193 protein-coding genes and 6 tRNA genes (2 of these 199 only partly in view) are annotated in these 230,686 nt (G+C 33.5%); 103 read left to right on the forward strand and 96 right to left on the reverse strand.

Annotation, left to right across the window (positions count from 1 at the left end):
- Positions 1-476 carry the 5' portion of a TerC family protein gene (locus EZS29_RS10470; RefSeq protein WP_172603892.1) on the reverse strand. It extends 262 nt beyond the left edge of the window, so 476 of the gene's 738 nt are visible here — the first part of the coding sequence; the start codon lies at positions 474-476; its stop codon lies off the left edge, out of view.
- A 146-nt stretch (positions 477-622) separates the two neighbouring features.
- Between EZS29_RS10470 and EZS29_RS10475 the strand changes: the two genes are divergently transcribed.
- A complete protein-coding gene (locus EZS29_RS10475) occupies positions 623-1,771 on the forward strand; it encodes a 3,4-dihydroxy-2-butanone-4-phosphate synthase (protein WP_130610073.1) in 1,149 nt (382 codons plus the stop codon).
- Between the two features lie 9 nt (positions 1,772-1,780).
- On the opposite strand, the gene EZS29_RS10480 is transcribed toward EZS29_RS10475, so the two are convergent.
- The 6 genes from EZS29_RS10480 to EZS29_RS10505 form a co-directional block, all read right to left on the reverse strand.
- Positions 1,781-2,677 carry a type 2 periplasmic-binding domain-containing protein gene (locus EZS29_RS10480; protein WP_130610076.1) on the reverse strand — a complete coding sequence of 299 codons (897 nt, stop codon included), beginning with the start codon at positions 2,675-2,677 and terminating at the stop codon, positions 1,781-1,783.
- A gap of 22 nt (positions 2,678-2,699) precedes the next feature.
- Positions 2,700-4,451: a DUF2079 domain-containing protein gene (locus EZS29_RS10485; protein ID WP_130610079.1), complete on the reverse strand. Its 1,752-nt coding sequence runs from the start codon at positions 4,449-4,451 to the stop codon at positions 2,700-2,702.
- Positions 4,452-4,627: 176 nt separating this feature from the next.
- Positions 4,628-5,833: a signal recognition particle-docking protein FtsY gene (gene ftsY / locus EZS29_RS10490; protein ID WP_216678664.1), complete on the reverse strand. Its 1,206-nt coding sequence runs from the start codon at positions 5,831-5,833 to the stop codon at positions 4,628-4,630.
- Positions 5,826-6,242, reverse strand: coding sequence for a VOC family protein (locus EZS29_RS10495; protein ID WP_172603893.1), 417 nt, complete (start codon positions 6,240-6,242; stop codon positions 5,826-5,828). Before EZS29_RS10495 ends, ftsY begins: the two co-directional genes overlap by 8 nt.
- Positions 6,243-6,244: 2 nt before the next feature.
- The gene (locus EZS29_RS10500; protein ID WP_130610085.1) at positions 6,245-6,904 is read right to left on the reverse strand and encodes a hypothetical protein; all 660 of its coding nucleotides are present in this window, start codon (positions 6,902-6,904) and stop codon (positions 6,245-6,247) included.
- 144 nt (positions 6,905-7,048) lie between these two features.
- Positions 7,049-8,389 (reverse strand): DUF1573 domain-containing protein, encoded by a 1,341-nt coding sequence (locus tag EZS29_RS10505; protein ID WP_172603894.1) that lies wholly within the window; start codon positions 8,387-8,389, stop codon positions 7,049-7,051.
- Between the two features lie 28 nt (positions 8,390-8,417).
- Between EZS29_RS10505 and lnt the strand changes: the two genes are divergently transcribed.
- Positions 8,418-10,121, forward strand: coding sequence for an apolipoprotein N-acyltransferase (lnt, locus tag EZS29_RS10510; RefSeq protein WP_130610091.1), 1,704 nt, complete (start codon positions 8,418-8,420; stop codon positions 10,119-10,121).
- Positions 10,108-11,391, forward strand: coding sequence for an AAA family ATPase (locus EZS29_RS10515; protein WP_130610094.1), 1,284 nt, complete (start codon positions 10,108-10,110; stop codon positions 11,389-11,391). Before lnt ends, EZS29_RS10515 begins: the two co-directional genes overlap by 14 nt.
- Here EZS29_RS10515 and EZS29_RS10520 read toward each other — a convergent pair.
- The 4 genes from EZS29_RS10520 to rpsF all read right to left on the reverse strand — a co-directional run bounded on the left by EZS29_RS10520 (position 11,388) and on the right by rpsF (position 14,636).
- Positions 11,388-12,122 carry a hypothetical protein gene (locus tag EZS29_RS10520; protein WP_130610097.1) on the reverse strand — a complete coding sequence of 245 codons (735 nt, stop codon included), beginning with the start codon at positions 12,120-12,122 and terminating at the stop codon, positions 11,388-11,390. The genes EZS29_RS10515 and EZS29_RS10520 overlap by 4 nt on opposite strands.
- Positions 12,123-12,299: 177 nt before the next feature.
- Positions 12,300-12,746 carry a 50S ribosomal protein L9 gene (rplI, locus tag EZS29_RS10525; RefSeq protein ID WP_130610100.1) on the reverse strand — a complete coding sequence of 149 codons (447 nt, stop codon included), beginning with the start codon at positions 12,744-12,746 and terminating at the stop codon, positions 12,300-12,302.
- A 58-nt stretch (positions 12,747-12,804) separates the two neighbouring features.
- Positions 12,805-14,160 (reverse strand): hypothetical protein, encoded by a 1,356-nt coding sequence (locus EZS29_RS10530; protein ID WP_130610103.1) that lies wholly within the window; start codon positions 14,158-14,160, stop codon positions 12,805-12,807.
- Between the two features lie 56 nt (positions 14,161-14,216).
- Complete coding sequence (rpsF, locus tag EZS29_RS10535; RefSeq protein WP_130610106.1) at positions 14,217-14,636, reverse strand: 30S ribosomal protein S6; 420 nt, start codon at positions 14,634-14,636, stop codon at positions 14,217-14,219.
- A 61-nt stretch (positions 14,637-14,697) separates the two neighbouring features.
- Here rpsF and EZS29_RS10540 point away from each other — a divergent pair, with 61 nt between their 5' ends.
- Positions 14,698-14,943: a hypothetical protein gene (locus EZS29_RS10540; RefSeq protein ID WP_130610109.1), complete on the forward strand. Its 246-nt coding sequence runs from the start codon at positions 14,698-14,700 to the stop codon at positions 14,941-14,943.
- A 1,089-nt stretch (positions 14,944-16,032) separates the two neighbouring features.
- On the opposite strand, the gene EZS29_RS10545 is transcribed toward EZS29_RS10540, so the two are convergent.
- Genes EZS29_RS10545 through nuoD form a run of 5 tightly spaced genes read right to left on the reverse strand, consistent with a single transcriptional unit; the run spans position 16,033 to position 21,657 of the window.
- Positions 16,033-16,623 (reverse strand): NuoI/complex I 23 kDa subunit family protein, encoded by a 591-nt coding sequence (locus EZS29_RS10545; RefSeq protein WP_130610112.1) that lies wholly within the window; start codon positions 16,621-16,623, stop codon positions 16,033-16,035.
- Between the two features lie 10 nt (positions 16,624-16,633).
- Positions 16,634-18,103, reverse strand: a complete 1,470-nt coding sequence (locus EZS29_RS10550) for an NADH-quinone oxidoreductase subunit G (RefSeq protein WP_130610115.1) — start codon at positions 18,101-18,103, stop codon at positions 16,634-16,636.
- A 5-nt stretch (positions 18,104-18,108) separates the two neighbouring features.
- Positions 18,109-19,401, reverse strand: a complete 1,293-nt coding sequence (gene nuoF, locus EZS29_RS10555; RefSeq protein ID WP_130610120.1) for an NADH-quinone oxidoreductase subunit NuoF — start codon at positions 19,399-19,401, stop codon at positions 18,109-18,111.
- 9 nt (positions 19,402-19,410) lie between these two features.
- Positions 19,411-19,941, reverse strand: coding sequence for an NADH-quinone oxidoreductase subunit NuoE family protein (locus EZS29_RS10560; protein WP_130610123.1), 531 nt, complete (start codon positions 19,939-19,941; stop codon positions 19,411-19,413).
- 12 nt (positions 19,942-19,953) lie between these two features.
- Complete coding sequence (gene nuoD, locus EZS29_RS10565; RefSeq protein ID WP_130610126.1) at positions 19,954-21,657, reverse strand: NADH dehydrogenase (quinone) subunit D; 1,704 nt, start codon at positions 21,655-21,657, stop codon at positions 19,954-19,956.
- A 180-nt stretch (positions 21,658-21,837) separates the two neighbouring features.
- Here nuoD and EZS29_RS10570 point away from each other — a divergent pair, with 180 nt between their 5' ends.
- The 4 genes from EZS29_RS10570 (at position 21,838) to EZS29_RS10585 (ending at position 26,724) form a co-directional block, all read left to right on the forward strand.
- Positions 21,838-22,512 (forward strand): L-threonylcarbamoyladenylate synthase, encoded by a 675-nt coding sequence (locus EZS29_RS10570; protein WP_172603895.1) that lies wholly within the window; start codon positions 21,838-21,840, stop codon positions 22,510-22,512.
- A 259-nt stretch (positions 22,513-22,771) separates the two neighbouring features.
- A complete protein-coding gene (locus tag EZS29_RS10575; RefSeq protein ID WP_130610133.1) occupies positions 22,772-24,151 on the forward strand; it encodes an ethanolamine ammonia-lyase subunit EutB in 1,380 nt (459 codons plus the stop codon).
- A gap of 10 nt (positions 24,152-24,161) precedes the next feature.
- Positions 24,162-24,923: an ethanolamine ammonia-lyase subunit EutC gene (eutC, locus tag EZS29_RS10580; RefSeq protein ID WP_130610136.1), complete on the forward strand. Its 762-nt coding sequence runs from the start codon at positions 24,162-24,164 to the stop codon at positions 24,921-24,923.
- A gap of 535 nt (positions 24,924-25,458) precedes the next feature.
- Positions 25,459-26,724 (forward strand): serine hydrolase domain-containing protein, encoded by a 1,266-nt coding sequence (locus EZS29_RS10585; protein WP_130610139.1) that lies wholly within the window; start codon positions 25,459-25,461, stop codon positions 26,722-26,724.
- 1 nt (position 26,725) lies between these two features.
- Here the strand turns inward: EZS29_RS10585 and EZS29_RS10590 are convergent, their stop codons facing one another.
- From EZS29_RS10590 to icmF, 4 genes are all read right to left on the reverse strand, one after another.
- Complete coding sequence (locus EZS29_RS10590) at positions 26,726-27,709, reverse strand: hypothetical protein (RefSeq protein ID WP_130610142.1); 984 nt, start codon at positions 27,707-27,709, stop codon at positions 26,726-26,728.
- Positions 27,710-27,849: 140 nt separating this feature from the next.
- Positions 27,850-29,190 carry a class-III pyridoxal-phosphate-dependent aminotransferase gene (locus EZS29_RS10595; protein WP_130610145.1) on the reverse strand — a complete coding sequence of 447 codons (1,341 nt, stop codon included), beginning with the start codon at positions 29,188-29,190 and terminating at the stop codon, positions 27,850-27,852.
- A complete protein-coding gene (locus EZS29_RS10600; protein ID WP_130610148.1) occupies positions 29,156-30,451 on the reverse strand; it encodes a hypothetical protein in 1,296 nt (431 codons plus the stop codon). The genes EZS29_RS10595 and EZS29_RS10600 overlap by 35 nt, the downstream gene beginning before the upstream one ends.
- A 19-nt stretch (positions 30,452-30,470) precedes the next feature.
- The gene (gene icmF / locus EZS29_RS10605; protein ID WP_130610151.1) at positions 30,471-33,749 is read right to left on the reverse strand and encodes a fused isobutyryl-CoA mutase/GTPase IcmF; all 3,279 of its coding nucleotides are present in this window, start codon (positions 33,747-33,749) and stop codon (positions 30,471-30,473) included.
- Between the two features lie 108 nt (positions 33,750-33,857).
- Here icmF and EZS29_RS10610 point away from each other — a divergent pair, with 108 nt between their 5' ends.
- From EZS29_RS10610 to EZS29_RS10630, 5 genes are all read left to right on the forward strand, one after another.
- On the forward strand, positions 33,858-35,420 hold the full coding sequence (locus tag EZS29_RS10610; protein ID WP_130610154.1) for a Mur ligase family protein: 1,563 nt from the start codon (positions 33,858-33,860) through the stop codon (positions 35,418-35,420).
- A 55-nt stretch (positions 35,421-35,475) separates the two neighbouring features.
- The gene (locus EZS29_RS10615; protein ID WP_130610157.1) at positions 35,476-35,760 is read left to right on the forward strand and encodes a hypothetical protein; all 285 of its coding nucleotides are present in this window, start codon (positions 35,476-35,478) and stop codon (positions 35,758-35,760) included.
- Between the two features lie 233 nt (positions 35,761-35,993).
- Complete coding sequence (locus EZS29_RS10620) at positions 35,994-37,802, forward strand: peptidoglycan D,D-transpeptidase FtsI family protein (protein ID WP_130610161.1); 1,809 nt, start codon at positions 35,994-35,996, stop codon at positions 37,800-37,802.
- Between the two features lie 84 nt (positions 37,803-37,886).
- Positions 37,887-37,961: transfer RNA gene (locus EZS29_RS10625), tRNA-Arg, on the forward strand.
- Between the two features lie 370 nt (positions 37,962-38,331).
- A complete protein-coding gene (locus tag EZS29_RS10630; RefSeq protein WP_130610164.1) occupies positions 38,332-39,183 on the forward strand; it encodes an OB-fold protein in 852 nt (283 codons plus the stop codon).
- Positions 39,184-39,366: 183 nt separating this feature from the next.
- Here the strand turns inward: EZS29_RS10630 and EZS29_RS10635 are convergent, their stop codons facing one another.
- From EZS29_RS10635 to EZS29_RS10650, 4 genes are all read right to left on the reverse strand, one after another.
- A complete protein-coding gene (locus EZS29_RS10635; protein ID WP_130610167.1) occupies positions 39,367-39,657 on the reverse strand; it encodes a hypothetical protein in 291 nt (96 codons plus the stop codon).
- Positions 39,620-39,940 (reverse strand): ADP-ribosyl-(dinitrogen reductase) hydrolase, encoded by a 321-nt coding sequence (locus EZS29_RS10640; RefSeq protein ID WP_130610170.1) that lies wholly within the window; start codon positions 39,938-39,940, stop codon positions 39,620-39,622. The genes EZS29_RS10635 and EZS29_RS10640 overlap by 38 nt, the downstream gene beginning before the upstream one ends.
- A gap of 110 nt (positions 39,941-40,050) precedes the next feature.
- Entirely contained in the window at positions 40,051-40,293 is a 243-nt protein-coding gene (locus tag EZS29_RS10645; RefSeq protein ID WP_130610174.1) for a hypothetical protein, read from the reverse strand.
- Positions 40,290-40,544: a hypothetical protein gene (locus EZS29_RS10650; protein WP_130610177.1), complete on the reverse strand. Its 255-nt coding sequence runs from the start codon at positions 40,542-40,544 to the stop codon at positions 40,290-40,292. Before EZS29_RS10650 ends, EZS29_RS10645 begins: the two co-directional genes overlap by 4 nt.
- A 566-nt stretch (positions 40,545-41,110) precedes the next feature.
- Here EZS29_RS10650 and EZS29_RS15945 point away from each other — a divergent pair.
- Positions 41,111-41,257 carry a hypothetical protein gene (locus EZS29_RS15945; protein WP_172603896.1) on the forward strand — a complete coding sequence of 49 codons (147 nt, stop codon included), beginning with the start codon at positions 41,111-41,113 and terminating at the stop codon, positions 41,255-41,257.
- A gap of 338 nt (positions 41,258-41,595) precedes the next feature.
- On the opposite strand, the gene EZS29_RS10655 is transcribed toward EZS29_RS15945, so the two are convergent.
- The 3 genes from EZS29_RS10655 to EZS29_RS10665 all read right to left on the reverse strand — a co-directional run bounded on the left by EZS29_RS10655 (position 41,596) and on the right by EZS29_RS10665 (position 45,310).
- A complete protein-coding gene (locus EZS29_RS10655; RefSeq protein ID WP_130610180.1) occupies positions 41,596-42,312 on the reverse strand; it encodes a hypothetical protein in 717 nt (238 codons plus the stop codon).
- A gap of 147 nt (positions 42,313-42,459) precedes the next feature.
- Entirely contained in the window at positions 42,460-43,263 is an 804-nt protein-coding gene (locus EZS29_RS10660) for an RES family NAD+ phosphorylase (RefSeq protein ID WP_130610183.1), read from the reverse strand.
- 709 nt (positions 43,264-43,972) lie between these two features.
- Positions 43,973-45,310, reverse strand: a complete 1,338-nt coding sequence (locus EZS29_RS10665) for a DUF2971 domain-containing protein (RefSeq protein WP_130610186.1) — start codon at positions 45,308-45,310, stop codon at positions 43,973-43,975.
- A 1,253-nt stretch (positions 45,311-46,563) separates the two neighbouring features.
- Here EZS29_RS10665 and EZS29_RS10670 point away from each other — a divergent pair.
- The gene (locus tag EZS29_RS10670) at positions 46,564-47,343 is read left to right on the forward strand and encodes a substrate-binding periplasmic protein (protein WP_172603897.1); all 780 of its coding nucleotides are present in this window, start codon (positions 46,564-46,566) and stop codon (positions 47,341-47,343) included.
- 102 nt (positions 47,344-47,445) lie between these two features.
- Here the strand turns inward: EZS29_RS10670 and EZS29_RS10675 are convergent, their stop codons facing one another.
- From EZS29_RS10675 to EZS29_RS10685, 3 genes are all read right to left on the reverse strand, one after another.
- Positions 47,446-48,372 carry a beta-propeller fold lactonase family protein gene (locus tag EZS29_RS10675; protein ID WP_130610192.1) on the reverse strand — a complete coding sequence of 309 codons (927 nt, stop codon included), beginning with the start codon at positions 48,370-48,372 and terminating at the stop codon, positions 47,446-47,448.
- Positions 48,373-48,617: 245 nt separating this feature from the next.
- Positions 48,618-48,911, reverse strand: coding sequence for a hypothetical protein (locus EZS29_RS10680; RefSeq protein WP_130610195.1), 294 nt, complete (start codon positions 48,909-48,911; stop codon positions 48,618-48,620).
- A 365-nt stretch (positions 48,912-49,276) separates the two neighbouring features.
- The gene (locus EZS29_RS10685) at positions 49,277-49,924 is read right to left on the reverse strand and encodes a MutH/Sau3AI family endonuclease (RefSeq protein WP_130610198.1); all 648 of its coding nucleotides are present in this window, start codon (positions 49,922-49,924) and stop codon (positions 49,277-49,279) included.
- A gap of 764 nt (positions 49,925-50,688) precedes the next feature.
- Between EZS29_RS10685 and EZS29_RS10690 the strand changes: the two genes are divergently transcribed.
- The 4 genes from EZS29_RS10690 to EZS29_RS10705 all read left to right on the forward strand — a co-directional run bounded on the left by EZS29_RS10690 (position 50,689) and on the right by EZS29_RS10705 (position 54,832).
- Positions 50,689-51,213 (forward strand): peroxiredoxin, encoded by a 525-nt coding sequence (locus EZS29_RS10690; protein WP_130610201.1) that lies wholly within the window; start codon positions 50,689-50,691, stop codon positions 51,211-51,213.
- A 379-nt stretch (positions 51,214-51,592) separates the two neighbouring features.
- A complete protein-coding gene (locus EZS29_RS10695; protein ID WP_130610204.1) occupies positions 51,593-51,865 on the forward strand; it encodes a PIN domain-containing protein in 273 nt (90 codons plus the stop codon).
- A gap of 421 nt (positions 51,866-52,286) precedes the next feature.
- Entirely contained in the window at positions 52,287-53,003 is a 717-nt protein-coding gene (locus EZS29_RS10700; protein ID WP_130610207.1) for a hypothetical protein, read from the forward strand.
- 728 nt (positions 53,004-53,731) lie between these two features.
- Positions 53,732-54,832: an alkene reductase gene (locus EZS29_RS10705; protein ID WP_130610210.1), complete on the forward strand. Its 1,101-nt coding sequence runs from the start codon at positions 53,732-53,734 to the stop codon at positions 54,830-54,832.
- Between the two features lie 115 nt (positions 54,833-54,947).
- On the opposite strand, the gene EZS29_RS10710 is transcribed toward EZS29_RS10705, so the two are convergent.
- Positions 54,948-56,099 carry a serine hydrolase gene (locus EZS29_RS10710; RefSeq protein ID WP_130610213.1) on the reverse strand — a complete coding sequence of 384 codons (1,152 nt, stop codon included), beginning with the start codon at positions 56,097-56,099 and terminating at the stop codon, positions 54,948-54,950.
- A 389-nt stretch (positions 56,100-56,488) separates the two neighbouring features.
- Between EZS29_RS10710 and EZS29_RS10715 the strand changes: the two genes are divergently transcribed.
- Positions 56,489-57,640 carry a serine hydrolase domain-containing protein gene (locus EZS29_RS10715; protein WP_130610216.1) on the forward strand — a complete coding sequence of 384 codons (1,152 nt, stop codon included), beginning with the start codon at positions 56,489-56,491 and terminating at the stop codon, positions 57,638-57,640.
- Here the strand turns inward: EZS29_RS10715 and EZS29_RS10720 are convergent, their stop codons facing one another.
- From EZS29_RS10720 to EZS29_RS10730, 3 genes are all read right to left on the reverse strand, one after another.
- Positions 57,641-58,192: a hypothetical protein gene (locus EZS29_RS10720; protein ID WP_130610219.1), complete on the reverse strand. Its 552-nt coding sequence runs from the start codon at positions 58,190-58,192 to the stop codon at positions 57,641-57,643.
- 495 nt (positions 58,193-58,687) lie between these two features.
- Positions 58,688-58,876, reverse strand: a complete 189-nt coding sequence (locus tag EZS29_RS10725; RefSeq protein WP_130610222.1) for a hypothetical protein — start codon at positions 58,874-58,876, stop codon at positions 58,688-58,690.
- The gene (locus tag EZS29_RS10730; protein ID WP_130610226.1) at positions 58,863-59,273 is read right to left on the reverse strand and encodes a DUF805 domain-containing protein; all 411 of its coding nucleotides are present in this window, start codon (positions 59,271-59,273) and stop codon (positions 58,863-58,865) included. Before EZS29_RS10730 ends, EZS29_RS10725 begins: the two co-directional genes overlap by 14 nt.
- A 486-nt stretch (positions 59,274-59,759) precedes the next feature.
- On the opposite strand from EZS29_RS10730, the gene EZS29_RS10735 reads away from it, so the two are divergent.
- The 3 genes from EZS29_RS10735 (at position 59,760) to EZS29_RS10745 (ending at position 63,377) form a co-directional block, all read left to right on the forward strand.
- A complete protein-coding gene (locus EZS29_RS10735; protein WP_130610230.1) occupies positions 59,760-60,218 on the forward strand; it encodes a GNAT family N-acetyltransferase in 459 nt (152 codons plus the stop codon).
- A 411-nt stretch (positions 60,219-60,629) separates the two neighbouring features.
- Entirely contained in the window at positions 60,630-61,721 is a 1,092-nt protein-coding gene (locus EZS29_RS10740) for an alkene reductase (protein ID WP_130610233.1), read from the forward strand.
- A 255-nt stretch (positions 61,722-61,976) separates the two neighbouring features.
- Positions 61,977-63,377 carry a hypothetical protein gene (locus tag EZS29_RS10745; RefSeq protein ID WP_130610236.1) on the forward strand — a complete coding sequence of 467 codons (1,401 nt, stop codon included), beginning with the start codon at positions 61,977-61,979 and terminating at the stop codon, positions 63,375-63,377.
- A gap of 30 nt (positions 63,378-63,407) precedes the next feature.
- Here the strand turns inward: EZS29_RS10745 and EZS29_RS10750 are convergent, their stop codons facing one another.
- From EZS29_RS10750 to EZS29_RS10760, 3 genes are all read right to left on the reverse strand, one after another.
- On the reverse strand, positions 63,408-68,198 hold the full coding sequence (locus EZS29_RS10750; protein ID WP_130610239.1) for an RHS repeat domain-containing protein: 4,791 nt from the start codon (positions 68,196-68,198) through the stop codon (positions 63,408-63,410).
- Positions 68,199-68,269: 71 nt separating this feature from the next.
- Complete coding sequence (locus tag EZS29_RS10755; RefSeq protein ID WP_130610242.1) at positions 68,270-69,313, reverse strand: hypothetical protein; 1,044 nt, start codon at positions 69,311-69,313, stop codon at positions 68,270-68,272.
- 119 nt (positions 69,314-69,432) lie between these two features.
- Positions 69,433-70,068 (reverse strand): glutathione S-transferase family protein, encoded by a 636-nt coding sequence (locus tag EZS29_RS10760; RefSeq protein WP_130610245.1) that lies wholly within the window; start codon positions 70,066-70,068, stop codon positions 69,433-69,435.
- 190 nt (positions 70,069-70,258) lie between these two features.
- Here EZS29_RS10760 and EZS29_RS10765 point away from each other — a divergent pair, with 190 nt between their 5' ends.
- Both EZS29_RS10765 and EZS29_RS16355 read left to right on the forward strand, forming a co-directional pair.
- Positions 70,259-70,456: a hypothetical protein gene (locus EZS29_RS10765; protein WP_130610248.1), complete on the forward strand. Its 198-nt coding sequence runs from the start codon at positions 70,259-70,261 to the stop codon at positions 70,454-70,456.
- Between the two features lie 41 nt (positions 70,457-70,497).
- Positions 70,498-70,650 (forward strand): serine hydrolase, encoded by a 153-nt coding sequence (locus EZS29_RS16355; protein WP_425460368.1) that lies wholly within the window; start codon positions 70,498-70,500, stop codon positions 70,648-70,650.
- A gap of 219 nt (positions 70,651-70,869) precedes the next feature.
- On the opposite strand, the gene EZS29_RS10775 is transcribed toward EZS29_RS16355, so the two are convergent.
- Positions 70,870-72,315 (reverse strand): hypothetical protein, encoded by a 1,446-nt coding sequence (locus EZS29_RS10775; protein WP_130610254.1) that lies wholly within the window; start codon positions 72,313-72,315, stop codon positions 70,870-70,872.
- Between the two features lie 50 nt (positions 72,316-72,365).
- Positions 72,366-72,716 carry a hypothetical protein gene (locus tag EZS29_RS10780; protein WP_130610257.1) on the reverse strand — a complete coding sequence of 117 codons (351 nt, stop codon included), beginning with the start codon at positions 72,714-72,716 and terminating at the stop codon, positions 72,366-72,368.
- Between the two features lie 805 nt (positions 72,717-73,521).
- Here EZS29_RS10780 and EZS29_RS10785 point away from each other — a divergent pair.
- From EZS29_RS10785 to EZS29_RS10800, 4 genes are all read left to right on the forward strand, one after another.
- Positions 73,522-74,511 (forward strand): hypothetical protein, encoded by a 990-nt coding sequence (locus EZS29_RS10785; protein WP_130610260.1) that lies wholly within the window; start codon positions 73,522-73,524, stop codon positions 74,509-74,511.
- Positions 74,512-74,633: 122 nt separating this feature from the next.
- On the forward strand, positions 74,634-74,903 hold the full coding sequence (locus tag EZS29_RS10790; RefSeq protein ID WP_130610263.1) for a GIY-YIG nuclease family protein: 270 nt from the start codon (positions 74,634-74,636) through the stop codon (positions 74,901-74,903).
- 157 nt (positions 74,904-75,060) lie between these two features.
- The gene (locus tag EZS29_RS10795; RefSeq protein ID WP_130610266.1) at positions 75,061-76,095 is read left to right on the forward strand and encodes a hypothetical protein; all 1,035 of its coding nucleotides are present in this window, start codon (positions 75,061-75,063) and stop codon (positions 76,093-76,095) included.
- A gap of 230 nt (positions 76,096-76,325) precedes the next feature.
- A complete protein-coding gene (locus EZS29_RS10800) occupies positions 76,326-76,871 on the forward strand; it encodes an SRPBCC family protein (protein WP_172603898.1) in 546 nt (181 codons plus the stop codon).
- Positions 76,872-76,878: 7 nt separating this feature from the next.
- Here EZS29_RS10800 and EZS29_RS10805 read toward each other — a convergent pair whose 3' ends face one another.
- Positions 76,879-77,514, reverse strand: coding sequence for a hypothetical protein (locus tag EZS29_RS10805; protein WP_130610272.1), 636 nt, complete (start codon positions 77,512-77,514; stop codon positions 76,879-76,881).
- 251 nt (positions 77,515-77,765) lie between these two features.
- Between EZS29_RS10805 and EZS29_RS10810 the strand changes: the two genes are divergently transcribed.
- Positions 77,766-77,978, forward strand: a complete 213-nt coding sequence (locus EZS29_RS10810) for an alkylphosphonate utilization protein (RefSeq protein WP_130610275.1) — start codon at positions 77,766-77,768, stop codon at positions 77,976-77,978.
- Between the two features lie 137 nt (positions 77,979-78,115).
- Positions 78,116-78,973, forward strand: coding sequence for a glycosyl hydrolase family 18 protein (locus tag EZS29_RS10815; RefSeq protein WP_130610278.1), 858 nt, complete (start codon positions 78,116-78,118; stop codon positions 78,971-78,973).
- A 245-nt stretch (positions 78,974-79,218) separates the two neighbouring features.
- Here the strand turns inward: EZS29_RS10815 and EZS29_RS10820 are convergent, their stop codons facing one another.
- Positions 79,219-79,788 (reverse strand): VOC family protein, encoded by a 570-nt coding sequence (locus tag EZS29_RS10820; protein ID WP_130610281.1) that lies wholly within the window; start codon positions 79,786-79,788, stop codon positions 79,219-79,221.
- A gap of 145 nt (positions 79,789-79,933) precedes the next feature.
- On the opposite strand from EZS29_RS10820, the gene EZS29_RS10825 reads away from it, so the two are divergent.
- Entirely contained in the window at positions 79,934-80,491 is a 558-nt protein-coding gene (locus EZS29_RS10825) for a YceI family protein (RefSeq protein WP_130610285.1), read from the forward strand.
- An 817-nt stretch (positions 80,492-81,308) separates the two neighbouring features.
- On the opposite strand, the gene fliW is transcribed toward EZS29_RS10825, so the two are convergent.
- The 3 genes from fliW to EZS29_RS15950 form a co-directional block, all read right to left on the reverse strand.
- Positions 81,309-81,833 (reverse strand): flagellar assembly protein FliW, encoded by a 525-nt coding sequence (gene fliW, locus EZS29_RS10830; protein WP_130610288.1) that lies wholly within the window; start codon positions 81,831-81,833, stop codon positions 81,309-81,311.
- 145 nt (positions 81,834-81,978) lie between these two features.
- Complete coding sequence (locus tag EZS29_RS10835; RefSeq protein ID WP_130610291.1) at positions 81,979-82,407, reverse strand: hypothetical protein; 429 nt, start codon at positions 82,405-82,407, stop codon at positions 81,979-81,981.
- A gap of 27 nt (positions 82,408-82,434) precedes the next feature.
- Positions 82,435-82,581, reverse strand: a complete 147-nt coding sequence (locus tag EZS29_RS15950; protein ID WP_172603899.1) for a hypothetical protein — start codon at positions 82,579-82,581, stop codon at positions 82,435-82,437.
- A gap of 72 nt (positions 82,582-82,653) precedes the next feature.
- On the opposite strand from EZS29_RS15950, the gene EZS29_RS10840 reads away from it, so the two are divergent.
- The 3 genes from EZS29_RS10840 to EZS29_RS10850 all read left to right on the forward strand — a co-directional run bounded on the left by EZS29_RS10840 (position 82,654) and on the right by EZS29_RS10850 (position 90,927).
- Entirely contained in the window at positions 82,654-83,049 is a 396-nt protein-coding gene (locus tag EZS29_RS10840; protein ID WP_130610295.1) for a hypothetical protein, read from the forward strand.
- A gap of 379 nt (positions 83,050-83,428) precedes the next feature.
- Positions 83,429-89,701 (forward strand): calcium-binding protein, encoded by a 6,273-nt coding sequence (locus EZS29_RS10845; RefSeq protein WP_130610298.1) that lies wholly within the window; start codon positions 83,429-83,431, stop codon positions 89,699-89,701.
- 137 nt (positions 89,702-89,838) lie between these two features.
- Positions 89,839-90,927: a S1 family peptidase gene (locus EZS29_RS10850; RefSeq protein ID WP_130610301.1), complete on the forward strand. Its 1,089-nt coding sequence runs from the start codon at positions 89,839-89,841 to the stop codon at positions 90,925-90,927.
- A gap of 10 nt (positions 90,928-90,937) precedes the next feature.
- On the opposite strand, the gene EZS29_RS10855 is transcribed toward EZS29_RS10850, so the two are convergent.
- On the reverse strand, positions 90,938-91,810 hold the full coding sequence (locus tag EZS29_RS10855) for a substrate-binding periplasmic protein (protein WP_130610305.1): 873 nt from the start codon (positions 91,808-91,810) through the stop codon (positions 90,938-90,940).
- Positions 91,811-92,140: 330 nt separating this feature from the next.
- Here EZS29_RS10855 and EZS29_RS10860 point away from each other — a divergent pair, with 330 nt between their 5' ends.
- The gene (locus EZS29_RS10860; protein WP_130610309.1) at positions 92,141-93,331 is read left to right on the forward strand and encodes a hypothetical protein; all 1,191 of its coding nucleotides are present in this window, start codon (positions 92,141-92,143) and stop codon (positions 93,329-93,331) included.
- Positions 93,332-93,436: 105 nt separating this feature from the next.
- On the opposite strand, the gene EZS29_RS10865 is transcribed toward EZS29_RS10860, so the two are convergent.
- Positions 93,437-94,354, reverse strand: coding sequence for a nucleoside monophosphate kinase (locus tag EZS29_RS10865; protein WP_130610312.1), 918 nt, complete (start codon positions 94,352-94,354; stop codon positions 93,437-93,439).
- Positions 94,355-94,367: 13 nt separating this feature from the next.
- On the reverse strand, positions 94,368-95,309 hold the full coding sequence (gene dapA, locus EZS29_RS10870; protein WP_172603900.1) for a 4-hydroxy-tetrahydrodipicolinate synthase: 942 nt from the start codon (positions 95,307-95,309) through the stop codon (positions 94,368-94,370).
- A 125-nt stretch (positions 95,310-95,434) separates the two neighbouring features.
- Here dapA and EZS29_RS10875 point away from each other — a divergent pair.
- Positions 95,435-95,511 (forward strand) — tRNA-Ile (locus EZS29_RS10875).
- A gap of 15 nt (positions 95,512-95,526) precedes the next feature.
- Here EZS29_RS10875 and EZS29_RS10880 read toward each other — a convergent pair.
- Complete coding sequence (locus tag EZS29_RS10880) at positions 95,527-96,015, reverse strand: glutathione peroxidase (RefSeq protein ID WP_130610320.1); 489 nt, start codon at positions 96,013-96,015, stop codon at positions 95,527-95,529.
- 155 nt (positions 96,016-96,170) lie between these two features.
- Here EZS29_RS10880 and EZS29_RS10885 point away from each other — a divergent pair.
- Positions 96,171-96,247, forward strand: a tRNA-Val gene (locus EZS29_RS10885).
- 14 nt (positions 96,248-96,261) lie between these two features.
- Positions 96,262-96,978: a ubiquinone/menaquinone biosynthesis methyltransferase gene (locus tag EZS29_RS10890; protein ID WP_130610323.1), complete on the forward strand. Its 717-nt coding sequence runs from the start codon at positions 96,262-96,264 to the stop codon at positions 96,976-96,978.
- Here the strand turns inward: EZS29_RS10890 and rfbB are convergent.
- Together rfbB and rfbA are read right to left on the reverse strand one after the other, a co-directional pair.
- Positions 96,949-97,971 (reverse strand): dTDP-glucose 4,6-dehydratase, encoded by a 1,023-nt coding sequence (rfbB, locus tag EZS29_RS10895; RefSeq protein WP_130610326.1) that lies wholly within the window; start codon positions 97,969-97,971, stop codon positions 96,949-96,951. The genes EZS29_RS10890 and rfbB overlap by 30 nt on opposite strands.
- A 40-nt stretch (positions 97,972-98,011) precedes the next feature.
- Positions 98,012-98,884, reverse strand: coding sequence for a glucose-1-phosphate thymidylyltransferase RfbA (gene rfbA, locus EZS29_RS10900; RefSeq protein ID WP_130610329.1), 873 nt, complete (start codon positions 98,882-98,884; stop codon positions 98,012-98,014).
- Between the two features lie 174 nt (positions 98,885-99,058).
- Here rfbA and groES point away from each other — a divergent pair, with 174 nt between their 5' ends.
- From groES to EZS29_RS10915, 3 genes are all read left to right on the forward strand, one after another.
- Positions 99,059-99,355 carry a co-chaperone GroES gene (gene groES / locus EZS29_RS10905; RefSeq protein ID WP_130610332.1) on the forward strand — a complete coding sequence of 99 codons (297 nt, stop codon included), beginning with the start codon at positions 99,059-99,061 and terminating at the stop codon, positions 99,353-99,355.
- 53 nt (positions 99,356-99,408) lie between these two features.
- Positions 99,409-101,085 carry a chaperonin GroEL gene (gene groL / locus EZS29_RS10910; protein ID WP_130610335.1) on the forward strand — a complete coding sequence of 559 codons (1,677 nt, stop codon included), beginning with the start codon at positions 99,409-99,411 and terminating at the stop codon, positions 101,083-101,085.
- 192 nt (positions 101,086-101,277) lie between these two features.
- A complete protein-coding gene (locus tag EZS29_RS10915; RefSeq protein WP_130610338.1) occupies positions 101,278-102,579 on the forward strand; it encodes an NCS2 family permease in 1,302 nt (433 codons plus the stop codon).
- A gap of 83 nt (positions 102,580-102,662) precedes the next feature.
- Here the strand turns inward: EZS29_RS10915 and EZS29_RS10920 are convergent, their stop codons facing one another.
- Entirely contained in the window at positions 102,663-103,370 is a 708-nt protein-coding gene (locus EZS29_RS10920; protein WP_130610341.1) for an SIMPL domain-containing protein, read from the reverse strand.
- 47 nt (positions 103,371-103,417) lie between these two features.
- Positions 103,418-105,328, reverse strand: a complete 1,911-nt coding sequence (locus EZS29_RS10925; RefSeq protein WP_216678665.1) for a fumarate reductase/succinate dehydrogenase flavoprotein subunit — start codon at positions 105,326-105,328, stop codon at positions 103,418-103,420.
- A gap of 234 nt (positions 105,329-105,562) precedes the next feature.
- Here EZS29_RS10925 and fba point away from each other — a divergent pair, with 234 nt between their 5' ends.
- Both fba and EZS29_RS10935 read left to right on the forward strand, forming a co-directional pair.
- A complete protein-coding gene (fba, locus tag EZS29_RS10930) occupies positions 105,563-106,600 on the forward strand; it encodes a class II fructose-bisphosphate aldolase (RefSeq protein WP_130610347.1) in 1,038 nt (345 codons plus the stop codon).
- On the forward strand, positions 106,593-107,183 hold the full coding sequence (locus EZS29_RS10935) for an NUDIX hydrolase (RefSeq protein WP_130610350.1): 591 nt from the start codon (positions 106,593-106,595) through the stop codon (positions 107,181-107,183). Before fba ends, EZS29_RS10935 begins: the two co-directional genes overlap by 8 nt.
- Here EZS29_RS10935 and EZS29_RS10940 read toward each other — a convergent pair.
- Positions 107,167-108,753 carry an HD domain-containing protein gene (locus tag EZS29_RS10940; protein WP_130610353.1) on the reverse strand — a complete coding sequence of 529 codons (1,587 nt, stop codon included), beginning with the start codon at positions 108,751-108,753 and terminating at the stop codon, positions 107,167-107,169. The genes EZS29_RS10935 and EZS29_RS10940 overlap by 17 nt on opposite strands.
- Before the next feature lie 154 nt (positions 108,754-108,907).
- On the opposite strand from EZS29_RS10940, the gene EZS29_RS10945 reads away from it, so the two are divergent.
- Positions 108,908-109,735, forward strand: a complete 828-nt coding sequence (locus tag EZS29_RS10945; protein WP_172603901.1) for an inositol monophosphatase family protein — start codon at positions 108,908-108,910, stop codon at positions 109,733-109,735.
- Here the strand turns inward: EZS29_RS10945 and EZS29_RS10950 are convergent.
- From EZS29_RS10950 to EZS29_RS10960, 3 genes are all read right to left on the reverse strand, one after another.
- Positions 109,728-110,069: an AzlD domain-containing protein gene (locus EZS29_RS10950; RefSeq protein WP_130610360.1), complete on the reverse strand. Its 342-nt coding sequence runs from the start codon at positions 110,067-110,069 to the stop codon at positions 109,728-109,730. The two genes, EZS29_RS10945 and EZS29_RS10950, sit on opposite strands and share 8 nt — an antisense overlap.
- Positions 110,053-110,736 carry an AzlC family ABC transporter permease gene (locus EZS29_RS10955; RefSeq protein WP_130610363.1) on the reverse strand — a complete coding sequence of 228 codons (684 nt, stop codon included), beginning with the start codon at positions 110,734-110,736 and terminating at the stop codon, positions 110,053-110,055. The genes EZS29_RS10950 and EZS29_RS10955 overlap by 17 nt, the downstream gene beginning before the upstream one ends.
- Positions 110,737-110,832: 96 nt before the next feature.
- Positions 110,833-113,451, reverse strand: coding sequence for a penicillin-binding protein 1A (locus EZS29_RS10960; RefSeq protein ID WP_130610366.1), 2,619 nt, complete (start codon positions 113,449-113,451; stop codon positions 110,833-110,835).
- 269 nt (positions 113,452-113,720) lie between these two features.
- Between EZS29_RS10960 and EZS29_RS10965 the strand changes: the two genes are divergently transcribed.
- From EZS29_RS10965 to EZS29_RS10975, 3 genes are all read left to right on the forward strand, one after another.
- Positions 113,721-114,665 (forward strand): tetratricopeptide repeat protein, encoded by a 945-nt coding sequence (locus tag EZS29_RS10965; RefSeq protein ID WP_130610369.1) that lies wholly within the window; start codon positions 113,721-113,723, stop codon positions 114,663-114,665.
- Positions 114,666-114,884: 219 nt separating this feature from the next.
- On the forward strand, positions 114,885-116,027 hold the full coding sequence (locus EZS29_RS10970) for a hypothetical protein (protein WP_130610374.1): 1,143 nt from the start codon (positions 114,885-114,887) through the stop codon (positions 116,025-116,027).
- Positions 116,024-117,676 carry a hypothetical protein gene (locus EZS29_RS10975; RefSeq protein ID WP_130610377.1) on the forward strand — a complete coding sequence of 551 codons (1,653 nt, stop codon included), beginning with the start codon at positions 116,024-116,026 and terminating at the stop codon, positions 117,674-117,676. The genes EZS29_RS10970 and EZS29_RS10975 overlap by 4 nt, the downstream gene beginning before the upstream one ends.
- A 23-nt stretch (positions 117,677-117,699) precedes the next feature.
- Here EZS29_RS10975 and EZS29_RS10980 read toward each other — a convergent pair whose 3' ends face one another.
- Entirely contained in the window at positions 117,700-118,488 is a 789-nt protein-coding gene (locus tag EZS29_RS10980; protein WP_130610380.1) for a substrate-binding periplasmic protein, read from the reverse strand.
- Positions 118,489-119,858: 1,370 nt separating this feature from the next.
- Here EZS29_RS10980 and EZS29_RS10985 point away from each other — a divergent pair.
- The 6 genes from EZS29_RS10985 to EZS29_RS11010 are packed head-to-tail and all read left to right on the forward strand — an operon-like array spanning position 119,859 to position 126,695.
- On the forward strand, positions 119,859-120,218 hold the full coding sequence (locus EZS29_RS10985; RefSeq protein ID WP_130610383.1) for a hypothetical protein: 360 nt from the start codon (positions 119,859-119,861) through the stop codon (positions 120,216-120,218).
- A gap of 43 nt (positions 120,219-120,261) precedes the next feature.
- A complete protein-coding gene (locus EZS29_RS10990; RefSeq protein ID WP_130610386.1) occupies positions 120,262-120,672 on the forward strand; it encodes a hypothetical protein in 411 nt (136 codons plus the stop codon).
- On the forward strand, positions 120,602-121,249 hold the full coding sequence (locus tag EZS29_RS10995) for a hypothetical protein (RefSeq protein WP_130610389.1): 648 nt from the start codon (positions 120,602-120,604) through the stop codon (positions 121,247-121,249). The genes EZS29_RS10990 and EZS29_RS10995 overlap by 71 nt, the downstream gene beginning before the upstream one ends.
- Positions 121,246-122,904 (forward strand): hypothetical protein, encoded by a 1,659-nt coding sequence (locus EZS29_RS11000; protein WP_130610392.1) that lies wholly within the window; start codon positions 121,246-121,248, stop codon positions 122,902-122,904. Before EZS29_RS10995 ends, EZS29_RS11000 begins: the two co-directional genes overlap by 4 nt.
- The gene (locus tag EZS29_RS11005; protein ID WP_172603902.1) at positions 122,901-124,727 is read left to right on the forward strand and encodes a HEAT repeat domain-containing protein; all 1,827 of its coding nucleotides are present in this window, start codon (positions 122,901-122,903) and stop codon (positions 124,725-124,727) included. Before EZS29_RS11000 ends, EZS29_RS11005 begins: the two co-directional genes overlap by 4 nt.
- Before the next feature lie 24 nt (positions 124,728-124,751).
- Positions 124,752-126,695: a PAS domain-containing protein gene (locus EZS29_RS11010; protein ID WP_130610398.1), complete on the forward strand. Its 1,944-nt coding sequence runs from the start codon at positions 124,752-124,754 to the stop codon at positions 126,693-126,695.
- Here EZS29_RS11010 and EZS29_RS11015 read toward each other — a convergent pair.
- Positions 126,692-127,609 (reverse strand): sterol desaturase family protein, encoded by a 918-nt coding sequence (locus EZS29_RS11015; RefSeq protein WP_130610401.1) that lies wholly within the window; start codon positions 127,607-127,609, stop codon positions 126,692-126,694. The genes EZS29_RS11010 and EZS29_RS11015 overlap by 4 nt on opposite strands.
- 314 nt (positions 127,610-127,923) lie before the next feature.
- On the opposite strand from EZS29_RS11015, the gene EZS29_RS11020 reads away from it, so the two are divergent.
- The 8 genes from EZS29_RS11020 (at position 127,924) to EZS29_RS11055 (ending at position 136,140) form a co-directional block, all read left to right on the forward strand.
- Positions 127,924-128,886, forward strand: coding sequence for a hypothetical protein (locus EZS29_RS11020; RefSeq protein ID WP_130610404.1), 963 nt, complete (start codon positions 127,924-127,926; stop codon positions 128,884-128,886).
- A complete protein-coding gene (locus tag EZS29_RS11025; RefSeq protein WP_130610407.1) occupies positions 128,861-129,070 on the forward strand; it encodes a hypothetical protein in 210 nt (69 codons plus the stop codon). Before EZS29_RS11020 ends, EZS29_RS11025 begins: the two co-directional genes overlap by 26 nt.
- A gap of 9 nt (positions 129,071-129,079) precedes the next feature.
- Positions 129,080-130,762 (forward strand): TcdA/TcdB pore-forming domain-containing protein, encoded by a 1,683-nt coding sequence (locus tag EZS29_RS11030; protein ID WP_172603903.1) that lies wholly within the window; start codon positions 129,080-129,082, stop codon positions 130,760-130,762.
- A gap of 6 nt (positions 130,763-130,768) precedes the next feature.
- A complete protein-coding gene (locus EZS29_RS11035; RefSeq protein ID WP_130610413.1) occupies positions 130,769-132,064 on the forward strand; it encodes a deaminase domain-containing protein in 1,296 nt (431 codons plus the stop codon).
- Positions 132,065-133,081: 1,017 nt separating this feature from the next.
- Complete coding sequence (locus EZS29_RS15960; RefSeq protein WP_172603904.1) at positions 133,082-133,246, forward strand: hypothetical protein; 165 nt, start codon at positions 133,082-133,084, stop codon at positions 133,244-133,246.
- Positions 133,247-133,276: 30 nt separating this feature from the next.
- Positions 133,277-134,782: a coiled-coil domain-containing protein gene (locus EZS29_RS11045; RefSeq protein WP_130610419.1), complete on the forward strand. Its 1,506-nt coding sequence runs from the start codon at positions 133,277-133,279 to the stop codon at positions 134,780-134,782.
- Positions 134,783-134,945: 163 nt separating this feature from the next.
- Positions 134,946-135,641 carry a hypothetical protein gene (locus EZS29_RS11050; protein ID WP_130610423.1) on the forward strand — a complete coding sequence of 232 codons (696 nt, stop codon included), beginning with the start codon at positions 134,946-134,948 and terminating at the stop codon, positions 135,639-135,641.
- A 1-nt stretch (position 135,642) separates the two neighbouring features.
- Positions 135,643-136,140, forward strand: a complete 498-nt coding sequence (locus EZS29_RS11055; protein WP_130610426.1) for a hypothetical protein — start codon at positions 135,643-135,645, stop codon at positions 136,138-136,140.
- Between the two features lie 311 nt (positions 136,141-136,451).
- On the opposite strand, the gene EZS29_RS11060 is transcribed toward EZS29_RS11055, so the two are convergent.
- Both EZS29_RS11060 and recD2 read right to left on the reverse strand, forming a co-directional pair.
- On the reverse strand, positions 136,452-136,973 hold the full coding sequence (locus tag EZS29_RS11060) for a hypothetical protein (protein WP_130610429.1): 522 nt from the start codon (positions 136,971-136,973) through the stop codon (positions 136,452-136,454).
- Between the two features lie 163 nt (positions 136,974-137,136).
- Positions 137,137-139,470 (reverse strand): SF1B family DNA helicase RecD2, encoded by a 2,334-nt coding sequence (gene recD2 / locus EZS29_RS11065; RefSeq protein WP_130610432.1) that lies wholly within the window; start codon positions 139,468-139,470, stop codon positions 137,137-137,139.
- A gap of 109 nt (positions 139,471-139,579) precedes the next feature.
- On the opposite strand from recD2, the gene EZS29_RS11070 reads away from it, so the two are divergent.
- Positions 139,580-139,654 (forward strand) — tRNA-Pro (locus EZS29_RS11070).
- A 17-nt stretch (positions 139,655-139,671) separates the two neighbouring features.
- Positions 139,672-139,746 (forward strand) — tRNA-Pro (locus tag EZS29_RS11075).
- A gap of 34 nt (positions 139,747-139,780) precedes the next feature.
- Here the strand turns inward: EZS29_RS11075 and EZS29_RS11080 are convergent.
- Both EZS29_RS11080 and EZS29_RS11085 read right to left on the reverse strand, forming a co-directional pair.
- A complete protein-coding gene (locus EZS29_RS11080; RefSeq protein WP_130610435.1) occupies positions 139,781-141,745 on the reverse strand; it encodes a methyl-accepting chemotaxis protein in 1,965 nt (654 codons plus the stop codon).
- 130 nt (positions 141,746-141,875) lie between these two features.
- Positions 141,876-142,991, reverse strand: a complete 1,116-nt coding sequence (locus EZS29_RS11085; RefSeq protein WP_130610438.1) for a S1/P1 nuclease — start codon at positions 142,989-142,991, stop codon at positions 141,876-141,878.
- A 28-nt stretch (positions 142,992-143,019) separates the two neighbouring features.
- Here EZS29_RS11085 and EZS29_RS11090 point away from each other — a divergent pair, with 28 nt between their 5' ends.
- The gene (locus EZS29_RS11090; RefSeq protein WP_130610441.1) at positions 143,020-143,697 is read left to right on the forward strand and encodes a peptidylprolyl isomerase; all 678 of its coding nucleotides are present in this window, start codon (positions 143,020-143,022) and stop codon (positions 143,695-143,697) included.
- Here the strand turns inward: EZS29_RS11090 and EZS29_RS11095 are convergent.
- From EZS29_RS11095 to hutH, 3 genes are read right to left on the reverse strand one after another with little or no spacing between them, the layout of a single operon-like run.
- On the reverse strand, positions 143,663-144,301 hold the full coding sequence (locus EZS29_RS11095) for a YigZ family protein (protein ID WP_172603905.1): 639 nt from the start codon (positions 144,299-144,301) through the stop codon (positions 143,663-143,665). The two genes, EZS29_RS11090 and EZS29_RS11095, sit on opposite strands and share 35 nt — an antisense overlap.
- 1 nt (position 144,302) lies before the next feature.
- Positions 144,303-145,373: an SAM-dependent methyltransferase gene (locus EZS29_RS11100; RefSeq protein ID WP_130610447.1), complete on the reverse strand. Its 1,071-nt coding sequence runs from the start codon at positions 145,371-145,373 to the stop codon at positions 144,303-144,305.
- Positions 145,370-146,935 carry a histidine ammonia-lyase gene (gene hutH, locus EZS29_RS11105; RefSeq protein ID WP_130610450.1) on the reverse strand — a complete coding sequence of 522 codons (1,566 nt, stop codon included), beginning with the start codon at positions 146,933-146,935 and terminating at the stop codon, positions 145,370-145,372. The genes EZS29_RS11100 and hutH overlap by 4 nt, the downstream gene beginning before the upstream one ends.
- 85 nt (positions 146,936-147,020) lie before the next feature.
- On the opposite strand from hutH, the gene EZS29_RS11110 reads away from it, so the two are divergent.
- The 8 genes from EZS29_RS11110 (at position 147,021) to greA (ending at position 157,908) form a co-directional block, all read left to right on the forward strand.
- Positions 147,021-148,940: a hypothetical protein gene (locus EZS29_RS11110; RefSeq protein ID WP_130610453.1), complete on the forward strand. Its 1,920-nt coding sequence runs from the start codon at positions 147,021-147,023 to the stop codon at positions 148,938-148,940.
- An 11-nt stretch (positions 148,941-148,951) separates the two neighbouring features.
- Positions 148,952-151,687, forward strand: coding sequence for an alkaline phosphatase family protein (locus EZS29_RS11115; RefSeq protein ID WP_130610456.1), 2,736 nt, complete (start codon positions 148,952-148,954; stop codon positions 151,685-151,687).
- An 87-nt stretch (positions 151,688-151,774) separates the two neighbouring features.
- Positions 151,775-153,025, forward strand: coding sequence for a conjugal transfer protein TraF (locus tag EZS29_RS11120; protein ID WP_130610459.1), 1,251 nt, complete (start codon positions 151,775-151,777; stop codon positions 153,023-153,025).
- 74 nt (positions 153,026-153,099) lie between these two features.
- Positions 153,100-154,101, forward strand: a complete 1,002-nt coding sequence (locus EZS29_RS11125) for a hypothetical protein (protein WP_130610462.1) — start codon at positions 153,100-153,102, stop codon at positions 154,099-154,101.
- Between the two features lie 11 nt (positions 154,102-154,112).
- Complete coding sequence (locus tag EZS29_RS11130) at positions 154,113-155,927, forward strand: phospho-sugar mutase (protein ID WP_130610465.1); 1,815 nt, start codon at positions 154,113-154,115, stop codon at positions 155,925-155,927.
- 71 nt (positions 155,928-155,998) lie between these two features.
- Positions 155,999-156,799, forward strand: a complete 801-nt coding sequence (locus EZS29_RS11135; RefSeq protein ID WP_130610468.1) for a hypothetical protein — start codon at positions 155,999-156,001, stop codon at positions 156,797-156,799.
- Between the two features lie 78 nt (positions 156,800-156,877).
- Complete coding sequence (locus EZS29_RS11140) at positions 156,878-157,126, forward strand: DUF1844 domain-containing protein (protein ID WP_130610471.1); 249 nt, start codon at positions 156,878-156,880, stop codon at positions 157,124-157,126.
- Between the two features lie 281 nt (positions 157,127-157,407).
- Positions 157,408-157,908, forward strand: a complete 501-nt coding sequence (greA, locus tag EZS29_RS11145; RefSeq protein WP_130610474.1) for a transcription elongation factor GreA — start codon at positions 157,408-157,410, stop codon at positions 157,906-157,908.
- 16 nt (positions 157,909-157,924) lie between these two features.
- Here the strand turns inward: greA and EZS29_RS11150 are convergent, their stop codons facing one another.
- Complete coding sequence (locus tag EZS29_RS11150; protein WP_130610477.1) at positions 157,925-158,641, reverse strand: hypothetical protein; 717 nt, start codon at positions 158,639-158,641, stop codon at positions 157,925-157,927.
- A 6-nt stretch (positions 158,642-158,647) separates the two neighbouring features.
- On the opposite strand from EZS29_RS11150, the gene EZS29_RS11155 reads away from it, so the two are divergent.
- The 5 genes from EZS29_RS11155 to EZS29_RS11175 are packed head-to-tail and all read left to right on the forward strand — an operon-like array spanning position 158,648 to position 162,081.
- Entirely contained in the window at positions 158,648-159,187 is a 540-nt protein-coding gene (locus EZS29_RS11155) for a hypothetical protein (protein WP_130610480.1), read from the forward strand.
- 5 nt (positions 159,188-159,192) lie between these two features.
- Entirely contained in the window at positions 159,193-159,513 is a 321-nt protein-coding gene (locus tag EZS29_RS11160; RefSeq protein ID WP_130610483.1) for a hypothetical protein, read from the forward strand.
- Complete coding sequence (locus EZS29_RS11165; RefSeq protein ID WP_130610486.1) at positions 159,510-160,574, forward strand: AI-2E family transporter; 1,065 nt, start codon at positions 159,510-159,512, stop codon at positions 160,572-160,574. The genes EZS29_RS11160 and EZS29_RS11165 overlap by 4 nt, the downstream gene beginning before the upstream one ends.
- Complete coding sequence (locus EZS29_RS11170; protein ID WP_130610489.1) at positions 160,558-161,220, forward strand: RNA polymerase sigma factor; 663 nt, start codon at positions 160,558-160,560, stop codon at positions 161,218-161,220. The genes EZS29_RS11165 and EZS29_RS11170 overlap by 17 nt, the downstream gene beginning before the upstream one ends.
- Before the next feature lie 60 nt (positions 161,221-161,280).
- A complete protein-coding gene (locus EZS29_RS11175) occupies positions 161,281-162,081 on the forward strand; it encodes a hypothetical protein (protein ID WP_130610492.1) in 801 nt (266 codons plus the stop codon).
- A 37-nt stretch (positions 162,082-162,118) separates the two neighbouring features.
- Here the strand turns inward: EZS29_RS11175 and EZS29_RS11180 are convergent, their stop codons facing one another.
- Both EZS29_RS11180 and EZS29_RS11185 read right to left on the reverse strand, forming a co-directional pair.
- Positions 162,119-163,120, reverse strand: a complete 1,002-nt coding sequence (locus EZS29_RS11180; RefSeq protein WP_130610495.1) for a sensor domain-containing diguanylate cyclase — start codon at positions 163,118-163,120, stop codon at positions 162,119-162,121.
- A gap of 9 nt (positions 163,121-163,129) precedes the next feature.
- Positions 163,130-163,597 carry an STAS domain-containing protein gene (locus EZS29_RS11185; protein WP_130610498.1) on the reverse strand — a complete coding sequence of 156 codons (468 nt, stop codon included), beginning with the start codon at positions 163,595-163,597 and terminating at the stop codon, positions 163,130-163,132.
- 162 nt (positions 163,598-163,759) lie between these two features.
- On the opposite strand from EZS29_RS11185, the gene EZS29_RS11190 reads away from it, so the two are divergent.
- From EZS29_RS11190 to EZS29_RS11210, 6 genes are all read left to right on the forward strand, one after another.
- Positions 163,760-163,845: transfer RNA gene (locus EZS29_RS11190), tRNA-Leu, on the forward strand.
- 220 nt (positions 163,846-164,065) lie between these two features.
- The gene (locus tag EZS29_RS15965; RefSeq protein WP_172603906.1) at positions 164,066-164,215 is read left to right on the forward strand and encodes a hypothetical protein; all 150 of its coding nucleotides are present in this window, start codon (positions 164,066-164,068) and stop codon (positions 164,213-164,215) included.
- A gap of 199 nt (positions 164,216-164,414) precedes the next feature.
- Positions 164,415-164,969, forward strand: coding sequence for a translation initiation factor IF-3 (gene infC, locus EZS29_RS11195; RefSeq protein ID WP_216678666.1), 555 nt, complete (start codon positions 164,415-164,417; stop codon positions 164,967-164,969).
- On the forward strand, positions 164,966-166,789 hold the full coding sequence (locus EZS29_RS11200) for a bifunctional 2',3'-cyclic-nucleotide 2'-phosphodiesterase/3'-nucleotidase (RefSeq protein ID WP_130610501.1): 1,824 nt from the start codon (positions 164,966-164,968) through the stop codon (positions 166,787-166,789). Before infC ends, EZS29_RS11200 begins: the two co-directional genes overlap by 4 nt.
- Positions 166,790-166,865: 76 nt before the next feature.
- Complete coding sequence (locus EZS29_RS11205) at positions 166,866-168,362, forward strand: methyl-accepting chemotaxis protein (protein WP_172603907.1); 1,497 nt, start codon at positions 166,866-166,868, stop codon at positions 168,360-168,362.
- A complete protein-coding gene (locus EZS29_RS11210; protein WP_130610507.1) occupies positions 168,353-169,837 on the forward strand; it encodes a FecR family protein in 1,485 nt (494 codons plus the stop codon). Before EZS29_RS11205 ends, EZS29_RS11210 begins: the two co-directional genes overlap by 10 nt.
- 84 nt (positions 169,838-169,921) lie before the next feature.
- On the opposite strand, the gene EZS29_RS11215 is transcribed toward EZS29_RS11210, so the two are convergent.
- Complete coding sequence (locus EZS29_RS11215; RefSeq protein WP_130610511.1) at positions 169,922-170,293, reverse strand: response regulator; 372 nt, start codon at positions 170,291-170,293, stop codon at positions 169,922-169,924.
- 271 nt (positions 170,294-170,564) lie between these two features.
- Between EZS29_RS11215 and EZS29_RS11220 the strand changes: the two genes are divergently transcribed.
- The 9 genes from EZS29_RS11220 (at position 170,565) to EZS29_RS11260 (ending at position 182,503) form a co-directional block, all read left to right on the forward strand.
- Positions 170,565-172,112, forward strand: coding sequence for a methyl-accepting chemotaxis protein (locus EZS29_RS11220; protein ID WP_130610514.1), 1,548 nt, complete (start codon positions 170,565-170,567; stop codon positions 172,110-172,112).
- Between the two features lie 145 nt (positions 172,113-172,257).
- On the forward strand, positions 172,258-174,816 hold the full coding sequence (locus tag EZS29_RS11225; RefSeq protein WP_130610517.1) for a chemotaxis protein CheW: 2,559 nt from the start codon (positions 172,258-172,260) through the stop codon (positions 174,814-174,816).
- Between the two features lie 37 nt (positions 174,817-174,853).
- A complete protein-coding gene (locus tag EZS29_RS11230) occupies positions 174,854-177,685 on the forward strand; it encodes a hybrid sensor histidine kinase/response regulator (protein ID WP_130610520.1) in 2,832 nt (943 codons plus the stop codon).
- A 3-nt stretch (positions 177,686-177,688) separates the two neighbouring features.
- Positions 177,689-178,171, forward strand: a complete 483-nt coding sequence (locus EZS29_RS11235) for a chemotaxis protein CheW (protein ID WP_216678667.1) — start codon at positions 177,689-177,691, stop codon at positions 178,169-178,171.
- A gap of 42 nt (positions 178,172-178,213) precedes the next feature.
- A complete protein-coding gene (gene cheB, locus EZS29_RS11240; RefSeq protein WP_130610523.1) occupies positions 178,214-179,332 on the forward strand; it encodes a chemotaxis-specific protein-glutamate methyltransferase CheB in 1,119 nt (372 codons plus the stop codon).
- A gap of 8 nt (positions 179,333-179,340) precedes the next feature.
- On the forward strand, positions 179,341-180,153 hold the full coding sequence (locus tag EZS29_RS11245; RefSeq protein ID WP_130610526.1) for a hypothetical protein: 813 nt from the start codon (positions 179,341-179,343) through the stop codon (positions 180,151-180,153).
- Between the two features lie 3 nt (positions 180,154-180,156).
- Positions 180,157-180,525, forward strand: a complete 369-nt coding sequence (locus EZS29_RS11250; RefSeq protein WP_130610529.1) for a response regulator — start codon at positions 180,157-180,159, stop codon at positions 180,523-180,525.
- Complete coding sequence (locus EZS29_RS11255) at positions 180,525-181,382, forward strand: CheR family methyltransferase (protein ID WP_130610532.1); 858 nt, start codon at positions 180,525-180,527, stop codon at positions 181,380-181,382. Before EZS29_RS11250 ends, EZS29_RS11255 begins: the two co-directional genes overlap by 1 nt.
- Before the next feature lie 29 nt (positions 181,383-181,411).
- Positions 181,412-182,503 (forward strand): response regulator, encoded by a 1,092-nt coding sequence (locus tag EZS29_RS11260; RefSeq protein ID WP_130610535.1) that lies wholly within the window; start codon positions 181,412-181,414, stop codon positions 182,501-182,503.
- Positions 182,504-182,512: 9 nt separating this feature from the next.
- Here the strand turns inward: EZS29_RS11260 and EZS29_RS11265 are convergent, their stop codons facing one another.
- The 7 genes from EZS29_RS11265 to EZS29_RS11295 all read right to left on the reverse strand — a co-directional run bounded on the left by EZS29_RS11265 (position 182,513) and on the right by EZS29_RS11295 (position 192,141).
- Entirely contained in the window at positions 182,513-184,534 is a 2,022-nt protein-coding gene (locus EZS29_RS11265; protein WP_130610539.1) for a methyl-accepting chemotaxis protein, read from the reverse strand.
- Positions 184,535-186,511 (reverse strand): methyl-accepting chemotaxis protein, encoded by a 1,977-nt coding sequence (locus tag EZS29_RS11270; protein WP_130610542.1) that lies wholly within the window; start codon positions 186,509-186,511, stop codon positions 184,535-184,537.
- A 78-nt stretch (positions 186,512-186,589) separates the two neighbouring features.
- On the reverse strand, positions 186,590-187,642 hold the full coding sequence (locus tag EZS29_RS11275; RefSeq protein ID WP_172603908.1) for an ABC transporter permease subunit: 1,053 nt from the start codon (positions 187,640-187,642) through the stop codon (positions 186,590-186,592).
- Positions 187,643-187,656: 14 nt separating this feature from the next.
- On the reverse strand, positions 187,657-188,685 hold the full coding sequence (locus EZS29_RS11280) for an ABC transporter permease subunit (protein ID WP_130610548.1): 1,029 nt from the start codon (positions 188,683-188,685) through the stop codon (positions 187,657-187,659).
- A 49-nt stretch (positions 188,686-188,734) separates the two neighbouring features.
- Positions 188,735-190,456: an ABC transporter substrate-binding protein gene (locus EZS29_RS11285; protein ID WP_130610550.1), complete on the reverse strand. Its 1,722-nt coding sequence runs from the start codon at positions 190,454-190,456 to the stop codon at positions 188,735-188,737.
- 118 nt (positions 190,457-190,574) lie between these two features.
- Entirely contained in the window at positions 190,575-191,438 is an 864-nt protein-coding gene (locus tag EZS29_RS11290) for a M23 family metallopeptidase (protein WP_130610554.1), read from the reverse strand.
- Positions 191,439-191,547: 109 nt separating this feature from the next.
- Positions 191,548-192,141, reverse strand: a complete 594-nt coding sequence (locus EZS29_RS11295) for a hypothetical protein (protein ID WP_130610557.1) — start codon at positions 192,139-192,141, stop codon at positions 191,548-191,550.
- A 111-nt stretch (positions 192,142-192,252) separates the two neighbouring features.
- On the opposite strand from EZS29_RS11295, the gene EZS29_RS11300 reads away from it, so the two are divergent.
- A complete protein-coding gene (locus EZS29_RS11300; protein ID WP_172603909.1) occupies positions 192,253-193,524 on the forward strand; it encodes a TIGR04552 family protein in 1,272 nt (423 codons plus the stop codon).
- 10 nt (positions 193,525-193,534) lie between these two features.
- Positions 193,535-197,152, forward strand: a complete 3,618-nt coding sequence (locus EZS29_RS11305) for an FAD-binding and (Fe-S)-binding domain-containing protein (RefSeq protein ID WP_130610563.1) — start codon at positions 193,535-193,537, stop codon at positions 197,150-197,152.
- 21 nt (positions 197,153-197,173) lie between these two features.
- Here EZS29_RS11305 and EZS29_RS11310 read toward each other — a convergent pair whose 3' ends face one another.
- Positions 197,174-197,380: a hypothetical protein gene (locus EZS29_RS11310; protein ID WP_130610566.1), complete on the reverse strand. Its 207-nt coding sequence runs from the start codon at positions 197,378-197,380 to the stop codon at positions 197,174-197,176.
- A gap of 242 nt (positions 197,381-197,622) precedes the next feature.
- Between EZS29_RS11310 and EZS29_RS11315 the strand changes: the two genes are divergently transcribed.
- The 5 genes from EZS29_RS11315 (at position 197,623) to EZS29_RS11335 (ending at position 200,540) form a co-directional block, all read left to right on the forward strand.
- A complete protein-coding gene (locus EZS29_RS11315) occupies positions 197,623-198,255 on the forward strand; it encodes a helix-turn-helix domain-containing protein (protein ID WP_130610570.1) in 633 nt (210 codons plus the stop codon).
- Between the two features lie 11 nt (positions 198,256-198,266).
- On the forward strand, positions 198,267-199,016 hold the full coding sequence (locus tag EZS29_RS11320; protein WP_130610573.1) for an SDR family NAD(P)-dependent oxidoreductase: 750 nt from the start codon (positions 198,267-198,269) through the stop codon (positions 199,014-199,016).
- Between the two features lie 10 nt (positions 199,017-199,026).
- Positions 199,027-199,266 (forward strand): hypothetical protein, encoded by a 240-nt coding sequence (locus EZS29_RS11325; RefSeq protein ID WP_130610576.1) that lies wholly within the window; start codon positions 199,027-199,029, stop codon positions 199,264-199,266.
- 128 nt (positions 199,267-199,394) lie between these two features.
- On the forward strand, positions 199,395-199,748 hold the full coding sequence (locus EZS29_RS11330; RefSeq protein ID WP_130610581.1) for a lipocalin-like domain-containing protein: 354 nt from the start codon (positions 199,395-199,397) through the stop codon (positions 199,746-199,748).
- A gap of 69 nt (positions 199,749-199,817) precedes the next feature.
- Entirely contained in the window at positions 199,818-200,540 is a 723-nt protein-coding gene (locus EZS29_RS11335) for an SDR family NAD(P)-dependent oxidoreductase (protein ID WP_130610584.1), read from the forward strand.
- Positions 200,541-200,592: 52 nt separating this feature from the next.
- On the opposite strand, the gene EZS29_RS11340 is transcribed toward EZS29_RS11335, so the two are convergent.
- A complete protein-coding gene (locus EZS29_RS11340) occupies positions 200,593-201,840 on the reverse strand; it encodes a catalase (RefSeq protein ID WP_130610587.1) in 1,248 nt (415 codons plus the stop codon).
- A gap of 228 nt (positions 201,841-202,068) precedes the next feature.
- Between EZS29_RS11340 and EZS29_RS11345 the strand changes: the two genes are divergently transcribed.
- The gene (locus tag EZS29_RS11345; protein WP_130610590.1) at positions 202,069-202,836 is read left to right on the forward strand and encodes a substrate-binding periplasmic protein; all 768 of its coding nucleotides are present in this window, start codon (positions 202,069-202,071) and stop codon (positions 202,834-202,836) included.
- Positions 202,837-202,859: 23 nt separating this feature from the next.
- Here the strand turns inward: EZS29_RS11345 and EZS29_RS11350 are convergent, their stop codons facing one another.
- From EZS29_RS11350 to EZS29_RS11370, 5 genes are read right to left on the reverse strand one after another with little or no spacing between them, the layout of a single operon-like run.
- A complete protein-coding gene (locus EZS29_RS11350; protein WP_130610593.1) occupies positions 202,860-203,321 on the reverse strand; it encodes a GNAT family N-acetyltransferase in 462 nt (153 codons plus the stop codon).
- Between the two features lie 22 nt (positions 203,322-203,343).
- Positions 203,344-208,695 carry a DEAD/DEAH box helicase gene (locus EZS29_RS11355; protein ID WP_130610596.1) on the reverse strand — a complete coding sequence of 1,784 codons (5,352 nt, stop codon included), beginning with the start codon at positions 208,693-208,695 and terminating at the stop codon, positions 203,344-203,346.
- A 5-nt stretch (positions 208,696-208,700) separates the two neighbouring features.
- Positions 208,701-210,905 (reverse strand): UvrD-helicase domain-containing protein, encoded by a 2,205-nt coding sequence (locus EZS29_RS11360; protein ID WP_130610599.1) that lies wholly within the window; start codon positions 210,903-210,905, stop codon positions 208,701-208,703.
- On the reverse strand, positions 210,889-215,121 hold the full coding sequence (locus EZS29_RS11365) for an Eco57I restriction-modification methylase domain-containing protein (RefSeq protein WP_130610603.1): 4,233 nt from the start codon (positions 215,119-215,121) through the stop codon (positions 210,889-210,891). Before EZS29_RS11365 ends, EZS29_RS11360 begins: the two co-directional genes overlap by 17 nt.
- Positions 215,122-215,124: 3 nt before the next feature.
- On the reverse strand, positions 215,125-218,262 hold the full coding sequence (locus EZS29_RS11370; protein WP_172603910.1) for a helicase-related protein: 3,138 nt from the start codon (positions 218,260-218,262) through the stop codon (positions 215,125-215,127).
- Positions 218,263-218,762: 500 nt separating this feature from the next.
- Here EZS29_RS11370 and EZS29_RS11375 point away from each other — a divergent pair, with 500 nt between their 5' ends.
- The gene (locus EZS29_RS11375; RefSeq protein WP_130610609.1) at positions 218,763-218,954 is read left to right on the forward strand and encodes a hypothetical protein; all 192 of its coding nucleotides are present in this window, start codon (positions 218,763-218,765) and stop codon (positions 218,952-218,954) included.
- A 1,704-nt stretch (positions 218,955-220,658) separates the two neighbouring features.
- The gene (locus EZS29_RS15970) at positions 220,659-221,516 is read left to right on the forward strand and encodes a hypothetical protein (protein WP_130610612.1); all 858 of its coding nucleotides are present in this window, start codon (positions 220,659-220,661) and stop codon (positions 221,514-221,516) included.
- Positions 221,517-221,530: 14 nt separating this feature from the next.
- Here the strand turns inward: EZS29_RS15970 and EZS29_RS11385 are convergent, their stop codons facing one another.
- The 13 genes from EZS29_RS11385 to secY form a co-directional block, all read right to left on the reverse strand.
- On the reverse strand, positions 221,531-222,436 hold the full coding sequence (locus EZS29_RS11385) for a transketolase family protein (RefSeq protein ID WP_130610615.1): 906 nt from the start codon (positions 222,434-222,436) through the stop codon (positions 221,531-221,533).
- A 17-nt stretch (positions 222,437-222,453) separates the two neighbouring features.
- On the reverse strand, positions 222,454-223,359 hold the full coding sequence (locus EZS29_RS11390; protein WP_130610618.1) for a class I SAM-dependent methyltransferase: 906 nt from the start codon (positions 223,357-223,359) through the stop codon (positions 222,454-222,456).
- A 21-nt stretch (positions 223,360-223,380) separates the two neighbouring features.
- Entirely contained in the window at positions 223,381-225,324 is a 1,944-nt protein-coding gene (locus EZS29_RS11395) for an NAD-dependent epimerase/dehydratase family protein (protein WP_246035199.1), read from the reverse strand.
- A gap of 25 nt (positions 225,325-225,349) precedes the next feature.
- Positions 225,350-226,201, reverse strand: a complete 852-nt coding sequence (locus tag EZS29_RS11400; RefSeq protein WP_130610621.1) for a 1-deoxy-D-xylulose-5-phosphate synthase N-terminal domain-containing protein — start codon at positions 226,199-226,201, stop codon at positions 225,350-225,352.
- 582 nt (positions 226,202-226,783) lie between these two features.
- Complete coding sequence (gene rplQ / locus EZS29_RS11405) at positions 226,784-227,176, reverse strand: 50S ribosomal protein L17 (RefSeq protein WP_130610624.1); 393 nt, start codon at positions 227,174-227,176, stop codon at positions 226,784-226,786.
- 25 nt (positions 227,177-227,201) lie between these two features.
- A complete protein-coding gene (locus EZS29_RS11410; protein WP_172603911.1) occupies positions 227,202-228,191 on the reverse strand; it encodes a DNA-directed RNA polymerase subunit alpha in 990 nt (329 codons plus the stop codon).
- Entirely contained in the window at positions 228,148-228,369 is a 222-nt protein-coding gene (locus EZS29_RS15975) for a hypothetical protein (protein WP_172603912.1), read from the reverse strand. Before EZS29_RS15975 ends, EZS29_RS11410 begins: the two co-directional genes overlap by 44 nt.
- A gap of 267 nt (positions 228,370-228,636) precedes the next feature.
- The gene (gene rpsK / locus EZS29_RS11415; RefSeq protein WP_130610630.1) at positions 228,637-229,023 is read right to left on the reverse strand and encodes a 30S ribosomal protein S11; all 387 of its coding nucleotides are present in this window, start codon (positions 229,021-229,023) and stop codon (positions 228,637-228,639) included.
- 21 nt (positions 229,024-229,044) lie between these two features.
- Positions 229,045-229,413 carry a 30S ribosomal protein S13 gene (rpsM, locus tag EZS29_RS11420; protein WP_130610633.1) on the reverse strand — a complete coding sequence of 123 codons (369 nt, stop codon included), beginning with the start codon at positions 229,411-229,413 and terminating at the stop codon, positions 229,045-229,047.
- A gap of 23 nt (positions 229,414-229,436) precedes the next feature.
- Complete coding sequence (gene rpmJ / locus EZS29_RS11425) at positions 229,437-229,550, reverse strand: 50S ribosomal protein L36 (protein ID WP_130610638.1); 114 nt, start codon at positions 229,548-229,550, stop codon at positions 229,437-229,439.
- 35 nt (positions 229,551-229,585) lie between these two features.
- Positions 229,586-229,831: a translation initiation factor IF-1 gene (infA, locus tag EZS29_RS11430; protein WP_130610641.1), complete on the reverse strand. Its 246-nt coding sequence runs from the start codon at positions 229,829-229,831 to the stop codon at positions 229,586-229,588.
- 74 nt (positions 229,832-229,905) lie between these two features.
- A complete protein-coding gene (locus EZS29_RS11435; RefSeq protein ID WP_130610644.1) occupies positions 229,906-230,568 on the reverse strand; it encodes an adenylate kinase family protein in 663 nt (220 codons plus the stop codon).
- A gap of 13 nt (positions 230,569-230,581) precedes the next feature.
- Positions 230,582-230,686 carry the 3' end of a preprotein translocase subunit SecY gene (gene secY, locus EZS29_RS11440; protein WP_130610647.1) on the reverse strand. 1,209 nt of this gene lie beyond the right edge of the window, so the window shows 105 of its 1,314 coding nt (coding positions 1,210-1,314); the start codon falls outside the window, past its right edge; the stop codon is at positions 230,582-230,584.

Here is a 230,686-nt window from a genome sequence, read left to right on the forward strand (position 1 = left end):
CCGAGCACAGCACCCGTGATTAAGACCCATTTAACATCAGAAATAGCTAATGCAACAGCAATTGAGTCGATCGAAAACATCAAATCCATAAGTTCAACTTGAATAATTGTCATAACGAAAACGCGTGAAGTAGTTTTGACTGCAGTTTTATTTATTTCGCTTAAATCAGTCTCATGGATTTCCACACCTTTTTTATGAAAAAAGAGTTCATTTACAGCTAAATAAACAAGATAAATACCTGCAATAGCTTTTACCCATTCATATTGCATGAGCCAAACACCAATAAAAATAATTCCCACTCGCATTATGTAGGCACCCCAAAGTCCCCAAATAAGTGCTTTTTTTTGTAAATTGACATCTTTAAGTTTTTTCTTGACGAGAGCTGCAAGTGCGAGCGCGTTGTCAAAACTTAAAAGTCCCTCTAATATTACAAGGTTAATAATGATTACAACTTGCGCCCAATTAAATTCAAACAAGGAAGCCTCCTCTTTCATAAAAAATATAGCACTTAAAACTCACACATTTAACGAAATAGCTCTGATAAAGCAAAGCTTGACCAAAAACCTTTGAAATGCGATTACTGTCACTCATTTCAACTGATCTGTAAAGGGAGGGCTGAAAGATGCTTGTTGATAATCAATATTCATCAGAGCTAGTTGCAATAAAAAACAAATTAAAAAAAGCCTTAATCGCATTCCAAGAAGGCCAACTTATTTTAGTGGGCGATGATGGTCTCCGTGAAAATGAAGCTGATCTCGTCTTTCACGCCAAGGGTGCCACTCCCCAAAATGTTAACTTTGCAATAAAATATGCACGTGGTTTGCTCTGCGTTTCTTTAGGACATGAATTGGCTGACAATTTAGGTTTTAGCACATCACCCAAACTTCCTGGTGGAGTTTCACATACGAATTTCACAGTTTCAGTTGATGCCAAAGAGGGAGTTACAAATGGAATCTCCGCTAAAGACAGAGCACATACCATTTCGCTAATGGCAAATATAAATAGTAAAATGTCTGACTTTATATCACCTGGTCATGTCTTTCCCGTGAGAGCAATGACAGGCGGACTCTTAGCGCGGGCTGGACACACAGAAGCGTTGTACGAGCTTTGCCAGATGACAAAGTTACCCTACGCAGCCGCTATGTGTGAGGTGCTTGGTGACGATGGAGATGCTATCGATCCACATACACTTGCGCACAAAGAAAATCGGAAATGTGTTTTTCACAATCTTCCCTTTATTTCAACTGTAGATATTCTCTGGAATAAAATTTTATTATGCGAGAACAATGAAAGCAAATTCTTAAAAAGCGAACAGTTTGATTGCAAAGAAAAGAGTTTAAAACCGATTTCTGTTTTTATTTTACAAGCAGGTCTTGAAGAAAACATCACACTTCCGACGATGTTAAGTATATATAAAAAAGAATTATCTTTCGATAACATTAGATTATCTATTACAAACTCTGTTTATACTTGGGACAATGGAATTTCAAGAGAGTCTTGTTCTGCAGAAATTTCTCTCTTTTCTCATGAAAATTGTTTAGAAATAGTTCCTCAATCTATAAAAGATTTTTGTGATATGAGCGGTAAAGAAGGACTGAAAAAAACTAAAAGCTCGGTTCGTCGCGCTGTGAGTTTATTGAGATCTATTCAGTTTATAAATAAAGATTTCAACCTAAATGATTCACATGAAAATAAATTAAGCAAATTAAAATTTATTGTGCCAGAAGATTTTATGTTCATAAATGCTATTATTTCCATACAAAACTCTTAAAAAGTGCAATTAATTTATTGATTTTATACCTTGCCAAATTAATGGATACCATAATTTCTCGTTATCGATTGGTGTTTTCTTTGGCAATAAAGGGTTTTTTAAGAAAATGAGCTTTCTACTGTTCAAGTTTGCTATTTGCAAATATTGCGCGTTATATTTATTAAACATATTTTCAAATGAGCCATCTTGCAAAATTTTCTCAAAACCATCTTTTAATCTTTGTTGTAGTTTTTTATTTTTTTTACTCACAAAAAAATAATAACCTGTGGGATATACGATAGCCCATTTTTTAATAACTGTTAACTCAAACTCTTTTGCATGACTCTCTGCAATAGGAAAAACTTCTAGAGCTCCTAAGGGAAATAGATCAAAGCGCCGTGATTTCAACATAGGAAAAAGCACTGGATAAGAAGTTGCCTTAATCACATTTATTTTATTCTTCAGAAGAATTTCTGTATCTGGCCAATCAAAAACCTGACCAATTGAAATTTTTTGTAGTTCTTTTGCAGTTTTAATATTTTCAAATTTTTCCTTATTTTCTGTTAATATCATTGGAATTCTGACCCCTAATAACCCTTTAAAAATACATATTCGAATGGGTTCTGCATCCTCCTCTCTCGATTTTGAAGTCATAGTTGCAATAACATCAATATTTTGGGAATTATTTTTTAATTCTAAAAAGGCTCTTGACTGTGAAGAAGTTTCTGCTTTTATAAGTTGAAAACTTCCATATTTATCCGTCGTTCTTTCTAATAAGAGAGTCAGCAATGCTAGTTCATAACTTAAACTTGAATCGTTTTGAGAAGCAGTTAATTTATGATGAATAACCATCTGTGCATATAAATAATTATTTGAAAAAAACATAAAAAATAGAACAGGTATAGTATATAATAATCTTAGAGACATAAAAAATCCTTATATTTAATTATTATTTTTTTTTCCAAATTGTATAGTAATATATAGTTTTGCGTGAGGAATATAATAAATCGGCTTGTTGATAATCACCAACTTTTTCCCACCCAACTGCATTTGCCTCTTGAGCGATCAGAGCTTTTATTATTTTTCCATTTCCCATTTCTTTAAATTGTGCTGAAAAAGATTCATAGGTATTTTTTAATCTATCTTTATTTGCTACGACAACATCCAAAGGCATTTGTCTCAGAACATTTTCAGGAATGCCTTCACAAAGCAACCATTTCCGCTCATTTGCTGCCAATGGGCAGAGCCACTCAGTGCCGTTGAGCATAACTCCTTTTTCTCTTGGTATAGATGTTAAGAAATTCCGAACCTCTTTATTTACCTTGTCTCTTTCAATAATACCTCTTATTGGATAGAGTAAACTTTTTCTCCACTCAGAAGTATTTAGAAAAAATAAAATCATAAAAAATGGAATAATTTTTTTATTGCTAAAAATAAAGTTTACGCTTTTATGCAATAAAATATTTTTAGTGTCAAATTCGTTACTTAAATAATAAATTCCAAGCACCGTTAAGATCCACCACTGAGTTCCCAGACTCGAAATATAATGCGTATTAGTGGAGATCATCATCCCACCACTTAATCCAGCTTGTATAAAATATGCGAGACAACCGAAAGAAACACAAATCGCAATAAGTCGATATTTTTTCGAAAAAACTGCTAGAAATGCAAATGGCCCACAATAGAAAAAGATTTTTAAGAAAGTTTTTACTTTATCTATTGTAAATAATTGAGAAATAACCAAGAGTGGATCTCGAAAAAAAGTTTGTAATATACCAATACCATCCCCTCCGACATTGGCAAATCTATCACCAAAACGAAATGCCTCTCCTGTGAGCCAAGGCCCAAAATAACGTTGAAATGAACCTATCAAAAGAAAACCTACAAAATATAAAACGACTGAGATTAAAATTCTTGGGATTGAGATTTTTTCTTTTAAAATGTAATAAATGAAATACACAGGCGCTATAGCAAAAAATATTTCGCTACACTGCACTAGAAATAATAATAAAATAAAAGAAATATATTTGCTCTTATCAGAAATAATGCAATAAAAAATCCAAGGTATAAAAAGTAAAGTACCAAAGACGGGTGGGTGAGCATCAAACATTATCGGGTTTACATTAATCCAGGAAAGAATAAATAAAATTGTCGTTAAGTAACGCAAAACAGGCAATCGAGAATTCAAGAATAAGAATGAAGATATTTTCCAGGCAGCTAACGATCCAAGAAGCAAAGCAATGGCTTGCCATAAAACAATCGAAACCGCTCCAGAAAATATATAGGTCAAAGGCACGGCTGTGAATAAAATGGGCTCCCAATGCGTAAGCAAGTAATGATAGCGAAGTTCTGAAGTCGTTCTTAATAATTCTCCAAATTTAACGGTAGATATCGCTTGCGCAAACCAAGAGAGATCGAATCCGGGCGAATGCGTTCTAGCATATGCATGTAAACATGCTGCTATGGTAACAAGAGATGCAAAACCGAAGAATGAAATTAAAAATCTTTTATCACCAATTTCAGAGAAGATATTCCTCTCTGAATTTCTAAAGAGCAACCACAACAAACTAAAGATTACTCCCACTAAAGATATAGCAAAAGAGTTTGGAACAATTGCGAAAATCACAAGAAGTGAAACAATGACGACTCCGATCAGAGAAAATTTTTCTTTATTCAAAAAAGCACGGAATTCAATATTCATTTAATCCTTCTATACTAATTTTTGTTAAACTTTATTCAGGATAGCTCTCTTAGTTTGTTTAAGATAATTAAATCTATAATAAGCAAAAAAAAAAATCAAATTTTGATTTTTTTCAATTTTTTTTAAAATATTTTATAAAAAATATTATTTAAAATTTTCGGGCAACTCAGGGATAATCACTCAGTGAATAAAGCACTGACAAATTCATGGGCTTCAAATATTTCGAGATCCTCAACAGACTCACCTACACCAACATAGCGAATAGGCAATCCCAATTCTGCCGCAATTGCTATGGCTATCCCACCTTTGGCAGTGCCGTCGAGTTTTGTCAGTACGAGACCCGTAATGTTAACGACATCACGGAAGACTTTGGCTTGTTGCAAAGCATTTTGTCCTGTCGTGGCATCGAGCACAAGAAGAACTTCATGGGGAGCATCGGGATTTTCTTTTGCAACCACTCGGCCTATTTTAGCAAGCTCTTGCATGAGATCCTGTCTATTTTGCAGCCTGCCTGCAGTGTCGATCAGGCACACATCGGCATTCGTTTCAGATGCCTTTTTAACCGTTTCAAATGCCACAGATGCGGGATCTGCTCCTTCTTTTAAGCGAATCATATGTGCTTTAGAACGATCCGCCCAAACAGAAAGCTGTTCAATAGCAGCTGCACGAAAAGTATCGGCTGCACCAATAACAACTTTTTGTCCTCTAAGATGTGCTTTATATGCAAGTTTCCCAGTTGTAGTCGTCTTACCAACCCCATTCACACCCACCATTAATACAATATGTGGAACTTTATTTTCCGAAAGGCTGAGCATAGGTTTTTCAATTTCACCTTTAGGATTAGCTTTCGTAGATGATAAAATATTAAAAATTTCTTCTTTTAAAATAGTTTTAAATTTATTTGGGTCAGAATAATCATCTTTTGTGAGTCTACTTTTAACTTTTTCAACCAAAAGATCGGATGTTTTTACTCCAATGTCAGCCTGTATGAGAATTTCAAAAAGATGCTCAAGAGTTTGATCGCGTGTTACTTTATCACTTTTCGTAGTAAAAAATTCATCCAATCCATTAATTATTTGTGAATGAGTTCTTCTTAAACCGCCCTTTAAACGATCAAACCATTTCTTTTCATCAACAATAACTTTTACTGGTTGCTCTGGTGCTACAACCTGAGTTTGCTCATGAGTTTTTTGGACTAAGGGAACTTCTTGCTTTTTTCGTTCCGTTAGCTCTATTAGACTTTCGCGAATAGATTCTTTCGGCAATGATTTTGGCGGCGATTTTTTGCGATTTAAAATTAAATTTGTAATAAATAAAATAGCAAGTATAGTGACAACTACACTTGCTGCAATCATAAACTGATCGCTTGTCATATTATTCATGATCTTTTTTCCTATTATACCAAAAATACTCTACAAGATTCCCAAAAGGATCTCGGAAATAAAATGCACGACCATCAGAACGATCGTGCGGTTCTCGAACTATTTCCAATTGAAAACTTTGCATTCGCTGACAAAAAGCATCGACTTGTGATGGAGATTCTGCTTGAAAACCGTAATGATCAAGAACTTGTTTTCCAAATTGCCCCACTTGTCTTGTTTTGTCTACAGCATCCTTTGAAAGTTTTGCAACGAAAACCGATGAACCCATTTCAACCATGATCTGTTCACCTTTGTACATGTAGAAACTCGACTGTAATACCTCACCGAAAAACCATTTGCCTTTTTCAAGATCATCAATAATGATTGCAAGATGACCAATCCCTTTTATCCACGGAGTATTAAATGACATAATTAAGACCATTTGTGAGTTTGAATAATAGAGTTAACCACTCCAATAAACCTAGAGTTTTCATCCGTAATTGCCTGATGAGATAAATTTAAAATTATTTCTTTTGCTTTTTCATTTTGTTTAGCTTGCTCTTCTAAACATTCAAGTGCCGCCATTTTTAAATTTTCATCCCGGCTATATAAGAATTCAGTTACTTTATTTACGATTAATTCTTCTTTGCCTTTTACTTCTTTCAGCGCAAGCATAATTTCTTCGTTTCGTTCAAGAACGGATTCATCGAAAACTGCAATATTTGCTTCCAAGTTCTTTATTAAAATATCTACATATTCATCATGTGAGAAAATTTTCTCGGCAATTTTAATCGGCCATGAGATCCGTCTTTGTGTTTCTATTGTTTTTTTAACGAATTCCTTCGCTTTATCAGCATGACTTACAATGATATTTAGACATTTTTCTTTTTCACGATTGTCTATAATGCCGGAATCTACAGAAAGCTCAAACCGCTTTAAGAGTTGCGGAACGGATTGCTCTGGCGCTATATTTTCGAGCGCTTCAATTGCCTCTAAGCGTTGCTCTTTTGTTGTCATTGCTTTTTTAAGGACATCACCATATTTGTCATATGATTTTGTTTGTGAAGAAAAAAACTTGTCAAAAATACCCACTTTAAACCTCTTAATTTATCTTCTTGGAGCTATAAATTATAAACACCAAACCTAAAATAGTAAAAAATAAACCCGCTATTATACCTCCATCAATATAAATGGAAGGAATTTGTGCGGCATTATGTATCTTGATCATTTGCTCTGTCATGGCTCTTTCCTTAGCACGCCAAAAAACGGCACAGTAATCTCTTTGTAATCGGGATCATTGGTTTTGACAACAAAAAATCCAGAAACATTGACCCCAGGAGACCCGTCTGATTCTTTAATTTCATCTCGCTTTTTTGGATAAAGAAGCTTAAATGATACTACAAAAGACGAGTGATTACTCCCATCATTAGCTGCATTTGTTGGTGAGAGTTTGTCTTTTTTTATTTCAAATAGCTCTGAATCTTTGAGACTTTTCAATTCTGGAAGTTTTTTTAACTCCACCTTAACACCTGTGACAGTAAAGTTTTTATCTAAAGATTTAAAGGTAATAACACGCTCTGAGGGCCTCAATTCATTAACAACTCCAAATTCAACATATTTTGCCGAAACTTGCACATGCCCGACAGATTCGCCAATGACAGGTATTTCATAATCTTTATAATAGAGAGAATTATTCCAAACTTTTATTTTTGCACTGATGGGGCCAATAGGAATAGATTTATCATCGATTTGCACAGATATTTGAGCACTGTGCGCCGATGTTTGAGACAGTAATTTAACTCTAATAAACGGCACACTGGATTCAACAGCAATGATTTTGAAAGGCTCATTGTCAGCTAAAATATTTTCTTTTATTTGACTCGAAAAAGATGTCGCTTCTACATCTGATTTTGCTGTGTCAATATAATTTATTTCTTCTTTTGCTGTATAAGGCTTACCACGTGAAATTAAATTCATATTTAATAAAAAAGATTTTGGAATATCACTTTGGATTTTTCCCACATATAAAAGAGTTGGAGCAGCAGTTAATTCCTGTAAAACAGTTGCAGTGACAGTTAAAGTAACAGTGGGGGAGGATGATCCCATATTTGTTTCTAAAGTAATCGGTTTCACTATGTTTCCAGAAAAATCTCTCGAGTTAAATTCAACATGAACGTAACCGCTCTCGCCAGATTTAAAAACATTTTTTATTGTGCTGCCATCTTTTGAATATATTTTAGTATTTATACAACCACATGCTGCATGGATACTACTAAAAACAAGGGTCCCATTTCCTGTGTTTTGAAAACGGTACATATGACTCACTTTTTGCCCTCGATAAATTTCACCAAAGTCAAAGCGTGTCGAGTCAAACTCAACGCGTGGAACCTGTCCTTGTAAGTTGAGATCGATCATGGGTTCTATTGCATTTGCAGAAAAAGAAACTTGATAAAAAATAAAGACACAAAAAATTCTTGTTAAGAAAAATCTGACTCTTTTAGAAAAACACATGTTGTGATCCCTATTTTCACATGTTATCTTGCCACCCGCTTTGGTATAATCTTTTTTACAGCTCAAGTCCAAACCCCTAAAATAAGAAGTGTTCATGGTATCAATAAAATCAAGTATTCTAAAGTATTTTGCTCTCATACTAAGCGCCATTCTCGTTTCGATGGGATTTCCTGGTTATGTTTTTCCTTTGCTAGGAATTGGAGCATTCATTCCTTTTGCACTGATTCCACTCATCCTTGCAATAAAAACACTCCCACGAAAATACCCAGAGCACTCAAATTTAAAAAAACATTTTGCCCAAATCAGCCCAAGAAAACGTGCATTCAGCGCATTTTTTGCCATTTGGTTTTTTGGCTTTATATTACAGCTTATTGCATTTTTCTGGATTTCACAGCCCATAATTTATTTTAGCACTTTAAAGCCCTATTTTGCATACCCTCTTTATGCTGCCATTTCTTTATGCACTTCGCTTTATTTTCCATTTTTATTTTCACCACTCATTTTGCAAACATGGCTTGAGTCCAAATATAGTAATAAAAAACTACCAATTATTGCAATCGCAATGACGATGACACTTTTTGAAATCATTGCACCTAGATTCTTTAATTGGACTTTTGGCAGTCTCATGCACTCTGAAACACAAATAAATCAAATATCCAGCGTTTTCGGATTTAATATTATTTCATTTTTTATTTTTTATACAAGCCTTTCATTATCCGATGCTTTGCTCAAATTTTCTAAAAATAAAAGTTTACTTATCTCTATATCATGTATCAATTTAATACTCTGGGGCATTATTTTTACTTTTGGATATTTCCGCATAAATGCTATAAATGAATCTTTATTAAATGCAAAAACAACTCGAATAGCATTTGTTCAACCCAACTTTACGTTTAACTCTATCGCTTCAATTCCACTTCCCTCTTTAACATCGCAACAACAAAATTTAGCGAGACTCATCGAAATGAGCCGTGAAACAGTGCAAAAATCGATTGCAAAAGATGGAAAAAAACCCGACCTTATTATTTGGCCTGAGAGTGGGACTCATAGTTTCTTTACTTTAGATAATGCTGAAATTGCAGCAACCAAACAATTTTCAGCATCAGTTCAAGTACCAATTTTAGTGCAAGCTACAAAATGGGATAAAGAGGATCTTAAAAAAGTCGGTTATGAAAAAGCACGGGTTTGGTCTTCATCCTTTCTAATTCGCCCTGATGGCTCGAAGAGCAAAGATTTTGACAAATGGGTGCCCATGCCTTTTGGTGAGTCTGTTCCTTTTGAAAATTATTTTCCAAAAATCGGAATTTATTATAGAAATATATTCGAAAATGCGAGTAAAGTTGAAATTGGAACCAGTTACGATGCTTTAGCCTATACGGAAAAAGATTTCGTTGCACCACTCATTTGCTTTGACTCAATCGATCCAAATCTTCCTCGCCTCGAAACTTTAAAAGGTAAGGCTAGTCTTTTTGTTAATCAGGCCAATTTTGTTTGGATGGTAAAAAGCAATGCTGGACTAGAATTTAGTATACTCAATAAATTTCGCTCCATTGAAAACGCACGAAGTCTTGTGATGGTTTCTAACACGGGACCAACAATGGCATTCGATCCACTAGGTCGAGTCATCTTACAGCCAACTCCGCTTTTAACTCAAGAAACTGGATATGTTGATGTTCCTATTTCAAATGAAATCACAATATATACCCTCTTATCTAATTGGCCTCTTATTATATTAGGAATTTTATCACTTATTTGGCTATTTATTGCAGCAAACAAGAGCACATATGATAATTACTGATAAAAAAGAAAAAGGACTGTTGTCTGAAAGATTAAGGCCATCATTGGCAAAACAAAATTATTTATTGGGTTCTGCAAAAAAAATTTGGGAGCGAGATCTTAAGCAATGGCGTAATTCTCACAAATTCCATATTATCTTATGGGGGCCTCCTGGCTCAGGTAAGACAACTTTAGCTCGTATGCTTGGTGAAGATTCAGGTATTCATTTTGTGACCCTATCAGCTGTTCGCGATGGGGTTAAAGAGATTAAAAATGCGGTTGAAAAGAATCCAGGAGCACTTATTTTTATCGATGAAATTCATCGTCTTAGTAGAAATCAACAAGACATTCTCCTCCCTATCCTTGAATATTCTGAAGCTTGGATCATAGGAGCAACAACGGAATCCCCGACAACAGAACTTTCGCCACCTATTTTAAGTCGAGTGAGAAGTATTTATATTACTCCGTTGAACGAAGATGATATCACTCAAGGTTTATTGCATGGGTATGAGTTCTTAAAAAATAATGAAGAAGAATTTCAGAATAAATCTTTTGATGAATTTAAAATAAATAAACAGATTATTCCAAAAATTTCTCAAATGAGTGGAGGTGATTTGCGCTTTGCCTTAAATTTATTTGAAAATATTATTCATTGTAAAACTGAAGACGAAGAAAATGATGTATTTAAAAACTCATTAAAAGCATTTACAAATAAAAATCATTACGATTTTATAAGCGCTATGATTAAAAGTATGCGTGGAAGTGATCCCGACGCTGCACTATTTTATGCTATTACAGCCCTCGATAAAGGTGAAGATCCCATTTTTATAGCCAGACGCTGTGTCATTTTTGCTAGTGAAGATGTTGGCAATGCAGATCCACAGGCACTTTCTTTAGCAGTAAATGCATATAAAGCGATTGAATGCATTGGCATGCCCGAAGGCAGAATTCCTTTGGCTCAAGTTGTTACTTATTTAGCCAGCACGATGAAAAGTAACAAAGCTTATCTTGCAATCGAAAGAGTGAGAAACTGGCGTAAACAAGCAGAGGAAAATGGCTATTCATTACAGCCCCCAAATGAAATAACTATCAAAGGTAAAAGCCAATATAAATACCCACACAATTTCGAAAATTCTTTTGTTTATTTTGACTATTTACCAAAAGATATTTCTAAGATTAAACAGAAGGAAAGAGTAGCTGCGTATTTACCTTCCGATTATGGCACTGAATTACGTCTTAAAAATCGCCTGGCAGATCTATGGAAAAAGCCTAATAAAGTAGAAAATAATTAAGCTGCAGTTGTAGTTTTATTATTATTGCGATCAAAATCTGTAGCTTTTCCTCTTGGAACATAGCTGACAGTGTCAATATAACTAAGAACAAGTCTGACAAAATGCCTTCTTGCCCGAATCACACTACTGCCTCTAGAAATATCGAAATTAAGAAGAGCTTCTCTTGTTGATTTAGAATAAACAATCATGCGCAAATAGTCCGTATTCAAGTTGGTATCATATTCAATGACAACCGAGCCCATTTGCTCCCATGTGTAGGATATTTTCTTAACCCCATAAAAAACATGAATTCCAGCGAGACCTACCAATATTTTCTTTACACCTTTAAAATTCAGAGTTAATAAAACTATCCAAGGTAACAATACCAACGTAACAAAGGAAAGAGCAAGTCCAAGTGAAGATCCAGGGCTATCAAAATATGTAGGGCTTGTGATTAAAAATAAGAAACAACCCATTAAACCAAATAACGAAACAAGCATTTGCAAGGGTGAAAATTGAAAATACCATCTGCCCTCAGGAGTCAGACGGCTATAGATGAGAGACTCACGCTCTTCTTCCATCCGTCTATCTAAATCTTCAAAGGGTTCATCTTCCGTAGCCAATTTTCCCAAGGAATGCAAGATAGCCAAGGACTCATCAAACCGCCCCCAGGAATCAAGAATAAAGGATTTCATTCTCAACGCTTCCATGTTCCTAGGAGATAGACCAAGAAGATTTTCAATAATCTCCATAGCTCCTCCTGAATCACCTTGCTCCAATAGATTTCGTGCATCTTTTAAATGTTTCATAAAAAGAAAATCGGAATCTATTCATGAGAACTTAAAAATAAAAACTGACAAAAAAAAACAGATGAGACGTTCTCACCTGCTTTCAAAAAATATAACCAATTGATACAAAAGGGATAATTTTTAGTTTTGTGCAACAACCCAAATATTGAATTGAGCAGAAACTTCTGGATGAAGCTTAACGGAACCTTTATAAACACCTACTAGCTTGATTTCATCGATAATTGTAATCATCCGACGATCAATTTCATGGCCAGCAGCACGGAACGCATCTGCAAGTTCTTGAGTTGTAACTGTTCCAAAGATTTTATCTTCTTCACCAACTGGTTTTTGAATCGTTAAGGAAAGAGCACTGATAGTTGCTGCAAGTTCAGTTGCTGCAGCAAGTTCTTTTTGCTTCTTCATTTCAGCTTGACGGCGTTGGTGCTCAAGCAATTTTTTATTTCTTTCATCCGCTAAAACAGCAAGTTCGCGTGGAAAAAGAAAATTTCTAGCATATCCTGACTTTACTTTAACAAGGTCACCAATATGACCTAAGTTTGGTACATTTGCTTGCAAAAGTACGAGCATAATAATAACCCTCTTGTATATTAAAAACCAAATTCATTTAGAAAAACACAGAAAGAACTTAAGATTTAAGCTTTCTTCCGCGCCAATCATACACATAATCAAACAATCCAACAGCACCAAATACTGCTAGAATTGCATAAGGTCCAAAAAATATTTTTGAACTCAGAATAAAAAACACAGACACTAAAATGAGAATCAACAGAGTTGATAGTCTTTTGTAGACTGTAAACATCCCCTGCAATGCTACAATAGTCAAAATGACAAATGATAAAGCACTGAGGACTGCGAGCACAGGAGCAAAGCTTCCTTGCCCTAAGGATGCTATGATAGAATCAAGGTTTCCATACCAAAATGCTATAGTTCCAATAAAGGCGACAGCAAAAAGAGCAAGAGGCAGCGGTAAAGAAAAACTTCTTAGATCCCATGCGCTTTTGCCCTCATATTGAAAGGCATATCCTTGCCATAAAATTGTGTTTTTTGGCTTCAAGGGTTTCCAAAGTGCTGTTAGAAACGAGGTTTTTTGCCCATTTGTTTCCATACGTACACTTTGCGAAGAATGATGATTGATATAAATTGGTGTTTCCAGTCTATTTGCTCTAACCATTGGCATAGAAAAAAGGACAGAAACGATTTGAGAAGAAAAAGAAGATGGGTTTCTGCGGATATAATTCACCACAGAGCGCAATCTTTCTATTTGCTCATAACCAAAATCAACAAAAACAACATTAGCAAAGGAAGTCAACAATCCGATTAAGAATGTGGATGCCATTGCTCCATAAACAAAATAAGCTATTCTTTGCCAAGAGTTATATTCAATAAATTTTTTCACTTCTGGCATAGAAATGATTTGAGCAATTTGTTCTGAGAGTTGATCGTATTTTGCACTCAGTTGAGTCTCACCAGCAGTTGGTTTTCTACCAGCGATCTCTGCTTGCAGTTGCTCTTTCTTTTGTTCGATACTCAATTGTAATTCGCTTTTTATTTCTCCATTTTGTTCTATCAGCTTGACAGGTGTAAAACAAATGCAGCTAAAAAACAAAACTGCTGGGAGAAATAAAACAGAGGCTGCATACAGCCAATGTTTTCTTTTTTCACGAAAATAAATCGCTGACATGAAAAAAGGAATAGCGAGAATCACTAAAAACCCCATAGCCATTATATTTAAATTTGAAAATAAATAACCAAAGAGAAAAAAAGAACCTGCAACAGCTGCCATTAAGAAAAGAGCTATTCTTTTGCCTAACATGGCTGCTACCTGCGCAACATTAAAGAGAGCAAGAGGAATCAGCATAACGATAAAGCTAATAGCTACAAAGATCCCAGAAAAAAACAAAGCCGGCGTAATTTTTTTTGCTGGAGCATTGTTGTTTTGACTTGAACTCGACCCTTGCGGGTTGCTAAACTTTTGCGCCATGAAAACCTCTAATTTCAGCTTAAAAAGCCTTGAAAACGAAAAATATCTCGCAATAATTATTCGTCGTCACGGCCTCTACGAGCACCTAATGATTCAGATTCAGCTTTTTCGCGAGCCGCTTCTGCTGCTCTTTGGGCAGCTGCTTCTGCTTGTTGTTGAAGTTCTAAACGACGATTTTCAACATTTACATTGTCTGCAAGTTTGATAACCATTGAACGAAGAACATTTTCTTCGAGTTTTAAAACACGTTCAAGCTCGTGGATATTTGCTTGATTGGTCGCTACATCATAAACGAAGTAGTTTCCACGATTTTGCTTATTGATAGGATAAGCAAGGCGGCGTACACCCCAAGTGTCTTTTTTGACAACTTGTCCACCGTCAGTTCCAATGATAGTCTCCCATTTAGAAACCATCTTGGATAGTTCAGCTTCAGGCAAATCAGCCTTGGCAATAATCATTGCTTCATATTCACGCATAGAATTCTCCTTATGGATCGCGCAACTAAAACTTGAGCCCCAGACATGAGGAGCAAGGAGTTTGGTCGAAGTATCTCCCCTACCTTTATTTCTTACTTTTTTCAAGTCTATTTTGAATAGGACATTCTGTTTTGGAATTATTTCAACTTGTTTTTATTTTAGCAACCCGCATGTAGAAGCAAGTGTTCGCGAAGAAACACCGTATCTATCTGAAGATATTCGTGTTTTTTTGGATTCTAATCAGCCAACGAAGTTGCTCCGTTCCAGACCCACTGAAAGTATAATTAATTTAAAAGTTGCGCCATGATTTTTTCTCTTGAATAAATTTTATTTAATATATCAATAACTTAAAGAAAAAATCCGCTGTGCACTTGAACAAAACAAAGCCACACTCTTGCTCCCTTAGAAGCGAGTTATTCACCACTCTTCATGCAAATCCGTATTCAGCGACTGCTCCAAGAGTCTAACATCAAAAAATCGACCTTGGCTTTTTGGCAGCTGAATGACTATTGCATACTTATTTCACCTCCTCTTAGTGAACACAACTTTGCTATGATTACATATATGAATTATAAAGATTTTATATCTCGAACATTACCTTTCATTTTTTCTTTTCCACGAATTGACTTTTATTTTGTTACTTTTTATAGTTTAGGCAGTTTCTATTAATTCAAAAAAGATGAAAATATTTCAGAATAAAAACAACCAAATCTGAATTTATCAAAAGGCTTGTAAAAGAAAGATAATATTATAAAAAAATAATAAGATCAGATGTATTGGTATTGATATTTGCCTTCATTTAAAATGATATAATACTCTTTACATCATTTAACTTCGCAAAAATAATAAATTGTATACTATATTATTTAAATAGATTTAATATTTATATAGAGGATAAAATGTTAAAAAATATTGAATACAAAAGGAAAAGCCTCACTGAAGTTTTAATATTTTATAATAAAATATAATAGAAAGATTTATAAAAGAAAATCCGAGCCTGAGCTTTAAAGAGGGCGAAGATATTTTTACTGAAACATTAAAATGGCTTTGACTCTGCAATGAATCATTTTTAGATTAGGATATAGATTTTAATCTATTTATTTATGAAGATTCAATTATAATAGAAGAAATGAGGCATAATTTTATATTATTTACTAAAAATTATTATTCTTTTTGTGAGGAATATTTTGGCAGATACATTCATCATGCCCCTGTCATAGGTAATGGGGACAGTAAGCCCGATATAGAGACAAAACTTTCTGAATTATATAGTTATATCTACGATAAATTAGGAGAAGAAACGTTAAACCATTGGTTTAGAGAAGTCCCCAAAAAATATTTTAATAAAGTATAATTAAACACAGAATTAATCTTAATATTTAATTATACTTTAATTTTAATGACCTTCGCCTGAATGACGATGAATATTTGGGAGAGAACTGAGTACAGATGCGTCTTTGGTATTTTCTTCTTTCTTCGAAACTTGTTTTGCACCCACTTGTTTCTTTATTTCATCTCTATTTAATAAATAATCTTTGGTGTAAACCCACTTTTGTTCAGGTAAACCCGCCATAGAATATTCTGGCCCAAGACGAATTGCGTCTACAGGGCAAGCTTCTTCGCAAAAGCCACAAAAAACACAGCGTAAAATATCAATTTCAAAACGCACTGGATATTTTTCAATACCATTGTCTTTTGCTTGTCCCGCAACAATATTTATACATTGCGCAGGACAATTGGTTGCACATAAAAAACAAGCCGTGCAACGGACTTGTCCATCAGGTCTTTTTGTTAAAAAGTGCGCGCCTTTAAAACGTTCAGAGTATTTGTATTCGACTTCTGGCCATTGAATAGTGACGGACTCTTCCAATTTAAAAAGCTGTTTTGCAAAAACGGAAATTGTCTGCCCAAGACCTAGCAAAGTTGTAGACAAATAACCATTTTTTAGGCTTTTTTCTGGGTCTTTTGAAACGTTAATATATCCCATTGTCAATGCCTCACGCTTTCATTTCTGCAAAAATATCTTCAATTCCCTTCATAGCAGGGAAAACAAGTGGATTCGCTTTTAGCTTTTGCGGAATGCCCTTAAAGTTGACAAAGGTTCCATTCTTTTCTGCAAAAACTTTTGTCGGAATCGTAAGTGAAAACTTTTTAGCGATTGGATTTAAGGTTGTACCAAAATAAACAACATTGGTCATTTCAGCAAAACGTGAAACTTCTGTTGCAAATTGTGAATACGCTTTTTCGATTTCTGGTCCAAAAACGATGACCAATTCTGCATTCGCTGAAGCAAGTGGAGAAAAATCCCCACTTAAAGGAATTGCTTGCGCTGATTTTTTTTCAAGAGTTTGTGCAAGACCTTTTGAATTCGCATTGCGATCGCCACGCATTAATATTCCATCAAAATCATCAAATTTTTCCTTACTGTCACGCCACACAAAAATATTCGGCAGACCACCTAATATTGAATTGAGAGAAGATAATATATTTTCATACTCTTCATTTGTGTATTGTGGAGTTAATACCAATGCCACTTTAGCAGCATTACCCTTAACTTTCTCAAGCTTTTGTTTTAATTCTTTACTCAATAAATTCCAAGATAAATGTTTACCCTGCATGATAGGTGCTGCAAGACGATTGGTGGCATTTAAATGTTCATACATTGTTCTGCCTTCATCACACATCCAATGGCCATTTACTTCCAAATTTTTTCTTGGTTTTAAGCGGTAATATTGTCTCTGGTTTTTATGCTCATATAAAGTAACGTTACAGCCAGTTGAGCAGCCAGGACAAATTGTTTTTGTTTCATTAAGAAACCAAACACGACATTTAAAGCGAAAATCTTTTGCTGTAAATGCGCCCACTGGACAGATATCAACAATATTATAGCTATAATTGTGTTGAACTTTTCTATTTGGAAATGTGCCAATCACAGAGTGATCACCGCGGTTGAATATTCCGAGAGAACTTGTTTTGGTAACTTCATCTTCAAAGCGCACACAGCGTGAACACAAAATACAACGTTCTGTATCAAGGACAAGATTGTCACCGACATCGAGAGCTTTGGGTTTAAGCACTTTATCTTCGTCCATTTGCGAAGAATAACGCCCCACTTTCATATAATAATTTTGTAATTCACACTCACCCGCTTGATCACAGATAGGGCAGTCGAGTGGGTGATTGATAAGATGGAATTCAAGAGCCCATTTATGTGCATCTTTGACTTCATCGCTCACTGTGATGACTTTCATGCCTTCCGTACAAGCGGTATTGCAAGCAATCTGCAGCTTGGGCATGCCTTCAATTTTTACCATACAAAAGCGACAAACCCCCGCCACAGATAGGCCTGGATGCCAACAAAATCTTGGAATTTCAACTCCTAAAATTTCTGTAGCTTCAATGATTGAAGTCCCTTTTGGTACAGTGACTTCTTTGCCATCAATTGTTAGCGTAACAGTTTCTGACATTTTTTTTACCCTTTAAGATATGGTTCGAATTCATGTGCAAATTTAGTAACAATGGCGCGAGCAGGATCGGCAGCAGCGTCGGAAAGAACACAAATTGTTTTCCCACGCATGTTATTTGCAATTGAATACATTCGATCCATATCCGTCTTTGTCCCTTTGCCTTTTAAAATATGCTTTGAAATTTTATATAGCCAACCCGTTCCTTCACGACAAGGCGTGCATTGTCCACAGGATTCATGCGCATAAAAATCCATTAAATTTTCAAGAACAGACACCATGCTGACATCTTCAGGTATGACAATGATAGCTCCGGAACCAAGCATGGACCCTGCTCCTGCAATCGCTTCATAATCAAGAGTTAGGTTTTCACATTCTTTTGCTGTCAAGGCAGGAGCGGAAGACCCCCCCGGAATAATAGCTTTTAGCTTTTTCCCACCAATAAGTCCGCCACAGTCTTCGTTGATAAAGCGCATAAGTGGGTAGCCTAACGGAAGTTCATAACAACCAGGTTTTGCAATAGGTCCACTGACATTAAATAATTTTGTTCCAGGTGATTTTTCTGTACCAAATTTCTTATAAGCTTCAGGTCCGTTGTTAATAATCCATGGAACCACAGCTAAGGATTCAACGTTGTTCACAACAGTGGGTTTGCCAAGATAGCCTTTGATTGCTGGAAACGGTGGCTTTAATTTTGGTTGGCCTTTTTTTCCTTCTAAGGAAGAGATAAGTCCTGTTTCTTCTCCACAAATATAGGCTCCTGCACCTGAGTAAACATCCATATGGTGGGTAAAACCCGAACCCATGATGTTTTCGCCTAAGTAGCCTGCCGCATAAGCTTCTTTAATAGCTTCTTGGCACCAGCGAATTTCGTTGTGGAATTCCCCTCGAATATAGATATAACTTTTCTTTGCACCAATTGCATAAGATGCAATTATTTTTCCTTCAACGAGGGAATGAGGAGTGACTTCAGAGATATAGCAATCCTTATATGTGCCAGGCTCACCTTCATCGAAGTTTGTAATCAGATATTTTTCCCCTGGTCCTTTTGGCACAAAACTCCATTTCAGACCTGTTGGAAATCCTGCTCCACCACGACCTCTTAAACCCGATGCTTTCACAGTGTTAATAACATCTTCTGAGCTCATTCCACCTTTGAGAACTTTCTCCAAAGCTTTATAGCCATTGCTTTTTTCAATATATGTTTTGATATTTCTTGAGTCAGGATACCCTTCAAGACCAAGCAAAATACGAAACTCATCAGGTTTACGCCCTTGATATTCGTTCTTAATAACTGGCATGGAGTCTCCTTATTTTTGCGCTTTTGCAGCTAAATTAGTAGCACAAAGAACTGCCGCTTTTGGCAATTCTTTTGCACTGTATTCTTTTAAAAGTTGCAAAGCTTTCTCAGGTGTAACGTTATTATGGCGATCTTTATTTATGAGAGTAGAGGGTGCATATCCGCATTGCCCTAAGCACTCGACTCCATGAATTTCAAATGGAAGTGGACGTCCTTCTTTTTCTGCTTTTTCTATTTCATGGCGCAAAGTTTTAATTGTGTCGTTCGCTCCCATCAGCCAGCAAGAAATACTCTTACAGACTTCAAAGCGGTAAGGCTTAGGAGGAGTCTGCCTGTACATCGTATAGAAAGTCAGCACTTCTCTGACGTCGACAGCTGAAAGGCCAAAGTTCTTTTCAAGAGCATCGATATCTTCATCGGATATCCAGTCTTTTTCATCTTGAATCGCATGCAGAATAGGTAAAATACTCGAACGTTTTGTCTCGTAGCGAGTTAGAAAACCTTCAATGGTTTTAGTAAGTTCTGGTGAAAAAATTGGCATATAGAGTGCCCCTTATCTATCGAGTTCGCCTGCAATGATATTGATACTTCCTAAAGCAGCAACAGCATCGGCGAGGAAATTTCCGCGCACCATTTCTGGAAAACCACTTAACAGCGCAAAGCAAGGTGGACGGCATTTCACTCGATAAGGAGTTCCTGAGCCATCAGAAATGACATAAAATCCAAGCTCACCATTGGCTGCTTCACTGCGGTGATAAACTTCACCTATAGGCGGTTGAACACCTTTTATAATCAGCATAAAGTGATTCATGAGCCCTTCGATATTTCCGTAAACATCCTTCTTCGTTGGAAGAACTATATTTTTATCGGGAACATTGATGGGTCCTCCAGGCATATTTGCAAGACACCAGCGGAGAATTTTTATACTTTGACGCACTTCTTCCATTCGTACGAGGTAACGATCATAGGTATCCCCATGCACGCCAACGGGTACATCGAATTTGACTTGATCATAAAACCAATAAGGCTCTTCTTTTCTAATATCGTATTCATAGCCTGTTGCACGCAAACACGGTCCTGTATAACCATACTGAACAGCGAGATCTTTCGGTAAAATACCTGATCCTTTTGTGCGTTGCACAAATATACGATTTGTCGTAACAAGACTTTCAATTTCAGCGTGACGTTTTTCAATTTTATCGATAACACGGCTGCACTCTTCAAGCCAACCTTCTGGAACTTCAAAACCCATTCCACCGATACGCATTAAAGAAACAGTTAATCTTGCACCACATAATTTTTCAAATAATGCATAAATTAATTCACGTTCTTCAAATAAATAAAAGAAACCTGTGATCGCGCCTAAGTCAACAAGATTTGCACCGACACAGACATAGTGATCCATAATGCGTGAAAGTTCATCGATAATCATGCGCATCATTTGTGCACGTTCTGGTACTTTAATTCCGATTAATTTTTCAACAGTTTCACAAAATGCACTGTTATTCATAGGTGCCGAACAATAATTCAAGCGATCTGTATATGGAATAATTTGATTATAATTATGATTTTCGCACATTTTTTCAAAACAACGGTGCAAATATCCAATTTCAACATCCATTTCTCTAATACGTTCACCGCCGTCAATAACGGACATAAAACGTAAAGTACCATGCGTTGCGGGATGGGCTGGCCCAATATTGATCCACATAAGATCTTCATGATTGTATTTTTTCATAAGACGTTCACGGTCTTTTTCAAAAATATTTTCGAGTCCTTCACCACGCATTGCTTGATTGTGATCTGCTGCGTAATCTTTGCGCAGTGGGTGACCTTTAAATTCATTATGAGTTAAAATACGGCGTAAATCAGGATGTCCTGCAAATTCAATTCCGTACATATCCCATGCTTCACGCTCAAACCAATCTGCGGTTTTCCAAACTCTCATGATAGATGGAATAGATTCTTTTTCACCTACTTCACATTTTACTCTCAAACGTCTGTTAGATTTAGGACATAATAAATGATAAACGACATCAAATCGTTTCTCACGTTCTGGCCAATCGACACCACAGAGATCCATCATAAATTCAAATTTATGTTTGTCACGAAGACAAAGCATGACTTCAACAATTTTATCTTTCGCAATAGATAAAGTTTGTTCGTGCTCCATATGTGCACGTTCTTCAAACTTAAATTCATTTGCCGAAACGATATTCTTCACATCTTCAATAATCGTAGCGTAAAAAGCATCCATCGCGGATATATCCTCCCCTGACGTGCTACATTTTCGGTGCCATAAGAATGCATCCCGAACAAGATGTCAACTTGCAAAACCCAGAATGTGAAATGCCTTGCTCAAATATAAAGATCAAATGACAAATCGGTTTCTGCAATATACAAATAAATTCTCTAAATGAGAAAGAAGGCGATCCTTATGACCCAATTTTTAAGCATACATCAAAAAAATCCTGAAAAAAGACATATAAAAACTGCAACCGAAATTCTTGACAGCGGAGGAATTATACTTGCTCCGAGTGAAACAGGTTATTGTTTTATCGGCGATGCATCGCGTGAATCAACTCACACTCGATTTCTGCAACTCCGTCCTGGACATCCTAAAAATAAACCATTTAGTTTGTTGTGTAGAAACATTTCACAAGTCAGTCAAATGGCTAATTTAAGCACACAAATTTTTCGGATTGCCACCCGTGTCTGGCCTGGCCCCTATACCTTTATCTTACAGTGTAATAAAAATACTCCAAAAATTGCAGCTGGTCCCAAACGTAAAACTGTCGGAATTCGCATATCGAATCATCCTGTGCTCATAAATATTCTTGAGGAATTTAAAAATCCTCTCCTCGTTACAAGCGTTACTGATGAAGATGAACTGATTGCCCAAGATTATTTTTCCGAAGAAAATCAGCATGACTCATGGTGGATTAATGTAACAGAAATATGCAATCAAATTACGCATGGAAAAGTGGATCTTGCTCTCGAAAATGATGAAGTTGTTCCTATTCATGTGTCTGCTGTCATCGATTTTTCCGGAAATGAACCCTTGGTTGTGCGTGAGGGTGGATGGGATCTTGAAATATTGGGTATTGGCTAAAGTATTTTCTAAATTCATTTCAGAGTCAAATTAATCGCACTTTATTGAGAACTATTCTCAATAAAGTTTTCTCTTCTCTATCTTCTCTAGTTACTGTTCGATTTTTAAAATGTGACTTTAAAATATAATAATAAATCAATTACTTTCCTGAGTCAGCTCAAGAGGCATTGCAACATCTGAAAACATATTCGGAAAAGTGATCGCATTTTGCGATAAAATGCATTAATTTAAAATACCTTTTACAATAAGGAAATTATAAATGTCTTTTAAAACAGCAATTCAAAACAATATATATCATTTTCAAAATCTAAAAGAACTTTTAGCGAAAGCATCTCCTGAGCGATCAGGAGACGTTCTTGCAGGGATCAGTGCAAAAAATGCGGTCGAAAGAGTTGCAGCAAAAATAACTCTCGCAGCAGTTCCGTTAAAATGTTTTTTACAAGAAGAGTTCGTCCCCTATGAAACCGATGAAATAACAAGACTTATTATTGATACACATGATAAAGAAGCTTTTAAATATATTTCACACTTAACTGTAGGAGAGTTCCGAAATTGGCTGCTTTCTTATGAAGTCGACACCGAAACTCTTAATAAAGTTTCTGCGGGAATCACCCCCGAAATGGCATCAGCCGTTTCCAAGTTAATGCGCAATCAAGATCTCATCCATGTCGCACGCAAATGTAATGTCGTCACACGTTTCAGAAATACCTTAGGACTCAAAGGACATCTCTCAGTAAGGTTACAACCCAACCATCCAACCGATGATCCCGAAGGGATTGCTGCATCACTGCTTGATGGTCTTTTTTATGGCAGTGGCGATGCTGTGATTGGAATAAATCCTGCGAGTGATAATATTTCAACTCTTTCCAATTTAAATACTATGCTTGCAGAAATAATAAATCGCTATGAAATTCCAACACAGTCTTGTATTTTAACCCACGTAACAAATACAATTAAAATGATCGAAAAAAATATTCCCATCGATCTTGTTTTTCAATCTATTGCAGGAACCGAAAAAGCAAATCAGCATTTTGGGGTTAATTTAAATATTATTAAAGAAGCGCAAGAAGCTGCACATTCATTGAATAGAGGATCGTTAGGTAACAATGTTATGTATTTTGAAACAGGGCAAGGCAGCGCCCTTTCAGCCAATGCACATTTTAATATGGATCAACAAACCTGCGAAGTGCGATCCTATGCTGTAGCTCGCCATTTCTCCCCATTATTGATTAATACCGTTGTTGGTTTTATTGGACCAGAATATTTATATGATGGAAAACAAATTATTCGTGCTGGACTTGAAGATCATTTTTGCGGAAAAATTCTCGGTCTGCCTATCGGGTGTGATATCTGCTACACCAATCACGCTGAAGCCTGCCAAGATGATATGGATGTGTTGTTAACTTTACTCGGAAATGCTGGTGTTACTTTTATTATGGGCGTTCCCGGTGCAGATGACATCATGCTGAATTATCAGAGCACTTCCTTTCACGATGCTCTTTATATACGAGATCTACTCGGTTTAAAAAGAGCACCTGAATTTGATGCCTGGCTCAATAAAATGGGTTTACAAAATGCTAAACAGCATATGATCAATCCAACCCAAGATCATCCACTTTTACTTGAAAATTTTATATAAAGAGAAAAAGATGAATAATATAAGCAAAAAAGACGTTTGGCATTATTTAAAAAAGCACACCGACGCAAGAATCGCTCAAGGTCGAACAGGAAATAGTTTACCCACAAATGCCTTACTCGATTTTAATTTATCCCACGCACTCGCACGCGATGCTATCTATGAAAATTTTCAAGTCGAAACTTTACAAAAGAAATTAGAAAATTTAAAATTAAACGCTCAAATTGTTCATAGCAAAGCAAAAGACAAAGCAACTTATTTGTTAAATCCAAACTTTGGTCGAGAACTTTGTGAAGAAAGTAAAATAAAAATTCATACATTAAACGAGAATGAAAAAGATATCTGTATTATTATTTCTGATGGATTATCCGCCACAGCGGCGAACAGTCATTCTCTTTCAGTCATTCAAGCAATACAAAATGAATTTCTCAATACAGCCTATACATTTTCTAATATTGTTTTAGTTCGGCAAGGGCGTGTTGCCATAAGCGATGAAATCGGCGAATTGATGAAATGTCGCTTTTCCGTTTTACTGATAGGTGAAAGACCTGGTTTATCCTCCCCCGACAGTTTGGGTATTTATTTAACCTATAATCCAAGAGTCGGACGTACGGATGCAGAGCGCAATTGTATATCAAATATCAGACCGCAAGGCTTATCTTATAAGGAAGCTGCATACAAACTTAAGTGGCTGATACTTGAAGCTGACAAAATAAAAGCAACTGGTGTTCTTTTAAAGGATGAGAGCTCAGGGAGGAAAGAAATCTCCGAGTAAAATGAAATTTAAGAATAAATGTCCCGAAGAAAAGATTTTTTTAACCTGGAAATGCCTGGAAAAAAGAAATCAAAGTATGAAAATGCCATTTTAAAGTAATTTACGAAGCGTAATTTCAATTTTACACCAGGTATGACACCAGGTTTTGTTTCGTTAGTGGGTATGTTTCCTTGCAATGGTATTGTTTTTTCATATACCGCTTCAAACTTTCCGCAAAAAAAAGGGTTCCATCCTTTTTTCCTCGATGAAATATTTAAAATTTTAAAATCCGATCCATCGGTAATCGCACATATTAAAAAGCATAAATCACAAATAAAGATCCCACAATTTTGCCAAAGTGAGGCAACAGTTCCTAAGACAGGATTTCCAAAATTTTAAAAATGTATATAAGCTTATAAATTATTCAAATATTTGCCAGTATTATTTGTCTTAGAAAAACGCCTATAATAAAATCAGAATGCTTACCACGGAATTTTAAATAGGCGCATGCGTTTTTTGCTAAAAGTAAACACTCTCTTAATTATAAAGGTGAGTTATGCTAAAAATCCTATACTCTGCACTGTGTCTTTATTTATTTTATATAAATTTAGTTTCATTTGCATTTTCAGCAAAATTTTCTAAAGAAACAAATGACTCCATTCGTTGGGCGAGCGAAACATATCAAATCCCAACTATATGGCTCAGTGTTTCCATGGCTGGACAAGATGATTATTATAATTATGTTACAGGTGGATATAGCAAAGGTGATGATAAAAAATTAAGTGAAGATGCCCTTTTTAAAATTGGCGGATTAACAAAAACATTCACTGCAGAATTAATTTTAAATTTAATAAACGAAAAGAAAATAAAGTATGCTGATAAACTCGATAAATGGTTTCCAGAATATCCGGTTTGGAAAAAGATAACGATTCGCGATCTTCTTTATAATACGAGTGGTATCCTTGATTATACAAAATCCTTTCGGTGGGTAGATAAATTAATTAAAAACCCTACAAAAATCTGGAAAAATAAAGAACTTTTAGATATTCCCTATGACGGCTCAGTTGCATTTCCTGCAGGAACACAACTGGATAACAGCAATACAAATTATTTATTACTCGGCCTCATTGCTGAAAAAGTAACTAATCAAAGTCTCTCAGATCTATATAATTCAATCTTCGCAAAAAATAATTTAAAAAAGACTCACTATAGTGCAGATGATATTCCCGCAAACATTATAAACAATTTAGTACATGGATATTCCCGAGAACAAGTCGATGTTGTTAAGCTAAATTCATCGTGGGCACAAGGTATGGGAGGAATTTATTCAAATCCTAATGATCTTGTTGTTTGGTTCGAAAATTTAATGCGAAATAAGATTGATATTTTTAATAAAGGTCAAATGCCTCCCGATCCAAAATTGCCCAAAGCTCCTCCATTTCAAAGTCCATTTCTCGAGCTTGTCACCTTGACTCCCTTAAAAAACTTTTCATTCACTGGTTTTACGCCTGCAGTGTATTCCATGACAACAAGCAATGGCATCTTGTGGCTCAGCGCAGGGTATTTTCCTGGCTACTTATCATTCGCAGGGATGTTTCCATGCAGTGGTGTTGTTTTTGCATATTCCACATCAAAACTACCCAAAAAAGTGAAGTTTCAAGAAGTCATGCTTCAGAAATTTCTAAAATCTTTAGAAGATGATGAAATAATAAATGATAAAATGAATAAATATAAGTCCACACAGAACTTGCCTAAGTTTTGTAAAAGTGAAGACAAATATCCTAACTTATTATTTCCAGATGAAATCAAAGGATTATACTAACTCAAAACAAAAAACTCCCTGCGATATCTTTTCTTCCACAAGAAAGTGCGGCATTCAGAGCCATTTTATTCTTATAATAAATATTTCCAGATAAAAATAAATGATCTTTTAAATCCCTTCTTTTATCAATTTCTCTTGCGAATAAAATATAGATATATTTACCAAGATTCGTTCCTCTATAGTCGTGGTCCAAAATAATTTCGACAACGGAAATAGCTTTAGATCCAAATAATGTGTCTTTTTTTCCTGCAATAATGCCAACCCAATCACCCATAAATTGGACATCATATAAAAGGCCATGAGAAAAACATTCTTTTATTTTTTCTTCACTTTCAGCCCGCGGCCAATTCTTGCTAGGATCATTCAGATCTTCTATACTTTTTGTATAAATATTTGTATAATTTTTATACCAATTTAAATTTTGCGATATATTTAAACAGAGAGATGAGATCATTTTGCCTTGATTCTGTTCAATGATATTATGAATATTACCAACAACTATGCGTTCATTTTGGAGAATTTTTAGACTTTCTATTTCAGCAGAAGGAACACTTGTATCCAAAATAATTTCTATATGCTTGGGATTAAATTTAGCATATGCATTTAAAGCTGATTCCTTTAATTTATTTAAAAATTTTTCATTTAACTTTAGCCTACTCACAAGAAATACTTTGACAAAAGCATTATTTAAATCTCCTCTTCTAAAAAAGACTCCACAAATGGCTTTTGCATCTTCAGAAGGATAAATTAACTTATAAAGATAGTCATCTGGCGTAGTTCCAGCTAAAAAATTTTCGCTTCTTATTTTCTCTGCTCTTTCATAATCATATATTTTATTTAAAATAGACTTCACATAGCTCTTGGAATCAAAATTAAAAACTTCATTGAAACTATATTTTAGAAATTCGTTTTCAAACTCAATCTTCAAACTTTCAATATGCACACCATATTTAACATCATAATGTTCTGTTTGCTGATTTATCATAAATATTTCCTCAATTGTATTATTTCAATTCTTATTATTTATAAATAAAGTTAGAGTGACAATCAAGGTCTAAATTAAATAATGTTTTTAATTATGAAATGCTTTGAAATTTTTCAATTTTACAATTTACTTCATTTATTTTATATTTTCTTCAATTCAAGCACGAGCGCATTTAATATTTTCTCAAAGTGCTCTGCTTTTGCTATAAGAGGTGGAGTTAATGAAAGAACATCTGCACGCGGCCCTTCAGGTAGTATTAGATAACCCGCTTCAAGCAATCGCTCCATTAACGGAACAGAGAAACCTTCATTTTGCTTATAAAACCAGATACCACGCATAAATCCTTTGCCACGAATTTCAAACGGAAATTTTTTCATTAAATTATTTTCATTCATTGCATGTATAAATTTAGCAAAAACATCATCAATTTTTATTAATTCCTTTTGAAAAAGAGGAAGATTTTTTTGTATCACTGTCACAGTTTCATAAGCAACAGCGCAAGCTATAGGATTGCCCAAAAATGTTTGGGTCTGACGCGCTTCGCCTTTTGACTTACCCCAAACATCGAGCACTTCGCCGATACACGCACTGATGGGCAGACCTCCTCCCATTGCTTTCCCAACGCAGAGAAGATCAGGAATCACATTGTAATGCTCATACGCAAACATTTTTCCTGTTCTGCCAAAACCAGTGTAGATTTCGTCGAAAACAAGTAGGGTGCCATATTTTGCACAAAGATCTTTGCACTGCTTCACAAACTCACTGGAAAATCCTCGTTTACCACCACGCCCTTGAATGGGCTCCATGACCAAAGCCGCATATTCTTTTTTCTTAAGTTGTTCTTCTAATAACTGTAAAACTTTATCAGGATTTTCGAGTTTATGCTCTTGTTGTAAAAAGTCATCTGTTAAATTATCAAAAGAAATATCACCTTTGAAGTAAGGAAAAGGTAATATAAAAGTTTTACCGGAAATCCACGACTCAAAACCCTGAGTAAAGTCTGTGCGATCATTTAACACAAGAGGAGCAAATTGGAGTCCATGATAGCCTCCTGAAAAACTTAAAAAGCGACTTCTCCCTGTGACAAGCATCGATGTCTTCATAGCTGATTCTATTGCGTCTCCACCGCTCTGCCCTAAAAGGGATTTCGCATTTGCATAAGGTGACAAATCAGCTAACAGTTCTAACAATTTTATTTTGGGGAGAGTGGGATGCACATCTCCCATCCCATGTAATAAAGATGCGGCTTGTTTGCGCATAGCATGAATTGAAGTTTTTGGCCGATGGCCTAAGGCAAGAACTGCAAAACATGCTGTAAAATCGAGATAGCGATTGTCATCCACATCACGCACCCACATTCCACTTCCACGCTTCATCACAATTGGAAAACGTTCTGCAAAAAAAGTTGTGTCAGGACATTCCACTTTTTGAAGGCGAGATAAAAGTTTATCTGTCTGTTTTCTCGGATGCATTTTCATCATTCTTATTCCAATTATTTAAATTTTCATCAAAAAATTTGAGCAATTGCTCTTCACTCTCAAGAAAGATCTGCTTTCTTATTGCGAGACTTGTCTCCTCTTGCTCTCTGTTGAATACATCATTCGACAAAAAAGTCTCAATAGATTGATAAAATATTTTAATAATTTGTGGAGTAGCAGAATCTTCTTTGCCAACAAAATATATTTTTAGTGTGTCATCGATATTTAATAAACATTGCTTATCCATATAGGCAAGGAGAAATGTTCTGATCAATATACAGTTAAAAAAAACATCTCCCGTTTCGCCGTATTTTTTAAATTTATATTGAGCAAAATCATATTTAAATTTATCAATGGTGCAAATGAGCTCGCGAGGAGTAAAATATTCCAACCATGCTGGCCGATAAAAAGGAGTTTTAAACTCATCATTCAAAAGAAATAAAGACCTCAAATATTCAATCATAATCATTTCATTCAATTGCCATGAAGGATTAAATTCAATCATTTTTCCTTCCAGTTTTTCACATTTTTGCAAGAGATGAAAACGCATACTATCTAAACTACAGTCTAAATTCATATAATTTAACAGAACAATATAAGTCGTTTTTAAATTCCACAGATTGCTCAAGAGAGCCCACTTGTCATTTTCCTTTAATGAACTGCAGTCAAGATCCTCAATAATCATGACTTTATGTTTGTTTAAATAACTTATATTTCTTTTTTCAAGAATTTGATAAGCTAAGCTCATAATTGGTAAACCTTTTAGAGCCATCCTTTTACTAAAAAAACTTATGTATTCTGAGCATGCATAAGTTATATTAAATTTATTCACAGCAAAAATGTAAAACAATAAAATGCTCAAAGAAATGAATTCAAAATCGTAATATTCAATAATATTTGAAACTATAAAAATAAAAAAAATCAGACTAAAAATAATAATTAATGATTTCAAATATCCGGAAAGATGAAGATATGCTTCATTTAATCTTGATATACCTATGAAATTTTTCGTTTTAAAATAATATTCTTTATTCTGACTCTTTTTATAATTTTCAATAAAGTGAGATTTCCCACATCCAGAAGGGCCAATTAAAAAAATTAATTTCTCTCTATTTGTTAGATAAAAATCAAGTTTATTCTTGTTCTTTATATAACTTTCAAAATAACTTTGAGAGCTTTTGCTTTTCATCAAGGGAGGATCTTTTAAAACAAGTCTTAAGAAGTTCTCGCGACATTCATGCATATTATGATCATCACTTGACATAGAAACCTCTTTTTAAAATTCACATTGCTCTGCGAAATTGCCCTCCAACAGCATAAAGTGCCTGGGTGATTTCTCCAAGTGATGCGTAACGAGTTGTGTGCAGGAGTTCCTCAAAAACATTTTCACCCGCAAGAACTTTTGTCTGCAAACGTCCCAGCGCAACTTCTAAGGCATTTTTATTTTCATGTTTAAAGCTTTGCAATCTATTCAACTGTTCATCTTTTTCTTCATATGAAGCACGCGAAAGTTGAATTTCTAGTGGAATATAATTACTTTCAGAATTATTTTTTAAATATGTATTGACTCCAATGATAGGCAACTTACCAGTATGCTTAAGAGTTTCATAATATAAACTTTCTTCTTGAATTTTTCCTCTTTGATACTGCGTTTCCATTGCTCCAAGAACTCCACCGCGGGCTGATATGCGCTCAAACTCAAGTAAAACAGCTTCTTCCACAGCATTTGTGAGTGCCTCAATAAAGTAACTACCTTGTTGTGGGTTTTCATTTTTAAGCATACCAAATTCACGCGCCAATATGAGCTGAATAGCCATACTGCGCCGCACGCTTTCTTCCGTTGGAGTAGTAATCGCTTCATCGTAGGCATTGGTATGCAAGGAATTGCAATTATCAGACATAGCAAGCAGTGCTTGTAAAGTTGTGCGTATGTCATTAAAGTCCATTTCCTGCGCATGCAATGAACGCCCACTTGTTTGAATATGATATTTTAATTTTTGTGATCTCTCGTTTGCTTTATATTTATCACGCATTGCTATAGCCCAAATTCTGCGTGCAACTCGCCCAATAACCGAGTATTCAGGATCCATCCCGTTACTAAAAAAGAATGCAAGATTGGGAGCGAAGTCATCGATATGCATGCCACGACTTAAATAATATTCAACATAGGTGAAGCCATTTGCTAGAGTGAATGCCAACTGAGTGATTGGATTTGCCCCTGCTTCCGCAATATGGTAACCCGAAATACTCACAGAATAATAATTTTTTACTTTTTCTTGGACAAAGTACTCTTGAATATCTCCCATCATTTTTAAGGCAAAATCAATGGAAAATATACAGGTATTTTGTGCTTGGTCTTCTTTTAAAATATCTGCTTGTACAGTACCTCGCACAGTTTCGAGAGTAAATTTTCTAACAGCAATTATTTCATCCTCTGTTAATTTATGTCCTTTTTTCTTTTCTGCCAATTCTAATTGTTGATCGATGGCTGTATTAAAAAAATAAGCTAGAATAATGGGAGCAGGTCCGTTGATTGTCATACTCACGCTTGTATTCGGATCACATAAATCGAATCCTTTGTACAAGAGTTTCATATCCTCAAGGGTAGCTATACTAACCCCACTTTCACCTACTTTCCCATAAATATCTGGTCTTTTTGTAGGCTCATCGCCATACAAAGTCACACTGTCAAAAGCAGTTGAAAGCCTTTTCGCACTGTCATTTTTGGTTAAAAAATGAAAACGATTATTTGTTCTTGCCGGTCCACCTTCTCCCGCAAATTGTCTTTTCGGATCTTCATCTGCGCGCTTAAAAGGAAATACTCCTGCAGTGTATGGGAATGCCCCAGGTACGTTTTCATTGCGTAAATATTTAATTATTTCACCGAAACTTTCGCATTGCGGTAAATATATTTTTTTTATTTTTAAACCGGATAAAGAAATAGTATTTGTATCTACAGAATATTGTTTGCCTCTTACTTCATATTTAAAAGAATCACCCAAATAATTCGCTTTTAAATCTTCAAAATTCTGCAAGTCATTTTTTAAATTCTTAGGAAAATGTTCCCATGATTTTTTTATTTCCTTGTCAATGTTTTGATGAAAAATCTGATCTTTTATTAATTTCTTAGCTCTTTCTAAGGAAAATATATCCGTTGCTATTTTTGCCAGATCGACCGTTTCTTTATGATAAGCACGGATGGCACTTGCAATTTCACTTAAATAGTTTGTCCTATTTTGCGCAATGATTGGTGAAACATTTGATGATTTTCGCGCAGTTTTTAGATCGAGTCTTGGTTGCCAAGAAACCTGTTTCGCCCTCTCTTCCATAATTTTTAATAACTCTCGATAAAGTGCATTGACCCCATCGTCATTAAACTTAGAAGCAATTGTGCCAAAAACAGGATAGCTCTCTTCTCTAATATTTTTATTGCCTGCATAACGACTGCGGCGAATGGTGGTTTTTACATCGCGAAAAGCATCTTCTGAACCCCTCCGATCAAATTTATTGATCGCAATGAGATCAGCAAAATCTAACATATCTATTTTTTCAAGCTGGGTCGCTGCGCCAAATTCACTTGTCATTACATAAAGTGACAAGTCAGACACGTCGAGAATTCCTGTGTCACCTTGCCCAATCCCACTTGTTTCAACAATAATAAGATCAAAACCTGCACTACGCGCTAAACAAATTGCTTCTCGTGTAATTGAAGATAATTCACTTTTACTTCCACGCGTTGCAAAACTATGCATAAAAATATTTGAATGATTGATTGCATTCATCCGAATGCGATCCCCTAACAGGGCTCCGCCTGTTTTGCGTTTAGACGGATCCACACTAAAAATACAGATTTTTCTTTCAGGAAATTCCAAAATTAAGCGTCGGATGAGCTCATCTGTCAAACTACTTTTGCCTGCTCCGCCCGTTCCCGTCACCCCTAAAACAAGTGGAGGTGTTTTGTTGTTACTTTCTTCTTTTTTTCTTTTTCCGTTCTCAATTTGCGCTAAAATTTTTGATGGCAATCCGTGTAAATTATTTTCAATGACACTCAGAGCGCGCGCTAAGCGCAAATGATCACCCGCTGCAATATCACGATTTTCCATTTCTTCAGGCCAGCTCTCGAGTGAATAATCTGATTTTTCAAGCATATCGCAGATCATTCCCTCAAGTCCCATTTTTAAACCATCATCGGGTGAATAGATGCGCGTGATGCCGAATTTCTGCAATTCTTCAATTTCTTTTGCGATGATAACCCCACCACCACCACCAAAAATTTTCATATCGGGACGCCCCATTTTATCGAGCATCTCCCTCATATATTTAAAATATTCGACGTGACCACCTTGATAGGAGCTGACTGAAATCGAGTGCACATCTTCTTCAATTGCTGCATTGACCACTTCGCTAACACTGCGATTGTGGCCAAGATGAATCACTTCTGCTCCACCTTGTTGCAAAAGTCTGCGAATGATATTGATACTGGCATCATGTCCATCAAACAGAGCAGTCGCAGTCACAAATCTAACTTTGTTCTTAAGACGATAGCTAAAGCTTGTTTCCATCGCTTTTAATCCTCTATGATAACGCGATATCGAATCGCTGCCTTGGGGATTGAATCTGAAGTCTGTCGATTGAGATTATATCTAATATAAAATTGGAGAATATACAAAATGTGGCCGTTGACTGGAAAAGAAATATATCAGGCTATTTTAGAAGAATCATGTCCATTTGAAACTTTAGAAAATGTTACTTTAATTGGAGTTTGTACGGACAGTCGTAAATTGAAACCACAACAGTTTTTTGTTGCCCTACAAGGAGAAAACTTTGATGGGCATTCTTATTTACAAGAATGTTTTGAAAAAGAATTGCCTTTAGCTTTGGTCAATAAAGATTCTAAATTTGTAAATGAATTAAAACCAGAGTTTCGTGAAAAATGCATTGAAGTAGAAAATGTATTGATTTCTTTTCGACAATTTGCTCAATTTATGAGGCATCGTTTTCCATTTCCAGTGATAGGAATTGGTGGGAGCAATGGAAAAACGACAACGAAAGAAATGCTAGCCAGTTTATTGAGTGGACCGAATTATAAAGTAACAAAAACCCAAAAAAGTGAAAATGGATTTTTAGGACTCGCTATTACATTGTGTCAAGAAGAACATAATATAAAAGAACAACCACATGCGCTTGTGCTTGAAATTGGTATTGATGAAATGGGAGCAATGCAGCAGCATGTCGATTTAAGCGAACCTGATATATCTGTTTTAACTGCACTTGGGCCCGAACATTTAGAAAGATTAAAAAATTGGGAAAGTGCAGCGAATGAAGAATTATTTTTATTTAGAAATCCATATACAACAAGAATTTGGCAGCTTGCAGATGAAAGAATTTTATCTGGATTTACCCATGATATTAATATTCAATACCGTGGTAAAGTAACGCATCATAAATATCCTTTGTCGATTGAAAAAGATTTTCTTGTCATCGAAAAATGTGAATTTGATCAAGAATACACACAAAGAGATTTTATATTTGAAAATACGGAACGAACTATCGTTTGGGAAATAATTAATGAAACACCTACTAAATCTGAAATTAAATTAGAGATTTTTTCTAAAGAAGGAAAATTATTTACAGAAAGTAATCACATTTATGAAATTCCACTCCCCGGCAAACACAACGCTGCAAATTTTGCCCTCGCTTTTGCTACTGCCATCAAAATGAAACGCACTCCTAGAGAAATATTAGAAGGATGGAAAAATTTTGTCCCACCTCCTATGCGATCTAAAATCTCTACTTTAAAAAATGGAACCATTCTATTTGATGACACTTATAATGCAAGCCCTATGAGTATTGAAGCTGCATTAAATACAATTGAGAATAAAGAGTGGGCAGATAAACCTAAATTAATTATTTTAGGTGACATGCTTGATCTAGGGAGCGAGTCAAAATACTGGCATGAACTGCTTTTTCATCCTCTGAAAAATTTACAGAGGAGCTACTTGTGCCTTTACGGTTCTGCGATGTATGATTGCTTTAAGCTACTAAAAGAAACTGAAGAGACCTTGATTAAAGAAAACAACACGCGGATTTTCTGGCTTGCTGCAGAAGAAGACCCGGTTGCATTTCTTAATATTGAGGGCGTGGATCTTTCTCAGTTTGTCATACTAATTAAAGGCAGTCGAGGAATGAAACTCGACCGGTTGGTGAAAGTCATTGAAGAAAAATGCTGTTGATTTATTAAGATCACAGTTAGAATTGATAAATTTTGAAATTCGGGAGGTGTATTCTATGCGACCTGAAGTTCTTCAAAATGAATTGCTAAAAATTCTCGAAAGTTCTTTTGTCGGAAAACCGTGTGAAGGGAGAGATGATGTCGTTCTTTCGTTAAATGAAGATCAAATGTTCAAATTGTGGAACATTCTTGGTGAAGAACTGGGAATTGATCTTTCTTTAGCCACAGATGATCAAAGAAAATTATTATTTGATGCCTGTGACAATGGTAAACATATTGCCGCCCGTGATTTTAGTTCATTATTATGGCTTGTTTACTATAGTGATGCCGCCTACCAATAGTTTATTTTTAATTAAAAAAAGCAATAATTCAATATAAGTTATATAATCCCAAATTTTTATTTTTCATTTAAAAAATTTTGTATGCGATCCATAATTAATATGTTATGGGTCAATCGTATTTTAAGAATACGATCTCCTTATTTGTTTACAAAGCTTATTCCTTGCAAAAAACCAATAATGGATCATTTTTAACTTGTTTATTAACGAGATAGATTTATACAGCAGGTCATGTTATGTTGAATAAAAGTACTTTTAGAAAATCACTTTTTCAAAAAGTTAAAGATTACTTTAATCCGCATAAAATCCATACAGTGCCAAATTTTCTCAAACGTGCTTATACAATGGGTATTATATTTTTTGTGCTTTTGAGTTTAATTCTTATTCGCTATGCTTGGATTACCATTCTCCCGACCCAACTCAGAGAAAAACTTGTCACTACAGGCACACGTCAATTTGAAACCACTGTGACTTATTCACAGCCGCGAGCAACAATCACCGATCGCAATGGAAAAGTTTTAGGTGTAAGTGTTCCAAGACCCAGTCTTTTTATTTTAACCAAACGAATGCCCGACGATAACGAAACACTTAAAAAAGTTTCTAAACAACTCAATATTCCATTCAAAGAATTGCTGAACTATAAAAGCGATAAACGAAATTTTATTTGGCTCAAAAGGCAAATGTCGCAAAAAGAATTCAACGCCATAGGTTCTCTAAAAAAATGGCAAAACTTTATCGGAGTTGTCGATGAACCAAAAAGAATCTACCCAGAGGGAGAAACGGCAGCTCAATTGATTGGCTTTGTCGGTGCGGATGGCAATGGCTTAGAGGGAATCGAACAAGTTTATAATTCACGCCTTAAAATTAAAAACACGCGCGTAGATGTTCTCCGTGATGCACGGGGTCGTTTGGTGATAGTGACTCCAAATGATGCTTCTAAACCTACACAGAATGTACCAAATTTAAAATTATCCATCGATCTCTCGATTCAACAATTTACAGAACAAGCTTTAAAAGCTGGGGCTATCAATGCAAAAGCCAAAGGTGGCAGCGCCATTGTCATGGATGTCACCACGGGTGAAGTTCTTGCTATAGCAAGTTATCCTACATACGACTTAAATAATCCACCCAATAATAACCCCGCAGCAAGACGCTTCCGTCCCGTCATGGATGCCATTGAACTCGGTTCCGTGGCAAAACCCATGTGGATTGCAAAAGCTCTCGACCTCAATCTCATCTCTAAAAATACTTTATTCGACGTGCGAGGCGGACGCTTAGCCATCCCCGGTGGCAAAATCCGCGACGATCACCCAATGATTACTTTAGATACGCAAGGGGTACTCAGATACAGCAGTAACATTGGGATGTATAAAATTGCACAAAGAATTGGCCGCGAGAAATTCTACAATTCTCTTATGCAAGTTGGTTTCGGCAGATCCCCCGGCACCGGTTTCCCAGGTGAATGGAAAGGCAGAATTCACAAACCCGAATCGTGGAGCGAAATGCGCTTTGCCAATATGGCTTTTGGCCAGGGCTTTGCGATTTCCCCTCTCCAACTTATTCATGGACTCTCTATTATGGTTGGCGGAGGAGTGGATCGCGGTGTTAACTTACTCGCGACGAATTCCAACTTAAATAAAGACTTTGTTGGTCCACCCCTAGAATATGTGTCTAAAGAAACAAGTAAAATGATAAGCAAAATGATGGGTAACGTAACAGAGGAAAGCAACGCTGGCAGAATTCCTGGAGTGCTCGTTGGAGGAAAAACCGGTACCGCCCAGATTTGGTCCACCAAAACCAATTCCTACTCGGAACGCACAGCTGTGTTTGAAGGCATTATTCCAGCAAACAATCCTAAACTCGCCATCGTTGTTGTGCTCGATGAAGTTAAAGTGCGCCCCGCTTACGGGGCAAAACTTGCCGGCCCCGTTTTCACTGAAATTGGCCGCAAAACAGTGCACTACCTCAATTCCCAAGGCGTTTTTAGCGTTGAACCCTATGACAATGCCTATGCTGACAAAAAAACAGCACTTATTGCACAGTAAAAATCTAAGAACTTGACTTTGACATAGTTATAGTCGCAAGTTAGTCTTTCACCAATCAGCTCCCCGCTGATTGATTCTCTCTATGGACCCATGGTGAAGTGGATATCACGTAGGCCTCCGAAGCCTGAAGCGCAAGTTCGATTCTTGCTGGGTCCGCCATAGAGTTATTCTTATTTTCCAAGTGTTTTTATCACCCAGCAAGATAGTCCCAATTTTTGCTGGGGACTGGAAAATATTCAGATACTAGATTTTGCGCATTAATAAATAAAATATCTTTATAGCTTGATTAAAATGCGTTCTAAGATTCTACATTACACATCTAGCAATTCGCTTAACTCTCCCTCAATTTACTTTAAAATTTCAATTTGAAATTGAGATTACGATCATTTGACTTTTTAAATAAATTTAGAGAGTCTAAACTTATGGATATCGATTTCAATTTAATTATGTCATGAACATAAGATCAAAGAATATTCTTTTCATCCTAAAGAAATTTCAAAAGATTTTCAGTTAAATAAAAGGATAATATATGCATACATTGAGAAAAATAAAGTTCTATTTTTTTGTTATAATAATGAGCTCTTATGGTTTATCTTATGCGAATACAGTGCATACGAATCAGTATTCTCTCAATTTTCAATTAAAAACTCCAATTAATATAAAATTAACTGAACAAGAAATGAGTTTTTATAAATATCTATTAATTGATGACTATATTTCTGCTATAAATGGTGCTAAGTCCATTATTCCAAAAGCTTATACTTCGGTAAATCCTGAAATAATACATAAAGAATATGAAAAAAATGAGGCTGCTGGAGATTTAAAATACAAAGATAAAGAAGTTGTTCTAAAAGGAAAGATCAAGACCATTAGTCGCTCTATAGGTGATAATTACTATATTGAGTTTTATTCAGGTAAAAATGTTTTTACAAATACAAAAGCTATTATGAAAAGTGGAAATCAAGAATATTTAGCAACTTTAAATAAAGGAAATTCAGTTACACTTCATTGTATTGGCAATGGATTAACTTTAGGCTCTCCTATCTTTGCTGAATGTCAACCAATTGAAAGAATTGCAATGAGTGAAACAAATGAAAACATTAAAAAATTGCCCAAAATGGAAGAAATCACACAAAAAAAATATTTACTTTCTTCTATATTTTTAAAGATAGCACTTTCTCAATACAAAAAGGATATAAATTGTAATCATTATAGTGATGAAATCAATACTGTGAAAGAATGCATTAATGAGATAAAAAAAATATTTGAAAATTGGATAAAAATAAAAAAATCTTATTCAAAAGAAAAATTTTACAGTATTTTGAAAGAATACAATATAGAAAAAGATGAATATAAAAAAATTAAAGAAAGTATGAAATAAATATTTCCGAACTCCTTTATAATAATTACCCGAATATTTACTAGTTTTTTTTCTTTTTAAAAGAGATCCTTTCTTCAAATAAATTTAAGATTTTAAAATTGAATTTAATTTATTTTTGCAATAGATTTTATTTGAGATATAATTAAAAATTATTTTGATTCTGAATACGTATCCATAAATTAATTAAGCTCTATTCTTTTGTTTCACATGTTCCGTTAAAATCATTCTGATATAAGAATTGGTGGTTAAACCTTTTTCTCTTGCTAAAGTGGCAATCGTTATTTTTAAAGAATCAGGAAGCCGGATGGTTGTTGGAGCGCCACTTATGTTTGCTTTTTCTCCTACAGCATGTTCGAAGCTTTTCCCTAGTTCTCCTTTTTCCCACTTTTCTTGATAACCATCATTGAGATATTCTTCAGCTTTTTTTATTTCATCTTTATCTTTTAGAACGGTAGTTTTTCGATTTTTTTTCATAAATTATAATCTCCTCTTCATCTGCGTCATATGCTGTTCGAACATACGCAACATCTGTATTAGGAACAGGTTTAATAACTACTTTTAGTAGCCTTCCATCACAGGTTTCGCTTATAAACCAGTAAGTTGGTGGCACTGACTTATGGTCTTCTCTATCATCGAGTACCCAAAATCCTTCCCAATTAAAAAATGCTTCTTCAATTTCTTCTACACTCACTGGAGGACATTTACATATAAGCTTTTCACTAATTGCAGGAGCAAAAAGAAGACGTTCCAATTCCATATGTTACCTCTACATGCTAAATATTACTAAAAACTACAAAAGATGTCAATTGTAATACAAATGAAACTTTTAACTCGTTAAATTTGCTTGGATTAATCTTTAAAATTTAATCAAAATTTTTGATACAGACATATGAATCTCACTGTAGTAAGACGCATATTACTGCCTCTTTCGCAGTGGTTCTTAAATACTTTTTTATGCGGCAAATACCTTAAAGAATGATAACTATGACTTCCTATAAAAATGTTTTTAAAGACATATTCATTTCCTTGCCGAATACCATCGCCCAAATTTACATTGCAAATATTCAAAGCTGTGACCCAGTCAGGGGAGGCAATTGTTGCAAAATTCATAATTGCGCTCCTTTAAATGGCTTGCCTTTTCTTTGTTCTTGCTCCTCAATAAAAGCCTCAAGCTTTAAACGTGTGGCATGTGAACATGCTCTTCCTCTTGCAATACTTGTTAAGGTTTGCCTTGTGATACCTGAACGAATGCCTAGTTGAGTTATATTGCCACACATCCTTAAACCCTTCTTAAGAGCCTGTACGGCTTGCTCAAGATATTTTTCTTTGCTCGAAATCTTTTGAGTGCTTGCTGTATCCATTACTGAAATCCCTTTCATATATGCGCTTACTTGCGCTTTAATTGCAGAGCGAAATGCTCTCTAAAAAAATAGTGCCGATAACGGAACGGACTGTCTAAATTAAATGGGCACGGAAAAATCGATCGTATTTAGCACTTATACATATTGAATTTTGGAATAATCTTAAAAAAAATGGGTATTAAAAATCTATTTAAATAATTGTTATAAAAGAAATATATTTGTTTGATTTTTTTACCATATAGATTTGAGCAAACAATGGAAAAATAATGCGTCGAAATTTAGAGAATATAATTTCATCGAAAATTGATCTAATATAGTGCAAATTAATTTTCTTTATATAATAATACTCAAAATATTAATAAGTTAACGGATTGTCACGAGGAGAAATGGTTTTAGACAGTCCGTGTCCTAATGCCTAAGTAAAAAAGTTGCTTTTCCCTCTACTTAATTTAAAAGTGCTACAAAAAAGCACAGAATAGGTGATAAAAAATCATGATCTTTACATTAACTAAAATTCACTTTTGATATATTAAAATATTGATAAAACTATTCCAAAGGACTTATTAATGAACGAAGTTGATTTAAGTAAAAAGAAGAAATCTACTGCAAAATGGGCTAAGAATTTATTTGCTTTAAATAAAAACAAAAAATATTCGCTAGAAATGCTTTCAAAAGTTACAGGAACAAAGCCAGTTACAATTATAAAATATTAAGATTATTGGGAAATATATCCTTGTGAATATGTAAAAAAAGGAGGAACAAGAATATCACTTTATGATCCGAGTAGTATTATCAAAGGCTGCAAAAGGGCTTTTGAGAAAGGTAAGGGTCCTGTTATTTTTTCTCAAGAAATTTTTATGGCAAAGGTTCGATTATTTATAAAACTATTCAATCATCCTAATAAAAAATATTATGAAGATATATTAAGTTAAAGTTTATTTTAAATTAACAATTGATAATCTGATTAATATTAAGTAAGTAAAATTTTAAATTCTTTTGTTATTATTAAATATTTTTCCGAATAGTTGCTCTAAAATTTATAAATAATAATTTAATCATATGAAGATTTTTTTATTAACTCTCCAAATTCCTTGAAAGTAGTGTTTACCCTTATATTCCATGTAAAGGTCTTAATAGTTCCATCTTCATCAATATGTCTTTCTGAATCTTCATAATATCTAGAAACGCTTTCTTTTAACGTATCGCAAATAATTCCTAAATTTTTTGCTTTTACAGCCCATACTCCATAAAACTCTGTAAGATCAAGTATTTGAATTTCATATTCTCTATTAAGATCTACTTGCTCTTTGTCAATTTCAATATATACAATGCCTTTATTATTATCATAAGAGTATAAATTTTCATTTAAAAAATTTCCTAATTCTTTTAATTCCAAATCTATTAAACTTTCAGATACAAGAAACATTTGTTCTTCGTATTGAGTTGCAATTCTATTTTCAGAAATAATTTTTGAGGTCAAAATGGCAATTACTCTTGGACCTATATTTTTTGATGCAGACATAAATACTTTTCTGTATGATTCAAACAATATTTCAGATTTTATATCATCATTTATTATTTCATCAATCATCTTTTTGACATCATTTTCTAAAACATTTGAAGAAGACACAATTAACTCTTTACAAAGCGTGTTTAAAAAAACATTTACTCTATAGCTACTCCATTTATCAATAACAAAATTTTTAAATTTTGAAAGAATATAATCTGATAAAATACCTAGTGCTTTGTGTCCAATAACTTCTAACATATTTTAGTCCTTGATAAAGTGACTTATTAAGTAAAAGCAGTACTTAAAATAATTTTAAATATAAAAATCAATTGAATTTATAAAAAAAATCTAAAAAAATGTGCTATAATATTAGCAATGATTAGGTTTTTCTATTTTAAGGCACAATTAAAATTTTGAAATATTATGTAATTCAAAATTATTAAGATGTTGACATAAGTATTGCGATGTAATTAACTCATTTTTTACATCAAATTTTTGTGGATTAAAGGAGCATAGATTATAATTGCAGTTTAATCCTACTTCTAATACAGCTGATAGATATATAATACCTTCAAAGCCTAAACTTTTAAAAAAATCTGCAATTCTATTTGTAAATAAATATTCATTATTTCCAGAATGTTTATAAATTGGTTCACTGATTTTTAATTCTAAAAAGTAAAGAAATTTTAAAAAATCATAATCAGGAATATCTTTATATGTTAAACCGAAATTAGTATTTAAACGTATTAAATTTGTCGTTTTTAATACTTCAAATTCTGCATAGCAAAACCATTCTCTATTTCCTTTAACTGTTTCAGCTATTGCTATATTAGCTTCATTATGTTGTCCATATCCAAAGCTTAAATAAAGATAAGAGATTCCTTTCTCATTGAATCGTCCTGGTTCAGAGATGTTTTTTTCAGGTGGGTTTTTAATATCACTTTTTAGTCTAAAAATATTTTTAGGTATTCTTGTTGTTTTATAACTGCGGACTCTCCAAAATTTATAATTATTTGAATCTTTATCTAATGTAAGTGTTAATGCTTTTCTATGTTTATTAATTTTTCCTTTAAACTTTGGTAAATTAAAATTATTTTCTAACTTTTCTATTTCATCATTTAATTCTTTATAAAGTTCATTATCTTTTAAAATTTCAAGATTTCCATTATAAATTTCTGATAAAGAGTCATTAAAGGATAGATCAAGCATTATTTGTATCTCCTATTTTATTTAATAAAATCATTTTTTTATATTTTAAATAATAATCTCAGTCAAGAAAATTATTATATTATTTATTTTTTAGACTTTTTTATTGTATGATAATTTTAGTAAATTCATGATATTGAATATTTATTTTATAACCGAGTTTATTTAATGCATATTTTTAATATAATAAAAAATAATTAATTAAAATTTTTTTAATTAATTGATCAACAAAATGTTAATTTTTTTTAAACATTTCTTGTAAATTAATAGTTCTGTTAAATATTGTTATGAAACTTAATTTTTATCATTTGATATTGGTATTCCATTTTAATATTTAAATATATTTGGTTATCTTGCGAATAAAAAATATTTAAATAATTCGTTTGATATAATAATACTTCTGATTTATAACTATATCTGTCTATTTTCAAATTAAAAATTCTAACTTTTTTATTGATTGGATTAAGCTTAAATGGGGTCCAAAGCAAATTTTATTCAAAATTAAATCGATCCATTTTAATTTTTATTTCAATAGTGTAATGATCTGCTCCAAAAGAAAAGCATCTTTTTGAATATTAATATTTAAAGAGATATTGGAGATTTTTTTATTTTAAATACTATCTAATTAATCGTAATCCACCCTAAAGTGAATATTTTTTGTAGAAACAGCTTTAGAAAATCAGTCGTTAGGTTGCCAATATTTTTAGTAGAATTATTTTTTTAATTCAAACTTATCAATTATATTTTTATTAGTATAAGAGATAAAGGATTGGTAAAATTTACAATTACTTTTTTTACTTTCTATTATATTAATAATTTTTTTCTTATCATTATCTGAGGTTTTAATTCCAAATATGATACCTTCTAAGTCATCAATAATAAATTTTTTCTTTCTATTTTCTATATTATCAAATTTATTTCTGTCCAGTATATTATCCTCAATTAATCTTAACTCTTGTTCATAACTCCAAGGTTCTAACTTAGTTGAAATTGATTCAAAATAAATTTGCCAATATTTATTAATCCATTCTGGATTTTCTCTATAAATTTCATGAATTACTTTACTATCATTTCCATTTGAATCTTTATAAAATTCTTTTGATTCTTCTGGTGTTAACATTCCATGGCTAGTCGCAAAATTAGTGCTAGGAAAATCAGATAATATTTTTTTATATTTTACTTTAATGAAATCATGCTTTCTAACTCCTAGGAGATTATCGCCTAATGTATATATATCTTCATTAGATTGTATTTTAAAATTTAAATCATGTAATTTTATAAATTGAGAATTTTTATGAATTCGAGTTTTAAATATTAAACAAATTCCCTTATGTGAGTCTGCATAATGAGACCACATTAAAACACTAGTATAAGTTGCAGAAAAACAGGAAATACGAGTTTTTGGAAAACATAAATGTTTTATTTTTTCAAAATAATCATTGGTAAAATTTAAATAATCTATATAATTTTCAAGATATTTTTTCAAAGGTGACTTTTTATTCATTGCGAATTTATCATACATGTCTTTTAATTCTGAATTATTATCAAATGAATTAAGAGTTTTTATTTTATTTTTAATTTTTATTATTCCATCTATAATTTTAGAGTTTTCATTGATACTGTTTTCATCGTAAGTAATATCTTTAACTATACAATATGCTATAGAGGTTATAAATTCTGTAAAATAATATTTTAATTCTTGTTCTGTAATATCGGAATTACTACTTAATATACAATTTATTTTATTGATTATATCATGGCTTAAAAATTTCTCTAATTTATCATCATACGTTAGAAATGAAGAATTTTGTAATTTAAAATTTATTACATTAGTACTTTTATAGTTATGATAAATAAAAATGTTCAAAAAATATATTCTAAGAAAATTAGTACTGTATATTTTATCTGCATTAAATAAATAATTTTTATACTCTTCTATAGGATCGTTTAATTCTTCAATAGAAGAGAAATAGACTTCTTGGTTTTCAAGTTCCTTATGTTCAAAAATACTTTTAGCCGATCTAAAACGATAAACAGAGGAAAAATTCATACAGTCCCTTCCTATTTCTTATAACAAAATATTAACTCTTTGGGGCTTCTCAATTTAATTGGTCTACATAAATTATTCCTGAAGGGTATAAGTTAAAATGTAAAAGTCATTTTTCTTTTATTATACCAATACATGCAGGTTCTTTGATTTTTAAAGCATACATACTTTCAATTTGATTGTAGTATTTTATTGGTTTTTGAGTTACAGGATCTCGGTCAGGTTAGTTAGTATATTCTAATTCTAAAGATTGTCAATTTAAGTTTTGTGCAATTGACTTCTGAGCTATTTAATTTTACTGCACGAAAATAAGAAGATTTCAAATTCTAAAGCGTTGTGCAGGCATGTTCTGGCTTCAGTGAAGATCATTTCTGAAAATGACATATGTATATTTATAAGAATATTTATCGAATTTAGAGCAAAAAATATTAATTTTATTAATTACCCTTTGTTCTAATCCATTTAATTAGACCGCTATCTTTATTTAAAAGAGACTGATACTCTTACACATTTTCATTTTGTAACACTTTATAGACTAAATTATAAATAAAATAACATTGAATAGTAAAATTAATTTTAATCCTTGTCAGGGCTTGGTTTAAGCTGGATCTTTGCTCAAAATTTATTCAACCTTTTTAATTTTCATTTCAATACCCAAAATCCCAACCCATCCCCATTCACCCTCAACCTTTGCCGATGATGCCGATGATGCCGACAAAGCCGATGAAAAACTCTATGCGCAGAAATTTTTTTTCCAGTCCCAATTCCATTGCTTTACGTTTGTGCAGATCTGTTACAAGTAAGAGGTGTTGTTATTGATAATAAAAGATATTTATTTTTAAGGTTTTTTACCACCTTAAGGAACGCTTGAGCTAAGGCCAGTTCGATTCTTGCTGGGTCCGCCATAGAGTTATTCTTATTTTTCAAGTGTTTTTAGACACTCTTAAACCTGTCATTATATTTCTCGGAACAAAAATATTTCGTTGAGTTAAAGCATTAGTAAATAAATCCAAAACCGATGACTAATGCGGGGAGTCGTGGTTGTTAGCCACCCTACCACAGAAGAGTTTTGGTGTTAAGATTTTACTTTAAGGAATCATTGATTGGAAATCAAGGTTATTTGAATACAGAGGTTCTGGTAATCAGATCGCAACTGAACTGGATAATTGCGTCTAGCGGGATACTCTACTATGCTAAAGTAACATATTTTTCATCGCTATTATCGCATTGCGGCATAAATTAGAGGAGCATCACTTTTGATCCAAGTAAAATATATTAACCTATTCATATATTTTATTTGTTTGATATTCACTTCATTTTCTACCTCTAAAGATTTAAAAAACATAGAAATAGTCACAGAGGAGTATCCACCATATAATTATTCTGGCAAGGATGGAAGAGTTATTGGAATAAATACTGAAATTATTCAGGCTGTTCTAAAAGAAATTCATGTTTCAGGAAATATAACTGTTTATCCATGGAAAAGAGCACAAAAAATTGCACAGAATAATCCAAACATATTAATATACTCAATGGTTCGAAATCCGACTAGGGAAAAATTATATAAATGGGTTGGAAAAATAAATAAACAAAGATTTAATATTTATTCAAAGAATAAGAATATTAATCTTTCAAATATAGATGAAGCTAAAAAATATATAGTTGGAGTTTATAGTGGTGACATATTAGAGATTTTATTTTTGCGCCATGGATTTATTGAAGGAAAAAACATGTATGTTGCTCAAAAAAATGAAAGTCTTTATCAAATGCTAATTAAAGATCGAATCCAGCTTTGGCCTATCGATGAAGCTGCAGCCAAGTTTTTGGCTAAGAAAAATAATGAAAAAATAGGAAATCTTAGCATTGCATTTAAAATTCCCACTCAAGAATTAAGCAACACTGACCTTTATATGGCATTCGGTAAGAAAACCTCCGATGAAATAGTAAAAAAGTTCAAATACGGACTTGAAAAAATAATAAAAAATGGAACATATCAAAAAATTCTAAATAATCATTCGTTTAGTTCAACAGACTAGATAGTAGAAAAGTAAAAATATTATGTTTCTTTTAAAACTTTGGATGGTAGAATGCTCTTTAAAGATAAGCACATACCGTAGTTCTTCAACGTAAGAAGGATATTATGGTGTATAAATAGCTATAGACATAGGGTATGAAAAACCATAACCAGTTAATCCACAATTATCTAAAGAGCCATCGCTTTGAATATTACACATACTCACAGAGTAATCACCGCTATTCACAATATAAGCAAAATTATTATAAATAGCTATATCACTCGATCCGTTAAATCCAAAAGTTGTTGCATTACAATTCGCTAAACTTCCGTCTGAGGCAACGTTACAGTTACTCACTGAATTACTCCCTGCGTTTACTATATATGCGTTGTTTTTATTAAATGCAATTCTTCGTGGGCTACTAAAACCAGAACCTGTATAAGCACAATTGCTCAATACGCCGTTATTAATTGAGCAAACTGTTACGTTATTATTTCCAATATTTGTAATATATGCTAACTTATTGCGAATAGTAATTCTCCAAGGATTAGAAAGAAATAAATTTAAAACAGAACGACATCCTCTTAATGTGCCATCAAAATTTTGTGCACACGAAGATACTGAGTTGTTTGCATAGTTTGTAAGATATGCATATCCTTTAGTAAAAGCCATACCCATAGTATTCGGGCTTACGCTAAACTGATTGCAGAGTGGAAGCATACCATTATATGTTACTGGACAAGAGCTGATTGTGCTTGAATTATAATTCGATAAATATGCATTATTATTGTCGAAATCTATTGTATATGGACTATTTGCATTATTTGCTGTTTGAATACAGCTGCCAAACGTACCATCGCTATTTACAACACACGATGTAACCCCGCTACCTGAATTATAGTTTGATATAAACGCATACGTTATATTTTGACTTACAGTAAACGTCTGTGTTTCTCTCAAAGTATTTACATCAACACTGTATGCGCTCATACTAAATATTGATAATAATGTAGAATAAGCCAAGATTTTTTTAGACAATGAAAAAATCATAGTACCTCCTTAGTTAAAATTTTTCTACAGAACAATAAATGGTATTAAATGAATAATTAAAATTCAAATTGACAAAATATTGACTTCGATTAAGAAAATTTGGAAAAATATTTCTGAATGCATTTAATGACTTTTTTTTAAAATTGTAAAATATTTATATTTTCAAGAACAGCGCATCTAAATAAAGTTCGTATTTTCATGGTCTATAAAAAAATATTTAGTTAATAAATGGAGAATATCATTACTTAACTACACTTAAAAGTATATTGAGCTTTTTTAATCGGTGTGGTTTGTGCATTTGTCAAACCATATTTTGAATTATCAACTTTAGTTTCAGATCCTTCAACAACTTCATTCATTTTAACTAAATTTGCCTTCTTTCCACAATATTTATCTGCCTCTTCTTGAAATTTATCTTTCGATACCCACGTTTCACCTTGCAGAGTCACTGTATTTGCTTCTTTATCAAATCCCACTGTTTGTACAAAAACGCAACCAGTAAGCATAATAGCAGCCATTGAACATACTAAAATTTTCATAAAAAAATTCTCCTTCCAGAATATTTTAAAATAATTACTTTATATTTTAACCACTAAAGACTAAATATTAATAATTGATTTATCTAAAATAAATCCTTTCATTTTTTAAATAACCGATTATTAACATAAAAGAACAATTTAATAGAAACCTTCTTTTACGACATTGCTTTTTGCTATTTTACATACAAAGAAAGAGAGTTCAATTCCTTAGCTAAATTTTTTAATAATCATTATGATTTTTTTATTAAATTTTTTACTAAAAAAAGAAGTTCAATTATTTTGAAACTCGAATCCCATTTTTTATGGAAAATTTTAAATACAAATTATAGATTTTTAGTAAATTCTGAAACAAAGTTTCTTTTTTATTAAACAGAACCTAAACAATATCTTAGAAAATCTTTTTTTGCATAAAAAGACATTGAGTGAAACTCAACTCCTGTTATAGGACATTTGATCCTTGAATTTCTAGTTCCTTTTCTACGAAGCTGTACATATTTATTATTTTCATTTTTGCAAGAATAAGATGAAATTTTACCGTTAGCAGTAATATCTTTTATGCTCTCCCATAAAGTTTGTATTTCATTCTTTAGACTCTTATCATCAATATTAAATGGTTGAATTTTAATTATACTTGCATCTTCTTTATTACGATACTCACAACCTAAAAGTAAAAGACTCTTAATAGTATTCCATAAATCTGAATCTTCAAAGTTTTGTGTTATAATAATTCTTGGATCAAGTTTTGTTAAAGCCATTGTTTCTATAGGTTCAATTGAACTCTTATTTAATTTTACTTTAACTGATTTCATGCAATAGATACTTTCTTCTTTCTCACTTCTATTTTTAATATCACTAGCAATTTTAGATAAAGTAATACCTACCCATCCTTTATTTATATTTCTTCCCTTTTTAATAGTTACTCCATAAAATTTAGCAAACTCAGATAGTTTTTTCTCTCTTAATTTTTCTTTAAAAATATTAACAAAACTGATTCTATCATTTTCTAAAGACATGAGTATCCCTCGTTATATTAAGCATAAATAGCATCTATATTTTACAAAATATCAAAATTTTTAAGTTTTTATACAAATAATTTCAATTTATATTGAAAAAAAGTAACAACTATTGAAACATATTTTAAAAACTAAAAAAGATAATAAGCCTTTTTATAGGCATGCCATCAAGTTATATTGCCCTATTTATACACCAGACAAATTTTATTGCAAATCCATTATGTGAATAATTTCATTGATCTTATTCTGATGCTTGAAGTTTTTAGAGCTCATTATATCATCCAAACACAATTCCAAGCCTCAATCCAAATCATTCAAAAGTAAGCAGTTGAAGTCGACAAAGTCGGAGAAAATCTCTAAGCGTAAATAATTTTTCAGCCCCAAATACACTACTGTTGTTGTCGGTGAATAAGATATTTAGAGAATTGAGGATCACATGAGAGAAAACCAGATCGATTACTTCTCGGTCCAGCAAAGGGTTATTTATAAACTATTATTTCATAAAAAAACTATAATTTAATTTTTAATTTAGCTAAATAATTTTATAAAATTAAATTAAATTTATACTTCATTTTTAAATTAAGCAGATAAATTAAAATTATTTTTATAATTTAGTTGTAAATTAAAATAGTAGATTATGACATTCTATGAATATTTTATTAAATTCAAGATCAATGGCTTTTCAAATAAATTAAAGTACCATGTTAAATGCGGATTGAAGAAAAGTTCGTCCTTCATTCTTTTAAATAAATAGGAGAGTCACTATGATACGACTTTTGAGATCTTTCATAACAATATTTTTCGGATTCTTAATTGTAAATATAAGCTATGCTCTAGAAATAGGCAAACCTGCTCCTTTATTTTCTTTAAAGAATCAAGAAGGAAAAATAATTTCGTTACAAGATAACAAAGATAAACAGTGGACAGTTGTGTATTTTTATCCAAAAGCAGGAACTCCTGGATGCACAACACAGGCATGCGCTTTTCGCGACTCAATTAAGGTTATAAAAAATAAAGGTGCTGTCGTTTATGGTGTAAGCACAGACAGTGTTGCTTCTTTGAAAGAATTTCACGAAAAACATAAGCTCACTTTTGATTTATTAAGTGATGCAGATGCACAAATAACAAAAGCCTATGGAACAAAGATGGCTGTTATGAACATGTCCAAAAGAATAACTTTTATTATTGATGATAAATTGGTTATACGCAGTATTGATGAGAATGTTGATCCTGCTCTAGATGCAAAAAAAGTGGCAGAAAAAATTTCGGAATTGAGTTCCAAAAAATAAAGATAAGATTTTACGACTTTAAATTTCATTAGATTATTTAAATTCTAAAACTAAATAACGGTATAATCTGTTAAGAGTATGCTCTAAAAAGCACAACTCGTAAGAGACAAAAAAAAATTATTATATATTCTTCTTTTTCGAAAATTATTTAAAAATTTTAATTCTTAGCATCACTTAAGCTAGACTTAGTTTAGCGTAAAAATTTTTGGGAGGTACCAGATATGTACAAACTTAAAGTTAACTTATCTAGATCGATTGAGAAGGCCAATATGGATGATCTTGGCATTATTTTATAGCTAAAGCATCGAATCTATGAGTTAAAGCAGAACCAATTTAAGAAGAAAAGCGCAAAATTCTTGATAATGCTAACGATGTTTTTATGAGCTCAGTATCTATCTGGAAAATGATAATAAAAATGAATTTAGAAAAATTAGATATTGAAATAGATGATTATAATAACATATTTAAGAAAACTAATTTTATTGAATTACCACTAAAATTTGATCACATTCTGTCATTAAATGGGTTGCCTGAAATTCACAGAAATCTATTTGATCGCTTACTTGTTGCTCAAGAAATGCCTGAACCGTTTAGGTTAATTACAGCAGATGCATTAGTCAAAAAATACTCTGATTTAGTTGAGCTAGTTTAATAATTGTCTGAATCATCATTTATAGTTGATGTTTTCCATTAAAGAATAGTAAGAAATTCAGCAAATTCTAAACTTTCATAGTGGTCATAATTGAACACAAAATATTCACTGAGCTCCAAGTGTACCAATCCATCGCAATTCTTTATTTGATATAAATTTGGTAATTAAGGGATTAAAATGGTTGGGGTCACACCAAGTGGGGTAATTATAACAGTAATTCCTTAACCTTTTCTTGATGAAAACATGTCATCTTGAAATGAGGATTGCGATCAATTTAGCAGATTGATACTTTAAAAAATCCTTGACTTTAATATTAATCGTATTTAAAGATACACGCGTTATTATTCAAAGCAATTAAAATAATAACTTGTAATTTATTATTGAGAGTCAAATATTCTTTTTTAAATTTATGGAAATATATATGAATATCACAAAAAAAGTTGGATATATTCTTCCAATTTTATTATTAAATAGCCAAGTAAATGCTCATGTTATCTATTGTACAGATGAACAAAAAAGAACAATATTTGTTAACAAAATTGACAATTTTAAAACAAATTCCCGTGGAAAATATCAATTAAAACGTAAAAAAGTATTTTTCGATAAAAATGTTAAAATTAATGAAAAAAACTATAAGTATTTTTATGCTTATGACAATCCTGAGTTAAAATCTATCGCAGATTTAGCGCAAACATGTTCCAATTTTATTGAAAAATGTACCAATAAAAACCCTAAAATAAATGAACCGTTATATCTAAATGCGTCTTCTTCATTGTGTTCGAATCTCCTTGCTACGAGTGCTTGTGCTGTTTGCTCAACTTTGACTGTAGGTGCTGCAGCAGCATGTTTAGGTTTATGTTGTTTGGCAGCAGCAGAAGGAGGTGGTGGTGGTTGCAGTGGAGGTGGAGGTGATTGTTGTAACCCTTTTTCAGTATATACGTATGGTGGTACTTGGCACTTCAGGGATTCTGCCTCCATAATGGTTACAAATAAAAAATTAAATCTTAATTATATTTGTCCTAATCAGGAGTTCAAAATGGGTTGGGATATGGATTCTCCTACAACTATTACCACTGAAAATGGACATTTTGTTATAGACAGAAACAGTTTTTCAATAAGAGACTCAAAAAAACCGTGAATATAAAAAATCCCTACGAAAGTAGGGATTTTTTATTTAATTTTTCATAATTATCGAATGTCAACTTAATCGGGGTTCATTGTAAACACAAGCTATTTAATAAAAACAATAAAATTCGAAACTCACAGTAATAATTAGAAACATTTTCTCGCAATCAATTACTCATAATTTTCTCTTCCAAAATATTTTTCAAATTGCTCTTCATTAAATTAAATCCATTGGCTGTTTTCTTACCAGCAAAGAAACTAAATATAGGAACTAGCCACCCTGTGAAAATCTCTCCATAGATAAATTCAGTCGTTCCATCTCCGATATCTGTTAATCAAAAATAATGTTCACCACGAAATAACCAACGATATCCAACGTGTGCATGTATTTTAATATTTGTCTCTATTTTCATTTTTTCTCCTATTTATATTCAGAATATATATTCTAAACGTATAGTGAAAAAAATTTTTTCAAGTTTTTTATTAAAAATAAAAAAATGCTTTTCTTTAACAAAACTGCATTCGCATCTCAAGTTGAAATTCTCATTCTAAACTATAATTATTTAATCACATGATAAAAAATATGTCTCATATTCTTTTAAAAAAATTTGCTCAACCATATAGCGTACTCATATAATTATTTTCAAGATACTCAAACAACATTTTAATATGATATATAAAAATCGTAACTCGATCTGATTTTTTCAATGTAAAAATATAAAGCAAAATGAGGAGAACTCTATGTCTACTTTATTCGAACCGATTAAAATGGGTGATTTGTCATTAAACAATCGAATTATTTTAGCGCCCCTCACACGTTGTCGTGCGAATTATCAAAGAGTGCCAAATGACCTGATGAAAAAATATTATTGCCAAAGGGCATCATTTGGCATGATTATCACAGAAGCGACTTCAGTTGATCCTCTCGGCGTTGGTTACCCTAGAACTCCTGGTATTTGGAGTGAAGATCAAGTGAAAGCTTGGAGAAATATCACAGATGCTGTGCATGAAAAAGGCGGAACCATTGTTATTCAATTGTGGCATGTTGGGAGAATTTCCGATCCATATTATATAGGACAAGCTCCTATTGGACCAAGTGCCATTGGAGCAAATCTCAAAATTTCTTTAATTCGTCCTGAAAAAAAATTCGACACTCCCCGAGCAGTTACTATAGAAGAGATAAAACAGTTGGTCGAGATCTACAGAAATGCTGCAAAGAATGCGAAAAGAGCTGGCTTTGACGGAGTAGAATTGCATGGTGCAAATGGATATTTACTAGATCAATTTTTGCAATCAAAATCAAATATTCGAAGAGATCAATATGGTGGGTCAATAGAAAATAGAGCGAAATTTCCATTAGAAGTCGTAGATGCCGTTATTGATGTCTGGGGAGCAGGTCGAGTCGGTTATCACATTGCACCGAGGTGTGATGCGCATGATATGGGTGATGAAAACCCACTCGCAACTTTTAGTTACCTTGTTTCACAGTTATCAAAGCGAAATATTGCTTTTATATGTGCACGTGAATATGAAGCAAAAGATAGTTTAGCACCTAACTTAAAAAGTCTTTTCTCTGGTAAATTTATTTTAAATGAAGGGTTTACTAAAGAATCTGGAGAAAATGCAATACAAAATGGCCATGCCGATGCCATCGCTTTTGGGAAAATATCTATTCCAAATCCAGATTTGCTGCAAAAATTTAAAATGGGTGAAAAATTAAAACAACCCAATCCAAAACAGTTTTATAATGAACATAAATACTTATTTGACTTAGCAGAATCTTTGCCAAAAGAAGGTTATTATGAAGCGGATAAAATGGGGTATACAGAATATATCCATTAAAAAGATCTATTCAATTTGGTCATGATTTAATTTAAACCTTAAAAGATAATTAATAGAATTATGATTTTATTAAAGAATAATATTTATTTAAAAATAAATCTTTTCAGATAATCTCCTAGAAATCTTTCAAAATATCACGCCCAAGTCTAATTCTTTCATCACCAATAGATTTATTTATAAGAATGACAACACCTATTTTTTCTTCTGGTATATATGCCATATAACTTGACATTCCGTAGCCAGATCCAGTTTTATCTATAAATATTTTATTTTTTTCAAAGGATTTATTTTCAATTATTTTTATTTTATCGAATACTGGATTCCCATTTTTGTCAAAATGAGTGAAATATGTATCGCCTGTCGATTTTTCTAATTCTGATAGAGTATGAGCTTGCCAAGCAAGTTGTTCACAGGAAATTTTATCAATAAAGCAATATTTATTTTCATGCACTAAAGGAATAGCTTTAGAAAGTACTTTATCATTAATTGAAACATAATTGATATGAGAATTTAAATATTTTGCCATATCAGAAATTGTGGATTTCAATGATGCCGCTGCAAACCATATTTCTATACTTCTACTATATGGTACAATATTATTATTTTTATCATGCCCTAATGCAATATACTTTTCCTTTTCTTTTGGCACATTTAAGTAGGTAGAAGTCATATTTAATGGTCTTAAAATTTTATCTTCTAAAATCTCTTGATAATCTTTTGCATAAACATTTTGTAAAACATAACCAACTGTTCCTATACTTGCATTCGAATAGCTATATTCGCTTCCAACAGCCTTCTGAACTTTGAATTGTTGTAAATCATTCACAAGAGAAGTATAAGTTTTTGGACGTGGGTCAAAATCAAAAGGTAATGAGGATACGTGGCCAAGCAAATGACTTGAAGTAATTTTATTTAGATTTTTTTCATTTTTTAACTCAGGAAAATACTTAATAAAAGGATCGTCTAAATTCAATTTTTGTTCAACAGAGGCAATTGCAGCTATGGTTGCTGTAACTGTTTTTGTAAAAGATGCAATTGTATAGATTGTATCACTATTTGTAGGAATTTTTTCTGTTTTATTAGAAAATCCGTAATTAAAAATAAGTGATTCATTTTTATTTAAAACTGCTATTGACATACCATCAACTTTATTTTTCTCCATAAATTCATGCGCTAATTCATCAATTTTTTTATTTGATAATGCGTAAGACTCCTTTGGTATTAAAAAAATAAAACTAATAAGCATAAAATTTTTAAATTTAATCATAAATTACCTTCCATTATAATTATTTAATTTAGTGCACAAAAATCTAATTCCCTATTCTGAGAATTATAAAATATTATCCCATATAAATCACTTAATTTATAGGAAAAAATAATTCTATATAAGGAGTTCCTTATAAAAGGAGACTCATTTTTTTGCAAGAAATAAGTTCAAATTTTTTTTAAAGAAAAAGTAATTTGTTGCAATGAAACTGAAGAGGCTGTAATAAATTTAAAGGTAACTTGGCTAAACGCATAGTAATGGGCAAGTAGAAAAAAACTAATATCTGAGCGTTTTTTATGCATTTTAATATTATTTTATCTAGCTGAATAATCCTATAAAACATTTACAACAGTCCATTCCACTGTTCAAAGTAAATAAAAGAGAAAATTATGAATAAATTTTTCAAATTATTAATTAATACTGCATTAATAATCAATGCATTTTACAATCAAAAAACTTTTTCACAAACGAAAAAAAATAAAGAAATAAGATCTAAAATTCAAAGCTTCATCAATGATATTGAATCAGAGAAAAATCAACAACAAGGTTTTGCTTTAGCTATCTTATATAAAGGTAATGTTATTTATAAAACAACTTCTGGTTTCCAAAAAGGAAATAAGAAACCCATCACATACAGTACATTATTTCCTTTAGCATCATTATCTAAAACAGTTTCTGCAACTTCAATAGCTTTGATGGTGGAACAAGGTAAAATAAATCTTGATAAAAAATTTAAATTGCCTTACCTTAAAAATCCTGTAAATTTTACAAATATATTAAGTCATTCTACAGGTTATCATTTTTCAGGGAATAACCAAATAGAACAGGGAATCAGTCGTGCTAAACTTTTAAATATTTTAAAAACAAAAAAGCCGAATTGTAAGCCTGGAAATTGTTTTCTTTATAGCAATGCTACATTTAGCTTGATTGAAGAAGCTCTAAATTTAAAAAAATTAAATTTAAATTTTCTCATACAAAATCTAAATAAATCATTAAACACTCAAGAAATAAAATTATTAAAAAAAGATATCACAAAAAATATTGCTTATCCACACAAGAAAGTTAAGATTGCCGGAAAAAATAAATTTATTCCACAACCATTTCCTCCTTATTATCCCAAAATAACGCCAGCTTCTGCAGGTATTTTTGCTTCAATTAATGGAATGATTGAAGTATATAAGCTTGCTTTTGGTTATAAACCAAATCTCATATCAAAAGCGACAGCAGAGCGTATGACGAGACCCGTTATTTTAAACAAAAAAGTTTTTAAACTGAACATAGTCTCACCTGATGAAAAAAGAAAACTTGAGTCATATTATGCTCTCGGGTGGCGAGTTCTAAAAGAGAAAAACAAGAAAGATAAAGATTTAATTTACCATCCAGGATATATTAATGGGATAAAATCATTTATTGGATTTATCCCTTCAAAAGATCTTGGAATAATCATTTTAACTAATCAAGAATCAAAATTTGCATCGCGAAATGGATTTAATTTCTGGAAATTGGCTACCAATGACTCGAAGTTTGAGAGCATATTCTGATTATTTAAGATCGTAATGAGTGCCAAGATTACTGACTACGCAGTCCGCATTGTTCTGCCTCCAATCCATACGATTCAATTGTCCAGGTCCATAAGCTGAAATTACAAATATACAAGCATATTTATGGTTAGGTACAAGAGCTAATGCCCCATCATTTCTAACCGCAGTGAAAGAATAAATGGAGTTAAATGATTTTTCTGTTGTAACTTCCATACCTACTTTTCTTGTTCTATTTGGAGGTATTTCAAACTTGTTATTAATATCAATTTGATTGCATGATTCATCTAAAAAATTTACATTATCTTCATACAATCGTGAGATTTGAATAAACCAACCGTAATTCATATCTTTATTATTTAATGTATACCACACATGAACACTTGAGCAGTTCGTTTCCTGTGTTATTTCATTCGAATCATTTGTTGAATATTTAGATTTATCTATTAAATAATTTCTGGAACCATTTGGAGGATTTAATCTAGAAAATGAATATGCATTCATAGTAGGTAATAAAAGTGCAAGGACAATCGATTTTAGATATAATTTTTTCATAATGTTTATCTCCTTCTATTTATGTAAAAATTTTATGTCTGAGTATTTTAAAAAAGGATGAATATAATATTAAATGTCATAAAAAATAAATATTAGAAATTAAAAAACTTAAATATTATAAAATTTTATTTTAAAAATTAAATCGCTCATTTTTTACAAAACTTTGATCGCATGTAAAGAACAAGCTTTAGATAATTTACAATATAAACATTGTCAATATGTTAACCAAATAAAATTTTAACATTATTAATCTATATTTTATTTTTTTTTACCCTGCTATTAAACCACTTAGAAATCATGATAGTTTCTTAGACATAAGGAAACTGTAATGAGTGATACTTCTCTCACAAAAGAATCCACAAATACAAATCTTCACGATAAATTATTCAATATTTATAATTTGAGAACAATATGATTTTATCAAGATGATAATTTAATAAAAAAAATATCTACAAAAAATCATTAATTAAAATATTAAATTATTATATTTAAGCGTTAACCCTTGAGCTTTAAATATTTTTTTGTCGGAAAATTTAATCTAATTTTGCCTGATATACTACTCCCTCCATCTCCACCGTTACCACCATCTTGACCTTTGCTAAAAATTTTAAAGGCACCGTCTTTTCTATCTTGACCGTCTGGAGAGTTTTTATTTGATCTAAAAAATAAATCATTGTTTTTCAATTAAATTCTTATCCACATTTATAGACTCATTCTCAACAGAATCATATCTATTCTTACCTTTTGTGCCTGGAAGGGAACTCATAATAATAAAAATGAAAAAACCAATATAAGGAATTAAATAAACAAAGTACCACCAACCACTTTTATTCATATCATGCAATCTTCTCACTGATACAGAAATATAAGGAGGAAGTAAGCCAAAAGCTCCTACTACTGAAAAAATAAGTATAAGTAAAATATCACGCTCATTTTTACCTATTATCAGAACTAATAAAATGGGGATAAAAATAATTGCATAATAGAATAAGATAAAATACCAAAATTCAGAGATGCTTGCCCTGCCTTTAATACTAGCATATTTTTTTAAACAAATTTTAATAGCTTCAATAAAATTCATAATATCTCCTAATGAATAATTATTAATTTTCTTTTTATAAATAAATATTTTATTTTAGTCCACTTATTGAAAATATTTTTCGTAGAACTCTCATTTAAAGCTATATTCTCTAATTTTATCTACGACTTGAAAAGCAAATCTAAGTTATAGTAACCCTGTTAATTATATCTGTAAACATGACACATATTTGAAGTTAAATTATTTTATAAAAATATCGAAATATTAATAACACGAATAATATAAATCCTTAATCACATATAAAAATTTTATAAAAATTTCACCCATAACCACTATTAAATAATCTGCAGCACTCAAAAACTCTTTATTATATTTTAAAATGCTTAAAACTCTATCTCACTGTCGATTTGACTTTTTTTCATTTTATCATAATCTACACTTTACATTTAAAATAATTTTTCTCTACATTCAAAACGCAATTGTTTAGAAAATGATCGTCTAACATAATAGTAACAGCAGGATTATAATATGCAGAAGAATGTGCAATGGACTCGGGATGAGTACTTAATTTCGACCGACAAAAAAAAATTGGATATTGCATTTATACATTCATTCCTCACAACAACGAGCTGGGCTGAAGGTATATCGCTTGAGACTGTCAGCGAATCCATAGAGAACAGCCTCTGTTTCGGATTGTATAAAAATATTCAGCCCGTGGGTTTTTCTCGCTTTGTGACAGATTATACAACCTTTGCTTATCTTTGTGATGTATTTATTTCTCCCGATTTTCAAGGACACGGCCTCGGAAGATGGTTAATGGAGTGCTGCTTAGAGCATTCTTCCTTAAAAAAGCTGAGACGAATTATGCTTGTAACATCTGACGCCTCTTGGCTTTATCAAAAAACAGGATACTTACCAGTAAATAAAGATAACTTTGTCTGGCATATTGTTCGGCCAAATATCTATAAATCGGAATTGCTTAATTAAAAAATGTTAATATTACCAAAAATTATTTCTGAACTCATTTTGACTTTACTTGGCAGGGAAATACAAAGCTGTCATTTTGAATTCATAAATAACATGAAAAAAAATCCTACCATATGAATCTTTATTTATAAATAATCTTAATATTATAGATAAAATTATTTATTATTTTTAACAATATATAGCTTATTCAAGTATTAATTTAATTATATCAAAAAAACTATGATATATTAACTACTTATTCGAAAAAATATTTCTCTATCTTTTTTTATCATAATTACTTTTTTCATAAGGAAGTCTATTAAATATTATTCAAATAACAATCGAGATTTAAAAATATTTGATATACAAATGCTATTCGCACGATAAATTTATTTTCGTTGCTGAAATACAAAGACTTAGAAGGAATTATTTATGTCAATTTTATTTGAACCTATCAAAATAGGTGATTTATCACTAAAAAATCGAATTATTTTAGCTCCACTCACACGCTGTCGAGCCAATTATCAAAGAGTTCCAAACGATTTGATTGAAAAATATTATTGTCAAAGAGCTTCATTTGGTCTGCTTATTACAGAAGCAACTTCAATTGATATGTCTGGCGTTGGCTTTCCAAGAACCCCTGGTATATGGAACGAAGATCAAGTGAAAGCCTGGAGAAAAATAACAGATGCCGTCCATGAAAAAGATGGAACAATCGTTCTGCAATTATGGCACGTGGGAAGAGTTTCCGATCCTATTTTTAATGGGCAAGCCCCTCTTGCACCCAGTGCCATTGCACCTAAGCAAACAGTATCTTTAGTCCGCCCAGAAAAATTCTATGAGACACCTCACGCATTGACTGTTGAAGAAATAAAACAAGTGGTCGAAAGCTTCAGAACTGCAGCAGAAAATGCTAAAAAGGCGGGTTTTGATGGAGTCGAATTGCATGGAGCAAATGGGTATTTATTAGATCAGTTTTTACAATCAAACTCAAACAAGAGAACAGATCAATATGGTGGTTCAATAGAGAATAGAGCCAGATTTCCTTTAGAAGCAGTCGATGCGGTGATTGATATCTGGGGTGCAGGTCGTGTTGGATATCATATTTCACCAAGGGGCGATTTGCTCGATGTGAACGATAACAATCCACTCGAAACATTTAGTTACTTTGTCTCAGAATTATCAAAACGCAACCTTGCTTTTATATGTGCGCGTGAATATACGGCAAAAGATAGTATCTCTCCTAAATTAAAAAAACTTTTCTCAGGTGCGTTTATTTTAAATGAAGGTTTTACTAAAGATTCAGGAGAAACTGCGATTCAAAATGGAGTTGCAGATGCTATTGCTTTTGGCACGTCATCTATAGCAAATCCTGACTTAGTGCATAAATTTAAAACAGGTGAAAAATTAAATCCGTTTAATCCACAGTATTTTTATAATGAACATAAATATTTATTTGATTTAGCGGAGCCATTGCCAAAAGAGGGTTATTATGAAGTCGATAAAATAGGTTATACGGAATAATAAAATTAGTAGCTATTAATATATTTTATTTTCCATCGCGGATTATTTTTTTGGATTTTTATTCTAAAAATTGAGAGATATTTTATTAATAATTAAGGTCATTTAGAATTAACTTTTTGTATTATTTATTTTTTTATTATTTTTTACAATATTTGACAAATTATTTTTTTTATTGTTTAACGTAAAAGTTGAAATATGTTTGTCAAATATTTTTATTATAAATAAAAATAAATATTATTACAGAAAGATTCTTAAATGAAATATTTTAAAAAAAACTTACCTGTTCTTGCGAGTTTAATTGCTATATCATCTTGGAATATCAATGCATTTTCTAGAGAAATAATACCTGAAAATATTTCGCCAATAGCAGAAATAACTATAGAAAATTTATCTGGAAATTTTGGTGAGATATTAATTGAAAATGGATTTACGAGAACATTCCATTTAAGAAGTAAAAATTCAATACCTATAACAATCTCTTCTTTTAAAATCACAAATGATATTCAAAATAGTTTTAGTCTAAAAAGCGATGAAAATGAAGCAAATTGTAGGCACATAATTAATCCTCAAGATTATTGCAGTATCCCCATTTTTTTTAAACCAAAATCAATACATAACGAAACAGCTCAATTAATTGTGAATTACTCTATAGATTCAAGAGAAGAAACGTATATTTTTAATTTGAATGGTTGGGGTAAGGAATCATCTGAAGGTAGAATTTCGCTTTCAAAATTGGGTAAAGATTTTATAAATATGGAACTCAATGCAAATGCTCAATTGGATGAAAACTTTCCAAATGATATCATACCAAGCGCATTTGCAAAAAATCACTCAGGTAACTTTAATTATCCCAATCATTCTTTTGGAAACCCTCAAGTCTTTGAGGGTAATATAAATACAGATTATGATTATTCAAGAACAAGCGGTTATACTTTTAGAGTCGATGACCGAGCTCCGCATGTTCCATATAAAAATAAACTTTGCAGAAAATTTAATAAGAGAAAAGATAAAATGAATTGTGGCATTCAAGATTTAGGTGGCTTTTGGCCCTATGGAACAATGAATGTGAAGCCTAATGTTGCGAAAATAGAACTTTTGTTAAATAAGTATATAAGTCTAACTGGAAATGATTATGATCTTGAAAAAGTATCGCTTGAACTCAATTCATATAGCAATATACTACCATATATCCCTCCATTAAGTGATCTTAGTAATGATGAGATTGAAAAAATGGATGTTACCGAAATTAAATATTCACTTTACAAATATTTAAACAATCAATTAAATCTTGAACAACATGTTCGCAAAGACTATACATACACAGGATTTATTTCTACAACGGCGTCACCCAGATTTTTGTTAAATTACCATGAGTCTGCCACTAGAAACTGGTTTTATGTTATGTATGTAGAAGGTGGTGTTAGATATTATGATTTTGGCGAGTCAGAATTTGCCGTACCAGGTGGTATTGATTGGGCAGATGTCATGGGGTATTATGACAGAAAAAAAGGCAAAGCTTATATCAGACAAGGCTTTGAGTCACTCGACAAAGAAGCCTATGATAAAATTAACAATGTATTTTCAATCTTAAACAATGAATTTAATAAAGAAGATTATGTGAATTCACCTATTTCATTATATATTCAACCTTTTTGAAAAAGAGGGATTTTAATCCCTCTTGCAAATTCATATTGAGGTTGAATATAAATCATTTGCAGCTGAAGAACGAATGATAGAAGCTTGCTGTTCAAGTTCATCCGAAAAATTCAAATTGCGCTCAATAATATCTGAAAATCCATTTATTGGGCTCATATGCCCTTCTGCAGAACCACTTGCGAATGAATTTGACTCATTTTGAGAGTTTGCAGAAAAATCAGAAAAAAGATTTAATCCTCTGCTTGTAAGATCTTGAATTTTATATGCAGAAGAAACTACCTGTTTGACAAGCGGTCCATAGCGCATGATTGTTCCAATATGAGGAATCCCTAATTTCACAGAAGTATAAGCAGTTTTTGCATATGACATTGAAAAAGAAGCGGGTAAATTCCCAGAGCGATATAAATCAACTTTCGCAATTCTATTTAAATCGTATACTTTTGTCCGTCCAAGTGCCGTTTTTGCAATACCTTTCGCACTGCTTCCCACCGATAAGACTGCCGAAGCCACTCCAAACGAAAATGCAGCAATATTTAGATTGCGAATATGCTTCGAGTTGTCCGAACCATGTTTTTTATCAACCATAGAAACACCTTCAGCTGCCACATCCAATGTCGAGGCGACAACCCCAAGTCCTGCGCCAATCGCACCCACCACAGCAAGAATTGAAAGAGAAGCCCCTCCCGTTGGCACAGCTGCAGCAATGGCAATACCTAAAATAACCAAACTCACAGCTAGACCAAGTACTTTTTTAAACATACTCCAAAACAATCCACTTGGATCTTGATTATTAATCGGATCACCGTTGCAATATGAATACGAATTCAATCCACCTTTACCAAAGGGGCTCAATGGATCTGGCGAAAGAAAAACCATTAATTCCGGACTATAGGCACGTTGACCATTCCCTAGATGATACACATTCGCAATCGGATCGAGTCTCGATCCATTGAATCCAATGTTATGGCGTTTGATAAGAGGCACCGAAGGATCATCTTGGTCATTGTTGCATTCACCGTACGGAGTATAAATTCTTAAAGAATTATCCGCTGAATTTGTCGATAAAACTTTCTTAACACTCCCTGCATCATCCAAAATATTTAATTCTGAAATGAACTCACCAGACTGTTCAATTTTCCTACCCAATATTTTATTATTATCACTCAGGTAACGTAACTTACTGTTACCTTGTGTCTCGCCGATAAGTTGATTATTTAAATAATGCAAATATAGAGGATCTTGATTCGCGACTCTCTGACCAATTTGACGTCCTTCTGCATCATACTGATATTCACAGAGTTTATTTCCTGCAAGTGAAGTAGAAATCATCCGTTCAAGACCATCATATTGAAATCCATGTCCCTTATGATCGGTTAAAAGATTTCCAGAAGCATCGTATTGCAAAACATGTTGACTGTTTGGATTGGAAAAGGAAACCTGCACAAGCTGAGAAGGGTTTGCCTGACTAAAAGTACGTGTGCATATATTTTCGCTATTATCTAGAAATTGCGTGACAACACGCGTTATATTATCTAAAGAATCAAAAGTAAAATCTTGTTTCTTTATTTTACGGCCATGCGAATCAAGTGGATATTCTATTCCATTGCATTGATAAGAAATCAGTCGTCGATATGCATCATAATAAAAAACTTCATCACATAATATATTGCCCCGAGCATCACCAATTTTTTTCTGTGATATTTGACCATTTGGGTAATAAGAGAGAGAAATTGTTTGCAATAAAGCCCCATCACGTCTCAGACTCCGACTGGCTTCGCGCCCAAAATTATCAAAAGAAAGAGTGGTTTCAACTTGAAAATGACCTTCATGAACAGTCACTCTATTCATGCGCCCTAAATTGTCGTAATAACAAAATACATTAAAATGATTCGCACTTATTTTTTCTAGCCGACCATAGTTATCATAAACACGATTTTCTGTATCACCCAAAGAGGAATCGTAACGTAACAATCGCCCTGCTGGTGAATAAACAAATCCAGATTCATAGTTTCTCCCGTCAATACTAAATATTTCTTTACTTGGACGTTGCCAATCATCATATTGAATATTACGAGTTGAATGCAAATTCTGTGCCTTTGTCATATTTCCAGAAATAGAATGATAGTCAAAATTGGTAGTTTGATTTTCAATTTCAAAACGACTCAATGCAGAAAGCTCAAGGTTATAAATTAAATTTTTCCTATAACCACGTGGTGAAAGAGAAGCTGAAGGGAGAAAAGAACCTGCTGAATATTCAAAGCGTGACGTTTGCCCTCCTCCTTTATTTTCAGACATCAATCTTCCAATACCATCGTATGTGCGTGCACCAACAACTTTATTATCTACGCTTACCGTTTTTGCGAGTGAAGAAGTGGTATACTCTGCAAATTCAGATTTAATTGTACGGGCAGGTGCGCTGTTATTTGCTGGAATGGTATGTGCTTGAATCAGTCTATCAAAAATATCATAAGTATAATAAACAGTGTGACCATTTATATCTTTATCAGATTTGCTTCTTCCTAAGCCATCATATGTACGAATTTGAGTTTGTAATCTTTCATTATTTGTGCCAATTTCTGTTACGCTTTCGACTTGTCCAAATTTATTAAAGCGTGTTTCTGTTCTGTTCCCTCCAAGAGCCCCTTCTGTTTTGGTATTTTCTAGAGGATTTTCTTCAGAAATAAAAACGGATCCGTCGGGATTTCTTATTTGGCTGAGTTTACCCCAGGAATTATAACTATATTGTGTAGACAATCTGACATCGCGCGCATTGAAATTATCTATAATAACTTCTTCAGTCAATTGATCCAATCGATTGTAATGCAGAGTTTTAACAATTTTTTCTGAATTATTACTTTGTAACTCAGCCATGGAAACAGGACGACCCAATCCATCGTAACGAGTCACAGTTCTCTTGCCCATTGCATCGGTAGAAATAAGTTTTGCGGGTTCATTTGCAGAGGCAAATTGATAGGAATAAAAACGTTTGGCTTCGTAAGCTGTTCCAGGAGAAACAATTTCAGATATCACACGACCAAGAATATCATACCCCATAGTAATAGTAGATGCTCTATCTGCTCTTTGAATCGCATACAATCGATTTGTCACTTGAGATAATTGGCGAGAGGTCTCAGACCAAGTCCCATCACTCACTGAGACTCTTCTTGTCTCTGTTAAGTTATCTCCATATAAACTATAAGAAAACTGAGTTGTCGAGGTTTGGTTATTCATACGCAAAATAGATGTTTTCAGTCTGCCATGCAAAGATAAGTTGTCTTTCATATCATTATAAATAAATTCTGTAGTTACAATATTATTTACAACTTCTTTATTGCGAACTACAAAGTATCCTTTTGTTCCATTTATCATCAACTTTGTATATGTATGATTTGTTGTTTTTGTCGGTCCATCATTATTTACCGGTATAATCATTTCTTGTTTTAGAAAACGACTAAAAGCCTTAAAAGGATCGGGCGGACAATTGTTTCCTTCTCCTCCTTGTGGATAATAAATATATTGATATTTAATTCCCGAGTTTTCAATTTGTGACAGTGTGTTACCATAATCATCGGTTTCAATAAAAGTTGTTTCTTCCCGCGAAGCTCCCGAGCTCAGAAGTTTATAACGGGTAACAATTTTTTTGGGATTTTGTAAATTGGCGGGTTGCTCTGGAAAAAGCCGCCCCGCAATTTCATTGTAAGTGATTTCTTTTGTAGTTTGAGCATGCCCTCTCTGTAATATTTCTTCTTTTAATAAATGAAATTTGTTATAGGTTGTTTTAATGGATCCATAAACAATAGTTTCATTATTTGGTTCTATGGTTTTTTCTTCCGTCCAATAGTCATAAGTTCCTACTTTTAAGTAAAGATTATCTTCATAAGGCAGAAACCCACCTCCTGAAAAAGGATAACCTAAAAAGTTTTGTCCTTGACTATAGCTATATATTTTCACGGAGCTTGGCTGGCCTGCCGCAGGATTATTTTCCCACTGACTCACATATGGAATGTATGTATTATTATCAAAGTTATGCCCATTTTCTCGATAGGAGATAAATTCTTGTCCACCCAGAGGGTTTGTTATTCTTCTTATTGCAGTAAAACCACTGGTAGAAAATGTTTGGTATTCATATTTATTGGAAGAATTCAGATTCGGCTGATTTACTGAAGCATCGTAAGGCACAGACACAGTCATCAGTAAATTATTCTGATAAGAATATGCAATAGTTGATTTTTTATTATTTTCAACCAGTGTATGTGATTTTTGTACTAAATTACTCGAATACTCTAAATTAAGGATATCTTTATTTGCTTGAACATTAGAAATTCTTTGCAATTGCTCATTGGGAGTGTAATAAAATCTATATATTTCTCCATTTTCAAAAATAATTTCATAGGTTTTATAATTTGCTGAAGGACTTGGTCTTTGTAATGTTTCAATAATCCCATCTTTATAAATTATTTCAATCCGATCATTTGCAATTTTGTTAACTACAATATCTTTTAGTTTTTTATCTTTAAAGCGAAAAGAATACCCTTCGGGGGGCATGGGTTCAGAGCGAAAGGATCCGCCACTTAACAGCTGAAAAATTGAATTTGCTGTATTATACTCACTTCTGCCTAGGCTCCAGCCCTTGCCAAAACCTTCATTATTTGTATTCATCATAGAAAAAGTAAGCGAAATATCTCTTGAAGATTCTAAAGAACTTGAAGAACGAATCGTAGCTAATTTAATAACAGCACTGTATTGTCCTGTGCGTAAATCTACCGAACCATTTGAATAGGAACTAAAATTAAACGCATTGGAATAAATATTTGTTGTCATGATTTCTCCATATATTTTTACATGAAATAAAAATATCTATTTCATGTAAATTATTTAATAGAAAAGGAAATTTAGCCGTTTGAAATAGTAAGCATGTTGAAGTTTTCAATGCTGTTAAAAATATATTTATGAACGCAACCAAAATTATCTGTTATATTGTAGCTCAGTCTATTGTCGTAGTTTGTGCTCACGTGACTGTTAAATGCGAACCGCAAAGCACGGATAAATTGATTATTTTCTTTTAAATTAACACTGCTGGTATCATTTACATAATCAACAATATCTTTTATTGTAAGGTATGATACATTAGACTTAATGGTTGCACATATAAATCTTTTAGATTTTGGCTTTTTGTCGGTAAAATACAAAAGTTTCGAAGAAGTATGGCCTTGTCCAGAATAGACTTCTTCTAATATTCTTAAGCTATATGGTAATTGCCAGTAATAAATATCGACATCATATCCATTCGCAGTATAGGCGTCATCCCTGCGATGATTCAGGAGATTCCCTACATTTATTCTATAAGGAGCGATGGGAGTGATTGTCACGTAACTTTCATCACTTACGGAATGAGTAGAATAGGTTTCGCCATTGTCAAGCCTTATTGTCGCCATAAGCTTTTGCGGTTGAATGGGAACTGAAGAAGCACAACGAAGAAAACGAGTAAAAACTTGATAAGAAGCTCTTTCAGTTACGTTTAAAGATCCATCTTCTATCGAATTTTGTGCAAAATTTTCATCATTATTGACGTCGAAACCGAATTCATCCATTTCAGAGAATGTTCCCGAAATAAAACCAATATCAAATTTATTTTTTGTATCATCCTTATACCAGCCATTGGGTAAAGAGGCTAAGACATTTGATGAAAATTCCGCAATCTTTATGCTGCTTATTTCTGCACTTGTCAAAGATTGTTTTAACCAAATACTATTTTTTTCATCAAAAATTAATTTTTCAATTTGAATTTCAACTTTACATTGTTGATTGCCATTTGCGTACATTTTGGGTTCACCAATCGGCGTAATTTTAAACCACCCTAATTTTAGCGAACTCAAATTTTGAATATCCTGAAATTTCTCCGTGGTATTTTGTCCAGATATATTTTCATTCATCATACTAGCCTCCGAATTTATGATTTTTTTAACGGAACACACATAAAGCAGAACAACTTTAAATAATGAAAATTTTTATTAATATTTTTTTGACTTTTTTCTAAACATACTTCATTAAAACACTACTGCAAATAGTCTAGCATATTCTCTTTCTTCAAAACACTCTGTACTGCAGGCCTATCAAAAACACGCTTCATATAGTTTGTAATATTTTTATATTCTAAAGTGCTTATTTTTACCCATTTAGTCCATCCTATAATCGTAAATAAATAAGCATCAGCTATAGTAAATTGATTGCCTGTAATATAATTTTTTCCAGCTAAATTATTCTCAATATGATCCAAGAATGTTTTAATTTTTTTTGCAGCAAAGTCTTTTATTTCTGTTTGTGCTGTTTCCGATTGAGAAATATCTTTTACTTGAAAAAATGGAGTAAATGCTTTTTGTAGATCCGAAGCCACAAAAGCAACCCAGCTCATGGTTTCAGATCGCTCCCAAGTTCCATTGCCAGCAAGTAATTGTGCTGATGGTTTTTGATCTGCGAGATATTCAAGTATAGCTGTATTTTGAGTCAAGGTTTTTCCTTGCGCTGAAATAAGAACTGGCACGGCTCCCAAGGGATTCAATTTATTTAGCTCTGATACATTCAGATCCCTTTTCCAACTGACTTCTATTGGAGTGTACTCGAGGGAAAGTTCTTCAAGTGCAATGTGACATGCTGTCGAACAGGTGGAGGTTGAAAAATAAAACTTCATCATTTTTGCAATCCTTTCTGAGCAAATCGAGCTATTTTAAAAAAAATCATTTATTAGGTATATTTTTACTATAGTGAATATTAAAAATCAAATTTTATCTTGCCATACTTGAATTCCTTCTCTATATTTCAATTACAGATAAATTCTGTTTATACCTAAAATAAATTAAAATATATTTTTTCCAGGAGATCCTATGAAGTTCAACATTGTTATTATTTTTGCGATATTATTTCTTCCAAAAAATTCCTTTTGTATTGAAAAAATGGAAATTATTGCAAATAAAGTTTCAGTATCCGCTAAAAACAAACCTATGAATATTGATCAGGCAAAAGAATTCTATAAAGTGCCTGCAGTTAGCATTGCTCTTATCGATAAAAATAAAATTGATTGAACATATGCAAATGTCTATAAATCTGCAAAAAAAAACTATTAATTGATGAAAATACAATATTCAACTTTGGCTCAATGGCAAAACCAATATCTGCTATGATAGCTATTAAACTTGTTGATAAAGGTGTTTTAAAATTAGACTCAGATGTTAATAATGATTTATTAGGTTGGCAGATAAAAATGCTGTGGTCTTAGAGAAAAAGCTTGGCAGTGAATTCATTTACTCTTTGGCAAGGACATATAATTGGCCGACAAATGGAAAACTATTTGAGAATTTTATATGGATAGCACATTGCTTAATATTTATTAAAAAATTCAATATTCATAATGATTACTTGGTGGCTTAATTATGTTGGACAGCTTCTAACATTATTTAGGGGGGTGTCTTTTAACAATGCTAGATAAAAAATGTAATCACTTCCCATTGTAATTCATATTTATAAGACTTTTTCCACTCCGGCCAACACCTAAGAGTAAATGTTTCTTTTGCGTTTTTGCAGAAAGCCATAGTGGGAAAGATTTAAATGTAAATACCATATCATAATCAAAAGCGACGCTGCCTGCGTCCATTGGCACATATCCAGGATTGCTTTGAAACCACTTCATCCATGCCATTGAGCCAGGAGCAGGCGAGACAAGAAAATTTTTATCAGATTTTGCAGGCATTTCTGTTGCGGGAAGTAGAAAAGAATTCATTCCCATTGTTGATTTTGCATCCCACTGCGCAGAACTATGACAACTCATACAACCCGAGTTTTGTGCATTTTTTGCATAAACATTTTTTCCATTTCTATCTTGATAGACAATATCATTAACAGCCCCATCATTAGGTCCAGAGAGTCGCCCTCCCCAGCCTAAAGTCATTTTTGCATATTTGGGTGCTTTGGGATTGATCCAATTTTCAAGCAGCTTTGCTTTTGAATTATTTGCACTGTTTATGTCTGGATCATTTCCCCATTGTGCTCCAAGTGGAACCATTTTATCCCAAACATCTTTTCCTGGTGCATTTGCATCATAAACAAGTGTAGTAAAAACCCAACCTGTTTTAGGCGATGACTTTGAGTCTTTAACTATGATATCAAATTGCATAAAATACGCTTGCGTTACCTTAGGAGGTAAAACAGCATCCGCTTTCCCATTTTTAGTTGCGTCCACTGAAATATAAAGAGGCCAAGCTTGGGTTCCTTTCATAGCTGTCCAAATCTCTGGACCAGCCGTCGTAAATGCTGCTTTTACAATAAGAGAACCCTCAAGAAATTGTGAAGCCGCTTTATCGATATTCGCATTTTGAGCATCTCTACCCCAGACTTTATAAAGTGTCTGAGCTGCAGTTTCATCATAATATGTTAAAACATAGGTAGTAAAAGATTTTTTTAGACCTGTACCCTTAAATAAATTTTTATTTAATAGATCACTCCCTACATACATACCGTGAATAGATTCACGCAATTTTGGATTTGGATTTTCCTCTTTTGGTTTTAAATTATTCTTATATGCTCTCCCTAACCAAGGTTCATTATACCAACCGCGATCATCCGCATTCCACTCTGGATAGTTCTGAATTAAGACGCGCATATCTTTACTTACGGCATCTTTTAAAGCCTCTGTGTATATTTCAGCATTATTTACTGTGATACGTTCATTTTTTATACTTGTACGCCAAGGCGTATTCTCAGCAGGTTTCGAACTATTTGGATAATTAAAACTTAATTTAAATTTTGGCCCATTATATTCTTGTTTACTTGGCTCATAACCATTATTATTTTCGAAAGGCTTTACTTCATCTTCTGCGTGAGAAAACGAACAATAAAAATTAGAAAGTAAAACAGGCAATAAAATTCGAACATTTTTCCTAAACATATCACCTCCCAGTAAAATAAAATTTTTAGTTACTTTATTTTACTAGTTATTTATCGAAAATTCAAAATATTAAAAAATGACACTTTTGATTTGATATATCCTGATGCTCTCATCACTTCGACTGCAAAACTCTGTTCTTCTTTTACGGCTTTTTTAATTATGATTTTATTTATAATTATATCTATCAAAAGTTCACTCCATTTAGTCACTAATACAGGAAATTCCGGAATATAAATAAGTTGAATTCCTCCATAGGGGACAGGTTTTAAAGTTTGCCCATATTGATTTGCGCATTCGATCGTTTGTAGCGCATATGGCGCCAATTTTAAGTATTCTTTGCTCTTATAAGTAGAAGCTCTTGCTCCAGGAGAAATAGAAAGCCAATCATTTGTCTTAGCCACAAGATCATTATATTCTGGCGACGTTGCCCAAGTGATAAACTTAACAGCCTCTGCTTGATATTTTGAAGAAACGGGTACTGCTAAAGAGCATATCCAAATGGCACATTTTCCATTTTGAAAGAGATCAAATCAATGCCCCTCTAAAGCAAACGCCATAAACTCCTTTTTTTGGATCATGCAAAAGGGGTAAAAACTTTAGAATATCATTATAGGTTGGGTTATTGGGCATAGTAAGTCCATCTTTTTATAATAAATCATTTCGATAAAATGTAATTGAGCTCTCTCCATAAAATGGAAGTGCATATAATTTATCTTTATAAGTAAGAGCACTGCGAATATTTTTCAACATATCATCAAATCGCGAGCAAGTTAGTAATTGGCACTAACAAACCTGCTTTTGGTTTTTCTTAAGAACATTTCAAAGAAAAGGCAAATTTTTCGCTTATAAATAAAAATAATGCAATTAAAATAAGAACAAAATAATTATCATATATTCTTATAATAAAAATTTTATGAAACATATTAAGCTATTTTTAAAAAGATAATTATATATATTTCACTTCAAGCTGCACTTCGATTCATCCGTCAACCTTCTGGATTGAATTTTTATAGAATTATATTCCTAATAAATTACTATCCTCAATTTTTAATAAAAAAAGATAATAAATTATTAATATTAAATAATAATTAACATATATTTTTTAATTTTTAAAAATATATTTAGACTTCGTCAAAAAAATACGGTTAGTTATATTCGTAAAAAAAAAGTATCCTAAAATAATTAATTACACAACTTGGGGTAAAAATGATCAAATATATTTGGAAAATAATAATTCTATTCTTTCTCATATCCAATTACGTCTTTGCTGGAGAAAAGGACATCGTTGTTATTGAAAGTTATAGTAAGAAATTCAAATGGGACATTGATTATACCAATGAAATAATTAAAAAACTGGGTTCACGTTATAAAATCCATTTATTTGAAATGAATACTAAAGTTCTACCAAAATCTCAGCATGAAGCTGCGGCTCTCAAAGGCTTGGATTTTATATTAAAAATAAATCCTACTCTTGTTATTTTGGGTGATGATGCCGCTTTGAAGTACTTGGGCCCTAAAGTTGAAGAAAAGAAAATCCGCACAGTTTACTTAGGAATAAATAATAATCCAAGAGTTTATTTTAAAACCACACCAAAATATATAACAGGAATACTTGAACGACCATTGATAAGACGATCCGCTTTATTTATAAAAGATATTATTCCAAAAGCCAAAAATGTACTAATACTATTTGATAAAGATCGAACTTCTGAAATTGTCTTTGAAGATTTCTTTTTAAGCAAGTCAAGCGTGGTTTTCTCAGATGTTAAATTTGACATTTTTTTAGTAGATAAATTTGATAAATGGAAAAATATAATTTTACATAGCGCTAAAAAATATGATGCTATTGCTCTTGGATTATACCATACTTTAGTTGATGAAAATTCAAAAAATGTAGATTCTAATGATGTCATTAAATGGACTTCTGATAATGCAACAATACCATTGTTTGCTTTTTGGGATTTCGCAGTTGGAAAAAATAAGGCCATGGGGGGACTCGTTCTGACAGGCGCAGGTCAAGGGAAAGCAGCGGCAGAAGTTTCAGAAAAAATTTTCAAAGATAAAAATTTAATACTAGGAAATATTTTACCCGTTTATTTGCAAGAAGGAATTTTTGTATTTAGCAAGAACGAATTGAAAAAAGCTAACATAAAACTACCAGTATCTATTCAAAATAATTCAATTTTTGTTGATTAAATTTGCTTTCATTCGTTTTTAAATCAGTCTCAAAGACTTGATAAATAGTTTATATTTATATTACTATAAAAAGTATTTTGCATTTTGCAAAATATTAAGTGGTTTCTATTGGAGAGAATATATTGAGATGGATTGTTTATATCATTGAATCTACTTCTGGCAAGCTATATACAGGAATAACAACTGATTTAGAACGAAGACTTACAGAACATATCAGTGGAAAAAAAGGGGCTAAGTTTTTTCGTTTCTCTGCGCCTGAAAAAATACTTTATAATGAAAACTTTCAAACGCGCTCAGATGCATCTAAACGCGAGTGGGAAATCAAAAAAATGCCGCGTTTGAAGAAGATTGAATTAATTGCTTTCAGCAAAAATAATATAGAAATTAAATAGAAATATTTTTTCTCATTTTACCAATGTCTTTTAACTGTTATATCAAACAAGAAAATATAATAAACATTTAAAGTTTAGTTGCTAGATTATAGACAAAACTTAATATTTCATATAAAGATTTAAAACTATTTTAATATTACTTGAAGGAGTGAATATCATGCAAACTCTTTTACAATTTAAAGAACTACTTATTTCTTCCCCCAAAATTTCTTCTTTCAATATTTTAAAATTCGAACAGGAAATTCAAAATTCGATCCAATATCTAAATTCAGATATTGCGAGAGAAAGTTTAAGTATCGATGCTTATTGGCCCAAATGGAACAGTCCCTGGTGGCATATGCTATTGCTGCATGAATTAGGTGAAACCCAAAAAATACCAAGCGAAATTATTGAAAAGTTGATTATAGCTCTTAATAAATTGCCAATAAAGATTTTTGTGCTACACCCACACGAAAATCCTGGGGATCTTTATTTGCCATTTGCATCATCATGTCACTGCGCTCTCGGCTGTATTTATCAAGTTTTATCCGCAAGAGGAGTTAATGTTGATAAAGATTTACCATGGATTCGACCTTGGTTTCTCAAATATCAGATGTCGGATGGGGGATTAAATTGCGATGAAACTGCATATTTACAAAAAGATGAGTGCCCAAGCTCAATGGTAGGAACTATTCCTCCCTTCGAATCTATTTTGTTATATACCAAGAGAGCATGGACAAACGAAGAACTTATTTTTCTTGATAAATGTGGACAATTTTTAATTGACCGTAAAGTCATGCACGGCTCAAATACAAAACACAATGCTGAAGAAAAACTCAATGAAAACAAGTGGCTTAAACTCTGTTTTCCTCGTTTTTATTTATACGATGTTTTACGTGGACTCAATGTTTTGGTTAAATGGGCTCTACTCAGAGCCCAATCTCTGCCATTAAACACAATATATCCAGTAGTAAATTATCTTATAGAAACGTTTCCAGATGGTATTATAAAAAACCTCCGACTCTCCTTTGAAGGAGAAGGAAGCTTATCACCTGTAGAAACTGATAAAAATTTACGCCGCCAAGAGGCAAGCACATATCCACTCTTAGAAAAAGTCAGCTCTATAGGAGAAACTTCACCGATTCTCACCAAACAATGGATTGAAACAAAAATAAATTTAATATCATTGATTGAGAAAAATCTTATTATTTAAGATTTTTTTAACCATTATAATAAATGAGTCATCATTCTCATTCCCTTGAGGGAACGAGAGGTTCACAGTGCATTGCGCAGAAAAAAACAAACAGTCAAAAAAATGTTTGCCTAAAATAAAAAAAAATCAGTTACCTTAAAAGTTTAATGAATTAATGCCATACAATAATGGCATTGCAATGCACTAATCTGCCGCAAAAATTTTCAACAGATACAAATAGAGAGGTTTTTATGTTTCTTAAAGTTTTAGCAATAATTATCATAATTGCTGCCGGGTTTTTTGGATATGTTGCACTCCAACCTTCTGATTTCCGCATTGTCCGCGAAATTAAGGTCAACACTTCTGCACAACTGCCTTTTTCATATACGAATGATCTGCGTAAATTTACAGAATGGGATCCTTGGGCTAAACTCGACCCAAATGCCAAAATGAATTTTGAAGGAAATCAAACAGGTGTGGGTGCCATGCTGAACTGGGATGGAAATAAAGAGGTTGGCCAAGGAAAGGCAACTATCACAGAGTCTAAACCCAATTCCTCGGTACGCATGAAAATCGAAATGTTTAAGCCTTATCCATTTGTCAATGATGTTCTCTTTTCTTTTAAAGAAGAAGGGACACAAACAAACGTAACTTGGGAAATGACAGGAAAAGCGAATTTTATGTATAAACTCGCATGCGTATTTATGAATAGAGATAAAGTTATTGGTGGCGAGTTTGAAAAAGGTTTAACACAACTCAAAGAAATAGTTGAAGCTAAAAGTTCCGGAAAAAAATAATTTATCTTTAATATAATTTATCATCATTGTCTTTCTTTAAATCACTTACAGAAGATTTAATGCTTTGCAAGACAGCATCTTCAAAGGATACAATGAGTAAATTATTCTTAAACTTTCTTTCTGCAATCCATTTCCAAGAATAATTATTTGGATTTAAAAGACCCATTTGGGTAGTTATGTTTCCATTTAAATCATAAAAATCCTTGTCCGCAGAAATCATTGCAAAAGCTATTGGATAATGCCCATATTTACTTGAAATGTCTGAAATAAAGGATTCTGCAACTGTGCCTTTTATTTTCGAAGGTTTATTTTCTTTAATAGACTGATAAATAATATCGAGGGCAGCACGTGCATTGGCGTTTTCTTTTAAAGATAAATACGAAGCAGGTATAACATTCTCCTTACCAATGTTTTTTTCCCAAATTGTAATAAACTGAGCATCGAGCAAAGTGTTATTAAAGCTACTATTTGTCTGACTCGTAATTGGAAAGACTATAACTTTAATTTTATTAAGTGACACATTTCTATCAATACTTAACGAAGTCTGCTCTCCCAATTCTGAGATTGTCATACAAGACGCTAATAATAAAGACGAAGCAGTTAAAATTATTAATTTGCTTATTGCTGTCATTTTCTTTTTCATATCACTCCTTTTCCGATTCATAGAAATTCAGTTACTTTATAGTGATAGAATATTATACATTTTACTGTCAATGAATGCTTGGAAAATCTTTAAAAATGAGCGATAGGCATAAAAATATGACATTGTAAGTCAAAATTATTTTTAACCCTCACAAATATAAATGATTCACCTTTACACAATTTTTTGTTAGATAAACTCCATCCTAGATTTGCATATTCGTTTTGCAAATTTTATTTATAAAGGAAGTTAAAATGGATGTTAAAGACAGCAGTGGAAATATTTTATGCGATGGTGATGCCGTAAAACCCAACAAGGACTTAAAAGTAAAGGGTTCCTCGATGGTTATTAAACGAGGAACGGTTATTAAAAAAATAAAAATTATTGAAGACAATGAAAAAGAAATTGAATGCCGTGTCGATGGGGTTGAACTAAAACTCGAAGTCCGCTGGTTGCAAAAAGTTTAAGCATTCTATTATAGACAAAATTAAAATAAATAGACTCGAAACAAATCCCTTGATATCTTATAAGTCAATACAATCATTATTTTTATTTAAATTTATTTATTTTATATAAAGATAACAATAAGCTAAAAGGGTATTTGATGAAAAAACTTTTATTTGTAAGTTTTGCTTCTTTATCTTCTATAACTCATGCCAATGCCCATTTGGTGATGTCATACGTAGAAGTCAATTCGAATCAATTGTCTAATGTTGGCTGTTTTGTCCGCTCAGACAATAATCAACCATTGATTCAAATGACATCAATTTTCGCTGCGAATATCAATGGGGATAATCCAAACAATCCTGTTATATATTTCAATCCGCAAGTCATGAATCTTTTGAGTAATGATTACAAACAAATAGAGGACTTACAGAAAAAAGGAATAAAAGTTTTAATTACTTTGCTTGGAAACCATCAAAACGCAGGTTGGGCCTGTATGACAAATACGCTAAGTAAGATCAAATTTGCAAAAGACATTGTCAAAATTGTAAATAAATATAAACTTGATGGAGTCGATATCGATGATGAGTATTCCAATTGCTCTACAAATGAAAACTCTCTCGCCGATCTTGCTCAGTTGATTAAAGCAGATCCCGCATTCAAAAATAAAATTTTGTCAAAAGCATTATTTTCGGATTCTTTCGAATTTTCAAATCATAAATTGGCAAAGTATTTGGACTTTGGATGGGAAATGACTTATTCATCGAATAATTTTGCAGGAAGATTAAATCCATACTTAAATTACGGTATGAAAAAAGAAAATTTACTGCTAGGCAGTTGGACAAATATAAATTACCCCTCCCCATCTTCAGTGAATCAATATACTTTAAATAATAATTTTGCAGGTATCATGATTTATGACATTAAAGCTAATTCTCAAAATTTTTTAAATTCGCTTGTTCAAACGAATACAAATAATTCTTTGACAATAAATGTTCTACCAAATTGTTTAAGGTGATTCATTTAAATAAACAACAGATCCATTAAATTTATTATATATTTATAATTAATTATAAAACATATCAATTCTTTCAGAACTCAGTTTTAATGGATGCTTAGCATATTCCAGATCTTAAAAATATTCAAAGTTAAAGTGTAGAATAGTTTCTTTTAGATTTTTATAAGAGGAAATAAAACCCTATTTTATTTAAGGGGTTATTCATTAAAAAAAGAAAATTTTCAGATAAATTAAAATTTATTATTTCATTTTTTCTTTGCAGATTTTTTCTTAGAAACTTTCTTTTTGGAAGGTTTCTTTTTTGTACTTTTAACGCTTTTTGTTTTAGACGATTTTTTAGCTGACATTTTCTTCGTCGTTTTCTTTGTTACTTTCTTTTTGGAAGATTTTTTTGCTGAAGTTTTCTTTTTAATTAACTTACCAAATCCCCAAGCATATCCATCAATATCTACCAAAGCGCACATCCTGTCGCCCCAATATGTATCTTCAGGCTCCATTGTTCCACGTGCACCGTTTGCAATTGCATTTTTGTAAAATTTATCGACGTTATCAACATACACGTAAAGCATATTTGGTGGTGGATTTAAACTCGAAGCGGGAGATTTTGCTTTATCTCCCATTGCTCCTTCTGGGGCAAACATAAATAATGTGATATTTTTATAAGTCATTTCTGCATGATGAATCTGTCCATCCTTACCTGGCTTAGTTTTTGATTTAAAGCCAAAAGCTTTTTTGTAAAAATCCAAAGATTGTTTAGCATCACGAACAGACAAGTAAGGTAACAGCCATGGTGTACGTGGAGGGCGAGGATCCATATTTTTCTCCTTTAGCATTTTATTTTTCCAAAAGTGATAATGGCAAAATTTTAAAGCGGTTTCAATTCATTTCTTTGTCAAAAAAATTGTTATTGAGCTACTTATAGAATACAATTAAATTACATAATCTTCACTTGAGGAAAAAATGACAAAATTGAATCGATTCTTCTCTATATCATTAATTATCTCAGCTTTATTACTTTTAATTAGTAATGCTAATGCATTGCAAGCAGGTAATTACATTTTTGATCAAAAAGACTCTAAAGTAGAGTTTAAAATAAAAAATTTGGGATTTATGAATGTAAGCGGAAAATTCAATATATTTAAAGGCAATCTAAAATTATCTGATAATTTTTTAAATTCAAAAATTGAAGGCATAGTTGAAACGAGTTCAATCGACACAGACAGCGAGTCAAGAGATAAGCATCTGAAAAGTGAAGATTTTTTTGAGGTTGCGAAGTACCCCAATATGAAATTTGTTGGTAAAAACTTAACAGGAGAACAAATGAATTTCAAAGTTACGGGAGATCTCACTATAAAGGGTATCACAAAATCGGTTACTTTTTCTGGTATAAAAAGTGATGATCAAGATAAATTTCAAATTTCATGTATCATTAATAGAAAAGAATTTAATATAATATATGGTTCATTTATTTCTGATGAAGTTCAGATAATTTTAAATTTGCAACCAATAAAAAACTAAATTTGAATTAATTACGAGATTGTATTATTTTTTTTATAGATTTATTAATCTTTTCAATTTTATCTTAATCCACTCTCAAAGTGCGCATAAAATGACGGACAGAACTTGATGTTGCATTTGTTAGAGGAGTAATTCCAAGATTTTTAGATTTATTCGGCAAATAGGTTAAAATAAATTCAAATTAATTTCCGCCCATAAAAAAATAATCTGCTTCATTATTTGAGATTATTTCTATCATTTTCAAATTATTTATTGAGGAAATTAATAAACTTATGGATTCTTTTTGAGCATCCATAGAAGGGGAATAGTTCCTATAACTCAGCAATTTTTGAACGATTGAATCTTCAAAAAAATAGCAAATTTTTTAAGTAATTATAAATCTTTATTCTTTAATAATTCATCAGAACATGCTGAACTTAAAAAACTTTTATCATCTTTTCTTACAATAATAACCATATTTTTATCTTTAAAAAAAGGAATACTAAAATTTGCATATTTTTTTTCTCTCACTATTAAAATTTGTTGCAGGATAACAAATTCTTCTACTATTTTTCCTTATTTCTTGCACATTATGCGCAAATGACATTTTTTCAAACTCAAAAGGAATTTTTAAATCTTTTAATATTTTCGTTACCAATTTATATATTATGCCATTGTTAACATCTTTTATAAAGAAATAAGGTCTAATATGATATTGAATTATTATTTTCTCACTTGGCCAAGCTGGAAAAAAGAAATATAGACGATAAAAAAATATAATATTTTCATAAGTTAATATTTTTAATTTTATAATAGTCTTTATAAAATTTTAAAGAAATTAGCCTTTTGAGCTGGCTTCATTTTCAACTTTACTTGCAAGTTGCTGTTGAATTGCCTTTTTGAGATCGTTTTGTGACTCTCTTTGAGAATATCTTTTCATTTCTTCCATTATAAAATGCTTTGTCTGGTATTGAGGATCTTTCAAAATGACTTGTTTACCTAGTTTGTTACTTAAATTAAAAACCAACGGAGCTTTTAAATTGGCGCTCATTTTTTTAGGATCCATTGGAATCGTGACTATTACTGAAATAACGGCTTCATCTGGATTAGCTAATTTCAATGCAGAAACTTCTTCTTCTGTTACTTCAACCATATAATCAGGTCTAAACGAAAGTGGGCTTATCACTATAAATGCCATAGATGGATCATTGATAGACTGCAGCCATTTAAAAGGTGAGTCAGTATCATGATCTAACAAAATGAACTGATTGAGTTCAGGAAAACCAATCAATCCTTCAGGCAGATTGAGCAAATCACTCTCACTAATTTCTATCTCTCCAAAACGCGAAGTGTTTAGTTTCAAGGCAGCCCCCTTTACATTCCTTACAATTGCTCAATATCTAAGTTAGTTTATGGAATTGGGAAGTGCAATAAGATTTGCTATGAATATTGACACGTCAAAATATTTTAATTTCTACGATGCACCAATTGCATAGTCAATTATATAATTAATTTTGTAATTGACTATGCCAGGTGTATTGACTGGATTTAATTTTGGAAAACATCTTATCCGTAAGGAGAAGATTGTTGTTAACTATTTTCAAATTTGCATACGAATTCTCCGTAAAATGATACTCACCACTTAAGTGCAAATATTTATGATCAAATCTAAGATAATAATTTTCTGAAATGCTTACAGCAAGTGCTGTGCTTTCCTCGCCTAAAAAATACCAACATTCAAAGGATATCTCTAAATATTTATTATAAAGTGCATTTTTAATTCCGAATAAATATTCTCTAGGCAATGCGTCCTTAGAAATAATTCTCCAAGTGTTAAAAGAAAATTTGATTTTAATTGACTTCAGTAGATCCATTGCCATATCGCTTGAAATACACATTATGCTGTATTTTAGGAGAGTCTCTACCGATGAATTCATTTCCTGTGCATATTTGGCATAAATATCTTACCTAGCTAGTTGTCGCCAAATAATTGTTTCGTTAGCAATGACATCCATAAAACGAACTCTTCCTAAACCTGCTGTAAAAGTTGCGAGCCATATTTGTCTTTCTTCCGATGAAAAGTAACATTGTTGGCAAAATAAATTTTGCATAAATAAAGAGTTTATGAAAATAGACCGAAAAATGAATGTCATTATAAATATATGTAGATTTTGGAGTTTATTATGCTAGATATGGATGACCTAAAAAAAAGAAAAATGGAATTGGAAACAACATTGGAATCTTTGCACAAACTTATAAAATGCCGGAATGCAGTTCTGAGTAGCATTGAAAGACTTTCATTTCATAGAGTTATAACACATCAGCGTTCTCTCTTAAATATGAGTTCAAAAGGTGACAAAAAAAATTTTATGGCCATCTCAAGTCGTGCAATCGAAGTTGATGCAAAAATGAATCGCAGATGTCTATTTCATTTGCGTGCAAAGGAAAAGCATTTAGAAGAATTGCTAAATGAAGTGATATTAAAGTTATCGGAAAGTGAATCCTCTGTTGCAGAAAATGCAACTCCATCTTCTGAAAATTTAAATAGCGAAAGCGACGAGACAAAAGTTGCATCTTAGACATATAGATAAAAAATATCACCCTACATAAAAAAAATTATATTTCATTTAGTTCAAAAACAGTTAATAAACTTAAAATTCATCACAATTCAACACTGCTTATTAATTGCTCAAAAAAATTTTTTTATATTTTGTAAATATTATTGTTTTTTTATAAATTTGTCTATAAGACCATTCTTGTTGATTTTGAATTTCATTATCAATTATGACAGTTTTATTCTTATTTGCTTAGAAAATAGTTATTTTTAAAAAAAACAAAATAATTTAATTTATTCTTTAAAATAAAGAATTTGAACAGTTGCGGCCAAAATCATCTTTTTTCGAAAATATCAATTTTTCTTTAAACATCTCAAATTAACACGTTATTGAAAGGAATTTCATGAAACTCCAGATTCTATATCCAACGCCACTTCTTACAATAATTTCTCTAAGCTTAATGAGCGCTGGTTGTAATCAGCCATCTGATAAGAATAATCATCTTTCTTCCTTAAAATTAAGCAACAGCACTGCTGAAAATGCTTATGACTTTCTCGATGAAATCGATTTGGACTTATTAAAAGATGAAAATGAACAAAAATTGTTTGAACTGACTCTAATGTATGAAGACTATGATTTAAAAATAGAGAAAGATGCTGACGATGCTGTTCAGCCTTGGAAACTATATGCAACTATTTATATCAATCAAAGGCCACATGAAATATCATTAAGCGATAGTTCCCTCGAAAAACTCGAAGAACAATTGAGTCACGAAATTATTTCTCGTAAAAGTGATGATATCGTCGAACTTGAAAAAACATTTAATATTTCAATAGAAATTGTCGAAAAAAATAGCTCACAAAAATTTAAAGTCACTGATAATAGCACGGGAGAAAGTGATACATTTCAAAATTTAAATGATATCAAGGTTGTTTATACAGGAATAGAGAATAGTTCTGCTTACATTGCGAAAAAGGCAAAAACAATTAAATATGTCATTCGCAAATTAAGAGGGAAAGATGCACATAATAAAGTCATAAATTTAAAGACGCAAGATGCTGGAAAAGCTCTTGTGATTGATGGCTTTGATGACCTTGCTTCAGCACTTGAAAACTCAGGTCTCCCTAAACATCTCGAGCTTTCGCTCAAATCCTCAATATATATGATTTTCGGCGGAGCCGTTTTTATTGGATATGAAGGCGCAAGTGAAGAATTTCAAGAAACAAAAAACGAATACACAGAGAGCATTGAGGAAACAAAAGCCCTGCGCAAAGAAATCATTACGAATATGGAAAATGAAATCGCCGCTAAAGAAGTATTATTAAGCTCCCTAGATGCTTCTGATCAATCATTATCTGCACAAGGCAAAATTGCGCGTGAAATTGCAATGGAAAATGCAAAATTTAAAATCGAGTTTGCTCAAGAAGTGCTGAAGGCTATAAATACAAAAAAAATACAAACAAAATTAGATGCAAAAATTTTTAATAAACTTCTTGATCTTGTACAAAATCATAATATTAAAGTGCATGCAATTAAAACTCATTCAAACACACACTTAACATTATTAAATAGCGAGTATACTCAATTATTTAGTAAGTTAAAATCAATTGATAAAATAAAATCACTCCCAGTGCACGATCAAGAATATGTTGCCACATCTTTAAACTCACTGTTTGAATATCAAAACGGCTTAAATGATTCATTAAGCAAAAGTATTGCAGCAACATCAATATTACCCAATATTAGCCGCGGTCTGTCTTCCATGTACTATGGGATGGTCGCATTTGAAGCAAAAACTCTTGCAGAATTGACAACGTTAAACTCTAAAACATTCGCAGCGGGTTCAGCAAAAGCACTGACATTTGAAAATTATTTATTATCTGTAGAAGCAATTGGCAATACTTTTTTAGCTGCAGGTCAAGCACAAATGGTTTTGGCAGGCTTATCAAAAATCTCTGACAATAATAAGGAATTAAAATCTTTAAATACCTGGCTTGACGAGATGATAAAAAGCAGTTTTTGGGATGAAGTTAAAGCATCCAATTTAGATCCACACAGTAAAAAAAATATTTTAAACACCAAAAAAATACTAGAGAGTTTTTATAAGAGCAAACGCAATTGGATCCGCATGCGGGCCACGGGCGATACAATGTTAACTGCTGGACAGGCTGCCATGTTTGTTTCAGGTCCACTTGTGTTTGGTATGCCTGCTCTGTCTGGCTTTGGTGCAGGTTCAACCATTCTTGGAATTGTCACTTCACAAATGAGTGATCAATACATAGATAAAAATTTTGAATTTGAAGCTCCTGCAGAAGACTCTAAGGAAGCCAAAATCGCCAAAGGAGATCTCGACAACCCAAACGATCCTCTCATTGTTAAGTTACTCGATCGCAGCACAAAACTCGTAGACCTTTCTCATCAAAAAGCACAAGTGCGTGTCTGGCAAAAAATATATGATGCATTGATTTTAAACTCTAATATTGACAGTAAAGAGCTTATTCGTACTTTAAAGCAGGATTGGCAAAATAAACATTCGAAAATAAATTCTGCAAAAAAAGTTTACTATTCTGAAATTTATTTAAAGAATCTCAGAAAAATGTTCCCCAAAGATAATCCACAATTATTTAATAAAAACTTAGAATTTATTGACCAAGCAAAACTTCTATTAAACAGCAACTCAAACGATAATAATTCAGTAAAGTCACTTAATTTTATTAAGTTTATCTCTACACATCTCAGACTCTTAAATACTAATAATGAAGTTTCCAATAGTGTTTATTCCCCTGTACTTATTGAAAAGGTAAAATCATCCTCATTAACGAATCAAAATATTGGTGAAACTATCACAAGTATTTTTACTTTTTTCGATGAATTTGGTCTTTCCGGTGAGTTTGATCGCAGAATAGTTAAGAAAATTGTTTTACAAAATGGTTTTCCCTTTTCAGGAGAACAATCCGCGCTTGATAAGAAAAAAATAGCCCATCGCTATCTAAAAGAAGTTGTCGTAAAAACAAATAAACAACCTTGGAATATTCCAAATCCTTTACCAGGCTTTTTTGTCTACTACTTCCCCCAATTGTCTGGGAATAGCGACAAACCAAGCAAACCACTTATTTTCTCAAAAAAGGATAAATCTGTTTATATCTTTGATAGAAAGCTTTATTTAGAAGATTTAAATAATTATGAAAACATTACGCAAGCTGAAAAAAATTCTGTCGATGAATTTACGAAACTTGCGTTTGAAACAAATGATTTTGCAGGCTCTACCGATCAAACATTCTTTGCTAAATTAAAGAAAATGAAAGGAGCTTTTGGTAAAGAATTGCGCAGCGTGTTTAAGTTAACATATGAAGCCGCTGCAAAGAGTATTTTTAGAGCGAATACAATCCGCCCAATTACAGATGGGGTGGTCGAACAATTGGACAAATACAATAATATTAATAATATTTCTCCAAAAAAGAGCAAAACTTTTTCGAAAGCGAATATTGCCAAGTATTCCTATGCAGGAATAGAGAAGTTTTCAAATGTAGCCAATAAATATAACGTAGGTATGAATTTTTTACTTATGCCGCAGTCACTCTCCAGTATTCATCAATCTGTACAAAATGGTCAAATTGCTGATGCAACCCGTGGAGCATTGAGTTTCTCTTTTAACAATGCTGATTTAGCTTTTGACCTAGCACGCACTGCGGGTGGACAAAAATTTTGGGTGAAGCACCCAAAATCATTCCAAGGAATTGGCTCCATCCAAATTGCCCTCAACGTTGCTTCGGCGGGTCTTGATATTTGGCAAGCCGTTGAACTTTTTAAAGCTGGACAAGCTACAGAAAATAAATCACTAAAAACAGACCTCTACGTAAATGCTTCCTTGACGACAGCAACTGCGGCAACTTCTCTTGGCACAGCACTGTTGTTGCCTTTAACTGCCAAAGCTGGACCTATTGGCACAGCAATTGGTTTTACCATTATGTTCTCCCAGGGTACATACAATGCTGTGCGTACTTCGGAACAACTGAGGGAGCTCGGATTTTCTGAAGAATATGTCGTTTTGAATTCCATTGGAAATTTCTTTGGCCAATACAGCACAGGTGAAGATCCAAAATTCATTGTAAAAAAGACCGCTAAAGAAATGGAAGAAACAACTATTCCCGAAATCATGGCCCTCAACAATAAAGAATTTTTAGAAAATATTGGGAAAAATAAACTAAATAACTCCTACTATTTCAATAAAATAGTATTCCCAAAAATAAATTTATACGTTCCATATACCCACGCAGTACTTTCTACCTATTGTGCATATGGAATGTGTAGCACGCAAAAAACACAAATTCCCAGACCAATCGAAAAAGATAAGCATATGTGCTTAACAAACAATTCTTATTTTTCAAATGAACGCGACAGTACAGAAACTGAATCTCTTTTAGCCGATCATTTGGCCTTTATAAATTTGAATCACTCTCGCTTGGCCAAAAAAGCAACTATAATACCAGCAGCACCTCCTGGAAGCGGATTCAGTGGATTTGCTACTCATCATAACTACAACTCGACTACACCTTGTCCAAACGTCGATGCCAATTATCCGATGATTGAAAAATTCGACACTCCTTCAGCAGAGAATCTGGAAAAAATAAAAAATATCCCTGACAGTCAAAAAGCAGATTTATATTTTGTCGGAATAGGAGATCAAGGCAAACATGGAAATATGATCAGCTCCATTTCGGCAAATAAGAATAATAAAAATTTATTTAATATTCATCCTGCAAGTTATATTTTACAACTTGTTGGAGGCGATAAAGAGGATATTTTTGAATTTTATAATTATTTACAAGGAAAAATTGAAGGTTCGCCTACAAATGGATTTATCGATGGTGGAGACGGAATTGATACAATTAATCTTCAAGGGATTAATATTAAAAACGAAAAAGTCTTTATCTCTTTAAATGGAAATACTAATAAAAACAATCAATTTTTAGAAATTAGAAATGTAGAAAATGTAATCGGCTCAAAAAATGATGATGTTATTGATGGCAATGATTCCAATAATGTTATTTTTGGCAAAGAGGGAAATGATATTATCAAAACATATGCAGGAAATGATATCTTGTATCCAGGCACTGGCAATGATGAATTGCATGGTGGAATTGGCAGTGATGTCTATGTCATATTGAAAAAGGATGTTGCTAAAGGAACTGAGAAAATTATCAATAATTTTGATCATAGAACAAATAATAATTATAAAGATTATTACGATGCTATTATGACAGATATCGAAAATTTATCCACTTTGAGAGATGGCCATGATCTTCTCCTTGGAGTCTATGAAAACGAAGAATTTGTTAAATACATTCGAATTAAATATTATTATGTAAGTGATAAGTACAAACATCTTGGCATATCTGATGTCAACGGCAATGTTTATACAACTTTAAATGGAAGTTTAGATAATTCTGATGAAAATTCTTCTGATTATTTAAGCGGACAATATATAAATACAATTAACTTAAAAGGAAATTCACCCATAGTCAGAATGGATGAAAAACTCCAATATTCTGCGCGGGAAAACACAAATATAAATACTTTTAAAGCGCTTTATATGTCCGGAAATCCAGAAAAAATAAGTGAACTCAAAAAAGACGCATTCAATTTAGAATTTAAAAACGTCATAGGCACAAATGGCAATGATGTTATTTTTGGCGATAGCCAAGATAACTTTATCAATGGGCAAAAGGGAGTTGATTATTTAAAAGGCAACGATGGCGATGACACTTTATCGGTCTTACTTGAAACAGAAAAACTTGAAAATGAATCGCAAAATATCGATAATGTGTTACTTAATTATGTTAATGGACAGCACGAAGAATTTATTCAATTAGCCGGTGATAAGGGGCATGACAGTTATATTCTCAATCTATCAAATCTTTCATTAGTCGAAAATTCAAAACCAATCTTTGTTGAAATAAACAATAAAGATAAGCAAGAAAAAACAGATTCTCTTATTATCTCTGACTCCAGAAATACAATATCAAATATTTATTTTACAAAAATATCTAATTCTACAGATTCCAACCAACATTTAAAAATTAACTTCTTCGATACTGTTGAAGAAAAAAATTATGTTGTAGTCCTTAAAAACTGGTTTAATCATTTAGAAAATCAACATTTACAAATTCAGGTTGGCAAAAAACTTACCATTCCTCTCTCAATCATGAATTTAGTAACGAATTCTTTAAATAAAAATGTTATGAAAAAAGTTACTGGAAATTTACTTGAATCAGAAAAATTTGAATTTTCAATCAATGACTTATTTTTAGCAATAAATCAATATCATTTTGAAATTTTCAAGGATACATACCATGTTATTGAAAACGAAACCTTGCGTCAAAAGGATAATATCCTAGATTTTAAACATGATATGAGCAATGATCCAAATATAAGAAAAATAAAAAATAAAATTAAATTTGCCCATCTTGAAAACGATCTTGTCATACAGTTAGAAGCAAATTCTATGCAAGAAAAATCTTCATTTATTGTGCTAAAAGATTACTTTAATAATCATGAATTTAGTTCTAAGAATTTTACGATAAAAACGAATAATGTTCTTCAAATAAATTCTGAAGATTTTAAAGACTTAGTTTCAAATCTAGCTGATAACGATTTAATGAGTCTCGAGCTTTAAAAACGCAGAGCATACATTGCAATAATTTATTGCAATGTATGCATTCCAATCTTTTGACAGCATTTTGATCTTATATAAAAAAAATTACAAAAAAATATTATATTTAGAATATACAATTCTTTATTCAGAGGAAATCCATGAATATAAGAAATTTTTTATTCAGTATAACCTGCATTTTTAGCATAATACTCAATTCTTGCGGCTCCAACGGATCTTCAAGTATTATAACACCAAGCAATCCTGGACCAGCGAGTTGTCTGGCAAATTCAAAGTTTGCCAGCTCTGCAAAAGAATTAAATATCAATATTGCACAACCCACTATGAAATTTAGCAATCCTCTGACTCAAATCGATCCCATACAAAAAAAACCATTATCGATTGTGGGTGGAACAGATGCAACACTAAATAATACCTTCGCTCCTGCACAAACAAATACAGTTGCTATAATACTGAACGGCAATACACTTTGCACAGGCACAGTCGTTGCAAGCAATTTAATCTTAACGGCAGCTCATTGCTTTGATAACGTAGATTTTACATCAACTTCACCCGGATATGTTAAATTTTCAAATTCTTTAACCACTGCCTCAAGCGCTGCAATTTCTTGTTGGCAAAGGAATTCAAATTATATATCCTGTGCTCAATATTCAATTTATGCATGTAGTCTGAATGATATCGCATGGGTAAAAATCAATGGAAACATAAGTGCCTACGGCTATTCACCTGTTTCTATTCTTGCAGATCCGCAAAATATTTCGACGACAGAAACGAAATGGATGGCCGGTTTTGGCAAGCTCAACGACAATATTGTTAACTCCTCGGGTCACAAATTTTTTATCAATACTCCAATAGGGGGAACTCACGATCAAATCCTAAGCGAACGTGTCTCTCTCTATAACTCTGGAACCTCAAGCAGTGCCTTCCAAAATTATTTAACTGTTATAGGACCCTATTCTGCTCTTGGTACCTGCGAAGGCGATTCTGGCGGTCCCGTTTACATCTCTAGGAGAAATTTTACGACAGGAAGCACTGAGTACGTACTCGCAGCTTTAACTCAAGGGAATAATAATATTTTAACTCCGAAACCTTCTGGCTCATATCCTTCCTTTTCTTATGATTATAATATAGCTTCGAACTGCAATGATGGATATAGTATATACACAACTGTTGGAAATTATATCAACTGGATAACATCAACGAGTGGCGTGAATGTAACGACCTATTGATATTTTTAAATTATTCTTGATTACTTTGACCATATTCTCTCAATATTTTCTTCCAATCCTTGTCTATATTGAGTTCTTCAATTTTTGCATTTAAATATTGAAAAAGCATTTTATCACTTTTAGCCACCATTAAATGTCTTCCATAGGGCGGTGAAAAAGGCTGCTTTGCAATATAAATATTTTTGTTAGAAAATAAAATATTATTCCGTTTCTTTAAATACTGAAGAAAAGAATTTTCTAATATAAAAAAGTCCAAAGAGTTTTCATTACCAATTACTTTAGTGAGTGCTTCGTCGAAACGATAGGAGTCAACCCGAATAATTTTTCCCTTTCTAATATACGGCTCTAAAGTTTTGTATCGTGTGCCGAATACAGCTGAAAACTTTTTTCCAACAAGCGATTCTAGATTCTGATATTCTACAATTTTATTTTTATTTGACCCTACCACTTGAAAATCTTCTGTAATATTTTTTGTCCAATAAAACTTATCTACAAAATCATTTGGAAAAAATTTCTGATTTACCCATGCAATAACCATAGGAACATCTTTTTTTTCTAATAAATAATCCACTCGTTTTCTTGGATAAAATTCTGGTTTAAAGGTATATGGACTTTTTTTATCCCTATTTAAAAAATTTGCCAATTCAACATTTAACCCCTCCGTATTATCCTTATTCACATTCCAAGGAGCTGAATTATTATAATTTACAAGTAATATTTGAACCTTTTCTTCAAATGCAATAGCATGTAAATTACTCATTAAAATTAAAAAACATATAATTTGCAATAATTTTTTTTGCTTAAATAAATTAACCTTTGCTAAAGATTCTCTTAATATGGCAGCAGAGTTGATAACTACTGTGCAGAGTTTGTTCAAAATCATCAATTTCCCCTCTTTTAGGTGCTCGCGAAAGTATTTTTTGTATACTTTTATGTAAAAAATTTATGACAGGCATACAGTTCAATATATTTTATTGTCAAATTATCTGTTTTGTCAATTCAATAAAAAATATATGTTTTCTATAAAATTTTATAATTTTCCACTAGAATTCCAATATTAAAACATTTTGATAAATTGATAAATTATAGATTTATCAAAAATTTTATTAAGCTAATTCTAATATAAAATATAAAAATTTTAATCCGATACTTAAAAATAAATATGTCATTGAAAGTAAAAAATATGTTTTTCAAAAATTTGAAATTCTTTTTAATGATTAACATTTTCCTAATATCGTTACCCATATTTGCTGAGGAAAATTCTGAGGCCACCAATCGTTTCACCCTCACAAATGGATATTGGGAGACTCAATACAATTCGAATGAGGGAATTGTCTATTTTCCAATGTCAGTCATTGATACATATGATTGGGGATTTAGAAAACTTTCGTTGGATAGTAACATTTTTGGGAGATCATTTTCATTTATATTATCAAGAATTCTTGGAGAATATATTAATACAACATATCTAAATACCCCTTTTCACGAATTTGGCCATGCAACACGCTTTCAAAGCTATGGATATAATATTATAAGGTATAACGTGGGTGAAGATAATTCAGTAACCGCAAACTCTTATTTTGAAATGGTTTTTAAAAGAGCTAAAACAGGGCCAGTAGGTGCATCGACCTCAGGAAACTATTCACTTTTAAACACATCTCAAGATCTCATCGTTACAGCAGGCGGTGTGAATAATGAAATTCTTTTAAGTGAACGTTTATCTGATAGAATATACGAAAGAGGAGGTTCAGTTCCTGATTTATTTTTTTACATTGACAATAAAAATGGTCCTGAGGAATATTTTAGCATTTCAAGTGCCAGTGGAGATCCCGCTATTATTCTAAAGAGATATAAAACATTAGGGTTAAACATTTCAAAAGAAGATATCATGAGTTCATATAATTTTAGCTTATTCGCAAGTGGAACTTTTTATTCACTCTTATGGGGAAATATAAAATATTTTTATAATGGCGAACAAGATATAAAACCTATAGAAATATTTGGATTTTCACTTCCAGACTTTTATACATTTTTAAATTCAAGAGGACTTTCCATAAAAACTATACTTAATTATCGAGTCAATGATGCCTTAAACTTTGGTTTATCTTATGAAAAAGTTTATAATGGAATCTCTTATGATGAATTTGTCTCACAATTTCGCTTAGCTTTAAAATTAAATTCAAGCTATTTTAAATACTTGATTATAAAGCCTCAACTGCTCATCGGTGCTGGAGATACTGTTGATTGGGGAGGAAGTTTATTAACAGAACTAGAAGGAACATATTTTGGTACTTTCGCTAAATACACCTATTATAATAGTAATACTTTATATGGAGAAAGAAATATCCCATTTATAAATAAACCCAACGAACTACTTGCCGGTTTTTTCGTAAATTTAAGATAAAAAATAAAGATACTATTCTTTTCAAATCCAAGTCAGAATGAACTGAAATAAAAATATAATATATTTTAGATGATGCATTTAAAATGAAGTAACAAAGTCGTTTTCTTATTTGCTTTTTTGCATTTCAATCAATTGATCGAGAAGATCCTTTACTGTCATTCTTGATACACCAAGACAACGCAAGGAAGAAGCTACCACATTTAGAATAGATTTTTCTAAGTCGAAATGCTTTTGATCTCCATTTTTTAAGTAAACAGGCTGATGGGCATCGACAAGTGCAATTGCTTCGGATCCCAATTGAGTTTTTAAATAGTCAACGCTGGGATGAACATTCTCAATATAAAATTGATAGCGACTGAGCAGAGATTGCTCATCATCATCAGCTCTCCCTCTCTTCGTTGCACGCGAAAGCATTTCTTGTTTACTTATACTCAAATGCAAAACTTTTATAACAGGAATATTAAATTTCTTGAGAAAGCCGATTAAATGCTGTGCAGCTTTAACTGTTCTTGGATATCCATCAAGAATAAATGGGTGTGTGCGAAATTCGGGTGCGTGCTCAATATGGGCTGAAATAAAATCTTGCGTCCAACGATTGGGAACAAGCAGCCCATTCATCGTGCAAAATTCAAGCCAATCAAGCTGACTGGTAAACTTTTCCATTTGGGTTCTTTTAAAAAAAGCTTCCATCTCTGGGATATAATTCAATACTTTTTTTGTCAGATCATCTGTAGTGTCGACGCAGTCAAAAATATTGGACTCCGATGAAATTTTATAATTATCAGCAAGAAGATTTGCATAACTTTTTTCATTTTTGGCGCGCTGAAATGTCGTACGCAAAATTTCACCCATGGATAAATGAGCTTCAGGAGGAATGGACATGACTTTAGATAAAGCTGCTGCAACTTCCCCTTTTCCACAACTTGAAGGTCCAGTTAAAATAAGAACACCAGGGCCTCTGAGTGAAACTCTTTCAACTTTTATCTTGGATTCCAGTTCGTAAGCAACTCGATTGAGAGTCATATTGAGTCCTGTATTAAGTAAGTATTTTTATATTATTTTTTTCAAGCTGAAGAAGAATGTCCTTGAGCATGTTTGCCTCGCTATCACTAGCAGGATAAAGCGGTGCTCGCAAATTTGCTCCACAAATTCCTAAATGCGATAAAATCCATTTTGCGCCAATGGGATTAGGTACAGAAAATATTCCGCTATTAATGCAAAAAGTTGATAAATGAAGTTTTTGCAGCCCCAATAAATCACCTTTTTTAAATTTTTCTAAAATTTCAAGCATGGCTTTAGGGATAATATTTGATGTGACAGAGATAACTCCCTCTGCACCGCACAATAAAGCAGGAACATATGTGGCATCATCCCCTGAGAGGATAGTGATATTTTCTTTGCCATTTTCATTTAAAGTTATTCGCATGTCAGCTATAGCATTAACATTGCCTGCGGCCTCTTTAATAGCAACAATACTTTTATTTTCTAAGGCAATTTGCACGAGCGATTGGGGGAGAAGATTTACCCCAGTTCTGCTGGGAACATTGTAAATGCACAGAGGGGTATTTGGGATGGCATGCGCTACTTCTGCAAAATGTTTCACTAAGCCACTTTGATTCGGCCGGTTGTAATAAGGAGTGACAACCATAATTCCTTTTGCTTTTTGTCCCGCTGAAGACTGCAAGAGAGAAAATTTTATACTTTTTTCAATGGTCGTCTTTGTTGAGTTGGTTCCAGTACCTACATAAATATGAAAATCTTCACTTTGATGTTCAAGCGCATTGATGACAAGTGCAATCGATTCTTCCTCACTTAAAGACACATTTTCACCGGTCGTTCCTAATACCACAACACCATTGATTCCTGATTTTTTCTGATATTGCAAAAATTTATTAAATGTGGGTAAATCCAATTCACCTTCACGATTAAAAGGTGTGATAAGTGCAGTTATGACTCCTGAAAAGGGTAGGTGGCTCAAGGGTTTCTCCTTACTCGAAAATTTAGACGACCACTTGTAGATTATTCCTCTTAAAGAAACTTAGCAAGATTTTCACAGGGGAGTTGACCTTGTCGTCTGGATTTGTTAACCAGTGTTTACCATTTGGGCCGGTAGCTAAATGGTTACGGCAGCTCGCTCATAACGAGACGATCTGGGGGTTCGAGTCCCTCCCGGCCCACCACTTTTAATTCTGCATTTATTTCAAAACTTCTTCAATATCCTTAGACATATCTTCTGGTTTATCTGCAGGCGCAAAACGTTTGATTATTTCCCCATTTTTACCTACTAGAAATTTTGTGAAGTTCCATTTGATAAATTCTGTGCCAAATATCCCTTTGCATTTCTTTTGTAAATATTTAAACAAAGGATGGGCTCCGTCTCCATTGACATCCACTTTTGCGAACATTGGAAAAGTGACTTCATAATTCAAACTGCAGAAATTTTTAATCTCATTTTCATCCCCTGGCTCCTGCTTGCCAAACTGATTACATGGGAAACCCAATATTTTTAAACCTTTATCTGCATAGGCGCGGTTTAATTCCTCGAGTCCTTTATACTGAGGAGTAAAACCACATTGGCTCGCTGTGTTTACGATCAGCATGGCCTGCCCTTTGTACTCTGCAAGCTTTTTCATAGCACCATCAATTGTTTTCACTTCAAAATCATAAATAGTTTGCTCTGACATTTGTTTACTCCTTAGGCATTTTCTTAAGTCGTTTGATAACAATTTGAAATATTAGCATGGGAACTGATCGTGTCCAGCTCAGTTTGAGCTATTTCATGAAAACTAGACTCTTTCTATTGACAATGCTAGTCTGCTTCGGTAAACGAAATCTCAATGCAGTCGTAGCTCAGTTGGTTAGAGCACCACGTTGACATCGTGGGGGTCAGAAGTTCGAGTCTTCTCGATTGCACCATCTTTGGTGGCCCAATGAATTCAAAAAACTACAATGTTGTTGATGGGTTCAATACTATCGCACCAGCTTATGACTTAGCGAACGATGCCATGACACTTGGCTTGCATCGTCTCTGGCGCAGATCTCTCTGTAAAAAAGCCTTAAAACTTTCCCCAAAAAACTCTCATATTCTCGATGTCGCCACCGGAACAGGTGACGTTATCTTGGGCTTATTTTCCGATCGCTCTGATATCAATGTTACAGGAATAGATGCCTCTGAAGGAATGTTAAATATTGCACGAGAAAAGTTTAAAGCCAAAGCACATCTCTTTCAGAAAAATATCAAATTGCTCCTTGCAGATGGTCTTTCATTGCCGTTTTTAGATGAAACTTTTAACACCGTGACAGTCTGTTGGGGAATTAGAAATATACGTCCTCACTCTGGCGCCCTTCGAGAAATCAAACGGGTTCTCAAGCCTGGGGGCTCTGTCATTATACTTGAAAGTGGTCGTCCTGAATTTAAATTTATTCGCAGCCTCTACAATAGTTATTCAAAAATTTTACCTTTTATAGGCGAGAAAATATCGAAATACAAACCAGCCTATCAATTTTACAAAGCATCAGTTGATGTATTTCCTAGTGGAAAACAATTTGTTGCAGAACTTTATGACGCTGGTTTTATCAATGCAAAATATGAAACACTCGGTGCCAGTATTGTGTATCTATACTCTGCTCAAAAAGCCACTTGCTAAATAAAATTGAATTGTTTTTTCCAATCCTGTATTTAAATTATACTGCGGCGTCCAACTTAATTGATTTTGAATTTTTGTATTATCAATCGAATAACGCCAATCATGACCTGGACGATCCGTAACAAATGAAATCAATTCGCTATAACTTTTCCCCACAGGTCTCAAATTATCCAAAATTTGACATATTTTCTTAACTAAACTAATGTTACTTTCTTCGCTTCTGCCACCAATATTATAAACTTCACCTATTTTTCCATTTAATAATATGGTTTCAATTGCAGAACAATGATCTTCTACAAATAGCCAATCGCGGATATTTGTTCCGTTGCCGTAGATAGGAATGGGTTTATTTGCCAGACAAGAGCGAATAACAGTAGGAATTAACTTTTCTGAATGCTGAAAAGGTCCATAATTATTTGAGCAATTTGAAGTTGTCACTGGCAGACCAAATGTATGAAAATAAGCACGGACAAAGTGATCGGAGCTTGCTTTACTTGCAGAATAAGGAGAATTAGGAGCATATGCGGTTTCTTCTGAAAAAGAAGGATCATTTTCACTCAAAGTACCATAGACTTCATCTGTTGAAATATGATGAAAGCGACATTTATTACTGTCCCACATTTTTTCCTGTAACCAAAAGCGACGCGCATTTTCTAATAAATTAAATGTGCCCAAAATATTGGTCTGAATAAATTCTGCTGGATTTTCGATGGAACGATCCACGTGACTTTCTGCTGCAAAATGCACAATTGTATCGATATTAAATTCTCTTAATAATTTATCGACTAAAATATTATCACAAATATCTCCTTGAATAAACTTATGACGATGCGCATTTGGCAAAGATTCTAAATTTTGAATTGATCCCGCATAAGTTAATTTATCAAGACTCACAATATTAATATCTTTGTTCTGAGCTAATAAATATTTAACAAAGTTACAGCCAATAAATCCTGCCGATCCTGTAACGAGGATTGAATTCGGTTTAAACATGAATCTCTCCAACTTCAAAAATTAATTTTTGAATTACTTTCTAAACATTGATACCTATAAGTTTTAATAAATATTTTCCATAGCCACTTTTTACTAAAGTCATTGCTTGTTTTTCAAATTCTTCTGTTGATATAAAACCTTTTCTCCAAGCAATTTCTTCTGGGCAAGAAACTTTTAAACCTTGTCGTTCTTCAAGAACCGATACATAAAGTGATGCCTCTAATAATGAGCGATGCGTTCCCGTATCTAGCCAAGCAAAACCTCTATGCAAAATTTCAAGCTTCAGTTCTTCATTTGCTAAATATACATTCATGAGATCGGTAATTTCAAGCTCAGCTCGTGCAGATGGCTTCAGTTGTTTAGCATAAGAAGAAACTCTCTTGTCAAAAAAATACAATCCTGTGACCGCACAATTCGATTTTGGAATTTTTGGTTTCTCTTCAATAGAAATGACTTTAAAATTTTCATCGTATTCGACAACACCATATCTTTCAGGATCATTCACGGAATAGCCAAAAACAGTCGCTCCATTTAAGTTATTTTTTACTTCACTTAAAATACTTCCCAAACCATTTCCATGAAAAATATTATCCCCTAATATAAGACATACGTTGTCTTCACCAATAAATTCTTCACCTATAATAAAAGCCTGGGCAAGTCCATCGGGACTGGGCTGCTCAGCATAAGATAAAGAAATACCCCATTGTTTCCCATCACCCAGTAGATTTTTAAACGCAGGTAAATCACGTGGTGTAGATATAATTAAGATGTCTTTAATATCCGCAAGCATTAGAGTGGAGAGCGGATAATAGATCATAGGTTTATCATAAATGGGCATAAGCTGCTTACTCAAGCTACTTGTTGCAGGATACAACCGACTGCCAGTTCCTCCTGCTAAAATTATACCTTTCATTTGGACTCCATCATAATTATTTACAGATTCTAAATACTTTTGGACTCAGGTCACATAATTCTTTTAACCAAATGATACAACTCTAAATCAACACTTGACATAGCATCATTGATGCTTAGCCTATTGCTAATGCTCCTGACGAGCAATTTTCAAACCTTTTATAAGGAGTCATTTATGAGCAAATCCATTCGTCCTCTTAATGATCGTGTGCTTCTCAAACGCCTCGAAGCAGAACAAAAAACTGCAGGAGGAATTCTTATTCCTGATAACGCAAAAGAAAAGCCAGTAGAAGGAAAAGTTATTGCTGTTGGCAATGGTAAAATCCTTGAAGACGGCACCCGTCAGGCACCAGCAGTTAAATCAGGTGATAAAGTCCTTTTCGGCAAGTGGAGTGGCAACGAAGTTAAGATTGACGGACAAGACTATCTTCTCATTAAAGAAGAAGAAATTCTTGCGGTCATTGAAGCTTAAATAAATGTATAAATTAAATTAATAATTATAAATTTAACTCAAAGGAATACAAAATGGCTGTTAAAATGATTTCTTTTAATGAAAATGCGCAAAAAAAGATGCTTGCTGGCGTAAATACTTTAGCAAATGCTGTTAAAGTCACTCTTGGCCCAAAAGGCCGCAATGTCTTGATTGAAAAAAGCTATGGTGCCCCGCTCATTACCAAAGATGGCGTTACTGTTGCAAAAGAAATCGAACTCGAAGATAAATTCGAAAATATGGGTGCGCAAATGGTTAAAGAAGTTGCTTCTAAAACCAATGACGACTCTGGCGACGGAACAACAACAGCGACTGTATTAGCACAGGCTATTTATCGCGAAGGTTTCAAAATGCTCGCTGCGGGCCATTCCCCTGTCGAATTGAAGCGCGGAATAGACAAAGCAGTAGAAGCTGTTGTCGCTAACCTGCACAAAGTGGCACGTCCTGTAAGTGGCAATAATGAAATTGCTCAAGTTGCGACAATATCATCTAACAATGACTCTGCCATCGGTGCAATGATTGCTGAAGCTATTGAAAAAGTTGGGAAAGATGGAGTTATCACTGTTGAAGAAGCCAAAGGCCTCGACACCTATGTAAATGTTGTTGAAGGGATGCAGTTTGACCGTGGATATCTCTCTCCTTATATGGTCACTGACCAAGAACGCCTTGAAGTTGTCCTCGAAAACCCATACATCCTTCTTTTTGATAAGAAAATTTCTGTTATGAAGGACATGGTTCCATTGCTTGAAAACATTGCACGCAATGGCCGCCCTCTTCTTATCATTGCTGAAGACGTTGAAGGCGAAGCACTCGCGACTCTCGTTCTCAATAAACTCTCTGGCACTATCAAAGTTTGTGCAGTGAAGGCTCCAGGCTTTGGCGATCGTCGCAAAGCTATGCTCGATGACCTTGCTGTTCTTACCAAAGGGACTGTTGTTTCTGAAGAAGTTGGTATGCAACTGGAAACAACAATTATTGAAGATCTTGGCGAAGCTGAAAAAGTTGTTGTTGATAAGGACAATACCGTTATCACAGGCGGAAAAGGTCTCGAAGCAAATATTAAAGCACGCATTGCAGAAATTCGTGGACAAATTGAAAAAACAACTTCTGACTACGATCGTGAAAAACTTCAAGAGCGTCTCGCAAAACTTGCAGGCGGTGTAGCCGTGATTCACCTTGGTGCAGCTACAGAAATTGAACTCAAAGAAAAGAAAGATCGCATTGAAGATGCTCTCAACGCGACGAGAGCCGCTGTTGCCGAAGGAATCATTGCAGGCGGTGGAGTAGCACTCTTACGTGCTTCTCTCGATCTCAGCAATATAAAAGGTGACAACGCTGAACAACAAGCTGGTATCGAACTTGTTCGTCGTGCCCTTGAAGAACCTGTTCGTATTATTGCTTCCAATGGAGGACACGAAGCGAGTGTAGTTGTCAACAAAATCTTAGCAAATGACAATCCTGCTTACGGTTTCAATGCTCTTACTGACAACTACGAAGATCTCATTAAATCTGGCGTAATTGACCCAGTTAAAGTCACTCGCTGTGCATTGCAAAATGCAGCTTCCGTTTCGAGTTTATTGCTGACAACCAATGCTATGATTTCTGAAAAACCTAAAAAAGAATCCGCAGCTGCACCAGGAATGGGTGGCATGGGCGGTATGGGTGGCATGGGCGGTATGGGTGGTATGGGCGGTATGGATTACGATATGTAATCAACAATTTCCTCCTATTCGACAAAAACCGTCGATTCAATGCGGTGCACTTTACAGTAACAGGTTAAGTGCACCGCTTTTTTTTCTTTCTTTTCCATGCAGCTATACAATTTTTAAATGCGATGTTAGTTCAAGAAACTGTTTATTATATTGATATGAGTTTTTCTTTTGTTCTAAGTGAGGGAGCTTTGCATGAGTGCCTTGAAAATAAATTATTCACAAGAAATTATAGCAGGTTTAACTACATTTTTCACTATGTCTTATATTGTTATTGTTAATCCACAAGTTATGGCTTCCCCAGGGACGGGATTGACAATATCTGGAACGTTGACAGCAACTGTTCTTATTTCTTTTTTAATGAGTCTTTTAGCAGGAATTTATATTCGCTTGCCTTATGCTCTGGCTCCAGGTATGGGCCTCAATGTTTTTATCGCTTATTCTCTAATTATTGGTGAGAAAATTCCATGGCCCACAGCCCTTGGGATTATTTTTTGGTCAAGTTTTATCTTTATTTTAATTTCAGTCTTTCCCATTCGCCAAAAGATTGTTGAAGCACTTCCCAACAATATGAAACATGCAATGTCTTGTGGTATCGGTCTTTTTCTTGCATTTATTGGCTTGAAAAATTTAGGATTGATTGTGCCAAATCCTGCTACATATATAGCGCTAGGCGATATTAATTTACCAATAGCACTAGGTTTGTTAGGATTTCTAGTTATATTTATTTTATTTAATAAGAATAAATCATATGCATTTTTATTTTCAATATTTTTAATTACAAGCATAGCTCTTCTGTTTGGTTTAACAAAATTACCCGAAACATACTTTTCAACTCCAGATTTTCAATCACATTTTTTTAAACTCGATTTAATCGGTTCACTCAAATGGAGCTTTATTCCTGTTATTTTATCCGTTCTTTTGACAAACTTATTTGACTCCATGTCATCATTGATCGGTCTTGCAAACAGTGCCGGTTTTATAGACAAAAAAGGTAACCCCCTGAGGCTAAAAGAAACCCTTATGGTTGACTCTATTGCGTCCTTATTTTCGAGTTTATTTGGTACATCACCTGCAACTGTTTTCATAGAAAGTTCAACAGGAATTCAAGCAGGTGGCAGGACAGGATTAACAGCAATCGTAGCTGCATTCTGCTTTTTACCCTGCTTATTTATTGCCCCAATTGTCACAGCAATCCCAGTTTTTGCAACGGCACCTATATTAATTTTTGTTGGGATTTTAATGTGTAAAACCTTAAAACATGTCAAAGCCAATACCCTCGATGATATTATTCCAATATTTCTAACAATTGTTCTTATGCCTCTGACATTTTCAATCACCCAAGGAGTGCTCTGGGGAATTGTCAGCTACGTTATATTAAAAATATGTGTTGGGAAAATAAAAGTGATCAGTCCTGTGCTGTGGGTTTTAGCTTTAATCTGCTTTTTAGCTCTCGTTACTGAACACAGCACGTTTTTAGAATTTATAATGAAATAATTTTTAATTCATCTGATAAAAAATAAGTACTTAATCAATATTTAAAACATTTATTTTCAAATGTTTTAAACCATACGAAACTCTCAATTTATAAAAAATTCAACTGACGTTACAACTCTTACTTTCTTCAGAATACTACCTTCATCCCCATATTGATCATTGGAATTTGCAGCCGTGATAGAAAAGACTCCTTGATTTGCTTTTCTAATTTTCCCCACAGAGCTGTTTGAATTTTGAGCAAAACTATTGGCTGCTTCTCGGGCATTTGCAGTCGCACGCGTTAACATTTCAGGTTTAATAGAATTCAATTCTGTATAAGCATAACGCATATAACTGTTACTTAAGACCACGCCAGACTCAACCAACTCACCCGTTTTTTGAGTTGCAAGACTTGCAAGATCAACTTTATTCGTTGTTAAAGTAATTTGGGAGTTTGCAGAATAACGTGGTGCATTTGCATTTTCATTGGAATAAGATTGAGCCTTGCTATCTGTTATAGAAATGGATTGTATTTCAATTTCTTTATCATCAAAACCTTGTTTCTTTAAAAAATGAATTATTTTTTGTTGTGAAGAAGAGATATCTGAATAGATTTTTTTTAAGTCATTATTAGCAGATGTAAAGCTTAAATTCCATGTCGCAATATTGGATTTTACAATTTTTTCATCAAGCCCTTTGACATCGACAAATCTTCCAAAATTTTGATAATTTTCAAAGGATTTTCCTAATAAAAAACTTGCAGTCACAATTCCTAAACTTAAAATAATCGAGGGAAAAGTATTTGAGCTCATTTAAAAACCTTTTTTATAAAAATAGTAAAGATAATATTTATTATTTATCAACGATAATCTCGTTGGCTGGGCTTACAGTGTTCAAAAGATAATTCTTCAATTAATCTTTCAGGCTGATCAGCAATTCCTTTATATATCCAAGCAGCAATATGCGCAAAGTCCTTATCATTTCTTTTTGGTTCACCATTTTCTTTCTGATATTCTTCACGAAAATGGCTGCCGCAGGACTCTTTCCGTGCAAGCGCATCGAGGCACATCAATTCAGCAAGCTCGATATAATCTCCAACCCGTGCTGCTTTTTCAAGCTCTTGATTCATTGTATTTGTGGACTGAGGAAGCTTTAAATCGTTCCAGAATTCATCTTTAATTTTCTTAATTTCCACGAGTGCGTGTTCAAGTTTTTCTTCACTGCGCGCCATTGCACAGGAATTCCACATAATTTTCCCAAGCTTTTCATGAATTTCATCGGCAAGTTTAGTGCCTTTTATTTTAATTAATTTTTCTGTATTTATTTTTACATTATTCTGTGCTTCTTGAAATTCAGCAAGATTATTTTTAATAGGTTTTAAATTCGTTTGCGCAAGATAATTGCCCAAGGTAACAGGAATAATAAAATAACCATCGACTAAACCTTGTAATAAAGCATTTGCTCCGAGTCGATTGGCACCATGTTCACTAAAATTCGCTTCTCCGAGAATAAAAAGACCCGGAACTGTTGACATAAGATCATAATCAACCCAAAGACCGCCCATTGTATAATGCACAGCCGGATAAATTTTCATAGGATTAGAAAATGGATTGTCGCCAACAATCTTTTCATACATTTGAAATAAATTACCATATTTTTCTTCCAAATTAGCTTTACCATTCATTTGAATTTTATCTTTAAAATCTAGATAAACAGCAAGACCAGAGGCGCCGACCCCAAAGCCGTCATCACAAATTCTTTTTATCGAGCGCGCAGCAACGTCACGTGGGACTAAATTACCAAAACTCGGGTAACAGCGTTCCAGAAAATAATCTCGTTCATTTTCCAGAATATCGTCTGGATTTCTTTTATCATTTAAATTTTTTGGTACCCAGATACGCCCGTCATTTCTTAAAGATTCAGACATTAATGTGAGCTTAGATTGATGTTCTCCCGAAATAGGTATGCAGGTTGGGTGGATTTGGGTAAAACAGGGATTGGCAAAGGCAGCCCCTTTTTTGTAGGCGCGCCATATAGCTGTTCCGTTGGATGGCTTTGCATTTGTCGATAAATAAAACATATTCGCATAGCCACCTGTCGCCAAAATAACTGCATCTGCAACGTGACTTTCTATTTCTCCTGTAAGAAGATCTCTAACAATAATTCCTCGCGCTTTACCATCAACCAAAACCAAGTCAAGCATTTCTTTACGAGTGTGCATTGTAATATTTTTTTCGCTGACTTGTCGCATAGCACTTTGATATGCACCTAATAAAAGCTGCTGACCCGTTTGCCCTTTGGCATAAAAAGTTCTTTCCACCTGTGTGCCACCAAAGGATCTATTGTCTAAATAACCCCCATACTCTCGGGCAAAAGGCACGCCAATTCCTACGCAGTGATCGATAACTTTTAAAGAAAGTTCTGCAAGCCGATACACACCTGCTTCCCTTGCGCGATAATCTCCCCCTTTTACAGTGTCATAGAAAAAACGATAAATGGAATCACCATCATTTTTATAATTTTTCGCAGCATTTATTCCACCTTGTGCCGCTATAGAGTGCGCTCTGCGCGGAGAATCTTGTAAACAAAAAAGCGAAACATGATAACCAGCTTCTGCGAGAGATGAGGCAGCAGAAGCCCCTGCAAGTCCACTGCCTACAACTATGACTGAGAATTTTTTGCGATTCGCGGGGTTTACTAAGCGACTGGCAAAAACGTGATCTTTCCATTTGTCTTCAATATTTCCATTAGGGATATTATTTTTTAGCATAATTCGTAAATCCTTTACACATGCATTTTCTAATAATTCATAGAATGACATAATATTAATTGCACAATTATAATTACCACACAAACATGAATTTATTTTGTTTTATCCTTATTAAGGATAAAAATATTCATTTAAACCATTTCGACCGCTATGAATCTTTGCAAGGTTTTGCATGCAGAGATAAGTTGATGTATGAGAAAATTGTGCTTGTAATAACTCATAAGGAGATTTCTCATGGCTCTTATTTCTTTACGTCAACTTCTCGATCATGCAGCTGAAAACAGTTATGGAGTGGCTGCCTTTAATGTTAACAATCTTGAACAAGTTCAAGCAATTATGGAAGCTGCAAAAGAGACAAATAGCCCTGTAATTTTGCAAGCGAGCCGCGGCGCTCGAAATTATACGAATGATATCTTTCTTCGTCACCTTATTCTAGGAGCAGTTGAACTTTATCCAGAAATTCCAGTGGTCATGCACCAAGATCATGGAAACAGCATGCAAACATGTTTATCAGCAATTCGCAACGGCTTTACGAGCGTTATGATGGATGGAAGTCTAAAAGAAGATGCTAAAACTCCTGCAGATTTTGACTACAATGTTAAAATCACTGCAGATGTTGTGCGCATTGCACATGCAATGGGCATTTCAGTTGAAGGTGAACTTGGTTGTTTAGGTTCCCTAGAAACAGGTAAAGGCGAAAAAGAAGATGGCCATGGTTTTGAAGGAACACTCTCAAAAGAGCAACTCTTAACAGATCCAAATGAAGCAGCACAATTTGTTGAATTGACAAAAGTAGATGCCCTTGCCATTGCAATTGGCACAAGCCACGGTGCATACAAATTCACCAAAAAACCCGATGGCAAGACACTCGCTATCGATCGCATTCGCGAAATCCACAAACGCCTCCCAAACACTCACCTCGTGATGCATGGTTCAAGCTCCGTACCACAGGATCTGCAAGCTGAATTCCGTAAATACGGTGGAGAAATGAAAGAAACTTGGGGAGTGCCTGTTGAAGAAATTCAAGAAGGTATTCGTAATGGTGTGCGTAAAATCAATGTGGACACAGACAATCGTTTAGCAATGACGGCTGCAATTCGCAAAGTTCTTTCGACAAATCCATCTGAATTTGACTTGAGAAAACTTCTTGTGCCAGCTCGTGACGCAATGAGAAAAATAGTTGCTCAACGCATGGTAGAATTTGGCCAAGCAGGTCAAGCTTCTAAAATAAAAGCTATCCCACTTGACTCAATGGCAAAACGTTATGTCTAACAACGACAACACCCCACTCGAACCCTTTCTTTTGAGCGAAGAAAAACCTGTATTTCAATGCAGTATTCTTCGCGTCAAAGAAAGCTTAGCACAAACGACTGACAAAGCTCATTCGCTTAAAGTTTATACCTTGGATTGTGCGAATTGGGTGAATGTTGTCCCTGTGACTGCTGCAGGGCAGGTTGTATTGGTCGAACAGCACCGCTTTGGCACAAATACCTTCACGATAGAAGTTCCTGGTGGTGCAGTCGAAAGAAATGAAAAAGATGTTACCATTGCGGCTCTAAGAGAACTTGAAGAAGAAACCGGACTCACATCACAACGGTTGCTCTCTCTTCCTGGTTATTCGCCGAATGCGGCTATTCAAAGCAACAGGGTGACTTATTTTATTGCTTTTGATGTTATGCCGCTCGCAAAACCTTCAGAGCACAACGATCCTTTTGAAAAGATAAAATTGCATCTTGTGGATTTTCAAGAAGCCTTGCAAATGGCACGCACGGGACAAATTACCAATGTTCTATCAGCATTTGCCCTACTTTTAGCTGAGCCTTATTTAAATGCAAAATTTAGGCAACCTCAGTGATTTCTGTGCGGCGAATGACTGTGACTCTAATTTGCCCTGGAAACTCGACTTCAGATTCTAATTTCTTAGCAATTCCCTCAGCTAGTCCAGAGATATCTTTTTGTTTTACTTTGTTATTATCAACGAAAACATGCACTTCACGTCCGGCATGCATAATAGCAGATCCTGTAACACCTTGTTCTTGGAAGCTATTGACTACACCTGAAATTCCATCAATACGTCTGTGATAGCCTTCTTCCATATCGACCCGTGCGCCTGGTCTAGCTCCGGACATAGCATCTGCTGCTTTTAAAATATAAGCGTATGGAGTTTCTACGATTTTATCGTCATGGTGCGCGAGCACTGTGTCAACGACTTCTTCGGACTCGCCAAAACGCGTAGCATAATCACCGCTGATAACCGCATGGCTCCCTTCGATTTTATAGTCGAGAGCTTTACCGATATCATGCAATATTCCGGCTCTTTTAGCGATAATAGGATTCACACCTACTTCTTCCGCAATCATACCAGCCAAGCGAGCCACTTCGATAGAATGATAATATTGATTTTGTCTATGGCTTGTTCTGTAATTCAAGGAACCAATTAATTTTAAAATTTCAGGATGGATATTCGGTGTAATACCGAGATGTTTTATGGCTTCTTCACCAATTTTTGCTACATGTCTATCAATTGTTCTTTTATGTTTATCAAAAATAGGTCTGATTCTGTCTTCATTAAAAATATCTTTCGCAACCATTTCTTCAAGGGTCAGGCGAATAACTTCTTTATCGACGCCAGAACCACCTGAAATTTTGAGCATAGAAGGAAGCTCGTCGTTGATCGTTAAAACACTGATAGTAGAGTCGGTATTTGTAATGAGAGAAGAAATAATGGGCGACTCTTCATGAAAATATTTTTGCAAGAGATCTTTAGAGCTAACTTGGACAATAAAGGATGATTTTGGCCAAATAAAATTGGGTTGGTAGCGCAAATAAACAGAATTCAAGGAGTTACGGGCAAACTTTTGTGCGTCCACTTTTAGAGTTTCATTGTTGTCCATTAACCAACGTGTAATCCCGAGTTTTTCACTATTTATGAGATCAAGGCGCATATCATGAAACAGTTCGGATTTATTTCTGCCAATCTTATGCTCGAGTTGAATTAAAAGATTTTTTTGTAAATCAACGTTCAAATGAGCTTTTACATCGAGATCTTCTTTGACTTTATCAATCTGTAGTTTTTTTTGATTGTTGAGTTCTTCTTTTTTTTCAATCTCGTTAGCCAATTTATCGACTTCAGATTGCTTTTCGTTCAATTCTTGTTCAAAGTTTTCTTGCATACCAATCACAAGCTCATGTTCACTTTCAAGGCGACTGGCCTCAACTTGGTATTGCTCGCGGGTTGCTAAAAGTGCTTCTTCGAGGATCATATTGCGTTGCGCTTCAGCACTTTTTAAGATTGCGTCCATATTCTCTTTTACAGGTATTTCACCAAGGCTTGTCAGTGAGCGAATAGCAAATAATTTAGCGAGAACCACCCCGCCGATTAACCCAATAAGAGCACCGATAAGGGTGAAGACAGACCAATGCATTTTGAAGCCTTTATAACCAGATTAAATTTGTTGTTTAGATGGAATCGTATAATGTACATCGATTCATCAGAACCCCACACAGGGAACCCATTCGTTCAAGCTATCATGAATGGGGAAAGAGAGAAACCACAAAGAATTCGGAGGTCAGTTTTTTATGTCGGAACATATGCCCACTCAGCAATTCCTAGAGTCTCTTATTCAAGAAGCTGGTTCAATCACTTTAAAATTCTTTCAAAAAAATTTTTCAATCCAAGAAAAATCGGACAATCAAGGGATAGTGACTGACGCAGATATTGCTTCGGAGAATTTTATAAAGAAGAAAATTCATGAAAAATTTAAAACCCATACCATTCTAGCGGAAGAAAGTGGTCTTGAAAAATTCACTCAAGAAAACAGTGAAAAAGAGCAAGCAATTTGGATAATTGATCCTCTCGATGGAACAACAAATTTTTCTAAAGGCAACCCGTATTATTGTATTTCTATTGCGTTTGGCCATATAGTTGAAGGAGTATTTCAAGCAAAATTGGCAGGAATTTATCAGCCAACCACCCAGAGCTTATTTATCGCAGAGAAAAACAAGGGTACTTTTCTTAACAAACAAAAATTATTTTTAAATGATTTACAAAATTTTAAATTGGCGAGCATTGCGACAGGATTTAGTTCAAATAAAGATAAAGATCTTATTCAGGTCGTAAATACAATTGGGGCTATCCAAAACAAATCCCTCGGATTACGCATAAATGGTGCGGCAGCACTCGACTTAGCATTGACTGCGAAGGGTATTTTTCAAGGATTTTATGAAATACCACTTGCTCCCTGGGATATGGCAGCAGGAGCATTGATTGTAACAGAAGCAGGAGGTGTTGTCTCAAATTTTGCTGGCAAGGAATTTTGCCCTCTACGTGATAAAGGAATAATTGCAGCAAATAAACAAATACATCCTGAACTCTTATCTTTAATACAAAATTATTATTCTAATTAGAAAGATGCATATAATTTAGCAAAATAAAATATATAACCGTACCAATAATCATACTTGTTAAAACTGATCTCATAACTAAATAAACTAAAATACACGCTACACATGCAATCCATCCGTTCATTAAATATTGAGTATCAAACTCCTTTAATGAATCAATAGAATACAAAGTCAAAATAGCCATTAAGCAAACGGGGAGTTGCTTTCCAGTTTGAATAAGTGTCGGCGTGTTTAATTTTTTAAAAAATATAAATGGAATAATTCTTGTTGAATATGTCACTAATGCCATTACAATAATGGCAAAAATGATATAAGTATTATTATTGTTCCAAGACATTCTTTTTCTCCATTATATTTTCTTTGTAATTTTTAACGAGTAATATAAAAAAACTGACAAGCATACTAAAAAAGAGATGCTCTTTAATTTCTAAGTATCTAAAAAATAGATAAGATAAAACACCAACAATTAATGAAAAATGATCGCGTGTAAATTTATATGCATCAACCGTAAGAATAGCAAAGAGTGTGACTAAAGAAAAAAATAAAAAATTAAAATTAACCCCGTTAAGATAATTATGTAGAAAAATCCCTAAAAATGTACCTAATACCCAATAAATATGACAAAAAATAATAATATAAAATTCATACCATTTATCATGATATTTTTTTGCACAAATAATTGCATATGATTCATCGGTCAAACCAAAAATAAGATACCCTTTTAAATATTTATTGAATTGTAATTTTTCTAGAAAAGCTAAGCCATAAAAAATATGCCGCATATTTACAAGAAATGTCGCAATTGACAGACTTAACAAAGAGCCCTGATTCGCGAGAAGTGGAATAGCAATAAACTGAGCAGAACCCGCATAAACTAAAAAACTCATGAGAATAGCATAAATCCAATGCAGATCTAAACTTTGAAAGAGAACACCAAATGCCATCGCAAGCGGTATATAACCAAAAGCTGCTGCCTTGCTATCTCGAAGAGCTTCACCGAACATGTTTCCTCCTTAAAACATATCTTAAGAATTTTTAAATTCTTAATATAAATAAAATAGAATTATAAAAAGCTCAAGTTTATCATTGATTATTTAATTTTAATAATTAATTGATTTATGTTTAAGACTACCAGATGTTCTTGGATTTGGAACACCATCTGGCAATTCACCGTCTTTGTCTGGCTTTGTTTCAAGATGAGAATTATTCAAGATCTCACTTTGTGAATCTTCAAAAGCATTTTTTGAATAAATTCCTCCTGGTTCTGTGCCATCAATTACATAAATATTTATAGAATTAGGCGTATTCGAATATTCTCCAGTTTCTTTATCCACTCTTATTTCATGAATCCCAGGTGGTTTCGGATTTTCATTTTGTGGATAAACCTTCACAGCAGTAAGCATTAAACTCTTCCAAATAGGCGCTGCCATGCCAGAACCTGTACCGCCGCCTCCTAATGTTTTCGAATTGTCATCATAACCAACCCAAACGCCTGCAACGAGTTGGGCAGAAACACCCATAAACCAGGCATCGGTGTTACCATTTGTCGTTCCTGTTTTACCGCCTACGAGATGGGAAATCCCTTGAACAGGTATCCCAGTCCCTATGCGCACAACTGCTTTTAAAAGATCTAAGGTAACAAAGGCCGCTTGGGGAGAAATCATTTGCAATGATGAAGGCTCTTCTTGTCTATTCGTTACTTTGCCCGGTAAATAAGGAGCATCTTCTACCAATTGTGGATTGATAGGACTTGCATAGATTTTTTTATCTTTTGAAGAATAAATAACTTTGCCTTTTCTATCAACAACTTCTTGAATATAAAAAGCTTGAGTGAGTTTTCCTTGATTGGCAAAAATAGAGTAAGCTTGAACCATTTTAATTAAAGATGACGAGCCTGAACCAAGTGCGAGACTTAAATCTGAGGCAGGCCAATTAAAACCAAAACGATTTAATTGTTTTGATATTTTTGTCGCCCCGATGGAGTGAAATAAAAAAATACTTGGAATATTTAAACTGAATGCCATTGAATTTCTTAAAGTAACTCGTCCCGTTTCTTCTCCATCATAGTTTTCGGGCTGCCACCCATCGAAATCAATGAGTGGACTGTCTATTAAGGAAGCTGGACTAAAACCATTGTCAATTGCGTAAGAATAATAAAGTGGCTTAACGCTGCTTCCGACCTGACGCTCTGCTTGAGTGGCTCGATTAAACTGAGTTTGATTAAAATTCTCACCTCCTACCATGGCAAGAACATCGCCGGTTCGCGCATCCATGACCAAACACGCGGCTTCGATCCCAGCAGAGTCTGTCAACGTGTAGCGCGAAATTCTATTACTCACTGTAAGATTAAATTTTTTTAAATAAGTCTGCAGTTTATTTATAAACTTCCTTCCCTCGTTCACTCGCTTTGGGATATCTCTATTCACTTTTTGTACGTGAATTTCGTCACCCACTTTTAAAATATAATTTAAACTTTCTAAATCTGTTTCTTTGCTACGCCCTGCATGCAATGCCCATGAGATATCTTCAGCCAAAAGTAAACCAATGCCTTTTTGGGTGACGATGCCTACAGCACGCAATTCATCATCAATGCTTGTTACTATGGCAACATCAGTGTCTGTTTCTGTGTTTTTTTCTTTAACAGGAGAGTTGATAAGTTTTGTAATAGCATCGTTAAAATCTTCTCCATGACGCTTAATAGGACCTTTAAACCCTTTTCGGCCTTCATATTGTTTAGAAAAATTCTGTATTGCCGTTTGTGCCGCAATTTGAATTTTCGAATTTAAAGTTGTGTAAATAGATAAACCACTTGTTTCTATATTTTCGATATCAAGCTGATTTGTCAGTTGCTTTTTTACTTCAGCAACGAAATAGGGGGCAATTTTATTGTTAAGTGATTCAGCTTTGTAAACAACGATTTTATCATTAAGAGCTTTTTCATATTCTCTATGAGTGATCATGTCTTTTTTTAACATACGATCTAAAACATAAGCTTGGCGAATTTTTGCCACATCGATATTGTCTGTTGGATCATAAGTTGAAGGAGCTGGTGTGAGACCAGCTATCAATGCTGCTTCTGCAAGAGAAAGTTTAAGATTCGATTTTTTAAAATAATTTTCAGCAGCAGCTTCTACGCCATAAGCGCCATTGCCTAAATAAATAGTATTTAAATACAATTCCAGAATTTTATCTTTAGTAAAAGCTTGTTCAATTCTGCGTGCCATTAATATATCTTTTATTTTACGCGTTATTGTTCTTTCTTTTGTTAATAAAACATTTTTTGCCAGCTGTTGAGTGATTGTGCTGCCACCCTGCCTTTGATTAGAAAAGGTAATAAAATGATAAAATGCACGCAAAAAACCCTTAATATCCAGACCCTTATGACTATAAAACTCTGCATCTTCTGCAGCTATAAAGGCATTTTTAAGAAAAGGAGACATTTCACTTAACAGAACTGGGTAGCGTCTTTCCTCAAAAAGTTCTGCAATTTTAAGGCCATCTTGGCTATAAAGGACTGTCGGTAGAGCGGGTTCATAATTTGCTAATTTTTCAATGCTCGGTAAAGATTTATCTATTTTATAGATCTTATAAATAAATAAAAAAGTGAATAGAGCTAAGAAAAAAATGATTACTTTCCTTTTTCGCGTAGAAAAATAACTTATAAAGTACTTATTCTCTTTCACATGTTGAATGAGCTTATCATAATACTTTCTAAGCATCAGTTATTCCTTAATAAAGCAGTTTTTCGACGCAAAGCATGTGAAATCGTTTTACAAAGTTAAATTTCGGCAGTCAAACCCTTGAAAATGAGAAAGAACTTAAAAAAAAATATAAGCACATGTTATTACTAAATTTATATTGTAAAACCCATTATAAAAATCCTCATATCAAGTTAAAAAGAGTTCTGGCAAGCCCATACAAGTTGCAGTAAGCTGATTTCGAGGGTTAATATTGCCTTTTCTTGAGTTAACCGTAGAGGATTTTTTAAATGACAAATCAAAAAGTAGATACAGGTGAACAAGCTCATCAGCAGCACAATCATGATCATTGTAGTCATGAACATCATACAGAACATGAATGCGAAAATGATCACAGCCATGAACATGGAAAATGTAATCACCACCATGAACATGGAAAATGCAGTCACCACCATGATCACGAAGGACATTCTCACGAACCTAAAGAACGTTACAACAGATATACGTACACGGACGAAGAAATAGTCGAGTTCTCAAAAAAATCTACCGATGATTTAATTGAACTGGTAAATAGTTTTCTTACAGAAGAAATATATGGGAAAGCAGTTCCGCTCCTTGAAATTATTTTTCTAAGACTTAGCTCAGATAAAAATAATACTAATTCTGAAAACATTTTTTCCACGAAACACCATTTAGCACTTGCGTATGGAATTATCGGTGAACATAGCAAATCAATTCCACTATGGAAAGAAGTTATAAAATCCCTTGAAAAAGAAGAAGATACATCTGAAACTCTAGAAGCGTATTATAACGCTGCCCTTTCTGCAGAACAGGCTAAAAATGAAAAAGAATATGTTGTATTTATAACAAGAGGTCTGCAAATCGCAAAAGATAATAATTTTGAAGATTGGGAAGCAGCATTTGAACATGAACTTGGTATCCATAAAATGGACAAAAGTGATTTTGAAGTAGCAGAAGAAAAATTTAATCGTGCTTTATCGATTAGAACAAAGATGGAAGACGAAGAAGGAATTATTATTACTCAATATCACTTAGCGTCCCTTTATGAAGCTAAAAAAGAAATCGAGAGAGCAAAAAAACTTTATGAAGAGACATTAGCCCTAACGAAAAAAGAATGTATCCGCGAACACGTTGAACATGAAAGATCATTAATTGAAGAAAGACTTTCACTCATAAAAAATGCACAACTACAAAGTAAATTACTAAAATTCTAATTAAAAACAATTTCAAAAGAGCTTCTTAAACAAAGAGGCACTTTTTTTCACATATCTTGCCACCCATTCCTCAAAAAACATTTTATTTTTGTAATACCTAAAAAAATAGTTGCAATAAAATTTGAGATAAAATAAATATATTTTTGTAACTCACAATATTTTAATTAGCCATAGATAAGTATTAATAAAAAATTTAAAACAAATTAGAGGAGATTATAATTGAAAAAATTAATTTTATTATTTTTTATTTTAATTAGCACAAATGCAATTTTTCGAAAAAAATCTTCATATGCCGATGAAACTAAAATAACGACTGATGAAAAAGAAAAGATCGCACTCGAAATTTTTTCAGAAACAAATAATCTTTCAGACAGCTATGGGAGATTTATAGTTGTACGGGACCACAATTTATACGGGATGAATGGAATTTCTAAAAAATTCACTACTTGCCAAGCTGACTTAAAAAGATGGATAAAAAGTTGGGAAGATTTTGTTAAAAATATTCAACTGAATCATTCAAAAGAAATATATCCTTTCTCTACAACGCTACAAGATTTTTTTTCAATACAAAGTCTGCAAGCAGAAAAAATAAAAATCAATTGCAACTATGTTATAGAAAACGCAAATAAATCCCTAGAAATCATGAAAAATTCTGTACCCTATAGCAAAGTTATTCTCTCGGAATATAACTATTATTTAGGTGAAATAGAAAAATCTACAAAAAGAATTTATACAGTTTTAGAAAAATATATTTTGGACACTAAGTATTATCTAAAAAAGCTCGAAGAATTGAATATAAAATCACACAAAAGTGTATTTTCAAAAATCACAATAGAAATATATAAATTAAAGCCAGAAGATCCTATCATAATTTTAAATGATTTTTATTCGCTCATTAACGCTTCCAGAGATTTAAACCCTTCTGTTGCAAAAATTAACATGACAGAGAAAAAAATTCAAGAATATATTGAAAAATACAAATATTTTAAAGCATTAAAACTGTATGATCATATACTTTTAGATTGTGCCAAAACACATAGAGAAATATTAAATAACATAATCAACACTAAATATTTAAGCTATAAATTTGACAAGATGAGGGAGAGTTGTAGCAATACTTATAATGCTTTTATGCACTTTAAAAAGAAGTTTAAAAACAAACATGATTACATTATAAACTTTATTGAATATACAAAAAACAACACAAAAATAGATTGCAGCAATAATGTTAATATTATTCCATGCAACGAATTTTCAGTGATAAAGTCTATAAAAATAGATGAGTTAAAAAATTTTTCAGAGCAAAAATTATCCTTTATTGAATCAAAGTTAGATACAATTTTAGAGGAGTATAAACTATGAAAAAAAGCATTTTTTTAATTTACATCCAAATTGCTTATCATTATTCTGTGTTTGCAAATATAACATCCCAATGCCACGATGGGTATATCGATTATAAAAGACCTGCAATTCCGTTTGTTCCTTTTAGAATGACAGACAGCGAAACAGATAAAGAACTATCACCTGATGATATTATAACCGCAGTTGATCGCAATGCTAAAAGCTATCAAGTTACAGCAAAAGAGTTTTTTGAAAATTTAAACTCAATTGAATATGGCTTAAATCAATGGGGATACTCCCTTCGAGATTCGACTGGGAGCTATAATCTCAGCTCGCTCGATTCTTGTTTAAAACTTTTGGAAAATCAAAGAGAAGTCATTAAAAAAAATCTAATTCAAGAACCCGTAAATGAAATGCTAAAATACACTGACTGGAAAAAAAAAGTTGATCAGAAAAAAGCTGATCAGAAAAAAAAATACCCCCGCTTTACTGATCTTATTTACTACAGAGATCTTAATAAATATGATGAATACACTGCAAAAGTACAAGCTTTCGATGTCCCTCGCCCTCTCTTAAAAAAAGTTCCCATGACGGTTTTTAAAAAAAGTAAAAATTGGGCTTTCGAAAAGGGAGAAAAATCTAAATTTTTAATCGGTGGAGGAGCAGGCTACGGAGTAAAAGTAAGTCATCTCGAGGCCTCAAGCTATGCCCATATGACCATTGATGCAGCCTTGCTTAAAATATGGCATGGAAGTGTTTTGAGCGCAAAAACGAGCGCAAGCTCACCCGGAACAGGTATGGGAAGTATCAGTTTCTCAGTTAATATTTTTGGCGCGAGCTTATATGCATTTGATCGTGATTTAGATAAAAGCGTCCACTCAATCGATAGAGAGTTTTTGAATACGCCTTTGAGCTTTGAAAAAGGCACTCATTTTACTCTCGGCCCTATTCCAATACGATTGTCACTTGGTGTGCGCGGAACGAATACATTGAAATGGGGGCTCGATGCAAGACCTCTGCAATTGCAAAGTTTTCTACAGCATAATGCAGAACTCGATGCATACGCCGTCGCAGCAGTGGATATTTTAATTGCGGGCGTGGGAGTGCATGGAAGATTGTTACTCTTATCTGTTAATACGCGGATTGCCGGTAATGCTCATGTCGAATTCAATGATACACTCTATTTCAAACTCGATCTCGTGGGCAAAACAGATGTCCATTCTCTTTATGGAGATTTAAAGATAGTCGCTTACGCATATCTTCCTACATTAAAATTCTGGAATGGATTATTAGAAAAAAAAGAATGGTCAAAGCGATTGGGAGAATTCCCTGGTTATAACTACTCAGGAAATATTTTTGATTATTCTGCAACTCTTTCACCCACTGGTTTTAGCGCAAAAGGGCAACTTAGCATAGAAGATGTTAATGACTATATGCAGATTAAAAAAAGTGTAAAACGTAGAGAAGCTGTTCTTTCTCTTGCAGATATCACACAAAAAAGGGCACGAGAGACAATTAAATCTATTGAAAATGATTTCAATGGTCACAATAATAAAACCTTAATAGCTGAAGAAGATCTTTTAAAAAATAACTTTGCAAGTATAGATAAATATTTCAGTGATTATGAAAAAGAAATTAAAACATTCGATGATATTGCAGAATATTTGTAATAAAATACGGGGTTCATATTGTCCTACTTTTTAAAACTGTCCTTGCCTGTTTTTTTAATAAGGCCAATCAGTTTTTTGTACTCCTGTGTTTGCTTAAAAGATTCTACTGCATCCTGCACTTTGCTAATTAATTCTGGTGGAGTTTCTGATGTGGTCCCAATATATTTTTCTTGTATAGCAACCGGATTGCCAATAACAAAGTCTTTTTGAGTTAAGTTTTCATCTTTTGCAAGTATATCTATTGCATAAGATGCCACTATATCAATAGTGAACCATGTATCAATTCTTTTGCCAATAAGCTTTTTAAAATTTCGAATATCTATTGGATTTTCACTGATTTTATCAACATCAAGCCCATTTTCAGGTCTTACTAACATCGCTCTATATGATGAGGATGTAAGGACTCCTATCGTTGCATTTTTTGCTTCCAAAAAAGAATCAATTCTTTTACCTTTTTTCATTGTTATAAAAACAGCATGCGCTGAATATATTTTCGAAGCCCAAATAAACTTTTCTTCTCTTTCAGGAATCCGTGTCAATGGAATAATAAAAGACTTCTTATCCTTATTGTCTAAAGCTTCTTTATATGCTCTTGCCCAAGGTCGCCATTCAAGATTGATCTTAATATTTTTTGCTTTAAATGCTTTTGCAATTATTTCTCCTCCCAATCCGGCAAGTTTGCCATTAGCTGATTCTTCCACCTCTCCAATAAAACTTGGGTCTGCAAATAAAGTAATTTCAGTACAATATCCTTTTAAACAGAGAAATAAACTCAGGAAGAAAATGACACAAGAATTTTTTTGAAAATTCATAATTCTATATAAGCCCTTCTAGATGATAAATTTCATGATTTTTAAACAAAAAAACAAGACATGAAAGCATATACCTCTTAATAATCACTAAAAAATTTGATAAAAAAGAAAGAGCAAGCGAAAAATATTTCATGATAGAAATATTAGCATGAATTTACAACTAGTACAAAAACTGATTCGTCATCTAAGTCAAATAAATGCGAATGAAAATTGATAAATTCAGATTTCAAAATTTTTGAGATTATTTTACATGCTCTTAAAGCCAAACTCAAAATTTAATGAAGACACTGAAATCTGGGTTGCATTATTTTTTTTGAAAGGAATTATACATTTATAAAATGTTATTTTTTGTAAAAATATATAATTATTTTAATTTACTTTTTAAAAAATAAAAATATTTTTTGTAGATTGCCTCAAATACGAATGAGCAGAGAAATATTTCGTTAAAAAATTCTTAGCAAAAATCTAGATAATTTTTTTTAAAATGCTAGTAACTCCAAAATAAAGTTACAGGAATGTTATTTTTTTAGACAAACTTATAATTGATTGAGGATTGTTTTGAAAAATTTAACTTCTCCAGCAGTAAAATTATAAAGCTTAAGGAGTTTTTTATGAAGATAAAGCTATTTATTCAAAACCTTTCTAAAAGCATATTATTAACACTCTCAATTTTTTTTACAATTCAAACATATGCAGATCCTCCAGGAAATAGGATTGAAGCCTTTTTGTAAAGACAAATTCATTAACTCTTTTCAATTATAATTTATAAAAAATTGTGTTTTCATATTTTTAAAATAAGCAAATAAATTCTCTTAACACATATCTCAGTAAGAATAATTATGTCTTTAAATGGACATATATTTACATTTATAAACATAATTATTTCATATATAATTTGATCAATTAACTATTTATTTTAACTAAAATTTTCCTCTAACTTTTTTTACTTTTCATGAATTTCCAGGGGTCTAAAAGGTAAAGTTAACTTTTCGATTCCCCCCCCCACCTCTTTGCCTTAATGTAAAATGGTAAAGTTGAATTGTAGACTAGGATAGCATTACTAAAGAAAAATTTTAATATTAAAAAATTATGTTTTAAATATTATTGAATAAAACAATAAAATATTTTTTAAAATTTGATTTGATACAAGAATATTCTGTCAAAGTTTTGACATTTCTTTTTATATTAAACCCTAACCATTTATCGTACTAAAAATATTTATAAAATTATTTCTCTTATTAAACAAAGAAAACTTCACACTAAAGTTACAAGAATGTCATTTTTTTAGACAAACCATCCACAACTTGTTAATTCTTTTATACAAATTAAACATCCCAAGAAGTAAAATTAGATATTTTAAGGAGATTATAATGAAAATAAAAATATTTTTTCAAAAATTTTATAAAGAACTATTATTGCTAATCTCAATATTTTTTTCAACTCAGTCTTTTGCAGCCCCTCCTGGAAATAGAATTGATAGACCGATTGGTAATGGTCAATGTTTAGTTTCTAATAATTTTAATGAAGCATTTTGCCAAGAGGAAAGAAAATTCGCACTTGAAACAAACTGTATCAATCAAAATGAATTCAATTCACTTGTAAATTATCGTGCATTTCCCGTTTGCAATAGACGTAATCAATTAGTAACTTGGTGCCCTTGCTATAATAACAAAATAAATATTGATCTTAATTTTGAGAATTACGATTTTGAAAATTTTGATATTAAGTAAAGGTTATTTACTTAATTTTAACCCGTACAAAGGAGATCTATTTATGTCAAGTAAAAGTTTTTTTAGAACATTCTTTAAATCTCTTATATTTTTTATCTCTTTTACATTTACGAGGCAAATATTTGCTGCAGCTCCACCAGATAGAGATCGAATAAGAGAAAACCCTATTATAGATAATCAAGCTGGAAGATGTCATAAAGTTGCAATGCCTACTGATCAATGCAATAAACAAAGAGATCACGCGCTAAGTGCTGGTTGTATTAACCAAATAGAATATAATACTTTGATCCAAATTAATGCATATCCGCTGTGCAATTATGATAACGAATTAAATGGTCATTACTCATGCGGCTGTTTTGAAGAAAGTACACGTATTTTTAGCTATGAAAAATCGCCTCACTCAGGTTTTGCAAAATTATGCTGCATCTCCTCTCGTCCGCTTGGAAAAACTTGAAAAAATATTCGATTTATCACGTAAAGCATCTGTGAATAAACTGAAAATAGAATTGCTAAATAATGTACGTATTCCTTTGGAAAAAACTCTGCAAGAATTTCAAAATATTTTAGCCGCTTCAAAAATTGCCGATGCAACACTCGCTAATCTAATTCAAGCTGAAAATAAAATGAATGAATACGTATTAAACCTCCAATATTTTAAAGCAAAAAAACTTTTAACTCAGGTGCAAAAAGATTGTACAGAAAAGAAAAATGAATTGCATGCGCATCCTCTGAGTAAAACATATTTAAAATCTGCCATACTGAGAGTTGATACACTCTGCAAGGCCTCGGAAGAGCACTTCCAATTTTTCATCACACTCAACGCAGCAAAACATGAGTATGTCTTAAATTTTTCCAAACTGGTAAATTCAAGTATTAATGTAAATTGTCATGGTCAAGCACATATTGTTGCCTGTAATAAATTGGCTGTATTAAAGAATATCGATGATGAAAATCTAAAAATATTACCAGAAAATAAACTTGAATTTATTGAAGATCAATGGGACAGCCTTTATCAGGAGTATAGAAAATGAGAAAATTGAAATTATTAAAATATTATTTTCTACTATCTTTTTTATTTATATGCCACCTCTATACACCAGCTCAGGCAAATGAATGTCCCAAAGATTTTATCGAAAATAAAAAACCAGCCATTCCTTTTGTTCCTTTTCCCATGAAGGATCCCGATACAGGCAAACCACTTTTACCCGAAGATAAAATTACCATAGAAGATCGCGATGGAAAAAAATATGAAATAAAGGCCATAGATTTTTTTAACAATGTCAATTCCATGGAATATTCACTTTCTCAATGGGGCTATTCCTTAAGAGACACAGAAGGAAGTTATAATTTAAGCACTCTCGACATATGTGCAAAACTTTTAGATAAACAAAAAGATATAATCGAAAAAGAATTAAGAAAAGATCCTGCCAATAAAATATTGTCCTACGATGAATGGATGAAAAATATTGAAGCCGCACTCGATGCCTACAAAGTCGCAATTCCGAGTTTGGAGGATTTAGCAAAATATGGGAATGATGCCAAATTCGACGATTTTATTACCACTGTAAAAGCTTTTGATGTACCACGCCCCGTGTTTAAAAAAGTTGAATTAAAGAGTTTCAATAAAGAAAAAAATTGGTCTTTTGAAAAAGGACAAAAATCAAAATTTTTTATTGGTGGACATGCTGGCTATAAAATCGCTGCAAGTAAGGTTGAAGTCGATGCCTTGGCAGATGCTGGTTTAGATGGCGCCGTTCTTGGCGTTTGGGAAGGACAAATTGCCAATGCCTATGCCAAAGCAAAATCTCCCGCTACTCAAAAAGGTTCATTGGATATAAATGCGAGTGTCTTTGGCAAAACACTTTATGTCTTTAAAGAAGAATTAAAAAATGACAATTATAAAGATGAAAAAATGCTATTTAACACTCCAGTGAGCTTAGAGCATTCCGTCCGTTTTGTGATCGGGCCTATTCCTGTTCGTGTGGCTGTAGGATTACGTGGCAATAATTTTATGCGCTGGGGAGTGGAACTTGTTCCGTTACAGATTCAGACATATTTACAACATTATGCTGGCATAGATGCCTACGCTTCTGCGGCAGTGGATGCTTTTATTGCTGGAGCTGGTGCAAGAGGAAGGCTTATTTTAGTTGCTCTCGACACTCGTGTCACTGCAGGTGCGCTTGTTGAGTTTAATGATGTGCCAGAATTAAAACTAGAACTTGTTGGTACGACAGAGTTAAATACACTTCAAGGTGATATCAGTCTATTTGTTTACGCCTATGTTCCCACTTGGAAATTTTGGAAAGCATTTTTTGAACGCAAGGAGTGGTCCACGACTCTATGGAGCTCCCCTGGCTATGTGCTAAAAGGAAATATCTTTGATTATTCCGCAACTCTTTCCCCCACAGGTTTTCGCGCAAAAGGTGATTTAAGCGTTAGTGATGTAGCAGAACAGCTCGAAATTGATCGCAATTTGCAAAGAGAAAATAAAATAACCGACCTTGAAAATAAAACTCAGGAAAAGCTCAATGAAACCTTCAATGCCATCGTCAACGACTTAAAAAGCGAAAACAATTTAAAAATTTTTAAAAATGAGGTATTTTATTCGGAGTCAGAAAAAAGCATAGAGAAGATCGTCGGAGATTATTTAACTGAACTTGAGAAATGGTCTGGGCAAAATATATGAAGATTTTAAAATCAAAAATAATATTCTCATTCTTTCTTACACTTTTTATAATCGGCATAGCTTATTATTTAAATGGAAAATTCTTTCAAAGACACTATAAATTGAGCTGTAGACTGGGAGATAGAAAGTATTATGATGTCTCCTATATCTCAACTGGATCGAGTGACTTAACTTTATTTCAATCCACCAAACAAGCATTTAAAGTTGAATTTAAAGGAAAAGTTAAGGAAACATGTCTTGAAGATAAAGATGAGAGTATTTTTATTCAATATGATTTTAAAAATGCACATACCTTTGTAAGAAATCAAGAAATTACTCAGCATCTGAAAGACAGTCATATTAATACCAATTTAGTTCTTGTTGATATATCTAAAAATGGAGTTATCAATGAGATTTATTTTAGTAAATATATTGATCCAACTATTAGTAATATTTATAGAGAATACATAGCAAACAGCTTTGTCAATTTTACAAATAAAGAAAACAACAAAAATGAATGGGAAAACAGCATTCAAAATTTCGCGGGTATAAGCCAATACGTTTATACAATTTTAAATGCAAGAGTGACGCGCAATTTTGTTGATGGAGATGGCCAAAATCAGTCCTTTTTATATGATGATGCCAAAAATATTAAAAAATATTATAGTAATGATTCTCAAACATTTTATAGCCTAGCTGCGAATAATATTCCTTTTTCTATTCGCATGAAAAGATATTTAAATTTATTTTTAAATAATAAACAAATTGGCTTTGAAGAAACCACATTTTATAAAAAACTGCAAGAAACAAAAAATACAGATTTAGCAAGTATTCAAAATAAGGTAAATTCTTTGAAAGGATCTGAATTCTATAAAACTGACCTTTTAGCAAAAGATGTTGAAGAGAGATTAAAAGAAAAGATTCTTTTACAAAATTTTAAATATACACAATTTACAGATTTTTTACGCCAAGCTGATTTAGAAAAAAAGGAAAACTATACAGAATATTTTTTACAACTCAAATCTTTATTTAGTTTGGAACCTAAATCAACCAGCGATGCTATTCCATATCTGGCAAAATTAAATCAAATGAGCGATGAATTTTCTCTTGTTATTTCAGCTTTAGTAAATGCAAATAACATAGAAAGCCAACAAGCAATGATTCAAACTTATTACTTGCTCACAGATAAAAAGGCTAAAATGGTTCTCCTTGCGAATTTGGCAACGAGTGAAAGTCCTGCAATTGAGACAGAAACATTTGCTCGCTCCTTTTTATCCATAAATGATCGAGACATTCGCAATACGGCTGTTCTAGCTTTAGGTAACATTGCTAGAAATTTAAATGGTAAAGATAATAATCGTAAAAATAATGTCTTCAATGATCTCACAAACGAAGTAAACTCAGCGCAAGATCCGCATGCAAAAAGCGTTGCTCTCCTTGCACTTGGCAACGCAGCCGATGAAAGGGCTTTAGACAATATCAAAGCCAATCTTTCTGCACAAAATGAAGATGTACGTAAATCAGCAGCATTTGCTTTGCGCTTTATAAATCGCAGTGAACCCGATCAAGCGTTAAATAATATTCTGCTTTATGACAAATCAGAAGCGGTTAAATTGTCAGCTCTTGAAGCCATTGCCTATAGAAATCAAGGTCAGGAAATTATAGAAACGCAAAAGAAAATTCTCCGTTCTGATGTATCGGAAAAAATTAGGATGCAAGCGCTTAAAAATCTTGCCCAAGCAGGGGAAAAAGAGGAAGTGAAATATGCAATGACGAATGATCTGTCAAAATCTGTCCGCACTTATGCTGAAAATCTATTAACACGCTTTGAGAATAATCTGTAATTTTCAGAAAGCGAAAATTATTTCATGCAAAATAATTTGTTACTTAATAATGAAGATGCTCGCCTTGAGGAACTATATTCACTTCAGATACTCGACTCAGAAGTAGATGAGCAAATTGATGCTATAACAGAAATTGCTTTTTATATCACCCAAGTGCCTATCGTTTTAGTCAGTCTTATTGATAAAGATCGGCAATGGTTTAAATCAAAGATTGGGATTCACGTTACAGAAACACCAAGAGAAATTTCCTTTTGTGCACATACAATTCAGCAAAAAGAAATATTTATTGTGGAGAATGCATTAATAGATGAAAGGTTTAAGAATAATCCACTTGTCAAAAGCGATCCCAATATTACATTTTATGCAGGAGTCCCCCTTACAACGAGTAAGGGTTTTAATATTGGAACCTTGTGCATAATTGACACAAAAACTCGCAGTCTTGAAAAGCAGCAAATTTTAATTCTAAAAAAACTTGCAAAACAAATTATTGTATTATTTGAGCAAAATAAAAAAAATCTTGAATTACAAACAATTGAAAATCGACTAAATTTGAGCTTAAGCACTGCTAAAATGGGAGTATGGGAATGGGATTTTATAGATGATGTGCTTATCTGGGATAAAAGTATGTATCAATTATATGAAATATCTGAAAAAGATTTTTCAGGAGCAGCAGATGCCTGGGGAAAAATTCTCCACCCAGATGATTTAAAAAAATCGCTTGGACATGTAAAGAACTCAATTGAAAGTAAAGAAAATATTGATTATGAGTTTAGAGTCATTTTGCCATCAAAAAAAATAAAATACATTCAGACAAAGGCCCACTTAATTTTAAATTCGAAAGGTGATCCTGTTAAATTTTATGGAATAAATTTTGATATAACAAAAGAAAAAACATCTAAAATAGAAGCCGATAAATTGAGATATGCACTTAATAGTTCTGCTATAATTAGCGCCACAGATGCAAACGGTATTATCACATTCGTGAACGATAAATTTTCAGATACGTCTTTGTATTCAAAAGAAGAGCTAATCGGAAAAAGTCATAAAATAGTAAATTCAGGTTATCATCCAAAAGAGTTTTTTTCAGAGCTCTGGAAAACTATTAAATCTGGAAAAATATGGCAAGGCGAAATATGTAATAGAAAAAAAAATGGCAATATTTACTGGGTTAGTAGTTATATCATTCCATTCAAAAATGATTTAAATATTATTGATCAATATATCTCAATCCGATATGAAATCACTGAAAAGAAATCTGCTGAAAAGCAATTGATTCAATCTGCAAAAATGTCCTCTCTCGGGGAGATGTCCAGTAGTATAGCTCATGAAATTAAAAATCCTTTGGCCATTATTAGTGGTAAGGCATCATTGCTCTTAGCAAAAATTAAAAATGGAAATAAAATTGACCAAAATGACTTAGAAAAAAAACTAGAAGAAATTCAAAATACATGCGGTAGAATAGCAAGAATTATAAAAGGTCTTAGTAATTTCTCAAGAGATTCTGCTGATGATCCTTTTATGAAATTTAAAGTATCAACTATAATTGAAAATGCACTCGCTATATCGAATGAAAGATTAAAAGATAAACTCATAGAAATATTTGTCACAGGTGATATAAATTGTGAAATTAGTTGTAGAGAAAGCCAAATCGCTCAGGTACTGTTAAATTTGTTAAATAATTCATACGACGCTCTGGAAAATACTACTGAAAAATGGGTTGAAATTAATGTAAAAAATGACTTAGAAAATAAAAAAATAATAATAAGTGTTACTGATTCTGGAAATGGAATAGATGATAAAATAAAAAATAATATTATGCAGCCATTTTTTACTACCAAAGAACTAGGCAAAGGCACTGGACTTGGTCTGAGCATATCCAAAGAAATTGTAGAAAATCATGGAGGCAAGTTTTATTTAGACTCGAATAATAAAAATACAAAATTTATTCTTGAATTTCCTTTTGTCTAGTAATTATATTTTTCTTTTTTCTGATTCGTATAATATTCCTTTTGTAGGTCAAGAGAAGTTTTGCCATTTCCGCTATGACTCCATCCAGGTGCTTTAATAAGATATTTAATTTTGTCTGAATATTTATCTGCATTTTTTATATCTTGATACAATTCCTTCACCATATGCAGACCGATTATAAAAGGATTGAAGGAATTTATATTATGTAGAACCCCATATTTTGGTTCGTTTTCCTCCGCTTTAAAAGTCTTAAAGATTTTATCCCAGATAATAAAAATTCCTGCATAGTTTTTATCCAGATAGAGAATATCAGAGCCGTGATGTACTCTATGATGGCTTGGGGTATTAAAAATAACCCCAAAATATCCCAGAGATTTTGTCAAACGTGTGTGAAGCCAAAATTGATAAAATAAATTCAACGACACCTGTAATAAAATATCTTCAACCCGAAAACCAATAATCGCTAATGGAGCCCAAAACACCCAAGTTATAGGTGATCCTAACCAAGGTTGGCGCAGAGCTGTTCCAAAATTATAATATTGCGAGGAATGGTGTGTTTCATGTGCACACCAAAAAAATCGACAAATGTGACTGAGCCTATGATACCAATAATAGCAAAAATCATCTGCAAAGATAAGAAGCAAAAATATCCACCAATTTATTTTTTGCTCATATAAAATAGCAGAAAGAGCATATGGAATTTTGAATAAGCTATTTTGATTGAGAAAGTAAAAAATCTTAAAGACAAAAATATTGCAAATTCCAGATACGATAAGGAATCCAATTCCCATCGATAAACTTGCAACAGTGTCGCTCAATATATATGTATTTGGTAACCTTTTACGTGCATAGAGCAATTCAAAAATGATTGAAAAAAGATAAATAGGAATCGTATATATTAAAAATTTTTCCATAATTCACCGCAATAAAAAGAAATCATAAATTTATAGACGTTATAAAATGGATAACATAATAAAATTATTAAAGCACCTACCTATAATCACGTTTCATTCTGTTTCTTTAGTTAGCCGAATATTAGAATACAGTAACATAAACATATAATTTTTTTTAATTATAATTAATAAATATTAAAAAATACATAAATTTTTTATTTATTGTTGAAAAAATACAAAAAAATATCTCATAAATGAAAATTATTTAAAAATGTACCTTTAAATCAATTATTTAATAATTATTGATTGAGGAAATTGCAGGCAGGAGAGTTACATTGCTTCCCTCTAAAAATTTAATTACACATAATTTGATAGCATTTTCTATCATTGCAATAACTACAGGATGCTCGAAATCATATCAGTCAAAACAAATGAATGATTTATCCATAACTTCACTTTCAAAAGCTTCAAATAGTTGCACACCAACCCTGGATGAAAATTTCACTCAGGATGATTTAAACGATATCGAAACAATAAATGAATTTTTCCAACCAGAACTTTCAGATGAGGAGCTCAGTTCATTAAATGAAGCTCTTATTCAGAATTACAAACGGGATGTCAATGAGATCGAGCCCATCACTCAGTTGCTTATCCAACTCGAAGATTATATGCACAAGTATGGCTTAAAATTAAACACAATCCATAATAGAAATGCTTCTTTTATAGATGACTATATAAAAGGAATCTCTAATACATACATAAATACCATGGAAAAAATAAGTAATTTAGAAGAGTCTTCCATTATCAAATACAAAAGTACCCCTGTCTTTGGAGTGCTGAAAAATGATGATTTTTCCATTGAAAAATATATTATCACTCTTGAAGCAGAAGAAAAAGTAAGTCAATTTAAATCCATCATGAAAAATTATATGAATTTAAATAATTTAAACGAAGATTATATTCCTTTGCCCAATACATTCAAAACGGGAGGGATGAGATTTATAAATAGAATAACAGGAGAAGAAAAATTCATCTCCTATAATAATGATGATGATTTTAAAATACTTAGTAATTTTAATAAATATCTAAATGAAAATGTAAACAGAATTTCTTCCTATGTGAAAAGAGACTTTGCAGGGAAATTGCATCTTAAAAACATTGATTCTGCATTTGGTTTACGGGCAGGATTAGGAATCAAAACAATTTTCGATTTTATGTCTGACAAAAGAAATGAACATTCATTCGTCTCTGAAGGAATCGAATCTGACAACGATGCTGAAAGTTCATACTTATATTAATTTAACTCAAACTGGAGTTGATTCTTACACGGAAATAGAAAAAATTAACTTAGGACTGAACAGTGCAAACATAATTCTCGATGCACTTGAGCTTGTCAATGCTGAAAATACGACGAAAAAAATTCAACTTGGCACCAGACTCGGATTCGATGCTGCAGGATTTACTTTAGGCGCAAGCAGTTAAATTCTGAGTTTGCTTGGAGAGTCAGCGGCTTCTGCTTCACTCAACACACTTTCTGTTCCTTTGACCGGTCTTGCGATTGGCTTCAACGCATTTGCGAGTGCTGCAGCTGTGAGTCAGGAAGATTCAATTCACCTCGCAAATTACTTTTATTCATATGAACAAGAATTAAGCAAATATAAAGTAACAGCTGCTTCCAATGAAAGTGATTTTCATAAAGATATTTTTGCTATGCCAGTCGTACCACTTGCTTATAAAAACTGGATTTATAACAATAATAAATTCCAATCGGCAAATTATACAAATGCAATGATAAAAGAAGTTGATCTCAGCAAAAGAGATCAGATTAAGCTCCAATTTGGCGATCACTATGTTTATCAAACAAGTCGTTACGAAGATCTAGATGGCTTAAGCCACACATATATTTCTTCGTTTGGTCCTAACCCAAGAGCCATTTTGGACAATCATCATTTAATTCCGATAAAAAACTTATTGCATTTTACACTCGGAGATGAAGACTTTGTTATCTTAGATAAAATTAGTACATCTAAACCAATTATCTTACCAATAGTTCCAACTACAGATATCAGTTATAACTTTGGTTACACACCGGGGATTTTATCGCGGCATGATGCAGAGCTTTCCAGTGTTTTAAAAATGCAAAAATATGGAAATTTTCTCTTTGAATATATGACAGGAATTTTTACCGAGTTTTCTATTAGAGAATTATTTTTTGATTATAAAAGTACAGAAATAACAATAAAACTTGGAGAAAATAATAGATTTTTATTCACACCAGTTGTACCAGATAACTGGAAAAATCTTATCACATATAACATCTATGGAAATAAAGGACATTATTTTCTAAAAACAGCGGAAGCAGTTAATTACAAGATCCATACAAATAGTGCAAATGAAAAATGGATAATTGATATGGGTTCTATTAAAAGCAACATAAAAATTGAAAATAATAGTATAAAGTTCGGCAATAACTGTATTCAATTTCCATCAGAGATCAAAGCAAAAGAGATTTTATTGCTGCATGCAAATGGCGCGATAAGCTCAGTTCAACTTGATACAGAAAAGCAAAATTACATTTCATATGATTTTAGCAAACTTAATTTGTCCAAAAATGACTTTATAATTATGCTGCAAAGTCAAAGTGTAGCAAACAATCAAGCTCATGGTTATATAGAAGTCGAAAAATATCCAGTAGATTCCACATATAGCTCTAAATCTTGGTATGATATTGAGCATAATACAATTATTTCACCTCTTTTATTAAGCAAAAAATCCACACAAATTGATCTTTTTTTAGTCGGACGAGTCGGTGATTATATTTACTACTATGACCAAAAAAATTCAGATATTTACTTTCAAGAAAAAAATAAAAGAGAAACATATTTGCTAGAAAGTAATGTTAAAAATATTCAGCTATTCCCTGATCATATTATTGTTGAAAAACTTGATAAATATATTATTTCATTTTTTGATCCTAGAAAAAAAACTCTACTTGAAGTTATTTCAAATAAAATTTCCAAAAATGAGATTCATAAAATAGCCAAAGAAAATGGTTACAATATAGGAAATGAAGTACTGCTTTTTAACCACACAAAAAAATTCATAGGCTGGTATTTATCTAATATCGATATCATGGTTGACGTTGATAAAATCAATAATCATATAAAAGGATAACAATATATGAAAATTAAATTAATAAATATTTTAATAATATTTAACATACTTTTTATTAATAATAGCTATGCAACAAATAATCAATGTGTCTCTCAAGAAAAAATACCAATTAAAAATAAAGTCATTTCAGTTGGCAATGAACAGAGTAAAATGTTTCTAATAGTTAACAAAGACAAGAATATAAGTACAATTTCCCCTGGAAATACACAGAAGATTTATGAAGTAAAAAACGAATTATACACTTATATTACCAATACAAACAACACTTATTTTCATTTTATTTCTGAAGAAATTCAGAAAGTAAACTCAGACATCAATAGTATGAATAATAGTTTTTTTACTTTAAAATCCGATGGTCAAGGTGCTTTTCATTTATCTTCAGGAGAAATTAGAGAGCAAGATGTTATTAGTATATTAGCAACTGAAGCACTCACTAAAATTAAAAATAGAAAAACAATTCTCATTGACTATATAAGCTCAGACAAGCAAGCTATGATTAAATATTTACTCAATTTTAACAAACTCTATGAAAATATTAAGCTCAGTTCCGAAAAATTAGCCCTTGATATCCTTCCTAAAGTTGAAGAAAAAGTAATTGATATAAATACAGTGAATGGCTATAGTCAATTCGAACAATTTAAAGATGCGTTAAAAGAAATCAGACAGACTATAAACGATCCAACAAAAACAATTATGGTTGTTAAAAATGATAACCCTGATGAAGCAATTATGCAAAAAGCAGTTGAAGCACGTAAAAAACTTTTGCAAGGACTCAACGAAAGCGTGACTGATAAAAAACAGAACAGTCGCGATCACAATGCTAAAAAAACTATTTCCTATGCTAAATTAACTCTAAACAATGCAATCAATAATAAAATTCATCTTTATTCTGTGAGCGGTGAAAATTTTAAATTTGTTCCTGATGAAGACGAACCATCTAAAATCTTCGTCAATCTAAAGAAAAATAATCATAACTTTCCTTATATCACTCCAGCTGAAAACCCCTTGACCAATATGCAAAGGATTCTCAAAGCAACTCAAGCAATCAAAAATGGTGGAAACCAAGATTTAAGCACAACTCGTTATTCTGATTCAGAAGCGAAAATATTGGAAGCTATTGTCGATAATACAAAAGATACTGCTAAAGAGACGCAAGGTGATTTAGAAATTTATACTTCTAAACCAGCCTGTCTTTCCTGCCGTAACGTTTATAATTATTTCAAGGAAATCAGACCTAAAATCAATGTTAAAATTTTAACTCTCACCGAAGATGATCATAAGAATTTATATAAATCTTATTGAGAATTGAAGGCAAAAATCATCAGCTTGTATTGTCTTTACTCCCACGGGTTCGAGTCAGGTGGCGCATAAATCATTAGTTTGTTTTGTCTTAACTTCGACGGGGTCGAGTCAGGTGGCGCATAAATCATTAGTTTGTTTTGTCTTAACTTCGACGGGGTCGAGTCAGGTGGCGCATAAATCATCAGTTTGTTTTGTCTTAACTTCGACGGGGTCGAGTCAGGTGGCGCATAAATCATTAGTTTGTTTTGTCTTAACTTCGACGGGGTCGAGTCAGACAAGACTCCTCAGGGCAGAGTTGCTGGCCGCAAATGCCCTTCGGAGCCATTCTCTGACTCGCCCCTCTAAATTACTCTATTCGGTCACTGCTGATTTATGCTTAGTAATTTATCTCATACTCTGTGCCGATTATTTATTCGGTCACTGCTGATTTATGCTTAGTAATTTATCTCATACTCTGTGCCGATTATTTATTCGGTCACTGCTGATTTATGCTTAGTAATTTATCTCATGCTCTGTGCCGATTATTTATTCGGTCACTGCTGATTTATGCTTAGTAATTCTTCGTATGCGACGTACTGTTGATTTAATTTTAACTTTTGATTTATGCTAAATGACGCATAGCTAACTTTAATTTCATTAGATTTATTTGATATAACTTTTAATCAAAAAGCCTGTCCGATGAATATTCGAACATTGTTAGATTATGTGAAGTGGTTAATATTTACAAATCATAATTAAAAATTGCTTCTAAGTTACATCCTCCTAAAAAAAATTTAAATAGAGTTAATAAATCCTATAAGATTGTTACTTTATAAATAAGTTTTTTTAAATTATTTATTTTTTAAAAATAAAATCTTATTATTTTTAAAAAATAAATAATAAGATTTTATTATTATAAGATAAGTTTACTATAATTTATTAAATTTTAACTTGACTCATAAATTTCAATACATTAAAGATAACATAATTTGTTTTTGCTACTTGGTAATAATAATGTAATAAATAGGAGTTTTTGCTATGTTTATAAATACTAAATGTACCTTGTTTTTTTCATCACTATTTCTATCAAATATTGCTTTAGCAGGTGGACCTAATATTGTAAATCATTGTGCTTTTAAAGGAGTAAATCACCCAGAGAACGCAAATGGCGTAATGTTTGATGAAGAGTGCCAAAACGCCTAAGTTCTTCCACCTGAGGTTGGTAAAGTAACTGTGAGCGCAGTACAACAGAATTTAAATTTTGGATTTTGTTCTGCAATGAAAATCGATCAAAATTCAGTTAGAGAAAGCTCAAAAATTAGAGAAAATATACTAATAAAAATAAATAAAATGATACAAGAACTTGATCCTTTGGATAAAGAAAAAGAAAATCTCTATAAAATATTAATAACTAAAAAATCAGAAAGAGAAGTCGCCTATAATAAGTTTGAAGAAATAAAAGTTAAAGAGGTAAAACTTGGAAAGGAAGTAGATATTGCTAGAGGTATATATGAAAAGTTATTTCGGAAAGATCCAAAATCTCCTAAAACTGCTGAGGCTAAAAAAGTGCTAGATGATCTAGTAGAGGATTATACAACTTTATTAGATTTTGAATTCTATCCTGCAGAAAAAGAATTAGCAAGAACTTCCAGAGAAGTTAAATTAGCTTCAGATCAATACGACTATATTTATAATAGATTTGAAGAGTTATTAAAGCCATTACAAAGTTTACAGGCAGCTGCAGATAATATAACTAATTCAGCTCTTAACTCTTATCAAAGATATGCCTTACTCGAGGGAATATCCGCAAATCTTTTATTCAATTCAGATACAAGTAATTTGGTGCAGAAGTACCAGGAGAAGAATAAAAATATAAATATTACATGGCAACCTATGCTTATAAAAAACGCGTTATTCAATGCTTATTTAAAAGAAACTGATTCGATGCCCGACTCTACTTTCTCAGTTCTTATGGATGCTTATATCCCTGGAGTGAGCTATCAGACGCTTAAAAATCTCGATCCAAAAATTCCTTTACCTTCATTAAATGAAAAAGAGAGTAAGCAGGATGAATTTTTCGGCAGTACTTCTGGAAGAGTAAAACTCAATCTTCTTGGAGGATGCACTTATTATGATAATGTTAATCAACCGGTTAAAGCAAATGATATAAATAATATTTCCGCAAATATTGCTTTGAATGTTAACTATACTTATCAAGTCAAAGGGAGAAGATCTTTTACCGCAAAATATCACTTATATAATTTATATACAAGGATAGAAAGCAAGTCTACATCAAGAGGATGGTTTTCGACATCATCTGCTCACTCTATTGTTGAAGAAAAAGATTCTGGAGATTGGTTTGAAATTAAATTTAATGGAGACAATGGAGAATTTCAATACACACCAAGAGAACAAAGTGAAATTACGGCTGAACAAAAGAAACTTTTGCTTGATCGTGTTCTTATACTTGCTGGTAAACAAAATGCAGGCTCAACTCCTCCAAGTATAATACAACCACCAATTTCTGGTATCTTATATGCTGCAGATAGGATTGAAAGATGTAATTATTATTATTGCCAAGTAGGCTCCTTCTTTATAGGCACTATTGGCTCAATTTTTGGTGGATCAAATGCTTCTTCATATTTTAAAACACAAGCAAATTTCTGGCCCGAAGATAAAGTTAATGGCTATCAAATCTTAGATCGCTCAAGTAAGGTTTCATTTGCTAGTAAAATGTAATCTGATATAGTGCTTAGAATAGATTCTAAGCACTCTCAAAAAGGTTAAAATATGTCGATAAAAAAAAATATTTGTTTTAATATTTATTTTTTCCCAAATAGTATCTTGTGGCGAGAAGTTTTCCATAGAGAAAAAGGAAATACAGGATCGTCCAGATGATAATGTGCAAAAACCAGATCCTATTGAAGATACAGTGCAGACTGTAGAATTCAAAATGTATATTGAAAATAGTATTAAACCAGTTTTATTAAATGTTAAAAAGAAAAAAACTAGCGCTGATGTTAAAGTAGTCTCATTTCCTAATCATTTTTTAGGTTCTTTAGCTTTTAGAAAAAATTTTGTTAACCCAGATGAATGTAACAATGTTAAGAATACAGCTAGGTTGTATAAAGTAAATTCTAGTTCTGGAAGTAGAACAGGTATAAAGCTTATGGTTAGAAATGCGAATTTGCGAATAGATTTGAATTCTTACATAAAGTTTGCAGATCAAGATTTTGAAGTTGATGTAAAAAAATTTATATCAAAAAAACTTGGAATTTCTGAATTTCAAATTAAATATGATAATAACTTTAAATTAACAGATGCCAATATTGATATTACTTATAAAGAACAAGCCATTTCTAATCTTATTGATGAAAAACATGAGTTTGATGAAAGTTTACACGATTTTAAAAATATAATTATGAATACCAAAGGATACACTTCTGTTCAAAATAAATTTAAAGATCTTGTATGCGATTTATACTCAGGAAATGCCAAGTTAACTATGGAATTTAAAGGAAGATACAATGAAGATGATAAAGATTTTATAGCCCTTGTAAATTTTGATAATATTAAATCAATAAATGAAAGTAATTGAAATGAATTTTTTTAAAAAGTATAAATTTCTACTATTTTTTTTCTTAACCTTAGTAATTTTAATTGTAGGAAAATCTATCTTAATAGAAGAGGAAAAATCCGAAATAATTATTTCGAGTTCAGAAGTAAAAAGCAATAATAGTAAAATTGAAGTTCTAAAGAATGAGCGCAATATAAACAAAAACATAGCCGATGAAGCAACAAAAAACGAATTCGAAAATTTTGTCAACAGCACGATACCTAGTAATATCAATGAAGCGCAACAAGAAGTTAATTTTTTAGAAAAAAAACTCAAGGATGAAAATGCAGTTGAAAGACTTAATAACAATTCAGTTAGCACTGTAGAAAGACAAAATTATCAACAAATTTATAAACGCTTGAGTCTACTATCTAAATACATTATGGAAAAAGACTACGAAAACTTATCTATTAAAGTTTCAGATTATGAAAAGGAACTTGTAAAAAATCTTGAAGATTTAGGAGTAAAAAAGAGAAATTGATTAATAAAAAATTTTAAAATGTAAGTTAAGTTGAATTTTAGGTAAATGAAAAATTTTTAACTTATATTTATAAAACCCCACAAAAATATACTTTGAAATAAAGACTGAGCAAAAACCACTCAAGTCATACCAAAAAAACGATTTTAAAATATAAGTTGTCTTAATTAGAATTAATTGAAGCAGGGATATAGGCCTTTACAGAGGACATTTGCGGCCAGCAACTCTGCCCTCTGTAAAGGCCTATATCTCTGCGCATTTTAAGAAAAAAATAAGTAATAACTTATATATTTAAAATCTCTCGAAATAAAATATTATTTAGATGTTGCTATACTTTCTAATACCTGTTCCTTAGTTAAATATTTATTTTCAGGAAGTTCGAGATCATATTTGATTTTCATATCTCTTTCACGCCAATTTTTTACAGTGGAAAAAACCATTGGTAAAGTATGACCTACTGAATATTTCATAAAACCATTATAAAAAATATTATCATCGATAGCAAAAAGGGATGATTCTATCGATTGGTATTCAGCTGCACTTATATATTTATAGCTTGGATCTAATTTTGTACAAGCATTTACAATTGCATCAATCATGGGCGCGCCCCCATTGATGACAAAATATTTAAATTTAGATCTATTATCTAGATAATTATTCCAATGTCCAGAAACTGAAGCAATGAGCCCAGGATTTTCTTTATCCACAAGCCAAAAGAATTGCCGATCCTTAGTAACACATCTAATTTGGGTGGTCTCTTCTGCTTGGGCATTCATATGAATAAGAGCTATTGGTGACATAGCTAAGGAAATGATAGACAAAATTTTTTTGTACATACGGCACCCCGTTATTTTATTTTTAACTAGAAAATTTTATAAAATATCACAACATATTTCTTATGTTGTGATATTTTATTAAGATCATTTTTATTAATTGTCAAAAAATTATATTTTATTAATTATTTTTTAATTGATATATTAAATTTATGTATTTAAGACTCTATATCTCAGTTTGATTATCTGTCCCTAATAGAAGTCCATCTAAAAAAGTATGTCTTTTAATAGCATTTTGACTGCCAATTGCTTTTTTCACAGCCCAGTCTTCACCAATAATAATAACAAATTTGCTCGCCCTTGTGATTGCTGTGTATAAAAGATTTCTATCAAGCATTGTAAAATATACACCAAACATGGGAATGATACACAAAGGAAACTCCGACCCTTGTGATTTATGCACAGTCATAGAATAGCAAAGTTGTAAATCATCTATTTCTTCGTCCGCATAAGTAACTAAACGATCGGAAAATTCGATTGTTGCCTCAAGCTTTTCTTTTGTTTTCACAATAGTCTTACAATATCCCAAGTCACCATTAAAGACATCAAGCTCATAATTATTTTTGGTCTGAATAACTTTATCACCTTCGCGCAAAATCCCTCCATAAGGTAACGAGCATTCCTTTTTATTTTCAGATGGAGGATTTAATTGACTCTGCATTATTTTATTAATATTTTCTTGTCCCACATCGGTTCTGCGCATGGGCACTAAGATCTGACAGTTTTTAATGGGGTCAAGGTCATAAATATTTTTTACCGTTTCAGCTAAAAATGGCAAAAGCATTTCAAAAAATGTCTGTTGTGAACAGGGAATAAAAGCTAAAGGTTCCGCACGGGGAAATGTTGGAATCCGACTGATATAACTGTATTCAGGTTTTTTGCCTGAGATAATTTCACGCGCCGCCAAAGGAATAGGACTTTCTGAACTCTGACGAAAAATCTGGGTAAGACGTGCTATGGGAGCCTGTCCAGAAGAAATAATATCGCGCAAGCAATTTCCAGCCCCCACGCTCGGCAACTGATCCACGTCACCCACAAGGATCAGTCTACGATTGGGCCCTAATACTGAGAGGAGAGAATGGAGTAGGTCAAGACTGAGCATTGAACTTTCATCGATAATGACAACATCCACATTGTCCAGCGCACCTGTATTCCCTTCGAGTTCTTCAATTACATTTTGAGTTTCATCTTTATTTTTTCTCCCAAGCCCTAAAAGTTTATGCAAAGTGCTCGCTTGTTCGCCAATAGAAGCAGTCATTCTTTTTGCTGCCAATCCCGTTGGGGCGCACAAGGCCACACGGCGATTTAGGGCTCGCTGCAACCCATAGATCGCTTTCAGTACAAATGTTTTTCCACAGCCAGGCCCACCTGTTAAAACCATAAAGCGCGAGCTCAGGCTCATTTGCACGGCGGAGTGTTGTTCCTGCGAAAGCTTATCCCAAGGTAAGTTAGGAAAAAGCTCTTGAAGAGATTTTTCATTTTGGACAATATCATTTTCTTTGTGTTCAAAAAAAGATGGAGTTCTTAATAAGCTCTGTATAAATCCTGAGACTTCATCTTCCATACGAAGAACTTCTGGCAAATAAAATAAGATCTCTTGCACAGATTTTTCTTGCAAAGATTTAAATTTTGCCGTTTCACGAATAAGAAATGTTTCTTTTTTTTCTTCACGATTTTTTTTATAAATGAGGCGCAACTGCTCAAGCACATATTCACGCGAAAAAGTAGGATCGAATTTTCCTCCGAGTAAATCACGTGCTTTATCCACCAATTGATCGCGCGGCAGACAGCAGTGTCCCTCATCTTGCGCAATCTCAAGCGCATAGATAAAAGCAGCTTCTATTCTAAAAGGAGATGTCGTTGGCAATCCTAACTTTTGTGCTATTGCGTCGGCGCGTAAAAAACCCACTTGGCGAAAGTCTGCAATCAACCGGTATGGATTTTCCATAAGATTGGTTAATGAAGCTGCGCCATATTTTTCATATATTTTTTTGGCAAAGCGAGGTGGGATATTGTGTTCATGGAGAAAAATCATGACATTTCTGAAGACTTCGTCTGTCACCATCATGGTAATGACATTCTCAGCAACTTTTCGCTTCTTTTCCCCAAAAAATGCGAAAATCTTTTCTTTCTCATCACGGCAGATTGTGACGAGATCATCGATATTTTTTACCAGTAATTTATCAACGAGTTTTTTGGCTGTTACCTCGCCAACACCTTTCACGTTATTGGCCAAATAGGGCGCTATTCCAGAGAGCTCAGCAGGCCGAGTGGGTTCGGAATATATTGCCACAAATGTCTGCCCGTATTTAGGTGAATTCTCCCATTGTCCAATGATTCTATAGCGTTGCTTTGCATCTGCCTTTTGTGAAACTTGAATTTTACCTGAGACACGAAAAGCTTTGGCAGAGAGAGCATCGATAAATTCTGCTACAAGAAAGTCGCCTCTTTCTGATTCAAAAATAACTTTAGAAAGCATAGCAACAACTTCTAGGGACACTTATAACCTCTTATATTTACTTATAAATAAAAAAAGAACGAAAACAACAAAAAAACAGATCCAAAGCTTGCACTTATTTTTTTTATGTGGCAAGTATCCCTTCACAAGTCGGGGGTTAGCGCAGTGGTAGCGCATCTGTCTTGGGAGCAGAGGGTCGCGAGTTCGAATCCCGCATCCCCGACCATTTTTCTTAGTTTTATTCGGGGATTAGCGCAGTGGTAGCGCATCTGTTTTGGGAGCAGAGGGTCGCGAGTTCGAATCCCGCATCCCCGACCATCTTCTTAGTTTTAATTCATATCTTCTCTATTTTCTACTCAATTTTTCTCACTAAAGTTTCTAGCTGAACAGCGATTTCACTCAAAGATTTTGCCGCAGTTAAAACCTGATCAGCACCTATCGTGGTTTCATTGGCAGCAGTTGAAACAACTTTTACATTTTCCGCAATGTTCAACACACCTTTTGTTGATTCTTTTACTACGCGGGAAACTTCATTGGTTGTCGCCGCTTGTTCTTCGACTGAAGCAGCAATTGCTGTGGCAATGGTATTCAATTTTTCTATTGTTTGCGCAATTTCAGTCACAGCCTGAACGGAACTCTGGCTATCTCTTTGAATGCCTGTGATTTTATTTGTAATATCTTCCGTCGCTTTTGCTGTTTGCTTTGCAAGTTCTTTGACTTCGTTTGCCACCACTGCAAAACCACGTCCTGCATCCCCTGCGCGCGCAGCTTCAATTGTTGCATTTAAAGCCAAAAGATTTGTTTGCTGCGCAATAGAACTGATTACCTTGATCACATGACCAATTTCCTGACTGCTTTCACCCAGTTTTGTAATGGTGGCACTCGTTTTTTGCGCCTGCTTAGAAGTTGTTGCACTCGTTGCAGAAGCCTCAGAGGCATTGCGAGTGATCTCTTTAATCGCTTCAAACATTTCTTCGGTATTGGTTGCAACAGTGCGAACACCTTGCGAAACTTCTTCAGAAGCAGAAGCCGTAGAAATTGCGACTGAGGATGTTTTATTGGCATTGGCACTCAACTGGGTTGCGGTTGCAGTTAATTCTGTCGCAGCAGCAGCCAATTGACGAGAAGTTTCGGAAAGAGTTCTTATAACATCCAACTGAGAATTTTTTTGCTCTGTGATATCAATCGCATACTTAACAACTTTAAAAATTTTACCTGCGAGATCGAAAACAGGTACATAGGACGCTTGTAACCACACATGCTTTCTCAGTTTATCGAGGCGCAAAAATTGCCCACTTTGAAAAAGACCATTTGCTAAATTCAGCCAAAACTCTTTGTATTTTGGACTTTGCACCAGCTCAGGCGGACAAAATATAGAATGATGCCGGTTTTTAATCTCATCCAATTTATATTTAACAGCATTTAAAAAATTATCATTCGCAGTTAATATTGAGCCATCTGGATTAAACTCAATCACCGCTTGCGCTCTGCTCAAAGCTTCGAGCTGTGCATCTTTTAATTTTTGTGCACTTATATCAGATGCATATTTAACAACTTTATATGGCTTTCCATTTAAGTCTAAAATTGGATTGTAAGAGGCTTGAATCCAGACTTCCTTACCACCTTTGCCTAGACGTTTGTACTCTCCTGCATCAAACTCACCTCTACCAAGTTTATTCCAAAACTCTCTATATTCTGGTGAATTTACATAACTCACATCACAGAAAATGCGGTGATGCTTACCTTTAACTTCCGCAAGGGAGTAGCCAAGCAAATTTAAAAAGTTATCATTTGCTGTTTGTATGATGCCATCCAAAGAAAATTCTATCACCCCTTGGGACTTAGCAATGGCCGCCAATTGGCCTTGAAAATCGCTGTTTAACACTTTATGATGAGTGACATCCGTAGCATATTTAACAACTTTTAAAACTTTGCCATTGCTGTCGAAAATAGGGTTGTATGAAGCTTGGATCCAGACTTCTTTTCCATCTTTACCTATACGTTTGTATTCACCTGCATCGTATTCCCCACGGTTGAGCTTTGCCCAGAAATCTTTATATTCATGGGAATTTGCATATGCTGGAGCACAAAATATTCTATGGTGTTTGCCTTTTACCTCAGCCAATGAGTAGCCCAGTATACTCAAAAAATTGCTATTTGCAGTAAGTATATCTCCATCTATGGAAAACTCAATCACGCCTTGAGATTTGTTGATAGCTGCAAGCTGCCCTTCAAGCTCAATCACTCTCATTTCATTTGTCTCATTATCCAAAGCGCCTAAATTAGCAATATTTGCCAAGGGTACACCGGTGCTCATAAAGAAACTCCTTAATAAAGTTTGTTTCACTTACGTTTGCAGTATCGGCAATTAAATAATTTTAAAATGGAAATCGAAAATATAATAAAACAAGCTGAATTTATTTTTATCTATCTAATATCACTTGATTTTAATTCACTCGTAAAGCCTTTACTTCCGGATCATTAAGAATTTCTTCAATAAGCTGACGATAAACGTTTCTATTTGGGCTCTCTGCATACATTGCATCGAGAAGCATTTTCAAACGCAGCCCCGCCTTTAAAATCTGAAGTTGCATCAACATTTTTCTCTGACTTTGGTAATCTCTCCAGCCTTTCACAAAACTCGTTTTAATATTAGCTATATGCTCACCAGAATCATTTGCTAAAATCAAATCAGTGTAAACACTTTTTATAGCCAATTTGTGCGACTCAATAACCCAATTTTCAACATTTTGATTATCTACATCTGATATTTCTTTCAAAGCCAATTCCATTAATTCTTTATCTTCAATTAGATTTTTAGCATATATTTCATTTAAGTTTTTTTGCTCATCTGTAAACTTACCAATTTTTATATCACTTTTATTATAAGGAAACTGCAAATAAACAGCTAAAGAAGAGTCCCACAAAGAATGTAAATTATTTACTTGATTCACACTGCCATCGATATTTGTAATGTTTATTTTATCCAAAAAAATAATTTTATTTCCACCTGCATCTTCGAAATTCTCATCAACGAGCGAGACATTGTGCAGAGGTTGAGCGATATCGCCCATAATATGAAGAACAAATCGCAATGCAATTGCTTTATTTAGATCAGATTCAGAAGGGGTATTTAAAGTTTTAATTGCGCTTTTTAAACAAGAAACTGAGTTATATGGAACTTTTTTTAATTCTTCCATAAGAAGTTCCATTATTGCTTCATCACTTTTATCAATATTAATATCATTTTTCTTTAAAGGAATATCTGTGTAGTGACAAAGAGATAAAGTTTTATTAATGGGTTGATTGTAATATGATTTTATACTATCTGCCCAAGAAGCCGCTGTATCTATGGAATTTGTATTTTGTGAAAGAAGCGCATTTCCAGGATATAAAATATTAACATTTAACAATTTTTGAACTTTTGATAAGGACTCCTTATTTAGTTTTTTCTCCGCAACTTTAGCGACCAGTTGATGTGATTGATCCCAAAAAGCAAACACTTGTGCGTGCAATGCAAAACATGCTAAGAATATACTGAATGATTTTATATATCTATTCATCAAAATCTCCAATCAAAGGTTACAAAAAATGAAGCTCAATTTTAAAATTTTACTTTTATTTATTAGCCTCCCAATCATACCAACACATACGTCTGTTTTTGCGCTAAACGAAAGAAAACAGGAATCTAAATCGGAAAAGAAAAAGCAAAACTCACAGAAAAATCAAACACCACCTGAAACGACAGTCCCAAAAGGAAATGTCGAAGTCGTTTTTGTTACCTCGATGGGCAAAATAAGGCTTGATCTATTTAAACAGAAAGACCCAGTAACTGTAAATAATTTCTTAAAATATGTCAAAAGCGATTATTATAATAATACTATTTTTCATCGAATTATAGATGGATTTATTATTCAAGGAGGTGCTTATGATATAAACTTTATTGCCAAAGAAAATAAAAATCCACCTATTAAAAATAATTCGGATCTTGGTTTAAAAAACCTAACAGGAACAATTGCAATGGCACGAAAACCAAACTCAGTTGATTCAGCTACTTCCCAGTTTTTTATCAATCTAGCAAACAATAAAAGTCTTGATTCTAAAGAAAATAATAATGGTTATGCTGTTTTTGGTAAAGTGATCTCTGGTATAGATGTCGTACAAAAAATTGCTAAAATTAAAGTTGGGCAGCTCGAAGGAATGTACAATGTGCCTTTTTACCCTAAGGAAGCACTTATTCTATCTGTTTCGGTAAAAGAACCTCAATAAACTTATCATCCTGAGCTTCAATAATAACTGAACCATTGCAAATATCATTTATGTTATTTATAAAATTATGTTTATTTTTCACATAAATTTTAATTTGTATATTTTCGGAAAAAATTGGTTTATCAAAATAAATTAAATTTAAATTTAAATAATTTTCAATTTTTTTCCACTGAGAATATGCAAAAGTCACACAAAAGGAATAGTGCAAAATATTTTCAACGATACCTGCCTTTTGTACTGCCTCGCTCACGCACGCACTGTATGCTCGTATGAGTCCGCCTGTTCCAAGCTTCACTCCACCAAAGTATCGAGTGACGACAACAGCAATATTAAATATTTCATTTTTTTTTAAAAATTCTAACATAGGTTTACCAGCTGTTCCGGCTGGCTCTCCATCGTCGTTTGAACGCATAGAACCTGAATTTAAGACAAATGCCGTACAGTTATGAGTTGCATCAAAATATTTTTTCCTTGTCGAAGAAAAAAAATGGAAGGCCTGTTCTTCAGTTTTAACTTTCTCAAGAGAAGTGATAAACTTTGATTTTTCAATTATCTTTTCTGCTACAACATTCGTATAAATTGTTTTAAAATTAACAACACTCATTTTATTTCTTTTTAAAGAAAAGGGTAATTTCTTGTTTATTGTTATATAAATGACGCCCATATAAAAATTGGCAATTTTTAAGAGAAAATTCTTTAAGTGCCTGTTCATAATCTTTTTCAAAATTGTCGGCTATATGAATTTTCAAAGTATAAATAATAATCGCATCTTTTTTTAAGAGTGATGTTTTTTCGCTACATATTTTTGCTGAAATATTCGCTGGTCCATTTAAATCGCACATAAGTGCATCGAAATTCATATTGACTTTAAATTCACGTGCGTCCATCTTATAAAAATGAACGAGTGGATTTTCGGCAATTTCTTCGTCTAAATCCGCTTTATCAACAGCCCAAACCTCACATTTTTTCTCTACTAATTCATGAGTAATTCCACCAGGTGCAGCACCAAGCTCTAACCATTTCTTTGCATTTTCTGTTTTTAGACCACTGAGTTGAAGAGACTCTGCTGCTTCCACAAATTTTGCAGCCGCACGGCTTGCAATACTTTCATTGGATACACCAACATACCGCCTGCCTCCCGCAAAAAATGAACCAGATTCACTTGGAGTGCTCAGCCCAGCCCATGTGCATTTTTCAGAAATAGCAACGATAAGAGTTTGGTTATAGATCGGCTGCAAAATTGGTTTTTTTGTCCATTCTGTCAATAACTTTGCTGGGGATTTTTCTTTCAGTTTTTCGCTAAAAACTTGAAGAATACGACCTCTTAAGTTCGAAGCTAATTTTTGCTGCTTACGATCAAGTGAAAAAACAACAACATTGCTAAAATTTTTGTCTTTAAACTTTACTAATAAACCTTGAGCACATTTTTCTATATATCCTTTTTCTTCGCATTTAGTAGGCCACATATAATGAACCGGTAACCAATAGCGAGAAAAAATAGTATCTGACAGAAAACCTCTCGTGGGAGTAGAGTTAAATTGCACAGAATAAAAATTATGCCCAAGAGGTTTTATGATGTTTTTATCAGTCAGATTTAAACGATTCTGCCAAGTGGGAAAAAACTCTTTTGCAACATGCGCAAGCCAAAGAACAGAATCATTTTTAATTAGAGTCATTGCAAAGTATATCCTGAAAGCGATTGATTGACAAAATGGACAAGTTCACCGCGAAGAAGTTTGCTAGCGACAGCCTCGATTTCTTCGGAAAGTGATCGATCTGCATTCTTAACGGCAGGAACAGAATTTCGCGTCCATTCTACAGCCGCGCGCGCACCTGCGCCCGGCTCGAGAGGGAGATGAAACTCAACCCCTTCTACACCAGCAAGCAATTCTAAAGAAAGAATAAAAGAAACATTTTTTAAAATAATTCTTAATTTATTTGCAGAAGTCATTCCCATGCTCACATGATCTTCTTTCTCAGCTGAAGTCGCAATAGAATCAACAGAAGCAGGCGTGCATAAGACTTTGTTTTCATTAACAAGAGCTGCAGCAACGACATGAGGGATCATATAACCAGAACAAAGTCCTGAATCCAGAGTTAGAAAGGGAGGCAATCCACTCATATGCGCATTGACAAGTTTCTCCAATCGTCTTTCAGAGATGTTGCCTATTTCAGCCATAGCCATAGCAAAATAGTCGAGTGCTAAGGCGACTGGTTCACCATGAAAATTCCCTCCACTTAAAATTTCGTTCGTCTCAGGAAAAACCAATGGATTATCAGTACTTGCATGCGCTTCTAGCATAAAAGTTTCTAGCACATGAACGAATGCATTGCGTGCTGCACCATGCACTTGTGGAACACATCGAAATGAATAGGAATCCTGTACTTTATCACAGTGCATATGACTCAATCTTATGCCATCATCTGCAAGAATTTCAGATATATTTTTTGCTACAATTTTCTGTCCCAAATAGGGACGGACGTTTTGTATTTCGGGACGAAAAGAAGTTAAAGTTCCTTTCACTGCATCAAGACTAATTGCTGCTGCAATATCTGCCGTTTTTAATAAATTGTGCGCATCATAAGAACACAATAAGCCAATTGCTGTCATAACTTGCGTACCATTTATCAAACACAACCCTTCTTTAGCCATTGGTTTAAGAGGCTCAATTTTTACATGCTCCAATACCTCTCTTGCCAACACAAGATTCCCTTTATAATAAACTTTCCCTTCGCCAATGAGATTGAGAGCAATATGAGAAAGAGGAGCTAAATCACCACTTGCGCCCACTGATCCTTTTGATGGAACATAAGGAGTGATCCCGTAATTTAAAAATTGTTGCATAATAAAAACAGTTTCTTTTCTCGCTCCGGAATTTCCTTTTAAAATATTCATTATTCTGAGGACGAGTGTGGCGCGGACGATATCTTCTGCCAAAGGTTCACCAACCCCGCAGGCATGTGAACGAATGAGATTTATTTGTAATTCATCAAGTTTTTCATTCGGTATTTTAACATTGGCAAGAGCTCCAAAACCTGTATTGATTCCATAAAATGTTCCTCCCGACTGGAGCCTCTCTTCAACACATTTACGTGCAGCATCTACTCTTTTTATACTTTCCGGAAATATATCGACTTTCTCATAATTTCTAGAAATTTTTATCAGATCCTCTAAAGTCAGAAAGTCGCTGCCAAGAACTATTTTCTTTTGTGATATGTTATCATTTAAAAAAGACATACTATGTATCCTACAAATAATTAAACCAATCGGAGATTTTCATGAATCTGAACACTACTACAATTCAAATGGGAGCGCAAAGATAATGTTTCGCTCTCGCAGTCCAATGATAAAAAGATCCGATAAAATGACGTCATTTATCACAGTACTTTGGCGATATATTATTTATTCAGGATTATTTTGGGCGCTTTTCTCTTTATTTTCATTTATTATTTTATATGATTCAAATTATGGTGAAAAATCAAACTTATATTTTTTCTCTTCTTTAAATCTTAGCACTCTATTTTTAGCAATTATATTTTTACTTATAATATTCTCTGGATGCATAGGTGGTTTATTAGCTTTCCCTGCAATAATTATTAAAATATTTCTGAAAATTCAAGTTGATACTCGACTACATAAGGGACAAAGACCCATTTTATTATCTTTCATAGCAACTTATCTGCCAATTATTTTCTGCGTATATATTCATTTTATGGCTTTGATAATGAGTTCGAGCGCTGCGCCTCAGCTAATGAGAAGATGGTTTGATAAGAACGCAAGTATTTATAACATGCAAGAAAAATTCTATACTAAATTCTATGAAAATAAAAAAACAGAAATTTATTCAAAATGGAACGCCATCGGAAAAAATTCCGTGCAAGATAGTAAATTCATCTTTATACTTCCAGATTACTTGTTGACTCATAAAAACTCTTTTCGAGAATCCAAGTTAATACTCAGTGAAGAAAATAAGTGGCTTCAATATTCTCCTACAAAGGCCTTCTTGGTTGCTACAATTTTGGGCAAAGAAAATCTGACTGATGAGAAACTATATTTACCTTCTCCTTTACAAAATTTTCGCACAACAAGTCAAAATAGGGGTGAAAAATCAGAAATCAATTCCGATTACTTTATAGGTATTGATGGTAAAAATAATTTTGTTTTTTCGCAAATATTTGATAAAAATAGATTAAGTAATAATATAAATCCCACTTGGATAAATATATTTTTAAATCGCATAGCATTGTCTCAACCTCAACTCATGTTTTTCTTCCGAATTGGTTTAGGAGGTTTCTTTTTTCCCGCATGGAAATGGGAAAACTTAACAAGCTCTAATAGTTTTTTATTAAATAATTATGCAGAAAAAATATTAGCATTTAATAAATCTATTAATAATTTTATTATTTTATTACCTGAAATGGAGAATAGCAAAGAAAATAATTTTATCTTGGGTATTGATTGGCCTGAATATATTTCGAAGAATGAGTTTGATAATAATATTGACAAAATTGATTATTATTTATCTTTTGCAATAAAAGGTTTGCTGGATGCAAGTCAAAATAATATAATCATTATGCCAGTTAATAGAACCAATAGCTCTTTCACCCTAGGAAAAGGATATTCTCAAAATATAAGTTCAGATTCAATTTTAACACCAGAAATCATCAATCAGAAGATAATTAAAAAAAGTGCTGACACAAATTGTAATTCCATATTCTTTAATTTTGAACTAAATCAGTATAATAAAAGCACTCTAAATAAATACTACTTTTTATTTGACACTATAAATTCAAAAAAAGATTCTACACCATTTATAAAAAAAGATTTCGCATTAAGCATTAAAGAAGGAATTAAATACGGTGTTATTTGCAAAAAGGAAAAAGGATCTATATATATAGTTTTACGAAAAGAAGGGATATTTAATAAAGGAAATCATATTAATAAATTTTCATATAGAAATATTCACAGTCAAATATTTTTAAATGTTGATAATAAATTGAAAAAATTTGAGCCTGAAAAATATCTTGCTGCACGAAATATCAAAAATTTTGAAAAAATGAACCCCTCCTCAGATTCAAATTTAAGCGAATTCTATAAGCAATTTGATATTTATCAGTTAAATTTAAATGATACTATAAATTATAGTAATCTTGAAGATACAGACAAAGATCAATTCATTAAAAAATATGGAAGCGAAGTAAAAACTAAATTTTATAGTTTTATTCAATACTCTATTAAATAGGGCAAAAAAAAATGGTTTTGAAATCATCTAGAATATCTAAATTAACTCTTTATATAATTATTTCTTCAATTACTTTATTAAGCATATTAATTATAACTCTGATAATTACATACTTTTTTCCAATTCAAACAGTAGCAAATAATTTCAATACCGCAAGAGATTCTCAATTCATTGCTCCATGGCCCACCTCAGCTTTAGAACAAGAGTATTCAGAACGTCGGAGACTTAAACGCTATGCAAAATCAGAACAAATGCGGAGAATGGAAAAACAATTGCAGCGTATGGAAATTTTAAATACACCGATTTATGATCTTTTCCTTGATTCAAATGTTGAAATATCAAATACGAGATACATGACTTCACTTGAAGATACTGCATTCTTATGGCCTCTCTTACCCGCAAAAAAACTATTTTATAATTCACTTAATCCTAATATTTTTAGAAAATCGTCAAATGTTATTTTTCCTTATCCACACTGGAGTACTGTTATTGAAGGTCTATTGTTGTTAGGAGGAGAAGAAATAAAAGCAACGATTCCAGTAGTACGAGGAAGAAGATCATTTAATTTCACACTTTTTTTACTCACACCTGGAAATATACGTATTAATCTTGGCCAATATGTCTGGGCTAAAACTTTTACAGAAGATGATGTACAAAAAAGAATGAAATTATCGATACCCATTAATGATACTACTGCATCCATTATAAAGGTAATTAGTATATCTTCTAGTTTTTATATATTAGATGCAAGTGTTAATCATACAGAACACAACGCACGATCTCCAATACGCGTTTCGAGTCAAAGCACAATATGGAATCCAAATAAAAATTTACTTATAGCAAGCACTAAGAAAATAACACCAACAGCAAATGAAGATGACTCTTTAAATGAAGAAGTAGATGATGAGGAAAATCAATTTGTCGATGAGCAAAAACCTGATGAGTTGAAACCAGAAGAAGCTACATCCACAAATAATCAATCTAAACAAGTCAAGAAAAAGAATATTACGATAAATGATCCATTAGCTCAAACTAATAATTCGCAAATAATGACAGATGAACCGTATAGTACTGCATTTGGCTATAATATTGTTATCATTCAAACTCCAAAAATATCTGAAAATATATTAAAAAATAAGAAAAAACTTGCAAAAATATCTCCACATTTAAGTTCTCTCTTGGAACAGTCTGCCGTATTTTCTAAAAGTATTTCTATTTCAGATAATGCAAATGAAAATTTTAGGCGTTTTATATTTTCTGACCAAAAATACTTAAATTCAGATAATATTCCTATAACAAAAGAAGAAATAAATGAAAAAAAAGCAAAAAATACATATTTAGAACTTAGGAAGTATGGTTATGATGTCGTGGGGATTGCTAATCCAGAAGCCTACTTTTACAATAAACAAATTGCAGACTCATCAGATTTCGCAAATTTAAAAGGCAAGTGGCTTGAAAAAAACGAATGGACTTTTTCTAAGAAAAATTCACAAATTGATGACAGAAACATACCAGCTCAAGGGCTTGAAGCCATATTTAAAACAAAATCTAAAGAGATTTCTCCATCTATTACTCAAAAAGATTTTCCTATAATATCAAATTTTTTAACGGGGGTTTCACAAAATATAGACGCTGTTCCTGAATGGGCACCTAATCAATATATATTAATAAATAATAAAAATCTCTATATCCCAAGAACGATTGATGCCTTTCAAAACTGGACCTTAGAGAACCAACAAACACGTTTTCTTGCGCATATTTTACTCGATACAGATGCTCAATTGATAAGACCTACATTAAAAGATCTCGGAAAATCAATTTTAACTTTAGGTTTTTCCTCTGTCTTTAATCCATTTCAAATTGATGATATTGCAAATATTTCCTTTGTTGATCGCGCTCTCGGTCATATTTTTGATACCATCAAAGCAAGAAAAATTGAAAATCGAACAATTGTATTTGTCTTACAACCGCTAGATAAAGCGGATTCTAAAAATCGACTTTTTGCGACTGGAATTCTAAAAATACCCGGCCTGATTCCTAAAAAGAATTTAAACTTTGAAAACTTAAATATAAATGATATCACTGCTACGCTTTTAACGAATGTTGGTATACCTGTAGGAAAAAATATTGATAATAGCCAATCCGAAATTGAAGGATTCATGCTTGAAAAGATCAAACAAAAAGAGTATCAAGAAAAGAAAAATTTGACTCAAGAGCTTGTTGAAAAAAATAAATTCTTTAAATACACAATGATGATTAAAGCAGATGAAAAAAACTGCGCATCCTTTATTTGGAATCCCAGAAAAGAGAAAATATTTGGGGTCCAGGCAAATTTTCCAGTCAACCAACTTATTTTTGATAGCGCACTCGAATTTTTTCCTTGTTCTATCAAAAATAAATTTATTCAATTAACGTGGTATCAGCGTAATGAGAATTCAAATATGGCTAGCGCAAATATAGATGATTTTTTGGGAGGAAATTTTTCATATAGAAAAAATATCACATCCCTTCCATATTTTTATTTTGGCAACTCAATCACATCTTCGGAAAGTATTCCTTTTTATTTTGATACCATGACTCGGCAAAATCTAGAAAAAATATTTCTTGTAGAGGAGAAAAATTTAAAAAGAAGTCAAAAGATACTGAAAGAAAACTTTTATGCAATCGATATTTTTGAAAAAAGTAATTTAAACAGCCCAAACGTGACGAATAGAACCAAAATAGGCTTTTTTGTGACACCTCTATAGTTTGTCTTTAGGAAAATTTTTCAGATTTTATTTCCTATAAAACGACCGAAACACTCAATAAGAATAAATTCTTGTTGAGGTTTTATTTTGAGAAAAAAATACTTAAAAACTTTTTTATATTTCATCCTTCCAAGCATATACACAGCTATTTCAATAGCAGAAAGCTTGCCATCCGATTGGAACAGCTTAAGAAGCGAAGGAATGGGAGGAGCTTTTACGGCAACGGCTAATGACGAAACAGCAATCTATTCCAATCCAGCAGGATTAAGCGCAACACGCAATCCGGCCTCCAAGAAAAAGATCAGTGATTTTAAATTTCCAGATTTTGAAATCGGAGCAAATAATTTAATGCTCGGCTATTTAAACCCAAATCCCGTAAATCTGGGAACAAATATGATTAAATCAGCGGCAAGCTCTAGGGGAAATCAATCCTATCTTTTGCTACAAAGCTTTCCTGAAATTATTTTTGGTGGGAAATTTGCCCCTACCTTTTTAATTGGTGTACCTATCCGCAGCGAAAATAAAATTGCATTTCTCGACAGCGCAAATCCGAACAATGCCTATGCCGTTTCAACAACCACTGCTACTTTTGCCCTTGGTATAGCTAATGTTTCTAAAAGAGGGGGCTTTCGCTATGGAATCTCGATCCGCCCCAATTATCGTATTGATTACTTCAATAAAACCATGGACACTTCAAAAATATCAACAACACAAGATCTGACAAACGAAGTCACTAAAAACGGCACAGAGACTTTATCGGTTGGCGTTGATGCCGGTATCATGATCACTGCGGCTGACTATTGGTTTCCCACTTTGGGTCTATCAGTCAGAAATATTCCTACGGGCTGTATTAAAACTTATGTCAATCCAATCACACAAAACACTGAAAATGTCTGTGGAGCTCTTCGCCAAGGAGGGTCAGATTCTTCCCCAAATTCCTCAAAAATTGATCCAACTGAAGTTCGTGTCGGAGTTTCACTCACCCCCCGTGGAAGAATTTCTAAATCAAAAGTAAATTTAAAACTCGCGGTAGATGTTTATCCCATTCCCGTGGAAATTGATGGAAATAGTTATGGGGGGAAAGATGTTGATACAACAAGATTAATTCATGCTGGCGCCGAACTTTATTTTGGAAATGTTCTTATTCAGCAAGGCTTTTCTCTTCGCGGGGGCTATATGGAGGGAGGAGCGACTTGGGGAGTTTCAGTCGATGCAGGAATTTTCTCGATAGACTATTCATCTTATGTTATCAACGACACACTTCCAGTAACAGGTTCTACAACTACAACTGCATTTGTAGAACGCAGACACTTGCTAGGACTCTCTTGTCACTGGTAATATCCAAACCAAGCAATACAAACTTATAATTTTGTTGTTTGTATTATAAATTTTAGATAAATAAAAAGGTAGATATGTCGGAAAAAAAAATAATTTTCAAAGCAATTCTGTACTTCAGTTTTGTTTATTTCATCAGTGGCTGTACAAGCTTAAAAGATAAAAAAGATAGCGTGAGTATTGTGGACTCTCCTGCTGTGGCTCCCGCTCCATCTGTGGTAGAAGAGCCTGTAAAAAACTCTAAACAAATTCCATTAAAAGTCATTTTAACTGAAAAAGAATTTGCTGAAATCTTAGTTAAAATAAAAGAAATTGAAGATAATTTTATTTCACAAAATTGCACAACCGTCTTGGAATTAACAAAGTCTTTGGAAAAGTATGCAAAAACTTTTCCAATAGATTCTTTTCCAACTTTAGCTCAAACAGCCGTTTATGTTTGTGATGCAAAAGCAGGCTTAGACAATCCAACCCGCTTACAAAAAGCAATCGCTGCTTTAAAAGAGTCACAATTGAGATATCCAATCGCCAATGAAGCTTGGTTGAGAAATACAATAGCAGATTTCTACGTCGCTTTAGGTGAAAAACCAAATGCATTAAACGAAAAAAGAGTCGCACGCGATTTAGTTTTGGCTCAACAACTCGATATTTCCGCGCTCAATTCACAAATCTTACAACTCAATCCACAGGAACCGGGTTTACAAAAAAACCCATCCATGGGCTTAACAGACTCGCAAAATCAAACAATCGATCAAATCGTGAGTTCTGCGACCCAAATGATCAACAATGACTCACCTGAACAAGCCATCGCGATCCTCGATACGATTCCTGCAGAGCAAAGAACGGAGCCCATTAAAAGAATGCGTTCTGACGCAATCAATTCTCTCGTTATGAATTTACGCTTCAAAGTTCGTGCTTTATTTGTCAGAGCCAGCCAACAAACGGGAAGCACACGCAAAGACACACTCACTCAGTGCTTGCAAATCTTACAAGGAATTATTAAAAACTACCCTGATTACTCAGATATGGCAGCTGTGCAAAACAATTTAAAGCAAGTTCAACGAGAATTGAGTAAATCCTGAAAGGTAAAATAATGGTACAAACTCATATACAAGATTTAGATACTCCACTCTTTTCTCAATTAAATGATTGTAAATCAAGAATTCAAGCTTGGTTAACCGATGATGTTATTTCTCAAATCGACAAAAATGAAGTGATCCAACTGATTGCGAGTCAGAATATCAAAGAGCTGCGCGAGAAATTTTATCGTGACCTCGAATTTGGCACCGGTGGAATGCGTGGTGTTATGGGGACGGGCACAAATCGAGTCAATTGTTACGTAATAAGAAAAGCAATCCAAGGATTAGCTAATTATATTCTAAAAAACTGTGCAAACGAATTGCGCAGAGGCGTTGCTATTGCATATGATTCAAGAAACAATTCACATTATTTCGCTAAAGAAACTGCTTGTGTTTTAGCTGCTAATAATATTCCTGTGTTTATTTATCCAACACTCGAAACAACTCCTGCGCTTTCTTATGCAATTCGAAGTCTCAAATGTTTGAGTGGAGTGTGTGTAACAGCAAGTCACAATCCTCCTGAATACAATGGAATTAAAATATATTGGGAAGATGGTTCTCAGATTATTCAACCACAAGATACTGGTATACTTAAAGAAGTATATACAATTTCTTCTTTTTCAGAAGTGAAATATATTCCATATACCGAAGCAGAAAATAAAAAATTAATAAATTATATCAAAGATGAAATACTGAATAATTATTTTGCAGAAATAAAAAAGCTCTGCTTAGCACCAAATGTAACAAAGAATTTAAAAATCATTTACACACCTCTACATGGAACCGGAAAAATTCCCGTTTTAAGAGCTCTCAACTCTTGGGGATTTAAAAATGTTTTTGTTATTCCTGAACAAGCCGAACCAAATGGCAATTTTCCTACTGTAAAAAAACCCAATCCCGAAGAAAAAGAAGCTCTCTCACTTGCATTGCAATATGGTGCAGAAAGAAAAGCGGATTGCATTTTTGCTACAGATCCCGATTCCGATAGGTTGGCCGTAGCTATTTATGATCCAAAAATGGCTAAAGGCCTACTTTCCCATCAAGCGTGTGGAGACTTTGTTTTATTAAATGGCAATCAATTAGGTGCGCTCCTCATAGACTCAATTCTAAAACTTATGAAAAGCTCTGGAAAATTAGAGAACACCCATAAAATAGTAAAAACGATTGTGACTTCAGATCTGCTTGAACGGATTTGCTCAAGTTACGATATTGAAATATTCAATACTTTAACAGGATTTAAATGGATTGCTGGGCTAGTACGCAACTGGGAATTAGCGGGTAAAAACTATAAGTACCTTTTTGGAACCGAAGAAAGTTTTGGTTTTATGCCAGCGAACAATGTCCGCGATAAAGATGCTGTGGCCGCTATTTGTCAAGCATCTGAAATTATTTCACTATTTAAGGACGAAGGCAAAACGGCCTGCGCAGCCCTGTTTGAACTTTTCAAAAAACATGGTGCCTGGCAAGAAGAACTTATAAATATTGATCTGATTGGAGAAGAAGGCGCTCAAAGAATTGCCCGCATGATGACAGCTATGCGCAGACATCCAAAAAGCAGTTTCGCTGGCATCAGCGTAGATCAAGTAATTGATTTTACAGAAAAAAAGACTCAAGAGCAGTATTCCATCCCCCACTCAAATGTTCTCCAATTTTTACTGGTTGATGGCAGCAAGATATCCATGCGTCCAAGTGGCACAGAGCCTAAACTCAAGTTTTATATCTCGGTCTGTACACAAAACCCAGACATAGAAGCTGCTTACAAAGTTACACTCGAGAAAATTGAACAAATAAGCAATGATATTCATAGCTTCATTACGCAAATAAATTAACAGAAGATAAAGATTTCATTTCAGAAAGTCCTGAGTTTTACCGAAAAATAAAACTATGAGGGCTTTCTTATATGCTAAGTCTTGAACAAGACATACTTGTCAGAGATATGATCCTCCTTTTTGCTGCAATCATTGGGGCGTTGTTTTTATTGATTTTAAATCTTAGAGAATCAGGAATACGCTTTAAAACTTTCAGTGAAAAGACGACTCTGAACAAGACGAACTTACATTCTTTTGATGATCGACAGTATGCTGAAACAGATTGGCAGGGGCTCAGCGTTAGCTACTATAAGATTCAATTTGAAGAACAGCATACTATTTGGCAAATAAATATGTTTTCAATCACAATGAATCAACGTGAGAAAATTTTTTCGAGTTTTTCTGGATTTCCTTGGTACGAATTCTCTAAATCACAAAGCTCAACTGAAAAGATTATGGCGCCTATTTTGCGAAAAATATTCCTGAAATACAAAGATAAATTTGAAAAAACCCACCCCATTCACGTTTTACGTGTCCCACGGGATACAATTCATTTTTACACTTGGCTACACAATGAGACACATACACATTCCGCTATTTTTAATTTTCTCGATGAATCTCTTTATTTAGCGCGACAAGCAGAAGTTTTTCCAAGTTTATCCATTGTTTGGGATGATACAATCTTCATAGAAGTGATTTTTCCAAAGAACAATATATTCAATGAATATGAAAAAGAATTTGAAGAAATTGTTGGCATAGAATGCATTGGATCAGAATCAAGAATAATCTTAAAACTTTGGATAGCATTTAGCATTGAAAAAGTGCCCATTTCTTTAAGAAGCAAAGTTAAGAAAAAATCTAAATCCTTTAAAACAAGCGATCGCGCATCTTGATCTTTAACCTCCTGTTGACTCATACTACCGTGAGAAGGTAGTTCTCAAGTATGGATTTTCTTCTTGGAGACAGAACATATGCAAGAACATTCTACATTCAATTTATTGATTCTCTCTTTGGGCAATGCAGCTTTGGTCGCTATGGGACTTTATCCAAACCCAGGCACCAATATAATAAAAAAAGATATTGAAACCGCACACTTGAATATTGAAATCCTAGAAACGCTGCAAAAGAAAACGAAGGGCAACCTCACAGCTGCGGAAGATGAAATGCTTTCAAGTTTACTTTATGACCTTCGACTTAAGTATGTTGAAGCACGTAAGTAACCATGCTATCCTTTTTTTGTGTCATTGATCCCAACTCATGATATGGCATACAATTTTTTTTGTTATGCGGGCTGAAGGTTCTTATCTTCAGCCCGCAGAGTAATTTATTATTATGCTTTTCTATTTGAAGAGGAAATGAGTTCAGACTATAATGAACCAATCGAATTCTTGAGTTTTTACTTGGGATAATTTTTAGCGAATCGAACTTTGCTATTCCAATACAGTTGGCAAAAAGTCGATTTGTTTCTTTTTTTATACCGATTTTAAAAAGGTAATTTTTTATGTCTACAGATACAAACGCTCCAATCCCTATTACTCAGATTGGTCATGAGAGATTGAAAGAAGAATTAAAGCGCTTAAAAACCTTGGATCGCCCAAAAGTGATCTCTGAAATAGCGGAAGCACGCGCTCTTGGAGATTTATCCGAAAATGCAGAATACCATGCTGCACGTGAGAAACAGGGTTTTATTGAAGGCCGTATTATGGAACTCGAAGACAAATTAGGCAGAGTTCAAGTTATTACGGGCGGAAAAGGCAGAACAGATCGAGTTGTCTTCGGTGCATTGGTTTCACTCATCGATGTGAGTGACGATAGCAAGGGTGAAGAAAAATCATACCGAATTGTCGGAGACCTTGAAGCTGATATTAAAAACAACGCCATCTCAATTTCAAGTCCTTTGGCAAAATCTCTCATAAACAAAACCGTTGGGGATATTGTCACTGTTAACTTACCAAGAGGCGAAAAATATTACGAAGTTAAAGACATTCGCTTTATAGATTGATTCACTATGTCCTTTTCTATAAACGAATTTCGCTCACCTGCCATGTTAATCCCAATTGCACAAATACACTCTGATTGTTTATTGATAAAGTATTTAAAAATGACGTCGACGAGCAGTTATTCGTGCAGCGTATGGTTGTGATGCGATAACCAGACTGAAAAGAAAAAGCCAAACTCTTTTTGTAAAAATAATCCACTCCACCAAAAAAAGACAACATATCTGGAACGGGCGCAAGTGCTCTTGAAGCACCATTATCGGTAATGATAGACATATCTGGATACCAATTCGCTCCATACTCTGCCCCAGTAAAGAGTCGGTATTGTTTTTTTAAATTTAAAGAGAGACCAACCAAGGCAGTCGGAAATGCAATGCCAACCCCAGGCTTTAAATTTCCATAATCCGTAGTCGGTAAAATGACCCCGGCAGTCGATCCGAGAAAAAAACCGAAATTTGAGACTATATTTATATGATATGCATATCTAAAATAAAGAGCTATTCCCATACGTGTTTCAGAAATAGGAGAAATCGTACCAAAACTTGAGGACTGGGTTTGGTTAACGTGCCAAGTGGATCGTTCCCATGATGATAAAAGGGAAAGAGTGTGACCAGAGCGAAATGTTGGGGTATAGAGGGTATTTTCTTCCGTATCTTCTTGTGCAAAAAGCGTGCTAGAATTAAGACTTAAAAGAAGCAATGGGATTAATTTGCATAAAAAAGCGGTTGAAGGAGACATTGTTAAATGCCGATTCCGATAAAAAATAAACTTCTTTCTGCTTTTATAGGTCTTATCTTTATTACTGTTTTTTTCAGTACAAACCATCACCTCTTTATTTATTTGAATGGTGCTATATTTTGTACATTTTTGCTTATTATTTTCTTTATCTTGCATAAATTCCAATTTCATTATTTATCTTTTATTTCATATCATTTTACTGCAATTGCCTTATTTTTCATTTATCCTCTCGCAGAAATCGCTGTTTTTTCAGTTCTTGCAATTCTTTTGCGCGAGTTTATTTTACTCACAAAAGAACGTGGAGAGAAAAACTCAAGAACAAGTCTATTATGGGACTTAGGCGCAATAAAGCCCAATAGACAAATATTAATTGTTCTATATCATACTTTACCTTTAATCATAACTTCTCTCGTCATTGGCATTGCTGCCAACATGATCTCATTTTCTGCTCTTGCCCTTGCCTACATTCCTCTTTTCATATTTGCTATAAGTTTTGGGAACCTGCTTTTCGTCGAAATGGAAAAAGCAGAATTAGAAAAGAGGTAATAACAATGAATATCCAAAATAAATTTGCTGTTAGCTGGAAGAAAGTTCAAGAATCTATAACCGATGCAGCAACAATCAGTTCGCGTGAAATCAAAAGAGGCATGGATGAAGCTAAAAAACAATTTGGCAAAGTAAAACTTATTCAGCGCCGAAAAGAACTTTTTGCAGAATTGGGGAGAAATCTTTATGAGGCTCAACAGGATGGTCTCCCGAAAGAAATCAATAGCTTTCTTAAAGAAACAGAACTGTATGAGATTATTTTAGAAATAAAGGAAACAGACGAAGAACTTCTGAAACTGAGAGGTATAGAAAAAGAGCAATTATGAGAAATAATAGAGGAAAAATATTTTTTGTTTGTTTCTTCATAATTATTGTTATTATATTTGCCTTTATAAATATCGTAATAGGTCCTCTCATTATCTCTTTTATTGCTGCTTATTTGATTAATCCAGTGTTTGAATATTTAGAAAAAAAGGGAATCAATCGGGCTTTTATTTCTTTTATAACTATTATTATTCTTGGTATCTTAACATTTCTTGCTGTATGGCTTTTTCTTCCATTGCTCTTCAATCAAATTGAAAACTTGATTACAAAATTGCCGACGTTCAAAAACCATATTGAACTTAATATTGTTCCTAAAATCCAGCTAATTATAAGTGATATTACAGGACAAAAACAATATAAAATATTACATATTTATGATTTTATTCCTATCAATTTAGAAAATCTAAGCGATACTCTTCTGTCACGCATAGGAGCAAGCACACGCTTCATTGCATCACTTCTCATTATCGCTATATTTACTCCGCTTTTCTCATATTTTCTTATGAGAGATTTTAATAAAATTCATAAACAAATATTCGATCTTGTCCCTATTGATATAAAACCAATATTTATTGAGTTCATTGAAGAAGTAGATAAAAAATTACGTTCAGTTCTCCGTGGACAATCTTTAGTTATATTGATACTCTGCTTTTTATACCCAACAGTCTTTTTAATTGCTGGCTTACCTGCTGCAATTGCTGTCGGAATACTCACTGGAATCTGTAGACTTGTTCCATATATGGATATTCTTGTAGGGAGCTTTTTATGTTTTTTCGTCTTAGTCACGAATGCAGCAGATAGTCATTTAATATTGTCTGTTTCATTAGCATTTTTAGCAGTGCAATGTTTGGATGCTTTGTTTATCACTCCAAGAATACTTGGTCGTTTTTCTGGACTGCATCCTTCTCTTGTCATTTTATCGGTACTATGCTTCGGAGATTGGTTTGGATTTTATGGAATATTACTAGCAATTCCCCTTGCTGCAGTTGGAAAAGTTTCTTTTAAATTAATTTTAAGAACATATAGAGAATCGGTGTTTTTCAAAAATGGCGACAATGGATAATGCAAAATATATAGACAACGTAATTGAGCAAAAGATAAATTGGAATTCTATATTTGTGACTCATTCTAAGAAATATTGGGATCCTATGTTCCGTTTTTGTTTGAGTTTAACAAACAATAAAATAAATGCTGAAGATATTCATCAGACAGCTTTGTTTAAAGCACTTAAGGCATTCGCAAAATTTGTATTAAAATACAATGAAGAAATCCGTCACGAACATGAAATTAACGAATTGTTTTTAAAACCTGAAACTCAGTATCATTTTAAAAATTGGTTGTATAGAATTATAAAAAATACCTATCTCGATGAATTGGAAATTCAAAAAAGATGGAATTTCGACACTTCAGAAGACTCCTTGGAAAAACTTTCAAGTGATACTTCATCTCACTTTAGCCAAGTAAGTTCTCAACAAAATTTTGATATGAAAAAAGAAGAAAAGATTTTTTATCAACTTGCCTTAGATGACCATTGGAAAAAACGCTTTACTCAATTAAATGACCGGCAAAGAAGCATTATTTTTCTTGCTGCTGAAGACTATTCTTACAAGGAAATTTCTGCCATATTGGAAATTCCAATAGGAACTGTTATGAGTACGCTTTCACGCGCTCTCCAGAAGTTGAAGTCAAATTCATCAAATTTGGAATAAAAAACTTTTTTTGATCGTTTATACTAATATAAGTATGGTCTCAGCATTGAGGTGTCTTGTATGTTACAAAATGAAAATATGAATGAAAAGGAATTAGAAAGCTGGAAAAAGACAATAAAAAATCATTTTGAAACGTTTTCGTTAACAAAAGACAAAAAAAATGAACTTGAACTTTTGCTTTTAAAATCTGATAATTTTTCTCACAGAACTGCTATATCGCACAATAAACTCTTGAATTTAAAAAAATTTAAGGGAATTTTAATTAAAAATCAAAAATTTATTTTTTCACATTTAGGAGTTGCAGCTATTGCTGCTATCGTCACTTTTGCCACTCTTGAGGGGTTCGAAAGTAACAATCACGATATTCTCTCAGAAATGGCTTTTTTACCCGATTCAGAATCATTACCTGCGGATTTCGATCTCGTGGGCGATGCTGCTGCTCTCCCCCAATTGACTTTGGAGTCACTGCCAAACCAAGCATTTAAACCTGTTATTCCGAAAAAAATTGCCCAGAAATATGAAGCCAATGAAGGACGTTTCTTTTATTTAAAAGGACAGCAAGGGGTGAGTATCTCTATGAAACCACTCGCACCCACTTTACCACATTCTACCTCTGAAATTCACTCAACTCGGCCAAGTACACTTTATATCGTTAAACTTTCACAGAAAAATGAAAATGCTTTTCCTAAGCAAAGAGTGTTGAGAAAAATCACCTCTTCCACAGGCAAAGTAAGAAGAGTTTATGCTTGGCAGGATGGCGCTTATGGCTATGCTATCGTTCAACCGCAAAATATCTCAGATGGAAGCCTCTCAGCAGATCCCTTTCAAACCAGTGAAGAAAATTCTCCCTTAAGCCCTTGAGGGAACAATGCACAGAGAAAGAAATAGAAGAAAGTTTTTATTTTTCAGGTGGCAATATATCGGGAGTCTGGGCAATAAAATCTTGGGCTTTTAATTTCCCTGCACCAAAATCAAGAATAACAACGTTGCGACCATTTTCCTTAGCGTGATAAAGACATTCGTCAGCTCTTTTTACAGCCGCTTCTTTTGTATCATCCACAGAGTTTATTAAGGTAACACCCACACTTGTCGTCACAGGGATTTTAGTGCCTTGAAATATATATTCGTGATCTTGTATTGCTGACCTAAACTTTTCTGCAGTAACTGCTGCTGCACGCTCATTTGCATCGAAAATAACAACCAAAAGTTCTTCTCCTCCATACCGTCCAAGAATATCCGATCGGCGTGAATTTTCTTTTAAAATTTTTGCTGTTTCAGTCAAAACAAAATCACCAGCTTGATGTCCATAGGTATCATTTACATTTTTAAATTTATCCAAGTCGAACATAATAATTGCAAGGCGAGGTTTAATATTATTTACTTTACAACGTTCAATTTCTTTAGAAATTTGATCTTCAAAATAACGGCGCGTGAACAAACCGGTGAGAGCGTCCGTTATTGATTGTAAGGACTTATCTTTATATTTAGTTTGCAAATTAGTTTCTGCAGTGACATCACGCATTAAAAGACAAACACCTAACATTTTTCCATCATCTTCATAATATGGATAGCTGCTAATAATTAAAGTAACTTCTTTTCTATTCGTTACATTAATAGCAGCAACTTCATCTATGCGAGTCGGATTGGGAGACTCTAAAAGTTGATCAATTGCAGATTGAGATGTACCTTGCATCGTAGTTAAGAGCATCTCTTTTAAGGTACCAATACGTCTCACATCGATAGCACGCAATTCAATAATTTGACAAAAGGCAGAGTTAAACTTTAAAACTTTTTGTTCAACATTAATTAAAATAAATGCATCAAGAAATACGCGAGTAAAGTCTCTATGCACTTCGAATTTTTCTATCAATCGTGAGTCGAGAACACTTTGATTCTCCAAAATTCCACCTCAACGTTTTAAAAAAACAAAATACTCATCTTCTAATTCTTCTGTTTGCATTCCACATTCATCCGATTCACATTTTGGAGCATTTGGAATTGTTTTTGAAGGAAGTGAAGACGTTTCTATTAATTTTTTTTCTTCTTTATTACAAACTTCGCAAATATAATTCACAAAAAAACTTGCAACCGAAGCTTTTCCTAAAAAACTTGGAATCATATTTATTTGCATTATAACATCGGGCGTGCACTCATAAAAAATAAGGCTGCGCCCCTCTTCTATAGAGCGTAAAAAACTGACCCAAGCACGAACACCTAAAGAATTGATGCTTTTAACTTGCGAGAAATTAAACCCAACTTTTTTAACATCTTTAAGCTCGAGAAAAAGATCTTTAAACGTCATTTCAGAGTCTTCATTGATCAGACCCATTAACGTTATCATTTTTCCATCTTCTTGCTGCATGATGGAGTATTCCACTTTTTCCCCCTCCCATAGAGAATCACATGAGTATTCTCAATAGAGTTTAGCAATTTTTTAAAGGAGTAAGATTTTTAGGAGAGATTCTTGACATTATAGGAAACGATTACTAAATGAGTAATTGGCAGATAGATGAACTGTAAAAGCATCTTCACCATCTGTGCTCTTGTGGCGGAACTGGTAGACGCGCGCGACTCAAAATCGCGTTTCCATCGGAAGTGGGAGTTCGATTCTCCCCGGGAGCACCATTTACGTATTTTCCAACTAGACTCATCCTAGATTATTCAATTATTAGAACTTTTTAATTTCAATTTTAATGCAATAAAAAGCTTATAGACTTGAATGTTCAGCTTTAAATTTCCCTTGTCAAACGGGAAAAAATGAGGCATGGTTTCGGTTTCTAGGAATGATTTTCTAAGGAAAATTCGTTCTATTTTTATTTTATTCAATAAATTTAAGGGGTTAAACATGACTTCACCTACAGACAAGACAAATCGCTGCCGCGAAGCCAAAAAGGTAAAAATGGGCAAGAAAGATAAAAATAAACTCCGCAGAACTGGAACAACTCCAAGCTTGTTCACACTCAACAAGCCTACTCCAAATGAGCTTAAAAATTAAAGTTCTGGTTAAAAGTTATCATTTTAGGGAAGAGATTCCTCATGCATCGACAGGTTAAATATTGCATTTCTCCTGTTTATGCTGAGAATTTTCTTCTCTTTTTTTATTTTTTATGGAAGACATGATAGATTCTGATTGATATAGTAAAAAAAGACTATACATTCCTCTTATTCATTTTTTAAAGGAGATTGCACACAATATGCGTCCAATGGGAAACCAACAAACTCGTACACCTGCTCAAGATGGTCCACGTATTAACGATCGTATTAAAGCCACAGAAGTCCGCCTGATTTCAGATACCGGCGAACAAGTTGGCGTTTTACCAATCCGCGAAGCTCTTATGCGAGCAGAAGAGCTAGGACTGGACTTAGTTGAGGTTTCACCTGACGCAAAGCCACCTGTATGCCGTCTTATCGACTATGGTAAATTCAAATACCAACAAAGCAAAAAAGCTCAAGAAGCCAAGAAAAAGCAAGTTGTTATTGAAGTCAAAGAAATCAATTTAACTCCAAATATTGATAAACATGACATCGAAACAAAGCAAAATCATATTAAACGATGGGTGGCTGAAAAAGCGCGCGTCCGCGTTGGAGTCAAATTCCGTGGCCGCGAAATGTCTCATATAGATCTTGGTTATAAAGCTCTGCAAGAGCTTATGACAGGCCTCGAAGAAATTGTTATTCAAGAGGCGCCACCCCGCATGGAAGGACGCCGCCTCGTTGTCACTCTCCTTCCAAAAAGCGATAAGGTATGACAACCAATTATCAGAGATGTGAATTAGCTATTTTAGAAACCTCTGATCTACACTGCAATGTCGTTCCACACGACTATTACAATGATGTAAAAATCGAGCATTATGGATTAGCCAAAACAGCCTCTCTGATAAAAAAATTTCGTAAAATTTACGAAAATAATCTTCTGGTTGACAATGGCGATCTTTTACAAGGCTCTGCCCTTGCGGACCTCGTCGCACGGGTTCACCCACTTAAGAAAAATGAAATCCATCCTATCTTAAAAGTCATGAATATTCTGAACTTTGATATTGCTACAGTTGGCAATCATGATTTTAATTATGGCCTGGATTTCTTATTGAATGTCGTTCAAAAAGCAAAATTCCCCTTTATCTGCTCAAATGTTTATTACTATAGCGAAAATGCAAAAAACAAGCGTGGTCAGAGAATATTACCGGGTCATTATATAATAGAAAAAAAACTCAGTTGCAATGAAACCATTAAAATTGGTTTTATGGGCGTCGCTCCCCCGCAAATTATGACTTGGGATAAACATATTTTACTTGGAAAAGTTGTTGTCCAAGAGATTGTTGAAGCTGTTAAAGAGCAAGTTAAAGAATTAAAGAAAAAAAAAGTAGACCTTATTTGTGTTTTAGCACATAGCGGAATTTTACCATTAAAATACAATTTAGGTACAGAAAATGCAGTCTGTGAAATTAGCACAGTAAAAGGTGTTGATGCCATATTCTCTGGACATGCACACAGCGTTTTTCCTGGTGGTAAAATTTTTAATAATCTTGAAAATATGCATATTGATAACACGATTGGTAAAATCAATAATGTACCTGTTGTTATGCCTGGGGCATGGGGAAGTCATTTAGGAATAATACGTTTTTTATTGGAAAAAAAGAATAAAAAATGGAATATCTTACAATCATTTTCTGAAGTTCATAATGTTAAAGAAACAACTGCTGATTCAGAAGTTCTTGCCGCGATTAAAGATGACAATGAACACACTCTGATGCATATAAGATCGACTGTAGGCGAAAGTAATATACATATTTATTCCTGGTTTTCTACCTTACAGCACACTTTGGCTTCGCAAATCATCCAAGAGACTGGAGTCGAATATGCAGCAAAATATCTTGCACAAACTGAATGGAAAAACCTCCCTATTTTGTGTTCATTTGCACCAGTAAATACAGGTGGGCATGGCAGTCCATATATTCATATTCAAAAAGGTCCCCTCGCAATAAAAGATATTTCAAATCTTTATCCTTATGATAATGAAATAAAAGTTGTACTCATCAATGGAGAGCAACTCAAAGAATGGCTCGAATTTTCTGCACAAGCATTTCTGCAAATAGATATTGAATCCGATAAAGAAATATCTTTATTAAATCCATTTTACCCTTCATTTAATTTTGATTGTATATCTAATATTGAATACAATATTGACGTTACTGTACCATTAGGTAACCGCATAAAAAATCTAATTTATAATAATATACCAATATCTCATAAGCAACAGTTTGCACTTGTCACAAATAATTACCGCGCATCGGGAGGGGGAAACTTCCCAAATTTCGATAAATTAAAAACGATTGTCGACTCCACAGAATTCTTTAGAGATATATTGATTGAAAAAATTAAAAAAATAAAAACTCTCGATCTCAAACTCACAAAAAGTTGGTCTCTTCTACCAACACCTTATTGTAAAGCAAAAGTGTTTTTTGAAAGCACAATGGATTCTATTCCTTTTCACCCCCCATTCTTATCTGTGATATCAACAGATCCCAAAACAAAAAGAGTCAAATACGCCGTAGATACGACAAAATTTTGATTGCGTATAAAGTAAATCATTTAATATTCACATACATCGTTTAAAATTAAGATAGAAAATGTCTGGGGTGAATATAATGTTTAAAAGATTTAGCATTAAACAAAAAATGATTTATTGGAATATCTTAATAATTATTATCTTTGCAGGAATTCTTTTTTTTATAATGAACAATTCCTTGGAACATATTCTAAAAGAAAAAGAAATACAAATAAAACACATCACAGAAACGTCTTATGGCATCATTAAAAAATACATTAATCTTGAAAAAGAAGGTAAAATGACCCGCAAAGAAGCTATGGAGACAGCGGAAAGTATTATTGAACATGCTCGTTATGATGGAACAAATTATGTATTTATCGACGACATTGACCAAAGACAAATTGTAAATCCAACAAGACCTGAATTTAAAGGACAACTCCAGCCCACTCCTCCAGAAACAATGGCTCGGTTAGTCAATAGTATGAAGCAGAATAAAGAGGGTGATTATTTCCACTTCTTTACAAAAAAACCTGGTCAAGAAGGAACATTTAGAAAAATTGCTTATGTAAAACCAATACCTGAATGGCAATGGTTCGTCGGTACCGGAACATATATTAATGACATAGATGAACAACGCTGGGACTATATTATAGAATTGACAGCGATTTCAGCTGTCATCACATTCTTTCTCATGTTTGGCGGCATTTTTTTTGCGAATCTTATTTCTGTCCCTTTAGCAAATTTATCTGCAAGTTTGTTAAAATCAGCCGCTAATATGGAAGAAAAATCGAAGCATTTAACACAAATGAGTGAAAATGTCGGAAATTCCTCTAAAGAACAAGCGAGCTCTATTCAAGAAACTGCAGCTGCCATTGCTGAAGTCACCAGTATGATCACAAGAACTTCCGCGCTAACAGTGCAATCTGGAAGTCTGGCGCACAAAATATCGGATGGCACTGCGCAAGGCGGAGATGCTGTGCAAAGAATGGTAAATTCTATGGAAGCCATCCAAGAATCAAGCCAACGTCTTTCAGATATTGAAGCAATCATTAAACAAATTGAAACTAAGACAATGGTTATCAATGAAATTGTAACCAAGACAGAACTTCTATCCCTCAATGCATCGATTGAAGCTGCACGTGCGGGAGAATACGGCAAAGGCTTTGCGGTGGTGGCAGAAGAAGTCGGCAACCTCGCAAGCACGAGTGGTCGATCTTCCAATGAAATTAGAGATCTCCTTGAAAAAAGTCGGGGAAGTGTCCAAGAAATCTTACAAATGACTGTCGAAAGAGTCACTGAAGGACAAAATAAAACAATTGAAGTGAAAACAACATTTGAAAAAATCACTGCTGATGTCAATGAAATAAATACTCAAATGGCACAGATAACAGAAGCCACCCACGAGCAAGAAATAGGGGTTAAGCAAATAGCAAGTGCAATGGCTAAAATTGATGCTTCTGCGATTCAAAATACAAGTAGCGCCGAAAAATCCATCACTGCTTCAAACGACGTATTTAATATAAGTAAAGATTTAAAAGACATTGCCCATAAAACAGACGATATTATTTTTGGAGAAAAGAAAAATTGCACTTAAAAATAAATAGAATAATATTAATTTTAATTTTATTTATGCTATTTCCTCTATATTCTTTTGCAGACGAAGAAGAAATTGGGAAAATAGAAAATATTATCGGCTCAGCAGAAATTATTGTTAATAATTCTCGCATTGAATTAGAAAAAGACACAACTATACACTCATCAGATACAATTATAACGAAAGACAAAACATTCGTTAAAATATTATTTTTTGATGGTGCAGATATAATATTATACGAAAATACCCAAATTAAAATTAAAGAATATAAATTTAAAATCGACGCAGAAAAAAAGAATTTAAAAGGTGTTTTTGAGGATATCAAAGGGAAAATCCGCTTTTTTGTAAAACCTGCAAAAAATACAGAAAATGATGTAAAGTATAAAACCAACAATGCTGTCATGGGAATCCGTGGAACAGGAGGCGTTATTGTTGCTCAAGGCAGTCAAAAAACACAGCTCCTTGTCACATCTGGTAAAGTTGATTTCAGTAATCCTGCCGCTCCTGATAAAATCGTTCAAGTGAAAGAAAATCAGTGGGGAGAAATGCGCGGCGAAAAACCACCGGCACCTCCCAAACCTGCAACACCTGAAATTATAAAAAATTTAGCTATCGACATACCAGAAGGTTTTGAATTAACTAAGAGCGGAGAAGATGATAAAGAGAACAAAAAAGAAGAAGACAAAAAATTAAATAATTCGAACCCTACTGGGCCACTACCACCCGTTGAATCGCCAACTGGTGCCGCGGATGATGATGAAGAAGACTCAAATAAAGAAGACAACAACAGTGACAGTGACAATAATAATTCAAATAAAAATGAGGTTGACGAAATATTCAGAATCGGACCAACAGTCAGTATTGGCTTATACCAATATCTTTCAATAGGAATAGAAATGCGTATTTTAAAATTTCTGGGCTTGAGTGTTAATATAGGAGGAGCTCCTGGTAAAATGAATCTGAAGGATTTTCCTAATATTGGCAATAAAATAAATAATAATAATCAACCAGAAATAAATAACATAAAAGCTTCATTTTTTCATGTAGAAGCACGAGCTGTTATCTATCCTTTTAAAGGTAGTTTTTTTATTGGCTCCGCTTTTGGCATGCGCAAACTAGATGTACAAGCAGACACCTGTATCTACGTAACAGTTAGCTCACAGAGCGTTTGCGTACCCGCAAATGGTGGGATAAAAATCAATACAACTTATGCGACGCCACAGTTTGGTTGGTTATTTGTTTGGGACAGTGGTTTTAGCATCGGAACGGAGCTTGGTGCACAGATACCTTTGAGTATGAGTTCGAATAACTATTATACAAATCTAAATAATTCGAATCAAACGGCCTATTCTCAAGCAATCAGTTCAGGAAATTATCAAGATTTTCAAAACACACTTCAAACCAGATTACCTGATTATTTTAACCATCAGGTTTTACCATTTTGGAATATATTAAAAATTGGTTGGCTTTTTTAAATAAACATTAATTGAAAAGGTTTTAATTCTAAGCTGAATCAAAACCTTTTCACAATAAAGTAGCACGTATGCAAATCGGCATTTTCAAGATTTCGTTAATTTTTTAACTGCTTCAATCAACATTTCTGGTTTAAAAGGTTTTACAATCCAACCACTCGCTCCCGCTCTTTTTGCTTGCGCAACTATTTCTGTAGCGCCCTCTGTGGTTAAGATTAAAATAGGCGGATGTGGTAAGCTTGCATCGCCATTGATTGCCTCAACCATTTCAATTCCGTTCATTTCTGGCATATTGATATCTGAAATTATGGCATCGATATCTTTATTAGCCTTAAGCTTTTCAATCCCCTCTCTTCCACTCTCTGCTTCGATGACCTCAAAACCACTTTTAGTCAATGTGAAGTTGACTTGCTGCCGGATTGTTTTTGCATCATCGACTATGAGTATTTTTTTTGCCATGTGAGCCTCTCTAATTAAAAAAGTTTTTTAATTATATATTCACTAATATTACATTGTTTCAAGTCAATATACAAAGGGGTCATTTTTTTAAATTTAGTTTTACAGATAAAAAATATTTTTTTATCTTTTTAAGCAAAAAAACATATATCCAATAAATCGTCATTTTTTTAACACCTCTTTTTATTTTTTAACAGACAAGCACATTCTAACAAGTGTTATTTTATAAGTATTTAATTTCAATTATGGATTTTATAACCGCAAGGAGAAATTAATGGATGTTGCTAAACTCACAGCCCTTAAGTCACCAAATGAAGAAGAATATATTGGCATGTCTGAGAATTCTCCAATCAATATTTTATACTGTGATTTAGACTTTAGCATAAAATATATGAATCCAACGAGCAGAGATACCCTCTTAAAAATTGAAAAGTATTTACCGATTAAAGTTAATGATATTTTAGGGGCATCAATCGATGTTTTTCATAAAGTTCCTTCCCATCAACGTCGTATTTTAGCTAATGACAAAAATTTACCCCATAGGGCCATTATAAACGTTGGACCTGAAAAGTTAGATCTACTTGTATCTGCAATATATGATAAAAATAGCAAATACATCGGCGCTATGGTTACTTGGGATATCGTAACAGAAAAACTTGAACTGGCGAATAATCTCGCTCGAATCAGCTCCATGATGGAAAATATTCCGATTAATGTTCTATTTTGTGGACTTGATTTTATTATAAGTTATGCAAATACAGCAAGTATAAAAACTTTAGAAAAATTGGAGAAATATCTTCCTATAAAAATAAGCAATTTAATAGGCACGAACATTGACGTCTTTCATAAAGTACCATCCCATCAGCGTAACTTATTATCCAATGAAAGAAATCTTCCCCACAGAGCCATCATAAGTGTGGGCCCAGAAAAACTCAGCCTATTAGCTTCGGCTGTGCTTGACTTAAATAAAAATTTTATAGGAGTAATGGTTACCTGGGAAATAATCACTGACAATGTTAAACTTGTTGAAAATATTAAACAAGCTTCGCAGCAACTTGCATCTGCGTCTGAAGAACTCAATGCTACTGCAAAAGAAATGAGCATAAATGCAGAAAAAACAACTGCTGTTGCAAATTCAACGGCTGCCGCTTCAGAAGAAGTGTCACACGGAATACGCTCAGTTGCTACAAATACGGAAGAAATGTCAGCTGCAATTAAAGAAATTGCCCGCAATGCCACTGAAGCTTCGGCCAATACATCATTGTCACTTAAGCAAGCACAAAGCACCAATGCGATCATAATTAAGTTAGGTGAAAGCAGCCGGGAAATCGGCAATGTCATAAAAGTGATCAGCTCGATTGCACAACAAACAAATTTACTAGCTTTAAATGCCACTATTGAAGCTGCACGTGCAGGTGATGCGGGACGTGGTTTTGCTGTGGTCGCAAATGAGGTGAAAGAACTGGCTAAACAAACAGCTAAAGCAACTGAAGATATTACAAACAAAATCACGGGTATTCAAAGCGATTCAAAAAGTTCTGTGGATGCAGTCAGTCAAATCAGCCAATCGATTGAAAAACTCACAAGTATTGCCAATGCGATAGCGGCTTCAGTGGAAGAACAGGCGGCGACAACCAATGAAGTTTCTCGTATAGTCCTTGAGTCTGCAAAAGGGGTTACAAATATTACCGATAATGTAAAAGTTGTGTCAGAAGCCGCTACGCAAACTTCCAACGGCTCATCACAACTCCTTTTAGCGGCAAAATCTTTAAGTGAGCTTGCTGTTAATCTAGAAAGTCTAGTCAAGAATATTAAAATTTAATTTATTTATAATTTAGATATATAATAAACCAATGCTATTTCTTGCCCTAGGCATTAATTTCTTATCAAAACAAATCTTAAACAAATTAAATTCTTAATTGTAAAAAAAAACCGATAGTAAAAATGTATAAACATGAGATAAAAATATGGAAAATGAAAATTTAAAAATTTTATGGGTAGATGATGAAGAAGACAATCAAGAAGCAATTGAGTTTATTATAAATAAAGCTGGTTTTATTCCTATATATACAGCAAAACCAGAAAAAGCACTCGAAATTTATAAAGAAGAATTCTTAGATCTTGCTTTGGTACTTTGTGATTATATGATGCCAAAAATGAATGGGTTCGAATTTAGAGAAAATATTTTAAAAATCAGTGACTCTGTCCCATTTGCCATAGTTTCTGGACAATTAACCAAAGAAATGGCACTTGAAGGAATTTCGCAAAAAATTTGTGGGTTTTTAAATAAACCATTTGATGAAGAACAAGTGGTAGCAATGATTGCGAAAGAAACCCTCTCTCGAGTCCAGTTTATCAATGAGAATAAAGCCATTGAAGAAACATTTGTAGAAGAAGCTTCCGCAATCTTAGATGAAATCGAACCCTTTTTATTGTCCCTCAATTTCAACCGGCATGATCCCGATGCGATGAAAGCAATTGCACGCGGTGTTCATACTTTAAAAGGCTCAAGTGGTTGTCTCAGAAGTAATACTTTGACAAAATATATTCACAAATATGAAGATCTTTTTTCACCTATACTCAAAGGGGAAGCAGCTCTTACCGATGATATTTACGATGTATTATTTCGCGGTCTTGATAGAATCAAAGAAATTGTCATCAGTATTTCAAATAAAAAACTCCATTTGTATAAATTAGAAGATCTGCTTGTTGATTTAAATATAAAAATGGAAGATTTTTCAAAATCAATCCAAAATGCTGAAAATCGAAATCAAAGAGATAGCCAAGCATCTCCCCCCCCATTGCAGCAAAAACTTAAAGAAGCCATTTCAGTACCTATCCAAATGCTTGATGAGCTCTCTGGATATTCGGGAGAAATAACAGTTATACGCAATATGATAAACAAAATTATTTTTTCATTAGAAGCAAAAAATTCAAATGATAAAGACGTTCAAGGGCTTAGAGAATTATTTGATGAAATGCATAAAATAAATAGCACAATTCAAAATCGCATTACCGATCTTTGTAAAGTTCCGCTTTCAGGAATTTTTAAACCTATTCCTCGCATCATACGCGACCTTGCAAGAGAATTGGGTAAAGAAATTCAAGTTAAAATTAGTGGAGAAAATATAAGAGTGGCAAACAGTCTTGTTTTAGTTTGCAGCAATTCTCTGATACATCTGGTCCGTAATAGTGCTGACCACGGAATAGAATTACCAAATGAACGATTACAAGCACAAAAACCTGCACATGGAGTTATAGAAATTCTCTGTAGCGAAGATAATAATGAACTGCAGATCATGATAAGCGATGATGGCAGAGGTATAAATCCAGAAAAAATTAAAGAAAAATCCCTGGAAAAAGGACTTTTTAATGAAGATGATTTAAGAGAAATGTCTGATAGACAAATATTAGAAATTATTTTTTCTTCTGGCTTTAGCACTGCCGCTAAATTAACAGATGTCTCTGGCCGCGGTGTTGGCATGGATATGGTGAAATCATCAGTAGAATCTGCTGGCGGACAAATAGATATTGAATCTAAAATTGGCATTGGTACTTCATTTAAATTGCGCTTACCAAAACCAAAGTCTGTTCTCATAATTAATTCTCTTTTAATTAAATGTGCTGACAGATGTTTTGCTATCCCGCAGGATTCAATTTTACATGTTTTACGGGTTGAGCAAGAAAAATACCAAGCCATGGTTCAAAAAATTGCGTCTGGCTATGTGCTTTGTTACAATAATCATTTGTATCCGATATTAGATTTAAAATCATTGCTAAATATTTCTGATCATTCTCACATTCATGATTCAAATGAAAATATAAAAGAAATACTTATTCTCCAAACAGAAAAATATTTGTATGCACTGTTTGTTGATGGAATAATGGACTCAGAAGAAATTGTCGTTAAAAGAATAAATTCATGCTTCAACTATAAAGGTATTTATACAGGTGCAACTTTTATGGGAGATGGATCTGTAGCACTTATTTTAGATATTAAAAATCTTGCTGAATTTGCTGGATTAAAAATAATAGAGACAAAAATTCAACAAAAGGACGATGGCAAAAAAATAGATAAAATATTATCAAAAAATGATTCAATGCAAGATTATTTATTGTTCAATTTAGATTCGAAAACACTGTATGGAGTTCCATTAAATCAAATATTCAGACTAGAAGAAATAAGAGAAAACAAAGTGCAATACTGTGGCCTTGAAAGAGCAGTTTTATATCGAGAAAGTATAATGCCTATATATTCCATGGAAAAACTCTTAAATATTTACCCTAAAAAATTAGAAAAAGAAAATCATAAAGAAAATATATCAATTATTGTTACCCAATATTTGGATGGATATATGGGGCTCGAAGTTCCGCAAGTATTAGACATAGCTTCTGGAGAAAAAAATCTAATAGATAAAATTCGTGATAGAATTGGAGTTATAGGAAATACCTTTATTCAAGATAAAACAATAACAGTTTTAGATTTACCGACAGTTATCCAGAATTCGGACAAGAAAAAAGTATAAATAAGGTAGAACTCTCTGTTAATAAGGAAACTGTTTGATGGCAATGTCACCAGAAGCAAAACAATCCGCTCTTTCTGAATATTTCGATGAATGCCATGAAATGCTTGATCGTCTTGACAAAAATATATCTACCGTGGAAAAAAATGGTACGGACAAAGAACTTTTAGCCGCTATATATCGTGATATGCATACATTAAAAGGCACATCGCAATTATTTGGTTTTGCTAAAATGGGTCGACTTGCTCACGTGATGGAAACATGTCTGGATCCTATTCGCAAAGGCAAAGCAAAACTCTCGGATGAATTACTTGATAGTTTATTTATTGGTCTCGATTTTATTACTAACTCTTTGGAGTTTATAAAGGAAAAGCACAAGGAAGCAGATCATCATGAGATATTGGAAAGTATTCTTGCGAAATTTATCACGGCAGTTGAATTAAGTATCACGGGGTTAGAAGCGCTTTCTAAAGATAAAATTCTATTTGTCGATAATAATTTGCCACCTCTTAAAAATGGAATAAAACAAGAGGAGAAAAGAAAGGTGCCTGTTGAAAATAAAAAAGAAGAAGAACATGTCGCCTTCGAAATTTTTGACGTGCCCGAAAAAACAGGCCAAAACATAGTTTCAACTCCGAAATCACCAGTTCAAAATAAAACAGAAGAAATCCAGACAAATGATAAGAAAATCTCGGAAGAACAGATATCTGAAACAATTCGTGTCCAAGTCAATCTCTTAAATAATTTAATGAATTTAGTCGGTGAACTTGTCCTCATTCGTAATCAATTGCTCCAACATGCAAAACTGAATGATGAAGACACTGAGTTTTTAAAAATGAGTCAAAGGTTAAATGTTCTCACGGCTGAATTGCAAAATGAAGTCATGAAAACAAGAATGCAACCTATTGGCAATGTCTTAACCATATTTTCTCGTGTTGTCCGTGATTTATCTAAAGAGCTTGGGAAAAAAATAGACCTTGTTCTCTTAGGAGTCGAAACGGAGCTCGACAAAACGGTTATAGAAGCTGTAAAAGATCCACTCATGCATATTGTCAGAAATGCAGTGGACCATGGCATAGAAACTATTGAAGAACGCAAAAAAATTGGTAAAAAAGAAACTGCTCACATAAGAATAAAAGCTTATAATGAAAGTGGTCAAGTCATTATTGAAATCATAGATGATGGACGCGGTATAGATAAAGATAAAATCGGTGCAAAAGCGATTGAAAAGGGGATTATATCTAAAGAAGCTCTCGCAAAGATGACGGAAAAAGAAATTCAACTCCTGATTTTTGCTCCAGGATTTTCAACTGCCGACGTGGTTTCTAACATCTCGGGTCGCGGAGTGGGAATGGATGTGGTCAAAACCAATGTTGAACGCATAGGTGGCTTTGTTGACCTTTTTAGCGTTCCTGGTGAAGGGACAACTATAATCATTAAAATCCCTCTCAGTCTTGCAATCGTTCCAGCTCTTGTTGTTCAAACGGAAGGACAACGTTTCGCTATACCGCAAACAAAACTGGTTGAACTTATACGTATCGATCACAGTGATGAAAATTCAGAAAAAATAGAAAATTTACAAGGTCAATCCGTATTAAGACTCAGAGGGAAATTGCTTCCAATTATTTCTCTTTCACAAGTGCTATTTCAAAAAAATCTACCTACAAATATTGAAAAAGAAAATTCAGTCTCAAATATTGTCATCTTAAATGCAGATAATTTTTTATTTGGCTTGATTGTCGATGAAATTAATGACTCAGCAGATATTGTAGTTAAATCACTCTCTCAATTTTTAAAAGATTTAAAAGTATTTTCAGGCGCAACAATTATGGGCGATGGCACGGTTGCCCTCACTATTGATGTGTTAGGTATAGCAGAAACTGCAAAAATATCTATTGATCATACAAATGAACGCCCATCTAGCAATATTCAAACTAAATCAGAAAGCACCTATCATTCTGATATCTGTGAATATCTTTTAATCGATACAGGAGCGCCAAGTTCCTATGCCATTCCTCTTTCTATCGTAAGTCGACTCGAAGAATTTGAAAGCGAAAAATTTGAACTTTCTGGAGAGCAAAAAGTAATACGTTATAGAAATTCTCTGTTACCTATATTTTCTCTTCCTGATTTTCTTGAACTGCCATTTGAGGATCCTAAAAAAATAATTACACGAGAAAGAACTCCAATCGTTGTCATAAAGAGAGGAAGTTTCTCTTATGGAATTGAAGTGAGAGAAATTCATGATATAGTAGAAGTTTCTTCTGAAATTAATCAATCAGTAAAAGATAGACCGGGGATATTAGGAACAATTGTCACAAATGAACAAATCATAGTTGTTGCAGATATATTTGGCATGATTGACACAATTAAGTTAACACTTGAATCACAAAGCCATACACACCCAGAAGTCGGGCCTGCAACGATACATAATCATGAATCCACTCAACGAAATATCCATGAACCCATTCAAAGACACAAGCACAGAATTTTATTAGTTGAAGACAGTTCATTTTTTAGAAATTATATTCGTACTGTTCTTCTCGAAGCAGGTTTCTTAGTTGATACTGCTTACGATGGAGCAAATGCTCTTGAAATTCTCGACAGTGCTCCTAAAAATCAGTTTTCATTAATATTATCTGATATCGAAATGCCTATTATGGACGGAATTTCACTTGCTAAAAAAGTTAAGTCATCAAAAAATTATGGCAACATTCCGATGATAGCTGTTACGACAAAATACAGTCAAGAAGACATTGAAGAGGGGATAAATGCAGGGTTTTTGATTTATTTAGAAAAGCTTCGTGCTGAAAAACTCATTGCTGAATTGGATGAAATTCTTATTCACAATGAAAAAAAAGGAGAAAAATAAAAAATGCATGAAGATGAAAAAAAACAAAACAATTTAAATAATACTATGACTAACAAGACAAAACAATTCTCAGCATTTTATTTAGACAACCGCTTATATGGTATTGAAGTGAGCCGTGTGCAAGAAGTGGTACGTTCTTTAAATATGACCCCTATTCCATTAGCCCCAGAATATGTTAGGGGTTTGATCAATTTACGCGGCCAAGTCGCAACAGCTATTGGTTTACGCCAATTATTTGGTTTTCATGCACAACTTCCAGAAGAATTTATCAATATAGTTTGCAAAATAGATGGCATGCTTATTTCATTTCAAGTGGATGAGATAGGTGACGTTATTGAAGTCTCTGAAGAGGATTTTGAACAAACACCACAAACAATTACAGAAGATATTCGCAGATATATGCTTGGGGTATATAAGATTTCAAATTCTCTTTTAAGTGCAATTGATGTTGATAATATAATTAAGTTTTTAAATCAAAAAACTTGAAATATGTTTTAGCAATATTTTTTTGCTAATAAAGGAACAGAAATGAGAATCCTTATCGTAGATGATTCCGTTGTATTCCGTTCACAGATTAAATCCGCACTGGAAGGAATAAATGACATTGTTGTTGTAGCAAGCGCAGCCAATGGAAAAATAGCAATGGAACGTTTAGAACAAAACTCTATTGATGTTATTATTTTAGATCTCGAAATGCCTGTCATGGATGGTTTATCCATGCTTGAAGAAATGAAAAAAAAATCTTTCAATCAACGTGTGATAGTCTTTGCAGCACCGACAGGCACAGGTATAGACCTTGCATTAACAGCACTGCGCGCGGGAGCCTCCGATTTTATCGCAAAACCAAATTCTTCGGGATCACTTGAAGAAGCCTTTGAAGGAATCCAGAAAGAATTAATCCCAAAAATTTTACAATTTAAATCAAAAATAGAACAGAATTTAATTTATATTCCAAAAGGCCTTCAAGCTCCAGAGTCTATTGCACCACCCGTGAATTCTCCAAATCAAACTCCACAACAAGTCATCGTTTACGATAAGAAATTAAAAAATAAAGATTTTTCACAAATCAAACCGAAAGTCATTGGAATTGGCGCATCAACTGGGGGACCTTCTGCCCTTGAAAAAATATTCGAAAAAATAAAAGAATTTCCATTAAGAATTCCCATTTTTATCACCCAACATATGCCGCCAAAGTTCACCGAAGCCCTTGCCAATAGAATTCAAATGATAAGTGGACATCCAACGCTCGAAGCTAAGCATGGAGAAGCAGCGTTATCTGGTCATGTTTATGTTGCTCCAGGTGATTTTCATATGAGCGTTGAGAGATCAACTGATGGACAAAGAGTCATTATTTGTTTGGATCAAAATCCGAAAAGAAATTCAGTGCGACCTGCTGTGGATACTCTGTTTGAATCTCTCGCAAAAGTTTATGGGAATGGCTGTACTGCTTTTGTTTTAACCGGCATGGGTGAAGACGGAATGGTCGGCGCAAAAGCGATTAAAGAAGTCTCTGGCAACATTATTATCCAAGATCCAGAGTCAGCTACTGTTTGGGGAATGCCAGGAGCAGTGCACGCCTCTGGAGCTTATGACTCAATGGGAAATTTAGATGAATGTTCAGATTATTTAAGACAAATGATTGGGTGAGGCGGAGTATGCCAAAATTATTTTGTGAATATCTTTTAGAAAATAAACTGATAAAAGCTGAACAATTGTTAGATGCTTTTATGGAACAGCTCAATCACACTCTATCCACCGCAGAAGTTATTTATAATTCAAATATTTTAAATAAAGAAGAAATTTTAAAAATATTAATTCATCAACAACAAGAAGGTTTAGATTTCAGAAGCAGCGCAAAGAATTTAGGATTATGGACATATAATTTATCACAAGAAGTTAACAAAAAAATACAAGCCACAAATAAACCTCTCGGAGAAGTATTAATTCAAAAAGGATATTTTAATTTAGACTCTTTATCTTCTGCATTTGCAAGCTATACTGAGAATATAAATTCTTTAAAAAAGACACCTGAGAAGGATGTAAAAATACCAGAGACTCACAACCCTACTTTGTCATATGAATATTTAACCTGTTTTAATAATGATATTCTACCCAATATTCATAGATCTATATATATTTTAAAAGAAAAAGATATATCTGCTGAAAATATAAAAATTGAAACACGCAAAGTATTAGCAGAGTTTGTAGCAGTTAGGGCCGCGGCCAATTTTCTTGGGGCAAATATCAGTCAAAAAGTGGCTAATGAAGTCGTTAAATACTTCCAAAAATCCTTAGATTCCAACGACTCAATTGAATTACAAAAAGTTATAGATATACTTGAATTATCTATAGAAGTACTAATAATTTTGTGCAATTGTTTACAACAATCTAATAGCGAAAACATGATTTCAGAAGAGCATTTAGCCTCTTTTGAAAAGTTTAAAAAATTGTTTAATATGAAGGATTAAGCGATGAAAATATTTGTAGTAGATGATTCAAAATCTGTACATCGCCTATTAGAGGAAATGCTCGATCTACCTGATCTCAGCTTTCAACACGCTTACAATGGAGAAGAAGCAGTAAATGCTGTTAAAGAAACTAACTTTGCAGCAGACCTTATTTTACTTGACTGGGAAATGCCTTTATTAAGCGGTATCGAAACCCTACCTTTAATAATTAAGCTCCGCCCCAAACAAACAATAATAATGATGACAACAAAAAACTCGATGGCTGATATAACCGAAGCTATGCAAAAAGGTGCTACTGATTATATTATTAAACCATTTACGAAAGATATTATCATTGGCAAAATTACAACTCTCCTCGAGGGAGGTATGTAATGCAGGAAGAATTCAGCGATAGCATCTTTAAATATTTTGCGAATCTCATAGAAAAAGAAACCGGTATTCAGTACGATGAAGCAAATAGATATTTACTTTTAAGTCGCTTACAAAATTTAATTAAATTTTTAAATTTTCCCGACGTACTTTCTTTGTGGAATGACATACAAAAAAATGGTCTCAATCAAGCGGCTAAACTTTTGATTTTAGACACTGCAACAAATAACGAAACATCTTTTTTTCGTGACCCAAAGGTTTTTGATTTTTTTAAAAATCATTTTGTGACTAATGTGATGGCGCAAAATCCCAAAATTCGCATTTGGTGTGCTGCAACAAGTACGGGGCAAGAGCCCTATACGATCGCTATGATCATGGCAGAATTAAAAGCTCAAGGCTTAACAAAACCGTATGAGCTCCTTGGTACAGATATCAGTGACCGAGTGTTAAAACAAGCTGCCAGTGGCACCTTTTCTCAACTCGAAATTCAACGCGGACTCCCAGCAAATTTAATGATCAAATACTTTGAACAAATTGTAGTCGAGTCCTCTAGTATGCCTATTTATAAAGCTAAACCAGAACTTTCTGCTTTTATGACATTTAAGCAAATGAATTTACTCCACGATTGGCCTAATTTCGGGACCTTTGATATAATTTTTTGTAGGAATGTATTAATCTATCAAGGTAAGGAAAATAAAAAAAATATTATCGCTCGCTTTGCCAACGTCTTAAATCCGGGAGGTTATCTCATTTTAGGGGGCGCTGAAAGCTTGCTTCAGTTATCTGATGATTTTGATTTTGAAACCCATGGTAATATTTGTGTACATAGACTGAAAGCTTCTGTGAAACCTTATTCCTGAATTTTCACTCCATTTGAGAAAGTGGAATTATGAATGAAGCAACTTTTGAATCTGAATTGCGCTATACATTTTTAGCAGAAACAAGTGAAATGTTAGATGATGCTGAGAGTATCTTCATGCATCTTGAAAGCACTCCAAAAGACTTGTCAAAATTACCAAAACTTTTAAGGATTATGCACACGATTAAAGGTTCAGGCGCAACGGTTGGTTACAGTGAAATTGGAAATTTTACTCATAAATTTGAAACTTTACTTGTTGCTATCCGTGATCAAAAGATAGAGACATCTGAAGAAATCATCGATTTGCTATTAGTGAGTAACGATTGTTTAAAAAAATGTATCGCAATTTTACAAAAAGATTTAAAATCTAAACTCGCGCATTTAATCGAAACAGAAAAAAAAATAGATGATGTTTTATCAGAAAAATTACATACAAAAGTAAAAAATATATCTCAAAATAGCTTTGAGAATGACATAGTAAAAGAAAAAAAATCAACCATTAACCAAACTGAAAATTCACAAAATAGCAAAGGCAATATTTTAATTTGTGATGACGACGAAGAGTTATTAGAAACAATTTCAGAAATGTTGCAGATAGAAAATTATAACGTTACCGCTTGCAACCAAGCTACTACTGCCTTAGAAATTTTAAAAAATCAGAATGTTGATATTATACTGACTGATTTAAAAATGCCTGGAATGGATGGACTGGAATTTACAAAAAAAATACGAAATCTAAATATATACATACCTATAGTATTTATTTCTGGCAATATATCGCGCGAGCATATTAAACAATTTTTACGCTTTGGTGTCAGTGATTTTATTGACAAACCTTTTACGTCTGATGGCCTCATACTTGTAGCTGAACGTGCTATGCGAACAGCACATTTTTGGAGAGAACTTCTAACTATATCTAAATCATGTTTTAAAATCTTTGTCTTTATTCAAAAGATTGATGCTTTATTAAGCGATAAACATAAAGACATACTACTTTCTGGTGAAAGAGATATTCTAAAAGAATGTTTAGCAGAAATACAAAGAACAACCTCACGCCTGTTAGAAGTCGAAAAAGACACGCAATCGAGCTTTATAAAAGCCTCTGCCGAAGATACTAAATAATTTTTCTCTTTAATTTATTTTGCCAATAATTCTTAAAATCTCTTTATTTTTCATTTGTGCAATATTAATTTGTCTTTGTCCTTCACCTAATATCAAATTCTGAATTTCAAAGGAAACGTTAAAAAGTTCTTTACTTTGTTTACGCATTTCATTGGCTATTTTTGAAGTTTCTTCAGCTTCTTTGCTATTTTTATGCACAGAATTACTCATAATATCCATCGATAATCCTGAAGATTGCACTGTTACTTTTTGATCATTTGTTCCATCAAAAATTCCATTCGTCCGATCGCGAATTTCAGTGATTCCATGCGAAATTCTTTGAAAAGACTCGACTGCACGTTGACTGACTTGCAAACCTTCATTGACCCGTTCATGCGTGATTTTTATGATTTGACTGACTTTCATATGACTGTCATTTAATAAAACTGAAATATCTTTTGCTGCATTTCCGCTGATCTTTGCAAGACTATCTACCTCCTCTGAAACAACTGAGAAACCTTTGCCATACTCACCGGCACGTGCAGATTCTATTGAAGCATTTAAAGAAAGAAGTTCTGTTTTTGCAACAATATCATTGATCGTCGATGCTTTATTAATAATGATGGAAATGACATGTTCCATTTTCTCAAGCTCAGCATTCGTTGACTTAATAGCAGAAATAGCTTCCGCCATTTTATCCATCAAAATGGTGCCTTCAGCTGATTTTTCATTGGCTTTATCAGAAATGCCTTTACTTTCATTAATCAGCTCTCCTGTCCTCGTGATCATAGAAGTGATTTCTGCCATTGCGGCCGCGGTTTGATTGACAGAATGCGACTGCTCGAGAGTCATCTTTTTCACTTCGCTACAAGATTTATCAAGTTCAAGACTTGTCTGCTCGGACAGTGCAGCCGACTCTCCCAAAGTTTCTGAAACATAAATAAATTTTTTACCTAAAGAATACGCTATTAAAAATAACGAAATAAATGATACTATAAAAATAAATATAATAATTATTATGGTATTTAAAAATGATTCATTCACTGATTTATAAGCTTCTTCTTCTAAAATTCTTGTAATGACTCCCCAACCTAATGTTGGTAATATTTGTTTAGACTTTAAAAGAGAATAAACCGCAATATCATTTTTTTTCTCATGCCATGGATTGCTGAAAACTCCCATCCCCTCTTTTTTTTCAATCAATTTTTTTGCAGGTTCATAGTCATAATTTGCTATATTAAGTTTTAATATCTCTTTAAAATCTCTTACGATTTCTATAGACCCTCCTCTACTATGTGGATCGTAATTTACGACAATCTGCCCTTTATTATTTATGACTAATATAGCCATTTCAGCAACGCTTTCTTTACGAATCGACTCAAAAGCAGATTGAATCTCAGCTTCCATCCAAACTAAATTTGCTCTGACCGACAGAACACCGATAATTTCTCCCCGCGAATTCTTCACAGCAGTGCTAAAACTATTACCGAGTTTCCTAATTCCATAAGCTAGAGAAGATATAATATCTATTTGTATATCTTCTACATAAGTTCCATAAAAATTCCGCTCGGAATCATCGGAAGTTTTTCCTTCCATTACATGCGTAAACCATTCTTCATTTTCATAAGTTTTTTCTTTTAAGACCTCTTGATTTATTCTAGCACCCGACATACCTAAATTATTTGAAGCAACGTATCGGCCTTTTTTGTCTACAAATAGAATGAGATCGTAAATATCTTGAAAGTTCCTATATTGATTAAGTACATGTGAAATTGAGTTTTCGTTCATTGTTTCATAAATTGGATTTGTCGCAAAAGATTTGACTTCATTATAACGACCGACAAAGCGTCCAGCGATCAGCTGTGAGGCTGAAGATTGAAGAACAATTTGTTTCTCGATCAGATCTTTTTTAGCTTGAAACCAACTGATAAAGTTTAATCCAATTGTAAATACAGCAATAATGGATAATAAACCTAAGCAGACAAGAATTATCCGTGTTTGCAGATTCAGTGAGTTGAATTTTTTTAAAGAAATAAATGAAAGAATATACATTTATTTTCTATTCTCCCCAGAATTGATAATTTTTGTTTTTGCTCCATGAACAAGGACTCGGATAGCTGTCATAATTTGGAATAGTTCATCACTCTGATGGTGAACTTGCTCAGAAGCCTGCGCAGCCTTTTGCGTTTCAGAGTTATTCTTTTCTGTCGATTTATCAATATGTGACATTGCCGATGCAACTTGCGAAATACCTATTTTCTGTTCTTTTGTTGCCTCTTTTATATTTTCTGTTCTACTTTGCAGCTCATTAATTTCATGAGAAATCTCATGAAATATTTTCTGAGCAACATCACTTGCTGCTTGTCCTACTTCGAGGCGATTTTTTGTTGCTGAAATAATTTCGTTTACTTGCTTTTTTCCGGATTCTATTAGCATTCGTATTTCACTCGCCGTTTTCCCACTTGTTTTCGCCAATTGCCCAACTTCTTCTGCAACAACAGCAAAACCTTTTCCTTGTTCCCCAGCCCGAGCTGCTTCAATTGAAGCATTTAATGAAAGCAATTCCGTTTTGGAAACAATTTCATTGATCACATTTGTTTTTGTACTTATTTGATCGATCATTTCAGATATTTGCATGAGTTCTTTATTTGTCTCTCGAATTTCAGCAACGGCATTGGCAAGCTTTTCCATAATCATATTACCTTCTGAAATTTCTTTTTTGACATGAGTTGAAATATTGCTACATTCATTTGCATTATCAGTGGTCTGCGAAATCATGCTTGTAAGTGCTTTCATTATTTGATTGGTATCGGTTATAGATTTTGTTTGATTTTGCACAGTCTCTGCTACGAGAGTAAAAGATTTTTTTAAATTCTGACTTGTCTCTTCGCTTTGTATAGAAGATTTTCTTAATTTATCTGAAAGGAAATTAAAATTCTTTGTTAACGAAGCTGTAAATTTTAAGACTATTATAACAGCAACTAAGAGAAGTATACTAATTATAACATAGGAAATAAAAGCAAATCTATTAATTTTCATAAAAACATCATCTGCGGGATCCATCGTTATTATTCCCCAATTTAAACTTCTTAAAAATCTATTAGAATTTATAGGAGAATAGGAAACCAACATAATTTTTTTATTTTTTTCTGAATAATATTCACCATCTCCAGTTTTTCCTTCCAAAATCTGTTTCACTGGTTCAAACTTTTCTAATAATAGATTTTGTTTTAATATAACTTCCATATCTCTTATATAATTATTATCTTTATCTATAGTTTTAATATTTAAATTAACAATCGTTTTACCTTTTGAGTTGACTAGAATAATTTCTGGAGAATGAGCCCCGCTTTTCTCAAGCGAACGAAAGGTCCCTTTTAATTCATTTTCTAACCATAAAACAGCAGTTCGTGTAGTAATAACTCCCAAAATATTTCCAAATTTATCTTTAACTGCCGCTGTAAACGCTAAGGTCACTTTGTCTTTACCATAAAGCTCTGTGGTTAACGGGTCAATTTGAAAATCATTAGAGTATGTCCCGATCAATCCGTTCGTAATATCTTCCGTAAAATTTCCTTTCACAACATTCTTAAACCAATCTCTATTTGAAAAATTTTTCCCCCGAATTAGATTTAAATCAGCTTTTGTCCCATCGCTTAATTCCGTACTCGAAGCGATATATTTGCCGTTTCTATCCACATAGAGAATCAATTCGCTTTGTGTTGCTTTTCTATATCTTTCAAGTAAAATTGTTATTTGTGTAGGATTATTTATTTGCTGTAAAGTCGAATCAAGAGCAATTGCTTGAATAGTGGTATAACGGCCAACATATCTCCCACCAATAATATTATTAATTGAGTCTAAAGCAACAGAATAACGATCAAATGCACGTTCTTTTTGAATTTCTTTATCTTTATAGATTAAATAAAGTGAAAAAAGAGCAAGGACCAAGTATGCCATTAAACTTGGAAATAATATCATTGCTCTAAATGATAATTTTCTCCATAATTTTGTGAATAAATAAAACATTTTTTACAATCCAAATTAAAAAATATAAAAATCTTTTAGAATTAAAACAATATCGGATTTCTTATTTAAAAATAAAATCTAGGAAAGTTTAGGATCAAACGCATCGCGCAAAGATTGCCCAATCAGACTGATTGAAATAAGGAGAAGAAGAATAACGACTATAGGTGAAAGCAAAATCCAAGGTGCATTTTGAATATTATCGCGTCCCTGTGCCATCAATTCGCCGATACTGGGTGTAGGTGGTGGCAAGCCAAATCCTAAATAATCCAAAGCAGCCAACAACGATATGCCTAACTCTATGGCAAATGGGCTTAAGGTCACAATGATTGTTATAATATTTGGAAATATGTGCTTCAGCAAAATACGCGAATGTGTTCCACCTAAGGCAAGACTTGCTTCACAAAACTCACGTTGCCGTAAAGTTAAAACATTTGCACGAATTTGACTTGCTATACCCATCCAACCAAAAATCAAAACTAAGGAAAGTATCATCCAAAAAGATTGATTTTTAGTTATAGCTGAAACTAAAACAATCATAGTAAGCATGGGAATAATGGCCGCAAGTTCTTTCATGCGCTCAAGAAGAAAATCAAAATATCCCAAAAAATATCCTTGCATTGCTCCTAAAATCGTTCCAATTGCATAGGAACAGATCCAAAGAATAAGAGCGAAACATAAAGAAATCCTCGTGCCAAAAAGCAGGCGGGCAAAAATGTCCCTGCCAAGATTATCTGTGCCAAGCCAGTGCATTTTTGAAGGAGGAGATAAAACATGTTCTGTCTGTTCTTCAGGATCCCATTGATTCATGGAAAAAATTGCAAATGATTTTATATTTTTATTTTTATCATTTTCTAGCAAATTTTTGTAATTGACAATAAAAGAATCTGCGATTGAAAATTCTTCTGGATTATAATTTTTAATAATTGGAAAATAAAAATTCTTGGAAGTTATATTTAATTGTTTTCCTTCATTATCATGATTTATTTCTCTATATAAAAAAAGAGGTTTACTACTTGACCAAATATTTGCAGACATAGAAAATATAAATAAAGTAAAAAAAACAAATAAACCAAATTTTGCTCTCTTTTGATTTAAAAATACTTTCCATCTTCTTTTCGTCAGCGGTGACATATTCATGCCTCTATTTATTTATATTCAATTCTAGGATCCACAATAACATATACAATATCATTTAATATCTGACCCAATAATATGGCGAGTGACTGCAAAACAACAATAGCCATAATCACATTAAAGTCGCGAGCAGCCAGCGACTGCAAACTCAGAACTCCAATCCCAGGGAGACCAAATATAGGTTCTATAATAATTGAGCCACCTAAAAAAGTTCCTAATAGAGCGCCAAATCCCACCATCAAAGGTAAAAGAGCATTGCGTAAAGCGTGTTTAAAAATCACGGCATTTTCTGATAATCCCTTAGCTCGTGCCGTTCTGATATAATCAGCGCGAATAACTTCAAGCATACTATTTTTTTGTAATAGTGTGTATACCGTAAAGTTACCAATAATCGATGCCAAAACTGGTAAAAATAAGTGTCGACCTAAATCAAATAATTTTGCAACACTACTTAAACTCTCATAATTATCGGAGCGAAAACCACCTAAAGGAAACCAAGCACCACCGGGCAAAACTCTGTCTGTGCAAAAAATTAATAAGAAAATAACTGCAAAAACAATAGATGGAATACTATAAATTACAAATAGTAAAAATGAAGAAATAGCATCAAATCGAGAACCATCACGCAAAGCCATCATGACGCCGAGTGGAATTGCAATTAAATATGTTAAGAAAAACCCAGGAATGCCAAAGGATAAAGAAATAGGTAATCTTTCTATAATCTGATCAATTGCTGGTGAACGTGTCGTTATGGAATCACCAAAATTTAAGGTTAAAATATTTTTTAACCAAATGAAGTAGCGAGTGACTGCTGGCTTATCTAATCCATATTCGACTTCGAGTTCATGGGTTAATTTTTGTAAATCTTCCGCATTTAAAGTTCTTGATGTTCCACCATCCCCGCCCATACCTTTTAAGCGTGCAATTGCTTCTTGAACAGGTCCTCCTGGAAGATAATTTTGAATACAAAAATAAGTTGTCGTCATGAGAAAAAACATAGGAATGATAGCTAAAAAACGACGAATAAAGTAATTTCTCATTTTTTACCTTTTTATTTCAAGATAAAACATTATTATGAAAGTATATTTTTTATTTAACAAGATAAAATAAATCATTTGCAGCAGCTGTTTCATAGTTTGCCACCCACCTTTCAGAACTTATTTTTGAACTCAGACCTTCTAAAATATAATTCATTTCTGCAATAAAAGTGTATGGCTGATCTTCATAAATTATTCTATTTATTTCTTGCATTATAGTATTTCTCTTTTTAGGATCAAACTCTGAATTTGCTCTATGAATAAGATCATCAATTTTTGGATTATTATAACTTATAAAGTTTGAACCTTGATTTTTTTCTGAACTGGAGTGCCAGATTTGTTTTGGATTTGGAAATATAGTTCCTGTCCAAGCTAAAATAACAGCATCAAAACGCCTATTATCAACATCATCAAGAAAAGTATTCCACTCTGCCGTTTTTATATTTACTTTAATTCCTGCTGATTTAAAATCTTCTTTTATAATTTCTGCTATTTTCATTCGAGCAGGATTTCCAGTGTTTGTTTCAAGAGTAAATTCAAATGGAATTTTTTTACCATTTACCTCTTTGATAAGTGTTTGCGAGCCATCATTTTTCCAACCACTTTCTTTGAGAAGTTTTACTGCTTTTGCGCGGTCATACGAAATAATATTGTTTTTCTGTCTTAACTCAGGCGCTGTATTGAGTGTAAAAGTCCCGAAGGGGGAAACACATTGAGTAAATAAATTAAAGTAAACTTTCTCAATTATTTTCTTATAATCAACCAAATATGAAAGAGCTTTTCTTGTTTTAACATCTTGAAATAGAGGGTTCTTAAAATTCCACCCTATATATGTATAAGGCTTAGCTGATTTGTTTTGCGTTTTTAAAGCCCAAATATTTTTTTCTTTAGGTGAACTGCCATATTTATCTTTATCAATCCCAATTACTTTTGTATTCCATTGTTCAGCAGTAAACGACATGTGATCGATATCACCTTTCACAAATTTCTCGTAAGATAAATTTGGTTCAGGAATAATATCGAGAATGATTTCATCTACATTAAATCTGTTTTTAAACTGTGAAAGCTCATAACCCCACCAATTTTTATTTCTTATAAATGTAATATTCTGTCCACGCTTATATTTATCCATAATATATGGACCATTGCTGATTGGGTTCATAATGCCTTTATCTTTATTGAAGTCTTTAGAACTCTCAAATTGCTTTTTTTGAATAGGCACATATCTTGAAAGAAAGTCAAATGTGTCGAATTTTGGTTCCAATACAGTAAAAGTAATTTGATATTTATTATCTATTTTTAATGTTATTCCATCATAATAACTTCTCAAAGCGGCTGAATGAATTTTTGGATTCATCATGGTATCAAATGTAAATTTATAATCCTCAGCGGTGACAGGACTTCCATCCTGCCACTTTGCCTTTTCATATAAAACAAATGTATAGTTTTTTTTATCTGCAGAAATTGTATAACTTTTTGCAAGTGCGGGAATATAATCAAGTGTCTCTGGATCTAAAAAAAAAGGACTCATCCATAAAAATTGCTCAATTGAACTTGATTCCGTATCTGAGCTCAATATAGGATTCATCACTTTCGGATCATTGCCTAAGGGAAAATGGAGAGAGCCGCCTTTTTTAGTATTAAGCATTTTATCATAAAAGCTTGGTTTACGGATATATTTAATATCCTGTGTTTTTTCATCAATGGCAAAAGAATTAGAAGTAAAGCTATTAAATAGTAGCAAGCCTACAAAAAATAATTTTTTAATTTTCATTTAAATTCCCCTCTAAAATAGAAACGATAAAGAGTAAATTAGCCATTATAATGTGTTTATTGATCCGTTTTTTTATTCTATATGGTTTTATTAAAAAGAAAATAGTTAAGATGTGATTTTATTTTACTTTTCTTTTTTCAGCTTGAGATGAAATATAGGCTATTTGTGCTAATTTAGTATAATAAGCAACTTGCTCATTATAGCTCGGAGTGCGCATACCGGCACGCATTTTGCCATTTGGCGGAGTGGGTAAGTAAAGAAGTGGGTTCTTAGCGACCCCAGCAATTCGCGTTTCAAAATGCAGATTGGCGCCGGTTACCCGACCTGTTTTTCCAACATAGCCAATGATTTGATCACGCCTCACAAATTGTCCTGCCCGCACGGCAATTGTTTTCATATGTGCATAAAGGGTTTCGTGAGATGAATCATGGCCAATAATAACAGAATAACCATATCCTCTTTTTGCTCCAGAAAATAGCACTTGCCCGTCAGCTGCAGCTCGGATCTGTGTTCCTACAGGAGCTCCAATATCAATCCCATGATGAGGACGTGTGCGTTTCATAAGACGTCGTATACCAAATGGACTTGTAAATATTCCGTTGACTGGCCATAAAAGTGGATGGCCGAAGCCACCAAGTTGCCCGTAATTTGGCTCGTTTCGCGCAAGTTGTTTTTGCGAGTCAATAGAATCATCATTTTCTATAATTTCGCCAGCATATTCGTCTGCGTCAATCACCAATTCATCGTCCGTTGGATTTGTATTTACACTTGGAAAACCAAAAAAACTTTTTTCTGCTGTCTTTTGTCGAGCCAAGAAATTAGGATCAATAATAACCTTTTCTTGCATCTCTGCAGCGGAACCTTTTAAAACTAAATTTTGATTTGAATTATTACTATGATTAATACAAGCAGTTAGACTCAGCGTAAAGGGAATGACGAGAGCAAAAGATAGCTTCTGTTTAAATTTATTCAGTTTGAGCATCAATTCTCTCCGTTGGGGTCAAAAAAATACATCTTCTAGAGTATATGAAATGAGCCCTCCTGACAAGTTACTCGCCTCTTTGTATAATATCGTCCTTATTTGCAATAAATCAAAAACCCGTCAAAATCATGACCTTATTTATACTTTGCATCATTTCTTCTTTTGTAGGCATTTCCAAAATTTGTATAATTTCTCCTTCAGATCCAACAAGCCAAAGAGTGGGCACTCTCGGATTTTTCATCGCATCTAAAAAATTTCGGGAAGCAAAATCATTTATAAATTGTGGCATTATTTTTTTTCTCCATTTCGCAACAGATTCTTCCGTATCTTGAGAAAATAGAGCAATGACACCAATTTTTCTTGCGCTCAGTTGTTTGAAATTTTTATTTATTATCATAGAAATTTCTTCTGAACGTGGGTTCCACGAAGCGAGGACAGCGACATACCAAAAACGCATTGAAGAAAAATCAACCGATTTTTCACCCTCAACAGAAGGCTCTTTCCCATAACTCACTGTAGGCATAAGCTTATGCCGCGGCAAAGGCTTTATGACCGGCACCCCACCTTGCGCACCTCCCGCCATTGGATCTTTAGCTTTATCTTCAGCAGACTGAGCGGTAAGTGGAAATAGCAGAATAAAAAGGAAGGCAATATAAGTAAATATTTGATTTGATGCATTTGAGTCAAAAATATTTTTATGCATTCTCAATGCACCCCTCCTTTCCTTTTCTGTAAATTACTGCCAAATATAGAATAGTCATTTCAGACGAAAAGGGAAAATTGTCTGAATTTTGTCGGTAATGGGGGAGTGTCCTTGAAAGAAAGCCATCATAAGCATGTAAAAAGAGAGCTCGAAGGTAGTACACATAACTCAAATACGACTGCATGGAATATTCCATGGCAAGATTTTGAAGTGATTCTTGGCTTAAAAAACTCTTATTCACAGAGAAATTTAAATGTATTGAGTGAAAAACAAGCTAGAATTTTTTTAAAAAATTGTGGCTTCGATCTTTCTAATCAAATGCACATAAAACAATTTGAACAATTTTATGGAGAAGCTCTTTATTTTATAAGACATATTCTACTGACAAACGAAGAACGAACAAACTTTACCGTCCCATCTAGCCTTCTTTATCTTAAAAATCCTTGTCATCTGCTTTTATATGCGAGTACTAATCATCCACGTAAACGTTATTTAAGATTATGGAGCTGCTCAATTTTAAAAGTCATGTATGCAATATCAAATTTGCAATTCAGCGGTAGACTTCACATAATTGATGATGCACGTGAACAAATATTTAAACGCATTCGCAATCACATTCACCTCAATAAAGAGGATGAAATAGAATTTAATCATAACAATTTTTCTATTAATCTAAATAAAGTTGAATGGAAAGAAGCAAAAACGAGAACCAGCATTGTGTTAAAACTTTTACATAAGCCAGATAGTATCGTTGATGATGTTTTTGATTATTTAGGCGTTCGCTTTGTCGTAGAGAAATCAAGTGAAATTCCTTTACTGTTAAAACATTTAATTGAAACTGATATTATTATACCTCATCAGGTTGTTGGCTTACGCACAAGAAATTCACTCTTAAATGTCAAACATCCTAAAAAAATATTTTCATTTTTGAAAGAACTAAAATCATGCGGGACTTTAAATGATGATGAATTTAATAAAATGTGTGAAAATATAATTTGGTCGAATCAGACAAATGAAGAAATTTTAAAAAGAACCAATACTTTTACCAGCCAACATTATCGCTCATTACAGTTTACGGTCAGACATCTTGTGCGCACACCAAACCCTGCATTTCTTGTGCTTGAATCCATGACAAATCAATTGCGCAGATACACAGGAGTTCAACGCCAAGAGCCTTGGATGGAAACTGTCATTCCACAATATTTTGCTCACTACTTTCCCATCGAAATTCAAATGATGGATCAAGAGAGTTACGAAATGGCCAAATTTGGTCCAGCATCCCATGAGCAATATAAATCACAACAACATAAATCCGTTAGAGAAAGAGTTTTAGGAAATCTTTTAACATTTAAAAAAGAAAAGCTCGCTTCACAAGATTTTTAAAGGAGATAAAATGAATAATCAGGAACTTGATAACTGGCTTGATTTAGCTGGTCTCATGCCTCCTATGCCTAGCGATGCCGCGCAAAAACTTTATGCAAAACTTGGGGTAGACACTTCAGGCAAACATACTTTTTTACCAAGCCTCATCACTCGGAATGAATATTCACATTCAATATTACCGCTCATGAAGCAAGAGTTAAATTCAGATTTAGTCGATTTTATTCACAAAAGAGTTGAAAAAACATTTGAATTAAGAAATAAATTAAAAACCTTACAAAATAGAATTATCGACATAGTCGGAGCAGGAAATTTTTCTGCACTTTGGCTTGATCGCGAAGCCTTTTCAGCGGACAGTATGGAACACCGTGCTCTCATGACTGAAGCCGTTATTCATATATACTCAGTAGAAGCTTTACAAAAAATTGTTAGTTTATTTTATAAACACGAAATACCCATGATCCCTTATGGCGAAGGTGGCGGATACAATATGGGTGTGACCCCAATGGCCCCTGCTGTTACTATCAGTCTCCGCGGAATTGATCACATTTCTGAAATAAGAGCGAGTCGCAGAAGTGAAGGTAAATTTGAAATATCTGTTGGAGCAGGAGTTCCATTTAAAGATCTTGTTGCCTACCTTGCAAAACGTGGCTTCGTATTGCGTTGTGATCCCAACACACCACGCGCAGCCACCGGAGGAATTGCAGCCACAGGAAGCAACGGGGGACGCAAAGCCTTTGAAGTTATTTTACATGGCAGAGCAGTTACAGCTGATGGAACAGCTCTTTGTTTTGAAGCAGATAAGTACGAAACAGATTGCATAAATAACGAACCTTTTTTACTCGCACGGAAATTCTTTAGTATAGAAAATACCGTTGATTTCGAAAATAAATATTCAGAAATTAAAAAGAAAAGATTAAAAGCTTGCAGAACAGCAAACTCCACGGGTGTTATTATTCCACTGCAAGGAATGAAAGCCAATGCAAATATGCTTGCACAGCAAGCAGAACTTCAAGAAAAAGGACATGAAAATACCGACGGCATGCTTGATGCACCTACGTTGCCAATCTCGGCATTTGTGGGAGCAGAAGGCAGCACAGGATTTATATACGAAGTAACTTTTGAAATTGAAAAACCACTTGAATGGCTGCAGGCTTCACGCTGGCACTTCAACAATGTTGATGCAGCTATGTGTGCTACCCGCGCCATAAAAAAACTACCGAAACACGAGCAACCAGAATATTTTGAATTTATTTCTGGACAAAGTATCCGCCGTTTTCTGATTCAGGATTTTCCCACAGTTTTTTCGCAAAATGATGAAGCCGTTATTATTTTAGCTGTTGAAGGAAAATCAAAAGAAGACTGCGCATTACGCCATATGCTCAATGAAAAAGTTGCGCATGAAGCCATGTTAAATTCACAATATAAAGTAACAGATGTTTTAATCAAAATGGAAAAAACAAATGTTCTCTTACAAAGTGAAGGCATTGAACAGTTTGAAATTCTCCGTAAACCACGTGAAGAGCTACCAAAAAAATTGCGAACAAAATGCAAAACAGATATGGAAATTCGCACAGAATATTTAGGAGAAGTTTTAAAAATTGTTGCACGCACCAATCCACGTGAACGGGCAGAGCAAAAACAAGATGTCTTATTTGGACACCTCACCCCTAACCACACAGCTATTATTCACTGGAATATTGGTGGATTTGATCTATATGATGAAGAACAAGCCGACATTGCTTGGGACTATTTAGAAAATGTTATTGGCAAAGCACAGAGTTTAGCCCCTACAGACGATAAAAATGGCAGCGCGCGTTTCACAGGAGAGCATGGGGTTGCAGGTAAAGCGCCTTTTTTATGGCTCAATTATATTCCAGAAAAAGATTTCAAAAGAATGTGTTCTATAAAAGATATACTCGATCAAAAAGATCTCTTTAATCCAGACACATTATTTTTACGCACAAGCCATGCAAGAGCGCTTCGCGCACGTCTGTTAAATACAAGCGCAAAATTTATTCAAGAATCTTTAGAAAAAACTAAGAAGGCAGAAGCAAAAAAGTTAGTTCAAATAAATGATCCTGATTTTTTACTACTCGCTTCTGAAAATTACGCCGTTGCAGAAGGCCAACGTTGCACGCGTTGCAATAGTTGTAAAGTCTGTCCTGTAGTCGATGCAGAACATGAGTTGGAACGAGAAAAAAAACGTAAAAGCAAAACTTCTGTTTTACCAAGTAAACGGAATATTCTCATGTTTATGGAAAAGATTGCGCACATGCGTAGAGCATCTGAGCAAACTCAAGATAAAAATGCAGTCGATAAAATATTTAAAGTAACGGCGCAGATGATGAAAGAAAGTGCATCGCTTCTCTCAAAATGTTTTTATTGCAGAAAATGTGATAAAGCATGCCCTGTTGATATTGAAATACATCCTCTCATGCGCGCTTATCATAAAATGGGCAAACTTCCGTCAATGGGTTCCAAACTTTGGGGATTTATTTATGAAAGACTTATGGGTGAAGATTTCTTTAAATCAATTACCTATCGTCTGGTTGCATTCTTTATACTTCTTGGCGCTCCCTTTCTTTATTTTATGCGAAAACTTTCTTTCGTGCCCGACTGGTTAAAATCTTATACAGTGCCTCCAACCCTTGCTTTTGCCCATTATGAAGCAACAAGTGAAGGTAACAAAATTGAATCGACAGATAATTTTGTTATTATTGCCAATGACCTTGGCACTGATAACTTTATCGGCCACGAAAAATTTGCGAACGAAACAGTTTATATCCGTTACCGTGGTTGCATGGATACATTTGGCAAACCAGAAGCAACGACAAGTGTCGATGAGTATTTTAAAAATGTTTTGCATGCGCGAATTGTAGATCTTGAAAAGAAAATGTGTTGCGGTTTTCCATTTGAAGCAGATGGTTTGCATGAACGCGCAAAACAAAGTCAAATTTTAAGTCTCATAGAAATAGCAAAATGCATTTATCGACTTATGCAAGAATGCAGAGACTCACTGAATAAAATTCCCCAATTTATAGTGTTTTCCAATTGTCCAACCTGTTGTGAAGCCATTAAAGAAATGCGTACTCTTTTAAAAAGTGAAGATATTCGTGAACAAGTGCGCATACGGGCAAAATTACCAGAAGATTTTGATATGCTTTCTCTTGATTTTAGTATTCAAGACACAGCCGAGATCGCTATGAATTTAATCAAAAAAACACAGTCAGAAAATTTACCTGCTGACGAAAACACGTTATCACTCAATAAAGTAACTAAAACGGTTGGACTTAAAGTTCCTTGCCATAACACAAAGTCAGCTACCGATGCACAAATTGAACTGCTAAAAATGTATTACACAGGTGTTGCGGCCTACGATCGCTGTTGTGGTTTGTCAGGCACAGGACGCTTAAAACATCCTAAAATAGGAACAAAAATATCAGAAAAACTCTTCGAACAGATTCGCGAAGAACCACCCAGCGCCGTGGTCACGGGCTGTCCCAGCTGCCGCGATGGGGTAAAAATGCAACGAGATATCCTTGCTGCTAAAAAGGATTCCATTGCAGAATTCGAAGTCTCTGGCATATTTGAACAGATCTTAAAAGACTGCAAAAAAGTTGCTTCTTAATTTTTTTTGAGTTTGAGGATTTCAATGTTCCCCGAAATCCTCAAACTCAAAATTTTCGTTTTCTTGCTCTGTTTCTGATCCTCCATTTAAGAGTTCGATAAAAAGAGAAGCTTTTGCTCCAAGTTCACAATATAAATTAAGATCATTCATTCTTAAATCTGAACTATTTAAGCACTTGATCATATCTAAGACTTCTCTTTTCATAATTGCAAATTTTTCTTCTTTCATTTAAAACTCCAAAAAACAAATAGAAGATCCCAGGCCGTTCAATTGGCAAACAACGTTGAAAATATTTTAAGTTCTAAAATAGACACTAATTTGATTATTTGGTATTGTCAATTTTTAATACCAGATATTTAGGTATTGCTCACAATATGAATATGATCAGTATATTTACAATATATTAAATATACTAACTCTCTTTTTTATGTTATAAAAAAATCGTTTTTATTATAAGATTGAGAAAAAATATGGCGAATAAAATAAATGATCGAATTTCATTATTACGTAATCTTCTCAAACTATCTAGAGCAGATGTAGAAAGGAAATATCAACTCTCACAGGAGACTTTGAAAGCTTGGGAATATGGAAAAAATAACATTAACAATACAAATATTGATTTTCTTTTAAATATATATCGAAATGAAGGAGTCCTTGTTAGCAAAGAATGGTTAGTTAAGGGTACTGGAATATCTCCCACTTCAAGTGTAACTGCAAATAAAATAAATAATGAAGATTTTAATTTTTTAATGGATGAGCCTTTTCAAATGGAAAGAGAAATAAAATTTTTGCTCAATCTAAATCCTGATTATATTTCTTTTAGAGTAAATAACGATTCAATGACACCTAAATTCCAAAGTGATAGTATTGTAATAGGGAAAAAGCGATTTGCATCTGACATATCTAAAACAGTTGGAAAAGATTGTATAATTAAAATTAAAGGCAAAAAAGATATTCTCCTCCGTAGAATTGGCTTAACAGAAAAAAATAAATATATTCTTTCTGTTCTCAATCCAATAGATCTTGTTGAAGACCCAATAATTATTGCAAGTGAATTGGATTTTTCTGCTCCAGTAATTTTTGTTAGATACTGCGATTATTAAGGGTTTAAAATATGAATTTTAATGATAAAGTTGTAATGATTACAGGTGGAACTTCAGGAATAGGAAAAAAAGCTGCATTGGATTTTGCTGAACAGGGAGCAATCGTAAATATAATTGGTAGGAGATCACAAGAAGGAATGTCAGTTGAAAGAGAATTAAAATCTTTTAACAATAAAAATAGATTTTATGAAGGCGATATTACGAATGAAGAAAATATAAGACATATACTAAATTTGATTATATCAAATCATAAAAAACTTGATATCGCTATAAATAATGCCGGTATTGAGGGAATTTGGAGTGAAATTGAAACTATGAGTCTTAAAAATTTTGAAGAAGTCATACAGACAAATATTATTGGAACATTTAATTGCTTGAAGCATGAAATTATTCAAATGAAAAAACATCGGTCTGGTAATATTATAAACATATCATCTATAAGTGGACTCGTTGGTTTCCCAAACGGCTGCCATTATGTCGCAAGTAAGCATGCCATTTTAGGGCTGACTAAAAGTTTGGCTCTTGAAGTTGCACCCCATGGAATTCGAATAAATTCGGTTTGTCCTGGAGCAACTGGAACAGATATGCTTGATAGACTTTCTGATTCTGAAAAACAGTTAAAATTTGCAAAACGACATCCTTTAGGTAGAATTGCTTCCTCAACCGAGATTTCAAAAGTGATTATGTTTCTAGCAGGAGAAGACTCCTCTTTTATCACAGGACAAGGAATTGCTGTCGATGGTGGATATACTATAAATTAAAGGACTTGTTATGTTCAAATATGGGATTTTAGAAGAAAAAAATGCTCAAGATGAACTTTCTAATTTTCTTCATGAGTATAAATTTAAGTCGAAAAATTTAGCGTATTGTTCAATAGGCTTTACATATTATAAGGACAAAAAATCAAAAATTATTATGCAAAACAATGAGTGGATTAAGAGTATTCGGAAAAATGAAATCAATAAATATTGTCCAATTTTTAAAGCGTTTGATAGCACAAGAAATAATTAATTTTTCTCTCAAAATACAATTATATCACGCAAATTGAAAAGAAAATTTTGAATGAAAGAAAAAATTTTGAAAATACAAAAGGCATTTTTATCTTCTCACTGAACATTCTGAATCGAAGGATACTAAAAATGAATGAAAATATAATCGGAACATGGATACTCAAAAAGTTTACTTTTGAAAATGAAACGGGAAGCGTAAATAATTGGGATGAAAACGCAAAAGGTTTGCTAATTTATACAAGAAATGGCTTTATGAGTGCGAGCCTATGTGGCAAAAATGATTCGGAATTTTATTCTGGAAGGTATGAAATAAACGAAAATACCGTTATTCATAAAGTTGAAAACGCAACTGATAGGAAAAAGCTAAATAATAATTTACACAGAAATATAAAATTAAGTGATGATAAAAAAACACTCTTCATTACTGCTGAAGAGTTTTGCCCTGGGAAAGTTTCAAACTTAATTTGGGAAAAGTCGGAATAAAATTTAATTATAGAATAGCAACCTCTATTTTCTATTAAATATATATTATCACTCTAGCGAGGTTTAAATATGTTTAATATCAGTGGTAAAAAAATAGTTTTGTCGGGAGCAACTTCGGGTATCGGCAAAAGCTTCGCCCTTTTTCTTGCGGAGAATAAGTGCGAACTTATTCTTATTGCCAAAAATGAAATGAAAGCAAGTTCTTTAGAAAAAGAATTAATTAAGTTTAATACTAAATTTCATTTTGAAATGATGGATATTAAAAATCCAAAACCATTTCACACTGACAAAGTTGATATGCTTATAAATTGCGCAGGCATTGTGCCTAAATCCCCTTTGCAGGAAATTACAGACAGCTCTTTTAACGAAACAATGCAGACCAATGTCAATAGCATCATTAAATTGTCGAACTTGCTTGTCAATAAAATGCAAAACGGTTCTTGCATTGTGAATATCATTTCAGGAATGGCATATTTAACCAAAGAAAACTACGGAATGTATTCCATCTCGAAAGCGGCTGCGGAACACTTAACTCGCTTTCAAGCGCTCGAGTTTGGTAAACTTGGTATTCGTGTCAATGGAATTTCTCCTGGCTATATTTCAGTCGAACGCAACGCTGAGAACTATGCAAAAGCTAATAAAGAAATCATGTTTCACAATAGCATAATCAAGCGCCCTGGCACTCCGAACGAAATTTTAGGCGCACTGCAGTTTCTTATTTCCAATGCCTCCTCCTATATGACTGGATCCATTCTGAATGTGGATGGTGGTTTTGCTGCGAAAGTTATTTAGATTGTCTTTAATTTTCCCAACCCCCGGTCCGCCTGAAAAGACAATCTTTATCTCACTCTTTTTCAACCGTATTTTTCCTTTGACCCATTAATTTCTGCCATATGTCTTCACTTGGTAATAGCTGTGTTAAGTTATTTAAATGCAATCTAAATTTTGAAAGTTCTGAATAAACATACTTACGTACAAGATTAACTTCCCCCAAGGGTTTCAAATCTTCTGTGCCATGCCATGGCGTAAATGACATATCTTCACAGTATTGCATACTCAAATCACTGTTCGTCACTTGCCCTTTAGGTAACAACAATGTTGCTAGTTTAAAAATATTTTTTTGTCCATTCCATTGCGTTGGCCATTCTATAGTTGAATCCTCAATTGGCATGTTTTTTTTATCCCGCTGTGGAATGACAAAAAATTCATAACAAGCGTTTTCTTTTGCTAAATACTGAGCCAAGCCCTCTTTTAAATAATTGTCATTAACTGCATTTTTAAGGGGTAAGTCCGAAAAGTTTTGCTTTGCACAGGGCTTTGCGGTAAACTTCATCGCATTATTTGCACCGAGTTTATAAGGGGTCTGACTCCAAAACTGGGAACCCAAAGGACTGATTTTCATTTCTTTTAATGACTGGGTCAGTATAACCGCTTCATAGGGGTGAGACTTCATCCACTCTTTGAGTCCATCAGGCCCCCTTGCCGATGCTGTCATCACAGAAATATAGTCCTCAGCTTTGCGTAAAAAGAAAATAGGTGTGTCGATCATAATAAAATCTTGTGTATTTTTTTCACCATTTGCTTCATAGTCATCTAAAAGTTGAGCATTTATTCCAAGCAGTTTTATTGCCATGCCGTGTGAATCGGGAATGAGATCGGATTTTATCTCAGATGTTCCATTCGAAAAACGTACAAAGGCTTTGTATTCTATCTCACGAGCAAAAACACCCTTTCTAAAAACTTTTGGCAAACCTTTTTCGATAATAAATTTACCCACAGCACAGCCATGATGTTTTGCATGCGCACCTCGTTTAGCAGCTCTTGCTTCACCTGGGCGAGAGACTTGTCCTTTTTTTACGATGGATTGAAACATCTGCGCGACGATCTTTTCTAAATTCTCATCACTCTGTAAATATTCTAAGTCTTCAATATTTGGCAAAGAAAGATTTCTATCTAATGGAGATTCAGAGGCTGATATCAGTTCATCCTGCTTTTTTATAGGATTTTCACTTGCAATTGCAAAATTGATGTGTGCAAAAGTAAAAGAGCCTAAGACTATACTTATCGCATAATTAAAAATTTTTATTTTCATAAATTTTTACTTCTATCGTTTTGAAAGTTAGCAACCATGATTTATCTATATGTTAAAATTGAATATTTTTCAAGGTATATATATTTATAAATTAACAAAATAAATTTTTATATATTTTTCTAATTTAAAACATAACAATTCATTTTATAATTAAACAAATATTTTATCTGAAAATATAATATGATAAAATCATCTATATTTCTTAGATCATAATATGAAAGGATTTGTATGTGCAAAAAATTCTTTAAGTGTATTATTTTTCTTTTAATTTTAAAATGTTTGAATTCATACGCAAGTATCAAAGATTTAAGTGTGCGAGGAGATTATTGGTGTCCATATAATTGCAAACCCCAAGATACAAAACCAGGGTACCTTATAGAAATATTACAGAATACTTTTGGCAAAGACAGGATCAATTACGAAGTCATGAACTGGGCACGAGCCATTATTGAAACCCGCAAAGGTGAAAACGATGTTATTGTTGGAGCTGCAAAAGAAGATGCGCCAGACCTACTTTTTAGCACCTCTCTTGGTCTCAGCGACAATTGTTTTTATGCGCTAAAGAATTCAAAATTTGATTTTAAAGGCCTAGATTCTCTTAAAAATGTAACATTAGGAGTGATTAAAGATTATTCCTATTATAAAGACTTAAATGATTATATAAAAAAAAACTTATCCAATAAAAATAGAATTGCAGAACATTTTGGTGATAATATTCAAGAAAGAATGCTTGCAAAACTGATGCTAAAGCGTCTTGATGTCATAGTGGAAGACTCAAACGTCATCGATTATATAATAAAGAAAAAGCCCGAGATGAGTGAGATTGTCAAAATTAAATGTGTTGACGTTGGTAATATTTTTATAGCTTTTTCACCTAAAAAACCTGAGTCAGCCAAGCAGGTAAAAGTTTTAAATTCGCATGTGAAAGAAATGATTAAAAATGGAGAAATGATGAATATTTTAAAAAAATATTCTATCAAACCTTGGTTTAATTGATTATAAAAATACATTTCATAAAGTTAAAATATTTTCTTGAAGATCTTCCGCAAAAAATAGGCTTCTAGTTCTTTTTCATAACCTAATTTTGCATAAAATTGATGAGCATCTGCACGTTTGGTCTGAGTTGCTAAGAGCACAGATTGACAGCCCTTGGATCTTGCCCATTGTTCTGCTGTAAGCATAAGTCCTTTGCCCACACCCTGCTTTCTCCAATTGCCTTCCACAACCAGAGCTCCTATTTCTAAGGTTTTACAACTAAGAAGTGAAGGCGCTTCGAAAAAATGGATAAAACCAATTATATTTCCATCGCAAATGCTCTGGGCAACACGCACTTGGTGATGAGTAAACAAAATAAAATCCTGAAATCTTTTTTCGAATTCATTAGCACTACCAGCAAAACCCAAAACTTCGCAAAGAAAAGCAACTTCGAGTAAATCTTTTATTTCTAAGGATCTGATTGTAAATTCTTTCTTTTTGTACAATTTATTTTTCTCCTACATTAAATCATGCCTCTATATTTTTAATTACGCCCCTGCCAAAAATATCAGGCATTTCTATAACTATGTTTTCCCATGGGGCGGTATGATGAAAGCGCAAAGAAGTCACACCAATATCCATACAAGCTTCATCAATTATTTTATCTTTTTTCTGTTCCATTAAGGAATCATGGTGCGGACCATCCACAAAAACAAACACATTGTTTTGTCCATTGTATGTATATATGAAATCAGGTCTGGCATTTATTTCTGGAATAAATTTTTGCGCTTTATTTGGTAAATTAAAACCACCGTCATAAAGCCATTGAATAAATTTCTTTTCAAGTTCACTTTCACAGGCTTTTAATAGTTTATCGAGCTGAGTTTTTGCATCTTCTCCTGCGACAGTCAATGTTTCTTTATGTGACTTTGTCAGATCAAATAAATAACTGCGAATTAATTTTCGATTGAGTATCGCGTGATCTTGTTGATTGGAGTAACCCATAAGACATTTATAGCAAGCAGAAATACAATATCTACTGTCCATAGGATCCAATATATCTTCACCTGTATCAGGATCATAATGACACAGTTTTAATGCCTCTTTAGCAACCTGCTGCATGCGTCTTTCATCTAAAGAAATTTTACGTAAAGCTCCTGCACCACCCTCTGCAGCTTCATAGAAGAGAATACCCCGCGGCGCTGCTTGATTCGATAAAGTCTCCGCAGACAATTCACTCTCTGCCAACTGAGCAACAATTTGTATGGCCGTTTTTAAGGCTGCTTGAAATGATGCAATAAATTCTTTCGAATTATCTGGAAAGTTATCGAGAAAAAGAGCATTTTTTCTATCTTCAACGTAAGGTACGATGAGTTCTTTTGTTTCAAAATCACTTTCACTGCCTTCTCCAGGCGCTCTTTCCCAACGCCCCCTGTTTTTATCTAATAAAAATCCTCTGAGTGAGTCTTCATCACTCCGCTTTTTCAACCAACCCTCATTCATGCGCCAAAGCGTTGCTCCTGGCCCATAATGGCACGAAAAAAGTAACTCTTTTTGTTCATTTAAAATATTCATTTTTTCTACAATTTTTTCATGCCCTCTCTCAGCAAATCGAAATAGAGAACGTACTTTATAACCATAGCGCGTGCGCTCTTCCTCATCCGCTGAAATCCGATCCACTTTGTGGGTAGAAACATTTTGCATTTGAAAACAATGATCGATGGATTCCAAAGAGTTTGAATAACAATTTTCACAGATATCATAAGTTTTTTCATGTGAAACAATATGCAAATAACCACAATTGTTACAGCATAAGGATTTCTGCGTTAAAATATTGCCATCTACATTACGTTGTGGAAGGATCACTTTGCTTATTTTGTAACGTGATCCATTGTGATAAATCAACGACTGCGGACCAAACTCAGACAGCGCAATAAACCTTGGCCTAGCAAGATATTCTGGTTTTTCCTGATTGTGTCTTCTTTTAAAATAAGAAAATCCTTTTAAACCTGGAATAAATGCAGATAAAGGCAAGCGCGGAAAATTATAGCCAGGAAGAAATCCTTCGCTCGCTAAGTAACGGTAGGGATAAAAATCGGCCGATGTTTTTTCGCGATCATCGCCTCGTAAATATTCAATTTGTGCTTTTGCCTCTTCTATTTCTCTATCAGCCCGCATTCTATCTTCTTTACTGGCTGCATTAGAATTGCTTATTTTTTGCGCTTTATCTCTTTGATTTAAAGCTGATTTAAACAATAAGCGCCAGCGGTCAAAGGCTAAGTCAAATTGCATATAAGCATTTTTAATTATCTCATCGAGCCATTTAGGATTTTTTTTGTACCATTCAGCTTCTTGCAATTCAGGAATAGCATCCAAAACTTTGCGCGCAGCCAGCAGAGCTTTGTTATTAGTATTAATATCTTTCAGCTTTGTTACTTTATCTTCTTTTATAAAAGTATTATCGGGTTTTTCATCATTGAGATCGATCACATCTGTCATTTTCGAACCCAGGCGCACACCTGCGGAGGCAAGCCAAATAGCATGCACATGTGATCGGATTAAATCTTCGTTACTTAAATCAAGGGGTGGAGGTTTTACACTGCCAGCAACCATGTCTTGCGAGTTTCTAAAAAAATATTGATCATGACTGTTCCCAGATGAACAATAAGTATACACAAAAGCAGCTTGTCCTCCACGCCCAGCGCGGCCACTTCTCTGCGCATAATTCGCAGGTGTGGGTGGTACGTTACGCATATTAACCACATTTAATGAGCTAATATCCACACCCAATTCCATTGTCGGAGAACAACAAAGCAGTTGTAAATCACCATTCCTAAATAAACTTTCTCGCTCCTCGCGATCTAAATCGGGAACCTGCGCCGTGTGTTCTGCGGCCCTTATGTATTTTGTGAGCACAATGGGTTCTTGATATAAATCAACAAAAAAAGCCAGAGATATTTCATTTTCTTTTTTAGGTGTGATTTCTCCTTTTTTCCAACATATATCGGATAATTTAAGGCGAACTCCCAATGGAACACCCGGCTTTCTATGCGGTGGTAGCGCAATTCCACAAGCTATCAAGCAACCAAATAAATAAGGAATAAAAGCTTGAACTTTATTTCTTGTTACCTTTTCATCTGGATAAATTTTTATTAATTCATTGCGGATTTTTCTGCCAAAGACAGAATAAGCAGACAGTGAAATACGTGCCATAGACTCATCACTTAAGGGCCCAGGCCAAGCGTATTTACAGTGATCAACATTCTTCTTTCGATCTATTTGCCAGAGCTCTGACAATTCTTCTTCTATCCTACGTTCAATGTGAATTAATGATTCATCTTCCAAAAATTTACTTTCAATACATAAATTTTTCCTAAGTCTTGTCGCGAGATCTTCTAAAAATTCATACAATACTTTCTCATTTAATGAGATAAATATATTTTGTCCCCAAATTCGATCTTCTTCTTTTTTTACTAACTGCAAGACTTCTTCAAAATAATTCCGCGTCACTTCTAAAGTAGAATTTTTTACGCTCGCAAGCTCTTCTTTTTCTTTAAAGCACTCATCTAAAAGCGGAAAAGTGATTTTCAACATGTTTGTGCGGTCCAGACTTGGCAAAGTGATCCGCCAATCTTCTGCACTCAAATCAAGTAAAGCTCTATAAACAAGCAGTTCTTTCAGAGCATCTCTAGCCTTTCGTCTCTGAGCAAAACTTGGATTCTGTGAATTTTCTCGCATGTAGTCCTGCGGTTGCAATGCAGACATTTCAAATGCATTAAAGAGAGCTTCTGCTAAATTATCGAACTGTATACCCGAAGGAGGAGCAACTCTCAGCGCTTGCCACAAGGCACGGCGAATCTGCACAGTGTCGATAAAATCATTGAAATGCCCTGACTGCAAAGAAGCATCTTGGCGATTGTCAGTAAAGCTCATGAGTTTTTTTGCTTTATCATCAATCCCATCGCTTTCACGCAAAGAATTGATCACAGATAAAGCGAGGACAGTGGTCGAGGTGCTACGCCCTTCCGTGCCCAATGTCGCAAGCCGCCAAAAATCTTTTCCACGCGCATTGTCCGTAAAAAAATCGCATTCGAGACAGTAGCGGAAAGGACGGCAAAAATAGGCCGCTATATGAGAATGCTCTTGTTTATTTTCATAAATATCACCTTCATCACTTAAATAAATAATCCTTGGCACATGCTCTTTGTGCGACGTCCCTAATTTTATTTCGCCTTTGCTATTTTCTTCCCACCAGGCATCGGGTAAATTTTCATAGATAAAATTCTTAAATTCATCTTGTGAAATATTTTTATTTTTATGCATATAGACAAAACCCGATTCGCCATTTTTATCACTTTCATCAGAGAGATCGTGACGGGGTTCTAAGTGAGGAGTTGTTTTATGCAATGAATTAGCAAAACGTTTGACCGTGAAATAATCTGCGCCACATTGCCGACAAAAAGCTACGGGATATAATATTTTATTTTTTTTATTTCCATTTTCGTTTGGATCAAGCGGAGCATATCGGGTTATTTCTAAGCTAAAAAAGGATCTGTCTAAACTGGTATAAAGATTCCCACCACGCGTAATAAATTGATGCAATTTAAATGGAAACAAAGCACGATTGTTTTCCCCCGTTAAAGAAACAGCTCTTAAAATATTTTTTAAAGCTTTAATACATGTTTCTTCCGTTAAAGAACAAAGTTCTTTTAATTCCAAAGAAATGCCATTTTTTCCTTCTAAAGGTCTAGGTTTTGAGCGAATTAATTGATTAGATTTTTCATCATATTGAACTCCCAGTTTCGACTCAAGCCAAGAGCATAAGGGATCGGATTTTAAGGAATCTAGAGTATGATTATCAATATTCTTTGCCCATTTTTTTGTACTTTTTTGTAAGCTTAATTTTTCAGAATCACTGCTAAATTGCAATTCTTCAGTATGCCTTTCTAAGGTTTCTCCAATTACATTCTTTGGTAAAATATTGACTCCAAAAATTTTGGATGCACACTCAGCCACTTCTTTTTTAGGATCGCTGCTGTCTTCCGCTGCAATAGTTGCAGAAGTTCCCACGCAAATTATATTTTTAGATCCACTCCGTTCTTTGAGTCGGCGGATGAGCAAAGCAACATCGCTGCCTTGCCGTCCACGGTATGTGTGCAATTCATCGAAAACTAAATAATGCAGATCATGTGTTAAATCAAATATTTTTTGATCTTCAAGCCTTGTTAACATAAGTTCAAGCATCATATAATTTGTAATTAATATATGCGGAGGATCATTTCTTAATTTCTCTCTTTCTTCTTCTTTATCCTGTCCAGTGTAACGAGCGATTTGAATGGGCACATCTTCTTTTGCAAAACCGTAGTTAATATATTTTAATAATTCTTCTTGTTGACTGTTGGCGAGCGCATTCATCGGGTAAACAATAATAGCTTGTATACCCATACATGCTTTTTTTCTTTTTAAAATATCATTTACGATTGGAATAATAAAAGTTAAACTTTTTCCCGACCCCGTCCCTGTCGTAACAACATAATTTTCATTATTTAATGCGCAATCTAAAGCTTCTACCTGATGGGTATATAAATCCAACGGCTTACAGTTTAGTAAATTTAAGTCATCTTTTTGTTTATTGGCTAAAAATATTTTTTCACAGATTGGATGCAATTTATTTTGCTGAACAAGTTCAGTGATATTTGCTTTTCTTTTAAAACCTGGATTCAATTGCACCAATGGAGACGGCCAGAAAGCACCTTTTTGTAGTTCTTCTTTTACAAATAAATCCATCTGTTTATTTTTAATACCAAAAAAACTTGTAACTAAATTTTTATAATCACTGATAACCTTATCACGTAAAGAAAACACATCAAAAAATGACATAATATTTAGAACTCCAAATCAAAAACAGTCAGAGCTTCATCAAGCTCCTCAGCAATTATTTCAACCGGCTTAAATTCTTTTTGTGTAAAAAAACGCTCTACAGGTCGCCAAAATTCTTTTTCATTCAATACTTCAAGCAATGGTGTTGGCTGTCCCTCATAGAGAGCTAAAAAATTTTCTTGCGCACGGGTGATAGCAACATACATAAGCCGACGGTTGTCGATATCATCGGGCCAGTATTTATTATTTGCATCGGCTATAATAATAGAATCAAATTCAAGACCTTTTATCTGATGAATATTTGTGACAGTAACACCTTTGCGAAACTCAAAAGACTCACGTTCACTTTGTCGCACTTCAATTTTTTTAAATTTTAAGAGCGACTGAAGATCATTTTTTAAAGCTTCAATCATTTGCTTATCGTGTAAAACAACACAAATATGCGCATGGGGTGCTTCTTCTATCCGCTTTAAAATAAAATGTGTAATTTGTTCCTTCAATTTAAAATAGGATTGAACAGAAATTATTTGTGGATAAGCTCCTTGTCTGCCTTGTAGAATTTTTTCAGAACCTATCACAGAATCGGCAAGCCACATGATTGGGAGGGTCGAACGGTGGCCCACTTCCAATCTAGTTACTTTTGCATTCCCGAAATTTAATTGCTTTGCAATTTCGTCCCAACCAATAAATTCTTTTTCTGGAAATATTTTTTGATTGGTATCGCCCACTATCGTAACACCGGTGCGAGAGTTAACAGACTCTAGGAGTACCAATAATTGCATCGCTCCAAAATCTTGCGCTTCATCGATGACCAAGTGATCGAATTTAAAAATATTTTCACCTAACAAACCATAGGGCAAACCACCGCGCTTGAGTTGAACAAGTCGTAATAAAAGTGCATAGTCATCGTACTCAACATACTTTCCGACTTTTGCACTGCTCGCCTTTCCTTCGCTTTGTATTATTTTTTGTCTTTGCCCTATTTTTTTTGCTTTTTCTTCCGTCAAACCAGGAATGCATTTCATCAGCCATTCCCAATGGCTTAATAAACTCAAAAGTTCTTCTTTATACAAAATAGATTTTTCATACACATTTTGCAGGAGTATTTCGATCTGCTCCAAACGTTTTTTTTCATACTCATCTTCTTCTTTTAATATGAGTCTTTTTATTTCTTGTCTGAATTCGATTATATCTTGCACATAGGCTGTTTCACTGCGCTTAAATTTAAAGCGGATATTATCTGTATCGTATGCAGGAATTTTCCCCTCAATAAAATCCCATGTTTTTTTAGCTTGCGCCTTCACATAAACTTCCATCAACTGAGAAATCCCTGCGTGGGATTTTATCATCCCCAATTTCTCATTGTCTTTAAAAAAATATTTATCGAATAATTTTTTTAAATTCTTCCCGGAAATGGTTTCTAACTGACCCTTATAAACGCTTTCCAATGCTGAGATTGCCCAGGAATGAAAGGTGTTGATTTCAATTTTATCTTCTAAGTTTAAAGATTTTATACTTTGTTTCACAAAACTCTGCAGGGATTTATTGAACATCACAACTAAAACTTTAGTTTTTTTATTGATCCCGTGTTCTTCATTTTCATCCCACAACAGCCAAGAAACTCTGTGCAGTGCCACCGAAGTTTTGCCCGAACCTGCTCGCCCTTGAATAATAAGAGGTTCAGATGTTTTTTGCGTGATCAGTTCGTATTGTTCGGGTGTGAGTAAGGAAATGAGATCGGGTAAACCTTCTTGTTGGGACTGTTTAAGAACTTGTGTTGTTTTTTCATTCTCTTCTTTGCTTTGGGTATTGTTTAGGTCAACAAAGGATCCATCATCGAGACGAACGATTTTTGCAGTGCCATTTAAATCACTCCATTCGAGGGATTTTAAATAACCCGAATATCCCTCTGCCGCACCAAAAGCTGTTACGGCACCTTGTATACTGCGAAAAGGAGGTTCGAGCTCAATTTCTTCACCAATATTCAATTTTTGATAATAAAACTTCGCAACAGGATGCCTCCAATCGACTATTTTTTCCTCTTTGTTTGCCACTGCGCCTATGCGAAATTCAAAATCTTCTTTTTTATTTTTAAAAGAAACATAAGCATGCCAAGGCGTGTCCAACTCTAATTTCGGGGCTAAAACTTGAAACTCTTCGTTTACGCGTTCTGCAATTTTAATTGGTTCTTTTTCATTCGCTAAGCTCATATTCCTTTTCCTTTACATGTTTTTCCTTTTTTCTATCTGTTCCCTTAATCTGATCATCTAAATTAAAATAGGCAAATGATTTTTTAATTTCTTTTCCTAATAACAACTGCTGTTCTTCTTCTTTTTTTCGTTCATTGTTTAGCAATGAAAGGCGTTCGAGAATCTGCTCCCGCGCTGCAGGAGATGGGGTATAGCGAAACTCACCCTTTTCTAAATATTTACCTGCATCCTGCCCTTCATAAAAATCCATGCCGAGCTCGATATCCTGCCATTGATAGGCAGCCAGCACCGCTTCATTTATTTGTTTGTGCAGATTGCGTAAGGCATAAATATCATCAAAAGGTGGATTTTGTTTGTCCGTTGTTTCGCTATTCGATAATTTCTCGTTGTGAAATAAATTATAAACTTTGGTCAAACCAATATTACGCTCAAGACAAATACTCTTGCGCTGGGCAAGGTATTTTTCTCCCAGAGAATTTAGCATCTGCAATTGCTCCCGACCTGGGCGCGGAATGGGGAAGGTTTCGAAGCAGGATGAAGGTGTGTATCTTCTTCCTTTACCTAAGGTGCTACAGTTTTGATCTAGCCAAAACTCATGCACATGACTTTGTAGCAAAGCATATATTGATTTGTTATTCGTTGGAAAAACAACCAGTGCATCTGAAAATACTTGTTTTGAATCAACTAAGGCAGGCGACCACATTGCTGAATGCCTTGTTATTACAATTGCTTCATTAATTAATTTTAATGCGTTATAAAGATTTGGACGATGTCTAGAATAGCGCCACCACGCAATATCTGTATTTCTTATAGTTAATATATTTTTTGTTACCCTTTCCTCAAGCAGTTTAATTGCTGCATTATAATCACTTGCAACCTTCCCAAGATAATTTAAGCTCGCAATACCTCTTAGTTGAAAATTTTTTTCTACAATATTATTAAAGTTTTGATCAATACTAATATTTTTTTCTATTAATTCCTTCTCTAATTGTTTACTTTCAATTTCCCACTCCTCCTGAGTTGCTCGTCTAAGTGGCCAGTCATAAAAATTTATGGCAAATCTGGACGCTTGCTGTGCAGGATTAGAATTTAAATCTTCTCCATTTAAATATGGAAATAAAATATCATTTGGGTTTTTATTTTCTTTAACTAAATTTTCTTGCATTATTTTTAATTCAGACATTAGCTCTAAAGTAAAAACATTACCAAGAATTAGGCTACCTTTAAATGATTCTTCGGCATTTTCATCTAAAACAAAAATATTTCCACTTTTTCTTGCTGACAGTTCCTCATTTATAATATGAGTTTTTATCCCATTAATTGTCTTTTGCGCATGATCTTTTTCTTTCACAATATGCACCACACTCACCTGCAAGGATGCTATTCCTTCCCATGGAGTCGAAGTGATTGCGTTAGTTATAATACCTCTCCACTTACAGACAATCGGTGTTAAACTTGCATCTTTAGTATAACCTTGGGCAATTGTATTCGTTGCAATAAAACCTAAATTGCCAGTTAATTTTAAGCTCATAAAGTAACGAGTAAAAAAATACGCGCAAAGATCTGTAGTGACGTTCGAATTTCTATTTTGCACCTTTAGAAAATTTAAATATTTAGGGCCTAAGTTTGAACTAATTCTAGATCCCCCCAAAAAAGGGGGATTGCCAAGCACACAGTGAAAACCACCGTCCTTAAAGACTTCGGGCCACTCGAGTTCAAGGTGAAAAAAGTTGTAAATATCGGCCAATCTTTTTGTCTCAGCAAGTTTTTCTGGGGGTAAATTTTCGTTGTTGTGCAAATCCGCCAAGGTGGGCGCGACGCTGTTCCTTTCCTGGTACTGCCAAAAAAAGGCAGAGCACCAGAGGTCGGCCCGTTGTTTTTCGAGCAAGTATTGCTTTTCCTGCTTGAGTTTTAAAAATTCTTTTTCGCGAGAAATACGACTTTTGGCATCTTCAACGTCTGTTTCGGAGAGTTGATTAAAGGCCTCAGCTAAGTCTTCACTTGCTATGCCCATAAAGGGTTCAACCCCACTTTTGAGCTGCTTTTTATTTAAATCCCGTGCATTATTGGCAATGGTTTTGTTGTCCGCCAAGTAAGAAAGTCCACGCTGCGCAGGGTCTTTAAATTCGGGCTGCGCGATATAAGCTGCGTTTGGAATATGGCTTGGCCACAATTCGTAGGCGAGCTCGCGGATTTCTTTTTCGAGTTGTTTCTTTATTTTTAATTTTGCTTCCCGCTCTTTTTCAGGCAAATGGAATGAGTTGCCTAAGGCCGCTATCAACTTCTCCCGCTCTTTTTCGCGCTTGGCGATTTCTTCGCTCAATTCTTTTTGTATGGCAGCGCACATACTCTTGGTTGGCACACCGAGCAGGGCATCGCCCACGCGAATGTGGTGTTCTAAGAAAGTCAGCGGTTTGCCTGCTTCCATGGACTCCATCCAGAGCGCCACGCGACACAGGTCGATCGCCATGGGGTTCACGTCCAAACCATAAATGCATTTGCGAATGACTTCTCTTACGGCCATGCGTAAATCAAGCGGTGGCGGGGAATCATCGCCGGTGCGGAGTTTCGCAATTTCAAGGCCAAGCCGATGGGCGGCAGCCACTAAAAAATGCCCACTGCCGCAGGCGGGATCCAAAATCCTGAGTTTAAACAATTCTTTTTCTTTGTCTTTCGCCGTTTTTCCTTTTTCGAGGGCATCTTCAATCGAAGCTTTTAAAGCAAAATCGAGAACGGAATTCAATATCCGCGTAGGTGTATAATGCGCTCCTGTTACTTTACGTTCGTCAGTAAACTCTTCATTGTTTTGTGCGCCGATAGAAACCCGCTTCAATTCAAAATTAATATTAGGAATTAAAGGTAACAAACTCTCATACACACCACCAAGTTCTTCTGCACCCAAATGGCCCCAATTGACTCTCTGCTTTGTTCCTTTATCATCTTCGGTGAAACAGAGTGAACGGAGTGAATTTAAAAAATATTCATTACTGACATTCGCATCGTTTAAAAAACTGGTTGCTTCGTTTGAAAATAAAAATCCTCCGAGTGCCGGTAACGCAAGACTCGTCAATCCCTCTTCACTGCCTAAGGCTTGGGTGATCAGCTTAAAAGAAAGCCACAGGTCAAAATGCGCGCTGCCCGTTTGTCCATTGGTGGCAAAACTGCGCAAGCGTTCGGTTGAATAATATTTTTTATACAGTTCTCTCGCTTTATTTGCTGCTTTTGGCCCATGCAATAAATTGCGATCTTCGGCAACAAATAAAAAAACCAAGCGATAAATACAACGTAACGTTTGCCGATAGAATTCCTGTTTTGTGCATTCACCAGATTCTAATTGTGCGCGGAGTCTTTCTCCTGCTTCGGAATAGTCGGAGATAAAACCAGACGCCAAGTACTCAATAGCTTTGCTCACCCCAATTTTAAGTTTATCGAGGGCGCGAATGCCGCTTTCCATAGCTTTTTTATGCCAGAGTTCTATTATAATTTCTTTTGATTTCTCTTTTTTTAATAAAAAAACGCTCTTGTGGCATAATAAATATAATTTTTCAAAACTGGCTATGTCGTTCTCGGAAAAAATAAAATCACAGTCGAATTCTATATAGGATTGTCTTGTTAAGCTCGCAGTGTCTCTTAAGAGGCGAATGGATTTCCCATTGGAGATAACCCCCCAAAGATGTTCCGAAGCCGCATTTAAATACTCTTGCATAAGCGAATGCGCTGTTACTTTACGTTCCACAAGCGAGTTTTCATTTGCACTTTCGCGCAATATGGAAAAATTACGCTGGGAGTCGAAATCTTCCCACACACTGGTAAACAACAATGGAATTTGATTGTCTTCAATATAATCTAATTTATATGAGTTGGAGTTCAGTTTTTTTTCTATCCCTAAGGAATTTGGAATGGAATAACCTAATTCAGAAAATAATTCACTTAAAAATTCGATTTTGGTTTTTAAGCGCTCATGATCCAATTCATCTTTATTCCAATCTTTATGACTCAATTGCTTTTCTTCTTGTCTTAGTTTCGACCAAGCATTCCATTTGAGTAAAAGTTCGTTCCAAGATCTGTGAATTTTTTCTTTTAAGCTCTCTGCCCCAGTTAATGAATAAAGTTCACGTTTTATTTTCTGCTCTATATTTCTTTCAGTTAGACTTTCAATAAAATCACGATGAAATAAAGCACCCTCTAAATGAATTGCTGAATTTTTATTTATCATATTTTAATTCCAATTTACGACAGGGAGAAAGACATAAACTCCTAGGACATCGGGTACACCCACACACTCAACCCGCACACGTCGGATAGTTCCCTGTGTGCGCACACGTCTATGTGTTTCTAAAATATCGATCATTCTTTTTTCTTTTTGCCACAAGGATAATTCATTGCATAAATGAGAAGCTGCTTCTAGAATTGGTTTTAAAAAACGATCCCTTTCTGCCACGGTTACGTTGGCATCGGGTTGAGCTTTACTTAAAATAAGTTCAGCACTCTCACCCATAGTTATTTGATCCTGGGTAAAATCAGTAGGAGAACCCTCAAACAGAATGGGCAATATTTCTTCGACAAGCGAGGACTCTTCCTCTTTTTCTTCTCTTAATAAGTAACGAAACCGGCCTAAAAGAACCGATGTTCTTTTACTCACAACTTTAGTGCGCATAACCCCAGCTCTTGCCGCAACTTTTAAAGGGTGATTTTTAATTAAGCCATCAAGCGAGGTTTCAAGCACTGTTCTAGCAATGTCTTCCACTTCCGGTGAGGTGCGTAAAACAAGTTTATCGATTTCTGCAAGACAGTTTGGATCGAAACTCAGTTTGAAGGAATAGTCTTTTTTATTCAAAGAGCCCAGTCTATTCTTTAACTGCAAATCTGGGATTTGTGCTTCTATATAATCGTCTTTTTTAACATAATGCCCACGAGTGCGCTCGATTAAGGTCAAGATAAATCTCTCAACATCTTCTTGACTGCCTAAGGATTGTTTCATAGCATCGAGTTCTTTTTTTACATCATCGACAGTGACTTTACTGTGACTATAAAATGTTCTTGAAGTTTTTTGATATTCTTCTTTGACCTTATCAATTTTTGTTTCCAGTTTTTTCAGGCGAAACGCTTTCTCATTTGCCACAAAACTTGCTGAGGTGTCATCGAATAATAAAATTGGCTCAGGTTCTTCTTTTTTTGTTTCTTTAACTTTTAAAGCCAATTGTAATATTTCTTCGCCGATATCTGTAATAGGTAAATGCACTCCAAGTGCGTTGCGAATTTGTCTTTGCTTTTCATGCAAAATTCTTAAAAATATTTCTTCAATTGGATGGTCTTTACCGATTAAAGTAAATATATGCACTTCTGGAGATTTCTGCAGCAATCTATCCACACGCCCTTCTCGTTGTTCATGCCGATTGGGATTCCAAGCAAAATCATAATGAATAACGGTGTCAAAGAGCTCCTGTAAATTGACTCCTTCACTTAAACAATCCGTGCAAATTAATATTCTTTGTCCGATATGCTCTTGAAAATCTTTCAGCACCATCTGTCGCTCTTCAGGTGAATTTTTTCCTGTTAAGGTGCGAATTTCGAGTTTGCTTTTTTGAGTGAAGGGTTGAATATTCTCATCTATTACCAATTCGTCGTAAATGTATTTTGCTGTATCAATAAATCGACAGAATATAACAATATTTCTTTTTTTACCTAAACATTTCTTAATAAGAATTTCGTGGATTAAATTCTGTAATTTGGGATCTTTTTTTCCCGCCAACGATTTTAAGGTTAAAGCAAGCTCTCTTTGCTTTGGACTGAGCTGCGAAAAGACAAATTCTTCCTCTTCTTCAATTGTTCTTTCAAGCGAATCTATCTTTTTTTCTTCAAGCTCAACAGTTTCTTTTTTCTTGCGCCCTCTTTTTTTCGCCTCTGGTTCTTTCGTTGCTGTTAGTTCAATTTGCGCTTTTTTCTTTGTTTTATTTTCTTCAAAATCAAGTTGAATGTTATTTATGAAATCTATTTCTTCATTTTCAAAAGAAATACCAGGAACTTCTTCATCCGATAAAAAATAACTTTCATCTTCGCTGTCATCATTTTCATTCTGCTCGTAACTTATACTGCCGAATATATCTCTGTGGGCTTGCTTTTTTAATTCCTCTGCATTTTTTGCATTTTTCAATGCCGATCTTCTACAGAGTGATAGGTATGCTGCTTTCGGACTCGAGGTGAGTGCTAAGACAAGTGTAAATGCAGACCACCACTGCGCCTGCCTCCACTTGTTAGAATTTTCACCCACGTTTTCTTCTTGCAGTTGGGTGGCTTCAGCTAAAATAGAAGTACAAAGATCGATATTTAATTTAGGTAAATTATATGTTACATTATTACGTATTCTCTCGGGAAATAAATTATCACCTAAAAATTTCTTAATATCTGGCCGTCTTCTCTGAACAAAATAATTGGCTAATTCTTCGCGTAGTTTTTCATTTTCACTTCCCGACATATTTTCAGGTAATTTTTCTGCTAATTTTGGATTTAAAATTGAAATGAGAGAGCGAAAAGCTTGATTTTTTCCACTGTGAGGAGTTGCAGTAAGTAATAAAATATTTTTCTTCGGATTTTTTGCAACATCAGACAGCAATTTATGCCTTAATTGTTGGGTTTTACCCACCGCAGAGTCAGCGCATTCGTGAGCTTCATCTACCACCAAAAGATCGGGGCATTTAGCATAAAACTCATTTCTGTTCCGTTCGCTTTTAATAAAATCTATGCTCACAACTGTAAAAGGATATTCATCAAATATTCCTTTACCTGGAGAACAATTTTTCTCTAGCGTTACAGCTTTTTTTGCTGTGACTTCAACTGCCTCAATATGAAATTTATCATTAAGTTCTTTTGTCCATTGACTCACTAAGTGGGCTGGACATAAAACAGCGAAACGTTTTACTTCATGCCTATCGATCAATTCTCGGACAATAAGCATGGCTTCAATGGTTTTACCGACTCCAACATCATCTGCAATTAAGAGTCTTATTGCTTCGCTTTCTTGTCTCAGGGCAAGGATAAGTGGCACCAATTGATAAGCTCTTGGTTCGACAGAAATGCGCCCGAAGGAGCGAAAGGGACCGACTCCCGTGCGGATTGAAAGTCTTGCCGCATCTCTTAACAGACGTGCAGAAGAAGCATCGCCTGCTTCTGCTAAAGATGGAAAAGGAAATTCAGCGGGCTCAACCTTTTCAATTTTTGTTAATATTCCGGTTTCTTCATTTCCTTCTCTTCCCGCCAAAGGTCTAAGTAAACAGAGTTCGGAAGAACTGCCAGGGAGGACTGTCCACTCCCTCCCTCTTGCACGCACCAAAGAGCCAGGTGAAAAATGATGATCCATGAAATGCCCTTTACAAAAGTAAAAAATAAAATGTTCAAAGCAAAAAAATGTAGTCGGCATAAACTTAGCAAATAATTTTTTCATTGTGAAACAATTACTATGCTTATTTTATTAAGATAAAAACAGTTTTTTACTAGTTTATTAATTAGATAACCATTTAAAAAAAAGTTATTGCAAAATTCATTTTTGCAATTTTTTAACGTGTTAATATTATATTTATTTTTATTGATATTATAATTTATTTAAAAATGTTATATATGAAATTAAAATTTTAAATTTTTAACAAATCAAATGCCTGCAAATGAAAATCGTTCACGTTTAAAACATGAGTGCTTTTAATTTAAGAATTTTGAGCATACAATAAATGCTCAATAATTAATCATTTATTAATTTTTATTTTATATACTTTTTTGAAAAATTAATATATTTTATTTTTTTATTTTAAAATATAACAAAAATTTTAGCACTCAGAGCCAGATCTTAATTTTTAAGGATACCCTATGGTACTTTTAAAATCTGTTCAGAAAAATTTTCTCCATTTCATTAAGCTCTCATTAGTTTGTGCAGCAAACGTTTCTAGCCTAGCGCATAATTCAATCGACTATTGCTCTACATTATGTGGATTGCTTGACACTCATGTACAAACCAGCGGATCAATACACGAACAAATTCATGGCATACCTTTGCAATAAATGATGACACAATGGCTTCAGGTCACTATTTACTACAGATCAGCTAACCAGGACGGCTCTAAATATTTTTCTTTGCTTTAAAAAAGCCCTTTCCTTATACAATAAAAAAAGACATTAAAAAAATTTCTTACATACTAAATTTTTGCTCGTTATTAGTATACCATAGACAAGTCTAGAAATGAGTTTTTTATGTTTTTTAACTTTAATAATAAATCTTCTTTTGAAGATTTATTATTAAACATTTAATTTATTATATTATGAATAATATTTTAAATGCAGCATATTTTTCAAGATTAAATAAGTTAATCAAAACTATTCACTCTTACGCAAAGGTTATGTATGATCAATAATTTTTTTCTTAGAATATCAGAAAGGCTCAATTCAAATAAATCCACAGCATATCTGTATCCTATGCTTTTTTATTGTGCAATAGCTTTTTTTTCAAAAATAATTTGGCATTTACTGATAAAAAATGAAAATGTTACTGTATTTAGTCTAACTTGGATATTTTATGAAGTCATTTTTATTCTTTTTTTCATAATACTATTATCATTATTTGTAAAAGAGATTCAAAATTTAGTTAAAAACTCAATAGATAAATTGAATAATACAATTATTATATTAATAATTGTATTATTATGTATTTATACTTTTAATATTAATTATAAAATCCTACATCTAAGTATATTAATAGGAATATTTTTTGAATGTATATTTTCTACGATATCATATTTAATTAGCAAAGATAAAAATATAGAATTATTTATTTTACCTAGATTTCTATTATTTACCTTCTCAAGCATTTTTGTAAATAATTTAATTTGGTGGAACAATAATTTTTATTCATACTTTAAATCTAATAATATTGTAAAAATTGAACTTTTTATTTTTATATCTATATTCTCACTTTATTTTTTAGCATTAAAGCATAATAAGTTAAACTACTTAATTCTGAATAAAATTGCAAATTATTTCTTCAGTTCTCTCATAATAATTTGTTTATTGCTACTGAGTTTTAGACCCGAATTTGATCCCCACCATTGGGGTGCGTTTTTAGGTCCAATCGATTCAATCAGAAATGGTGGAGTTTTACTTTGGGATACTCCTGAACAATATGGATTATTAAACACATATATTCCGTCAAAATTTCTTACATTTTTAGATCCTATTAATTCATTTTATATCTTTAATAGTTTTGCTATTTTTCTATACTCATTAATTATATTTTTAATTATTAGAAAATCATTTCAAGGATTAATTGGATTATTTATATCTTTTCTAATTACATATTCAACAGTCTTTATCTTAACTGGCTGGATGGATTCAATAAGCGGCCCAACAGGCCCCACCCTTTTTCCATCAACCTCTGGCATAAGATTTTTACCCGTACTATTTTTAATATATTTTATCACCAAATATAAAAGTACAATAAAAATTAATTCTTATTTATTTTATATGACAGTAATATGGATATTTGGTTCATTTTGGTCCGCAGAGTCTTTGATTTATTGCACACTTGTTTTTTTCCCTACATTGTTTTTTATGTCAAACCAGGCAAATTTATTTCCATCATCTGACAAAAAAAATAGACTAAATTTCCAGAAAATTTTCATTTCAAGTAAAACTATATTATATGCAATTCTTTTTTTCTTGCTTATTCTAATTACTTTTAACATTATTTTTTATCTAAAATCCTCAAACGTAATGGACATACAATCTTTTTTTGATGTTGCATTAGCATTTAAAGGTGGTGGAAATAATATTACATCATTTCCAATAAATTTTGAAAATAGTGTAGTCGCAATTAGTTTTATATTTTGTCTTATTATGTTCACTGTACTTAGTACAATAATAAATAATGATAGTGAAAATTTCTTAAAAATACTACCTATATTTGTAATGATCTATGCAGTGGAAAGCTATTTTATAGGACGTAGTCATGAGAATAATCATTTAAATCTTTTACCACTCACAATTGTAGGTATTGTCTTTCTAGTTGAGATATGGAAATCAAATAATGATAAATACAAATGGATTCCAATAGCAATTATACCTGTTATATCTATTATATGTATAAATGCTATCAATTTTTCCAATAAGAATTTTTTTAGTTATTTAAGGAATTTAGAATCAATATTCTCAGTCTCTGAAAACTTTAGAAAGTCTCAGTATAAAGCCTATGGCGCTTTAATAGACATTAAGATTCCAGAAGATACTGCTGTTGGAATGATCACAAATACACACGGATATATTTCTCCAACTCTTTATTTAAACGAAAATGATAAAACGAATTATCAACTATTAATTCCTGGACCATCGTACATCACTGCATTATTAAGTTCAGAAAGAAGAAAACTGCATATAAGAAGATTTATTAATAAGATAAAATCTAGAAATGGTTTGATAGTGATTGAAAAAAAACTTTTGCGAGAAGAGGTAACGATTGATATTTTAGAAACCTTAAAGGAATCCTTTGATTTATATAAAGAAGTAAGTACAAATGAATTTGACTATTTTTATTTTAGAAAAAAAGAAAGAGAAGATAAGAAGTTAATAAATTAGAATTTATAAAACCGCTAATTTATTAGCTCATTTATTGTTTGAAATATCGAATTAGAATCAATATTTGATTCCTTTTGATGAAAAGATTGTGAACCATATTTTCCAGAAGGATAGCCTTTTGCACATAAGTGAATAAATTTTTCCAAATGTATATTTCTTTTGCAAAATTCATATGTAATCATCGATGCAGCAGAACCATGCTCTAAATGCTCTTCAACTATAAGTAATTTGCGAGTACTCTGCACATCTTGAATAAAATCTTTATCCAAAATATTTTCGCCATTTGAAAGTTTTGACAACAACCACACAGAGCAATTATGATCACTGCTCTCTATTTTTAAAAATTCACTTACAATTGGCCCAATAAAGAGGAGAGTTGCTCTCTCTCCTTGATAAAGATGTCGCCATGTAGAATAAGGTTTCACTTTGTATGACTTCGGTTTTTTATCCACACCTAAGCGCAAATATGAGGGTTTTTTTGTTTCGAATAATAAATTTATGATGCACGTAAGATCTTCAACAAAGGCTGGGATATATACATTCATTGAATTCAGCCCAAGCAATGCACCATAATCATCGATTGCATGATGGGTTGGACCCATTATTCCATAGCCATACCCACCACCATTACCAACTAAAACAACCGGTAACTCATGCAAGCATATGTCATTGCGGATTTGTTCAAATGGGCGCGCGTAGACGAAGGGAGCAATGCTATAAACCCATGGTTTTAATCCAGATTGAGCAAGACCTGCAGCGACCGAAATCATATTCTGTTCCGCCACGCCCGCATTGATAAATCTTTCTCCTAAAGATTCTTTAAGAGGCTCTAATGCCATAAATCCTAAATCACCCGTTAAAAAAATAAAATCTTTATCACTACTTTTCAATAATAGATTTTGAGTGAGCTCATTTCTCATTTTATTTTCGCCATCCTTTACTTTTTTTTATAAGCAAGAGCATAAAAATTTCCTGCAGGGATTTTAATTATTATTTTCTTGAATAATGGAGAAAAAATCTTATTCAATAAAATTTTTTTAAGGAAAATTGGCATTGGGAAAAGCTTAATCCAATAATAAAGTGGATATGAATTAAAAATTGGTTGGATACTGATATTTTCATATCCACATTTAGTTAATAAAACACGCATGCCTTTTGGAGAAAAAAGCTGCATGTGCTCTATATCAAAAATCGGTGATTTTAGACCTAATATTTTGGTACTAAATGCTTTATAGTTATGACAAACTGTATAAAAACACCCCCCCGCTCTCAAAATATTATAAATTGATTCAACAAAATCCTTTGGATTTTCCAAATGCTCCAATGTCTGAAAGCATGTTATTAAATCAAAGGAATCTTTTGCAAAGGATTCTTTATTAAAAAAAGAATGAATAATATTTTGCTTAACTCTTGGCCTCGCTGCTTGAATGGCTGCTGTTGAGGGCTCTATCCCTTTTACCTCTTTAAAACCAAAATCTAATAAGCGTTCAAGAAAGGAACCTTCCCCAGTCCCAATATCGAGCGCAGAATTTATTTGCTTTATTTCATTGGATATTGTGGGCAAGAGTTTGGCATATGTCAAACTTGCTCGATCTGCTTCTTCTTTACTATCAAAAGCAGCTTCATGATATGTATGTGCAATATAATTACTTTCAGGAATAGGGCTCGAATACAATACATGGCAGCACTGACAATGATGAAGACGATAGTGCATGTATTCAGGCGTTTTTCTAGAGGCAAATGCATACTCCCCAAGCTTACTAAAATCAAAATTTTCAGGCGCCCAAACTCTAGACTCCGTATCTACATAGCAGATTGGACAAGCACGATCTAAAAATTTCATAAAAATTTCCTTGATAAATATTTATTCACTTATATTTTTTACACTGCCATTTTGAATAATTGATTTTCTTATATACTTAGGTCTTGCCTTAACTTCTTCAAATATTTTTGCAATATATTCACCAATGAAAGCAACAGAAATTAAAATAGAAGAGCCAAAAAATATCACCAATATCATGACTGTTGTTATTCCTTGAGGAGCAATTTCTGGAAATATTAATTTTAAAAATATATGCACAAGAGATACTAATAATGAAGCTGAAAAAATAATTATCGAGCAAAAGGTTAAAAAGCTGAGTGGGACATAGCTAAATGAGAGAATACCTTTTTTAGCCCAATTCAAATTTTTTAATAGATTATTGGTCGATTTGCCAAATGCTCTTTCTGGCCTTAAATAACAAATACCTGTTTGTTTAAAACCAACAAATGCTCTTATGCCCCGTAAAAAAACATCGCGTTCAGAAAATTTTAATATCCAACTCACAACTTTTTTATCTATAAGACTAAAATCCCCTGCATCTTTTGGAATGTATACATATGAAAAATAACTAAAAATTCTATAAAATAATTTATAAGCAATTTGCATGAAAAAAGGCGCTTCTCTCTTCACTCGAATGCCAAAAACCACGTCGAATCCTTCTCTCCATTTTTCTATGAATTGGGGGATAATTTCAGGTGGATCTTGTAAATCACCATCCATCAAAATACATGAATTCATTCGAGCAATTTTCATCCCACTCTGAAATGCTGCTTGTGAACCAAAATTTCGAGAATGCGTTATTCCCATAACATTTGGATCTTTAGCTGATATATTTCGAATTACTTCTTCAGTGTTATCAGGACTTCCATCATTAACAAAAATGATTTCATATTCAATATTCAATTGACTAAGTGTTTCTGTTAATCTTGCGTACATCAATGGGATAGCTAAATTATCTTTATAACAAGCAATTATAACAGAAGTACTATACGTTTTATTCAGCAAATATTTTTTAGATTTTTTTTCTAAGTTTTCCCAATTCTCTACAGTTTTCAGCCAATCAGCTGTTTTTAATAAACCTTGTTGTAAAGAAGTTTTGGGCTGCCAATTGAGTTTAAGCTTTGTTTTTTCAATATTAGCAAACCAATTTACATTGTCCCAATGCCTACTCTCAGTATTGCCAAAGATAGGATCGGTTGGAATTGAAAAAGCGATTTTTGCTTCATGCGCTATTTTTTCTATTGTCACTTCTTGGCCAAAACCTATATTAAAAGATTCTCCATAAGAATCTTCTTCTAAATTCAATGCTGCGGATATAAACGCATTACAGACATCATCTATATAAATAAAATCTCTTGAGATATCTTTATTCACAAAAGGGGGGTATGAATTTTCAAGCGCTTTATGGACAATATTTGGAATTAATCGAGAGGGGTCTTCCAAAGGACCATAGACAGAGTACAATCTTAAATTTGCAATTGGAAGTTTTTTCTTTTTTCCATAGAACAAAATAAGATTAGAGCACGCAACTTTAGAAACTGCGTAATGACTATTCGGTAGCGGAAAATCATTTTCACTGGGCCCTGCTGAATTATCTCCATATTCGGAAGAGCTTCCTGAGTGAATATATGCAGAAAATTTATTTTTTTCTAAATAATTTAAAATTCTAAGAGTTATTAAAAAATTCGTTTCATAAATAAGTTCAGGATTATTTTCAAAATGATACGCACCATATGCAATGCAATTAAATATTGTTTGCGGCTGAGTTTTCTCAAATAATTCAAATAAATTTTCATTTATCCGCAAGTTAAATATTAAAATATTTTCTTTATTTTGAACATCAGAAAGTCTCCATGGATTTTCTTTGCTTGAAGTGCCGTAGACGTCATTTCTCAATGCATTTAATCTTTTAAAAAGATTTGCACCAATGAAACCACTTGCTCCTAAAATTAAAATAGGTCCTCTCAATTTCATTAGATCTAACAAGATTTTTCCCCTTATTCGATTTCAATTATGCTAAAATATTCTCTAATGTTTTAGTATAACAATTTTGACTCATAGGTAGATAATGACAGGCTATTTCATCTTGCAATTGATACATATCTTTACCTTTAATAGTATTACATATAATTGCATTTGGTTTGCCAGGAGCTAACTGTCTAACAGCATTCATTGCATTTTCTAAATCAACAAAATTATGTCCATTTGCTTCTAAAACATTCCAGCCAAAACATTCAATTTTTAGTTTAAGAGGCTCTAATTCAAGGGTATCTGACGTTCTACCAAATCCTTGGATTTTATTACTATCGATAAGCCAATATAAATTTGTTAATTTATGCTGAGCTGCAAATAATGAAGCTTCCCAAGTACTTCCTTCATTTAATTCACCATCCGAAGTGATACAAAATATATTTCTTGCCATGCCCGTGAATTTATCACTTAAAGCTAAACCCGTAGCTAATGAAAGGCCATGCCCTAAACTTCCAGTTGCAAAAGGAATTTTTGCTAATTTATTGGCGGGCGGATGAGCCGCTAAGTTTGTTCCATCTTTATAAAAAGTATCAATTTGTTCTTCGGAAAGTTCACCAGATTCCGCAAGAGTTGCATATAATGCGGCAGCTGCGTGGCCCTTTGATAAAATAATTTCATCGTTTATACTTTTAGACCAATGAAATTTACAGATTGTCAATATATCAGCACACGATAAGGACGAGCCGACATGCCCTGCATTTGCATTAAAATACATTTTTAAAAAGCGTTTTTTAATTGAAATTGATATTATTTTTAGCTTATCTAAAGGGTTTGGCTCAAGATTCGGAATTATATGATTTGATTGATCTGCACAAACTTCTTTATTAAGCATTTTTGCTATCCATTTAATAAGTAATTTATAAACTGTTCAGTAATCATTTACATCCGCTTAAGATAACAAGAATAATTAATAAATGTCAAATTGTAATTTAATGCTCAAAATGCTTAACTAGCAAGCATAGTAAAGTTTCTCTTATAATTTAAATTTTTTAACTCCATTGCATATTGTTGACTTTAAAGCCTAACTTTAAAATTGAAAATCTTAAAACTCACTCATTTTATAAATCCATTGATTTTAAATATAAAGCCAAGAAGTTATCGAATTTTTAAATTTTTAGTATTCATTTAAATCGTTTGTTTTAATAATATACGTAAATAATTATAAAACCCATGCTTACATAAGTACAGAACAAGAAGATAAAATTCTTAATTTTTTCATTTGAGGATTATAAAGATGGAGGGGTAAAACTTGTGTGCGAAAACGTCGAGAAGTGTAAAAAATGCAAAATAAAATTCCTATTTTTATAAAAAATCGAGAGAGATCGTTTAAGATCTCTCTCGATTTTCATGTAGCATATCGAGTAAAAAAGAAAAGAACTTCGTAGCACGATATGATATATAAAATAAGTTAAACCTAAGCGTTAACAGCTTCTACTTCAGCCTTAATTGCCTTAGGTTCTACGAACTCAATAAGAGCTCTTCTGGCATTGTCGCCAGGGCGGAATCCAAGTTTTAAGATGCGTGTGTATCCGCCTTTTCTTTCAGCATTTGCAGGGGCAACTTTAGTAAAAAGGTCGCCTACAGATTTTTTGCTGTAAAGAGTCGCTGCAGCGCTTCTTCTATTTGTAACGCTATCAACACGCGCGAGAGCTACGAGAGGTTCTACAACCTTTCTGAGTTCTTTTGCACGTTCAACAGTGGTCACCAATGTGCCATGTTCAACGAGTTGTGTTGCTAAACCACGAAGGAGAGCCTTACGCCCTGCTGAATCTCTGTTTAACTTTCTATGTGCCAAACGATGTCTCATGTTCTTCCATCCTTAAATATCAGACTTAAAGTCTTTCTCTTAATTTAGCGGGATCAAACCCTTCAATCTTCATGCCGAGGTGGAGACCCATTTCAGCAAGAAGGTCTTTGATTTCATTCAATGTTTTACGACCGAAATTCTTAGTTTTAAGCATTTCAGCTTCAGATCTAATAACAAGTTCTCCAATATAACGGATACCCGCATTTTCTAGACAGTTAGCAGCTCTCACAGAAAGTTCGAGTTCGTCAACTGATTTATAGAGATTCTCATTCAAACGAGCATCCACTTGAACTGAATCGATCACTTGAACTTCATCATCAGCTTCTTGAAAATTGATAAAAATGGATAGCTGATCTTTAAGGATTTTAGCCGCATAAGCCAAAGCATCTTCAGAGGTCACAGCACCATTTGTGCTAATTTCTAAAATAAGCTTGTTAAAGTCAGAACGTTGACCAACACGTGTGTCGGCAACACTGAAGCTAACTCTTTTAACAGGTGAGAAAACAGCGTCTATTGGGATAACACCTAATGGCAAGCCATCCTTCACAGCGTCGCTTGTTAAATAACCTTTACCAGTTCTCACAGTAATTTCGGCACGAAACTTACCACCCGCTCCCACAGTACAAATAATATGGTCAGGGTTTAAAATTCGTAGTGAACCGTCTGAAATGATATCAGATCCTTTGACAACCTTTGGACCAACAACATCGATCACAGCGGTTTTTTCACCTTCTGTGTCAAGCCATACATCCAAAGCTTTCAAATTTAAAACAACCTCTGTTACATCTTCAGAAACGTCAGGGACTGTCGAAAACTCATGCTCTACTCCTTCAATGCGCAAACCTACAACAGCAGCACCCTGAAGAGAAGAAAGCAAAACACGACGCAATGCGTTACCTAACGTAGTCCCAAAACCACGCTCTAGAGGCTTAGCTATAAATCTCCCAAAAGCAGAAGAGATATCTTCTTTTTCAATAAACTGCGGCTTTAATAGCGCCTTCCAGTTGCTCTGCATTATTGACTCCGTCAACTTTTCCGTTTCGTATTTTGCCCCAAAGCACTCTTTGAGCTCTTACTAATAAAAATAAAGCTCCACTACCACATTGCTCACGCACCGGAATTTGAACATCTTCTCGAGCTGGTCTTTGATGATGCTGCGCAAGTTGCCTTGAAGCACTTCTAGTACTTCCCACTTAAAACACTAAAGTTGGAAACCTAGCATAAGCCCATTGAACTAAACTAGAATTCCAAACATTTAGACATTAGAATGTGAAGCTCTATTAAAAATCATTCTGATTCGTTTTTCTAGAGCAGAGTCCGCTTTTTTGGCATTTTCCTCTCCCAGAGAATATCTCGAGCTTAAACTCTATAAAATAGCGTTTAAAACCCATTTTAAGCCTCTGAAGGAAGAAAAAGCACTCACGTACACTTTTTCCTTAGTCAACGAAAAGTAGCTGTCATTAAACTCTACGACGTTTTGGTGGCCTGCAACCATTGTGTGGCACAGGTGTCGCGTCTTTAATGAGAGTTACTTTAATTCCTGTTGCAGAAATTGCACGGACAGCAGATTCTCTTCCAGAACCAGGGCCAGTAACAATCACAGAACAGCTTTTCATACCACAATCGATCGCTTTACGAGCAGCGTCTTCAGCAGCAACCTGAGCAGCAAAAGGGGTACTACGACGAGAACCCTTAAAGCCTTTACTACCAGCACTTGACCAAGTAACAACGTCGCCATTTGCGTCCGCAAATGTAACGATAGTGTTGTTGAAACTTGCAGATACTGTCGCAATACCGGTTGGAACGTTACGTTTAACACGTTTCTTCTTTGATACTACCTTGTTCATTATCCATTACCTCACTCGGTCTTACTTCTTCTTGTTAGCCACAGTCTTTTTAGGACCCTTACGTGTACGCGCATTTGTTTTGGTTCTTTGCCCGCGAACAGGCAAGCCCTTACGATGACGTAGACCACGATAGCAACCTAAGTCCATTAGACGCTTAATATTGGACTGAACAAGACGACGCAAATCGCCTTCCACAGTGTGGTTTGTGTCAATAAGCTTTCTTATGGCGTTAATCTGATCGTCGCTGAGTTCTTGGGTACGAGTATCTCTATTTATAGATAACTGATCCAAAATCTTTTGAGAGGATTTACGACCAAGACCATGTATATACGTAAGCGAAATTTCGATACGCTTGTTACGCGGAATGTCAACGCCCGCAATTCGTGCCACAACTAACCTCCGATATTATTCTATTAACCTTGACGCTGCTTGTGCTTTTTATTTTCACAAATAACTCTTACTACACCAACACGACGAATTACTTTACACTTGTCACATATTGGTTTAACACTAGCTCTAACTTTCATTAGCATACTCCTAGTAAAAACTCACGAAAACGTAATTATTTAGCTCTATAAGTGATTCTAGCCCTAAATCTTCCATCTTTTGTTTTATCATTGGGATCTAGTAGGACTGTAACTCTATCACTGGGCAATATATTGATGCAATTCATTTTCATCTTTCCAGAGACATAGGCTAAAACCTTGAGACTATTTTCGAGTTCTACTATAAACAAATTGTTGGGTAGCTTTTCAGCGATTATCCCTTCCAACTCTACCTTCTTAGGCTTTTCATCACGTTCAGACATTTACAATCATACTCCAATGAGAACAAAGAGCGTTATTGGGTATCTCAAATTGCTGCTTAAATCAAGACCAATCTTCATTTTCTCATTAAAATTGATACAATTTCAGCATAAACAATTTCGGGAGACTTTAACCCATCAACAATACTTAATAATTTCCTATCCGCATAGTACGAAACTAAAGGGAAGGTTTCCTGCTGGTAAACAGTAAAGCGACGCCGTACTGTCTCAGGTTCATCGTCCTTGCGACGGAACATTGAACCTAACTTGCCGCAACTCACACAAGAATACTTTGAGATATCTGTATGAGCCACAATAGAATCGACCTTGCCGCATGCCGAACAAGTCCATCTTCTTTCGAAACGCTCCACTAATTTTTCCAGATCGGCTGTCAGTGATAAAACTAGATCAACCTTGCTTGAAAATTTACTCAAAAGACTATCAAATTCTTTTGCTTGTGAAAGATTTCTTGGAATGCCATCCATCAAAACTATGTCGTTTTGATTTAATGTCATTGAGGACAGAGCATTTTCAAGACACAAAAACATCGACTTATCATCTATGAGATGGCCAGACTCAACAATACCTTTGACTTTCAACCCGAGTGCGGATTCGGATGCTATTTCTTGGCGTATGATTGCGCCTGTAGAAATATGCTTCACTCCCAAACGTGAACTGAGAAGAGAACACTGAGTCCCCTTACCAACGCCTGGAGGACCTAGAAAAATGATTACCTTCATTTACAATCCTGTTTCATAGCCTTGTATCATTTGCGGTATCTCGCGAATGAGAAGGGAAAATCAGAAAATCATATTTTTGAGTCGCAAGTTGTGCTCTCACTTGGCGAATAGCCTCAAG

The organism is Fluviispira sanaruensis (assembly GCF_004295685.1).
Taxonomy (GTDB): domain Bacteria; phylum Bdellovibrionota_B; class Oligoflexia; order Silvanigrellales; family Silvanigrellaceae; genus Silvanigrella; species Silvanigrella sanaruensis.

What these genes read in the sequence shown, in the direction of transcription:
- EZS29_RS11205 (WP_172603907.1), top strand. Translation starts at nt 166,866, where the DNA reads ATGTTTAAAAGATTTAGCATTAAACAAAAAATGATTTATTGGAATATC.
- EZS29_RS10760 (WP_130610245.1), bottom strand. Translation starts at nt 70,068, where the DNA reads ATGATGAAGTTTTATTTTTCAACCTCCACCTGTTCGACAGCATGTCAC.
- greA (WP_130610474.1), top strand. Translation starts at nt 157,408, where the DNA reads ATGTCTACAGATACAAACGCTCCAATCCCTATTACTCAGATTGGTCAT.
- EZS29_RS10610 (WP_130610154.1), top strand. Translation starts at nt 33,858, where the DNA reads ATGTGGCCGTTGACTGGAAAAGAAATATATCAGGCTATTTTAGAAGAA.
- EZS29_RS10740 (WP_130610233.1), top strand. Translation starts at nt 60,630, where the DNA reads ATGTCAATTTTATTTGAACCTATCAAAATAGGTGATTTATCACTAAAA.
- EZS29_RS11100 (WP_130610447.1), bottom strand. Translation starts at nt 145,373, where the DNA reads ATGACTCTAATTAAAAATGATTCTGTTCTTTGGCTTGCGCATGTTGCA.
- EZS29_RS11005 (WP_172603902.1), top strand. Translation starts at nt 122,901, where the DNA reads ATGAAGATTTTAAAATCAAAAATAATATTCTCATTCTTTCTTACACTT.
- EZS29_RS11390 (WP_130610618.1), bottom strand. Translation starts at nt 223,359, where the DNA reads ATGAAATTTTTAGATCGTGCTTGTCCAATCTGCTATGTAGATACGGAG.
- cheB (WP_130610523.1), top strand. Translation starts at nt 178,214, where the DNA reads ATGAGAATCCTTATCGTAGATGATTCCGTTGTATTCCGTTCACAGATT.
- rplQ (WP_130610624.1), bottom strand. Translation starts at nt 227,176, where the DNA reads ATGAGACATCGTTTGGCACATAGAAAGTTAAACAGAGATTCAGCAGGG.
- EZS29_RS10485 (WP_130610079.1), bottom strand. Translation starts at nt 4,451, where the DNA reads ATGAATATTGAATTCCGTGCTTTTTTGAATAAAGAAAAATTTTCTCTG.
- EZS29_RS10815 (WP_130610278.1), top strand. Translation starts at nt 78,116, where the DNA reads ATGAAAAAACTTTTATTTGTAAGTTTTGCTTCTTTATCTTCTATAACT.
- EZS29_RS10745 (WP_130610236.1), top strand. Translation starts at nt 61,977, where the DNA reads ATGAAATATTTTAAAAAAAACTTACCTGTTCTTGCGAGTTTAATTGCT.
- EZS29_RS11170 (WP_130610489.1), top strand. Translation starts at nt 160,558, where the DNA reads ATGGCGACAATGGATAATGCAAAATATATAGACAACGTAATTGAGCAA.
- EZS29_RS11160 (WP_130610483.1), top strand. Translation starts at nt 159,193, where the DNA reads ATGAATATCCAAAATAAATTTGCTGTTAGCTGGAAGAAAGTTCAAGAA.
- EZS29_RS11400 (WP_130610621.1), bottom strand. Translation starts at nt 226,201, where the DNA reads ATGCTTAATAAAGAAGTTTGTGCAGATCAATCAAATCATATAATTCCG.
- EZS29_RS11435 (WP_130610644.1), bottom strand. Translation starts at nt 230,568, where the DNA reads ATGAAGGTAATCATTTTTCTAGGTCCTCCAGGCGTTGGTAAGGGGACT.
- EZS29_RS11410 (WP_172603911.1), bottom strand. Translation starts at nt 228,191, where the DNA reads ATGCAGAGCAACTGGAAGGCGCTATTAAAGCCGCAGTTTATTGAAAAA.
- EZS29_RS11330 (WP_130610581.1), top strand. Translation starts at nt 199,395, where the DNA reads ATGAATGAAAATATAATCGGAACATGGATACTCAAAAAGTTTACTTTT.
- EZS29_RS10520 (WP_130610097.1), bottom strand. Translation starts at nt 12,122, where the DNA reads ATGGAGATTATTGAAAATCTTCTTGGTCTATCTCCTAGGAACATGGAA.
- EZS29_RS10785 (WP_130610260.1), top strand. Translation starts at nt 73,522, where the DNA reads ATGATCAAATATATTTGGAAAATAATAATTCTATTCTTTCTCATATCC.
- EZS29_RS15945 (WP_172603896.1), top strand. Translation starts at nt 41,111, where the DNA reads ATGAACGAAGTTGATTTAAGTAAAAAGAAGAAATCTACTGCAAAATGG.
- lnt (WP_130610091.1), top strand. Translation starts at nt 8,418, where the DNA reads ATGGTATCAATAAAATCAAGTATTCTAAAGTATTTTGCTCTCATACTA.
- EZS29_RS11035 (WP_130610413.1), top strand. Translation starts at nt 130,769, where the DNA reads ATGAAAATTAAATTAATAAATATTTTAATAATATTTAACATACTTTTT.
- EZS29_RS10995 (WP_130610389.1), top strand. Translation starts at nt 120,602, where the DNA reads ATGAAAAATCGCCTCACTCAGGTTTTGCAAAATTATGCTGCATCTCCT.
- EZS29_RS10855 (WP_130610305.1), bottom strand. Translation starts at nt 91,810, where the DNA reads ATGATTTTGAACAAACTCTGCACAGTAGTTATCAACTCTGCTGCCATA.
- EZS29_RS10660 (WP_130610183.1), bottom strand. Translation starts at nt 43,263, where the DNA reads ATGCTTGATCTATCCTTTAATGACTCTTTATCAGAAATTTATAATGGA.
- EZS29_RS10835 (WP_130610291.1), bottom strand. Translation starts at nt 82,407, where the DNA reads ATGAATTCATCGGTAGAGACTCTCCTAAAATACAGCATAATGTGTATT.
- EZS29_RS11090 (WP_130610441.1), top strand. Translation starts at nt 143,020, where the DNA reads ATGAAGCTCAATTTTAAAATTTTACTTTTATTTATTAGCCTCCCAATC.
- EZS29_RS11280 (WP_130610548.1), bottom strand. Translation starts at nt 188,685, where the DNA reads ATGAGAAATTACTTTATTCGTCGTTTTTTAGCTATCATTCCTATGTTT.
- EZS29_RS11270 (WP_130610542.1), bottom strand. Translation starts at nt 186,511, where the DNA reads ATGTTTTATTTATTCACAAAATTATGGAGAAAATTATCATTTAGAGCA.
- EZS29_RS10675 (WP_130610192.1), bottom strand. Translation starts at nt 48,372, where the DNA reads ATGATTTTTTCATTGTCTAAAAAAATCTTGGCTTATTCTACATTATTA.
- icmF (WP_130610151.1), bottom strand. Translation starts at nt 33,749, where the DNA reads ATGGAAACAAGCTTTAGCTATCGTCTTAAGAACAAAGTTAGATTTGTG.
- EZS29_RS11110 (WP_130610453.1), top strand. Translation starts at nt 147,021, where the DNA reads ATGTTTCGCTCTCGCAGTCCAATGATAAAAAGATCCGATAAAATGACG.
- EZS29_RS10630 (WP_130610164.1), top strand. Translation starts at nt 38,332, where the DNA reads ATGCATACATTGAGAAAAATAAAGTTCTATTTTTTTGTTATAATAATG.
- EZS29_RS10825 (WP_130610285.1), top strand. Translation starts at nt 79,934, where the DNA reads ATGACAAAATTGAATCGATTCTTCTCTATATCATTAATTATCTCAGCT.
- fba (WP_130610347.1), top strand. Translation starts at nt 105,563, where the DNA reads ATGGCTCTTATTTCTTTACGTCAACTTCTCGATCATGCAGCTGAAAAC.
- EZS29_RS11365 (WP_130610603.1), bottom strand. Translation starts at nt 215,121, where the DNA reads ATGATAAATAAAAATTCAGCAATTCATTTAGAGGGTGCTTTATTTCAT.
- EZS29_RS10695 (WP_130610204.1), top strand. Translation starts at nt 51,593, where the DNA reads ATGAGCTCAGTATCTATCTGGAAAATGATAATAAAAATGAATTTAGAA.
- EZS29_RS10710 (WP_130610213.1), bottom strand. Translation starts at nt 56,099, where the DNA reads ATGATTAAATTTAAAAATTTTATGCTTATTAGTTTTATTTTTTTAATA.
- EZS29_RS10985 (WP_130610383.1), top strand. Translation starts at nt 119,859, where the DNA reads ATGAAAATAAAAATATTTTTTCAAAAATTTTATAAAGAACTATTATTG.
- EZS29_RS10635 (WP_130610167.1), bottom strand. Translation starts at nt 39,657, where the DNA reads ATGAAAAAAAATCGAAAAACTACCGTTCTAAAAGATAAAGATGAAATA.
- EZS29_RS11250 (WP_130610529.1), top strand. Translation starts at nt 180,157, where the DNA reads ATGAAAATATTTGTAGTAGATGATTCAAAATCTGTACATCGCCTATTA.
- EZS29_RS11385 (WP_130610615.1), bottom strand. Translation starts at nt 222,436, where the DNA reads ATGAGAAATGAGCTCACTCAAAATCTATTATTGAAAAGTAGTGATAAA.
- EZS29_RS10755 (WP_130610242.1), bottom strand. Translation starts at nt 69,313, where the DNA reads ATGATGAATGAAAATATATCTGGACAAAATACCACGGAGAAATTTCAG.
- EZS29_RS11360 (WP_130610599.1), bottom strand. Translation starts at nt 210,905, where the DNA reads ATGAGCTTAGCGAATGAAAAAGAACCAATTAAAATTGCAGAACGCGTA.
- EZS29_RS11370 (WP_172603910.1), bottom strand. Translation starts at nt 218,262, where the DNA reads ATGGATCATCATTTTTCACCTGGCTCTTTGGTGCGTGCAAGAGGGAGG.
- EZS29_RS10810 (WP_130610275.1), top strand. Translation starts at nt 77,766, where the DNA reads ATGGATGTTAAAGACAGCAGTGGAAATATTTTATGCGATGGTGATGCC.
- EZS29_RS10480 (WP_130610076.1), bottom strand. Translation starts at nt 2,677, where the DNA reads ATGTCTCTAAGATTATTATATACTATACCTGTTCTATTTTTTATGTTT.
- rpsF (WP_130610106.1), bottom strand. Translation starts at nt 14,636, where the DNA reads ATGCGTGAATATGAAGCAATGATTATTGCCAAGGCTGATTTGCCTGAA.
- EZS29_RS10475 (WP_130610073.1), top strand. Translation starts at nt 623, where the DNA reads ATGCTTGTTGATAATCAATATTCATCAGAGCTAGTTGCAATAAAAAAC.
- EZS29_RS10920 (WP_130610341.1), bottom strand. Translation starts at nt 103,370, where the DNA reads ATGAGCTCAAATACTTTTCCCTCGATTATTTTAAGTTTAGGAATTGTG.
- EZS29_RS11115 (WP_130610456.1), top strand. Translation starts at nt 148,952, where the DNA reads ATGGTTTTGAAATCATCTAGAATATCTAAATTAACTCTTTATATAATT.
- EZS29_RS11150 (WP_130610477.1), bottom strand. Translation starts at nt 158,641, where the DNA reads ATGTCTCCTTCAACCGCTTTTTTATGCAAATTAATCCCATTGCTTCTT.
- EZS29_RS11235 (WP_216678667.1), top strand. Translation starts at nt 177,689, where the DNA reads ATGCATGAAGATGAAAAAAAACAAAACAATTTAAATAATACTATGACT.
- EZS29_RS11295 (WP_130610557.1), bottom strand. Translation starts at nt 192,141, where the DNA reads ATGCATAAAAATATTTTTGACTCAAATGCATCAAATCAAATATTTACT.
- rfbB (WP_130610326.1), bottom strand. Translation starts at nt 97,971, where the DNA reads ATGTTTAAACCGAATTCAATCCTCGTTACAGGATCGGCAGGATTTATT.
- infC (WP_216678666.1), top strand. Translation starts at nt 164,415, where the DNA reads ATGCGTCCAATGGGAAACCAACAAACTCGTACACCTGCTCAAGATGGT.
- EZS29_RS10655 (WP_130610180.1), bottom strand. Translation starts at nt 42,312, where the DNA reads ATGTTAGAAGTTATTGGACACAAAGCACTAGGTATTTTATCAGATTAT.
- EZS29_RS10805 (WP_130610272.1), bottom strand. Translation starts at nt 77,514, where the DNA reads ATGAAAAAGAAAATGACAGCAATAAGCAAATTAATAATTTTAACTGCT.
- EZS29_RS11285 (WP_130610550.1), bottom strand. Translation starts at nt 190,456, where the DNA reads ATGAAAATTAAAAAATTATTTTTTGTAGGCTTGCTACTATTTAATAGC.
- hutH (WP_130610450.1), bottom strand. Translation starts at nt 146,935, where the DNA reads ATGTCTTTTTTAAATGATAACATATCACAAAAGAAAATAGTTCTTGGC.
- EZS29_RS11200 (WP_130610501.1), top strand. Translation starts at nt 164,966, where the DNA reads ATGACAACCAATTATCAGAGATGTGAATTAGCTATTTTAGAAACCTCT.
- EZS29_RS10800 (WP_172603898.1), top strand. Translation starts at nt 76,326, where the DNA reads ATGTTTCTTAAAGTTTTAGCAATAATTATCATAATTGCTGCCGGGTTT.
- EZS29_RS11010 (WP_130610398.1), top strand. Translation starts at nt 124,752, where the DNA reads ATGCAAAATAATTTGTTACTTAATAATGAAGATGCTCGCCTTGAGGAA.
- EZS29_RS11290 (WP_130610554.1), bottom strand. Translation starts at nt 191,438, where the DNA reads ATGCTCAAACTGAATAAATTTAAACAGAAGCTATCTTTTGCTCTCGTC.
- EZS29_RS15970 (WP_130610612.1), top strand. Translation starts at nt 220,659, where the DNA reads ATGGACATACAATCTTTTTTTGATGTTGCATTAGCATTTAAAGGTGGT.
- EZS29_RS10645 (WP_130610174.1), bottom strand. Translation starts at nt 40,293, where the DNA reads ATGAATTTTGCAACAATTGCCTCCCCTGACTGGGTCACAGCTTTGAAT.
- EZS29_RS10850 (WP_130610301.1), top strand. Translation starts at nt 89,839, where the DNA reads ATGAATATAAGAAATTTTTTATTCAGTATAACCTGCATTTTTAGCATA.
- EZS29_RS10720 (WP_130610219.1), bottom strand. Translation starts at nt 58,192, where the DNA reads ATGAAAAAATTATATCTAAAATCGATTGTCCTTGCACTTTTATTACCT.
- EZS29_RS11265 (WP_130610539.1), bottom strand. Translation starts at nt 184,534, where the DNA reads ATGTATATTCTTTCATTTATTTCTTTAAAAAAATTCAACTCACTGAAT.
- EZS29_RS11255 (WP_130610532.1), top strand. Translation starts at nt 180,525, where the DNA reads ATGCAGGAAGAATTCAGCGATAGCATCTTTAAATATTTTGCGAATCTC.
- EZS29_RS11320 (WP_130610573.1), top strand. Translation starts at nt 198,267, where the DNA reads ATGAATTTTAATGATAAAGTTGTAATGATTACAGGTGGAACTTCAGGA.
- EZS29_RS11140 (WP_130610471.1), top strand. Translation starts at nt 156,878, where the DNA reads ATGCAAGAACATTCTACATTCAATTTATTGATTCTCTCTTTGGGCAAT.
- EZS29_RS10550 (WP_130610115.1), bottom strand. Translation starts at nt 18,103, where the DNA reads ATGTCAGAAACTGTTACGCTAACAATTGATGGCAAAGAAGTCACTGTA.
- EZS29_RS10570 (WP_172603895.1), top strand. Translation starts at nt 21,838, where the DNA reads ATGACCCAATTTTTAAGCATACATCAAAAAAATCCTGAAAAAAGACAT.
- EZS29_RS11335 (WP_130610584.1), top strand. Translation starts at nt 199,818, where the DNA reads ATGTTTAATATCAGTGGTAAAAAAATAGTTTTGTCGGGAGCAACTTCG.
- EZS29_RS11155 (WP_130610480.1), top strand. Translation starts at nt 158,648, where the DNA reads ATGCCGATTCCGATAAAAAATAAACTTCTTTCTGCTTTTATAGGTCTT.
- EZS29_RS11340 (WP_130610587.1), bottom strand. Translation starts at nt 201,840, where the DNA reads ATGAAAATAAAAATTTTTAATTATGCGATAAGTATAGTCTTAGGCTCT.
- nuoF (WP_130610120.1), bottom strand. Translation starts at nt 19,401, where the DNA reads ATGCCAGTTATTAAGAACGAATATCAAGGGCGTAAACCTGATGAGTTT.
- EZS29_RS10700 (WP_130610207.1), top strand. Translation starts at nt 52,287, where the DNA reads ATGAATATCACAAAAAAAGTTGGATATATTCTTCCAATTTTATTATTA.
- EZS29_RS10980 (WP_130610380.1), bottom strand. Translation starts at nt 118,488, where the DNA reads ATGAATTTTCAAAAAAATTCTTGTGTCATTTTCTTCCTGAGTTTATTT.
- EZS29_RS10860 (WP_130610309.1), top strand. Translation starts at nt 92,141, where the DNA reads ATGATTAACATTTTCCTAATATCGTTACCCATATTTGCTGAGGAAAAT.
- EZS29_RS10665 (WP_130610186.1), bottom strand. Translation starts at nt 45,310, where the DNA reads ATGAATTTTTCCTCTGTTTATCGTTTTAGATCGGCTAAAAGTATTTTT.
- EZS29_RS11305 (WP_130610563.1), top strand. Translation starts at nt 193,535, where the DNA reads ATGAATAATCAGGAACTTGATAACTGGCTTGATTTAGCTGGTCTCATG.
- EZS29_RS10940 (WP_130610353.1), bottom strand. Translation starts at nt 108,753, where the DNA reads ATGCATTGGTCTGTCTTCACCCTTATCGGTGCTCTTATTGGGTTAATC.
- EZS29_RS10795 (WP_130610266.1), top strand. Translation starts at nt 75,061, where the DNA reads ATGCAAACTCTTTTACAATTTAAAGAACTACTTATTTCTTCCCCCAAA.
- EZS29_RS10820 (WP_130610281.1), bottom strand. Translation starts at nt 79,788, where the DNA reads ATGGATCCTCGCCCTCCACGTACACCATGGCTGTTACCTTACTTGTCT.
- eutC (WP_130610136.1), top strand. Translation starts at nt 24,162, where the DNA reads ATGAATAATATAAGCAAAAAAGACGTTTGGCATTATTTAAAAAAGCAC.
- rpsK (WP_130610630.1), bottom strand. Translation starts at nt 229,023, where the DNA reads ATGAACAAGGTAGTATCAAAGAAGAAACGTGTTAAACGTAACGTTCCA.
- EZS29_RS10560 (WP_130610123.1), bottom strand. Translation starts at nt 19,941, where the DNA reads ATGCCAATTTTTTCACCAGAACTTACTAAAACCATTGAAGGTTTTCTA.
- EZS29_RS10960 (WP_130610366.1), bottom strand. Translation starts at nt 113,451, where the DNA reads ATGCTTAGAAAGTATTATGATAAGCTCATTCAACATGTGAAAGAGAAT.
- EZS29_RS11375 (WP_130610609.1), top strand. Translation starts at nt 218,763, where the DNA reads ATGGTACTTTTAAAATCTGTTCAGAAAAATTTTCTCCATTTCATTAAG.
- ftsY (WP_216678664.1), bottom strand. Translation starts at nt 5,833, where the DNA reads ATGAATAATATGACAAGCGATCAGTTTATGATTGCAGCAAGTGTAGTT.
- EZS29_RS10730 (WP_130610226.1), bottom strand. Translation starts at nt 59,273, where the DNA reads ATGAATTTTATTGAAGCTATTAAAATTTGTTTAAAAAAATATGCTAGT.
- EZS29_RS11345 (WP_130610590.1), top strand. Translation starts at nt 202,069, where the DNA reads ATGTGCAAAAAATTCTTTAAGTGTATTATTTTTCTTTTAATTTTAAAA.
- EZS29_RS10595 (WP_130610145.1), bottom strand. Translation starts at nt 29,190, where the DNA reads ATGATGAAAATGCATCCGAGAAAACAGACAGATAAACTTTTATCTCGC.
- EZS29_RS11015 (WP_130610401.1), bottom strand. Translation starts at nt 127,609, where the DNA reads ATGGAAAAATTTTTAATATATACGATTCCTATTTATCTTTTTTCAATC.
- rpmJ (WP_130610638.1), bottom strand. Translation starts at nt 229,550, where the DNA reads ATGAAAGTTAGAGCTAGTGTTAAACCAATATGTGACAAGTGTAAAGTA.
- EZS29_RS10880 (WP_130610320.1), bottom strand. Translation starts at nt 96,015, where the DNA reads ATGTCAGAGCAAACTATTTATGATTTTGAAGTGAAAACAATTGATGGT.
- EZS29_RS10750 (WP_130610239.1), bottom strand. Translation starts at nt 68,198, where the DNA reads ATGACAACAAATATTTATTCCAATGCGTTTAATTTTAGTTCCTATTCA.
- EZS29_RS10495 (WP_172603893.1), bottom strand. Translation starts at nt 6,242, where the DNA reads ATGTCATTTAATACTCCGTGGATAAAAGGGATTGGTCATCTTGCAATC.
- EZS29_RS10640 (WP_130610170.1), bottom strand. Translation starts at nt 39,940, where the DNA reads ATGGAATTGGAACGTCTTCTTTTTGCTCCTGCAATTAGTGAAAAGCTT.
- EZS29_RS11215 (WP_130610511.1), bottom strand. Translation starts at nt 170,293, where the DNA reads ATGGCAAAAAAAATACTCATAGTCGATGATGCAAAAACAATCCGGCAG.
- groES (WP_130610332.1), top strand. Translation starts at nt 99,059, where the DNA reads ATGAGCAAATCCATTCGTCCTCTTAATGATCGTGTGCTTCTCAAACGC.
- rfbA (WP_130610329.1), bottom strand. Translation starts at nt 98,884, where the DNA reads ATGAAAGGTATAATTTTAGCAGGAGGAACTGGCAGTCGGTTGTATCCT.
- EZS29_RS10715 (WP_130610216.1), top strand. Translation starts at nt 56,489, where the DNA reads ATGAATAAATTTTTCAAATTATTAATTAATACTGCATTAATAATCAAT.
- EZS29_RS10865 (WP_130610312.1), bottom strand. Translation starts at nt 94,354, where the DNA reads ATGACTCTCAATCGAGTTGCTTACGAACTGGAATCCAAGATAAAAGTT.
- EZS29_RS15965 (WP_172603906.1), top strand. Translation starts at nt 164,066, where the DNA reads ATGACTTCACCTACAGACAAGACAAATCGCTGCCGCGAAGCCAAAAAG.
- EZS29_RS11095 (WP_172603905.1), bottom strand. Translation starts at nt 144,301, where the DNA reads ATGAGTGTTGTTAATTTTAAAACAATTTATACGAATGTTGTAGCAGAA.
- EZS29_RS11325 (WP_130610576.1), top strand. Translation starts at nt 199,027, where the DNA reads ATGTTCAAATATGGGATTTTAGAAGAAAAAAATGCTCAAGATGAACTT.
- EZS29_RS10935 (WP_130610350.1), top strand. Translation starts at nt 106,593, where the DNA reads ATGTCTAACAACGACAACACCCCACTCGAACCCTTTCTTTTGAGCGAA.
- EZS29_RS10965 (WP_130610369.1), top strand. Translation starts at nt 113,721, where the DNA reads ATGACAAATCAAAAAGTAGATACAGGTGAACAAGCTCATCAGCAGCAC.
- EZS29_RS11220 (WP_130610514.1), top strand. Translation starts at nt 170,565, where the DNA reads ATGGATGTTGCTAAACTCACAGCCCTTAAGTCACCAAATGAAGAAGAA.
- nuoD (WP_130610126.1), bottom strand. Translation starts at nt 21,657, where the DNA reads ATGGATGCTTTTTACGCTACGATTATTGAAGATGTGAAGAATATCGTT.
- EZS29_RS11055 (WP_130610426.1), top strand. Translation starts at nt 135,643, where the DNA reads ATGAATTTTTTTAAAAAGTATAAATTTCTACTATTTTTTTTCTTAACC.
- EZS29_RS11355 (WP_130610596.1), bottom strand. Translation starts at nt 208,695, where the DNA reads ATGTCATTTTTTGATGTGTTTTCTTTACGTGATAAGGTTATCAGTGAT.
- EZS29_RS10840 (WP_130610295.1), top strand. Translation starts at nt 82,654, where the DNA reads ATGCTAGATATGGATGACCTAAAAAAAAGAAAAATGGAATTGGAAACA.
- EZS29_RS10765 (WP_130610248.1), top strand. Translation starts at nt 70,259, where the DNA reads ATGAAGTTCAACATTGTTATTATTTTTGCGATATTATTTCTTCCAAAA.
- EZS29_RS11165 (WP_130610486.1), top strand. Translation starts at nt 159,510, where the DNA reads ATGAGAAATAATAGAGGAAAAATATTTTTTGTTTGTTTCTTCATAATT.
- infA (WP_130610641.1), bottom strand. Translation starts at nt 229,831, where the DNA reads ATGTCTGAACGTGATGAAAAGCCTAAGAAGGTAGAGTTGGAAGGGATA.
- EZS29_RS10915 (WP_130610338.1), top strand. Translation starts at nt 101,278, where the DNA reads ATGAGTGCCTTGAAAATAAATTATTCACAAGAAATTATAGCAGGTTTA.
- EZS29_RS10530 (WP_130610103.1), bottom strand. Translation starts at nt 14,160, where the DNA reads ATGGCGCAAAAGTTTAGCAACCCGCAAGGGTCGAGTTCAAGTCAAAAC.
- EZS29_RS10925 (WP_216678665.1), bottom strand. Translation starts at nt 105,328, where the DNA reads ATGCTAAAAAATAATATCCCTAATGGAAATATTGAAGACAAATGGAAA.
- rplI (WP_130610100.1), bottom strand. Translation starts at nt 12,746, where the DNA reads ATGCTCGTACTTTTGCAAGCAAATGTACCAAACTTAGGTCATATTGGT.
- EZS29_RS10620 (WP_130610161.1), top strand. Translation starts at nt 35,994, where the DNA reads ATGTTGAATAAAAGTACTTTTAGAAAATCACTTTTTCAAAAAGTTAAA.
- EZS29_RS15960 (WP_172603904.1), top strand. Translation starts at nt 133,082, where the DNA reads ATGTTTATAAATACTAAATGTACCTTGTTTTTTTCATCACTATTTCTA.
- EZS29_RS11085 (WP_130610438.1), bottom strand. Translation starts at nt 142,991, where the DNA reads ATGAATAGATATATAAAATCATTCAGTATATTCTTAGCATGTTTTGCA.
- EZS29_RS11000 (WP_130610392.1), top strand. Translation starts at nt 121,246, where the DNA reads ATGAGAAAATTGAAATTATTAAAATATTATTTTCTACTATCTTTTTTA.
- EZS29_RS11310 (WP_130610566.1), bottom strand. Translation starts at nt 197,380, where the DNA reads ATGAAAGAAGAAAAATTTGCAATTATGAAAAGAGAAGTCTTAGATATG.
- EZS29_RS11060 (WP_130610429.1), bottom strand. Translation starts at nt 136,973, where the DNA reads ATGTACAAAAAAATTTTGTCTATCATTTCCTTAGCTATGTCACCAATA.
- EZS29_RS11025 (WP_130610407.1), top strand. Translation starts at nt 128,861, where the DNA reads ATGCTGAAAGTTCATACTTATATTAATTTAACTCAAACTGGAGTTGAT.
- EZS29_RS11130 (WP_130610465.1), top strand. Translation starts at nt 154,113, where the DNA reads ATGGTACAAACTCATATACAAGATTTAGATACTCCACTCTTTTCTCAA.
- EZS29_RS11230 (WP_130610520.1), top strand. Translation starts at nt 174,854, where the DNA reads ATGGCAATGTCACCAGAAGCAAAACAATCCGCTCTTTCTGAATATTTC.
- EZS29_RS10590 (WP_130610142.1), bottom strand. Translation starts at nt 27,709, where the DNA reads ATGATAAATCAGCAAACAGAACATTATGATGTTAAATATGGTGTGCAT.
- EZS29_RS10775 (WP_130610254.1), bottom strand. Translation starts at nt 72,315, where the DNA reads ATGTTTAGGAAAAATGTTCGAATTTTATTGCCTGTTTTACTTTCTAAT.
- EZS29_RS11175 (WP_130610492.1), top strand. Translation starts at nt 161,281, where the DNA reads ATGTTACAAAATGAAAATATGAATGAAAAGGAATTAGAAAGCTGGAAA.
- EZS29_RS15950 (WP_172603899.1), bottom strand. Translation starts at nt 82,581, where the DNA reads ATGCAAAATTTATTTTGCCAACAATGTTACTTTTCATCGGAAGAAAGA.
- EZS29_RS10575 (WP_130610133.1), top strand. Translation starts at nt 22,772, where the DNA reads ATGTCTTTTAAAACAGCAATTCAAAACAATATATATCATTTTCAAAAT.
- EZS29_RS10680 (WP_130610195.1), bottom strand. Translation starts at nt 48,911, where the DNA reads ATGAAAATTTTAGTATGTTCAATGGCTGCTATTATGCTTACTGGTTGC.
- EZS29_RS10845 (WP_130610298.1), top strand. Translation starts at nt 83,429, where the DNA reads ATGAAACTCCAGATTCTATATCCAACGCCACTTCTTACAATAATTTCT.
- EZS29_RS10975 (WP_130610377.1), top strand. Translation starts at nt 116,024, where the DNA reads ATGAAAAAAAGCATTTTTTTAATTTACATCCAAATTGCTTATCATTAT.
- EZS29_RS10650 (WP_130610177.1), bottom strand. Translation starts at nt 40,544, where the DNA reads ATGGATACAGCAAGCACTCAAAAGATTTCGAGCAAAGAAAAATATCTT.
- EZS29_RS10955 (WP_130610363.1), bottom strand. Translation starts at nt 110,736, where the DNA reads ATGTTCGGTGAAGCTCTTCGAGATAGCAAGGCAGCAGCTTTTGGTTAT.
- EZS29_RS11260 (WP_130610535.1), top strand. Translation starts at nt 181,412, where the DNA reads ATGAATGAAGCAACTTTTGAATCTGAATTGCGCTATACATTTTTAGCA.
- EZS29_RS11135 (WP_130610468.1), top strand. Translation starts at nt 155,999, where the DNA reads ATGCTAAGTCTTGAACAAGACATACTTGTCAGAGATATGATCCTCCTT.
- EZS29_RS10735 (WP_130610230.1), top strand. Translation starts at nt 59,760, where the DNA reads ATGCAGAAGAATGTGCAATGGACTCGGGATGAGTACTTAATTTCGACC.
- EZS29_RS10705 (WP_130610210.1), top strand. Translation starts at nt 53,732, where the DNA reads ATGTCTACTTTATTCGAACCGATTAAAATGGGTGATTTGTCATTAAAC.
- groL (WP_130610335.1), top strand. Translation starts at nt 99,409, where the DNA reads ATGGCTGTTAAAATGATTTCTTTTAATGAAAATGCGCAAAAAAAGATG.
- EZS29_RS11245 (WP_130610526.1), top strand. Translation starts at nt 179,341, where the DNA reads ATGCCAAAATTATTTTGTGAATATCTTTTAGAAAATAAACTGATAAAA.
- EZS29_RS10545 (WP_130610112.1), bottom strand. Translation starts at nt 16,623, where the DNA reads ATGGGATATATTAACGTTTCAAAAGACCCAGAAAAAAGCCTAAAAAAT.
- EZS29_RS10615 (WP_130610157.1), top strand. Translation starts at nt 35,476, where the DNA reads ATGCGACCTGAAGTTCTTCAAAATGAATTGCTAAAAATTCTCGAAAGT.
- EZS29_RS10690 (WP_130610201.1), top strand. Translation starts at nt 50,689, where the DNA reads ATGATACGACTTTTGAGATCTTTCATAACAATATTTTTCGGATTCTTA.
- EZS29_RS11125 (WP_130610462.1), top strand. Translation starts at nt 153,100, where the DNA reads ATGTCGGAAAAAAAAATAATTTTCAAAGCAATTCTGTACTTCAGTTTT.
- EZS29_RS10950 (WP_130610360.1), bottom strand. Translation starts at nt 110,069, where the DNA reads ATGTCTTGGAACAATAATAATACTTATATCATTTTTGCCATTATTGTA.
- EZS29_RS10945 (WP_172603901.1), top strand. Translation starts at nt 108,908, where the DNA reads ATGTCGGAACATATGCCCACTCAGCAATTCCTAGAGTCTCTTATTCAA.
- EZS29_RS10515 (WP_130610094.1), top strand. Translation starts at nt 10,108, where the DNA reads ATGATAATTACTGATAAAAAAGAAAAAGGACTGTTGTCTGAAAGATTA.
- EZS29_RS10990 (WP_130610386.1), top strand. Translation starts at nt 120,262, where the DNA reads ATGTCAAGTAAAAGTTTTTTTAGAACATTCTTTAAATCTCTTATATTT.
- EZS29_RS10890 (WP_130610323.1), top strand. Translation starts at nt 96,262, where the DNA reads ATGAATTCAAAAAACTACAATGTTGTTGATGGGTTCAATACTATCGCA.
- EZS29_RS11080 (WP_130610435.1), bottom strand. Translation starts at nt 141,745, where the DNA reads ATGAGCACCGGTGTACCCTTGGCAAATATTGCTAATTTAGGCGCTTTG.
- EZS29_RS10600 (WP_130610148.1), bottom strand. Translation starts at nt 30,451, where the DNA reads ATGTCAAGTGATGATCATAATATGCATGAATGTCGCGAGAACTTCTTA.
- EZS29_RS11225 (WP_130610517.1), top strand. Translation starts at nt 172,258, where the DNA reads ATGGAAAATGAAAATTTAAAAATTTTATGGGTAGATGATGAAGAAGAC.
- EZS29_RS11275 (WP_172603908.1), bottom strand. Translation starts at nt 187,642, where the DNA reads ATGTCACCGCTGACGAAAAGAAGATGGAAAGTATTTTTAAATCAAAAG.
- EZS29_RS11315 (WP_130610570.1), top strand. Translation starts at nt 197,623, where the DNA reads ATGGCGAATAAAATAAATGATCGAATTTCATTATTACGTAATCTTCTC.
- EZS29_RS10585 (WP_130610139.1), top strand. Translation starts at nt 25,459, where the DNA reads ATGCTAAAAATCCTATACTCTGCACTGTGTCTTTATTTATTTTATATA.
- EZS29_RS10685 (WP_130610198.1), bottom strand. Translation starts at nt 49,924, where the DNA reads ATGTCTTTAGAAAATGATAGAATCAGTTTTGTTAATATTTTTAAAGAA.